202 protein-coding genes and 1 tRNA gene (2 of these 203 only partly in view) are annotated in these 226,354 nt (G+C 66.2%); 106 read left to right on the top strand and 97 right to left on the bottom strand.

All coding sequences use genetic code 11. The features are described 5' to 3' along the window. From ACYX4S_RS04810 to ACYX4S_RS04765, 10 genes are all read right to left on the bottom strand, one after another. On the bottom strand, positions 1 to 1,376 hold the 5' portion of the coding sequence (locus ACYX4S_RS04810; RefSeq protein ID WP_476362090.1) for a 3-hydroxyacyl-CoA dehydrogenase. It extends 127 nt beyond the left edge of the window; only the first 1,376 of its 1,503 coding nucleotides appear in the window; the start codon lies at positions 1,374 to 1,376; its stop codon lies beyond the left edge, outside the window. Continuing rightward, the gene (locus ACYX4S_RS04805; RefSeq protein ID WP_476362089.1) at positions 1,373 to 2,389 is read right to left on the bottom strand and encodes an NADPH:quinone oxidoreductase family protein; all 1,017 of its coding nucleotides are present in this window, start codon (positions 2,387 to 2,389) and stop codon (positions 1,373 to 1,375) included. The genes ACYX4S_RS04810 and ACYX4S_RS04805 overlap by 4 nt, the downstream gene beginning before the upstream one ends. Beyond that, on the bottom strand, positions 2,386 to 3,903 hold the full coding sequence (locus tag ACYX4S_RS04800) for a 3-hydroxyacyl-CoA dehydrogenase family protein (RefSeq protein WP_476362088.1): 1,518 nt from the start codon (positions 3,901 to 3,903) through the stop codon (positions 2,386 to 2,388). Before ACYX4S_RS04800 ends, ACYX4S_RS04805 begins: the two co-directional genes overlap by 4 nt. Beyond that, a complete protein-coding gene (locus ACYX4S_RS04795) occupies positions 3,900 to 5,066 on the bottom strand; it encodes an acyl-CoA dehydrogenase family protein (protein WP_476362087.1) in 1,167 nt (388 codons plus the stop codon). The genes ACYX4S_RS04800 and ACYX4S_RS04795 overlap by 4 nt, the downstream gene beginning before the upstream one ends. Beyond that, positions 5,066 to 5,770 carry an SDR family NAD(P)-dependent oxidoreductase gene (locus tag ACYX4S_RS04790; RefSeq protein ID WP_476362086.1) on the bottom strand — a complete coding sequence of 235 codons (705 nt, stop codon included), beginning with the start codon at positions 5,768 to 5,770 and terminating at the stop codon, positions 5,066 to 5,068. The genes ACYX4S_RS04795 and ACYX4S_RS04790 overlap by 1 nt, the downstream gene beginning before the upstream one ends. After that, the gene (locus ACYX4S_RS04785; protein WP_476362085.1) at positions 5,763 to 6,536 is read right to left on the bottom strand and encodes an enoyl-CoA hydratase/isomerase family protein; all 774 of its coding nucleotides are present in this window, start codon (positions 6,534 to 6,536) and stop codon (positions 5,763 to 5,765) included. The genes ACYX4S_RS04790 and ACYX4S_RS04785 overlap by 8 nt, the downstream gene beginning before the upstream one ends. 2 nt (positions 6,537 to 6,538) lie before the next feature. Further along, complete coding sequence (locus ACYX4S_RS04780) at positions 6,539 to 8,161, bottom strand: class I adenylate-forming enzyme family protein (protein WP_476362084.1); 1,623 nt, start codon at positions 8,159 to 8,161, stop codon at positions 6,539 to 6,541. A 9-nt stretch (positions 8,162 to 8,170) separates the two neighbouring features. After that, positions 8,171 to 8,950 (bottom strand): enoyl-CoA hydratase-related protein, encoded by a 780-nt coding sequence (locus tag ACYX4S_RS04775; RefSeq protein ID WP_293724526.1) that lies wholly within the window; start codon positions 8,948 to 8,950, stop codon positions 8,171 to 8,173. Positions 8,951 to 8,982: 32 nt separating this feature from the next. Next, positions 8,983 to 10,206, bottom strand: a complete 1,224-nt coding sequence (locus ACYX4S_RS04770) for a CaiB/BaiF CoA transferase family protein (RefSeq protein WP_476362083.1) — start codon at positions 10,204 to 10,206, stop codon at positions 8,983 to 8,985. Positions 10,207 to 10,275: 69 nt separating this feature from the next. Further along, a complete protein-coding gene (locus tag ACYX4S_RS04765; protein WP_476362082.1) occupies positions 10,276 to 11,922 on the bottom strand; it encodes a sigma-54 interaction domain-containing protein in 1,647 nt (548 codons plus the stop codon). 206 nt (positions 11,923 to 12,128) lie between these two features. On the opposite strand from ACYX4S_RS04765, the gene rpoN reads away from it, so the two are divergent. The 8 genes from rpoN (at position 12,129) to ACYX4S_RS04725 (ending at position 21,163) form a co-directional block, all read left to right on the top strand. Beyond that, entirely contained in the window at positions 12,129 to 13,466 is a 1,338-nt protein-coding gene (gene rpoN / locus ACYX4S_RS04760) for an RNA polymerase factor sigma-54 (protein ID WP_476362081.1), read from the top strand. Between the two features lie 88 nt (positions 13,467 to 13,554). Next, positions 13,555 to 14,664, top strand: coding sequence for a CaiB/BaiF CoA transferase family protein (locus ACYX4S_RS04755; protein WP_476362080.1), 1,110 nt, complete (start codon positions 13,555 to 13,557; stop codon positions 14,662 to 14,664). Positions 14,665 to 14,759: 95 nt separating this feature from the next. Further along, positions 14,760 to 15,965 (top strand): 3-oxoadipyl-CoA thiolase, encoded by a 1,206-nt coding sequence (pcaF, locus tag ACYX4S_RS04750; RefSeq protein ID WP_293719935.1) that lies wholly within the window; start codon positions 14,760 to 14,762, stop codon positions 15,963 to 15,965. A gap of 474 nt (positions 15,966 to 16,439) precedes the next feature. Next, positions 16,440 to 17,240, top strand: coding sequence for an ABC transporter ATP-binding protein (locus ACYX4S_RS04745; RefSeq protein WP_293719933.1), 801 nt, complete (start codon positions 16,440 to 16,442; stop codon positions 17,238 to 17,240). After that, a complete protein-coding gene (locus tag ACYX4S_RS04740; RefSeq protein WP_293719932.1) occupies positions 17,237 to 17,983 on the top strand; it encodes an ABC transporter ATP-binding protein in 747 nt (248 codons plus the stop codon). Before ACYX4S_RS04745 ends, ACYX4S_RS04740 begins: the two co-directional genes overlap by 4 nt. Positions 17,984 to 17,986: 3 nt before the next feature. Then, positions 17,987 to 18,874: a branched-chain amino acid ABC transporter permease gene (locus ACYX4S_RS04735; protein ID WP_476362079.1), complete on the top strand. Its 888-nt coding sequence runs from the start codon at positions 17,987 to 17,989 to the stop codon at positions 18,872 to 18,874. Beyond that, positions 18,871 to 19,848 carry a branched-chain amino acid ABC transporter permease gene (locus ACYX4S_RS04730; protein ID WP_476362078.1) on the top strand — a complete coding sequence of 326 codons (978 nt, stop codon included), beginning with the start codon at positions 18,871 to 18,873 and terminating at the stop codon, positions 19,846 to 19,848. Before ACYX4S_RS04735 ends, ACYX4S_RS04730 begins: the two co-directional genes overlap by 4 nt. Positions 19,849 to 19,960: 112 nt before the next feature. After that, positions 19,961 to 21,163: an ABC transporter substrate-binding protein gene (locus ACYX4S_RS04725; RefSeq protein ID WP_476362819.1), complete on the top strand. Its 1,203-nt coding sequence runs from the start codon at positions 19,961 to 19,963 to the stop codon at positions 21,161 to 21,163. A gap of 138 nt (positions 21,164 to 21,301) precedes the next feature. Here the strand turns inward: ACYX4S_RS04725 and ACYX4S_RS04720 are convergent, their stop codons facing one another. Both ACYX4S_RS04720 and ACYX4S_RS04715 read right to left on the bottom strand, forming a co-directional pair. Next, entirely contained in the window at positions 21,302 to 22,054 is a 753-nt protein-coding gene (locus tag ACYX4S_RS04720) for an SDR family oxidoreductase (RefSeq protein ID WP_293719928.1), read from the bottom strand. Positions 22,055 to 22,104: 50 nt separating this feature from the next. Next, complete coding sequence (locus tag ACYX4S_RS04715; protein ID WP_476362077.1) at positions 22,105 to 22,470, bottom strand: cyclophilin-like fold protein; 366 nt, start codon at positions 22,468 to 22,470, stop codon at positions 22,105 to 22,107. A 352-nt stretch (positions 22,471 to 22,822) separates the two neighbouring features. On the opposite strand from ACYX4S_RS04715, the gene ACYX4S_RS04710 reads away from it, so the two are divergent. Together ACYX4S_RS04710 and ACYX4S_RS04705 are read left to right on the top strand one after the other, a co-directional pair. Further along, positions 22,823 to 23,290 carry a (R)-mandelonitrile lyase gene (locus ACYX4S_RS04710; RefSeq protein WP_476362076.1) on the top strand — a complete coding sequence of 156 codons (468 nt, stop codon included), beginning with the start codon at positions 22,823 to 22,825 and terminating at the stop codon, positions 23,288 to 23,290. 71 nt (positions 23,291 to 23,361) lie between these two features. Further along, the gene (locus tag ACYX4S_RS04705; protein WP_476362818.1) at positions 23,362 to 24,366 is read left to right on the top strand and encodes a PQQ-dependent sugar dehydrogenase; all 1,005 of its coding nucleotides are present in this window, start codon (positions 23,362 to 23,364) and stop codon (positions 24,364 to 24,366) included. A 71-nt stretch (positions 24,367 to 24,437) separates the two neighbouring features. On the opposite strand, the gene ACYX4S_RS04700 is transcribed toward ACYX4S_RS04705, so the two are convergent. Beyond that, positions 24,438 to 24,523 (bottom strand) — tRNA-Leu (locus ACYX4S_RS04700). A 315-nt stretch (positions 24,524 to 24,838) separates the two neighbouring features. Between ACYX4S_RS04700 and map the strand changes: the two genes are divergently transcribed. The 3 genes from map to ACYX4S_RS04685 all read left to right on the top strand — a co-directional run bounded on the left by map (position 24,839) and on the right by ACYX4S_RS04685 (position 28,845). After that, positions 24,839 to 25,672: a type I methionyl aminopeptidase gene (gene map, locus ACYX4S_RS04695; protein ID WP_293719925.1), complete on the top strand. Its 834-nt coding sequence runs from the start codon at positions 24,839 to 24,841 to the stop codon at positions 25,670 to 25,672. Positions 25,673 to 25,709: 37 nt separating this feature from the next. Then, a complete protein-coding gene (gene radC, locus ACYX4S_RS04690; protein WP_422069311.1) occupies positions 25,710 to 26,423 on the top strand; it encodes a RadC family protein in 714 nt (237 codons plus the stop codon). A gap of 229 nt (positions 26,424 to 26,652) precedes the next feature. Continuing rightward, a complete protein-coding gene (locus tag ACYX4S_RS04685) occupies positions 26,653 to 28,845 on the top strand; it encodes a bifunctional diguanylate cyclase/phosphodiesterase (RefSeq protein WP_476362075.1) in 2,193 nt (730 codons plus the stop codon). Here the strand turns inward: ACYX4S_RS04685 and ACYX4S_RS04680 are convergent. Together ACYX4S_RS04680 and ppdK are read right to left on the bottom strand one after the other, a co-directional pair. Further along, positions 28,842 to 29,801: an ArgK/MeaB family GTPase gene (locus tag ACYX4S_RS04680; RefSeq protein ID WP_476362074.1), complete on the bottom strand. Its 960-nt coding sequence runs from the start codon at positions 29,799 to 29,801 to the stop codon at positions 28,842 to 28,844. The two genes, ACYX4S_RS04685 and ACYX4S_RS04680, sit on opposite strands and share 4 nt — an antisense overlap. Positions 29,802 to 29,820: 19 nt before the next feature. After that, positions 29,821 to 32,490 carry a pyruvate, phosphate dikinase gene (ppdK, locus tag ACYX4S_RS04675; RefSeq protein WP_476362073.1) on the bottom strand — a complete coding sequence of 890 codons (2,670 nt, stop codon included), beginning with the start codon at positions 32,488 to 32,490 and terminating at the stop codon, positions 29,821 to 29,823. Between the two features lie 422 nt (positions 32,491 to 32,912). On the opposite strand from ppdK, the gene ACYX4S_RS04670 reads away from it, so the two are divergent. From ACYX4S_RS04670 to purU, 3 genes are all read left to right on the top strand, one after another. Then, positions 32,913 to 34,691 (top strand): tetratricopeptide repeat protein, encoded by a 1,779-nt coding sequence (locus ACYX4S_RS04670; RefSeq protein WP_476362072.1) that lies wholly within the window; start codon positions 32,913 to 32,915, stop codon positions 34,689 to 34,691. Positions 34,692 to 34,705: 14 nt separating this feature from the next. Next, on the top strand, positions 34,706 to 35,653 hold the full coding sequence (locus ACYX4S_RS04665) for a 4-(cytidine 5'-diphospho)-2-C-methyl-D-erythritol kinase (protein ID WP_476362071.1): 948 nt from the start codon (positions 34,706 to 34,708) through the stop codon (positions 35,651 to 35,653). A 218-nt stretch (positions 35,654 to 35,871) separates the two neighbouring features. Next, on the top strand, positions 35,872 to 36,756 hold the full coding sequence (gene purU, locus ACYX4S_RS04660; RefSeq protein ID WP_293719914.1) for a formyltetrahydrofolate deformylase: 885 nt from the start codon (positions 35,872 to 35,874) through the stop codon (positions 36,754 to 36,756). A 108-nt stretch (positions 36,757 to 36,864) separates the two neighbouring features. Here purU and ACYX4S_RS04655 read toward each other — a convergent pair whose 3' ends face one another. After that, positions 36,865 to 37,881, bottom strand: coding sequence for a polyprenyl synthetase family protein (locus ACYX4S_RS04655; protein WP_476362817.1), 1,017 nt, complete (start codon positions 37,879 to 37,881; stop codon positions 36,865 to 36,867). A gap of 192 nt (positions 37,882 to 38,073) precedes the next feature. Here ACYX4S_RS04655 and ACYX4S_RS04650 point away from each other — a divergent pair, with 192 nt between their 5' ends. Both ACYX4S_RS04650 and ACYX4S_RS04645 read left to right on the top strand, forming a co-directional pair. Then, entirely contained in the window at positions 38,074 to 38,340 is a 267-nt protein-coding gene (locus tag ACYX4S_RS04650; protein ID WP_293719912.1) for a putative signal transducing protein, read from the top strand. After that, entirely contained in the window at positions 38,337 to 39,140 is an 804-nt protein-coding gene (locus tag ACYX4S_RS04645; protein ID WP_476362070.1) for a tRNA1(Val) (adenine(37)-N6)-methyltransferase, read from the top strand. The genes ACYX4S_RS04650 and ACYX4S_RS04645 overlap by 4 nt, the downstream gene beginning before the upstream one ends. An 18-nt stretch (positions 39,141 to 39,158) precedes the next feature. Here the strand turns inward: ACYX4S_RS04645 and ACYX4S_RS04640 are convergent, their stop codons facing one another. After that, positions 39,159 to 39,428: an usg protein gene (locus ACYX4S_RS04640; RefSeq protein ID WP_476362069.1), complete on the bottom strand. Its 270-nt coding sequence runs from the start codon at positions 39,426 to 39,428 to the stop codon at positions 39,159 to 39,161. 346 nt (positions 39,429 to 39,774) lie between these two features. On the opposite strand from ACYX4S_RS04640, the gene ACYX4S_RS04635 reads away from it, so the two are divergent. The 3 genes from ACYX4S_RS04635 (at position 39,775) to ACYX4S_RS04625 (ending at position 42,499) form a co-directional block, all read left to right on the top strand. After that, positions 39,775 to 40,158: a hypothetical protein gene (locus ACYX4S_RS04635; RefSeq protein WP_476362068.1), complete on the top strand. Its 384-nt coding sequence runs from the start codon at positions 39,775 to 39,777 to the stop codon at positions 40,156 to 40,158. 152 nt (positions 40,159 to 40,310) lie between these two features. Then, a complete protein-coding gene (locus ACYX4S_RS04630; RefSeq protein ID WP_476362067.1) occupies positions 40,311 to 41,261 on the top strand; it encodes an AAA family ATPase in 951 nt (316 codons plus the stop codon). Further along, positions 41,255 to 42,499: a vWA domain-containing protein gene (locus ACYX4S_RS04625; RefSeq protein WP_476362066.1), complete on the top strand. Its 1,245-nt coding sequence runs from the start codon at positions 41,255 to 41,257 to the stop codon at positions 42,497 to 42,499. The genes ACYX4S_RS04630 and ACYX4S_RS04625 overlap by 7 nt, the downstream gene beginning before the upstream one ends. Before the next feature lie 13 nt (positions 42,500 to 42,512). Here ACYX4S_RS04625 and ACYX4S_RS04620 read toward each other — a convergent pair whose 3' ends face one another. Further along, the gene (locus ACYX4S_RS04620) at positions 42,513 to 43,031 is read right to left on the bottom strand and encodes a L,D-transpeptidase (protein WP_476362065.1); all 519 of its coding nucleotides are present in this window, start codon (positions 43,029 to 43,031) and stop codon (positions 42,513 to 42,515) included. A 256-nt stretch (positions 43,032 to 43,287) separates the two neighbouring features. On the opposite strand from ACYX4S_RS04620, the gene ACYX4S_RS04615 reads away from it, so the two are divergent. From ACYX4S_RS04615 to ACYX4S_RS04605, 3 genes are all read left to right on the top strand, one after another. Continuing rightward, positions 43,288 to 43,806 carry a flavin reductase family protein gene (locus tag ACYX4S_RS04615; protein WP_293719902.1) on the top strand — a complete coding sequence of 173 codons (519 nt, stop codon included), beginning with the start codon at positions 43,288 to 43,290 and terminating at the stop codon, positions 43,804 to 43,806. 35 nt (positions 43,807 to 43,841) lie between these two features. Further along, positions 43,842 to 44,843, top strand: coding sequence for a P1 family peptidase (locus ACYX4S_RS04610; protein WP_476362064.1), 1,002 nt, complete (start codon positions 43,842 to 43,844; stop codon positions 44,841 to 44,843). A 96-nt stretch (positions 44,844 to 44,939) separates the two neighbouring features. Continuing rightward, positions 44,940 to 45,419 carry an Lrp/AsnC family transcriptional regulator gene (locus ACYX4S_RS04605; RefSeq protein WP_293719899.1) on the top strand — a complete coding sequence of 160 codons (480 nt, stop codon included), beginning with the start codon at positions 44,940 to 44,942 and terminating at the stop codon, positions 45,417 to 45,419. 17 nt (positions 45,420 to 45,436) lie between these two features. Here the strand turns inward: ACYX4S_RS04605 and ACYX4S_RS04600 are convergent, their stop codons facing one another. Next, positions 45,437 to 46,057 (bottom strand): LysE family translocator, encoded by a 621-nt coding sequence (locus tag ACYX4S_RS04600; RefSeq protein ID WP_476362063.1) that lies wholly within the window; start codon positions 46,055 to 46,057, stop codon positions 45,437 to 45,439. A gap of 185 nt (positions 46,058 to 46,242) precedes the next feature. On the opposite strand from ACYX4S_RS04600, the gene ACYX4S_RS04595 reads away from it, so the two are divergent. After that, entirely contained in the window at positions 46,243 to 46,707 is a 465-nt protein-coding gene (locus ACYX4S_RS04595; RefSeq protein WP_476362062.1) for a GFA family protein, read from the top strand. On the opposite strand, the gene ACYX4S_RS04590 is transcribed toward ACYX4S_RS04595, so the two are convergent. Further along, the gene (locus ACYX4S_RS04590) at positions 46,704 to 47,966 is read right to left on the bottom strand and encodes an NAD(P)/FAD-dependent oxidoreductase (protein WP_476362061.1); all 1,263 of its coding nucleotides are present in this window, start codon (positions 47,964 to 47,966) and stop codon (positions 46,704 to 46,706) included. The genes ACYX4S_RS04595 and ACYX4S_RS04590 overlap by 4 nt on opposite strands. A 151-nt stretch (positions 47,967 to 48,117) precedes the next feature. On the opposite strand from ACYX4S_RS04590, the gene ACYX4S_RS04585 reads away from it, so the two are divergent. From ACYX4S_RS04585 to ACYX4S_RS04550, 8 genes are all read left to right on the top strand, one after another. Continuing rightward, entirely contained in the window at positions 48,118 to 49,116 is a 999-nt protein-coding gene (locus ACYX4S_RS04585) for a sodium:proton symporter (RefSeq protein ID WP_476362060.1), read from the top strand. 54 nt (positions 49,117 to 49,170) lie between these two features. Continuing rightward, positions 49,171 to 49,941 carry a DUF2259 domain-containing protein gene (locus ACYX4S_RS04580; protein ID WP_476362059.1) on the top strand — a complete coding sequence of 257 codons (771 nt, stop codon included), beginning with the start codon at positions 49,171 to 49,173 and terminating at the stop codon, positions 49,939 to 49,941. A 147-nt stretch (positions 49,942 to 50,088) separates the two neighbouring features. After that, positions 50,089 to 50,775, top strand: coding sequence for a ribulose-phosphate 3-epimerase (rpe, locus tag ACYX4S_RS04575; protein WP_476362058.1), 687 nt, complete (start codon positions 50,089 to 50,091; stop codon positions 50,773 to 50,775). Positions 50,776 to 50,782: 7 nt separating this feature from the next. After that, positions 50,783 to 51,259 (top strand): hypothetical protein, encoded by a 477-nt coding sequence (locus ACYX4S_RS04570; protein ID WP_476362057.1) that lies wholly within the window; start codon positions 50,783 to 50,785, stop codon positions 51,257 to 51,259. 44 nt (positions 51,260 to 51,303) lie between these two features. Continuing rightward, positions 51,304 to 52,632, top strand: coding sequence for an adenylosuccinate lyase (gene purB, locus ACYX4S_RS04565; RefSeq protein WP_476362056.1), 1,329 nt, complete (start codon positions 51,304 to 51,306; stop codon positions 52,630 to 52,632). 17 nt (positions 52,633 to 52,649) lie between these two features. Continuing rightward, positions 52,650 to 53,417, top strand: coding sequence for a metallophosphoesterase family protein (locus tag ACYX4S_RS04560; RefSeq protein WP_476362055.1), 768 nt, complete (start codon positions 52,650 to 52,652; stop codon positions 53,415 to 53,417). A 76-nt stretch (positions 53,418 to 53,493) separates the two neighbouring features. Continuing rightward, the gene (locus ACYX4S_RS04555) at positions 53,494 to 54,048 is read left to right on the top strand and encodes an RBBP9/YdeN family alpha/beta hydrolase (RefSeq protein ID WP_422069333.1); all 555 of its coding nucleotides are present in this window, start codon (positions 53,494 to 53,496) and stop codon (positions 54,046 to 54,048) included. Between the two features lie 209 nt (positions 54,049 to 54,257). After that, entirely contained in the window at positions 54,258 to 54,944 is a 687-nt protein-coding gene (locus ACYX4S_RS04550; RefSeq protein ID WP_476362054.1) for a hypothetical protein, read from the top strand. A gap of 24 nt (positions 54,945 to 54,968) precedes the next feature. Here ACYX4S_RS04550 and ACYX4S_RS04545 read toward each other — a convergent pair whose 3' ends face one another. The 3 genes from ACYX4S_RS04545 to ACYX4S_RS04535 all read right to left on the bottom strand — a co-directional run bounded on the left by ACYX4S_RS04545 (position 54,969) and on the right by ACYX4S_RS04535 (position 56,628). After that, on the bottom strand, positions 54,969 to 55,187 hold the full coding sequence (locus ACYX4S_RS04545) for a hypothetical protein (RefSeq protein ID WP_476362053.1): 219 nt from the start codon (positions 55,185 to 55,187) through the stop codon (positions 54,969 to 54,971). 162 nt (positions 55,188 to 55,349) lie between these two features. Further along, entirely contained in the window at positions 55,350 to 56,120 is a 771-nt protein-coding gene (locus tag ACYX4S_RS04540) for an HpcH/HpaI aldolase family protein (protein ID WP_293719876.1), read from the bottom strand. A 184-nt stretch (positions 56,121 to 56,304) separates the two neighbouring features. Further along, positions 56,305 to 56,628 (bottom strand): DUF1476 domain-containing protein, encoded by a 324-nt coding sequence (locus ACYX4S_RS04535; RefSeq protein WP_293719874.1) that lies wholly within the window; start codon positions 56,626 to 56,628, stop codon positions 56,305 to 56,307. A gap of 472 nt (positions 56,629 to 57,100) precedes the next feature. Between ACYX4S_RS04535 and purC the strand changes: the two genes are divergently transcribed. From purC to ACYX4S_RS04505, 6 genes are all read left to right on the top strand, one after another. Beyond that, positions 57,101 to 57,898 carry a phosphoribosylaminoimidazolesuccinocarboxamide synthase gene (gene purC, locus ACYX4S_RS04530; protein WP_293719872.1) on the top strand — a complete coding sequence of 266 codons (798 nt, stop codon included), beginning with the start codon at positions 57,101 to 57,103 and terminating at the stop codon, positions 57,896 to 57,898. Positions 57,899 to 58,058: 160 nt separating this feature from the next. Continuing rightward, on the top strand, positions 58,059 to 58,607 hold the full coding sequence (locus ACYX4S_RS04525; RefSeq protein WP_476362052.1) for a hypothetical protein: 549 nt from the start codon (positions 58,059 to 58,061) through the stop codon (positions 58,605 to 58,607). Between the two features lie 218 nt (positions 58,608 to 58,825). After that, entirely contained in the window at positions 58,826 to 59,065 is a 240-nt protein-coding gene (gene purS / locus ACYX4S_RS04520; RefSeq protein WP_476362051.1) for a phosphoribosylformylglycinamidine synthase subunit PurS, read from the top strand. Positions 59,066 to 59,127: 62 nt separating this feature from the next. Continuing rightward, positions 59,128 to 59,235: a phosphoribosylformylglycinamidine synthase-associated small membrane protein gene (locus ACYX4S_RS04515; RefSeq protein ID WP_293719866.1), complete on the top strand. Its 108-nt coding sequence runs from the start codon at positions 59,128 to 59,130 to the stop codon at positions 59,233 to 59,235. 55 nt (positions 59,236 to 59,290) lie between these two features. Then, positions 59,291 to 59,965: a phosphoribosylformylglycinamidine synthase subunit PurQ gene (gene purQ / locus ACYX4S_RS04510; protein WP_476362050.1), complete on the top strand. Its 675-nt coding sequence runs from the start codon at positions 59,291 to 59,293 to the stop codon at positions 59,963 to 59,965. Positions 59,966 to 60,022: 57 nt separating this feature from the next. Then, entirely contained in the window at positions 60,023 to 60,280 is a 258-nt protein-coding gene (locus ACYX4S_RS04505) for a DUF2164 domain-containing protein (protein WP_476362049.1), read from the top strand. A 17-nt stretch (positions 60,281 to 60,297) separates the two neighbouring features. On the opposite strand, the gene yegS is transcribed toward ACYX4S_RS04505, so the two are convergent. After that, positions 60,298 to 61,221 (bottom strand): lipid kinase YegS, encoded by a 924-nt coding sequence (yegS, locus tag ACYX4S_RS04500; RefSeq protein WP_476362048.1) that lies wholly within the window; start codon positions 61,219 to 61,221, stop codon positions 60,298 to 60,300. Between the two features lie 150 nt (positions 61,222 to 61,371). Between yegS and purL the strand changes: the two genes are divergently transcribed. From purL to ACYX4S_RS04480, 4 genes are all read left to right on the top strand, one after another. Beyond that, positions 61,372 to 63,573 (top strand): phosphoribosylformylglycinamidine synthase subunit PurL, encoded by a 2,202-nt coding sequence (gene purL / locus ACYX4S_RS04495; RefSeq protein ID WP_476362047.1) that lies wholly within the window; start codon positions 61,372 to 61,374, stop codon positions 63,571 to 63,573. 58 nt (positions 63,574 to 63,631) lie between these two features. Further along, entirely contained in the window at positions 63,632 to 63,865 is a 234-nt protein-coding gene (locus ACYX4S_RS04490; RefSeq protein WP_293719856.1) for a BolA family protein, read from the top strand. A 63-nt stretch (positions 63,866 to 63,928) separates the two neighbouring features. Then, a complete protein-coding gene (grxD, locus tag ACYX4S_RS04485; RefSeq protein ID WP_293719854.1) occupies positions 63,929 to 64,261 on the top strand; it encodes a Grx4 family monothiol glutaredoxin in 333 nt (110 codons plus the stop codon). A gap of 306 nt (positions 64,262 to 64,567) precedes the next feature. Beyond that, entirely contained in the window at positions 64,568 to 64,849 is a 282-nt protein-coding gene (locus ACYX4S_RS04480; protein ID WP_476362046.1) for an antitermination protein, read from the top strand. A gap of 53 nt (positions 64,850 to 64,902) precedes the next feature. On the opposite strand, the gene ACYX4S_RS04475 is transcribed toward ACYX4S_RS04480, so the two are convergent. The 7 genes from ACYX4S_RS04475 to ACYX4S_RS04445 all read right to left on the bottom strand — a co-directional run bounded on the left by ACYX4S_RS04475 (position 64,903) and on the right by ACYX4S_RS04445 (position 72,925). Further along, positions 64,903 to 66,171 (bottom strand): Hsp70 family protein, encoded by a 1,269-nt coding sequence (locus ACYX4S_RS04475; RefSeq protein ID WP_476362045.1) that lies wholly within the window; start codon positions 66,169 to 66,171, stop codon positions 64,903 to 64,905. Positions 66,172 to 66,282: 111 nt separating this feature from the next. Then, on the bottom strand, positions 66,283 to 67,215 hold the full coding sequence (gene ttcA / locus ACYX4S_RS04470; protein WP_476362044.1) for a tRNA 2-thiocytidine(32) synthetase TtcA: 933 nt from the start codon (positions 67,213 to 67,215) through the stop codon (positions 66,283 to 66,285). A gap of 113 nt (positions 67,216 to 67,328) precedes the next feature. After that, on the bottom strand, positions 67,329 to 69,119 hold the full coding sequence (locus ACYX4S_RS04465) for a diguanylate cyclase (protein WP_476362043.1): 1,791 nt from the start codon (positions 69,117 to 69,119) through the stop codon (positions 67,329 to 67,331). A gap of 103 nt (positions 69,120 to 69,222) precedes the next feature. Then, complete coding sequence (locus ACYX4S_RS04460) at positions 69,223 to 70,242, bottom strand: MBL fold metallo-hydrolase (RefSeq protein ID WP_476362042.1); 1,020 nt, start codon at positions 70,240 to 70,242, stop codon at positions 69,223 to 69,225. A gap of 152 nt (positions 70,243 to 70,394) precedes the next feature. Continuing rightward, positions 70,395 to 71,012, bottom strand: coding sequence for a 30S ribosomal protein S4 (rpsD, locus tag ACYX4S_RS04455; RefSeq protein WP_293719843.1), 618 nt, complete (start codon positions 71,010 to 71,012; stop codon positions 70,395 to 70,397). Positions 71,013 to 71,202: 190 nt separating this feature from the next. Then, complete coding sequence (gene murI, locus ACYX4S_RS04450; protein WP_476362041.1) at positions 71,203 to 72,069, bottom strand: glutamate racemase; 867 nt, start codon at positions 72,067 to 72,069, stop codon at positions 71,203 to 71,205. A 46-nt stretch (positions 72,070 to 72,115) separates the two neighbouring features. Continuing rightward, complete coding sequence (locus ACYX4S_RS04445) at positions 72,116 to 72,925, bottom strand: RNA methyltransferase (protein ID WP_422069344.1); 810 nt, start codon at positions 72,923 to 72,925, stop codon at positions 72,116 to 72,118. Between the two features lie 177 nt (positions 72,926 to 73,102). Between ACYX4S_RS04445 and ACYX4S_RS04440 the strand changes: the two genes are divergently transcribed. Further along, entirely contained in the window at positions 73,103 to 73,678 is a 576-nt protein-coding gene (locus ACYX4S_RS04440) for an HdeD family acid-resistance protein (protein WP_293719838.1), read from the top strand. A gap of 18 nt (positions 73,679 to 73,696) precedes the next feature. Here the strand turns inward: ACYX4S_RS04440 and ACYX4S_RS04435 are convergent, their stop codons facing one another. After that, on the bottom strand, positions 73,697 to 75,124 hold the full coding sequence (locus tag ACYX4S_RS04435) for a sensor histidine kinase (protein WP_476362040.1): 1,428 nt from the start codon (positions 75,122 to 75,124) through the stop codon (positions 73,697 to 73,699). Between the two features lie 130 nt (positions 75,125 to 75,254). Then, positions 75,255 to 75,809: a putative pterin-binding protein gene (locus ACYX4S_RS04430; protein WP_476362039.1), complete on the bottom strand. Its 555-nt coding sequence runs from the start codon at positions 75,807 to 75,809 to the stop codon at positions 75,255 to 75,257. A gap of 244 nt (positions 75,810 to 76,053) precedes the next feature. On the opposite strand from ACYX4S_RS04430, the gene ACYX4S_RS04425 reads away from it, so the two are divergent. Together ACYX4S_RS04425 and ACYX4S_RS04420 are read left to right on the top strand one after the other, a co-directional pair. Further along, a complete protein-coding gene (locus ACYX4S_RS04425; RefSeq protein ID WP_476362038.1) occupies positions 76,054 to 77,268 on the top strand; it encodes an NADP-dependent isocitrate dehydrogenase in 1,215 nt (404 codons plus the stop codon). 111 nt (positions 77,269 to 77,379) lie between these two features. Next, the gene (locus tag ACYX4S_RS04420) at positions 77,380 to 77,862 is read left to right on the top strand and encodes a hypothetical protein (RefSeq protein WP_476362037.1); all 483 of its coding nucleotides are present in this window, start codon (positions 77,380 to 77,382) and stop codon (positions 77,860 to 77,862) included. Positions 77,863 to 78,002: 140 nt separating this feature from the next. Here ACYX4S_RS04420 and ACYX4S_RS04415 read toward each other — a convergent pair whose 3' ends face one another. Next, entirely contained in the window at positions 78,003 to 78,905 is a 903-nt protein-coding gene (locus ACYX4S_RS04415; RefSeq protein WP_476362036.1) for a LysR substrate-binding domain-containing protein, read from the bottom strand. Between the two features lie 115 nt (positions 78,906 to 79,020). Here ACYX4S_RS04415 and ACYX4S_RS04410 point away from each other — a divergent pair, with 115 nt between their 5' ends. After that, positions 79,021 to 79,656: a LysE family translocator gene (locus ACYX4S_RS04410; protein WP_476362035.1), complete on the top strand. Its 636-nt coding sequence runs from the start codon at positions 79,021 to 79,023 to the stop codon at positions 79,654 to 79,656. A gap of 69 nt (positions 79,657 to 79,725) precedes the next feature. Here the strand turns inward: ACYX4S_RS04410 and ACYX4S_RS04405 are convergent, their stop codons facing one another. The 3 genes from ACYX4S_RS04405 to recA all read right to left on the bottom strand — a co-directional run bounded on the left by ACYX4S_RS04405 (position 79,726) and on the right by recA (position 85,205). Continuing rightward, the gene (locus ACYX4S_RS04405; protein ID WP_476362034.1) at positions 79,726 to 81,192 is read right to left on the bottom strand and encodes a cyclic nucleotide-gated ion channel; all 1,467 of its coding nucleotides are present in this window, start codon (positions 81,190 to 81,192) and stop codon (positions 79,726 to 79,728) included. Between the two features lie 4 nt (positions 81,193 to 81,196). Beyond that, entirely contained in the window at positions 81,197 to 83,872 is a 2,676-nt protein-coding gene (alaS, locus tag ACYX4S_RS04400) for an alanine--tRNA ligase (RefSeq protein WP_476362033.1), read from the bottom strand. A 253-nt stretch (positions 83,873 to 84,125) separates the two neighbouring features. Further along, positions 84,126 to 85,205 carry a recombinase RecA gene (recA, locus tag ACYX4S_RS04395; protein WP_476362032.1) on the bottom strand — a complete coding sequence of 360 codons (1,080 nt, stop codon included), beginning with the start codon at positions 85,203 to 85,205 and terminating at the stop codon, positions 84,126 to 84,128. A gap of 284 nt (positions 85,206 to 85,489) precedes the next feature. Here recA and ACYX4S_RS04390 point away from each other — a divergent pair, with 284 nt between their 5' ends. From ACYX4S_RS04390 to ACYX4S_RS04365, 6 genes are all read left to right on the top strand, one after another. Next, positions 85,490 to 86,485 (top strand): PfkB family carbohydrate kinase, encoded by a 996-nt coding sequence (locus ACYX4S_RS04390; RefSeq protein ID WP_476362031.1) that lies wholly within the window; start codon positions 85,490 to 85,492, stop codon positions 86,483 to 86,485. Beyond that, positions 86,482 to 87,441 (top strand): pseudouridine-5'-phosphate glycosidase, encoded by a 960-nt coding sequence (locus ACYX4S_RS04385; RefSeq protein ID WP_422069352.1) that lies wholly within the window; start codon positions 86,482 to 86,484, stop codon positions 87,439 to 87,441. The genes ACYX4S_RS04390 and ACYX4S_RS04385 overlap by 4 nt, the downstream gene beginning before the upstream one ends. A 277-nt stretch (positions 87,442 to 87,718) precedes the next feature. Next, positions 87,719 to 88,915, top strand: a complete 1,197-nt coding sequence (locus tag ACYX4S_RS04380; protein WP_293719819.1) for a coiled-coil domain-containing protein — start codon at positions 87,719 to 87,721, stop codon at positions 88,913 to 88,915. Positions 88,916 to 89,052: 137 nt separating this feature from the next. Next, entirely contained in the window at positions 89,053 to 89,991 is a 939-nt protein-coding gene (locus ACYX4S_RS04375) for a DUF6384 family protein (RefSeq protein WP_476362030.1), read from the top strand. A gap of 37 nt (positions 89,992 to 90,028) precedes the next feature. Then, on the top strand, positions 90,029 to 91,453 hold the full coding sequence (locus ACYX4S_RS04370) for a coiled-coil domain-containing protein (RefSeq protein WP_476362029.1): 1,425 nt from the start codon (positions 90,029 to 90,031) through the stop codon (positions 91,451 to 91,453). Between the two features lie 142 nt (positions 91,454 to 91,595). After that, positions 91,596 to 92,087, top strand: a complete 492-nt coding sequence (locus ACYX4S_RS04365; protein WP_476362028.1) for a hypothetical protein — start codon at positions 91,596 to 91,598, stop codon at positions 92,085 to 92,087. 135 nt (positions 92,088 to 92,222) lie between these two features. Here ACYX4S_RS04365 and cckA read toward each other — a convergent pair whose 3' ends face one another. The 7 genes from cckA to flgB form a co-directional block, all read right to left on the bottom strand. Next, positions 92,223 to 94,766 (bottom strand): cell cycle histidine kinase CckA, encoded by a 2,544-nt coding sequence (gene cckA / locus ACYX4S_RS04360; RefSeq protein ID WP_476362027.1) that lies wholly within the window; start codon positions 94,764 to 94,766, stop codon positions 92,223 to 92,225. A 157-nt stretch (positions 94,767 to 94,923) separates the two neighbouring features. Next, positions 94,924 to 95,997 carry a flagellar biosynthesis protein FlhB gene (gene flhB / locus ACYX4S_RS04355; protein ID WP_476362026.1) on the bottom strand — a complete coding sequence of 358 codons (1,074 nt, stop codon included), beginning with the start codon at positions 95,995 to 95,997 and terminating at the stop codon, positions 94,924 to 94,926. A 4-nt stretch (positions 95,998 to 96,001) separates the two neighbouring features. Next, on the bottom strand, positions 96,002 to 96,775 hold the full coding sequence (fliR, locus tag ACYX4S_RS04350; RefSeq protein ID WP_476362025.1) for a flagellar biosynthetic protein FliR: 774 nt from the start codon (positions 96,773 to 96,775) through the stop codon (positions 96,002 to 96,004). A 116-nt stretch (positions 96,776 to 96,891) separates the two neighbouring features. After that, positions 96,892 to 97,158, bottom strand: coding sequence for a flagellar biosynthesis protein FliQ (fliQ, locus tag ACYX4S_RS04345; protein WP_293719805.1), 267 nt, complete (start codon positions 97,156 to 97,158; stop codon positions 96,892 to 96,894). 96 nt (positions 97,159 to 97,254) lie between these two features. Beyond that, positions 97,255 to 97,566 (bottom strand): flagellar hook-basal body complex protein FliE, encoded by a 312-nt coding sequence (gene fliE / locus ACYX4S_RS04340; protein WP_293719803.1) that lies wholly within the window; start codon positions 97,564 to 97,566, stop codon positions 97,255 to 97,257. Positions 97,567 to 97,609: 43 nt separating this feature from the next. Next, the gene (gene flgC, locus ACYX4S_RS04335; RefSeq protein WP_476362024.1) at positions 97,610 to 98,020 is read right to left on the bottom strand and encodes a flagellar basal body rod protein FlgC; all 411 of its coding nucleotides are present in this window, start codon (positions 98,018 to 98,020) and stop codon (positions 97,610 to 97,612) included. 48 nt (positions 98,021 to 98,068) lie between these two features. Further along, on the bottom strand, positions 98,069 to 98,476 hold the full coding sequence (gene flgB, locus ACYX4S_RS04330) for a flagellar basal body rod protein FlgB (protein WP_293719800.1): 408 nt from the start codon (positions 98,474 to 98,476) through the stop codon (positions 98,069 to 98,071). A 401-nt stretch (positions 98,477 to 98,877) separates the two neighbouring features. Between flgB and ACYX4S_RS04325 the strand changes: the two genes are divergently transcribed. After that, positions 98,878 to 100,416, top strand: a complete 1,539-nt coding sequence (locus ACYX4S_RS04325) for a FliO/MopB family protein (protein ID WP_476362023.1) — start codon at positions 98,878 to 98,880, stop codon at positions 100,414 to 100,416. A gap of 56 nt (positions 100,417 to 100,472) precedes the next feature. Next, positions 100,473 to 101,210 carry a flagellar type III secretion system pore protein FliP gene (fliP, locus tag ACYX4S_RS04320; RefSeq protein WP_476362816.1) on the top strand — a complete coding sequence of 246 codons (738 nt, stop codon included), beginning with the start codon at positions 100,473 to 100,475 and terminating at the stop codon, positions 101,208 to 101,210. A 91-nt stretch (positions 101,211 to 101,301) separates the two neighbouring features. Here the strand turns inward: fliP and ACYX4S_RS04315 are convergent, their stop codons facing one another. The 5 genes from ACYX4S_RS04315 to ACYX4S_RS04295 form a co-directional block, all read right to left on the bottom strand. Then, positions 101,302 to 105,285, bottom strand: a complete 3,984-nt coding sequence (locus ACYX4S_RS04315; RefSeq protein WP_476362022.1) for a tetratricopeptide repeat protein — start codon at positions 105,283 to 105,285, stop codon at positions 101,302 to 101,304. 147 nt (positions 105,286 to 105,432) lie between these two features. Next, on the bottom strand, positions 105,433 to 106,167 hold the full coding sequence (locus tag ACYX4S_RS04310) for a MotE family protein (protein ID WP_476362021.1): 735 nt from the start codon (positions 106,165 to 106,167) through the stop codon (positions 105,433 to 105,435). Further along, positions 106,164 to 106,649: a DUF6468 domain-containing protein gene (locus ACYX4S_RS04305; protein ID WP_476362020.1), complete on the bottom strand. Its 486-nt coding sequence runs from the start codon at positions 106,647 to 106,649 to the stop codon at positions 106,164 to 106,166. The genes ACYX4S_RS04310 and ACYX4S_RS04305 overlap by 4 nt, the downstream gene beginning before the upstream one ends. After that, the gene (gene fliM / locus ACYX4S_RS04300; protein WP_293719788.1) at positions 106,646 to 107,872 is read right to left on the bottom strand and encodes a flagellar motor switch protein FliM; all 1,227 of its coding nucleotides are present in this window, start codon (positions 107,870 to 107,872) and stop codon (positions 106,646 to 106,648) included. The genes ACYX4S_RS04305 and fliM overlap by 4 nt, the downstream gene beginning before the upstream one ends. A 12-nt stretch (positions 107,873 to 107,884) precedes the next feature. After that, positions 107,885 to 108,388 (bottom strand): flagellar basal body-associated FliL family protein, encoded by a 504-nt coding sequence (locus tag ACYX4S_RS04295; protein WP_293719786.1) that lies wholly within the window; start codon positions 108,386 to 108,388, stop codon positions 107,885 to 107,887. A gap of 281 nt (positions 108,389 to 108,669) precedes the next feature. Here ACYX4S_RS04295 and flgF point away from each other — a divergent pair, with 281 nt between their 5' ends. The 4 genes from flgF to flgH are packed head-to-tail and all read left to right on the top strand — an operon-like array spanning position 108,670 to position 111,984. After that, entirely contained in the window at positions 108,670 to 109,407 is a 738-nt protein-coding gene (flgF, locus tag ACYX4S_RS04290; protein WP_476362019.1) for a flagellar basal-body rod protein FlgF, read from the top strand. Positions 109,408 to 109,433: 26 nt separating this feature from the next. Next, positions 109,434 to 110,216: a flagellar basal-body rod protein FlgG gene (gene flgG, locus ACYX4S_RS04285; RefSeq protein WP_293719783.1), complete on the top strand. Its 783-nt coding sequence runs from the start codon at positions 109,434 to 109,436 to the stop codon at positions 110,214 to 110,216. Positions 110,217 to 110,227: 11 nt separating this feature from the next. Further along, the gene (gene flgA / locus ACYX4S_RS04280) at positions 110,228 to 111,217 is read left to right on the top strand and encodes a flagellar basal body P-ring formation chaperone FlgA (protein ID WP_476362018.1); all 990 of its coding nucleotides are present in this window, start codon (positions 110,228 to 110,230) and stop codon (positions 111,215 to 111,217) included. Next, positions 111,214 to 111,984: a flagellar basal body L-ring protein FlgH gene (gene flgH / locus ACYX4S_RS04275; RefSeq protein WP_293719779.1), complete on the top strand. Its 771-nt coding sequence runs from the start codon at positions 111,214 to 111,216 to the stop codon at positions 111,982 to 111,984. Before flgA ends, flgH begins: the two co-directional genes overlap by 4 nt. 192 nt (positions 111,985 to 112,176) lie before the next feature. Here flgH and ACYX4S_RS04270 read toward each other — a convergent pair whose 3' ends face one another. The 3 genes from ACYX4S_RS04270 to ACYX4S_RS04260 form a co-directional block, all read right to left on the bottom strand. Continuing rightward, positions 112,177 to 113,370, bottom strand: coding sequence for an HD-GYP domain-containing protein (locus ACYX4S_RS04270; RefSeq protein WP_476362017.1), 1,194 nt, complete (start codon positions 113,368 to 113,370; stop codon positions 112,177 to 112,179). A gap of 240 nt (positions 113,371 to 113,610) precedes the next feature. Next, positions 113,611 to 114,027, bottom strand: a complete 417-nt coding sequence (gene dksA, locus ACYX4S_RS04265) for an RNA polymerase-binding protein DksA (protein ID WP_293719775.1) — start codon at positions 114,025 to 114,027, stop codon at positions 113,611 to 113,613. A gap of 174 nt (positions 114,028 to 114,201) precedes the next feature. Beyond that, complete coding sequence (locus ACYX4S_RS04260) at positions 114,202 to 114,621, bottom strand: flagellar assembly protein FliX (protein ID WP_476362016.1); 420 nt, start codon at positions 114,619 to 114,621, stop codon at positions 114,202 to 114,204. 279 nt (positions 114,622 to 114,900) lie between these two features. On the opposite strand from ACYX4S_RS04260, the gene ACYX4S_RS04255 reads away from it, so the two are divergent. From ACYX4S_RS04255 to ACYX4S_RS04235, 5 genes are all read left to right on the top strand, one after another. Next, entirely contained in the window at positions 114,901 to 115,980 is a 1,080-nt protein-coding gene (locus ACYX4S_RS04255) for a flagellar basal body P-ring protein FlgI (protein WP_476362815.1), read from the top strand. After that, positions 115,980 to 116,333, top strand: a complete 354-nt coding sequence (locus ACYX4S_RS04250) for a rod-binding protein (RefSeq protein ID WP_293719771.1) — start codon at positions 115,980 to 115,982, stop codon at positions 116,331 to 116,333. The genes ACYX4S_RS04255 and ACYX4S_RS04250 overlap by 1 nt, the downstream gene beginning before the upstream one ends. Then, positions 116,333 to 116,830, top strand: coding sequence for a flagellar protein FlgN (locus tag ACYX4S_RS04245; protein ID WP_293719770.1), 498 nt, complete (start codon positions 116,333 to 116,335; stop codon positions 116,828 to 116,830). Before ACYX4S_RS04250 ends, ACYX4S_RS04245 begins: the two co-directional genes overlap by 1 nt. Before the next feature lie 375 nt (positions 116,831 to 117,205). Further along, the gene (locus tag ACYX4S_RS04240) at positions 117,206 to 117,583 is read left to right on the top strand and encodes a flagellar protein FlaG (protein ID WP_476362015.1); all 378 of its coding nucleotides are present in this window, start codon (positions 117,206 to 117,208) and stop codon (positions 117,581 to 117,583) included. 91 nt (positions 117,584 to 117,674) lie between these two features. After that, positions 117,675 to 119,498 carry a tetratricopeptide repeat protein gene (locus ACYX4S_RS04235; protein ID WP_476362014.1) on the top strand — a complete coding sequence of 608 codons (1,824 nt, stop codon included), beginning with the start codon at positions 117,675 to 117,677 and terminating at the stop codon, positions 119,496 to 119,498. A 21-nt stretch (positions 119,499 to 119,519) separates the two neighbouring features. Here the strand turns inward: ACYX4S_RS04235 and ACYX4S_RS04230 are convergent, their stop codons facing one another. Genes ACYX4S_RS04230 through ACYX4S_RS04215 form a run of 4 tightly spaced genes read right to left on the bottom strand, consistent with a single transcriptional unit; the run spans position 119,520 to position 123,029 of the window. Beyond that, positions 119,520 to 120,227, bottom strand: a complete 708-nt coding sequence (locus ACYX4S_RS04230; RefSeq protein WP_476362013.1) for an acylneuraminate cytidylyltransferase family protein — start codon at positions 120,225 to 120,227, stop codon at positions 119,520 to 119,522. Further along, positions 120,224 to 120,976: a class I SAM-dependent methyltransferase gene (locus tag ACYX4S_RS04225; RefSeq protein WP_476362012.1), complete on the bottom strand. Its 753-nt coding sequence runs from the start codon at positions 120,974 to 120,976 to the stop codon at positions 120,224 to 120,226. The genes ACYX4S_RS04230 and ACYX4S_RS04225 overlap by 4 nt, the downstream gene beginning before the upstream one ends. Continuing rightward, positions 120,973 to 122,157 carry a polysaccharide pyruvyl transferase family protein gene (locus tag ACYX4S_RS04220; protein WP_476362814.1) on the bottom strand — a complete coding sequence of 395 codons (1,185 nt, stop codon included), beginning with the start codon at positions 122,155 to 122,157 and terminating at the stop codon, positions 120,973 to 120,975. Before ACYX4S_RS04220 ends, ACYX4S_RS04225 begins: the two co-directional genes overlap by 4 nt. Positions 122,158 to 122,159: 2 nt before the next feature. Next, positions 122,160 to 123,029, bottom strand: a complete 870-nt coding sequence (locus ACYX4S_RS04215) for an N-acetylneuraminate synthase family protein (RefSeq protein ID WP_476362011.1) — start codon at positions 123,027 to 123,029, stop codon at positions 122,160 to 122,162. A gap of 434 nt (positions 123,030 to 123,463) precedes the next feature. On the opposite strand from ACYX4S_RS04215, the gene ACYX4S_RS04210 reads away from it, so the two are divergent. From ACYX4S_RS04210 to flaF, 5 genes are all read left to right on the top strand, one after another. Continuing rightward, positions 123,464 to 124,849: a flagellin N-terminal helical domain-containing protein gene (locus tag ACYX4S_RS04210; RefSeq protein ID WP_476362010.1), complete on the top strand. Its 1,386-nt coding sequence runs from the start codon at positions 123,464 to 123,466 to the stop codon at positions 124,847 to 124,849. A gap of 219 nt (positions 124,850 to 125,068) precedes the next feature. Then, the gene (locus ACYX4S_RS04205) at positions 125,069 to 126,457 is read left to right on the top strand and encodes a flagellin N-terminal helical domain-containing protein (RefSeq protein WP_476362009.1); all 1,389 of its coding nucleotides are present in this window, start codon (positions 125,069 to 125,071) and stop codon (positions 126,455 to 126,457) included. 316 nt (positions 126,458 to 126,773) lie between these two features. After that, positions 126,774 to 128,162 carry a flagellin N-terminal helical domain-containing protein gene (locus ACYX4S_RS04200; protein WP_476362008.1) on the top strand — a complete coding sequence of 463 codons (1,389 nt, stop codon included), beginning with the start codon at positions 126,774 to 126,776 and terminating at the stop codon, positions 128,160 to 128,162. Positions 128,163 to 128,274: 112 nt separating this feature from the next. After that, positions 128,275 to 128,712, top strand: a complete 438-nt coding sequence (gene flbT, locus ACYX4S_RS04195; RefSeq protein WP_476362007.1) for a flagellar biosynthesis repressor FlbT — start codon at positions 128,275 to 128,277, stop codon at positions 128,710 to 128,712. Next, positions 128,651 to 129,019: a flagellar biosynthesis regulator FlaF gene (gene flaF / locus ACYX4S_RS04190; protein ID WP_293723942.1), complete on the top strand. Its 369-nt coding sequence runs from the start codon at positions 128,651 to 128,653 to the stop codon at positions 129,017 to 129,019. Before flbT ends, flaF begins: the two co-directional genes overlap by 62 nt. Positions 129,020 to 129,352: 333 nt before the next feature. Here flaF and ACYX4S_RS04185 read toward each other — a convergent pair whose 3' ends face one another. The 3 genes from ACYX4S_RS04185 to ACYX4S_RS04175 all read right to left on the bottom strand — a co-directional run bounded on the left by ACYX4S_RS04185 (position 129,353) and on the right by ACYX4S_RS04175 (position 134,267). After that, complete coding sequence (locus tag ACYX4S_RS04185; RefSeq protein WP_476362006.1) at positions 129,353 to 130,888, bottom strand: flagellin; 1,536 nt, start codon at positions 130,886 to 130,888, stop codon at positions 129,353 to 129,355. 4 nt (positions 130,889 to 130,892) lie between these two features. Then, entirely contained in the window at positions 130,893 to 132,776 is a 1,884-nt protein-coding gene (gene flgK, locus ACYX4S_RS04180) for a flagellar hook-associated protein FlgK (RefSeq protein WP_476362005.1), read from the bottom strand. A 75-nt stretch (positions 132,777 to 132,851) separates the two neighbouring features. Continuing rightward, positions 132,852 to 134,267 carry a flagellar hook protein FlgE gene (locus tag ACYX4S_RS04175; RefSeq protein ID WP_476362004.1) on the bottom strand — a complete coding sequence of 472 codons (1,416 nt, stop codon included), beginning with the start codon at positions 134,265 to 134,267 and terminating at the stop codon, positions 132,852 to 132,854. Between the two features lie 280 nt (positions 134,268 to 134,547). On the opposite strand from ACYX4S_RS04175, the gene ACYX4S_RS04170 reads away from it, so the two are divergent. Continuing rightward, entirely contained in the window at positions 134,548 to 135,393 is an 846-nt protein-coding gene (locus ACYX4S_RS04170) for an AAA family ATPase (RefSeq protein ID WP_476362003.1), read from the top strand. Between the two features lie 46 nt (positions 135,394 to 135,439). Beyond that, positions 135,440 to 136,021 (top strand): hypothetical protein, encoded by a 582-nt coding sequence (locus ACYX4S_RS04165; RefSeq protein ID WP_476362002.1) that lies wholly within the window; start codon positions 135,440 to 135,442, stop codon positions 136,019 to 136,021. 42 nt (positions 136,022 to 136,063) lie between these two features. Here the strand turns inward: ACYX4S_RS04165 and ACYX4S_RS04160 are convergent, their stop codons facing one another. Then, positions 136,064 to 136,345, bottom strand: coding sequence for a hypothetical protein (locus ACYX4S_RS04160; RefSeq protein WP_476362001.1), 282 nt, complete (start codon positions 136,343 to 136,345; stop codon positions 136,064 to 136,066). Positions 136,346 to 136,440: 95 nt separating this feature from the next. Between ACYX4S_RS04160 and ACYX4S_RS04155 the strand changes: the two genes are divergently transcribed. The 8 genes from ACYX4S_RS04155 to ACYX4S_RS04120 all read left to right on the top strand — a co-directional run bounded on the left by ACYX4S_RS04155 (position 136,441) and on the right by ACYX4S_RS04120 (position 144,750). After that, positions 136,441 to 137,004 (top strand): hypothetical protein, encoded by a 564-nt coding sequence (locus ACYX4S_RS04155; protein WP_476362000.1) that lies wholly within the window; start codon positions 136,441 to 136,443, stop codon positions 137,002 to 137,004. 9 nt (positions 137,005 to 137,013) lie between these two features. Next, positions 137,014 to 137,253, top strand: a complete 240-nt coding sequence (locus ACYX4S_RS04150) for a helix-turn-helix domain-containing protein (protein WP_476361999.1) — start codon at positions 137,014 to 137,016, stop codon at positions 137,251 to 137,253. Positions 137,254 to 137,592: 339 nt separating this feature from the next. Further along, positions 137,593 to 138,144, top strand: coding sequence for a SixA phosphatase family protein (locus tag ACYX4S_RS04145; protein ID WP_476361998.1), 552 nt, complete (start codon positions 137,593 to 137,595; stop codon positions 138,142 to 138,144). Positions 138,145 to 138,201: 57 nt separating this feature from the next. Next, entirely contained in the window at positions 138,202 to 139,674 is a 1,473-nt protein-coding gene (locus ACYX4S_RS04140; RefSeq protein ID WP_476361997.1) for a YcjX family GTP-binding protein, read from the top strand. Further along, positions 139,671 to 140,747 (top strand): YcjF family protein, encoded by a 1,077-nt coding sequence (locus ACYX4S_RS04135; protein WP_476361996.1) that lies wholly within the window; start codon positions 139,671 to 139,673, stop codon positions 140,745 to 140,747. The genes ACYX4S_RS04140 and ACYX4S_RS04135 overlap by 4 nt, the downstream gene beginning before the upstream one ends. A gap of 136 nt (positions 140,748 to 140,883) precedes the next feature. Continuing rightward, positions 140,884 to 141,192 carry a hypothetical protein gene (locus ACYX4S_RS04130; protein WP_476361995.1) on the top strand — a complete coding sequence of 103 codons (309 nt, stop codon included), beginning with the start codon at positions 140,884 to 140,886 and terminating at the stop codon, positions 141,190 to 141,192. A gap of 72 nt (positions 141,193 to 141,264) precedes the next feature. Beyond that, complete coding sequence (locus ACYX4S_RS04125) at positions 141,265 to 142,440, top strand: vWA domain-containing protein (RefSeq protein ID WP_293723906.1); 1,176 nt, start codon at positions 141,265 to 141,267, stop codon at positions 142,438 to 142,440. A gap of 150 nt (positions 142,441 to 142,590) precedes the next feature. Further along, a complete protein-coding gene (locus ACYX4S_RS04120) occupies positions 142,591 to 144,750 on the top strand; it encodes a methyl-accepting chemotaxis protein (RefSeq protein ID WP_476361994.1) in 2,160 nt (719 codons plus the stop codon). A gap of 13 nt (positions 144,751 to 144,763) precedes the next feature. Here ACYX4S_RS04120 and ACYX4S_RS04115 read toward each other — a convergent pair whose 3' ends face one another. Further along, positions 144,764 to 146,206: an aminotransferase class V-fold PLP-dependent enzyme gene (locus ACYX4S_RS04115; RefSeq protein ID WP_476361993.1), complete on the bottom strand. Its 1,443-nt coding sequence runs from the start codon at positions 146,204 to 146,206 to the stop codon at positions 144,764 to 144,766. A gap of 168 nt (positions 146,207 to 146,374) precedes the next feature. Between ACYX4S_RS04115 and ACYX4S_RS04110 the strand changes: the two genes are divergently transcribed. After that, a complete protein-coding gene (locus ACYX4S_RS04110) occupies positions 146,375 to 146,839 on the top strand; it encodes an Lrp/AsnC family transcriptional regulator (RefSeq protein ID WP_293723897.1) in 465 nt (154 codons plus the stop codon). Positions 146,840 to 146,851: 12 nt separating this feature from the next. Here the strand turns inward: ACYX4S_RS04110 and ACYX4S_RS04105 are convergent, their stop codons facing one another. Together ACYX4S_RS04105 and ACYX4S_RS04100 are read right to left on the bottom strand one after the other, a co-directional pair. Then, the gene (locus ACYX4S_RS04105; RefSeq protein WP_476361992.1) at positions 146,852 to 147,628 is read right to left on the bottom strand and encodes an AraC family transcriptional regulator; all 777 of its coding nucleotides are present in this window, start codon (positions 147,626 to 147,628) and stop codon (positions 146,852 to 146,854) included. Positions 147,629 to 147,729: 101 nt separating this feature from the next. After that, positions 147,730 to 148,677: a cupin domain-containing protein gene (locus ACYX4S_RS04100; RefSeq protein WP_476361991.1), complete on the bottom strand. Its 948-nt coding sequence runs from the start codon at positions 148,675 to 148,677 to the stop codon at positions 147,730 to 147,732. A 110-nt stretch (positions 148,678 to 148,787) separates the two neighbouring features. On the opposite strand from ACYX4S_RS04100, the gene ACYX4S_RS04095 reads away from it, so the two are divergent. Continuing rightward, a complete protein-coding gene (locus ACYX4S_RS04095) occupies positions 148,788 to 149,999 on the top strand; it encodes an MFS transporter (protein WP_476361990.1) in 1,212 nt (403 codons plus the stop codon). Positions 150,000 to 150,191: 192 nt separating this feature from the next. Then, complete coding sequence (locus tag ACYX4S_RS04090) at positions 150,192 to 151,511, top strand: MFS transporter (protein ID WP_476361989.1); 1,320 nt, start codon at positions 150,192 to 150,194, stop codon at positions 151,509 to 151,511. Positions 151,512 to 151,617: 106 nt separating this feature from the next. Here the strand turns inward: ACYX4S_RS04090 and ACYX4S_RS04085 are convergent, their stop codons facing one another. The 3 genes from ACYX4S_RS04085 to ACYX4S_RS04075 all read right to left on the bottom strand — a co-directional run bounded on the left by ACYX4S_RS04085 (position 151,618) and on the right by ACYX4S_RS04075 (position 157,075). After that, complete coding sequence (locus tag ACYX4S_RS04085; protein ID WP_476361988.1) at positions 151,618 to 152,769, bottom strand: alpha/beta fold hydrolase; 1,152 nt, start codon at positions 152,767 to 152,769, stop codon at positions 151,618 to 151,620. A gap of 34 nt (positions 152,770 to 152,803) precedes the next feature. After that, positions 152,804 to 155,260 carry a plasma-membrane proton-efflux P-type ATPase gene (locus ACYX4S_RS04080; protein WP_476361987.1) on the bottom strand — a complete coding sequence of 819 codons (2,457 nt, stop codon included), beginning with the start codon at positions 155,258 to 155,260 and terminating at the stop codon, positions 152,804 to 152,806. A 384-nt stretch (positions 155,261 to 155,644) separates the two neighbouring features. Then, positions 155,645 to 157,075, bottom strand: coding sequence for an NCS1 family nucleobase:cation symporter-1 (locus ACYX4S_RS04075; RefSeq protein WP_476361986.1), 1,431 nt, complete (start codon positions 157,073 to 157,075; stop codon positions 155,645 to 155,647). Positions 157,076 to 157,180: 105 nt separating this feature from the next. Here ACYX4S_RS04075 and ACYX4S_RS04070 point away from each other — a divergent pair, with 105 nt between their 5' ends. Next, positions 157,181 to 157,735 (top strand): recombinase family protein, encoded by a 555-nt coding sequence (locus ACYX4S_RS04070; protein WP_476361985.1) that lies wholly within the window; start codon positions 157,181 to 157,183, stop codon positions 157,733 to 157,735. Between the two features lie 130 nt (positions 157,736 to 157,865). Here ACYX4S_RS04070 and ACYX4S_RS04065 read toward each other — a convergent pair whose 3' ends face one another. The 3 genes from ACYX4S_RS04065 to ACYX4S_RS04055 form a co-directional block, all read right to left on the bottom strand. After that, positions 157,866 to 158,186 carry a 2Fe-2S iron-sulfur cluster-binding protein gene (locus ACYX4S_RS04065; RefSeq protein WP_293723881.1) on the bottom strand — a complete coding sequence of 107 codons (321 nt, stop codon included), beginning with the start codon at positions 158,184 to 158,186 and terminating at the stop codon, positions 157,866 to 157,868. A 152-nt stretch (positions 158,187 to 158,338) separates the two neighbouring features. Further along, complete coding sequence (locus tag ACYX4S_RS04060; protein WP_476361984.1) at positions 158,339 to 158,734, bottom strand: Hpt domain-containing protein; 396 nt, start codon at positions 158,732 to 158,734, stop codon at positions 158,339 to 158,341. A gap of 265 nt (positions 158,735 to 158,999) precedes the next feature. After that, positions 159,000 to 159,320, bottom strand: coding sequence for a hypothetical protein (locus ACYX4S_RS04055; RefSeq protein ID WP_476361983.1), 321 nt, complete (start codon positions 159,318 to 159,320; stop codon positions 159,000 to 159,002). 253 nt (positions 159,321 to 159,573) lie between these two features. On the opposite strand from ACYX4S_RS04055, the gene ACYX4S_RS04050 reads away from it, so the two are divergent. The 5 genes from ACYX4S_RS04050 to ACYX4S_RS04030 all read left to right on the top strand — a co-directional run bounded on the left by ACYX4S_RS04050 (position 159,574) and on the right by ACYX4S_RS04030 (position 170,243). Then, positions 159,574 to 165,180, top strand: a complete 5,607-nt coding sequence (locus tag ACYX4S_RS04050; RefSeq protein WP_476361982.1) for an apolipoprotein A-IV repeat region-like domain-containing protein — start codon at positions 159,574 to 159,576, stop codon at positions 165,178 to 165,180. Positions 165,181 to 165,333: 153 nt separating this feature from the next. After that, positions 165,334 to 166,140 carry an AraC family transcriptional regulator gene (locus ACYX4S_RS04045; RefSeq protein WP_476361981.1) on the top strand — a complete coding sequence of 269 codons (807 nt, stop codon included), beginning with the start codon at positions 165,334 to 165,336 and terminating at the stop codon, positions 166,138 to 166,140. A gap of 86 nt (positions 166,141 to 166,226) precedes the next feature. Beyond that, the gene (locus tag ACYX4S_RS04040) at positions 166,227 to 166,622 is read left to right on the top strand and encodes a DUF2000 domain-containing protein (protein ID WP_422069396.1); all 396 of its coding nucleotides are present in this window, start codon (positions 166,227 to 166,229) and stop codon (positions 166,620 to 166,622) included. A gap of 197 nt (positions 166,623 to 166,819) precedes the next feature. Further along, positions 166,820 to 167,977, top strand: a complete 1,158-nt coding sequence (locus ACYX4S_RS04035; RefSeq protein WP_476361980.1) for a saccharopine dehydrogenase family protein — start codon at positions 166,820 to 166,822, stop codon at positions 167,975 to 167,977. Between the two features lie 172 nt (positions 167,978 to 168,149). Next, positions 168,150 to 170,243, top strand: a complete 2,094-nt coding sequence (locus ACYX4S_RS04030) for a potassium/proton antiporter (RefSeq protein ID WP_476361979.1) — start codon at positions 168,150 to 168,152, stop codon at positions 170,241 to 170,243. A gap of 29 nt (positions 170,244 to 170,272) precedes the next feature. On the opposite strand, the gene ACYX4S_RS04025 is transcribed toward ACYX4S_RS04030, so the two are convergent. Both ACYX4S_RS04025 and ACYX4S_RS04020 read right to left on the bottom strand, forming a co-directional pair. Beyond that, entirely contained in the window at positions 170,273 to 171,334 is a 1,062-nt protein-coding gene (locus tag ACYX4S_RS04025) for a ChaN family lipoprotein (RefSeq protein ID WP_476361978.1), read from the bottom strand. Positions 171,335 to 171,360: 26 nt separating this feature from the next. Next, entirely contained in the window at positions 171,361 to 172,554 is a 1,194-nt protein-coding gene (locus tag ACYX4S_RS04020) for an acetyl-CoA C-acyltransferase family protein (RefSeq protein ID WP_476361977.1), read from the bottom strand. Positions 172,555 to 172,744: 190 nt separating this feature from the next. Between ACYX4S_RS04020 and ACYX4S_RS04015 the strand changes: the two genes are divergently transcribed. Further along, positions 172,745 to 174,487, top strand: coding sequence for a biotin/lipoyl attachment domain-containing protein (locus ACYX4S_RS04015; RefSeq protein ID WP_476361976.1), 1,743 nt, complete (start codon positions 172,745 to 172,747; stop codon positions 174,485 to 174,487). A gap of 12 nt (positions 174,488 to 174,499) precedes the next feature. On the opposite strand, the gene ACYX4S_RS04010 is transcribed toward ACYX4S_RS04015, so the two are convergent. Continuing rightward, positions 174,500 to 175,078 (bottom strand): TetR/AcrR family transcriptional regulator, encoded by a 579-nt coding sequence (locus ACYX4S_RS04010; RefSeq protein WP_476361975.1) that lies wholly within the window; start codon positions 175,076 to 175,078, stop codon positions 174,500 to 174,502. A gap of 110 nt (positions 175,079 to 175,188) precedes the next feature. On the opposite strand from ACYX4S_RS04010, the gene ACYX4S_RS04005 reads away from it, so the two are divergent. Both ACYX4S_RS04005 and ACYX4S_RS04000 read left to right on the top strand, forming a co-directional pair. Then, entirely contained in the window at positions 175,189 to 176,394 is a 1,206-nt protein-coding gene (locus ACYX4S_RS04005; RefSeq protein ID WP_476361974.1) for an MFS transporter, read from the top strand. A 101-nt stretch (positions 176,395 to 176,495) separates the two neighbouring features. Then, on the top strand, positions 176,496 to 176,816 hold the full coding sequence (locus ACYX4S_RS04000) for an antibiotic biosynthesis monooxygenase (protein WP_476361973.1): 321 nt from the start codon (positions 176,496 to 176,498) through the stop codon (positions 176,814 to 176,816). 331 nt (positions 176,817 to 177,147) lie between these two features. Here ACYX4S_RS04000 and ACYX4S_RS03995 read toward each other — a convergent pair whose 3' ends face one another. Further along, complete coding sequence (locus tag ACYX4S_RS03995) at positions 177,148 to 178,647, bottom strand: CoA-acylating methylmalonate-semialdehyde dehydrogenase (RefSeq protein ID WP_476361972.1); 1,500 nt, start codon at positions 178,645 to 178,647, stop codon at positions 177,148 to 177,150. A 230-nt stretch (positions 178,648 to 178,877) separates the two neighbouring features. Here ACYX4S_RS03995 and ACYX4S_RS03990 point away from each other — a divergent pair, with 230 nt between their 5' ends. Together ACYX4S_RS03990 and ACYX4S_RS03985 are read left to right on the top strand one after the other, a co-directional pair. Continuing rightward, positions 178,878 to 179,759: a LysR family transcriptional regulator gene (locus tag ACYX4S_RS03990; RefSeq protein WP_293723851.1), complete on the top strand. Its 882-nt coding sequence runs from the start codon at positions 178,878 to 178,880 to the stop codon at positions 179,757 to 179,759. A 72-nt stretch (positions 179,760 to 179,831) separates the two neighbouring features. Then, positions 179,832 to 180,485 (top strand): class I SAM-dependent methyltransferase, encoded by a 654-nt coding sequence (locus ACYX4S_RS03985; protein WP_476361971.1) that lies wholly within the window; start codon positions 179,832 to 179,834, stop codon positions 180,483 to 180,485. A gap of 2 nt (positions 180,486 to 180,487) precedes the next feature. Here the strand turns inward: ACYX4S_RS03985 and ACYX4S_RS03980 are convergent, their stop codons facing one another. After that, positions 180,488 to 182,041: an alkaline phosphatase family protein gene (locus ACYX4S_RS03980; RefSeq protein ID WP_476361970.1), complete on the bottom strand. Its 1,554-nt coding sequence runs from the start codon at positions 182,039 to 182,041 to the stop codon at positions 180,488 to 180,490. Positions 182,042 to 182,274: 233 nt separating this feature from the next. Between ACYX4S_RS03980 and ACYX4S_RS03975 the strand changes: the two genes are divergently transcribed. After that, complete coding sequence (locus tag ACYX4S_RS03975; RefSeq protein ID WP_476361969.1) at positions 182,275 to 183,195, top strand: pirin family protein; 921 nt, start codon at positions 182,275 to 182,277, stop codon at positions 183,193 to 183,195. Here ACYX4S_RS03975 and ACYX4S_RS03970 read toward each other — a convergent pair whose 3' ends face one another. From ACYX4S_RS03970 to ACYX4S_RS03955, 4 genes are all read right to left on the bottom strand, one after another. Beyond that, the gene (locus ACYX4S_RS03970; RefSeq protein ID WP_476361968.1) at positions 183,196 to 184,038 is read right to left on the bottom strand and encodes a DUF6030 family protein; all 843 of its coding nucleotides are present in this window, start codon (positions 184,036 to 184,038) and stop codon (positions 183,196 to 183,198) included. A gap of 61 nt (positions 184,039 to 184,099) precedes the next feature. Beyond that, positions 184,100 to 185,857 carry a TRAP transporter permease gene (locus tag ACYX4S_RS03965; protein ID WP_476361967.1) on the bottom strand — a complete coding sequence of 586 codons (1,758 nt, stop codon included), beginning with the start codon at positions 185,855 to 185,857 and terminating at the stop codon, positions 184,100 to 184,102. Between the two features lie 95 nt (positions 185,858 to 185,952). Continuing rightward, on the bottom strand, positions 185,953 to 186,906 hold the full coding sequence (locus ACYX4S_RS03960; protein WP_476361966.1) for a TAXI family TRAP transporter solute-binding subunit: 954 nt from the start codon (positions 186,904 to 186,906) through the stop codon (positions 185,953 to 185,955). Positions 186,907 to 187,121: 215 nt separating this feature from the next. Then, positions 187,122 to 190,820 carry an autotransporter domain-containing protein gene (locus ACYX4S_RS03955; protein WP_476361965.1) on the bottom strand — a complete coding sequence of 1,233 codons (3,699 nt, stop codon included), beginning with the start codon at positions 190,818 to 190,820 and terminating at the stop codon, positions 187,122 to 187,124. A 203-nt stretch (positions 190,821 to 191,023) separates the two neighbouring features. On the opposite strand from ACYX4S_RS03955, the gene ACYX4S_RS03950 reads away from it, so the two are divergent. The 3 genes from ACYX4S_RS03950 to ACYX4S_RS03940 all read left to right on the top strand — a co-directional run bounded on the left by ACYX4S_RS03950 (position 191,024) and on the right by ACYX4S_RS03940 (position 193,531). Beyond that, entirely contained in the window at positions 191,024 to 191,839 is an 816-nt protein-coding gene (locus tag ACYX4S_RS03950; RefSeq protein ID WP_476361964.1) for a DeoR/GlpR family DNA-binding transcription regulator, read from the top strand. Positions 191,840 to 191,873: 34 nt separating this feature from the next. Then, entirely contained in the window at positions 191,874 to 192,797 is a 924-nt protein-coding gene (locus ACYX4S_RS03945) for an ROK family protein (protein WP_476361963.1), read from the top strand. A 122-nt stretch (positions 192,798 to 192,919) separates the two neighbouring features. Then, a complete protein-coding gene (locus ACYX4S_RS03940; protein WP_476361962.1) occupies positions 192,920 to 193,531 on the top strand; it encodes a YceI family protein in 612 nt (203 codons plus the stop codon). A 34-nt stretch (positions 193,532 to 193,565) separates the two neighbouring features. On the opposite strand, the gene serA is transcribed toward ACYX4S_RS03940, so the two are convergent. The 7 genes from serA to ACYX4S_RS03905 form a co-directional block, all read right to left on the bottom strand. Further along, positions 193,566 to 194,810: a phosphoglycerate dehydrogenase gene (gene serA / locus ACYX4S_RS03935; RefSeq protein WP_476361961.1), complete on the bottom strand. Its 1,245-nt coding sequence runs from the start codon at positions 194,808 to 194,810 to the stop codon at positions 193,566 to 193,568. Between the two features lie 117 nt (positions 194,811 to 194,927). Next, positions 194,928 to 195,788 (bottom strand): N-formylglutamate amidohydrolase, encoded by an 861-nt coding sequence (locus tag ACYX4S_RS03930; protein ID WP_476361960.1) that lies wholly within the window; start codon positions 195,786 to 195,788, stop codon positions 194,928 to 194,930. A 5-nt stretch (positions 195,789 to 195,793) separates the two neighbouring features. Beyond that, a complete protein-coding gene (locus ACYX4S_RS03925; protein ID WP_293723819.1) occupies positions 195,794 to 196,792 on the bottom strand; it encodes an ABC transporter ATP-binding protein in 999 nt (332 codons plus the stop codon). Then, positions 196,789 to 197,808 carry an ABC transporter ATP-binding protein gene (locus ACYX4S_RS03920; protein ID WP_293723817.1) on the bottom strand — a complete coding sequence of 340 codons (1,020 nt, stop codon included), beginning with the start codon at positions 197,806 to 197,808 and terminating at the stop codon, positions 196,789 to 196,791. The genes ACYX4S_RS03925 and ACYX4S_RS03920 overlap by 4 nt, the downstream gene beginning before the upstream one ends. Before the next feature lie 5 nt (positions 197,809 to 197,813). Next, a complete protein-coding gene (locus ACYX4S_RS03915; protein ID WP_476361959.1) occupies positions 197,814 to 198,758 on the bottom strand; it encodes an ABC transporter permease in 945 nt (314 codons plus the stop codon). Between the two features lie 10 nt (positions 198,759 to 198,768). Beyond that, positions 198,769 to 199,746, bottom strand: a complete 978-nt coding sequence (locus ACYX4S_RS03910) for an ABC transporter permease (RefSeq protein WP_293723813.1) — start codon at positions 199,744 to 199,746, stop codon at positions 198,769 to 198,771. A gap of 129 nt (positions 199,747 to 199,875) precedes the next feature. Next, positions 199,876 to 201,468 carry an ABC transporter substrate-binding protein gene (locus tag ACYX4S_RS03905; protein ID WP_293723811.1) on the bottom strand — a complete coding sequence of 531 codons (1,593 nt, stop codon included), beginning with the start codon at positions 201,466 to 201,468 and terminating at the stop codon, positions 199,876 to 199,878. Between the two features lie 198 nt (positions 201,469 to 201,666). Here ACYX4S_RS03905 and ACYX4S_RS03900 point away from each other — a divergent pair, with 198 nt between their 5' ends. The 4 genes from ACYX4S_RS03900 (at position 201,667) to ACYX4S_RS03885 (ending at position 207,276) form a co-directional block, all read left to right on the top strand. Beyond that, a complete protein-coding gene (locus ACYX4S_RS03900; RefSeq protein ID WP_476361958.1) occupies positions 201,667 to 202,623 on the top strand; it encodes a LysR family transcriptional regulator in 957 nt (318 codons plus the stop codon). Between the two features lie 60 nt (positions 202,624 to 202,683). Next, a complete protein-coding gene (argE, locus tag ACYX4S_RS03895) occupies positions 202,684 to 203,850 on the top strand; it encodes an acetylornithine deacetylase (protein WP_476361957.1) in 1,167 nt (388 codons plus the stop codon). Beyond that, the gene (locus ACYX4S_RS03890) at positions 203,847 to 204,818 is read left to right on the top strand and encodes a M14 family metallopeptidase (RefSeq protein WP_476361956.1); all 972 of its coding nucleotides are present in this window, start codon (positions 203,847 to 203,849) and stop codon (positions 204,816 to 204,818) included. Before argE ends, ACYX4S_RS03890 begins: the two co-directional genes overlap by 4 nt. Positions 204,819 to 205,077: 259 nt before the next feature. Next, positions 205,078 to 207,276, top strand: a complete 2,199-nt coding sequence (locus tag ACYX4S_RS03885; protein WP_476361955.1) for an anthranilate synthase component I — start codon at positions 205,078 to 205,080, stop codon at positions 207,274 to 207,276. 68 nt (positions 207,277 to 207,344) lie between these two features. On the opposite strand, the gene ACYX4S_RS03880 is transcribed toward ACYX4S_RS03885, so the two are convergent. Next, positions 207,345 to 209,090 (bottom strand): hypothetical protein, encoded by a 1,746-nt coding sequence (locus ACYX4S_RS03880; protein ID WP_476361954.1) that lies wholly within the window; start codon positions 209,088 to 209,090, stop codon positions 207,345 to 207,347. Between the two features lie 244 nt (positions 209,091 to 209,334). Here ACYX4S_RS03880 and ACYX4S_RS03875 point away from each other — a divergent pair, with 244 nt between their 5' ends. Next, positions 209,335 to 209,547, top strand: coding sequence for a hypothetical protein (locus ACYX4S_RS03875; RefSeq protein WP_476361953.1), 213 nt, complete (start codon positions 209,335 to 209,337; stop codon positions 209,545 to 209,547). A 182-nt stretch (positions 209,548 to 209,729) separates the two neighbouring features. Here the strand turns inward: ACYX4S_RS03875 and ACYX4S_RS03870 are convergent, their stop codons facing one another. The 6 genes from ACYX4S_RS03870 to ACYX4S_RS03845 form a co-directional block, all read right to left on the bottom strand. Continuing rightward, complete coding sequence (locus ACYX4S_RS03870) at positions 209,730 to 210,170, bottom strand: RidA family protein (RefSeq protein ID WP_476361952.1); 441 nt, start codon at positions 210,168 to 210,170, stop codon at positions 209,730 to 209,732. 33 nt (positions 210,171 to 210,203) lie between these two features. Beyond that, positions 210,204 to 211,853: a benzoate-CoA ligase family protein gene (locus tag ACYX4S_RS03865; RefSeq protein ID WP_476361951.1), complete on the bottom strand. Its 1,650-nt coding sequence runs from the start codon at positions 211,851 to 211,853 to the stop codon at positions 210,204 to 210,206. A 69-nt stretch (positions 211,854 to 211,922) separates the two neighbouring features. After that, complete coding sequence (locus ACYX4S_RS03860) at positions 211,923 to 213,122, bottom strand: acyl-CoA dehydrogenase family protein (RefSeq protein WP_476361950.1); 1,200 nt, start codon at positions 213,120 to 213,122, stop codon at positions 211,923 to 211,925. Positions 213,123 to 213,130: 8 nt separating this feature from the next. After that, positions 213,131 to 213,997: an enoyl-CoA hydratase family protein gene (locus tag ACYX4S_RS03855; RefSeq protein ID WP_293723791.1), complete on the bottom strand. Its 867-nt coding sequence runs from the start codon at positions 213,995 to 213,997 to the stop codon at positions 213,131 to 213,133. Beyond that, positions 213,990 to 214,571, bottom strand: a complete 582-nt coding sequence (locus ACYX4S_RS03850; RefSeq protein WP_476361949.1) for a MarR family winged helix-turn-helix transcriptional regulator — start codon at positions 214,569 to 214,571, stop codon at positions 213,990 to 213,992. Before ACYX4S_RS03850 ends, ACYX4S_RS03855 begins: the two co-directional genes overlap by 8 nt. A 7-nt stretch (positions 214,572 to 214,578) precedes the next feature. After that, entirely contained in the window at positions 214,579 to 215,361 is a 783-nt protein-coding gene (locus ACYX4S_RS03845) for an SDR family NAD(P)-dependent oxidoreductase (protein WP_476362813.1), read from the bottom strand. A 316-nt stretch (positions 215,362 to 215,677) separates the two neighbouring features. Between ACYX4S_RS03845 and ACYX4S_RS03840 the strand changes: the two genes are divergently transcribed. After that, complete coding sequence (locus tag ACYX4S_RS03840; protein ID WP_476361948.1) at positions 215,678 to 218,017, top strand: bifunctional salicylyl-CoA 5-hydroxylase/oxidoreductase; 2,340 nt, start codon at positions 215,678 to 215,680, stop codon at positions 218,015 to 218,017. A gap of 97 nt (positions 218,018 to 218,114) precedes the next feature. Then, positions 218,115 to 218,588: a DUF1203 domain-containing protein gene (locus ACYX4S_RS03835; protein ID WP_476361947.1), complete on the top strand. Its 474-nt coding sequence runs from the start codon at positions 218,115 to 218,117 to the stop codon at positions 218,586 to 218,588. A 44-nt stretch (positions 218,589 to 218,632) separates the two neighbouring features. Here ACYX4S_RS03835 and ACYX4S_RS03830 read toward each other — a convergent pair whose 3' ends face one another. Genes ACYX4S_RS03830 through ACYX4S_RS03815 form a run of 4 tightly spaced genes read right to left on the bottom strand, consistent with a single transcriptional unit; the run spans position 218,633 to position 222,939 of the window. Beyond that, positions 218,633 to 219,268 carry an ABC-type transport auxiliary lipoprotein family protein gene (locus tag ACYX4S_RS03830; RefSeq protein ID WP_476361946.1) on the bottom strand — a complete coding sequence of 212 codons (636 nt, stop codon included), beginning with the start codon at positions 219,266 to 219,268 and terminating at the stop codon, positions 218,633 to 218,635. Between the two features lie 31 nt (positions 219,269 to 219,299). Next, positions 219,300 to 220,928 (bottom strand): MlaD family protein, encoded by a 1,629-nt coding sequence (locus tag ACYX4S_RS03825; RefSeq protein WP_476361945.1) that lies wholly within the window; start codon positions 220,926 to 220,928, stop codon positions 219,300 to 219,302. A gap of 21 nt (positions 220,929 to 220,949) precedes the next feature. Continuing rightward, complete coding sequence (locus ACYX4S_RS03820) at positions 220,950 to 221,792, bottom strand: ABC transporter ATP-binding protein (RefSeq protein ID WP_476361944.1); 843 nt, start codon at positions 221,790 to 221,792, stop codon at positions 220,950 to 220,952. Between the two features lies 1 nt (position 221,793). Further along, positions 221,794 to 222,939 (bottom strand): ABC transporter permease, encoded by a 1,146-nt coding sequence (locus tag ACYX4S_RS03815; RefSeq protein WP_476361943.1) that lies wholly within the window; start codon positions 222,937 to 222,939, stop codon positions 221,794 to 221,796. Positions 222,940 to 223,331: 392 nt separating this feature from the next. Here ACYX4S_RS03815 and dgcN point away from each other — a divergent pair, with 392 nt between their 5' ends. Both dgcN and dgcA read left to right on the top strand, forming a co-directional pair. After that, positions 223,332 to 224,345, top strand: a complete 1,014-nt coding sequence (gene dgcN, locus ACYX4S_RS03810; protein WP_422069430.1) for an N-acetyltransferase DgcN — start codon at positions 223,332 to 223,334, stop codon at positions 224,343 to 224,345. After that, positions 224,342 to 225,325, top strand: a complete 984-nt coding sequence (gene dgcA / locus ACYX4S_RS03805) for an N-acetyl-D-Glu racemase DgcA (RefSeq protein WP_476361942.1) — start codon at positions 224,342 to 224,344, stop codon at positions 225,323 to 225,325. The genes dgcN and dgcA overlap by 4 nt, the downstream gene beginning before the upstream one ends. Before the next feature lie 25 nt (positions 225,326 to 225,350). On the opposite strand, the gene ACYX4S_RS03800 is transcribed toward dgcA, so the two are convergent. Next, on the bottom strand, positions 225,351 to 226,354 hold the 3' portion of the coding sequence (locus ACYX4S_RS03800) for an MFS transporter (protein ID WP_476361941.1). The gene runs 163 nt beyond the window's last position; only the last 1,004 of its 1,167 coding nucleotides appear in the window; the start codon falls outside the window, past its right edge; its stop codon occupies positions 225,351 to 225,353.

Here is a 226,354-nt window from a genome sequence, read left to right as displayed (position 1 = left end):
CCCCTGGGGTAGTTGAGCCCGAAGCGCATCGCGGTATCCACGCCCTCGACGCTGGCAACGCCCGTCAGCACGGCCTCGGCCGCCTCGCTCGCCAGCATCGCCAGGGTCCGGGCCACGACAAGGCCAGGGGTGTCATCTAGCACATGAGCCCGTATCCCCGCGGCCGCGAACAGCGCCACCGCGTCATTCAGCGCCTCCGGCGGGGCCGCGTCGTGCGCCGCGATCGCGATATCCGTCACGCTGGAGTAGTCGTCGGCAAGGTCGAAGACGACGAGCCCCCTCGCCGCCGTTTCCTCGCGCAAGGTGGCCGGACGCCCGTCCGTGACGGTCAGGCACGCGCTTCCGAAGGACAGGACGCAGTCCCCCTCCCCCTGCTCGAGACGCAGTTCCACGCCGTTGTCCCGAAGCCGGGACAACAATCCCGCCAATGGCGCGCTGTCGCCGGAAACCGTCACGACACCGTCCACGGGGCGCGGCTGGAACGGCTCGGTGGCCGGCTCCTCCCCGTCGTAGTCGTAGAACCCGCGACCGGACTTGCGGCCCAGGCGACCGGCGGCGACCATCTCCCCCTGCAACTGCGAGGGACGGTAGCGCGGATCGCCGAAATAGGCCTCGAATGTCGAGCGGGTAACTGCGGAATTGACGTCGTTGCCGATCAGGTCCATCAGCCGGAACGGCCCCATGGGGAACCCGGCTCCCGCCGTCAGCAGCGTGTCCACCAGAGCGGGCGGAGCCGCGCCTTCCTCCACCACGCGAAGCGCCTCGGCATAAAAGGGCCGGGCCACCCGGTTGACGATAAAGCCCGGGGTCGACTTCGCATGGACGGGCTTCTTGCCCCAGCGTGCCGCCGTTTCGAAGATGCAGCCGGCCACCCCGGGGTCGGTGGCAAGACCCGAGACGACCTCCACCAGCTTCATCACCGGCGCCGGATTGAAGAAGTGCATTCCCACGAGATTGCCCGGGCGTTGCAGGCCGGCCCCGATGGCGGTGACGGAGATCGAGGATGTGTTGGTCGCAAGGATCGCCGTTTCGGACAGGATCTCTTCAAGGTCGCCGAAGAGCTGGCGCTTGATGTCGAGGCGCTCGACGATGGCCTCGATCACCAGGCCTGCCGGGGCAAGGTCCTTCAGCTCACCGGCCAGACGGATGCGCCCGACAAGCGCATTCGCGTCCGCCCTGGCCATGCGTCCCCGCGCGACACGGCGTTCCAGCCCCTCGGACAGGCGCGCCAGGCCGGCGGCGGCGGCTCCCGGAACGGCATCGTAGAGCAGAACATCATGACCGCCGGCCGCCGCGACCTGCGCGATGCCGGCCCCCATCGTGCCCGCCCCCACGACCGCGACGACGACGTCGGTTCCCAGTGGCTCCCCGCTCATGCCGTGCCTCCGTCCCAAAGCCTGTCGGGGACAAGGACGATCTTTCCTCGCGCGGCTCCCTGTTCCAGCGCCTCGAAGGCATCGTGGATGCGCGAAAGCGGCAGCTTGCTGGAAATGCGTGGCTTCAGCCGCCCCTCCCGCCAAAGTCCGAAGATGCGCTCCTGCGCGTCTCGAACCCTGGCGAGGTCCCTTTTGCGGTAGTCCGTCCACTGCAGGCCGGAAACAGAAATGTTCTTGACCAGCAGATAGTTCGCCCGGAAGGAGGGAATGTCGCCGGCGGCAAAGCCGATGACCACGTAGCGCCCTTCCCAGGCCATGGCCCGCAAGGCGGCTTCGGCGACCGGACCGCCAACCGGATCGATCACGACATCCGCCCCGTGTCCGTCGGTCAACTCCAGAACATGTGCCCGCAGACTGTCGCGGAGGTCCGGGGCGGCCGTGTCGACAACGGCGTCCGCTCCCAGTTCACGAGCCACCCGCGCGCCCTCGGCTCCTCGTGTCGCCGCGATCACCTGGCGCGCGCCCAGCGCGCGCGCAAGCTGGATGGTGGCCATGCCGATACCTCCGCTCGCACCGAGAACCAGAACCCGGTCGGCCGGCCTGAAGTCGGCGCGGGCGAAAAGACCGAACCAGGACGTCTGGTACACGAGGCCCAACGCGGCCGCGATGTCGGAGGGCACATCGTCGGGCACGGCGAAGCAGTGATCGGCCTTCACCGCCACCCTTTCCGCATGCATGCCGTGAACCGGCAGCGCCAGGACGCGCTGGCCCACCGTGAAGTCCCCGACCGCGCTCCCTGCGGAAAGCACGCGACCGACGCCTCCAAGCCCCGGGGCGAACGGCAGCGGGACCTTGACCTGATAGCGACCCTCCACATGCAGGATGTCGGGAAAGTTGACCTCGGACGCCTCGACTTCCAGGAGGAGTTCATCATCGCCGGCAACCGGTTCGGCAAGGTCGCCGACCCGGAGGTCGCGCCAGGGGCCGTACTGGGTGACGAGCGCGGCCCTCACGACGCACCCGCCTTCGCCCGGTCGGCGGCGATCACGGCTGCACGGGCCGGGATGAAGCCCGGCAGCCCGGTCATGCGATGGATGGCGGTCGTCACCGCCCAGTGACGGGCAAGACCGCCACGGACGGTCCGCTCGATCGGGCCGTCGGGATAGCCGAGCCCGAGGCTGCAGGTCTTGTCCATGTCCTCGGCAGAGGCAAGGCCGTCGTCGAGGAAGCGCAGCGCAGCGTTGTACTTGGGACGGACAAGCCGATCGACGATACGCCCGGGCCTGTCGGCGCACACAACGGTTTCGAGGCCGGCCACCTCGAACACGGCACGGGCGGCCTCGACCGCCGCCGGGCTGGTGTCGGGCTGACACACGATCTCGACGAGACGCGAGGGAGCGTCCGCACCGTTCCGGTAGCGCGCGAAACCGACGACATTCGAACCTTCGCGTCCCGGGGTCTCTTCTCCGGTATGGTGGGCGAGGCACTCGGTATCGAGTTCGACCAGCACGGCGAGCCTGGCGGGATCCGGCGCATAGGCTCCCCCGAGGCAAACCGTGACGTCGCCCGTTTCGGTTGCGGCGGACAGGAAAGCGTCGCCTGCGGGAAACGAGCGGCTTTCATTCGTCCCGGCAAGCGTGAAGTCCGGGGCCTCGGTCGCCTTTTCGCGCGACAGTCCGCTGAGCAGCCCGCGCCCGGATTTTGCGCCCAGGCGTCCGGCCGCCACCATCCGGCGCAGGATCGGCGGAACCGACGCGCGCGGGTCGAGCGTGATCGGATAGAACGCCTCGCCGAGGCGAACCTGGGTGTCCAGTCCGATCAGGTCGATCAGGCGGCACGGCCCCATCTTGTATCCGAGCCCCGTGCAGATCGCGGTATCGATGTCCTCGGGCGTCGCGACACCCGCCTCGACCGCGCGCAGGACGTCGTTGTTGAACGGCACCAGGAGCGCATTGAGAATGAAGCCCGGCCGGTCCCGGGTTTCGACGGGAAGCTGGCCCGCGGCTTCCGTCCACGCCCAGGCGGCGGCGAAGGCCTCGTCGTCCGTGTTCAGCCCGCGCGACATCTCGATCAGCTTCATCAACTGGGCCGGCAGGCAGAAATGCATGCCGACGACCCGGTCCTCACGACCGCACCCGCCGGCGATCTGCGTGATCGAGAGGGTGGAGGTGTTGGACGCGAAGATCGTCCGCGGGCCGCACACCTCGTTGAGACGGGAGAAGAGCTCCCGCTTGGTTTCGAGATCCTCGAAGATCGCCTCGATCACAAGATCGCAATCGGCAAGCGCGGAAAGGTCGGTCGCATCGATCATGCGCGCGAGCGCGGCCTCGCGCTCCGCCTCGCTCATGCGCCCCTTCGCGACGGCCTTGGCGAAAAAGTCTTCCGCCGCCTTGCGAGACCGCTCGAGCCCCTGTGCGGACTGGTCGAAGCACACCGTCTCGAAGCCCGCGCGGGCGGAGACCATCGCAATGCCCGCGCCCATGGTGCCGCCGGCGCCGCAGACGCCCACTTTCCTGATACTGGTCATTTGGCAACGAAGCTCCGTCCGAGAAGTTGACGATGGATCTGGTTGGTGCCTTCCCAGATCTGCGTGATCTTGGCGTCGCGCATCAGCCGTTCGGCGCGATAGTCCTGGCAGTAACCGTAGCCGCCGTGAAACTGGACGCATTCGATCGCCATCTTCATGGCGAGGTCCGAGGCACGCAGCTTGGCGACCGACGCCTCGAGCCCCATGTCCTCGATGCCCTGGTCCACGAGACCGCCGACGTAGTCGGTCCAGTGCTCCACCATCGCGAGTTCCGCCGCCAGGTCGGCGAGCGTGAACTGGTTCGCCTGGAAGTCGAGAACCCGCTTTCCGCCCTGCACCCGGTCGTTGCCATAGGCGACCATGTCCTTGAAGGCCGCGCGGGCGATCCCGCGGGCGTGGGCGGCAATGGAAGGGCGGGACTTGTTCAGCGAGGCGAGCAGGATCGCAAGACCGTCGCCCGGCGCGCCGAGCAGGTTGGCGCGCGGCACCCGGCAGTTGTCGAAGGACAGCGCACAGGTGGACGAGCCGTTGTGGCCCATCTTGTGTTCCTTGGAGACCACCTCGAAGCCCGGCGTTCCCTTCTCCAGGATCAGCACCGAGATGGACTTCTTCGGGTCCTCGATTTCGGACCACTTTCCAAACAGCAGATAGAGGTCCGCGACATCGCCGTTGGAGATGAAGATCTTGGATCCCTTCACGAGGATGTCGTCACCGTCGGGCGTGAAGGTCGTGCGCATTCCGGTGGCATCCGACCCGGCCGTGGACTCCGTGATCGCAAGGGCGCCGAGACCACCCTCGGCGATGCGCGGCAGCAGGCGGGCGCGCTGCTCGTCGTTGCCGTACTGGATCAGCGGCTTCATGCCGTGAAAGTTCGTCGCCCAGATGATGCCCGTGGACGCGCAGGCCTCGGAGATGACCGAAACGATCTCGAGGTAGAGGCGGTAGGACATGGGCATCCCGCCGTATTCCTCGGGCACGAAGACCGCATTGAGACCCAGTTCGTTGAGCGCACGAACGTTTTCCCAGGGAAACTCGCTGGTGCGATCGACATGTTCCGCGTTGGGCGCGATCACCTCGTCGGCAACCCGCTGCACCTGATCGAGGATCAGGCGTTCTTCCTCGTTCCACCCGCGCGTACGGGCAAGCTGTTCCAGCAGTTTCATCAGTGGTTCATCCCCTGGCCGCCGTCGATGTAGATGGTCTCCCCCGTCAGGAAGGGAGTCGCTTCGCTGATGAGGGATCCGACCAGACGCGCGACGTCGTCCGGGCGGCCCGGCCCGCCGGCCGGGATGCGTGTCTTCATCCAGGCCTGGACCTTCTCCCGGGCGAGATAGTCGCGGTTCAGGTCCGTCTCGATGTATCCGGGCGCGACATTGAGAACGCTGATGCCGTACCGCGCCCATTCCACCGCCATGACCCGAGTCATCGCGGCCACCGCGGCCTTGGAGGCGCAGTAGGCGAGGTTCCCCGGCGCGCCGATCTTGTCGAACAGCGAGCCGATGTTGACGACGGTTCCGCCCCGCTCCTGCAGGTGCGGAAAGATCTCACGCGCCGCGACCATGACGGCGGTGGCGTTGAGCGCCATGGTGCGCTCGAAGTCCTCGACGGAGAACGACGCCGCAGGCGCGGTGATGTGAACCCCCGCGTTGTTCACCAGCGCCGCGACGGGCCCCTCGGCGGCAATGCCCGCCATGACCTCGCGCACGGCCGCCTCGTCGGTCATGTCGCAGGCCACATGGCGGCCGAACTCTCCGGTTCCGGAGCGCGACAGGCAGACGACGTCCCTGCCTCGCGACACGAGATCCCTGGCGATGGCGAGGCCGATGCCCTTGGATCCTCCGGTGACGACGATCTGTCCCTCAGCCATCGGTGAACTCCGGTTTGCGTTTTTCCTCGAACGCCGCCATGCCCTCTTCGGCATCGCGGGTGCGGTAGGCCAGCGTCGAGAGCTCCGCCTCGATCTGGAGCCCTTCATGCAGGTTCAGGTCGCTTCCGCGCTGGATGGCGCGGCGGGCAAATTCGAGAACCGGAAGGCTGTAGCCGCTGAAGCGGCGGGCGAACTCGAGCCCGGCCTCCCGCAGGTCCCCCTCGCCCACCAGCCGATGGACCAGGCCGATCCGCTCCGCCTCCTCGGCCTTCACCGAACGGCCGGTCAGGATCATGTCGAGGGCCCGTGCCTCGCCGATCACGCGCGGCAGGCGCTGCGTTCCGCCATAACCGGGGATGAGCCCGAGCTTGACCTCCGGCAGCCCGAAGACCGCATTGGCGCTGCAAAGGCGGAACGTCGCCGCGAGCGCAAGTTCGAGCCCGCCTCCGAAGGCGTAGCCGTTGACCAGCGCCACCGAGGGAACCGGCAGCCGGTCGAGCCTGGCGAAGACCGCCTGGCCGAACTCGGCGCCGCGCCGCTGGTCGACCAGCGACCGGTTGCGCAGTTCCTTGATGTCGGCGCCGGCGCAGAACGCCTTGTCACCGGAACCGGTGATGAAAAGCGCCCGGATTCCCTCCATTCGCGCAGCCTCGTCCAGTGCCTCGCCGATTTCCGCGAGAATGGCGAAGGACAGTGCGTTGAGCGCTTCGGGACGGTTCAGCGTGAGGAGCGCGAACTCCTCCATCCGCTCCAGTCTGACGGACATGTTCAGGCCTTCACTTTGCTTGCGGCATAGCGCACCGGACGCGGTGAGATATCGCCGCGCTTCACCATTTCGGTCAGTTCGCGCTTGAGGATCTTGCCGCTGGGTGTCAGCGGAAGCTCCTCCATCGCGATGAACCATTCCGGCATGTCGAACTTGGACAGCCCTTCTTTCGCCAGGTGGTCGAGGATCTCCTCGCCCTCCACGCTGCCGATGACCGCGAGGCACACCTTCTCGCCCAGCCGCTCGTCCGGCACGGGAAAGGCGGCCGCCTTGCTCAGGCCCGGATGGGTGAGGCTCAAGGCTTCGATCCGGGAGGGGAAGATGTTGTGGCCGCCACGGATGATCAGGTCCTTGGAACGCCCGAGGATCTTCAGGTTGCCGTGCTCGTCGAGGGCGCCCAGATCACCCGACATCATGTATCCGTGCCGGTTGAAGGACTTCGAGGTGGCTTCCTGGTTGCCGTAGTAGCCGAGCATGAGCAGGGCGCCCCGCCCGCCGATCTCGCCGGGCTCTCCGACCGGCAGTTCCCGGTCAAGGTCTTCCGGGTCCCAGATCTTCACGTCGTAGCACCGGCCGCCCCGGCCGCACGTCGCCACCGAGACATCCAGCGGATCGTCCGGATGGGTATACTGGTGCGAGGAGTTTTCCGTCATCCCGTAGATGTTCTGCGGCGTGATGCCCTGTTCGACGAAGGACCGCGCGAGCACTTCCGGGATCGGCGCGCCCGCCATGTAGAACACGCGCACCCGCCCCATCTTGGCCATGCCCCGGCCCTTCTGCTCGGCAAGGATATCCATGGCGTGGGTGGGAACGCCCAGAACATAGGTCGCCCCCGTCGCGACGACCCAGTCGAGCCGGCTCTGTCCGGGTTCCGGATCGTCGACAACCAGTTCGGCCCCGCTGACCAGCCACTGCCCCGCCGCGACCCACGCGATGTGGTGCGACAGCGGGCTCAGCGTCAGGATCACGTCGCGGCTGGAAATTTGCCAGTCGCGCACAAGGTCCCGGGCGTTGGACAGGAGCGTGTTGGACGAGTGCATCACGCATTTGGGCTTGCCCGTCGTCCCGGACGTGAACGCGAGATAGGCAACGCTGTCGGGGTTCTGGTGCACACCGCCGGCACTGCCGGTGATGTGAAGCGGAAAGTCAGCAGGCGTATAGAGCTTCCGCACGAAGGGAAGCGCCGTCACCATCGCCTCGAAGTCGTGCCGGTCGCGATCCGCGCCCCAGCCGTCCTCGGTGATCACGATGGCCGGCTTGAGTTCGTTGAGCAGGTCGACGATCTCGCCGCAGGTGTAGCTTCGGTGAAGCGAGGGGTTGCAGGCCACGCCGAGCCGCGAGCAGGCGAGAAACGCAACGATCACCTCGACCCGGTTGGACATCCAGATCGAGATCCGGTCGCCGGCGCCGATGCCGCGATCCGCGAAGCTGTCGGCGAGGGCGTCGACGCGGGCCAGCAGGCTGCGCCAGTCCAGCCGAAGTCGGCTGTCGCGAATGGCGGGCGCCGACGGCATGTGGTTGGCGTGCTTGACCAGCAGATCGTAGAACGTGTCGTTCTGCCAGGCGCCGCTTTCGTAGTAGCCACGGGCGGTCGCCGGATCGTGAAGGGTCAGGAACGGTCGCATGGCAGCCTCCTACTGTCCGAACCGCGACGGGTCCGGCTTGCGCCGTTCCTTGAAGGCCTCGCTCAGTTCATGGTGCTCGTCGGAAACGAGATACTGGCTGAGCAGCAGGTCGTGGGTGACCCGCGAAAGACCACCGACACCACCATGACGGGCGTTGAAGGCGCCCTTGATCGAGGCCAGCGCGAAGGCGCCCCGCTCAGCGATCTCCAGCGCGAACTCGCGGGTCTTCTCCCGCAGTTCGCCATCGGGAGCGATGCGGTTGATGAGGCCCATGTCCTTCGCTTCGGCGGCGCTGATCTTGGGGTTCGCGTACCAGATTTCCTTGGCGCGCTTCTTGCCGACGAGATCCTCCAGGTACCAGGTGCCGTAGCCGGCATCGAACGACCCCATCATCGGGCCGACCTGGCGAAAGACCGCGCTTTCCTTGGCGATGGTCACGTCGCAGACCATCTGGAGCACGTTGCCCCCGCCCACGGCGAAGCCGTTGACCGAGGCGATCACCGGCTTCTGCAAACGGTCGATCGCTTCGTACATCTCCAGCGTCGGCAACGTTCCCGCATAGAGGCGCGTGTCCTCCATGCCGGTTTTCTCTCCACCGATGCAGAAGAACTTTTCGCCTGCCCCCGTCAGCACGATGACGCGCGTGCGCGTCTCGCGCCGGATCGCCTCGATGCAGTCACGGATCTCGTGACACATGACCTGGGTGAACATGTTGCCATTGTCGGGACGGTTCAGCGTGATCGTGCCGATCGGGCCGTCCTCTTCATAGAGAATCTCTGTGAAAGACATTGGTGTTTCCTTCCCTTTCGAGGTCCTTCCGTTCAACGGGGACGCAGTTTCTTGAGAATGTCCTGGGTGTGTTCTCCAAGCCGCGGCGGAGCGGCGCGTGGAACCGCGATCTGCTCGTCGATGCGAATGCCGAGCCCGATCTGCGGAACACAGCGCTCCCCGTCGCGCAGGGTGAAGAAAAGGCCCCGCTCCTGAAGCGCGGGGTCATGGGCGACATCCTCGACGCTGTTGATCGGCCCGGCCGGAACCCTGACCCGGGCGAACAGGGCCAGCCATTCGGCGCGCCCCCGGGTCAGCAGGATCGACTGGATCTTCTCGACGATGACCGCCCGGTTCTCGCGCCGCCTGCTGTTGCCGGAAAATTCGGGCCGCTCGGCGAAGCCCGGATCCCCCAGCGCGTCCCAGAACCGCCGCCAGATCGCATCCGACCCGAGGCCGAGGTTGATCGGCTTGTCCGCCGTTTCGAAGCTCTGGTAGATCGCGATGACGCTGTCGGTCCCGCCGGAGCGGACCGGCACCTCGCCCGAGCCGAGATAGCTGGCGATCCGGCAACTGAGGAACCGTGTCATGCTTTCCAGCAGGCTGATGTCGATCTTGGCGCCCCGTCCGGACTTCAGACGCCCGAGGTAGGCGGCCATCGCCGCCATGGCCGCATCCTGCCCGGCAAGCATGTCCGCCGCCGGCGCCCCGATCTTCTGGGGCGGGTTCTCGGCCGCGCCGGTGATGTCCATGATGCCGGAGTAGCCTTCCGCGATCAGATCGTAGGAGGTCAGCGCCGAACGCTCCCCGTCCAGGCCGAACCCGGTGATGGACACATGGATCAGGTCGGGCTTGCGCGCGGACAGGGTCGCGTGGTCGAGCCCGAGCTTGACCTGGACGTCCGGCGGCTGATTGCTGACGACGATATCCGCCTCGTCGAGCAACTGCTCGAAGCTGCAACGCCCCTCCTCGGTGCGCATGTCGAGCACCAGGCTTTTCTTGTTGCGGTTCACAGCCGTGAACCAGAGCGCCTCTCCCTCCAGAAAGGGCGGGCCCCAATGGCGGGCATCGTCACCGGTCGGCCGTTCGACCTTGATGATCTCCGCGCCGAAATCGGCAAGAAGCATCGTGGCATACGGGCCGGCAACCGAAGTTGTCAGGTCGAGAACCTTGCAACCCTCTAGGAAATCGAACCCGCGCCCGGCTTCCAGCACCGGCAGCCTGCGCCAAGGCGCGTCGTTCTCGTGCGGACCCGGCCCGGCCGTCTCACTCAACATAGAACCTCTCCCTGTTCGGTCAGGAAAAGGTCCGCAATTACCGTGCCAGAGACAGGGGCCGGCCACACCCTACTCGAGGAACTTCTTGTAGAGGTAGCTGCGCGAGATCCCCAGATGCTCCGCCACCCGCTTCTTGTTGCCGCGAAAGCGCACCATCGCCTCGGCCACGAGTTCCCGCTCGTACCGCTCAAGCGCATCGCGCAGGGTCTGGCCGTCTTCGCCGACGCCCGCCGGCGGCGGTTCCGCGCGCACCGGCTCGCCGCCCTTTTCGGTGCGGAAATTGGAAAGCTGCAGCCGATCGTCCTCGTAGAAGACAAAGGCGCGCTCGGTCAGATGACGCAATTCCCGCACGTTTCCGGGCCATTCGCGGCTCATGAGATAGTCGAAGACATCACTGTCCACCTCGGGGACATCGCGGCCATAGCGCTCCGCGAGATCCTTCAGGAAATGGTTGACCAGCAACGGAATGTCCTCGACGCGGTCAGCCAGCGGCGGGACATGAATGACGACCGGGCTGATGCGGTAGAAGAGATCGAGCCGGAACTTGCCCTGCTCGACGAACTGCTCGAGATCCCGGTTGGTGGCCGAACACAGGCGAAAGTCGATCTGGCGCGGCTTCTCGCCGCCGACGCGCTCCACCATCCGGTCCTGCAGCACCCGCAGCAGCTTGGACTGCACCTCCAGCGGCATGTCGCCGATCTCGTCGAGGAAGATCGTCCCCTTGTCCGCCTGCTCGAACTTGCCGGCGCGTCCCTTGCGGTCGGCGCCGGTAAAGGACCCGGCCTCGTATCCGAACAGCTCGCTTTCCACCAGTTGGGCGGGAAGCGCGGCCGCGTTCACCGTGACCAGACGCTCTTCCCGGCGCGGGCTCATCATGTGCAGGGCCTGCGCCACGAGTTCCTTGCCGGTGCCGCTCTCGCCCTGGATGAGAACGGGAATGTCCAGGGGCGCGATCTTGCGGATCTGGTCGCGCAGCTTCCGCACCGCCGCCCCCTGCCCGACGATGGCTTCCAGAAAGCTCTCGGCCCTGGCCGTTTCCTTCGCCTCCGCCCGGTACGTCTCGATTTCCTGCTCGAGCGCGTTGATGCGCTTGGCCAGCGCCTCCACCTGCTGCGGCCCCTTGAACATGACCCGCCCGATCGCGCCGACGACCTTGTCGCCGCGACGGATCGGATGGCGGGACACCACGCGCTCGCGTCCGTTCATCCGCTGGATCTGCCCGACCTCGGCGACCCCCGTACGAATGACGTGAGGCAACCGCGTGTTCTCGATGATGTCGCGCACGCGCTCGCCGACGCCCTCACCGGCCTGCAGGCCGAAGAACTTCTCGTGAATGGGAGAGACAAAGGCGAGACGCGCGTTCGCGTCGATCACCGCCATCGCATCATAGGGATCGTTCAGGAGGTGCTCGATGATGTCATAGGCGAAGTCGACGCCGAGGAGGAATTGCAGCGCTGTCGGGCTAGTGTCTCCAAAAAGGACAACAAGGCGCCCCTGCTCGTAAGGAGCGACCACCGCGACGTAACTTGCATCCGTCAGGCTGATCACGACGATACGCCGCTCGGTGGCCGCCTCCAGCCATTCCGCATCGGTCAGCATCGCCCGGATTCTGGGCTCGGAGGCAGCACCATTATGCAAGATCAACTGGTTGTCGTCCCCGACCATGGCAATGCCGAGAATGCCATGCGTGTCACCGCTCTTCGGCGTCTTGTTCATCGGATCCTCCCGTATCGGACGCAACACTGTCCTCACAGCGGACACAACGTCAAGGGCCCGGACACCGAAACCGTACGTCCGGGGCCCGGACCCCGCGGCATCCGCCGGCCCGACGCCGGCATGTCGCTCTGGCACGGAACTTGAAATGGAGCGGCAAAAACAGCCCCGCGCCGGACCGCGGGGTCAGACTACCGGGAGGAAACCGCATGAACGTCGCCATGAGACTGGCGCCGGAAGCGCATCAATCGCTTCTGGTCACCCGCCAGACCATCCAGGCGGTCGAGATCCTCGAGTACGGTCTCGACGAGCTCGATGCCTTCCTGCAGGATCAGTCGGCGAGAAATCCGCTGCTGCGCGTCACGCCTCCGCGTGCACGTGCGGCCCGCTCCCTGTCCGCCCCGCGCGGCGCGCGGGCGGGGTCCTCGCGGGACGGGTCCGGCCTCATCGAGGCACTGACAGCGGAGCCGCAAAGCCTGCGCCAGGATCTTCTCCGGCAGTTGTCGCTTGCACGGATGGAGCAGCGGACGCGTTTTCTTGCCGCGTATCTCGTGGAATCTCTCGATGATGCCGGATATCTGCGGACAGGTCTCGACGTGATCGGCGACATGCTGGGCGCCGGCGAAGACGAACTGACGCTGGCCCTGCGGGAGGTCCAGAAGCTGGAGCCGACCGGCGTCGGAGCCCGGAGCCTGCGGGAGTGCCTGCACCTGCAGCTTCTCGAACAGGGGCCCGTCGAGGCACCCGTACGGGCGCTGCTGGACAATCTCGAACTGGTCGGAAGCGGCAATCCCGGCCGCCTGGCCCGGCTGTGTGGCGTGGACAGGGAGGAGATCCCCTCGCTGCTTCGGCGCCTCAGGAAGCTGGATCCGCGACCGGGCCACCGCTTCGCGCCGGAGCCGACCGAATACGCTCCGCCGGATATCCTCGTGACCGCGACGCCGGAGGGCGGGCTGAAGGTCGAGGTCAATCCCGATCTCCTGCCGCGCGTGCTGATCGACAACGAGTATTACACCGAGTTGAGCGGTCGGATGACGACCGCCGGGGATCGCGGCTATCTGCGCGGCTGCCTTCAGGAAGCCGGCCAGCTCGTGCGCAACCTGGACCAGCGCGCGCGAACCACCCTCGCGGTCGCCGCCGCCATCGTCCGCCACCAGTCGGGCTTCTTCCACGAAGGGGCGAAAGCGCTGCGGCCGCTGTCGCAAAAGGACATAGCCCGGGCGGCCGAGATACACGAATCCACCGTCAGCCGCGCGATCGCCAACCGCTATCTTCTCTGCTCGCGCGGACAGTTTCCGCTGAAGTTCTTCTTTTCCGACGGATTGAGCGCGGCCGGCAGCGAGAGCGTCGCCGCGAGCGTCATCCGCGAGAGGATCCGGGAGATGGTGAAAGGCGAAACCGCCGCCGGCGTCCTGTCGGACGATGATATCGTCTCCCGCTTGCGGCGGGAGGGAACCTCCGTCGCCCGCCGCACCGTCGCCAAGTATCGCGGCCAGTTGCGCATCCCCCCCTCGACCGAACGCCGACGCCGCCTCGCCTTTCTGTGATATCGCACTGGCACGGGAATTGCGGCCTGCCGGATATCCCGTCGACGGATTGAACGCCGACGCAACGGCACCCTCTACAGGAGATGACATGGCCCCGCTCAAGGACCTTCTGATACTCGACTTCAGCACGTTGCTGCCGGGGCCGATGGCAACTTTGATGCTCGCCGAGGCCGGCGCCGAGGTCATCAAGGTGGAGCGGCCCGGCACGGGCGACGACATGCGCGGCTACGAGCCGAGCGTGCAGGGCGAAGGCATCAATTTCGCCATGCTGAACCGTGGCAAGCAAAGCATCGAGCTCAATCTCAAGGATCCCGCCGCCAGGGACAGGCTGCGCCCCCTTCTGGAGCGCGCCGACGTGGTGATCGAACAGTTCAGGCCCGGCGTCATGACACGACTGGGCCTGGGCTACGAGGATGTGCAGGCGCTGAATCCCGACATCATCTACTGTTCCATCAGCGGCTGGGGCGCTTCCGGACCGAAGGCCTCCGAGGCGGGCCACGACCTCAACTACATGGCCGAAACCGGCATTCTGGGCCTAACCCTTGGCTCCGACGGAGCCCCCGTCCTGCCGCCCATCCTCGCAGCGGACATCGCCGGTGGCGCCTATCCCGCCATGGTCAACATCCTGCTGGCGCTGCGCCAGCGCGACAAGACCGGGGAAGGCTGCTGGATCGACGTCGCGATGGGCGAAAACCTGTTCCCGTTCCTCTACTGGGCACTCGGCAACGCGAATGCGCTCGGCCACTGGCCGCGCGCGGGCGGAGAGACCGTGACGGGTGGCACGCCGCGCTACAACATCTATCGCACCCGTGACGACCGCTTCATCGCCGCCGCCCCGCTCGAGGACAAGTTCTGGGCCAATTTCACCCGCATTATCGGCCTTCCCGCAGAGCTTTGCGACGACAGCAAGGATGTCGCGGCGACGACCGGCGCGGTCGCGCGCCTGATTGCGGAAAAGACCGCGGACGAATGGCTTGCGGCATTCGAGGGGGTGGACATCTGCTGCTCGCTGGTCCGCTCGCTCGAGGAAGCGCTGGCCGATCCGCACTGGAACGCGCGCGGCGTTTTCGGTCGCGGTCTCAGGATGGGCGGGCGAACGGTTCCCGCCCTCCCCTCGGTTATCGCCCCCTGCCTGCGCGACGACCGGGCCGGGGACCTTGCTCCCGGCCTCGGCGCGTCAAACGATACATTGTCCTGACCCCTTCCAGGGACCCGCGCCTCCGGTCGGAGACGCGGGTCCCATTCTTTCAGTTCCCCCTCACCCTGGACCGCCGCTCCGGCGAAGGAGATCCCATGCGCGAAGCCTTCATCTGTGACTATGTCCGCACGCCGATCGGCCGCTTTGGCGGCGCGCTTTCGGGCGTTCGGGCGGACGATCTCGGCGCCGTTCCGATGCGGGCGCTTGTGGCGCGCAACGGCGGCGTCGACTGGAGCCGCGTGGATGACGTGATCTACGGCTGCGCCAACCAGGCGGGCGAGGACAACCGCAACGTCGCGCGCATGGCCGCCCTGCTCGCCGGGCTTCCGCTGGAGGTTTCCGGCACGACCGTGAACCGCCTCTGCGGGTCGGGGATGGATGCGGTGATCATGGCCGCGCGCGCCATCCGCGCCGGCGAGGCAGACCTGCTGATCGCCGGCGGCGTGGAGAGCATGTCGCGCGCGCCCTTCGTCATGCCCAAGGCCGAGACCGCCTTTTCCCGCGCGGCCGAGATCCACGACACCACGATCGGCTGGCGCTTCGTCAACCCGGTGATGAAGGCGCAATACGGCATCGATTCCATGCCCGAGACGGCGGAAAACGTCGCCGAGGACTACAAGGTCTCGCGCGCCGACCAGGACGCCTTCGCCGCCCGCTCGCAGGAAAAGGCCGTCGCCGCGCAGGAAAACGGCCGGCTGGCGCGCGAGATCGTCCCGGTGACGATCCCCCAGCGCAAGGGCGAGCCCGTGATCGTCGAGCGGGACGAGCATCCGCGCGCCGGCACCACGGCCGGGAAGCTTGCAAAGCTGCCGACGCCCTTCCGCCAGGGCGGCTCGGTGACGGCCGGCAACGCCTCCGGTGTCAACGATGGCGCGGCGGCGCTGCTGATCGCCTCCGCCGAGGCGGTGAAGGCCCATGGCCTGACGCCGATCGCCCGGATCACGGGTGGCGCGGCGGCGGGTGTTCCGCCGCGCGTGATGGGCATCGGCCCGGTGCCGGCGACGCGCAGGCTGATGGCGCGGCTGGGGCTGACCATCGGCGACTTCGACGTGGTGGAGCTGAACGAGGCCTTCGCCGCGCAGGGGCTGGCGGTCCTGCGGGAGCTCGGGCTTGCGGACGATGCCGAACAGGTGAACCCGAACGGCGGGGCGATCGCGCTCGGTCATCCGCTGGGCATGTCGGGCGCGCGCATCGTGGGCACGGCGGCGCTGGAGATCGCCTCGCGCGGCGCCTCGCGCGCGCTTGCCACCATGTGCATCGGCGTCGGACAGGGCATCGCCTGCGCCATCGAGAAAGCCTGACGCCGGCGCGAAACGCGGCGGGAGACGCCCCGACACGGGCGGTACACGACAGACGGCAAAGGGGGGCGGCACGCGGGGCCGCCCCTTTTTCGTGCGGGGGTCACATCCAGCCTTTCCTCAGGGAGCATTTTTCCGAGGGGGCACTCTTCCCGGGGGCATTGTGTCTGCGGGGAGGACATGATGTCCGCAACAATGACAAGGCTGCCGAGTATGCACCCGGCCATGCATCGGGCGTCCTGTCACCATGAAGGACACCTGCCCCGACATCCTCCTCCCCTCATGCCGCATCTGCCCGGGAACAAAAAAACGCGCCATGCGCGGGCGCGGCACGATTCATGCGTTTTGCCTGCCATGGAGGACCTGCCCCCTGATCCGGAGAGAGGCAGGACAGAAACGGCATGAGGAGGAACTCATGGATGCCAACCGCCTGACGCGACACTCCGGCCCGACCGGCAGCCGTCGGGGAGTCGCCCCATGAACGCCACGCGGCCCGCTTCGGAGCCCGCCACCGGCAATGCACCCGCCGATGACTGGATCATCGAGGCACACGGGCTTTCCAAGTCTTTCGGCGGTTTCTACGCCGTTCAGGATCTGGATCTGAAGGTGCAGCGGAACACCATTCATGCGCTGATCGGCCCCAACGGTGCCGGCAAGACCACCGTGTTCAACCTGCTGACCAAGCTGCACCAGCCCACATCCGGGAAGGTGCTGTTCAACGGCAGGGACGTGACGCGCACGACGATGGCGGAACTCGCCCGCCTGGGCATGGTCCGCTCGTTCCAGATCTCTTCCGTCTTCTCCTCGCTGACGGTCTTCGAGAACGTGCGCATCGCCCTCCAGCGAAAATCCGGCCTGTCGGCGCGCTTCTGGTTGCCGCTCTCCTCCCTGTCGCCGCTGACGGAACGCGCCGACGAACTGATCGAGCGCGTCGGCCTTTCCGAGTGGCGGAACAAGGAGGCGTCAAGCCTTCCCTACGGACGCCGGCGTGCCCTCGAACTGGCCACGACGCTCGCGCTCGATCCCGAGATGCTGCTCCTCGACGAACCGCTCGCGGGCATGGGGCACGAGGATATCGACCGCGTCGCCGACCTCATCCGCCGCATCGCCCGGGATCGGACCATCCTGATGGTCGAGCACAACCTGCCTGTCGTCGCGCATCTGTCCGACCACATCACGGTGCTCGCGCGCGGGCAGGTGCTCGCCGAGGGCTCATACGCCGAGGTCTCGGACAACCCGAAGGTGCTCGAGGCCTATATCGGAGGAGTTGCCCAATGACCGTCCAGCAAGGTCGCCTCCAGTCAGCGGAACCGACATGGGAGTCGCGGCTGACCGTCGAGGGTCTCAACGCGTTCTATCGCGACAGCCACGTCCTGCATGGCATCGACATCAATGTTCGCCGCGGCGAACTGGTGACCCTTCTCGGACGCAACGGCGCCGGCAAGACCACGACGCTGCGGGCAATCATGGGGCTCGTCACCCGCAAGGGACGCATTTCCTTCGACGGGCAGGAAATCTCCACTCTCGCGCCGCACCGGATCGCCCGGCTGGGCCTTGGCTACGTGCCCGAGGAGCGCGGGATCTTCGCCGGGCTGACCGTGACCGAGAACCTGCTCCTGCCCCCCGTCACCCGGCCCGGCGGCATGTCGGTCGACGAGATCTACACCCTGTTTCCGAACCTGAAGGAACGGGCGTCGAGCTACGGAACGAAACTCTCGGGAGGTGAGCAGCAGATGCTCGCCATGGCGAGAATCCTGCGCACCGGCGCGGACTTCCTGCTTCTCGACGAGGTCACGGAAGGTCTCGCGCCGGTCATCATCGAGCAGATCGCCAGGACGCTGTCGATCCTCAAGCAGCGCGGTCTCACGATGATCCTCGTCGAGCAGAACTTCCCCTTCGCGCGCCTGGTTGCCGATCGTCACTACGTCGTCGAGGAAGGCGTGGTCGTCGACCATGCCACCGAAGCCGAGCTTCGAACCCCCGACATCCACGCCCGCATCCAATCCAGACTGGGGGTCTGAGACATGTTCACAATCTTCGGCATTCCCTCGGTGGTCCTGTTCGGCCAGGTGACGCTCGGACTGATCAACGGGGCCTTCTACGCCCTGCTGAGCCTCGGCCTCGCCGTCATCTTCGGCCTGCTGAACGTCGTCAACTTCGCCCATGGCGCGATCTTCATGACCGGGGCGTTCGTAAGCTGGATGCTCCTGCACTACCTGGGGATCGGCTACTGGGGCGCGCTGGTGCTGGCGCCCCTGATCGTGGCCTGCTTCGGCGCGTTGCTCGAGCGCTTCATGATCCGCCATGTCTACAAGCTGGATCACGCCTACGGCCTGCTTCTGACCTTCGGCCTGGCACTGCTGATCGAGGGCGCCTTCCGCCAGGGCTACGGCATCTCCGGCCAGCCCTATCCCTCGCCGGCCGAATTCCGGGGCGGGCTCAATCTCGGCTTCATGCTGCTTCCGGTCTATCGCGGCTGGGTGCTGCTCGCCTCGATCATTGTCTGCCTCACCACCTGGTTCGTCATCGAGAAGACCCGCTTCGGGTCCTACCTGCGCGCCGCGACGGAGAACCCGCAACTCGTGCAGGCCTTCGGCATCAACGTGCCGCTCATGGTCACGCTGACCTTCGCGTTCGGCGCCGGTCTGGCGGGGCTCGCCGGGGTCATGGCGGCGCCGATCTACCAGGTCAGCCCGCACATGGGCGCCAACCTGATCATCGTGGTCTTCGCCGTGGTGGTCATCGGCGGCATGGGCTCGATCATGGGCGCCGTGCTGTCCGGCTTCCTGCTCGGCCTCATCGAGGGCATGACCAAGGTCATCTACCCCGAGGCCTCCAACATCGTCATCTTTGTCGTCATGGCCATCGTGCTCCTGGTGAAGCCGAACGGCCTGTTCGGGAGGACCGCATGAGCGACCTTGCCGCCACCGCAAATTCCCAGGCCCCGACCGCATCCCGCAAGGCGGGAGGCATCGTGCTCGCGGGCCTGGGGCTGCTGCTCCTGATCACCGGCCCGTGGTTTTTCTATCCGGGCTTCCTGATGAAGGCGATGTGCTTCGCCCTCTTCGCCTCCGCCTACAACCTGATCTTCGGTTTCGGCGGGCTGCTCTCGTTCGGCCACGCGGCCTTCTTCGGCGGCGGCGCCTATGTCGCGGGCCACGCGGCCAAGGTCTGGGGGTTCCCGCCCGAGCTTATGCTGCTGACGGGCGCGGTCGTCGGCATGCTGCTCGGCGCGCTGTTCGGCGTGTTCGCGATCCGCCGGCAGGGCATCTATCTGGCCATGGTCACGCTGGCCTTCGCGCAGATGGTCTACTTTCTCGCCCTGCGCGCGCCGTTCACCGGCGGCGAGGACGGCCTGCAGGGGATCCCGCGCGGGCACCTCTTCGGCCTCATCGACCTGAACGACATGGACACGATGTACTACTTCCTCGCGACAGTCTTCGTGCTTGTCGTGATGCTGATCGTGCGGATCGTGAATTCCCCGTTCGGACAGGCCCTGAAGGCGGTTCGCGACAATGAGCTGCGCGCCGCCTCCCTGGGCTACGACGTCAACATGGTGAAGCTCCAGGCCTTCGTCCTCTCCGCGATGCTGAGCGGACTGGCGGGCGCCATGAAGGCGCTCGTGTTCCAGCTCGTCGCGCTGTCGGACGTGCACTGGATGATGTCGGGCGAGGTCGTGCTGATGACGCTGCTGGGGGGAGCCGGCACGCTGATCGGTCCGATCATCGGGGCCACCGCGATCGTCACCATGCAGAACTATCTCGCCGGCTTCGGGTCCTGGGTGATGATGATCCAGGGGGCGATCTTCGTCCTGTGCGTGCTGCTGCTGCGCGGCGGCATCGCCCGCGGCCTCGCCTCGCTCTGGGCCCTGGCCCGCGGCCGCTGATCCCCGGCAAGAAAGTCGCAAGAAAAAGGCCATCGCGGAACGCGCTGGCACGAAAGTTGCGGAAATATCCCTGCATCCATTCCTTGGGAGGAAACAAATCATGCGTAAGACAATGCTTATGACTGCCGTTGCGACAGCCGCCCTGATGGCATCGCCGGCGCTTGCCGAACGGCAGGGTGCCGAAGACGGACAGGTGACCCTTGGCGTACTCGTCGACATGTCCGGCCTGTACTCCGCCCACGGCGGCCCCGGTGTCGTCGCAGCGGTGGAGATGGCGGTCGCGGACTTCGGCGGCAAGGTGGGCGACAAGCCGATCGTCGTGAAGTCCGCCGACTACCAGCACAAGGTCGACGTCAGCCTGGCGACCGCCAACCGCTGGCTTGACGAAGAGGGCGTCGACATGATCATCGAAAGCGCCGACAGCGCGTCGGCCATCGGTCTGTTCGACCTCAGCAAGTCGAAGGATTTCGTCGCCATCGGCGCGGGGTCCGCGTCCACGATGCTCACCAACGACCACTGTTCGCCGACCGGCATCCACTATGTCTACGACACCTGGATGCTTCCCGCCGGCACCGGCTCCGCGATCGTGAACGAAGGCGGAGACACCTGGTACTTCATCACCGCGGACTACGCCTTCGGCCACTCGCTCGAGGCCAACACGACCAAGTTCGTGGAGTCCGCCGGCGGCAAGGTCCTGGGCGGTGTCCGGGCGCCGTTGAACACGACCGACTTCTCCTCCTACCTGCTGCAGGCCCAGGCATCGGGCGCGAAGGTCGTGGGCCTGGCCAACGCCGGTTCCGACTTCGTCAATTCGATGAAGCAGGCGGGCGAGTTCGGTCTCGTGGCGGGCGGCCAGCAGTTGGCGGGAATGCTCGTCTTCATCAACGACGTCAAGGCGCTCGGCCTGCAGACCGCCAAGGGCCTGACGTTCACGGTCAGCTACTACTGGGACCGCGATGACGAGAGCCGGGCCTTCGCCGACCGCTTCTACGAGAAGGTCAACCAGCGTCCGTCCATGGTCCAGGCCGGCGCCTATTCGGCGACCATGCACTACCTGAAAGCCGTCGAGGCGGTCGGGTCGGAGGACGCCAAGGCTGTCACCGACTGGATGAAGGCCAATCCGGTCAATGACTTCTTCGCCAAGAACGGCGTCATCCGCGAGGACGGGCGCATGATTCTGGACGCCTATCTGGTCCAGGCGAAGTCTCCCGAGGAATCGAACGGCGACTGGGACCTGATGAAGGTCGTGCGCACGATCCCCGGCAAGGAGGCCTTCATGCCGATCGAGGATTCGACCTGTGATCTGGTGAAGTAACGGACCGCGACAGGACAGGCCCCGCTCCTCCCCTCACAGAAGGGCCGGGCGCGGGGCCTGGAATGACCGGGACCGATACGAAAAGGGCGGCCGCGCGAATGCTGTGCATTCGCGCGGCCGCCCTTTTTCAGGGTCCTGTTACCAGGGCTGGTTGGCCGGCCCCACCGTGAACTCGTTGACGGTCGTGTCGGCGGGCAGGTCGAGCGCGAAAGCCACGACTTCGGCGACCCGCTCGGGCGCGATCCCGTAGGTGTCGTAGAGCCCCTGCATCCCCTCGGCCGTGCGCTTGTCGGTGATCGTGTCGAGCAGCTCGGTGTTGATCGCCGCCGGATAGAGCGTCGCGGTGCGGATGTTGGTGCCCTCGGTGGCCGCCTCCATGCGCAGAACCTCCATGAAGTTGCGCACGAACCACTTGGTGCCGCCGTAGACCGAGGCCCCCGGATAGTTCTTGAGGCCCGCCACCGACGAGACCGCAAGGATGTGGCCGGACTTCTGGTCGAGGAAGGTCGGCATGACGGCGGCGACGCCGTTGAGCACTCCCTTGATGTTGACGTCGACCATCCGGTTCCACTCATCGGTCTTCAGCGCGGACACCGGGGAGCTCGGCATCAGTCCGGCGTTGAGGAAGATCGCGTCGACGCCGCCGAAACGGTCCTTGGCGAGCTTGACGATCGCCTCGTTCTCGTCCGGGCTGGTCACGTCGAGTTCCTGCCAGGCCGCCTTGCCGCCGGCCGTCTCGATCTCCTCCGCGATCTGTTTGAGTTTCTCCGCGCGGCGCGCGCCGAGGACGACATTGGCGCCCTTCGCGGCGAGCAGCTTGGCGCTGGCCTCTCCGATGCCGGACGAGGCACCGGTGATGATGACGGTCTTGCCGGTGATGTTGTTGCTCATGGTGTTCTTCTCCTTGATGTGTTGCGGACCGGTTGCGACCCGCACGCCGTTCAGCGGGCGTCCTTACCCGCCAGTTCGATGCGAACCGGAAAGGCGCGATCCTGCATCAGCGCCTCGATGGACCCGTCGAACGCGCCCAGCCTGACAAGGCCTCGCGCGCTCTGAAACGGCTTGTGGAAGATCGCGAGATTGCCCCAGGGCGCGAAATGCGTGATATCGCCGGCCCGGGGGGTGTAGCTTGCCGGCGCGCCCGAGATGTCGAGCGGACGCGGCAGGTCGGCCACCTTCTCGGTCGCATGATAGTCGCTCAACGTCAGTTCGAGCGGCAGAAGGGACGCGAAGTCACGCGCGACAGCGGTATCATCCAGCGTCGCGCTCAGCGTTTCATCGCCAACGATTACCCGGATCTTCGTCATGCTGGTTTCTCTCGCCGGTTGCCGGTCGGTGATGCGGACCGGCGCCGGGCTGGACGATGCAAAACGTGCCGTCACGACCCCGCTTCGGATCCGGTTCGCTCTCTGCACAATCTAGGCATGGCAACGTAAAAGATTATCCCCCGACACACACAAGCGCTCATGAGCATCGCTCATCAATCACATCACCGGACGTGAAGCGGCCTCTCGCTTTTCATGAGACCTCCTCATGAGCGTATCCCGTCTCGCGATCATTATCGCCGAAAGGACGCTTCCTATCTTGAAGGGGCATTGGGCCGGAAATCCGGCCCCGGTCCGCGACGGCCGCCTCTCGAGCACCAGGAGACGACCTCAAATGAAGCTCATTCTCGCATCGACCCTCGCCATGACACTTGCAGCACTTGCAGCCCCGGTGGCGCTTGCACAGACAGCGGAGATCACCGGAGCCGCACAGCGGAGCGGTGTCATCGGCAGCTCCGACTTCTTCACCGGCACGGTATATGTCCAGCCCGTGTTCGACGCCCGGATGGCCAACGTCAACGCCGGCTCGGTCACCTTCATGCCCGGCGCGCGTTCACACTGGCACACGCATCCGGTCGGGCAATGGCTTGTCGTGACCTCCGGAACAGGCTGGTACCAGGTTCGCGGCGAAGAGAAGAAGGTCATGAACGCCGGCGATGTGGTCTGGTTCCCCGCCGATCTCGACCACTGGCACGGCGCGACCGACGGGCAGTCCGTGACGCACCTCGCCGTCCAGGAGGCGATTGACGGCACCGCGGTGACCTGGGGCGACCCGGTTTCGGACGAAGACTACGCACAGTGAACCGGCTGGCGGCCTGTTCCGGCGGGCCGCCTCCGCGCCATACCCGTGAACAGGAGTCTTTCGTGAGATACATGTTCGTCGCGCTTGTGGCGGCACTGGCGGTGCTGCCCCCGTCCCGATCCTTCGCGCAGCCGGTCGAGACCCTGCTTTCCGGTCTCGACTACCCCTGGGACATCGAGGCCCGCGACGGGGCCATCTACCTTACGGAAAAGGCCGGCACGCTCGGCATCTACGAGGACGGCAAGCTGACCCGGATGCCCGTCGAGACAAGCGTGCCGGTCCTCGACGATCGCGGTGGCGGGCTTCTCGGCCTTGCGCTGCGGCCCGATTTCGCCGAAAGCGGTCGCGTCGTGCTCTATCAGCACTACGGCACGCCCGACGCCCGGCTGAACCGCGTGATCGAGGCCGAACGCACCGGGCAGGGCTGGCGCGAGACACGGGTTCTCCTCGACGGCATTCCGGGTCACCCGCTCTACAATGGCGGCCGTGTCGCCTTCGGTCCCGACGGGATGCTCTATGTCACGACGGGCTGGACCGAAAGACGGGACCGGCCGCAGGACCTGGACAGTCTCGCGGGCAAGATCCTCCGGGTGACGGCCGACGGCGCGATTCCCGACGACAATCCCTTTCCCGGGTCTCCGGTCTGGTCCCTGGGACATCGCAATCCGCAGGGCCTTGCCTGGGATGACACGGGCCAGCTCTTTGCTGCCGAACACGGACAGTCGGCACTGGACGAGGTCAACCGCATCGAGCGTGGCGGCAATTACGGCTGGCCACTGATACAGGGCGACGAGACCGGGAACGGCATGCGGGCGCCGCTGGTTCATTCCGGCCGCGATACATGGGCTCCCTCGGGGCTCGCCTTCGATGGCGGCAACCTGCTGCTCGCGGGGCTTCGGGCGAAGGGCGTTCTTGTCATCGCCCCGCAGGACGGGGCGATCCTGGAAACGGTCTCCCTGGGCGAGCGCATTCGCGATGTGCTGGTGATCGACGGGGATGTCTACGCCATCACCACAAATCGCTCTCCCCGTCGCGATGGCGCCTCGAACGACCGCCTGATCCGCCTGGAACGTTGATTTTCCCTCGAACGGAACGAGGACAAGGGGTGGGACGGCCGCAACAAACGCGGATCGCCCGGCAAGCAGGCTGGTACGGACGGCGGGACTCGAACCCGCATGGCGCAAGGCCGAGGGATTTTAAGTCCCTTGTGTCTACCGATTCCACCACGTCCGCTGGCTTCATGCGCCCCCTGCCATTAGCCGGAGCGCGACGCGCGCGCAAGTCCGGCGGACCGCCCACCCGGAATTGCACCGCTTCCCCTCCACACGCGCGCGTCGGTGCGAATGCGATTGCGTGCGCGGTGCGCGCCAATTAAGGCTATATCTCGAAACGCGCGGCGCCCGCGTCCTCCTCCATTCGCGCCCGCCCGCCCGGAACCGCAGGCCGGAGCACGGATGGTCCGACGGGGGACGCCGCCCGCATCCCAAGCCCGCCCCGGTCATCAGGCCGTGGTCGCCGGGCCAGACGACGAACACCGACGGAAGAGTGATGGTCACCTATGTCGACGCCGCCACGGCGCCCCTGAAGAACACCGGACAGATCCGCCTCTACGACCGCGAGGATTTCGCGGGCATGAAGAAGGCGAGCGATGTCACGGCACGCTGCCTCGACGCGCTGGTCGATCTTGTGAAACCCGGCGTCACGACCCAGGAAATCGACGACTTCGTGTTCGAGTTCGGCCTGAAGGAGAACGCGGTTCCCGCCACGCTGAACTACCGCGGCTTCACCAAGTCGACCTGCACCTCGATCAACCATGTGGTCTGTCACGGCATCCCCAACGAGAAGCCGCTGAAGGAAGGCGACATCGTCAACGTCGACGTCACCTACATCGTCGATGGCTGGTATGGCGATTCCAGCCGCATGTATCCGGTCGGCAAGCTCAAGCGCGCCGCCGAGCGACTGGTGGACGTGACCTACGAATCGCTCCTGCGCGGCATCGAGGCGGCAAAGCCCGGCAACACCACCGGCGACATCGGCGCCGCGATCCAGACCTTCGTCGAGGCAGAGCGCTGCTCGGTGGTGCGCGACTTCTGCGGCCACGGCGTCGGGCGCCTCTTCCACGACACGCCCAACATCCTGCACTACGGCCGCCCGGGTGAGGGTGTCGAGCTGAAGCCGGGCATGATCTTCACCATCGAGCCGATGGTGAACCTCGGTCGTCCGCACGTGAAGGTGCTGGCGGACGGCTGGACGGCGGTCACCCGCGACCGCTCGCTTTCGGCCCAGTTCGAGCATTCCATCGGCATCACCGACGAGGGCTGCGAGATCTTCACGCTGTCGCCGGCGGGGCTCGACAATCCGATGGTGCGTCAGCGATCCTGAGGCGAACGCGAAGCACACGGGAACGAAGGGGGGATGCATGAGCGGGAGCGACGACGGATTTTCCGACGCCAGCGCGCCCTCACCCCATTTCCACGGTCATCGCGACCGTCTGCGCCAGCGGTTTCGCGAGGCCGGACATGAGGCCCTCCAGGACTACGAACTCCTGGAACTCCTGCTTTTCGCTCCCATCAAGCGGGCCGACACCAAGCCGATCGCCAAGGCGCTGATCGCGCGATTCGGCTCATTCGCCGAGGTTCTGGCCGCGCCGCCCGCCCGGCTGAAGGAGGTGCGCGGCGTCGGCGACCGGGTCGTGGACGAACTCAAGCTCGCCCGCGCGGTGGCCGAACGGTTCCTGCGTGCGCCGCTGCGCGAGCGCAAGGTCCTCTCCTCCTGGTCCTCGGTGATCGACTACGTGCGCGCGGCCATGGCCTATGCGGACCGCGAGGAATTCCGCATCCTGTTCCTCGACAAGAAGAACGCGCTGATCGCCGACGAGGTGCAGCAGCGCGGCACCATCGACCATACGCCGGTCTATCCGCGCGAGGTGATGAAGCGCGCGCTGGAGTTGTCGGCCTCGGCCATCATTCTCGTGCACAACCATCCGTCAGGCGATCCGACGCCCTCGCGCGCCGACATCCAGATGACCAACCAGATCGCCGAAATCGCCAAGCCGCTCGGCATCGCCCTGCACGACCACATCATCGTGGGGCGTGACGGTCATGTGAGCTTCCGGGGCCTGCAACTCCTGTAGCGAACCTTGCCTGCAAGGCGTGCCGGATTGCCGGCAGCCGGCACTTTTCGCATTGGCGACGGGCGGGACTCCGGTTTCAGTCCCGGTTAACCAATATTCGACGGATTTTGTTAAATTCGCTGTGCAACCGTTCGGCGTGTGGGGAAATGAGGCTGCGATGGGCGCGTCACGCAAGACTGCCGGAACAAAGCTAGCAAATGCCATTCTTTTTCCGGTCGTGGGTCTTGTCATGCTCGCGATCGCGTTCTCGGTTGTGCTCATCGCCTATACATCGCAGTCAGCCGACATTGCCGCGCTGAACAGCGAACGCAATCTGCTGCGCGGCGGCGCAAAACTTCAGCTCGACCTTCTGGCCAAGGAGCAGGAAGGAACGGCCGTCTGGGACCAGGCCTTCTTCTACACCCGTCCCAATTCCCTGAACCGCGCCTGGATCGACACCAACATCGGTCGCTGGATGCTGGCCAATCACGGTCACGACCAGACCGTGGTCGTCGGCGTCGATGGCGAACCCGTCTATGATTTCAATCGCGGCAACGAGCACGATCCCGCGCTCGCCAAGCCGATGCTTGAGGAAATCAAGCCGCTGATCGCGCGCGTGCGGGCCCGCTTCATCAATTCCTTCCGCCGCCTGCCGTCGGGCCTGTTCGTGGTGGAGCGCCCGCGCACCGGCTTCACCCGCTCGATCAACGAGACCGGCTTCACGCTCAAGGACGGACGGCCCGCCTTCGTCTCGGTCACCGCCATCAGCCCCGAGCTGAAGCAGTTCCTGGCCGAACGCCAGCCGCCCGCCGTACTTGTCAGCATCAAGCAGCTCGATCCCGTGCGCCTTGCCGCGCTCGCCGAGCGCTCCGGCACGCAGGACCTGCGCGTGTCGCATGACCGGCCGGCCGAGGAGATCGCGGCAAGTCTCGCGCTGTCCGATCCGCGCGGGCGCACCATCGGCTTTCTCACCTGGCAGTCGGAAAACCCGGGAGCCCAGATCCTGGCCGGCGTCAGCCCGATGCTGTTCTTCCTGGCCACCACCATCGCCGGCCTGACCGGCCTGGTGCTGTTCTATACCCGCCAGAACACCCGCCGCCTGGCCGAAAGCGAGGCGCGCGCCCAGCACGCGGCGTTGCACGACAGCCTCACCGGCCTCGCCAACCGCGACTTCTTCGCCGCCCGCTTCCGCGACGAACTGAGCGACTGGCATTCGGGCAAGGGGCTGGTGGGCGTGATCTACATCGATCTCGACCACTTCAAGGACATCAACGACACGCTGGGCCATGCCGCCGGCGACGAGGTGATCCGGGAGGCCGCCCGCCGCCTGCGGGTGCTCGCGCCCGACAACGCGACGCTCGCGCGCATCAGCGGCGACGAGTTCGCGCTGCTGCTTCCCGGCGCCGCCGACCGCTCCCGCATCGAGGCGGTGCTGAAGCGGATGCAGGACCGGTTTTCCGTGCCCATGTATGTCGCCGGCAACCACCTGCACATCAGCCTCAGCGTCGGTGCCGCGATCGCGCCCCATGACAGCCTGTCCATGGGCGAGCTGCTGCGAAAGGCCGACATCGCGCTCTATTCGGCCAAGTCGGCCGGACGTGGCCGCTGGGCCTTCTTCGACGCCTCGATGGAAGAGCACGTGCGCACGCGCGAGAACCTCGCCCACGGCCTTCGCGAGGCGATCCGCAACAACCGTCTCGACCTGGTCTACCAGCCGCAGACCACCATCGACGGCGCCAAGGTCCTGTCCGTGGAGGCGCTCCTGCGCTGGACGGATCCGGAAATGGGCCCCGTCAGCCCGGCGGTCTTCGTGCCCATCGCCGAGGAGACCGGCCTCATCTACGACCTCGGGCTCTACGTCCTGCGCCGCGCCTGCCGCGACGCGGCCGCCTGGCCGCACCTCGGGGTCGCGGTCAACGTGTCGCCGACCCAGTTCCGCCACCCGCGCTTCATCGACGACGTGCGCAACACGCTGGCCGAATCCGGGTTCGAGCCGACCCGGCTCGAGATCGAGGTCACCGAGACCGTCTTCGCCGACGACGACAGCGGCATTCTCGACACGCTGACCCGTGTCCAGGAGCTTGGCGTGCGCGTGGCGCTGGACGATTTCGGCATCGGTTACTCGAGCCTGTCCTACCTGCGCCGCTTCCCCTTCGACACGCTGAAGATCGACCGCTCCTTCATCGCCGATCTCGACGTGGCGCCGCACGCCCATGCCATCCTGTCGACCATCATCGACCTGGGCGAGGCACTCGGCATGAAGGTTGTCGCGGAAGGCATCGAGACAAGCCAGCAGGCGGCGATCCTCCAGCGGACCAACTGCGACAGGCTGCAGGGCTACTTCCTGTGCCGCCCGGTGCCGCCGTCGGAGGTTCCCGCCGCCGAGCGCCGCCTCGCCGCCGGTGACCCGGCGCCGCGCCCCTCGATCAGCCTGTCCGCCTAAGGCTGGTCCGCCTGGGCGCCAAGGCGCGCCCGAAGGTCCCGGTCGAGTGCCGAGACCGCCGAGAAGGGTCCGCCCTCGCGCGCCAACGCGGCATCCATGTCCACGAGCCCCGCGCTCACGCGCCCGAAGCGCACCCGGATCGCATCCGCCACGTGATGGCGCGCCTGGCGCGCACGCAGCGCCGCAAGACCGCCATCCCGCTCCAGACGGGCGAAGAGTGCGTCGCAGGCCGTCGTCATCTCGTCGAGCCCCTCCCCGCTCGTGGCCGAAACGGCGATCACCTCGGGGAGCGTCCGCGCATCCGGCGGACGGGCCAGCGACAGGGCGCCGGCGACATCGGCCCGCGCGCGCGCCGCAAGGCCGCCCATGTCGGCCTTGGTGACGACGACCAGGTCGGGAAGCTCCATCACCCCCGCCTTCATGAACTGCAGGCTGTCGCCGGAGCCCGGCTGGATGCACAGCGCGAGCACATCGCTCACATGGGCGACATCGCCCTCCGACTGGCCGACGCCCACCGACTCCACGATCACCCGGTCCATCACCGCGCGCATGAGCACGATGGCCGCGACCGCGTGGTCGGAAAGGCCGCCGAGCCGGTCGCGCGCGGCCATGGAGCGCACGAAGACGCGATCGTCCTCGGGATCGGTGACAAGCCGCGTACGGTCGCCAAGCAGCGCCCCGCCGGTGAGCTGTGAGGAGGGATCGACGGCGATGACGCCGACGCTCTCGCCCTGTGTGCGATAGTGGCGTATCAGGGCGTTGGTGAGCGTGGACTTGCCCACGCCCGGCGGGCCGGTCAGACCCAGGACACGGCCCCCCGGCGCCGCGCAGGCGGCGTCGAGAAGCACGTCCAGTCCCGGGTCGGCGGCATCGGTCTCGACGGCTGAAAGCGCCCGCGCAAGGGCCGCCTTGCCGCCCTTGCGCAACGCCTCCAGGCTGTCCGGCCGGCGCGCCATGCCCCGCTCCCCGCCCCGCTTACGCGGACTTCGCCTTCAGCGCCGACTGGGCGGCGGCAAGCCGGGCGATGGGTACGCGGAACGGCGAGCAGGACACATAGTCGAGCCCGACGCTCTCGCAGAAGGCGATGGACGCCGGGTCGCCGCCATGCTCGCCGCAGATGCCGAGCTTGAGGCCGGGCCGCGCCGCGCGGCCGCGCTCCGCGCCGATCCGCACCAGTTCCCCGACGCCGTCCTGGTCGATGGAGACGAAGGGATCGCGCTCGATCACCCCCAGGCGCTGGTAGGCGCCGAGGAAGGAGGCCGCATCGTCGCGCGAGATGCCGAAGGTGGTCTGGGTGAGATCGTTGGTTCCGAAGGAGAAGAACTCCGCCGCCCCGGCGATCTCGCCGGCGCGCAGGCAGGCCCGCGGCAGCTCGATCATCGTGCCGACCTGATACTCGATCGCGACGCCCGCCTCCTGCGAGACGGCCTTCGCCATGGCATCGATGCGCGCCCGCACGAGGTCGAGCTCCGCCTTGACGCCGACGAGCGGCACCATGATCTCGGGCGTCACCGGCGCGCCGGTGCTCGCGGCCGCAGCGACCGCGCCCTCGAAGATGGCGCGCGCCTGCATTTCCGCGATCTCCGGGTAGGAGACCAGCAGACGGCAGCCGCGATGACCCAGCATCGGGTTGAACTCGGACAGCTCCAGCGCCCGCTGGCGCAGCAGCTCCGCGTCCACACCCATGACGGCCGCCACCTCGGCGATTTCCTCATCCGTGTGCGGCAGGAATTCGTGCAGCGGCGGATCGAGCAGGCGGATCGTGACGGGAAGCCCCTGCATGATCTCGAACAACTCGGTGAAGTCGCCCCGCTGCATCGGCAGAAGCTTGGCGAGCGCGGCGCGCCGGCCCTCCTCGCTGTCGGAGAGGATCATCTCGCGCACCGCGACGATGCGCTCGCCATCGAAGAACATGTGCTCGGTGCGGCAGAGCCCGATGCCCTCCGCGCCGAAGCCGCGCGCGGCGCGCGCGTCCGCCGGCGTCTCGGCGTTGGTGCGCACCTTCATGCGGCGCTCGGCGTCGGCCCATTCCATCAACCGCGCGAACTCACCCGACATCTCCGGCTGGAGCATGTCGACCTCGCCCACGAGCACCTGCCCGCTGGTGCCGTCGATGGTGATCCGCTCGCCGCGCTGGAGCTTGCGGCCCGCTACCGACAGCGTTCCGGCACGCGCATCGATCCTGAGCGCGCCGGCGCCCGAGACACAGGGCTTGCCCATGCCGCGCGCCACGACGGCGGCATGGCTGGTCATGCCGCCGCGCAGCGTCAGGATGCCTTCCGCCGCGTGCATACCGTGAATGTCTTCCGGGCTCGTCTCGACGCGCACCAGGATGACCTTGCGACCGGCGTTCTTCGCCTCTTCCGCCTCGTCGGAGGAAAACACGATCTCGCCCGAGGCCGCCCCCGGCGAGGCCGGAAGGCCGGTGCCCAGGATGTCGCGGGTCGCCTTCGGGTCGATCATCGGATGCAGGAGCTGATCGAGCGCCGCCGGATCGACGCGCATCACGGCCTCGGTGGGCGTGATGAGCCCCTCGTCGGCCATGTCGACGGCGATCTTGAGCGCGGCCTTGGCCGTGCGCTTGCCCGAGCGCGTCTGCAGCATCCAAAGCCGCCCGCGCTCGATGGTGAACTCGAGGTCCTGCATGTCGCGGTAGTGCGCCTCGAGCTTGTCGCAGATCCCCACGAACTCGGCGAAGGCCTCCGGCATCGCCTTTTCCAGCGAGAGCGCGTCGGAGCCGGCGGCAATGCGGGCGGCCTCGGTGATGTCCTGCGGCGTGCGGATGCCGGCCACCACGTCCTCGCCCTGCGCGTTGATCAGGAACTCGCCGTAGAGCACCTTCTCGCCGGTGGAGGGATTGCGGGTGAAGGCGACGCCCGTGGCGGAACTCTGGCCCATGTTGCCGAACACCATGGCCTGCACGTTGACCGCCGTGCCCCAGTCGTTGGGAATGTCGTGCAGGCGACGGTAGGTCACCGCGCGCGCGCTTTCCCACGACAGGAAGACGGCACCGATCGCGCCCCAGAGCTGTTCGGCCGGGTCCTGCGGGAACGGCTTGCCGAGTTCGTCCTCCACCAGCTTCTTGTAGCCGGCGATCACCTCCTGCCACGCTTCGGCGGTGAGGTCGGTGTCGAGCGCCAGGTCATGCTCGTTCTTGTAGTCCTCGAGGATCTCCTCGAAGGCGTGATGATCGAGGCCGAGCACCACGTCGGAATACATCTGGATGAAGCGGCGGTAGCTGTCGTAGGCAAAGCGCGGATCGCCCGCCGCCTCGGCAAGCGCCGGCACGGTGGCGTCGTTGAGGCCGAGGTTCAGGACGGTGTCCATCATGCCCGGCATCGAGACCCGCGCGCCGGAGCGCACGGAAACCAGCAGCGGGTTGACCGTGTCGCCGAAACGCCGGCCGGTGATGCGCCCGACCTCGGAGAGGGCCGCCTCGACCTGCCCGGCCAGCCCGTCGGGGTAGCTCTGGCCATGCGTCTCGAACCAGGTGCAGACCTCGGTGGTGATGGTAAAGCCCGGTGGGACCGGAAGCCCGAGATTGCTCATCTCGGCAAGGTTCGCGCCCTTGCCACCCAGCAGGTTCCTCATGTCCGCGGCGCCCTCGGAGCGCCCATCGCCGAACCCGTACACCCATTTGGTCATTGCGTTCCTGTCCCTTCTCCCGCAGACGCGGCAACGCGCCGTCTTTTTCGTCGTGCGGCCTCCCCGTGCGCCCAGGCGACGGGGGCGCGCACGTGCCATTCGCGCGCCAGCCTGTCCGGGTCGCCCCGAAAACGAGTCCTGCTCTAAATGATGCAGTGCGAGAAACAAAGGGGTTTCGAGTCCTCTCCTGCGCTTCCGCGACACCGGCAACCCGATGGCGCGGCTTGCGGGGCGACCATAGAAAGGCCATCCTTGTTCGCATATCCTGCCGTTGACTCGCCGGCCCTGGGGCTGCGGGTTTCCGGACGTGTGCCGATGCGCGCGTCCGCCGCGGGCCGTCGCCGATCGCGTGCGGCACCGCAACGGCGACACGACATGATCCCCGCGACAGCGGGCAAGCAAGAGGCAGCAAGTCCACGCCCATGATGCGACGCCTTCTCTCCTCGACCGCCCCGACCCGCATGACGCTCGCGGCCCTGGCGATGGCCACGGTCCTTGCCCAGCCGGTTCAGGCCGAAACAGCGGCCCAGGCGAGCGAGCCCCTCGGACTTGGCACGCTGGACGGCCTGCCCATCACCCTGAGCGGCAGTTACCTGGCCGGCCGTCTCGCCGGACAGACCAACGATCTTGCCAATGCCGCCGCCTTCTTCGCCGAGGCGCTGGACGAGGATCCGGGCAACCCCTTCCTGCTCGACCGCACCTTCGTGCTCAAGCTGGCCAACGGCGATCTCGACGAGGCGCTCGAATACGCCCGTCGCCTCAAGCAGGAGCAGCCGGACCATTTCCTGGCCAACCTCGCGCTTGGCGCCGAAGCCCTGAAGCTCGGGGAGCCGGCCCGCGCCGCCGAGCTTCTGTCCGGCCCCGGACGCGGACCGCTTGCTGACCTGACCCGTGGCCTTGCCGCCGCTTGGGCGAAGGAAGCTGAAGGCGAGACCGACGCCGCGCTCGACATTCTCTCCCGTCTCAAGGGACCTGACTGGTACACGGTCTTCGTGACCTATCATTCCGGCCTGATCCAGGACCACGCGGGCCGCCGCGAGGCTGCGATCCAGGGCTTCGCCGACGCCTTCGCGGCCGACCAGGGCGCGTTGCGCGTGACAGACGCCTACGCCAGGGCGCTGGCCGCCGGCGGCCAGCCGGCCGAGGCGCTGAAGATCCTGGCCGAATACGACAAGATCCTGCCCGATCACCCGGTGCTGTCGGCCACGCGCAAGCTCATCGAGAGCGGAGAGCCCATCGGACCGATCACCGCCAGCCCGGTCACGGGCGCGGCGGAAGTGCTCTACGGCCTCGGCGCGGCCATCGGCCGCGACGGTGGCGAGGAGCTTGCCGCCGTCTACCTGCAGCTCGCGCTTGATCTCGACCCGCGCGCCGACGTGGCCGCCGTCGCGCTCGCCGGCCTCTTCGATCGCCTGGGCAAGTTCGAGCGCTCCATCGCCACGCTCGGGAAGATCGACCCGGCCTCTCCGCTCAAGCGCGATGCCGAGATCCAGATCGGGCTCAACTACAACGCCCTCGACAATCTGGAGCAGTCCCGCCTGCACCTGCAGGCCCTGGTGGACGAGGATCCTTCCGATCTCGAGGCGGTGATCGCGCTCGGCAACGTGCTTCGCGCGCGCAAGCTCTTCCCCGACTGCGAGGCCGCCTATTCCGCCGGCATCGACACCCTGTCGGAGCCGGAGGAGAAGGACTGGACGATCTTCTACTATCGCGGCATCTGCCGGGAACGTCAGAAGAAATGGGGACCGGCCGAGGCGGACCTTCGCAAGGCGCTGGAGCTGTCTCCCGAACAGCCGCTCACGCTCAACTATCTCGGCTATTCCCTCGTCGACCAGGGGCTCAAGCTGCCCGAGGCGCTGGACATGATCCGCAAGGCGGTCGAGCTGCGTCCGCGTGACGGTTACATCGTCGACAGCCTGGGCTGGGCCTACTACCGCCTTGGCCGCTACGAGGAAGCGACAGAACAGCTTGAGCGTGCCGTGGAGCTGCGTCCCGAGGATCCGGTCATCAACGATCACCTGGGAGACGCCTACTGGAAGGTCGGTCGCACGATCGAGGCCCGCTTCCAGTGGAATCACGCCCGCGACCTCGGCCCCGAGCCCGACGAACTGCCCAAGATCCTGAAGAAGATCGAGAACGGCTTGCGCGAAACGCCCGAGATGCCCGCCGCGCAGGCCGGCTCGGACAAGAACGGCGGCTGAGAGCCGTGCCCCGCATGACGGCCGCGCCGGCGCATGGCGCCGCGCGCACCATGCTTGCACGCGCCAAGGTGAACTACGCCCTTCATGTCACCGGGCAGCGAAATGACGGCTACCATCTTCTGGAAAGCCTCGTCGCCTTCCCGCAGGTCGGCGACCGGCTGACACTGGAAACCGGTGGCCCGGAAGCCGGAACGCCGCCGGACGGCAGCGGGGCCGGCCTTTGCGTATCCGGGCCCTTCGCCGAAGGGCTCGATGGCGCCGGCACCGCCGACAATCTGGTCCTGCGCGCGGCCCGGGCCTTTCTGTCCCGGGCGAGCGAGGACGATGCGCCCGCGCTTTCCTTTCATCTCGACAAGACCCTTCCCGTCGCCTCCGGCATCGGTGGCGGCTCGGCGGATGCGGCCGCCGCCCTCACCCTGCTGGACCAGGCGTTCCCGGGGCGCCTCACGCCTGCCGAACTGGGCGGGATCGCCGAAACGCTTGGCGCCGACGTGCCCATGTGCCTGGAGGGGCGTCCGGCGCTGGTCTCGGGCATCGGCGAGGCGGTCAGCCCCCTTGCAGCACTTCCCGGCCACGCGCTCGTTCTGGTCAATCCGGGCGTTCCGGTGGCGACCCCCGCCGTCTTTCGCGCGCTCTCGCGGCGCGACAACCCGCCCCTGCCGCCGCTTCCCGGCACGGGCCTTGCCACGCTCGACGCGCTGACCGGCTGGCTCGCCGCCACCCGCAACGACCTGGAGGCCCCGGCGATCGTCGTCTGCCCGCAGATCGAAGGCGTGCTCGCCGCCCTTCGCGACCAGGACGGCGTCCTGCTGGCACGCATGTCCGGATCCGGCGCGACCTGCTTCGCGATCCTGGAAGACCTTGCGGGCGCGCGTGCCGTCGCGAACCGCCTTGCCATCGCCCGCCCGGGCTGGTGGATCGAGGCGGCCGAAGTCGCGCCGGTCGAAGCGCCCGCGACCTAGGGAGTGGCCCCCGGGAACCGGGGAAGCCGCTGCGTTTTCGCGATTGCCGGGGAATTTTGCGCGCCCCAAGTCGGTTTTTTTCTGTTTCGCGCCGCTTTTCCCGGTGGTACGGCCAGCGACGAATGCCAACACTTGCAAGCCGTTCGGACCCGGGTCCGGACCGTACCGGCCGGGCTCCGCCCGTTCGTGCCGCCACTTGCGAAACGGGGATACCGTCGATGACCGCCTTCGCCCTCACCGTCACCTGCGCCTCCCGGCGCGGGATCGTCGCCGCGATTTCGTCCTACCTGGCCGACAACGGCTGCAACATCACCGACGCCGCCCAGTTCGACGACAAGGAGACGGGCCGCTTCTTCATGCGCGTCAGCTTCAACTCCGAGACCGGAGCCACGCTCGACGCCCTCCAGGACGGGTTCGCCGACAAGGCCAGAAGCCTCGACATGGACTACACGTTCTTCGACGAGAAGGCGCGGATGAAGGTCCTGGTCATGGTCTCGCGCTTCGGCCACTGCCTGAACGACCTGCTCTACCGCTGGCGCATCGGCGCGCTGCCCATCGACATCGTCGGCGTGATCTCGAACCACCTCGAGTACCAGAAGGTCGTCGTGAACCACGACATCCCCTTCCACTACATCAAGGTCACAAAGGCCAACAAGGTCGAGGCCGAGGCCCGGCAGATGGCCATCATCGAGGAGACCGGCGCGGAGCTGATCGTGCTGGCGCGCTATATGCAGGTCCTGTCGGAGGAGATGTGCGCCACCATGTCGGGCCGCATCATCAACATCCACCACTCGTTCCTGCCGAGCTTCAAGGGCGCCAATCCCTACAAGCAGGCGTTCGAACGCGGCGTGAAGCTGATCGGCGCCACGTCCCACTACGTCACCACGGACCTCGACGAGGGACCGATCATCGAGCAGGACACGGTCAGGGTAACCCATGCCCAGTCGCCCGAGGATTACATCTCCCTCGGCCGTGACGTGGAGAGCCAGGTGCTCGCTCGTGCGATCCATGCCCACATCCATCGCCGCGTGTTTCTGAACGGCAACAAGACGGTGGTTTTCCCCGCGAGCCCGGGCAGCTTCGCCTCCGAGCGGATGGGCTGACCGCGCAAGCCTCCCTCAAACGACAAGGGCCGCCCGAAGGCGGCCCTTTTTGCTCAATCCGACAAAAGTTTCGCGCAATTCTTCGAAGAATTGCGCCGAAAATTGCCTTCAGCTCACACGCGCGATGCAGAATTCGACGGCCTCGCCGAGCGCGTCGCGCAAGGGGCCTTCCGGGCAGGCATCGAGCGCCTGTAGCGCCTGCGCACCGAAATCGCGCGCCCGCGTCACCGTGTCGGCCAGCGCATCGGTTTCGTCCATGATGCGGATCGCGGTCGCCAGATCGCCGTCGCGCACGTCGCGCTCCTCGAGGCATCGGGTCCAGAACGCCCGGTCTTCCGGCTTGCCGCGCTTGATCGCCAGGATCACCGGCAGCGTGACCTTGCCTTCGCGCAGGTCGTCGCCCGTGTCCTTGCCGAGATCCGCGGCCGAACCGCCGTAGTCGAGCGCATCGTCGACGAGCTGGAACGCCAGGCCCAGCGCCATTCCGTAGTCGCGGGCGGCCTTTCGGCCCGCGCCCTCGACATCCGCGACCACCGGCCCGACCTCGGCGGCCGCCGCGAACAGCGCCGCCGTCTTGGCCTCGATCACCTGCATGTAGCGGCTCTCGTCGGTGGCGAGATTCTGCGCCGCGCCGAGCTGCATCACCTCGCCTTCGGCGATCACGGCGGAGGCGGACGAAAGGATGTTCAGCGCCTCGAGCGAGCCCACGTCGACCATCATCTTGAAGGCTTGGCCGAGCAGGTAGTCGCCGACCAGAACGCTCGCCTGGTTGCCCCAGAGCTTGCGCGCGGCGAGCTTGCCGCGACGCATGTCGCTCTCGTCGACCACGTCATCATGCAGCAGCGTCGCGGTGTGCATGAACTCGACGCTGGCCGCGAGGCCGACGTGGCCCGTGCCGCGATAGCCGAAGAGATCGGCCATCGCCAGCGTCAGCATCGGACGGAGCCGCTTGCCGCCGGACGAGATCAGATGATTGGCGATCTCCGGGATGAGATCGACATTCGAGCCCGCCTTGTCCAGGATCACCTGGTTGACGGCCTGCATCCCTTCCGCGGTGAGCTCCACCAGATTCTGGATGCTCGCCGGTTCGGTCCGGGTTTCGCGCAAGGGAACCACCACGCCCACTGTCGACACCTTCCTCATTGTTCACCGGCGGGACAATAGGTCCGCCCCCCTTGTCCGGCAAGTCGTCTTTCGCTCGACAGCGGGGCGCAAACACATCTAGATGGCGGAAATCCGCCCGCGTTCGCCCTGAATGAACGCTGTGTCGCACCCAACGACCGGCACCGGCCACCATTTTACGGAGACCGACCGACCATGGTTCCCCTGCTGCGCACCAACGATGCGGTGCTGATCTCCTTCATCGAGGCGCTTCTGGACGAGTCCGGCATCCGCCACATGGTTCTCGACGGCAACATGAGCGTCGTCGAGGGCACGCTCGGCATCATTCCGCGCCGGGTGATGATTCCGGAGGACGAGAGCCTGGCGGCCGTTCGGCTGCTGCGCGACGCGGACCTGGCGCACGAGATCGATCCCGCCTGCCTGAAGGCCGCCGGCCTGAACGCGGACGGCACGCCCGCATGAGCGACGCGTCCGCCGGACAGGCCGCGAACGCGACCCGCGACGCCTTCCTGGGCGGCCTCGTCCAGTTGCTCCAGCCGGCGCGCGGCACCGGCCACCGCGCCGGGCTCGACGCTGTCTATCTGGCGGCCGCGGTCGATCCGTCAACAACAGGCCATGTCCTGGACCTCGGCAGCGGGTCGGGTGCGGCCGGTTTCTGCCTCGCGGCCCGCGTTCCCGGCGTCACCGTTTCGCTCGTCGACCGCGACACCCGCGCCCTCGCGCTTGCCGCCGATGCTCTGGACCTGCCGGAAAACGGCCATTTCGCCGACAGGGTCGCGCGCCTTGAGGCCGACATCACGGGACCGGGACGCGAGCGCCACGCCGCCGGCCTGACGCCGGGTCTCGCCGACCATGTGATCTGCAACCCGCCCTACTATCCCGACGCGCGCTTTCGCGCCTCGCCCGAAACCTCCAGGGCCGGCGCCCATGTGCTCGACGCGCGCGGCCTGGAGCCCTGGGCCCGCACGATCACGGACGTGCTGAAGGAAGGCGGAACGCTGACGCTGATCTTCCGCGCCGACGGGCTCGACGAGGTGCTCGCGGTTCTCGCCCGCCGGTTCGGCGCCGTCGACATCGTGCCGCTGCGCCCGCGCCCCGATGCTCCAGCGACACGCATCATCGTGCGCGCGATACGCGCCAGCCGCGCGCCGCTGAGGCTGCTCCCCGGCTTCGTGCTGCATGAAGGCGATGGATCGGACTTCACTCCGCTTGCCCGCGCGATCATGCGCGACGGCGCCAGCCTGCCGCTGCCGCCGCGCTGAACGCCCCCGCACTCCGCCTCAGTGGATCGGATAGGCGCAGTCCAGAATGCGCCAGTCGGCGGGCCCGATGAGATCGCGGTGGGCGATCTTCACCGAATGCAGTCGCCCCTCGATGTCGCGTTGCCAGAAATCGAGAAACCGGCGTAACTCGGGAAAGGTCGGCGCCTTGTCGAGCGTCTGCCACGTAAAGCTCTGCAGAAGCGCCGGGTGGTCGGGAAGGTGGTAGAGAATGCGGGCCGTCAACAGCCCGTAGCCTTCAAGCTGGCGCGAAAAATCCGATGCCGTCATATCGGTTCCTCCGTACCCCTCCCCTACGGAAAGTTTCCGCCCGACATCCCTAATGAAGGGTTAACGCGGCAAGTTCCTCCTTTTGGGTCAAACGCTTGGCAGCATTCTGCCGCGAGCGCTGACAAAGCCGGCAAACAACGCACCCAGCAGCCTGACTGACGCGGGACACGCGGATGATTCGACGCTGGCAACATCCGCCCGGTGCCTTGCCGGATGGGCGACATCGCTGACGCGACACGCAAATCCCGCCCACAAAAAGCGCACATTGTGCGCATTACATTTTCATGACACTCTGGTGACGAAGCGATGACAATCGCGAGCTTCTTTCAGTCTGGGAGCCTTGCCGATGATGCCGAGCCTTCGCATTCCGCGCGCCGTTCTGTCTGGTCTGGCGTTTCTGGCCCTGATCCCGGTCGTCCCCGCACAGGCGGACGAGGACACGGACCGGCGCGGCTACCTTCTTGAAATGAAAGCCTATTGCTCGACAGCCTACACCACCGCCGGGCGCTTCCGCACGGACAGCTACTGTGTGCGCTTCTACCGGGAACTGACCGAGCGCGGCATCGACGGCGAGGCCTATTCCTTCTACTGCGACCTGAAGGCGGAAGAGCTCTACGGCATCTACACCGACCTCATGTGCGACAAGGCCGCCGCCCTGGTTGAAATGCACCGCATGGAACGCCGCCTCGCCCTCGGTGGCGGAGAGACGGAAACCACGGCAAGCAACTGACGCCACCTGCCAAAACGCGCTCCCGGCCTATATGATCCGGCAAGGTCGTGCGGGTGTGCGACGGGTCGCGCCTTGTCCGCCGTCCCGACGGCTCCTACCATCACGGCCGAACCACAAGGCCCGCTTCCCATCCAGGAGCCCCGAGACCCGACATGACCGCGACGCAGTTGCCCGCCTCCATCGACGACACCCTCGCCCTGCTCGACGGACAGGGGTACGTCGGCGACCGTTCGCTCGCCACCGTCCTGTTTCTCGCGCTGAAGCTCGGGCGGCCGCTGTTCCTCGAGGGCGAGGCCGGCGTCGGCAAGACCGAGATCGCCAAGGTGCTCGCCTCGGCGCTTGGACGCGACCTCATCCGCCTTCAGTGCTACGAGGGACTGGACGTCTCCTCCGCCGTCTATGAGTGGAACTACGCCGCGCAGATGGTCGAGATCCGGGTGTCGGAGGCAGCCGGAGACACCGACCACGCCGACCTGTCCAAGTCCATCTTCGCCGAACGCTTTCTCATCAAGCGCCCGGTGCTGCAGGCGCTCGAACCCTCGCTGTCCAGTCCTCCGGTCTTCCTGATCGATGAACTCGACCGCGCCGACGAGGCCTTCGAGGCCTTCCTGCTCGAGGTTCTGTCCGACTATCAGGTGACCATCCCCGAACTCGGCACGATCCGGGCACAAGAGCCTCCCATCGTCATCATCACCACCAACCGGACCCGCGAGATCCACGACGCGCTCAAGCGCCGCTGCCTCTATCACTGGGTGGACTATCCCGATGCCGCGCGCGAACTCGCCATCGTGGAACGCAAGGTTCCAGGAGCCGGCGAACGCCTCGCGCGCGAGGTCGTCGCCTTCGTGCAGGCGCTGCGGGCCGACGAGACGCTGTTCAAGCAGCCGGGCGTGGCCGAAACACTGGACTGGGCGACGGCACTGACCGAGCTCAACGAGATCGCGCTCGACCCGGACATGGTGTCCGACACGCTGGGCGTCCTGCTCAAGTACCAGGACGACATCGAGCGGGTGCGCGGCTCCGAGGCCAGGCGCATCGTCGACGACATCCGCAGGGAAAACGACCGGGAGAAGGCGGAGGCCGCCGAGGCCACGCCGTGGTGAGGACGGACGCCACGGGCGACACGCCGGACCTTCCGCGCGGACGCATTGCCGAGAACATCGCCCATTTCGCCCGCACCCTGCGACGTGCCGGTCTCCCGGTCGGTCCCGCGAGCGTGGTCGACGCGGTGCGCGCGGTCGAGGTCGCCGGCATTCGCAACCGCGACGACCTCTACTGGACGCTTCATGCCGTCTTCGTGCACAAGCGCGAACACCGGGCGGTGTTCGACGAAGCGTTCCGCATCTACTGGAAATCGCGCGGCCTGGTGGAGAAGCTGCTCTCCATCCTTTCCCCCGTCGCCCCGCCGCGTGGCGCACCGGAGCCCCCGAAGGCGGCACAGACACGCGTGGCCCAGGCTTTCCAGGCCACGCGCCAGCGCCAGCAGGAGCAGGAAAAGGAGGAACTGGAGGTCGATGCCCGCATGACCTCTTCCGGACGGGAGGTCCTGCAGCGCAAGGACTTCGCGCAGATGAACACGGAAGAGATCCAGGCCGCCAAGGCCGCGCTCAGGCGCATGGTGCTCCCGCTCGACACGGTGCGCCGGCGCCGTCTGGTCGCCGCCCCGCGCGGAAAGATCGACCTGCGCCGGAGCTTTCGGGCCTCGCTGCGCACCGGTGGCGACATGATCGACCTGAAGCGCAAGCGTGCGGACGAGACGCGCCCGCCCATCGTCGCGCTTTGCGACATTTCCGGCTCCATGAGCCAATACACCCGCATCCTGCTCCATTTCCTGCACACCCTGACGGAGGAACGGCGCGACGTTCACACGTTCCTCTTCGGCACCCGCCTGACCAATGTGACCCGCAGCCTCAGGATGAAGGATCCCGACGAGGCGCTCATGGCCTGTACGCAAGGGGTGGAGGACTGGTCCGGCGGCACCCGCATCGCGACGGCGCTCGCCGCCTTCAACAGGCAGTGGTCTCGCCGCGTGCTTTCCGGCAACCCGATCGTCCTGCTCGTCACGGACGGACTGGAGCGCGACACGGACGAGGACCTGGCGCGCGAGGTCGACAGGCTGCACCGCTCCTGCCGCCGGCTGATCTGGCTCAACCCGCTGCTTCGCTTCGAGGGATTCGAGGCGCGTGCCAAGGGCGTGCGGGCGCTGCTGCCTCATGTGGACGAGTTCCGCGCCGTTCACTCGCTCGACGCGGTGGAGGACCTGTGCAAGGCCCTGGCGAGGGCGGACGGCCCGCGCGCCCTTGAAACCGACCCGCGCCGCTGGCTCAGGGCAGCCGGCTGAGCGCGCTTGCGTCTCAGTTTACCGCGATGACGCGCGTGTTGACCCCGACACGGGCGAAGAGATCGGCAATGTCGGCGTTGCGCATGCGAATGCAGCCGTAGGAGACGGCGCGGCCGATCAGGCCCGGACGGTTGGTGCCGTGAATGGCATATTCGCCGCCTGCCAGCGTCATGGCCGCCACGCCCATGGGATTGTTCGGCGCGCCGCCCGCGATCACGACCGGCAGATGCGGCAGGTCACGCTTCACCTCGGCGGGCGGCGACCACGCGGGGCGCACATGCATTCCGGTGATGTAGGTCTGCCCGGTCCACGCCTTGCCGCGCTTGCCCACCGCCACCTGGTAGCGCAGCGCGGTACCGCCGCGATGGACGAGATAGAGGCTGCGTTCGCGGTTCTTCACCACGATCGTGCCAGGCGCGAAACGCTGGTCGGCGAAGCGTACGAGCTCGGGTGCCGCGAACGCCTTGTTGCTCCATAAAGCCAGCCCGATCGCCAGATAGATGGCGACCATTCCCCAGACCACTTTCTGCATCCCGATCCCTCTTCAAGGTTTCGTCGAGACCAACGCCGCCGAGAGTAGGGCATGGTTTGCAAAAGCTGAATGCGGGCCCGCCGGAAATCTTCTGTTAAGGTTTATGCAGGGCCCGAAAGGGAATCGCGAAAGAGGCCCCGACCGCTCTCCCCAGCCGGCGAAAGGGAATTGAAACCGCCGCGCAATAGCCTAAACCCATGACAGGACACCACCGGACCGCCCTGCCGGGCGGGAGACCGGGCGCGGAAGGATGACGATGACGAACGGCCCCACGCGACAGGCAGAACCGACCGACGGCATTGACTCGCTCGCCTTTCGCGAGGCCATGAGCCGTCTCGGCGCCGCCGTCCACATCGCCACGACCGATGGGGCGGGCGGGCGCTGCGGCACGACCGTTTCCGCCGTCACATCCGTTTCAGATACCCCACCCTCGATCCTGGTCTGCGTGAACAGGCGCGCGCGGATCAACACCGCCATCAAGGAAAACGGCGTCTTCGCCATCAACACCCTACCCGCGCATGCCGAGGCCCTGTCCGACGCCTTCGCGGGAAAGGGCGATCTCGGTTTCGACGACCGCTTCGCCCTCGCCGAGTGGAACGCGGCGCTTACCGGCGCGCCAATGCTGGCGAATGCCCGCGTGGCGCTGGACTGCCGCGTCACCGAGGTCACGGAAGTGGGGACGCATTCCGTCATCTTCGGCGAGGTCGTCGCGCTCACGCTCGGCGACCGGGGTCCGGCCCTGATCTACCTCGACCGCGCCTACCACCGCATCTGAGACGGCCGCAAGGCCGCACCGCCCGGGAGCCTTCCTTGCGCAATCTCATCACCGACGTTCCCGGCCTGAAGGTCGGCAACGCACAGGACGACCGGCTGAAGTCCGGCGTCACCGTGCTGGTGCCCGACGAAGCGGCCACCGCCTCCGTTTCCATCCTCGGCGGGGCGCCGGGCACACGCGACACCACGCTGCTGGAGCCGGAATACACCGCCGGGCAGGTTGATGCGCTGGTGCTTTCCGGCGGTTCCGCCTTTGGTCTCGACGCCGCCTCCGGTGTCCAGGCGGGCCTTGCCGCCATGGGGCGCGGCTTCGCAATCGGGCCCGCGCGCGTGCCGCTTGTGCCCGCCGCGATCCTCTTCGATCTGCTGAACGGCGGTGACAAGGACTGGGGCGAGACCAATCCATATGCGACCCTCGGCCGCGAGGCACTCGCCTCAGCCGGCGAGACGTTTGCGCTCGGCACGTCGGGAGCGGGAACGGGCGCCACCACGGCGACCTTCAAGGGCGGCCTCGGCTCCGCCTCCGCAAGGCTCGCGAACGGTGCCGTGATCGGCGCGCTGGTCGCCGTCAACGCACTCGGCTCCGCGACCATGGGGGACACGCCCCATTTCTGGGCCGCGCCCTTCGAGCGCGACGGCGAGTTCGGCGGCCTCGGTCTCCCCTCCAAAGCGCCGCCGGGGGCGGACGCGATACGCACCAAGTTCAATGCCGCAAGGCCCGGCGCGAACACGACCATCGGCATCGTCGCGACCGACCTTGCCCTCGACAAGGCAGCTCTCAAGCGGCTCGCGATCATGACCCACGACGGCTATGCGCGCGCGCTCTGGCCCTCGCACACGGCCCTCGACGGGGATCTGGTCTTCGCCCTGTCCACCGGACGCGTCCCCCTGCGCGAGGAGATGGCCGAAACGATCGAGGCCGGCGCGCTGGCCGCGGCCGTGATGAGCCGCGCGATCGCCCGCGCCGTTCACGCGGCGACACCCGCCCCCGGCGATACGCTGCCCACCTGGTCGCAGCACTTCGGCGAACGGCCCTGACCGCCCTCCTCGAAGTCCTTCCGCTGCTCTGGCGTTTTCCGTTCGGAACACGAAATTTCCGCTGCAATCGGCGAGGAAATTTCCTATGACACGCTCATGAGCGAAAAAACTCTCCTCGACCCATCCGACATCCGCGTGCTGAAGATCCTGCAGCGCGACGCCTCGCTGTCCATCGCGGAGGTTGCCCGCGAGGCGGGCATGAGCCAGACGCCGTGCTGGCGCCGGATCAAGAAGCTGAAGGAGAGCGGCGTGATCCGCCAGACGGTGGCGGTCGTCGACAGCGAGGCGGTGGGCCTCGGCTTCGTCGCCTATGCCTTCGTGAAACTCGCGGTGCCCAGCCGCGAGAACATGGAGACCTTCGACAAGCTCGTCTATCGCTGGCCCGAGGTGGTGATCTGCGAACGCATCACCGGCGCCGTCGACTATCTGATCAAGGTCGTGGCCAGCGACATAAAGGCGTATGACGACTTCCTGCGCCTGAAGCTGCTCGACAATGCCATGGTCTCGGACGTCCAGTCGCGCATCGTCGTCAACACCGTCAAGCAGACCGTCGCCCTGCCCCTTCGCGAAAGCTGAGGGAACGAACGGCGCGGTTACCGGTCGGCGACCGCGATGCGCAGCCCGAGCAGGATGAGCACGCCGCCGAGCACGCGCGAGACCATCGCCTGCGCGCCCTCCAGCACCCGGCGCACCGGCGCCGCGTCCAGCGTCATCACGAAGACCACCCAGAACGCCGCGCTGACCGAGATCGTTGTCGCCACCAGCACCGCGACGCCAGCCGCGGCGGTCTGCGGCGTGACGATCATGGTGAAGACGCCGAGGTAGAACAGCGTCCCCTTCGGATTCAGGATGTTGTTGAGGAACCCCTGCGTCCAGGCGGAGCGCCGGCTCGTGCGGGTCTTCGCCGCAAGGTCGAGCGAGAGCCGTCCGCCGGCATTGCGAATGCTCATGACGCCCAGATACAGCAGGTAGGCGGCGGCCAGATACTTCAGGATCGAGAACGCCAGGATGCTTTGCGAGATCAGGAAGCCCACGCCCACGGCGCAATAGCCGATATGCACCAGGTTTCCGGCAAGGACGCCGAGCGAGGTCAGCAGGCCGGCGCCGCGTCCGTGCAGCAGCGTGTTGCGCAGCACGATGATCATGTCCGGGCCGGGGCTGATCATGATGAGGGCGGTGAGGCCGGCAAGCACCGCAACCTGATGGGCAAGCATGTCGTGTATCCTGTGTAAGGCGGGCGTGAAACTGGTCCGCCGAAGAAGACCACTTGCCGCAAGAACAGGCAAGGCGTCAATTTAGGCAGAATAGCGAACAGCCCTCCGCCTTTCAGGGCAGCCGGATCCGGGTCACAATGCCTGCCGGAATCACACCACCCCGCCGCCCTGACCTGGAGTCTCCCATGAAACCGCTTGTTGGATCCTGCCGTTGCGGCAGCACGGAAATCGAGATATCCGCCGCACCGATCGTGACCGCCGCCTGCCATTGCGACGGCTGCCGCAAGATGAGCTCCAGCGCCTTCTCGCTCACGGCCATGGTGCCGGCGCCCGCCTTCCGCGTCACGAAGGGCGACCCAATCAAGGGCGGGGCGAAGGGGCCGCAGCTCGATCACTACTTCTGCCCCGACTGCATGACCTGGATGTTCACCCGCATCACGGGCATGGACGCCTTCGTCAACGTGCGCCCGACCATGTTCGACGACACGAACCTCTCCCGCCCCTTCATGGAAACGATGACCGCGGAGAAGCTCGACTGGGTGACCCTTCCGGTCGAACGCAGCTACACGGGCTTCCCTCCGCCCGAGGATTTCCCGGAGCTCATGCAGGCGTTCGCGGCGCACTGGGCGGAGAAAACAGCCGGCGCCTAACCGACGAGAAGCCGCGCCGGCGCGAAAGGCACCGGGTCGACGAAGACCGGATCACCGCTCATGAGTTCCGCGAGCATCCGGCCCATGGCGGGCGCTAGCGCGAAGCCGGCACTTCCCGATCCCAGTTGCAGCCAGAGACCGGCGGCACCCGGCACCTGACCGATGGCCGGAAGCCCGTCGGGCGTCAGCACCCGACGCCCGACCACGGGCACATCCTCGACCGACGCACCGAGGGGCATCAGGGCGCGGGCCCGCTCCACCGCCCTCTCGAAACCGGGCGACCCCGCCTCCTCGTCCCCCGGGCGCCCGGCGGGCGCGAGCTGCCGGTCGGCAACGAGGCGCACGCCACGCTCCATCGGCGTGAGCAGAAATCCCCCGTCCACATCGCTCACCGGCCGCGACAGGCCGACACCCGAGACCGCACGAAAGTGGCGATGCCTGTTGCACAATTCGGCGAGCGGCATCGACAGGCCGAAACGGGCGAGAAGCGGCAACGTGTCCGCGCCCAGCGCCAGAACGACGTGGTTCGCGGCGACCATGCCGCGCGCGGTCCGCACCTGCCAGCCGCTCCAGGCCGGTTCCAGACTTGACGGATCGCCGCTGGCGATCTCGCCGCCGCGCTCGCGGAAGAAACGGGCATAGGCCTTTGTCACCCCGCCCGGTGACGACACCGACTGGCTTTCCGGCCAGAACACACCGGCGGCGCCACGCACGACGAGATCCGGTTCCAGCCGGGCGATGTCATGCGCACCGCAATCCTCGTAGGGAACGCCGATGATCCGCGCGAAATGCCGCTCCACCTCGCAGGAGGCCAGCCCCCGCTCGCTGCGATAGATCTTGAGCCACCCGGTGCGACGAAAGAAGCGAAACGCGCTGGCAGCGCGCGCGATCGCCAGATGCTCGCCGATCGCCGAGGACTGGAGAGGCGCAAGGGCGCGCGCAAACCGTCCGACCGAGGGCGACGCGGTGTGCTGGCGGGCAAGTCGCAGGAACTTCAGCAACGCGGGAAGTGTGCGTGCCTCGATTCGCATGGCGGGACCGCGCCCGAGAACGCTCGACAGAACCTCTCCCGCCCCCGAGGGAACATCAAGGGGCAGAAATCCGGTACGCTCCAGAATGCCAGTGTTTCCGCGCGAGGAGACCTCGCCGGGCCCCTGGGCGTCGACGACGAGCGCGTTCCAGCCGCGCCCCTGAAGATGAAGGGCGGCGCTGATGCCGGTGATGCCGGCGCCAAGGACCAGGACGTCGACGCTTCGCATAGGGTCTTTCGACACCGAACCGTCGCGCCTTGCAAGCAGCAAGACAACCCTGAGCCGAGAAAGGCGTGTTCTCGCCCGGATTTGCCAAACCCGCTGCCCGGGTTCATGGTGCCTTCCTCACCGTTTCATCTCCCGGCCCGGAGTGTTCTTCATGCAGGCCCTCGCCCTGCCCTTCACCCTGCTCGCCTGGCTCGGACGGCATGGCACGCGGGCCGTCGCCATCAGCGCCATCCTCGGCCTGATGCTGCCTCAGCTCTCGGCCTTCTTCCGGCCGTATGTCTCCGAGGCGATCTTCATCCTGCTTGTGCTCGCGTTCCTGCGCGTGGACCCCATCGCCGTCGTCGCCCACATGCGCCGTCCCCGGCTCATAATCGCCGCCATGGTCTGGATGCAGGTGATCGTGCCGCTCGCGGCGGCGGGAATGATCCATCTGGTCGACCCGCAGGGCCTCCACCCCGACATGGCGCTCGCGGTCTTCCTCGTCACCGCCGGGCCGGCCGTCATGTCCGCGCCGGCCTTCATCGCCCTGATCGGCCTCGACAGCGCCCTGTCGCTGGCGCTCGTGTGCGTGTGCATGATGCTCACGCCCTTCACGGCGCCGCTCGTCGGCGGTCTGATGCTGGGAGACACGCTCCCCATCGACACCCTGGCGCTCGGCATCCGCCTCGCCGGACTGCTGGTGGCGACCGCAGGGGTTGCCTGGCTTCTGCGAAGGATCGCCGGCCGGAACCGCATTGCCGCCGCGCGCCATCACATCGACGGGCTGAACGTCCTGATCCTCTTCGTCTTCGCGGTCGCCGTGATGGACGGTGTCGCGGACCATTTTCTCGCCGATCCGCTGCTCACGGCGGGGGTCGCGGTTCTCACCTTCGTCGTGGCTCTGTTCCAGATGGGCATGACCATGCTTGTCTTCGCGCGCACACCGCGCGACCAGGCCTTCGTGCTTGCCCATTCCTGCGGCAATCGAAACATGGGCCTTCTCGTCGCCGCCCTTGGCGGCACGCTGCCGGAACTCGCCTGGCTCTACTTCGGCCTCGGCCAGTTGCCGATCTACCTGCTGCCCTGGATGCTGAAACCGGTTGCAACACGTCTCGCCGCTGAACGCGACGCGCGTGACCCCGGTCACATCGCTCCCACGGGAACGCCATAGGCTGTATCCTTGGAGTTGGCACGGCGGTCCGGCCGGAGCAAACGGGAGGTGAAAATGGCCATCTGCAGGCGGATCTGGCTGAAACCCTGGAATCTTGCCGGCGCGCTCGCCGTCGCCCTCGCGGCAGCGATCCCGCTCGCGGCCCATGCGGCGGAATTCGCCCGCACGGAAATCCTGGGCTTTTCGAAAGACGGATCGCGCCTCGCCTTCGAGGAATTCGGGATCCAGGATGGATCCGGTTTTCCCTACTCCTCCATCTATGTCATCGACACGGACACCGACAGCTGGCTTCCCGGGAGCCCGTTTCGGCGCATCGACGAGGTCGATGACAGCCAGCCGCTCGACTTCGACGCGGAACTGGAACGCACCCGCGCCCGCAATCGCGCCGAGGCGCAGCCGCTTCTCGACGAGGCGGGGATCGCCGGGCGCGGGGCCACGCTGGCTCACAACCCCGCCACGGAACGGCTTGTCGATCCCTTTCGCATGGAAGCGATGCCCTTGCCGGCCGCACCGAACATTGGCGAGCCCATCATTCTGGAACTCGCCGAGTACCCGCTCGAGGCTGGCACATTCTGCCCCTCCGGCATGGGGCAGACGCAAGGCTTCCGTCTCACGCTCGCCCATGAGGGAAACACGCGTGTTCTCAACGATGACACAAGTCTTCCGAAAAGCCGGGGCTGCCCGCTTCGGTACCGGATCGAGCGCCTGGTCGTGCATCGCGAGAGCGACCGCGCTCCCGCGCACTTCGCGGTCATCGTCCTGATGGAGGTGATCGGCTTCGAGGGGGCCGGCGGGCGGTATCTGGCGATCACCGGGAAGCTGTGAGCCGCATCGTCCGGCCGGGACCGTCGGCGGCGCTAAATCGCGGCATCTTCGCGGCGTGCCTTGTCGCCACGGGAGGGCTATGATAGCGGCTTGCGCGAAGACCGGGCGCGCCTGCCGCCCGCCGCACAATTCTCCGGAGCCTCCGCCATGTCCCGTCCTCTCGTCATCGCCCCCTCGATGCTCGCTTCCGATTTCTCCGCCTTCGGCCAGGAAGTGCGCGACGTCGTGGAGGCCGGCGCCGACTGGATCCATCTCGACGTGATGGACGGACACTTCGTGCCCAACATCAGCTTCGGCCCGGACGTGATCGCCGCCATGCGCAAGCACACCGACAAGGTGTTCGACACGCATCTGATGATCGCACCCTGCGATGCCTACCTGGAGGCCTTCGCCAGGGCCGGCTCGGACATCATCACGGTACATGCGGAGGCCGGCCCGCATCTCGACCGCTCGCTGCAGGCGATCCGCGCTCTCGGCAAGAAGGCCGGCGTCTCGCTGAACCCGGGAACGCCGGAGAGCGTCATCGAGTATGTGCTCGACCGCCTCGATCTCGTGCTCGTCATGAGCGTCAATCCCGGCTTCGGCGGCCAGTCCTTCATTCCCGCGATGGTCGACAAGGTGGCCCGCATCAAGGCGCTGATCGGCGACCGCCCCATCGACATCGAGGTCGATGGCGGTGTCACGGCCGAGACCGCCCCGCTCGTTGCCGCCGCCGGCGCGAACGCCCTTGTCGCCGGCTCGGCCGTGTTCAAGGGCAAGGGCATCGAGGGCTATCGCGCCAACATCGATGCGATCCGCTCGGCCGCCGAAGGCGCCGCGCGCGCCGCAGCCTGACGGCCCCGTGCTCCGCCCGCTCCTCTTCGCGCTTGTCTGGTCGCTCGTCGTGACCGGCTGCGAGATCGCCGCCCTCGCCCTTCGCGGCGAGGCGCTGAGCGGGCGCCTTCTCGGCGTGATCGCCATCTTCGCGACCGGCTCGCTTCTGGGCGGACTGACCGCGTGGCCGATTGCCCGGCTGCTGACCTTCGCGCGCAAACGCAACCGCGCGCGCGCCTGCTTCGCCGCCATGGCCCTCTCCCTGGCCGTGACCACGACCGCGATCACGGGTTTCCTGTTCTACCTCCAGTTCGCCCAGTATTATGGCCAGTGGCATACGGACCGGCCCTCCTGGCGCATGCTGTGGGAGACGATCTTCACCTCGGCGACGAGCAGCTACATCTTCGCGGTGGCGGGTATCCGCCCGCTGCTGCCGGTGCTGCTGCCGGCACTGCTTGTCGCAGCCCTCGCCTTTGCCCGCATTGAGCCCCGCCGCTCCGTCTGATATTGGACGCGGCGTCACGAGACTTCCCGCCAAGAGGACCCCGCATGATCCCGCGCTATTCCCGGCCCGAGATGGTCGACATCTGGTCGCCCGAGACCAAGTTCCGTATCTGGTTCGAGATCGAGGCACATGCCTGCGACGCCCTGGCGGACCTCGGCGTGATCCCGAAGGAAGCCGCCCGGACCATCTGGGACAAGGGCGGCAAGGCCACCTTCGACGTTGCCCGCATCGACGAGATCGAGCGCGAGACCAAGCACGACGTCATCGCCTTCCTCACCCATCTGGCGGAAATCGTCGGGCCGGACGCGCGCTTCGTGCATCAGGGCATGACGTCCTCGGACGTCCTGGACACCTGCCTCAACGTGCAGCTCACCCGCGCCGCCGACCTGCTTCTGGCCGACATCGACGCGCTGCTGGCCGCCCTCAAGCGCCGCGCCCATGAGCACAAGGACACGGTCTGCATCGGCCGCTCGCACGGCATTCATGCCGAGCCCGTCACCTTCGGCCTCAAGATGGCCGAGGCCTACGCCGAGTTCGACCGCTGCCGCACGCGTCTCGTCGCGGCGCGTGAGGAGATCGCCACCTGCGCCATTTCCGGCGCTGTCGGCACCTTCGCCAATATCGATCCGCGCATCGAGGAACATGTCGCCAGCGCCATGGGCCTCGCCGTCGAGCCTGTTTCGACCCAGGTCATTCCGCGCGACCGCCACGCGATGTTCTTCGCCACGCTGGGCGTGATCGCCTCCTCGATCGAGCGCGTCGCGACGGAAATCCGTCACCTGCAGCGCACCGAGGTCCTGGAAGCGGAAGAGTATTTCTCGCCGGGCCAGAAGGGCTCCAGCGCCATGCCGCACAAGCGCAATCCGGTGCTGACCGAAAACCTCACGGGCCTCGCACGCATGGTGCGCGCCTACGCCATGCCGGCCATGGAAAACGTGGCGCTCTGGCACGAGCGCGACATCTCCCACTCCTCGGTCGAGCGCATGATCGGCCCGGACGCGACCGTGACGCTCGACTTCGCGCTCGCACGCCTGACCGGCGTGATCGACAAGCTTCTGGTCTACCCGGAGCGGATGCTGGCCAACATGAACCGCCTCGGCGGCCTCGTGCACTCCCAGCGCATCCTGCTCGCCCTGACCCAGGCCGGAGTCAGCCGCGAGGACGCCTACCGTCTCGTTCAGCGCAACGCCATGAAGGTCTGGGCAAGCTATCAGGTCGAGGGCAGCGCCAGTGTCGACTTCCTCGAGGAACTGCTGAACGACACCGATGTGCGCGCCGCCCTCTCCGAGGAGGAAATCCGCGCCCGCTTCGACCTCGGCTATCACACCAAGGCGGTCGACACGATCTTCGCCCGCGTCTTCGGCGAAGACTGAGACGGGGAGCGGCGGGGATGCGTATCGCGGTTCTTGCCGATATCCATGCAAATGTCCGCGCGCTTCAGGCCGTCATCGACGATCTGGAGCGCGCGCGCCCCGACATGGTCGTCAACCTGGGCGACTGTGTCTCCGGACCGCTCTGGCCGGAGGAAACCGCCCGCCTGCTGATCGAGCGTGACTGGATCACCGTGCGCGGCAATCACGACCGGGTGGTTGCGGCGGGCAACATACCGCCGGAAAACCGCACCGACAGTTTCACTCTCGACCGGCTGTCCGGGAGCAGCCTGGCGTGGCTCTCGGCGCTTCCCGTGACCGCACGGCCCGTGCCCGGCGTCTTCGCCTGTCACGCCACGCCCGGACATGACGACACCTATCTCGCGGAAACCGTGGACGGACCCGACCCGCGCCTGTCCGGGGAAAGCGAGATCCTGGCAAGGCTTGGTGACGAAGCGGCTCCGCTCGTTCTGTTTGGACACAGCCACACGCCGCGCCTGCTGCATCTCGTCTCGAGCGGCCAGACACTGCTCAATCCCGGCAGCGTCGGCCTCCCGGGCTACAGAGATGCGACGCCGATACCGCACCGGATGCAGGCGGGAAGTCCCCATGCACGCTACTGCCTCGTCGAAAGCGACGGCAATGGCTGGCGGTTCGAGATGCGCGCGATCGCCTACGACTGGGCCGAGGCCGCGGAACAGGCGCGGCGGAACGGGCGCCCCGACTGGGCGCGACCGCTCGAGACCGGCTTCTACGGCCCGCTCACCGATCAGGGCGTGGAGCCGTAACGGGGCGGGTCCCGTTTGACAGCGGACCCAAAGCTTGCCATCAGGCACTTCTCGTCACGCAAGCGGACCCGGTGCCATGAAGATCTCCGAGACAGACATTCTCCTCGTGCCGGGCTACGGCGAAACGCCCGCCGCGCACTGGCTTCATCGCTGGCAGGAGAAGATCCCCACGGCACGCTTCGTCGAACTGCCGTCGACGTTTCATCCGGTGCGCAAGCAGTGGGTCGAAACGATCACCGCCGGGGTGGAGAGCGCCGAACGGCCTGTCGTGCTCGTCGCCCATTCGCTCGGCGCGATCGCCTGCGTCCATGCCGCCCATGCGCTGCCGGCGGACAAGGTGAAGGCCGCCTTCCTGGTCGCGCCGACCGATCTCGCCCGCAGCGCCCCCAAACCGGCCTTCGAGGTCGGTGACTTCCTGCCGGTTCCCAAGGGTCCGCTTCCCTTCAGGGCGCGCGTCGTCGCAAGCCGCAACGACCCGCATTGCGACTACGACACGGCGCACGGCTTCGCGCTCGACTGGGGCGCGCATTTCCAGGATGCGGGCGAGGCCGGGCACATCAATCACGAAAGCGGCCACGGCCCCTGGCCGGAGGGGCTGATGTCCTTCGCCTACCTGATGAAGGACCTGTGAGCGCGCGCAGGCGATGACGCCAGGACCGCGCCCTGCCCTTCTTTACACCCAGAAGGCGTTTTCGCCGTTGATTGCCGCAAACCCCGCACATACAATTGGGACGTGTGTTCGACGCGAAAGCACTGATTGCATTTCCCTGGTCACATCAAGAGTTAAGCAGCTTCAATCATTTCGCCAGCCACCCTCTTTTTCCGGAAAAAGACATTTCGATGAAACCAAACAAGAACGTCCTGCGCGCAGCGCTGCTCTTCGCCGGCCCGATGATCCTCGCCGGGTGCGGCCCGAGCAGGGAGGATCTGGAGCGACACAAGAAACTGGTGCAAACGCTCGTCGAGGCCCGTGACGGCAGGAGCACCTGTGGTAACACCGAAAACTCCTCTCCGACCGCCCGCGCCATCGTGGCGAAGGACAGGTTGCGCGGGTTGACGCGCTACACCGACAACGACGCCCCCGAGGCCATGTCCGACCGCACCAGCGTGTCCTACATGCCCGGGCACGGAACGCAGATCTCCTACACCTCCGCCGACGGACGCTCCTGGCTCTGGTATCCGGGCAACAGCCGCATCCTGCAAGGCCGCTGGAAGCTGGACGACAGCAAGGACTACCTGCGGGTCTGCTACGACTACGGTACGGGGACCCGCAACCCGACGATGAAGAAGGCCGGCAGCAGCACCCAGTGCGGCAATTTCCACAACCAGGAAATCTTTACTCTCGATACGAAACGCGGCGACGTCTTCGGCCTCGCCGGTGCGACGGTGGCAAGGCCGCTGCCCAAGGACGCGGCCAAACCCTATTCACCGGGTTGCGCGCCGGCCCGCAAGCCGCTGCTGAAAAACGGCAAGCCGCCGATCGAGAACCTGCAGGCAGACCTCAAGGGATACCTCCGGCACCCCTGAGGGAAGCGCCCCGCCCACCGCGGCTTATCCGGCCGTGCGCGGGCCGGCCTTGGTCAGCGCGTTGATCCGGCGCGCGACGAAAAGCGCGACCGGTACGGCCACCACGACACCGCCGCCCGCGAAGGCGGCCAGAAGCCAGGGCTCGTAATCGTTGATTCCGTAGAAGGTCATCGGAACAAGCGCGAAGACGCCGGCAAGCGTCGGCGCGATGACGATGAAGAGAATGGCGGCAAGCTTCCACATGGCTGCGTCCCCCGTGCAGGACACGGCGACCGCTCTCCCGACCCGATGCCGGACAGGCGCGCCGGTCTACGGTTTCGCAGCGTAACATTCAAAAAACAGAAAGTAATGCGACGGCCTGCCCCATGGGAGTTTCCCGTAAGGGACAGGCCCGTCGCGGCGTGATCAGCCGAGCTCCGCGCGCTTGCGCGAGGCCTCGGCGGCAAACATCGCCAGGTCGCTGCCATGCGCGACGAACCGATACCCCATGCCGATCGCCGACGTCGCATCCGCCGCGCTGTTGCAGTAGATGCCGGCGACCTTGCCCGCGGCAAGCGTGCGCGTAGCGATGTCGGCCGCATGGGCCTGGACGGGAGCGCTGGAGGGCGCCACTTCGCGCCCCTCGGACAGGGTGAGCGACAGGTCGCCCGGCCCGACGAATACGCCGTCCAGGCCATCGACCGCCAGAATGTCATCGAGCGCGGCAAGGGCTGCCGGCGTCTCGATCATGGCAAGGACCAGTGTCTCGGAGTTTGCCTCGGCAAGATACTCCGCCGGCGTGCGGCCGAGCAGCATGGCCGCGCGGTGCGGCCCCCAGCTGCGGGCTCCCTGCGGGGGATATTTGGCCGCGACCACGAGCGCCATGGCATCCTCGGGCGAATTGATCATCGGCATGATGACCGCCTCGGCGCCGAGGTCGAGCGCGCGGCTCACGTTGGCGAAATCATCCACCGGCGGGCGCACGACGGCATGGGCCCCACCCAGTCGCGCGGCCGCGATGCCCTCGCGGACCGAGGCGAGATCGTGAAAGCCGTGCTGCATGTCCAGGGTGATCGACTCGTAGCCGGCGCGTCCGCCCATCTCGGCAAGAAGCGGCACGGCAAGCGACGACCACATGGTGACGATGGTCTCGCCGGCACGAAGGCGTGCTGCGAGCGTGGGCGCGGAAACGGTCATGACGGACTCCCGGATGAGGGCCGGATGGCGCCTCCCCCGAACGCCACTGTCCCGGCCCCAAGATCGCAACCCGAAGGTCGCCAGCAGGGAAAGCGCGCGAACCCTCACGGGGCGCCAGAAAGGCGCCGGGCCGCGCGAGACACCGGGCAGGACACGATCGCCCCACCCGGTGTGAATTCAGGCTTCAGAGACCCTGCTGGATCTGTTCGGCCGCCGTGTGCAGAAGCTCGTCCATCGTGCGGCGGATCTGGTGATCCGACTGCTCGACACCAGCGTCATCGAAGTCCTTGCGGATCTTGCGGAAGACATCTTCCTCGCCCGGTTCCTCGAAATCGGAACGCACGACTTCCTTCGCGTATTCCGCGGCCTTCTCGGCGTTCAGGCCAAGCTTCTCCGCCGCCCACAGGCCGAGCAGCTTGTTACGCCGCGCAATCGCCTTGAAGCGCAATTCCTCGTCGTGAGCGAACTTGCTCTCGAAGCTATCTTCGCGGCTGTTGAACGTGTTCATGCGCTCTTTCTCCTGCCTCTCGGTCGCTCGTGTCTCTTGCGGTGCGGCGTGTCATCGCTGCAATGCGTTTGTCCGGCTGCCGCTCGTATCCTCATTCGGTCACGCAAGGGCGGCCATCCCCCATATGGGTATTGGAGCGCCCCTTGCATATCCTCGCAAGCCCCCCAAATCAACGCGATAAGACCGCCATTCCGCAACTGCCCACGACTACCGCGAACACGGTCGCGGGTCGGGCGACGGACGACCTCGCGAACCGCCGCAAGCCGCCCGCTCGCGCGCTCCCGCCCCATGCCACGGCTTCATTGTACTTTGCCGGGCGATCGTGTAGGTTCCGCGCCATCGAGCGGGGGGCCGGTACTGCTGCCGCTCCGGCCCGACATCGAAACCCGCCCGTGCGTTGGCGAAAGCGACGCGAGAGCGTTGGTTCCGACGGGACCGGATCTCGGCAGCACATTGGAGCAACTCCGCCGAAATGGATTTTCTTTCACCAACACGGTACGTGCCTATGAACCGCCGCCGGCGCATTTACGAGGGCAAGGGCAAGATCCTCTATGAGGGTCCGGAGCCCGGTACGCTCATTCAGCACTTCAAGGACGATGCCACGGCGTTCAACGCCAAGAAGCACGAGATCGTCGATGGCAAGGGCGTCCTGAACAACAGGATTTCCGAGTTCATCTTCAACCAGCTCAACGCGATCGGCATCCCGACGCACTTCCTGCGCCGGATGAACATGCGCGAGCAGCTCATCCGCGAGGTGGAGGTCATCCCGCTGGAGGTGGTCGTGCGCAACGTCGCGGCCGGGTCGCTGTCCAAGCGCCTTGGTCTCGAGGAAGGCACGCAGCTTCCGCGCTCGATCATCGAGTTCTACTACAAGAACGACGCGCTCGACGATCCGATGGTCTCCGAGGAGCATATCACCGCCTTCGGGTGGTGCACGCCGCAGGAGATGGACGACATCATGGCGCTGGCGATCCGCGTCAACGACTTCCTGACCGGTCTGTTTCTCGGTGTCGGCATTCGCCTCGTCGACTTCAAGATCGAGTGCGGACGCCTCTGGGAAGGCGACATGATGCGCATCGTCGTCGCCGACGAGATCTCGCCCGACAGCTGCCGCCTGTGGGACATCCAGTCCAACGAGAAGATGGACAAGGACCGCTTCCGCCGCGATCTGGGCGGAATGCTCGAAGCCTACCAGGAAGTGGCCCGCCGGCTCGGCATCCTGAACGACAACGACCGCCCTGCCGGAACCGGCCCGGTCCTCGTCAAGTAGGCTTGCCTGACGGACCATAGCGGCCCCACCGTCGCCACATGATCCCGAAACCCCGGCCGGCACGGCCGGGGTTTTTTTGCAAGCAAGCGTGATGCACCCTGATTGCAACTCTTGAACGAGTCCCGTAGCCTCCGCGAGGCTGGATAAAGGGGGCTTTGCCATGAGAAATATCGGTTCCGCGCACAATCGCGGAAGGATTGTGTTCGTTCTGCTCGCAGGTCTTTTTCTGGCGGCGTGCCAGACGGCGGGACTGAAGCCGGGTGCACTGACGACCACCTTCCCGCCCAAGGGCTGGAGCAGTCAGAAAGTCGGGAGCGTCACCACATATGAGTGTCCGAAAGCCACCTGCGGCCAAAGGCAGACGGTTCTCGTAAAGCCGGGCAAGGTCCACGGCGATGTGGAATCCGCGATCCGGAGAGGAAAACTGAACACGGAACTCTTGGCATCCTTCCTGAAGTTCGTTCACGTCGCCACTGACAAGAAGGTCTCCTTCTCCGCCACACGCCGTATCACCACCCCTACCTACTCCGGTTTCCAGTTCGTCGTGACGACCCGCAATAAACGTGGCAAAAGATTCTACATGGCCACACGTATCGTCGCCCAGAACAATCGCGGTGTGCAGGTGCAGTCCTTCGCACATTCTCGTGCAGTCGCCGTGCGCAATCTCGAAAGGTACTTCGCCAATACGAGGATCAGGCGGGTTAATTGAGCAGTTGTCGTCAAGAGGTCTGAAGCGCTTGGCGCGATGGTTCCCCGGTCACGTCCCCGATTGCCGTGAAAGCCCGGGCAAGGCCCGCGCAAAAGGTCTTTCATCGGCGCGGCCGGCGCGCTAGAAGCGGCGCAACGAAGAGGCGCCTGCCACCTGCCGGCGCAAGCCGGCGTGGCGGAACCGCACCGGCTGGAACCTTGTGTTCGGAGACGAGCCCCATGAAAGCACGCGTGACCGTCACCCTGAAGACCGGCGTCCTCGACCCCCAGGGCCAGGCGATCGAAGGCGGACTTGCGGCCCTCGGTTTTTCCGGCGTTGAAAGCGTGCGGCAGGGCAAGGTCTTCGACGTGGAGCTTTCCTCCACCGACAGCGAAAGCGCCCGCGCAGAGCTTGCCGCCATGTGCGACAAGCTGCTTGCCAACACGGTGATCGAGAATTACGCGATCGAGATCCTCTGAAACCCGGAGCTTGCGGACCCGCCCGGGTCCGTTGCCGGTTGCAGAGAACGCAGGGTCCTGAAATGGACGAGGACAGCGCCAGAGCGATCCGCTTCCTTCTGCTGAAGGCAGCGCTCTTCATCGCCCTTCCGGCCGCCCTGGCTCTCGTCGCCGCCCTGTTTTTCGTGTGAGCGCCCGCTTGCCGACAGACTGTCCGGGCAGCGCCCGAAACGGAGACATGCCGACATGAAGTCCGCCGTCATCACTTTCCCCGGCTCCAACCGCGAGCGCGACATGATGCACGCGCTCAGGCTCGCCACCGGCATCGACCCGGTGTCCGTCTGGCACGCGGAAACCAGCCTGCCCGACGTCGATCTGGTGGTGCTGCCAGGCGGCTTCTCCTACGGCGACTACCTGCGCTCCGGCGCCATCGCCGCCCGCGCGCCCGTCATGGACGCGGTGCGCGACTTCGCGGCACGCGGCCGGCTGGTGCTTGGCGTTTGCAACGGCTTCCAGATGCTGACCGAAGCCGGCCTTCTGCCGGGCGCGCTGATGCGCAACAAGGGCCTGACGTTCGTCTGCCGCGAGGTGCTGCTCGAGACGAGCTCAACTGCCAGCCCCTTCACCCGTCACCTCGAGAAGGGCAACGTCTGGCGCTGCCCTGTCGCCCACCACGACGGAAATTATTTCGCCGACACCGAAACGCTCGATCGCCTCGAGGCCGAGGACCGGGTCGCGTTCCGCTATGCGAACGGCACCAACCCGAACGGTTCGGCCCGCGACATTGCCGGCATCACCAATGAGAGCGGCAATGTGCTTGGCATGATGCCGCACCCGGAGAACTACGTCGACGCGCAGCAGACGGCCACCGACGGCGCCGCGTTCTTCAAGGGGATCGCAGAGGCTTTCGAAACGGCCTGAGCCGGCGGCAGGGTTCCGGGGCTACGAGGCCTCCCTCCCGGACAAGGAGCCCACGGAATGGCCAACATCGAACTGTCCGCACCCGAACGCGCCGCCCTTGCCGAATGGCTTCGCGAGCGAGTCGCGGAGGAGACCGGCGAGGAGATCGGCGGTCTCGAAGCCGAGTCGCTCGCAGGCGCACTGGTGCGCGACATCGCCGGGCACTTCTACAACCGCGGCCTTCATGACGCCCGCGCCGCGATCTCGGCGCGGCTCGAGGAGGTCAGCGAGATCGTCTACGCCATGGAAGAGCCGAACATCCTGACGCGTCGCTGACACGCCGTTCGCGGGCCTCACGCACCGGTGACGAAGCGCAACGCCTTCGGCATCACCTCCACCTCGAGACGCCTGGCCGACATGGGCTCGCCATCGAGGTTCACCGCCAGTTCGTCCTCCGCATCGACCACCAGCCGCGTGAAGCGATGGGTCCGGGCATACCCGTCCAGCGTCCCCTCCCCCTCGCTCAAGAGACCCGAGAGAAGCGACAGCATGTGATCGGCGTCGGGCCTCGGGAACAACGCGAGATCCAGTTCTCCGTCGTCGTAGCGCGCATTGGCGCAAAGCGGCACTCCGCCGCCAGCGAGACGCCCGTTGCCGACGGCGAGCGCCACGAATTCATCGTCGAAGGAAAACCCGTCGCCCTCGATCCGGGCGCGGGAGGGCACGAGATCCCCAAGCCGGCTGGCGCCGGCGATCAGGTAGGCGGCACCGCCCAGAAGCTCCTTTGCACGCGGATCCGTCTCCCGCGTGATCCGGGTCACCGATCCGGCGCTCGCCACATTCACGAAGATGCGCCCGTTGATGCGCCCCGCATCGATAGGGCGAGGCGTTCCGGTGGCGCACAGCATGAGTGCGGCGCGGACATCGTCCACCGGAAGCCCCATGCCGGTGGCGAAATCATTGGCCGTGCCCAGCGGCAGCGCGCCGAAGGCACAGTCCGTCTCGGGCCGGGTCTCGAGAGCCGAGGCGATGACCTGGTTGATGGTCCCGTCGCCACCGCCGGCGACGATCACCCCGGGACGCGCGTCCTCGCTTTCCACGGCCTCGCGCGCGAAGCGCCCCGCATCGTCTCCATCGTAGGTCACGCGCACCTCGAGCGTATGACCCGCGCCCCGCACGGCTTCCACCGCCGCCCGCACATCCTCTCGCGGTGCCGCCTTTCCGTTCAGGACCAGAAGCAGATGCCGCTTTTCGCTCGGGGTCTGGTCATGTGCCATCGCGTTTTTCCTGTTGTGGCGGGGGACCGGATGCCCCCACGCGCTGCTGCCATGCGTACGGAACAACCGTCCGCCCAATGTCTGCAATTCCCTTTGCGGCCCCGGTTTGCTACACGGGCGCATCTTTCGCTGCCAAGGTCAGAACCGCACATGATCCCCAACGACATCGCGATCACACCCGAGCTGATCGAGGCCCATGGCCTCAAGCCCGACGAGTACGAGCGCATTCTGGCGCTGATCGGGCGGACGCCGACCTTCACGGAGCTTGGCATCTTCTCGGCCATGTGGAACGAGCACTGCTCCTACAAGTCCTCCAAGAAGTGGCTCAAGACGCTGCCGACCACCGGCGAGCGCGTGCTTCAGGGGCCGGGCGAAAACGCCGGCGTCGTCGACATCGGCGACGGCGAATGCGTTGTCTTCAAGATGGAAAGCCATAACCACCCCTCCTACATCGAACCCTATCAGGGCGCGGCGACGGGTGTCGGCGGCATCCTGCGTGACGTGTTCACGATGGGCGCACGGCCGGTCGCGGCCATGAACGCCCTCCGGTTCGGCGATCCCGAGCATCCGCGCACGAAGCATCTGGTGTCCGGCGTGGTGGCCGGCGTGGGCGGCTACGGCAACTCCTTCGGTGTCCCAACGGTCGGAGGCGAGGTCGAGTTCCATTCCCGCTACAACGGCAACTGTCTCGTGAACGCCTTCGCCGCCGGAATCGCGCGCACGGACGGGATCTTCCTGTCCAAGGCGGAAGGCGTCGGCCTGCCGGTCGTCTACCTCGGTGCCAAGACCGGTCGTGACGGCGTCGGCGGCGCCACCATGGCCTCGGCCGAGTTCGACGAGACCATCGAGGAAAAGCGTCCGACCGTTCAGGTCGGCGACCCCTTCACCGAGAAGTGCCTGCTCGAGGCCTGCCTGGAACTGATGACCACCGGCGCGGTGATCGCCATCCAGGACATGGGCGCGGCCGGCCTCACCTGCTCGGCGGTGGAAATGGGCGCCAAGGGCAATCTCGGCATCGAGCTCGATCTCGACAGGGTTCCGGTGCGCGAGGAGCGCATGACGGCCTACGAAATGATGCTCTCCGAAAGCCAGGAGCGCATGCTGATGGTCCTGCGTCCCGAGAAGGAGGCCGAGGCCGAGGCGATCTTCACCAAGTGGGGCCTCGACTTCGCCATCGTGGGCGTGACAACCGACACGCTGCGCTTCATCGTCAAGCACCAGGGCGAGACCGTCGCCGACCTGCCGATCAAGGAACTCGGCGACGAGGCCCCGGAATACGACCGCCCCTGGGCAGAGACGCCGCGCAAGCCGGTTCTGCCTGCCTCGGGCATTGCCGAACCGGACGACTACGCGGCCGCACTGCTCACGCTGGTCGGAAACGCCAATGGCGCCTCCCGGCGCTGGGTCTGGGAGCAGTACGACACGCTCGTCCAGGGCAACACCATCGCGCGCCCGGGCGGCGATGCCGGCCTCATCCGCGTCGGCGACAAGGGCAAGGGCCTCGCCTTCGCCGTCGACGTGACCCCGCGCTACGTGGAGGCGGATCCCTTCGAGGGCGGCAAGCAGGCAGTCGCCGAATGCTGGCGCAACATCACCGCCACCGGTGCCGACCCACTCGCGGCGACCGACAACCTCAACTTCGGCAACCCCGAGAAGCCCGAGAGCATGGGCCAGCTCGTGGGAGCCATCAAGGGCATCGGCGAGGCCTGTCGCGCGCTCGATTTCCCGATCGTCTCGGGCAACGTCTCGCTCTACAACGAGACCAGCGGCGAGGCGATCCTGCCGACGCCCGCGATCGGCGGTGTCGGGCTGCTCGACGACGTAACCAGACGCGCGGGCGCTGCCTTCGCCAATGAGGGCGACGTCATCGTGGTCGTCGGCGGTCACGGCACCCACCTGGGCCAGAGTGCCTATCTGCGCGACATCCTGGGCCGCGAGGAAGGCGCGCCCCCACCGGTCGACCTGGATGCGGAGCGCAGGCGCGGCGATTTCGTGCGCGACCTCATCCGCGCGGGCCGCGTCACCGGCGTGCACGACGTTTCCAGCGGCGGCCTCGCGGTCGCGCTGGCGGAGATGGCGATCGCCGGCGGCACGGGTGCGCGCGTGAAGGTGTCCGGCCCCGCCCATGCCGCGCTCTTCGGCGAGGACCAGGGCCGCTATGTGCTCACCATCGATGCCGAGCGCGCCGGACGGGTCGTCGAGGATGCCATCGATGCCGGCCTCGAGATCGTCGAGATCGGCCATGTCGGCGGAAGCGATTTGACGGTTGAGGACATTCTCACCATATCCGTTGCAAAGCTTGCCGAGAGCCATGAGACTTGGTTCCCGGACTACATGAACGGGGCGCGCTGAGCGCCTGGAAGAGGAGACTGGCGGGACTGCCCGCCGGCTGGGCACGAAGGACGACCACATGGCAATGCAGGCGCGCGAGATCGAGGCGCTCATCAAGGAGGCTCTTCCCGACGCAAGGGTGGAGATCCGTGATCTTGCGGGCGACGGCGACCACTACGCCGCCGTCGTTGTCTCCGAGGCCTTTCGCGGCAAGACGCGTGTACAGCAGCACCAGCTCGTCTACCAGGCCCTCAAGGGCAACATGGGCGGCGATCTTCATGCCCTCGCACTGCAGACGAACGCGCCGGACTGAACGGCCGTCCGAGGCAGGAACGAAACGCCGGACCTTGGACCCGGCGGAACGAAAGGACAGACCATGAGCATTCAGGACTGGATCAGGAACGAAGTCGACAGCAACGAGGTCGTCGTCTTCATGAAGGGCACGCCGGCTTTCCCGCAGTGCGGGTTCTCGGGGCAGGTCGTTCAGATTCTTGACTACATCGGCGTGCCCTACAAGGGCATCAACGTGCTCGAGGACGACGATCTGCGCCAGGGAATCAAGGAATTCTCCGACTGGCCGACCATTCCCCAGCTCTATGTGAAGGGTGAGTTCGTCGGCGGCTGCGACATCGTCCGCGAGATGTTCCAGAACCAGGAACTGCAGCAGCACTTCACCGACAAGGGCATCGAGACCCGGCAGTCGGCCTGACGAATAAGTTAACAAACGGTTAACGGAGGGGCGGATCCAAGTGGATTCGCCCTTTCATTTTGCAATATTTCAGTACTGGGCAAATTTTTCCGAATCGCCCTAAGATGAACGATACCTGAACGCCTGTTTCAGGCTTCGATCATCGTTGCAGTGTTACGTCACCCGGGAGGACGGGGGCGAAACAGAGCGGCGGAAGCCGAACGGGTCCGAAGCGCGCTGGCCATAGCAGGCCACCGGGTTTGCGCCTTTGTCCCTCGCGGGCATTGATCGTTCGCGGGACACCTGGCATCGGGAGGGCTGGACGCCATGCGTATCGCAAAACTGCTCGGCATCGGTTTCGCACTGACCCTGTGCGTCGGACTGTCCGGCTTCGCCGGCGAAACGGACGCGGGCCTTCGTCGCATTTCCTGCGCCAACCTGATGGTTTTCGCACCGGTCAACGGCATCAGCGACGCGGATGTCTGCCGCTCCCACGGCGGCGTGGCCAGCGCAGATGCCAAGGACGCGAGTTCCGCGCTCGTTATCCTCGTTCGCAACCGGCCGGCCGGTAGCGACACGGGTCTGGCCAGCTTCAACAAGGGCTCCTGACCCGCCCGGCACTCGGTGCGGACCATGGCCGAAGGAGCCTTGCCTGCGTCGGGTCAGGCGGCGCCGAACTTGCGCGCAGCATCGAGCGCCAGACCCGTTCCCACACTCCCGAAAACGTCGCCCTGCACGACCCGCGCCTGCGGCATCAGCGCCGTAAGCCGATTGCGCACGAAGGGAATCGACGCGGAGCCGCCGGTGAGAAACACCGACGAGATATCCCGCGCTTCGATCCCTGCCTGAGCACGGCACTCCTCGAGCGCGCCCTCGACGCCGGAAACGGCCTGACCGATCGCTCCCTCGAATGCCTGCCGCTCCACTTCCAGATCGAGCGGCGCGCCGCGCAGGGCAAACCGTAGCCGCGCCCGTTCCGTCTCCGACAGATCGATCTTCACGCCCTCCACGGCGGCCGCCAGCGCATGGCCCAGGCGTTCGTCCACGATGTCCATGAGCCGCTCGACGAGTTCGGGCCGTGCCGCGTCCTGACGCAACTCGCGCAGCCGGGGCTCGACCTGCGGCGCATAGAGGAAGTTGATGCGATGCCAGGTCGCCAGTTCGAAAAACGCCCAGTTCGGCAGGTCGCGGCGCGGATCGCGCGAAGGTGTTCCGTAGCCGAGTTCCCGCATCACCGTTGCAAGGCTGAGCAGGCGGTCGAAATCCGTACCGCCAATGTGAACACCGGTGCTTGCGAGAATGTCGTCGCGGCGATCGGCACGGTTTCGCCCTTCGGGCGATACGCGCACGATGGCAAAGTCCGAGGTACCGCCGCCAAGATCGATGATCGCGGCAAGTTCCTCCCCCTCCACGCCACGCTCATAGTCGAGGGCCGCGGCAATCGGCTCGTACTGGAACGCGATCTCGGAAAATCCGGACGCCCGGGCGATGGCCTCGAGTTCGTCCTGGGCGCGCGCGTCGGCCTGAGGATTGTTGTCGACGAAATGCACCGGCCTGCCGAGCACCACCTGCGACAGCTCGTGTTCCGCCGCCTCTTCGGCACGATGCTTCACCTGGGTCAGGAACAGCCCGATAATCTCGGAGAACGACCAGCGCTGCGCGCGGATCATGGTCTTCTCGTTCATGGTGCTTGACCCCAGAACGCTCTTCAGCGCCCGCATGAGCCGCCCCTCGACGCCCTCCACGTAACTTCCGACCGCCTCGCGGCCATACCGCACCCTGCCTTCCTCGAAAGAGAAGAACAACGCGCTCGGCAACACCACGCTGTCGCCTTCCAGCGGAAGCAGGCGCGCCTGCCCCTCCTCCGCGGGAAGGGCCGCCGTGGAATTGGAGGTACCGAAATCGATGCCGCAGGAGCGCGTCTTGGTCATGGGAGAAAGCCTGACAGGAAAGGGCCGCCTGGACGGTCGGGGGCGGACGGAAACGGAAAGCCGGGGAAGAGCCCCTCCCCGGCCGGATCGTGTCTCGATTGTAGGGAGCCGTTATTCGGCGGCGAAAAGGCGTGCCGTCATGGCAAGACCGGCGCCGCAGGCCTCCGGTTCCTCGCGCGCGTCGGCCGGCGTGGCGGCGCCTTCGGGCGCGAGACCCGCGAAGTCGAAAACGCGCTGGTCGTGCAGATGCGATGGACGGACATTCGACAAGGCGCGCGCCATGACGGAAAGGCGGCCCGGATTGTCCCGCTCCCAACCCTGCAGCAGCTTCTTGACCTCGGCCCGCTGAAGCCCGTCCTGACTGCCGCAGAGATCGCAGGGAATGATGGGGAACTCGAGCGCCTTGGCGAAGCGGGCAATGTCATCCTCCGCGCAGCCAATGAGCGGGCGCAGGACCATCAGGTCGCCCTCGTCGTTGACGAGCTTCGGCGGCATGGAGGCAAGGCGCCCGCCATGAAAGAGGTTCATGAACATCGTCTCGAGCGCGTCTTCGCGGTGATGGCCGAGAACGATGGCCTGGCACCCCTCCTCCCGCGCGGTACGGTAGAGCAGCCCCCGGCGCAGGCGCGAACACAAGGAGCAATAGGTCTTTCCCGCCGGGATCTTCTCCGTGACGATGGAGTAGGTGTCCTCACGCACGATCCGGTGGGCAATTCCGTTGCTCTCGAAAAACTCCGGCAGGATATGCGCCGGGAAGCCCGGCTGTGCCTGGTCGAGGTTGCAGGCAAGAAGATCGACGGGCAGAAGGCCGCGCCACTTCAGGTCCATGAGGACGGCGAGTAGTGTGTAACTGTCCTTGCCGCCGGACAGGCAGACCAGCCACCTGGGCCGTTCGCCGCTCGCCTCGATCATCGCGTTGGCGGTGATCGTCTCGCGCACCTGACGCAACAACCGCTTGCGAAGCTTCTTGAAGCTGACCGAGGACGGGGCGTTGCGGAAAAGCGCCGGCAGGTCGTCCAGCGGATCGTCGGGAAAGTCGGTCATGATGGCAATGTCTCTTGGCTGCGCTGGTGCCTTGGCCCCTGACATACCGGTGTCGCCGCCTCAGGCCAAGAGAAAACCCGGCCCTCGTCTCGGGGGGAGCCGACGGAGCGGCTTCAGACCTTCTCGACGCCGATGTCCTCGTAGACGGTGACGTTGCGCCCCGTCTCCTTGGCCCGCAGAAGCGCCAGATCCGCACGCGTTCGCACCGTCGAGACCTTCCGGCCATCGCGGTTGTCGGCGATGCCGACCGACACGGTGATCGACCCGAGGATGCGCCCCGCGTGTTCCAGCCTGGCCGTGGCGGCACGGGTCCGCACGAGGTCGGCAACCTGCCGGGCCGTCTCACTGGAAGCATCCTGAAGGAGGACGGCGAACTCCTCGCCGCCGAACCTGTAGCAACGTCCGCGCGTTCCCACCGCATCCGTCAGAACGGTCGCGAAGGTTTCCAGCACGGCGTCTCCCGCATCGTGGCCGAATTCATCGTTGAAGTGCTTGAAGTGGTCGATATCGACAACGAGGCACGTAAGATCCGGCTCGGGCTCCTCGAGCGCGGCGGATGCAAGCGCCTCGTCAAGCGCGCGCCTGTTCATCAGCCCCGTCAAAGGATCGCGCACCGCCAGATGCGTCAGCCGCTCCCGCAGCCGCAGGTTCGCCGTAGCCAGAGCCACATTCTCGGCAATCATGCCCAGATAGGCCCGGTCATCCTCGGGCGTGGAGACATCCGCCGACAGCGAAACGAAAGACAGAAGACCGATCGTGTCGCCATGCGCATTGAGAGGCACGCAAAAGGTCGAAATGCCCTCTTCCACCGGCAGATGGTTGCAGCGGACGTCCGCATTCCCTCTCAGGCTTTGATGGACCCTGCCGCGCCGCAGTCCCCAGCACTGATCCTGCTCGAACCGTGTCGAGGCCCATTCGGGCCAGTCCCAGGAGGCAACGGCACGCAGGGACGTCCTGGGATCATCGCGGATGAAGAAGGCTCCGCCGAGCTCGGGAAAGATCTGCGGACAGAACCTTGCCACGACATTGGCAACCTCTTCGACGGTCTGGCAGGCCTGCATCCTGTACATCAGCTGCAGGATGAGGTTCTTCATCTTCAGGTCGCGCCTTCGCTCAGCGTCGAGCCGTTCGCGCTCCAGCCCGTTCTCGCGAAACACGCGGATCGCCGACGTGAGTTCGCCGATCTCGTCATGCCGGGGATCGTCAGGCACCTCCACTTCGAAATCCTGCCGGGCAAGGCGCTTGACCACGCCCGCCATGCGCGTCAGCGGCAGGGACACGCGCCGACGCAGCACGAAGTAAAGCACCGCGAGAAACACCGCCGCCGTCACGCCCAGCAGGATGCGGGCGGTCAGCCCGAGCCAGTCGCTCCACATCTGCGCACGCTGCAGTTCAAGCCCGGTACGGGTGTCGATCACCTTGCGAAGGCGCCCGATCTCACCCAACAGCTTCAGGTGCAAGGTGTAATGCGCGTCCCCGAACAGTGTTGCGCGGGCGGCTTCCCGCTCGCCGGAGCGATAGGCCTCGATAGCCTGGGTCTCGATCTCCTCCAGCTGGTCGGCCAGAACCGCGACCCCCTCGAGGAGCGCCTTCTCATCCTCCGTTCCGCCCAGGGTTCCAAGGCGATGCGCCAGCGCTTCCAGACGGTGCTCTTCCTCGGTGACGCGCTCGAAAACGGAAAGATGCGCCGGATCCCCGCGCATGACGAACAAGCGCGCCTCGTCGGTCCGAAGTTCCGCGTCGGTCTCGACCTGTGCGCCAAGGTCCTCGAGCGCCATGCGGATCTCGACCGCCTGCCGCTCCTCGCTTGCCATCCGGTTGGAAAGGATGAACGCGGTTCCCGCAAGGGCCGTGAGGACCACCGTGATGCCGTAGGCCGCGTTCGTGATCGTGCTGATTTTCATGCCGGTGCCGGACCAACGTGGGGGACGTTGTTGGACGGGTAGCACACCCCCGGGACAATGGACACCGGCATGCGATCAACGCGTCGGCCCGTGGGGCCAAATCCTAGACTTCGGCAACGTAGCGCCAGGCAGCCCCCTTTGTCTCCACACGTCCAACGCCTGGCCAGGGGAGATGATAACCGACCAGCAGAAGACCGTCGGTGGCCGCCCGGTCGAGCAGTTGGCGCCGGGTCGCGGCCGCGACCTCGGGAAGCTGGTCGGTGGAGGGTTGCCAATCCGGGCGCTCGAAGGAAACGGCGGGATGCGTGAGCGCATCGCCGGTGACGAGAAGCTGGCCGCCCCCGTCCTCGACCAGTACCGACATGTGCCCGGGCGTGTGCCCCGGCGTATCGATCATGGTCACCCCGGGAATCACCGTGTGGTCCGCGTTCACGCGTGTCGTCTTGTCCGCCACGGCCCCGAGATTGCGCTGCGCGCCGAGCGCGAAGGAGTGCAGGATTTCGGGCTGGGTCGACAGGAAGTCCTCCGCATTCCAGAAATCCCATTCACGCGCGCCCATGACGTACCGCGCATTGGGAAACCGCTCGCTCTCGTCGAAGTCATCGACGACTCCCCACACATGATCGGGGTGGCCATGGGTCAGAGCCACATGCGTGACGGCCTCGCGATCGATCCCCGCCGTCTCGAAACTGTCGGCAAGCCGGCCGGCGTCCTGAAAGAAGTTCATGCCCGCCCCCGTGTCCACGAGTACGAGATTGTCGTCCTTGCGGATCAGCGTCACGTTGAGGGCGCTCGCGCGCGTGGCGGTGTCATGGCCCGCAGCCGCGAGGAAGGCGGAACGCTCCTCTTCCGGAACATTGTTCGCGACCGTGGAAGCTGGAAGCGACAGGCCGCCATCCGTCAGCACCACGATTTCCGTGGTTCCGAGCAGGAAGCGGTGGGCAGCGGGATCGCCCTGTGCCCGCACCGCACCGGACAGCAACCCGGTCCCGGCGGCCCCTCCAACCAAGCCACGCAGGATGGCGGGCGAGGCAAGCCGCGCGCCCGCGCCCGCGGCAAGCCCTCCCGACAGGAAGCGCCTGCGCGAGAGCCTGTCCCTGTTTTCGTCGTGTGACGTCGACATGTTCCTTCCTCCCGATCTGTCCCCCAAATCATATTCTGCGAGCGGAATATGAAAAGGGCAACCGGTGTTCCATGGCGGGAGAGCGTATGCCGACAAAGAAAAAGGGGCGCCCCGAAGGAGCGCCCCTTTCGATTTCGGACCGGAGAGCCGGATCAGCGCGAGTAGAACTCGACGATCAGGTTCGGCTCCATCTGGACCGGGTACGGAACGTCGCCGAGCGCCGGAACGCGCTGGAACGTCGCGGTCATCTTGTTGTGGTCGGCAACGACATAGTCCGGCACGTCACGCTCGGCGAGCTGGGTTGCCTCGATGACGATCGCGAGCTGGCGCGACTTCTCGCGGACCTCGATCACGTCGCCCGGCTTGCAGCGGTAGCTGCAGATGTTGACCCGGCGGCCGTTGACCTTGACGTGGCCGTGGTTGATGAACTGGCGCGCGGCGAACACGGTCGGCACGAACTTGGCGCGGTACACGACCGCGTCGAGACGGCGCTCCAGGAGACCGATGAGGTTCTCCGAGGTGTCGCCCTTCATCCGCGAGGCTTCCACGTAGATCTTGTGGAACTGCTTCTCGGAGATGTTGCCGTAGTAGCCCTTGAGCTTCTGCTTGGCACGAAGCTGCACGCCGAAGTCGGAGAGCTTGCCCTTGCGGCGCTGGCCGTGCTGGCCCGGGCCGTACTCACGGCGGTTGGCCGGGGACTTCGGACGGCCCCAGACGTTCTCGCCCATACGGCGATCGAGTTTGTACTTTACGCTATGGCGCTTCGACATGCGCGGTTCCTTCGCGTTTTCTGGTCTTTCAAAGGAAACACGCCCTCCTTTCCTGACGGCCCGGAGGCTTACAGGCGACAGGACTTCCGGCCAAACAGCGCCGGCGCGGATGTCCACGGGTGTGCAAATGCGAAAGCGGGCCGCCATGGCCCGCCAAGCGCGCGAGAACTAGCCGAAAGGCCGGCCGCTGTCAAACATGCCGTGCAAGCCCCGCATCGCATGTTTCCGGGCTTTCGCCGATCAAAGCCAGCAGATGTGACAGGTCCGTGTCGTTGCTGCACAGGATGCGGTCGCGCTCGGGCGCCGCTGGGCCGGAAATTTCCGCCTGCGAGCCCCCCGGCACGAGGTCGAGCACATCCGCAAGGCGTCGCGCGATGGCCGGAGCCGGATCGATCCAGGTCACCGGCCAGGGCGCGACCTCGCGCAGTTCGGGCAGCAACAGAGGGTAGTGCGTGCAGGCCAGCACCACGACGTCGGTGCGCCGACCGGCCTTCTCCACGAAGCAGGGACGGATTTCGGCCAGGAGCGCCTCGCGGGAAACCACGCCTCCCCGGAGCCGCTCCTCGGCAAGGCGGGCAAGCCCCCTCGAGCCGACGAGGGTGACGGCAACCTCCGACGCGAAGCGCTCGATCAGGTCGAAGGTATATTCCCTGCGGACGGTGCCCGGCGTTGCAAGCACGGCGACGACACCGGACCGGGTCAGTTGCGCGGCCGGCTTGATCGCCGGCACCGTCCCCACCACGGGGATGTCGAGAACCGCACGAAGCGGCGGCAGGATCAGCGTCGAGGCTGTATTGCAGGCAATGACGAGGGCACGCGGGCAATGAGTCGCGACAAGCTCGCGAACGAGCCCGACACAGTGATGCGTCAGCGCGGCCGGATCCCAGTCACCATAGGGAAAGGCGGCAAGGTCGGCGTAGTAGAGAATGGGAAGACCGGGAAGCGCGGCGCGGATCGCGCGCGCGACCGACACCCCGCCAACACCGCTGTCGAACACAAGGACCGGTGCGTCGCCCGCATGGAGCGCCCTTCCGGCCAGGGTTCGTGTCTCGCTCATTCCTCACCCCCGTGCGCTGAACGCGGCGGGAGAGGTCCTTCCCGCCTCAGCCTTTTCCGCTCTCGCCAGAGCCGGAATGCGGTCGCGTCTTGCGTCCTTCAAGCGCTGCGATCACACCGCGCAAGGTCTTCACTTCCTGATCCGTCAATGCGGCTTTTTGCAGGATGTTTCGCAGGTTGCGCACCATGGAGGGGCGCTTTTCCGGCGGGCGGAAGAAGTTCACGGCATCGAGCGCGCCTTCGAAATGATCGAAGAGCCGCTGCAGGTCGTCCTTGCTCGCGGGCGGATTCGCCTCTTCGTCGAGCCGGAAGGGCAGCGCACCTCCGTTGGCCTTCACCCGCCACTCATAGGAACAGACGAGAACCGCCTGGGCAATATTGAGCGAGGCAAAATCCGGGTCTACCGGCAGCGTGACGATTTCGTCGGCCAGCGCCACCTCGTCGTTGTTGAGCCCCCAACGCTCGCGCCCGAAGAGGTAACCGACCTTCGCACCTTCGGCACCGAGCCGGGTCGTCGTCGCGGCCGCCTCGTCCGGACCGCGCACGGGCTTTGCCACCTCGCGCGAGCGCGCCGTAGTCGCAAAGACGAACGACAGATCCGCGATCGCCGCCTCGACGCTGTCGAACACCTGCACCCCGTCGATCACATGGTCGGCACGGCTCGCGGCCGCGCGCGCCTTTTCGCTCGGCCAGCCATCGCGCGGATTGACCAGACGCAGATCGCTCAGGCCGAAGTTCGCCATGGCGCGGGCGGCCGTGCCGATGTTCTCGCCAAGCTGCGGCTCGCACAGGATGACGCAGGGCGCGGTCAGGGAAAGTCCCGTTGCCGCAGGATCGATATGGGCGTTGCGTGTCATGGCGCGCAGATACCCCAAGCCGAGACGCTTTTCCAGTGCAACGAGCCCCTGTACCGCCTCTCCCCCAAGTCGGTGCGCGTGCGGTAAGGTTTCGTTACGTCTTGTGGTCGAGGGTGCAGGTCGGCGTACCACCCCGCCCGACGCAGTGTTTTCACCGGAAAAAGATCGGATCAAGACATGTCTTCCCACCCCGCCCCGGCCCAGCCGCCCGTGTCGATCACCGAGACAGTTCGCGCAAAGTGGATCTGGTTCCTTCTGCTCGGCATCGCACTCGTGATCGGCGGCACCGCCATGATCGCCCTGCCGCTGGCAAGCTCCATCGCCGTCACCCTGGTCATCGCCCTCGTCTTCACCGTGGGCGGCGTGCTGCAGATCTGGCATTCCTTCTCGGTGAAGGAGTGGAGCGGCTTTCTGTGGAACATCGCCACCGGCGTCATCGCGCTGATCGGCGGCGTGACCATTTACATCAATCCGGCCGTCGGAGCCTTCACGCTGACGCTGGTCATCGCCGGCATCCTGCTTGCCCAGGGCGTGACGCAGTTGCTGCTCGCCTTCAAGGTCCGCCCGCACGACGGCTGGGGCTGGCTGGCACTTGCCGGCGCCATCTCGCTCCTCGCCGGTCTCTGCATCTGGTTCGAGTTCCCCAGCTCGGCCCAGTGGGTGCTCGGTCTCATGGGCGGCGTTGCCGTGCTCATGAACGGCTGGAGCTACATTGCCATCGCCCTGGCAGCCCGTCGCCTCGGGTCCGCCTGAGGCGCCCGCGCGATTTCCCTATTCCGCCGCCGGACGGTCCTCGGACCGCTCCGACGGCAGGTCGGGGGCGAAATCCACCGTGAAGCGCGACCCTTCGCCGGGCACGCTGGTGGCATCCAGTTCCCAGCCGTGCCGTCGCGAGATCGCGGCGCAAATGGCAAGTCCCATGCCCGTGCCGGCATATCTTTCACGCGAATGCAGCCGGCGGAACGGCTCGAACACCAGCCCCTTGTGCCGCATGTCGAAGCCGATGCCGTTGTCGCTGACGTGAACACGCAACGGCCGGTCCGCCTCGTCGGTCTCGACTGTGATACGCACCTGCGGCGCGCGCTCGGGATGACTGAACTTGACCGCATTGCCGATCAGGTTCTGGAACAGCTGCTCGAGAAACACGGCATCGCCGTAAAACCATGTCTCGGGCGCCTCGATCGAGATCTCCGCACCACTTTCGCGAATGAGCTCGGACAGGCTGTCGGTCACGCGACCGACCAGCTCGCCAAGCTCGACGGTCTCCGACTCAAGGGGGCGCTCCGAGGCGGCCGAGTATGTGAGAAGGTTCGAGATCAGCGTGCGCGCCCGTCCGGCCGAGGCACGCATCACGCCGGCGGCATAGTCGACCATCTCGCGGTCGTCCTTCTCCATCCCCTCCGCGAGCAGGTCCGCGAAAACGCCGATCTTGCGGACAGGTTCCTTGAGATCGTGGGATGCGAGATTGTTGAACTGGCTGAGTCGCTCGTTGGCCGCCCGCAGTTCAGCATTGGCACGACCCAACTCGCCGGTTCTCTCGATTACCCGTCGCTCCAGGTGTTCGCCCAGCCGCATGAGCTGATGGCGTTCGCGCAGCAGCAGCCCCCCCATGGCGAAGCCGGTGACCAACAGGCCGATGATGAGGAAAAGGACCAGATTGACCGTCTGCCGCAACTCCTCGCGCTGTCGCGTGGCCGCCTCGAGCTGGAGCCGGTAAACGGCTGAGCGAAAGGAATCCAGCAGCGGCTGGAGCCTGGTGAAGCTGTCGCGGATGTCCCTGGCCAGGGACAGATCGCCGTCCATTGCGCTGGCGAGCCGCTTGTCCGCGCTGCGAAGCGCCGCCGTCAGCGCTTTCATGAGATTTCCCGAGTCGCCCACATCGATGAGCGCCGCGCCGGCCTCGCCCTCGTCGAGGCGGATCGCACGGCTCCAGAGAATATCGAAACGCGCGTTGACCTCGGCCGCGTATTCTTCCTTGCCCTCGTGAACCAGGAAGGTGTCGAAGGCCTGCAACAGATCCTGATACTCGACCACCAGCTGGGCCGTGTACCAGATCAGGCTCTGGCGGTACTCGGACCGGTCATCGTTGTTCTGACGGTTGAGGATGGAGAGAACGAAGAACAGCGAGCCGGTGATGATCGTGACGCCAACCAGCAAAAGCACATAGAGCGTTCTCACCCATCGCGTGCCGAAATCCATGAAGATCACATCCGCTCGCAAGGCGCATCGCAAGAGCGCCGTCGCTTCTCGCGCGTCACGGGAGTGCACGCGCTCGCGCAAGGATAGCAGGCGGGGGCGGGACCCGTCAGCCCCGTCAAGATAGTTGGCCTCAGCGGCGCAGGATCAACTCGCGAAGCTGCCAGATTGCGCGCGAATAATAGAGTTCCGTGCGCAGATCCTCGCGCACGCCCCAAGGATAGATCACCCAGAGCGGACCGCGCTCGCGAACGCCGATCGTCTTCCCGTCCACCTTCATGGCGAGGATCATGTCCGTCTCGCGCGAATCGGAAACCGGAATTTCGACCCTGTAGTCGTTGAGCGCCACGGCCTCGATATGCGCGCCGTCCACGTCCGCCTTTTCCAGGACGTCACGCAACAGCGGCCCTTCGAAGGTCGTTACCTTGTCGGTCCAGGGAGTGTCCGTTTCGATACGGTGGATACCCAGGGCCGTCAGCTGGGCGCGAGTAAAGGTAACGGGTTCCCCGTCAACGGTTTCACGAACCGTCAGAACCGGCCTGCCATCATCGCTCGCCTGCACGGACACGGGGGCCAACAGCACCAGAAGTCCGAGAAAACGGACAAGCCATGCGCGGGCGCCCGACATCCATCCGGCGCCGGAATATGTGCCCGAGTCTTGGCACGCTGCGCGAACGACCGCGGTCATGGCTGACTCCTATCCGAAAACTTGACAGGTACGGTATGCGACGAATTGCGATATGTGGCAAGCCATCTGCGCCCGGAGCTTGCATTCCCGAGACAGAACGAAAGGCCTGCTTTGCGTTTTGCCGCCCCTTTGCTATAGGGGCCGCGCGACCATTGCCGGCGGCAACGAGGCCGGCCGGCCGAATGAGCGGAAATCGGGCGCATCAGGCGCACACGCCACCCCCAAGACGCGAGGTCACCAGCACATGGCGAAGATTAAGGTTGCCAACCCGGTTGTCGAGCTCGACGGCGACGAGATGACTCGGATCATCTGGCAGTTCATCAAGGACAAGCTGATCCATCCCTATCTCGACCTCGAGCTGAAGTATTTCGACCTGGGCATCGAGAAGCGCGACGAGACCGACGACCAGATCACCGTCGATGCGGCCAACGCGATCAAGGAGTATGGTGTCGGCGTCAAGTGCGCGACCATCACCCCGGACGAGGCCCGCGTCGAGGAATTCGGCCTGAAGAAGATGTGGCGTTCGCCCAACGGCACGATCCGCAACATCCTCGGCGGCGTGATCTTCCGCGAGCCGATCATCATTTCCAACGTTCCGCGCCTCGTGCCGGGCTGGACGCAGCCGATCATCGTCGGCCGTCATGCCTTCGGCGACCAGTACCGCGCGACGGACTTCAAGTTCCCCGGCAAGGGAAAGCTGACCGTCAAGTTCGTCGGCGAGGACGGCACCGAGATCGAGCACGAGGTGTTCGACGCTCCCTCCTCCGGCGTTGCCATGGCCATGTACAACCTCGACGATTCGATCCGCGACTTCGCCCGCGCCTCGATGAACTATGCGCTCGCGCGCGGCGTGCCGTGCTACCTCTCCACCAAGAACACGATCCTCAAGGCCTATGACGGCCGCTTCAAGGACCTGTTCCAGGAGGTCTACGAGGCCGAGTTCAAGTCCGACTTCGAGGCCAAGGGCATCACCTACGAGCACCGCCTGATCGACGACATGGTCGCCTCCGCGCTCAAGTGGTCCGGTGGCTACGTCTGGGCCTGCAAGAACTACGACGGCGACGTCCAGTCCGACACCGTCGCCCAGGGCTTTGGCTCGCTCGGCCTGATGACCTCGGTTCTGATGAGCCCGGACGGCAAGACCGTCGAAGCCGAGGCCGCGCACGGCACGGTCACGCGTCACTACCGCCAGCACCAGCGCGGCGAGGATACCTCGACCAACCCGATCGCCTCGATCTTCGCCTGGACCCGTGGCCTCGCCCATCGCGCCAAGCTGGATGACAACGCCGATCTGGCGAAGTTCGCCGACACGCTCGAGCAGGTCTGCATCAAGACCGTGGAAGACGGTCACATGACCAAGGACCTCGCCCTGCTTGTCGGCCCGGACCAGAAGTGGCTGACCACCAGCGGCTTCCTCGACAAGATCGACGAGAACCTGCAGAAGGCGATGGCCGCCTGAGGCGGAAATCCCTGACGAAAACGGAAAAGGCGCCCGCGAGGCGCCTTTTTCTTGGCGGGCGACATGCGATCTTGAGCGTTACCCGTCAACGCATCAAAAGGGGGACAGTCCATGACAGAAGCGACCATTTCGACACTGCCGGCATCGCTTCGCAGTGCATTTCTCGCAATCGTCTGCGCGATTGCGCTTGCCCTGCCCGGAAGCCTTGCATCGGCTCCGGCCGCCCACGCCCAGCAGGCGCACGAGCCCGCCCGCGGCACGGCGGAACGGAGCGAGGTACTCGACAGCATCCGCCCGCTGCTCGAAGTCCGTGTCGGGCCGCCCGTGCAGTTCGTGGTCGAGTGGCTGCGCGTTTCCGGGCCTTGGGCCTTCGCGATCGTCAATCCCCAGCGTCCGGGCGGCGCGCAGATCGACACGGCCGGCACGACGCTGGAGGAAGCCGCCGAGTACATGGACGGGCTGCGCACCTACGCGCTGCTTTATCACGCCAACGGCCGCTGGAACGTGGTCGACAAGGCAATCGGTCCGACCGACGCCTTCTGGTATGGCGATCCGCTTTACACGCGCCTGCCGGCGGGACTCATGCCCGACTAAAGCGTGTATTCATAAATAATTGAATGCCGGTTCCGCTTTTGACGGAATCCATAAAAGCGCTCTTTTAACCTCGCAGGTCCACAATGCGGACAAACCTGCCAATCAAGCGTTGTATCTGGACGTTCGCTTCATGCGTTCCCTCATGACAAGTCATCCTGATGAGGATTTCTTGGGTCGTCACAACTTTGGCATGCGCCTTCCCGATCCAACCACTTACCAAATATGACGGCGGCCTCACTTTCGGCAGCCATCAGCAGATAGTAGGCAAGGTCACCGTCAGGCTCTCTCTCGATCACTTTCAATATGCCAGCCGCAACATCGCGCTCTACGAGTGCCCATGACTGCACTGACAGCCCATGACCCGCTCGCGCGGCCGATAGTACGAGAGAATTGGTCGGGTAATGGCGTCGACCCGGGCCGTCGAAACGAATGCCACGGCCTGCCGCCCAACGTTCATGTTCCGTGCGCCCTGCCTCAAATAGCCACGTTGCCGATGAGATGTCCGCGGACATGGACGCGACATAGTTCGGGGATGCAACGATCGTATAAGCCGCCGATGTCAAGCGATGGACCTTCGGCCAATTCCAACTTCCCCGTCCGTAGCGGATCGCCATGTCGTAGGCTCCGCCTGCAAGGTCGACGTTCCGCAGCGATGGGGCGAGGTCGATCTGCACATCGGGATGTTGCCTCCAGAACTCCGGCAGGCGCGGCATCAACCACGTCTCGGCGAAGGCCGGTGTGCAAGCGATGCGAACGGGCCGCGCCTCCCCTGCGCGATCCATCGCCTCTACGCTTTCGGCGATCGTTCCGAACCCGGCGGCCAGAGCCCCCGCCAGACGCTCCCCGTCCTCGGTAAGGGCCAAGCCACGCCCCGCACGACGCACGAGACTACGACCGAACCGCGCCTCCAGAGTGCGAACGTGCTGGCGCAGCGCGGCATCGGTGACATTCAACTCGGCCGCAGCCGCTGCATAGGTCGCATGCCGCGCCGTTGCCTCAAAGGCACGCAGGGCAGCGAGGGAGGGAATGGTTTTCCAGTCCATGCCAGTCAATAGCGTAGTTCAGCTACGCTTTGCAAAGGCCTTTTGACTCGTGATTGCTCGATCATACTGCTTAAAATCCCGCCATATTCCATCGTCGCAAAGTGGAGTCTCTGTCATGGACCTGGAAATCTGGCTTGCGCTCGTCGCTGCCACGTCAGCCCTTCTCGCCATCCCCGGCCCAGTCGTACTCCTCCTGCTATCCCAGATACTCGCCCATGGACGGAGTATCGCGGTCGGCGCGATCTCGGGCGTCGTTCTCGGCGATTTCGTAGCGATGACCGTGTCCCTTGCCGGCGCGGGTACAATCCTCGCCACCTCCGCGACCCTCTTCACGATCCTCAAGATCGGCGGGGCGCTCTATCTCGTCTGGCTGGGGATCGGGTTATGGCGAAACGGCTTCAGCGCCATCAAGGTGAAGCGGGACGAGACGGACCATGGGGCGGCGCACACGCCAAGTCGGTGGTGGGCATTTCGTCAAGCGTTCATCGTTACCGCACTCAACCCCAAGGACATCGTGTTTTTCGTCGCCTTTCTTCCACAGTTCATCGAGCCGGCCCAACCGGCCGGGCCGCAAATCGCCATCATCATCATGACCTTCCTCGCATTGGTGATGCTCAGCACATCTCTATGGGTTACGTTCGCCGACCGCTTGCGCTCAGGTCTAACTCATCCGTCTATGCGCAAAATCGTTGCCCGGATCGGTGCGGGAACGCTGGTGGGCGCAGGCGCGCTTACTGCTCTGACAAACTGAATACAGCCGTTGGCTGCAACTCATGAAGGGCAGAGCGGGCTGTCAGGCCACAGGGGCCACGTTGAGGCCTTAGGAGCGATCGGGGCGGTCGGAGGCATCATCATCCTCCGCCGTTTCGCTCTCGTCATCGTCGCTCTCGTCCTGGGAGCCCGTCTCGGGCAGATCGATACCGGCTCCGGTGAACAGGTTCGGAGCATTCGCGGCCGTAAGATCCGCAAAGGCGTTTTCGCGAAGCGCCACGTCCACCGCCGATTCCCCCTCGGCCGCCGCGGCCACTTCCTCTTCCGACAGATCCCCGTCGAACATCTCCTGGCGGCGTGACACCTCCTCGAGGATGTTGCGTGCGACAGCCGGCTTGCGTCTCATCAATGCGTGCAGGTCGTGCGTGTCGAGCACGAGAAGCTGCGCATCAGCGAGCGCCGTGACGGTGGCGGTACGCCGCCGGTCGCCAAGGATGGCGAGTTCTCCGAAGAAGGCTCCCTCCTCCAGCCGCAGCCTGGTATCCCCGAACGACGCCTCGACCGCACCGGATGCGATGAAATACATGCTGCTGGCCGGATCGCCCTTGCGTGTCACCACATCGCCGCTGGACACGGACTGGGCTCTCAGAAGCTTAGCGATCTCGGCGATTTCCGCCGCCTTCAGATCCTGGAACAATGGCACGCGCGCCACCATCCCCCAGGTCACGGCAAAGTCCCGGGAATGGATTTCGCGGGCAAAGGCGGTGGCGACGATGCCGACCGGCAGCGCGAAGAGCCCGTAACCGAGCAACATGACCAGACCGCCGATCAGCTTGCCCGACGGGGTGACCGGAACCACGTCGCCATACCCCACGGTCGTCACCGTGGTGAGCGCCCACCACATCGCCGCCGGGATCGTGCCCAGGGCCTCGGGCTGCACCTCTCGCTCGACGATATACATGCCCGTCGCAGCCAGCATGACCACGCCGAAGATGATGATCAGGCTGGCGCCGATGGCGTGCCGCTCGGCGAAGACCGCATTGGTGAGCGAGCGCAGCGCAGGCGAATAACGCGCCAGCTTGAAGAACCGGGCGAGGCGGAGGAAGACGAGGATCTTGAAGTCGGCGGCAGTGAACGTCAGCGCCAGCAGGAAGGGCATGACCGCCAACAGGTCTATGATCGCCGAGGGCTGCAGTGCGTAGCGCAGCCTCGCCCCCGCCTTCGAATACCGGCGCAAGGGCGGATGCAGATCGGCGACCCAGAGACGCGCCACATACTCGATAAGGAACGTGGCCCCGATCACGATCTCGCACAGATCGAAAACACCATCCCACTCGGAGAAGGACGGAACCGTCTCCAAGGCGACGAGAAGCACCGCGAGAAGAACGAGAAGAATGAGAAAACGGTCGACCCAGCGCCCTTCCGGATCACCGGCGGACCCGAGCTCGAGCCAGCGGTAAAGGCGCTTTCGCAGTCGGATGAACCGGCGATGCCCCGTGCCCGACTGTCTTTCTCCGGGGGCGCGCGGGTCCGCCGGGTCGGTCACGCTCTCACGAGGCGAACGACCCGGCGCCACGGGATCAGGCTCCCGCGGACGTCAGTGCGCTCTCAAGCCCGGCTTCGACGGCTGCTATCGCCGCTTCCGCCTGGCTTGCGTCGCTGCCGCCGGCCTGCGCCATGTCGGGACGACCGCCGCCGCCCTTGCCACCGAGCTTGTCGGCCGCGATGCGCACGAGATCGACCGCGGACACGCGGCCTGTCAGATCCGGCGTCACGCCGACGACCACGGCGGCCTTGTTGTCCTCGCCCTTGTTGATCAGCACGACGATGCCGGTCCCCAGCTGTGTCTTTGCCTCGTCCACAAGGCCCTTGAGATCCTTCGGATTCAGCCCTTCCACCACACGGGCGGACAGCTTCACGCCGGCAATCTCCTTCGGCCCGGCACTTTCGCCGCCACCGCCGCCCATGGCGAGCTTCTTGCGCATTTCGCCCAGCTCGCGCTCAAGCTTGCGCCGCTCGTCCACGAGCGCCGTAACGCGGGAGGCGACATCGGCGGGCGCGACCTTGAGCGCGTTCGCGGCCTCGCGCAGGCGCTCGTCCTGCTCGGTGAGATGATGACGCGCCGCAGCGCCGGTCAGCGCCTCCACACGTCGGACGCCGGCCGCGACGGCTCCCTCGGACACGAGGCGCACCAGGCCGATATCGCCGGTACGCCGGACATGGGTGCCGCCGCACAGCTCCAGCGAGTAGGTCTTTCCGGCCTTGTCGCCCTCAAGCGCCGTACCCATGGAGACAACACGCACCTCGTCGCCGTACTTCTCGCCGAACAGCGCCATCGCCCCTTCCTCGATGGCATCCTCGACGCCCATGAGGCGGGTTTCCACCGCGGAATTCTGCAAGACGATCTCGTTGGCCAGATCCTCGACCCTGCGCAGTTCCTCCTCCGACATCGGCTTGGGATGAGAGAAGTCGAAGCGCAGGCGAGACGGGCTCACGAGCGAGCCTTTCTGTGCCACATGGGTGCCGAGCACCTCGCGCAGAGCCTCATGCACCAGATGGGTGGCGGAATGGTTCGCGCGGATCGCGCCGCGGCGCGCGCCGTCGACGACAAGCTCCAGCGCGGCGTCGCGCGTCAACGAGCCGGACACGACCTTCACCTCGTGAACGAACAGACCGTCCGCCTTCTTCTGGGTGTCGGTGACCTGAAGCTCGACGCCCTCGCCCTTCATGACGCCCGTGTCGCCGACCTGGCCACCCGATTCCCCGTAGAAGGGAGTCTGGTTCAGGATCACGAGACCGGTGTCGCCCTCGGCGAGCGTCTCCACTTCCTTGCCGTCGGACACGATGGCCAGCACCACTCCCTCGGCCTTTTCTGTCTCGTAGCCCAGGAAATCCGTCGCCCCGCAACGGTCCTTGACGGCGAACCAGACCGCATCGGTCGCCGCCTCGCCGGAGCCGGACCAGGCCGCGCGGGCTTCCGCCTTCTGGCGTTCCATGGCGCTTGCAAAGCCGTCGGTATCAACGGCAATGCCGCGGGCCCGCAGCGCGTCCTGGGTCAGGTCGAGCGGGAAGCCGTAGGTGTCGTAGAGCTTGAAGGCGGTCTCGCCATCCAGTTCGCCACCCTCGGAAAGATCGGACGTTGCCGTCTCCAGAAGACCGAGGCCGCGCTCGAGCGTCTTGCGGAATCGCGTCTCCTCGAGCCTCAGGGTCTCGGTGATGAGCGCCTCGGCGCGGCCAAGCTCCGGATAGGCACGCCCCATCTCACGGATGAGCGCGGGAACCAGCTTCCACACCAGAGGCTCGCGCGCGCCAAGAAGATGCGCATGACGCATGGCACGGCGCATGATGCGCCGCAGGACATAGCCACGCCCTTCGTTCGACGGCAGCACGCCGTCGGCGATCAGGAAGCTCGACGACCGCAGGTGGTCGGCGATAACGCGGTGGCTGGCCTGGGCAGCGCCCTCGGCCTCGACGCCGGTCGCGTTCACCGACGCGGAGATCAGCGCCCGGAAGAGGTCGATATCGTAGTTGTCATGCACACCCTGCAGGACGGCAGCGATGCGCTCCAGTCCCATGCCGGTGTCGATCGACGGGTGCGGCAGGTCGTGACGCCCCTCGCCCGTCTGTTCGTACTGCATGAACACGAGATTCCAGATCTCGATGAACCGGTCGCCATCCTCCTCGGCGGAGCCCGGAGGTCCGCCCCAGATGTGATCGCCATGATCGTAGAAGATCTCCGAGCACGGACCGCACGGACCGGTGTCGCCCATGGTCCAGAAGTTATCGGAGGTCGGGATGCGGATGATGCGATCGTCGGAAAGGCCGGCGATCTTCTTCCACAGTGCATGCGCCTCGTCGTCCTCGGAATAGACGGTCACGATGAGCCGGTCCTTGGGAAGACCGTACTCCTTCGTGATGAGGTTCCAGGCCAGTTCGATCGCGCGATCCTTGAAGTAGTCGCCGAACGAGAAATTGCCGAGCATCTCGAAGAACGTATGGTGACGCGCGGTGTAGCCGACGTTGTCCAGGTCGTTGTGCTTGCCACCGGCACGCACAACCTTTTGCGCGGTTACGGCGCGATCGTAATCGCGCTTTTCAAGGCCGGTGAACACATTCTTGAACTGGTTCATGCCGGCGTTGGTGAACATCAGCGTCGGATCGTTACGCGGAACGAGCGGGCCGGAGGACACCACCTGATGGCCGTTCTTTGCGAAATACTCGAGAAACGCCGACCGGATTTCGTTTACACCGCTCATAAAGCCGTCCAATGCTCCCTGGCTCGACGGGTCCGTGCGCGCCCTGCCGCACACCGCTTCCGCCGCTCTCGCCATGCCCAATATCTCGGGCCGCTTTTAGCTTTGCCCCGCCGACAAGTCCAGCATTGCAGGCGTCTGCCGGTGGCAGAACGCAAGGCGCCCGGCCTTCTCCGCACACATCGTGCCGAAGAAAACCGGGCGCTCGACTTTTCAGCAGGAAAGTCAGGCCATCGACGATGGCCTTCCCTTGCGATCACTCGTCGACGACACCGTCCTCATCCGCATGGCCGGAGGGGTCGGTGATACGCTCGGCGATGAGGCCGGCGTTCTGGCGGATCGCCAGCTCGATTTCGTTCGCCGCCTCCGGGTTGTCACGCAGGAACTGCTTTGCGTTCTCACGTCCCTGCCCAAGCCGCTGGCTGTTGTAGGAGAACCAGGCACCCGATTTCTCGACGATGCCGCCCTTGACGCCAAGGTCGATCAGTTCGCCCATCTTCGAAACGCCCTCGCCGTAGATGATGTCGAACTCGACCTGCCGGAACGGAGGCGCAAGCTTGTTCTTCACCACCTTCACGCGGGTCTGGTTGCCGATCACCTCGTCGCGGTCCTTGATCGCGCCGATGCGGCGGATGTCGAGACGCACCGAGGCATAGAACTTAAGCGCGTTGCCGCCGGTGGTCGTTTCCGGCGAACCGAACATCACGCCGATCTTCATGCGGATCTGGTTGATGAAGATGACCATGCATTTCGAGCGCGAGATCGAGGCCGTGAGCTTGCGCAGCGCCTGGCTCATCAGACGCGCCTGCATGCCCGGCAGGCTGTCGCCCATCTCGCCGTCGAGTTCCGCTTTCGGCGTCAGCGCGGCGACCGAGTCGACCACGAGAACGTCGATCGCTCCGGAGCGCACCAGCGTGTCGGCAATCTCGAGAGCCTGCTCGCCAGCATCGGGCTGCGAGATCAGCAGGTCGTCGATGTTGACGCCCAGCTTCCGGGCGTAGACCGGATCAAGCGCATGCTCGGCATCGATGAAGGCGCAGATACCGCCCTTCTTCTGTGCCTCGGCAACCGTGTGAAGCGCCAGCGTCGTCTTGCCCGAGGACTCGGGCCCGTAAATCTCGATGATACGCCCGCGCGGCAGACCGCCGATGCCAAGCGCGATGTCGAGCCCGAGGGAGCCGGTGGAGACCGTCTGAACCTCGACGACCTGCCCCTGGCCCATGCGCATGATGGAGCCCTTGCCGAAGGCCCGTTCGATCTGCGAGAGCGCGGCGTCGAGCGCCTTGGTTTTGTCCATCTGAATGCCTTCGACCAAGCGGAGTGAGTTTTGCGACATGCGAGACATCCTTATTTCACGCCGGCGGCGGCGTTTCAAACCGCGCTTTTGTACCACCTTTGTTCTCATTCGGCAAATCGCATCGAGATATTGAATCAAAACGTTGATTTGTCTTTTGTTCTTTATTCGTTCAGGATCTGGGGACAAGTTTCGGGACACGCGTTTGGCAGCCCGGCGCGACAAGTCCCGTCTTCTCGAAGAATCACCTCCCCTTCTCGTGCGGCTTTCCCATCGGGCACACTCGTGTCATCAAGACCGGCCATTTCCTGTCTCCGGGCCCCGCCATGACCGTCTGCTGTTTCGGTGCCATTCATCTCGACACGCTCGTGCATGCCTCCCGTGCCATCCGGCCGGAGACCTCAACACCCGGCGCCTTCTCCACGCGGCCTGGCGGTGTTGCGACCAACGTGGCGCGCGGGCTGGTGCGCCTCGGCAGTGAGGTGTTCCTCGCCGGCGCGCTCGGCAACGACCCGGAAGCGGGTGTTCTTCGCGACTGGCTGGCACGCGAAAGGATCCGGCTTCTTGAGGTACGGCGCGAAGATGCCCCGACCGGCCGGTACATCGCCCTTCACGACCCGGATGGCTCCTTGCCGGCGGCGGTCGTGGACGCGCGCATCACCGACACGCTCGATGCCGGAGCCTTTGGCGCCGACATGGCTGCCGCAAGCTCCGCCTCCCTCTGGTTTCTGGATGCGAACCTTCCCGAAGAGGTCCTTGACCGGCTTTGCACCACGGCGGGGTCCCGGCGGATCGCCGCCGACGCGGTCTCGCGGGCAAAGGCCGGGCGTCTGCGGCCGGTGCTGCCCCGCCTCGACATGCTTTTCTGCAACAGGGCCGAGGCACAGGTGATCCTCGGCGAGGAGAACGGCGCCCGGAAGCTGCCCGGGACACGACACCTCGCGACCGCACTGGTGCGTGCGGGCGTACGCGCCTGTCTCGTCAGCGACGGAGGGGCCGACCTCGTGGTGGCAACAGCCGACGGATGCTTCGGCATTCCCGTTCCGCAACCTGAACGCATTCACGATGTAACGGGCGCAGGCGACGCGCTCGTGGCCGGCACGCTGCGCGCGGTCGAGACCGGCCTCGACCTCCCGTCCGCGGCCGCCTGCGGTCTTCGTGCGGCGGCCCTCACGCTGGCATCGCCCGGTGCCGTGTCGGACGCGCTTTGCTGGTCGGCGATCGCCCCTCCGACACCCGCCTCGACAGCCGGGGCCCGGAGGTCCTATAAGCCCGGGCCGTCCGGCGCTCGCCGGACACCCGCCAATGGAGACCGGACATGAGCGAGAAGACCTCGGGCACGCGCATCGGACCACATGTCTCCCGCGAAGCGCCTCCGGTGCTCTACAGTGAAGAGGTTGCCCGCGCCAGGGACGAGGGGCTCCCCATCGTCGCTCTGGAATCGACCATCGTCACCCATGGCATGCCGTGGCCTCGAAATGTGGACACCGCTCGCCAGGTCGAGGCCGACATCCGCGCGGAAGGGGCGGTTCCGGCCACCATTGCCCTGCTGGACGGACACCTGCACGTCGGGCTCTCGGACGGCAATCTTGAACGTCTGGCCCAGGCGCGCGGCGTGATGAAGTGCTCGCGGGCCGACCTCGCCTTCGCGCTCGCCTCCGCCCGCCCGGGTTCGACGACGGTCGCCGCGACCATGATGGCCGCCCATGCGGCCGGCATCGAGGTCTTTGCCACCGGAGGCATCGGCGGCGTTCACCGGGGAGCGGAGGAAAGCTTCGACATCTCCGCCGATCTCGAGGAGCTTGCCCGCACGCCGGTCTGCGTCGTCGCGGCCGGTGCAAAGGCGCTTCTCGATTTGCCGAAGACGCTTGAGGTGCTTGAAACCCGTGGCGTGCCCGTCGTGGCTTTCGGAACCGACGTCTTTCCCGCCTTCTGGTCGCGCGACAGCGGTCTCGCCGCGCCTTACCGGCTCGACACGGCGGAAGAAATCGCCCGGCTTCTGGCGATGCGTGCGGCCTTTCCGGGACACGGCGGCATCCTTGTCGCCAACCCGGTGCCGGAAGCTGCCGAGATCCCCTCCGACGAGATTGCCGGCGCGATCGAGACGGCCGTCTCGGAGGCGGCCCGGCGCGGTGTCGCGGGCAAGGAGGTCACCCCTTTCGTGCTCTCCATGATCCTGGAACTCACGCAAGGACGCAGCCTGGAAACCAACATCGCGCTCGTGCGCAACAACGCGCGCCTCGCGGCCCGCATCGCCCTCGCCCGGGTGCAAGGCTGACACGCCGGTCGCTTGGATGGTGCAACCTCATGCGGGAATGTGCTTAACTCGCCTCGCCGTCCCGGTGCGCCTGTCACGATGAAGTCGCGTTTGGCGGTGACAACTGGGTGACGACGCATGCGCGCGGGGCCGCCCGCGCGGGAGAGTTTCCAACCGGATACACTGGTTGCATCGCGATTTTGCCGGACAGCCTGGTCCGGTCTTCTTGTGGGACGCCCGATGGGTCCCGGATCGGCGCACGCGCAAGGCGGCGCAGCTTGATATGGCGGAGACGGACATGTCGAATACGGATATGGCAGAGACGACCCCTGCAAATCTTCCCTCGCCGATGCAGTATCTTGATCGGGCCGTCGGCGCCCTGCGGGATCTCGGCCTGATGCCCGACAGCACCGCCGAGGCGCCGATCAACGCGCTTCTGGAGAAGATCTCCGACCTCTCGCCCGACAAGGTCGCGGTCATCACCCGGACCCTCGGGCAGGCGCAGACCTTCAACGAGGTCGTGCGCAACGAGATCCAGAGCATGTCCATCGGCGAGCGCTACGAGGCGATCACCGAAGCGTTCAACTCCATCCGCGACGATGCCAAGGGCATGGTCGACCAGCTCTCCGACGGCAAGATCTCCTTCATGGAGAGCCTGTCCAACAAGTGGCGCGACATGACGCGCGGCACGATTTCGGACCGTTTCGGCAAGATTCGCGACACCTATGTAGACGTGGCGCGTGACACCAAGGACCAGATCGAGCGCGAACAGCGCATCCTGGACGCCTATCGTGACTTCCGCGGCGCCCTGAAACAGGCCGAGGTCCTGGCGCTTGAGGTGCTGAACACCGCGACCGCGAAGCTTGAGGGCGCCAAGGAGGCGCTCGAGAAGGCGAACGCCGCGGTCGAGGCTCATGACGGCGCCGACGCCGCTGCCAAGGCCCGCCTCGAGCTTGCCCGCGACGAGACCATGCGCGAGATGCAGGATGAGGAGAAGCGCTACCAGATCGCCAAGGACCTCTCCGATAACCTGACGATCGGCTACAACACGTCCGAGGTCATCATGGCCCGGCTAATGCAGACGACGAACGCCAAGGAACGAGTCTACGCACAGGCCGTCAGCTTCTTCTCCACCAACGATTCGGTGCTGACCGCGCTCAACGCGTCCTTCACCGGCCTGCAGGGACTGCATGAGTCGACAGAGACCCTGAACGCCATGAAGGAAGGCGTGTCGAAATCTCTCGAGACACTCGCCGAGATCGGTGATGCGGTACAGGAAGCGGCGCTCAAGGCGGGTTACGGCCCCACCGTCCAGGCGGCGGCGGTCAAGAAGCTTGTCGATTCCGTGATCACATTCCAGGTCAATTCGCGCGAGATCATCACCGAGATGCGCAAGATGTCGACGAAGAACTCCGAAGAGATCCGCGATGCGGTCGAGGACGGAAAGCGTCGCCTGGCAAAGCTCGCGGCCAAGGGCAACGCGCTGAACGCGTGATCCCGATCCGGTCCGGCCAGCCCCTACTCGGTACGATGGCCAAGGGACCGAACTGAACGAAAGAGCCGGCCCCGGGTTTTCCGGGTCCGTGCCGCTCGCGCCTCTCCGGGCATGACGGGCTCAACAGGAAGGACGGCATGGGTTCCGACAGCGCATCCACCAGGCCACCGCTGGATGATCTGATGCTGGCGATGGACGTCGTCGACACGCTCCGGCACGACGAGAGGATCGCCCTCAGGGAACTCGACAGCGACCATCGCGACCAGGCGATGATCGAGCGCCTGCGCCAGATCTACAAGAGCCAGGGCATCGAGGTCTCCGAACGCATTCTTTCCGACGGCGTCGAAAGCCTGAAGGAAAACCGGTTCGTCTACTCGCCGCCAGCTCTTGGCGTCTCGCGAACGCTGGCGACGATCTATGTCACCCGGGCGAAGTGGGGGAAGATCCTTCTCATCGTCCTCGCCCTTCTCCTTGCGGCCTTCCTGGCCTGGCGGTTTCTGGTCGTCGCGCCACGCGAGCGCGCGGCGGAAGCCCTGCGCGTGGAGCTGAGCCAGACGCTGCCGGAAAGCTACACCGAACTCGAACAGCGCATCGCAGCCCTCGCATCCGTTCCCGAGGCGGGCGAACGGGCACAGGCGATCGCAGCCGACGGACGGGCCGCGGCGGCGCGCGGCGACGCGACGGCGGCAAGGGCGGCCCTGGCCGGCCTTCAAGCGCTCGAGGCACGGCTCCTGGAGACCTATCAGGTGCGCGTCGTTTCGCGCCCCGGCACGCCGACCGGCGTGACCCGCATTCCGCAGGCGAACCGGGCCTCGCGGAACTACTATCTGGTGGTCGAGGCCATCGGCCCGGACGGCACGCCCCTTTCACGCGAGATTACCTCAGAGGAAGACGGCGAGGCGGAGGCCGTGACGATCTGGGCCCAGCGCGTGCCGCAATCCACCTTCGAGGCGGTCCGGCGCGACAAGGAGGACGACGGCATCGTCCAGAACGCTGTTCTCGGCGCCAAGGAGCGCGGACAACTGGAGCCGGACTGGAACATGCCGGTCGATGCCGGAGCGATCACCCGTTGGTAGACGCGGCAGGAACACCTGAAGGGGCGGGACGGCAGACATGGTAAGCGGACGCCAGACGCTGGGATCGATCGAGCGCACGCTCGGCGAACTTCGCCAGGAAGAGACTGTGATGAAACGCGCGGTCGAGACGGCCATGGCCGACATTGCCGACCTGCGCCGCGCCGAACTGGACGCCTATCGCGAGCTTGCGCGCTTCCGCTTGCGCGATGGAGGCGAGCACGCCTTCGGCCAGCGCATCGATCGCGACGAGGCGGAGGCACGCAAGCGCCTGGAGCAGCGCGACCTCGCCCTGTCGGACCTGCGCGCCCAGCATGCCGCGCTTGAAGCGGAGGTCGCCTCCCTCACCGACGAGCGACGCAAGCTGACACGGGAACGCGACGCGGCAAGTGACCGCCTGGACAATATCCTCGAGGCGGTGGACGCGCGGCTCGCCGACGATCCGGAGTACGCCGCCCAGCGCGAGCGCGCGGATGCGGCCCGGGCAACCGCCGAGGCGGCCCGCGAGAAGGCCCGCCGCGCGGCCGAGGATCGAGCCGAGAAGGGCAAGGCCTACGAAGGCGATCCGCTGTTCGTCTATCTCTGGCAACGCGGCTTCGGCACCTCATCCTACGGCTCGTCCGGCGTGGTACGGATGCTCGATCGCTGGGTCGCCGGGCTGATCCGCTACGACGACGCAAGGCCCAACTACGCGATGCTGGTCGAGATCCCCGAGCGTCTCGACGTCTACGCCAGCGAGCGTGAAACGGAGGCCAGGGCGGAACGGGAGCGTCTGGGCGCGCTTTCGCGCCAGGCAGCCGCCGAAATTGCAGGCGAGGACCTCGCGGCCACGATCGACGCGGCCGAAGCCAAGATCGAGGAAATCACGGCCCGGCTGGAGGACCTCGAAACGGAACTCGCCGAGGTGGTGCGTCGCGAACAGCCCTTCCTCGTCGGCGAAGACGCGGATTATCGGGGCGCGGAGGAAGCGCTTCTGCGCTCGCTGCGCTCCGAGCAGCTCTCAACGTTGTGGAAGGAAGCCCGCGCCACACCCTCCCGCGAGGACGAGGCCATTGTCCGGCGCCTTCAGGATCTCGATGCACGCATCGGTCAGGCGGCACTGACACTGGAAAACGATCAGAGCGCCCTGCGCGACCTGGAACGGCGGCGAGGTGAACTGGTCAAGGTCGCGCGGCAGTTCCGCACCCGCCGGTACGATACGTGGGATTCGACCTTCGACGACGACAGCCTGACAGGGGTGCTGCTCGGCGAACTCGCCAGGGGAACGCTGTCGGGCTCCGACTACTGGGCCAAGGCAGAGAAAGCCCGCCGCCGCCGGCCACGTCACGGCAACCGCGTCGGCTTTCCCGGCGGAATCGGCCTGCCCGGCTCCATGGGAGGCGACAGCGGCGGCTTCGGCGGAGGCGGTTTCTCGGGCGGCGGCTCCTTCGGCGGTGGCGGTTTCGACACGGGCGACACGTTCTGAAACCATTTTCGCGTCCGCACGTTGTGCGGATGCGCGCTCCTGCAGGGTCTGTTAATCTGGCCGGCACATGCTGGGCCGCACCGGGTGCGGATCGTTCGCCCCTCCGCCCGCATGTGAGTGTCCGCCAGGAGATGAATTCGACATGTACCTTCGCCTGACCGTCGTCCTTGCCGCCGCGCTGGCCATGGCAGCCTGCCAGTCCGGACGACGTACGAACATCGACACCGCCCCCAAGCAGGCGGTCCTGACCGTCCCGGCGGGCGCCCAGTCGATCAAGGTCGCCGCCAATACGGAAACCGTACGTCAGACCATCGTCGCCAACGCCATCGAACGTGGAACGGCAATCGCCCAGAACCAGCCGAACATGGTGGTTCTCGAGCGCACGGTCACCGGCGCGAATCCGGCCCTCGACAGCGAGTTCGGCCCCTCCGACAACGGGCCGCGCAAGTTCCGCATCCGCGTGCGGTTCCAGGGAGCCGGCTGCGATACCTTCGTGGTCCAGGACGTTGCTGTCGTGAACAACGCCGGCACCGCGCTCGAGCAGGTCTTCACCCTGACCCAGCCGCAGTACAATCCGCGTGACAGCCTCGTCGGCCTCAAGACCAAGGCCGAGGCCTCGGCCTCCTGTATCTGAGGCGCGACAGCCCGTTCAGGGCCGTCCTGACGCAACAGCCTTCAGAAAGACGAAAGGCCCCGCCATTGGCGGGGCCTTTCTGTTGTTCCGTGCAACCGGGTCCGACCTGTCGCCGGCCGGGATCGACTGAGAGCCTCAACCCGCCAGAACGTCCTTCACGACGGTGGCAAGCTGCTTCAGTGTGAAAGGCTTGGGCAGGAAGGAGAACTTCTCGTTCTCCGGAAGGTTCTTCTCGAACGCGTCCTCGGCATAGCCCGAGACGAAGATGATCTTGAGGTCCGGCTGGGTCTTGCGCAGCTCCCGCAGCAGCGAGGGGCCGTCCATTTCCGGCATGACCACGTCCGAGACGACCAGATCCACCTCGCCGCCGGTCTCTTCCATGATTTCCAGGGCCTCGGCACCGCTGGAAGCCTCATGCACGGTGTAGCCGCGGGAGGTCAGCGCGCGGGCGGCGAAGGCGCGCACCGCTTCCTCGTCCTCCACCAGGAGGATTGTCGCGGAGCCGGTAAGATCGGTAAGCGGCGTTTGCTCGACCGGACGAGCCTCCACCTGCTCCGACTCGTCGCGGACGTGCCGTGGCAGGAAGATGCGGAACGTGGTTCCCGCTCCCATTTCGCTGGAGCAGAAAATGAAGCCACCGGTCTGCTTCACGATGCCATAGACGGTGGAAAGCCCGAGCCCCGTTCCCTTGCCCACGTCCTTGGTGGAGAAGAACGGCTCGAAGATCTTTTCCATGACCTCCGGTGTCATGCCGGTGCCGGTATCGGTCACCTCGACAAGGACATACTCGGCCGCCGGCATGCCGCGCGTGTTGTCGAAATCACGCGACTGCTCCTCGCTCACGTTGAGCGTGCGGATGGTCAGCCTTCCGCCCTCGGGCATGGCATCACGCGCATTCACGGCAAGATTGACGATCACCTGCTCGAGCTGGTTCAGGTCCGCCATCACCGGCCAAAGGTCGCGCCCGTGCACGACGCTGAGTTCGACCTTCTCGCTCAGAAGCCGGTCGAGCAGGATCGACAGGTCCGCCAGAACGTCGTTGAGCGCCAGTTCCTTCGGCCGCAACGTCTGCCGGCGCGAGAACGCCAGAAGCTGGCGCACGAGCCCGGCGGCACGGTTGGCGTTCTGCTTGATGTTCATGATGTCCTGGAAGGACGGATCGCTCGGCCGATGGCTTGCAAGCAGGAGGTCCGAGAACCCGATGATCGCCGTCAGGACGTTGTTGAAGTCATGCGCCACGCCGCCGGCAAGCTGGCCGATGGCCTGCATCTTCTGTCCCTGGGCGAACTGGGCCTCGAGTGCCCGCTGGGCGGTGGTCTCGAGCACGTAGACGATGGCGACGTCGCCGTCCTCCTCGCCGTCACGCACCGCGGAGACATAGACCGTGGCGCAGCGACCGTCCTCGCGTTCGTCGAGACGCACCTCGATCGGGGGAATCTCGCTCTGCCCGTCGGCGGCGGAGGCGAGTTGCTCCGCAAGCCGCTGCCGCGAGCCCGGCGCCACGAGATCGACCAGCTTCACCGTCCCCGCAGCCCCGTCGGATGTACCGAACAGCCGCACGAAGGGCGCGTTGGTCTTGTGAATGTTTCCGTCGCGCAGGATCGAGGCGATCGCGATCGGCGTGTTGTTGAAGAAGCGTGCGAAGCGGACCTCGGACGACCGCAGCGCCTCGGCGGAATCCTCGCCGCGCGACCGGTTGAGAACGATGGTACGGCTCTCGCCGGCCCGTCCCTCCGGTCCGAAGGGAACCCTGTGCAGGATCCGGACGGGAACGCCGCGCCCGTTGCGCGCGACCAGGTCCAGATCGAAGCTCTCGTTCTTAACCTCGCCCGGACGCCCCTGAAGCGACAGCAGGAGTTCCGCGCCATCACCGCGAATGAAATCTCCCAGCGACAGCGCCCCGGCCTCGAACTGCACGAGATCGTAGCCGAGCCAGTCGGCAAGCGTGGCGTTGATGTAGACCACCCGTCCGCGCCCGTCGCAGGAGAAGAAGCCCGCCGGCGCATGGTCCAGGAAGTTGATGACGCGCTGCAATTCCTGGAAGGAGGTTTCCTGCTCGGTACGGTCGCCGGAAATGTCGGCGACCTGCCAGACGGTGGCAACGCGCCCGCCACGGCCACCCTGCTCCATCTTCAGGGGGCGTACCCCGACCCGATACCAGCGCGGCTCGCCGTCGTTCCGTCCAAGCGGATGCGGAAGACGGATCTCCTCTTCTCCCGTGGCTTCGTCGGCCACCGCCCGCGACAGCCGGAAAATCGTGTCGGTTGCGGCGGGGTCGGCGGAAAACACGCGCTCCACGCCGCGCACCTCGGCCGCGCTCTGGGCGCCGATCAGCCGGGCATAGGCCGCATTGGAATAGACGATGCGTCCGTCACGCTCGCAGATAAGGACGCCTTCGGCGAAGGAATCGAGAAATGCCGCCGGCAGCGGACTGGCCGGCGCGCGGCCGGAAAATCTCAGCAGACCGATTGCTCCGGCAAAGAGCGAAAAGATGCCGACCACCGAAAGGATACCGAGAAGGGCAAGCACATAGGGTTGCGCCTGGTCCCTGGGCATGAGCGCCAGACCAGCGACCGCCGCCACGAGCGCAAGCGCCAGGACGATCAGAAGCCAGATACTTCCCGTACGTTCCGGCCGCTCAACGGCCGCATCCCGAACCACCGGTTCGATGTCGTTCATGCCAACCCCCGAAGGCAGCAGCCACGTCCCGGCAGGACCTCCGGCCGCGCACACCTGTCAGATCTCCAGCGCTCAGCCTGCCGGTCATCCCGGTCTTCGGGCCGGATACGGCGTCTCCTCTTGGAGAATGCGTCCCGGCACGTTCCGGGACGAGTCGTCAGCCGCGCCAGGATTTGCGCTCCCGCATTCGATAAACGAAACCGATCACTTCCGCCACCGCGCGATACTGGTCTTCCGGCACTTCCTGCTCGATCTCGATGGTCGCGAAAAGGGCGCGGGCGAGCGGCGGGTTCTCGATGACCGGCACCTCGTTCTCCTTCGCCACCTCGCGAATGCGCAAAGCAACGCGGTCCGTTCCCTTCGCGACGCAGACCGGCGCCTGCATGCCGCTTTCGTATTTCAGGGCCACCGCATAGTGGGTCGGGTTGGTGACGACCACGGTGGCGTCGGGAACCGAGGCCATCATGCGCTTGCGCGAGCGCTCCATGCGCAACTGCCGGATCTTGCCCTTCACCAGCGGGTCGCCCTCGGACTGTTTGTACTCGTCCTTGATCTCGCGCTGGCTCATCTTCTGCTTGTCGAACCATTTCTTGCGCTGCCACACGTAGTCGAGTGCCGCCACCACGGTCATGACGCCAAGAACGGCCATGACAAGCTGCAGCACGAGATCGCGCACCTCGATCAGAAGCAGTCCGGTCTCACGCAGGATCATCGTGTCGATCTCGGCGCGATGGGGCCATATGACAGCAACCATCAGCCCGCCCACGACGAAGATCTTCACCAGCCCCTTGGCAAAGTTCACCAGACTTTCGGAGGAGAACAGACGCTTGAACCCGGCGACCGGAGAGATCTTCTCCAGCTTCGGCTTCATGCGTTCGGTGGTCCATATGAGGTTGTGCTGGATCATGTTGCCGGCCACCGCCAGCAAGAGCAGGAGCAACAAGGGGAAAGCCAGGATCGCGGCCACCTTGAGGCCGGTCGTGCGCCAAAGATCGGTCAGCGCGGCACCGTCGACCGGAATGTCGTGGGCATGGACCAGATAGCCGCGCAGCGTCGCGTAGAGACTTTCCGCCGTGGAGGGGGCGAGCATGGCGATCACCAGCCCGGTGCCCAGCATCGCGAACCAGGTCGAGACCTCCTGGCTCTTGGCGACGTCGCCCTTTTCGAGCGCATCGTCGAGCTTTTTTTGCGTGGGGTCTTCTGTCTTTTCGGCGTCGTCCTGCTCGGCCATCGCCCTACCCCGCGATGAACCGGCCGAGAGCCATTTCGAAGTGCGACAGATACCACATCATCATGGTCGTCAGCAGCGCGAACAGCATCAGGGCGCCGACGCCGATGGTGACCGGCATCGCAATGAAGAAGATCTGCATCTGCGGCATCAGCTTGTTGAGCAGGCCGAGGCCGAAATAGAAGACGAGACCCACGACAAGGAAGGGCGCGGACAGCCGCATGGCCACCGTGAAGAGATCCGCGACCATGGTCGTCGCCATCTCCGCCATGTCGCCGACGGGCAGCGGCGCACCGGGCGGGAACATCGTGAAACTGTCGTTCATGGCCGCAATCACGAGGTAGTGGAGGTTCGTGGCGAACACCATCGTTACCGCGAGAAGGCTCAGGAAGGAGCCGATCACGGCGCCCTGCTGGCCATCCATGGTCGGGTCGGTCGCCATGGCGAAGGCGAGGCCGGTCTGGTTGGCGATGATCATCCCGGCAACCGACAGCGCGTAGGTTATCATGCGCGCGCCCAGCCCGATGAAGAAGCCGACCACGAACTCCAGCGCAAGCATCTGCGCAACCTGCGGCAACCCCGTCGCCGTATCGATCCCGTAGAGCGGCTCCGCCAGCGGATAGAAGATGAGCGTCAGCAGGACAGCCAGGGAAAGACGCACGCGCGTCGAGATCGACCCCTCACCGAGCGCCGGCATCAGCATCAGCATTGTGCCGATACGCGCGAAGACCAGCATGAACACGAGAGCGATATCCGGCAGGAAGGAGACGTCGAACTGCATTCCGGTTCAGCCCCGGCGCGCGGCAACGGGCCGCCCTGCGGAGCGCCCCTGCCATTGTCTCTTGCCCGCAACGACTAGCATTGCGCCGGTCTCCTCTGCCGCGACGATCGGGAACGCTAGCTTCCGTTGATGATGATATCCGCGACGCGCGCGGTAAAGCTCTGCAGCACCTGCCCCATGAACGGCAGCGTAATGATGAGCGTGATGAAGATCGCGAGAATCTTCGGCACGAAGACAAGCGTCATTTCCTGAATTTGCGTCAGCGCCTGGAACAGGGCGATCACCACGCCGACAAGAAGCCCCACCACCATCGGCGGCGCCGAAATGATGATGAGGGTCCAGATGCCCTGGCGGGCGATATCGAGAACTTCAGGTCCGGTCATGATCCATTCGCTGCGCTTGGCGTCGCGTTCCGCTCCCGAGGGCGCCCGCCCGGCAAACAGTCGCTGCCATGGCGCGACGGCAATGGCGAGCCCGGCTCAGATCGGCATCCGCATGATCTCCTGATAGGCGGAGATCACCCGATCACGCACGGAAACAAGCGTCTCGAGCGCCACTTCGGTCTCGGCAACGGCCGTCACCACGTCGACCACATTGGCCTTGCCCTCGGTGAGCGCCATGGCCTGATTGTCCGACTTCTTGCCCTGTTCGACAACCGTCTCGACGGCGGATTTCACCATTCCGGCGAAATCCGGCGAACCGGTCGTGTTCTGGGCCTTTCCGTCCTGGGCCGCGCCGGACAGGGCCGACGTCATGCGATAGGCATTTGCGGCGATCGACGGGATAGACATGGGAAAAGCTCCGTAGGCTCTTGAATGCAGTCAGGCGGGCCGGTCAGGCGCGCAGGATATCGATGGTCTTCTGAACCATGCGACGGGTTGCCGAGATGAGATTGAGGTTCGCCTCGTAGGACCGCTGCGCTTCCCGCATGTCCACCATCTCGACCAGCGTGTCGACGTTCGGCATCCTGACGTTGCCGTCCTGGTCAGCCGCCGGATGCCCCGGCTCGTAGCGGCTCTTGAAGTCGGACTTGTCGAATTCGACCGGTCCGAGTTCGACGACCTCAGCCTTGAGGTCGCGGTCGAGTTCCGCCTGAAACGTCGGGATCTTGCGCCGGTAGGGATCCTCGCCCGGCGTACGACCGGTGGAATCCGCGTTGGCAATATTCTCCGCGATGATCCGCATGCGCCCGCTCTGGGCCTTGAGGCCCGACGCGGCCACGAAGATCGACTTGACGAAGTCCATGGATCACTCCTTCACCGCGCGAGCCCGCTGATCCGGGCCGGCGATGCGTTAGCCGTTGCGCGACAGCGCGGTACGCAGAAGACCGAGGCTCTTCGTGTAGAGCGAAGCGACCGCCTGATAGTCGAGCTGGTTCTCGGTCACCTTCATCATCTGCTCCTCGAGACTGACCGTGTTGCCGTCCGGCGTGGTCTCGAAGCCCTCGCGTCCATCGACCTTGGCGGCGTCCGTCTCACGCATCATCGAGCCCGTCAGATGACTTTGACTCGTGCGCGTCGTCTGCAGACCCATGGGCTGCTGGTCCATCGCGTCCTTGAACGAGAAGCTCTTCAGGTCGCGCCCCTGGTATCCGGGCGTGTCGGTGTTGGCGACATTCTCCGCCAGCACACCCTGCCGGGTCTGATGCCACTGCATCTTCGTCTTCAGCATCTGGAACAGGGGCAGGCTGGTGACCGACATGGCCAGGCTCCGACAGTTTCGTTACTAGGCAGATCCTGCCGCCTTGATGGTTAACAAGCGGTTAACGATTAACCATCCGGTAAGACGCGAGGCGCCAAACCGGTGATTTTCCGGGCCGAAGCGTTCCAATCGACACTTGCAGAACGCAGCACCGAGCGCGTGATCGGCATTTTTTGCCCCACCGAGTCGGCGCCTTTGCGTTCCCTCTTTGAGGGAATCGCGCAAAACGGATAAACAGAAACGTTAATGACAGGATTCGCGCCCGTCGCGAAGGTCGCCACGCGGCCTTGCAAGGTGCGCGGCGAAGGGGTGGAATGGCGCAGCGGTGCGTCATTCCCGGGCAAGGAGCCGGATGCGGCTGGCAAGCGCACCCGAAAGCTCAAGAGAAAAGGCCGTTGGGCATGACAAGTTGGCTGGTCGACACCTTCCAGATGGAACCGGGCTGGGCCCGCGGAATCGGTTTCTTCATCGCCGTCATAATTGTGCTGGCGCTGATCTCGATCTTCGTCTGGGTCCTCCGGCGCATCGCCACCACCCGTGCGCTCGGAGGCCGCTCGCGCCAGCCGCGCATCGCCGTGATGGATGCGGCGGCACTGGATACGCGCCGCCGTCTCGTACTGATCCGCCGTGACAACGTCGAGCATCTGATCCTGGTCGGCGGTCCGAGCGACGTCGTGGTGGAGCAGAACATCGTGCGCGGCGTTCCCGTCTCCCAGTCCTATCCGCGTCAGCCGGCACCGGGTTTCGCCCCGCCGCCGATGGAAACGCCTGCCGTCCCCGCGGATCCCACGCTTGAGCCCGCGCCGTCCTCTCCGGCGATGCAGCAGCCGGTCGCGACCACGCAAGCGCCTGCACAAGGCCCGGCCCCGACGTCACAGCGCGCGCCCGAGCCTCCGCGCGGCGAGGCGCCTCGCGCCCCCTCCCCGACCCGGCCCGTGCCGAGTCAGCCCCGCGCGCCGGCGCCCGCACCGCAACGCCCCGCCGCACCGCGTCCGCAGCAGCAAACCACACCGGCCTCAGACGCCTCCTCTCCCCTGCGCCGCGCCGGAACCTCGGCGGCGGCCGCCGGTTCGGCAGTCGCGGCGGCCGGCGCAGCCGTTGCGGGGCTTGCCAAGCGCACCGCATCGCGTGCAGGCGACGTGGCAACACCAGGAACGCGCTCCGAGACACCGGCTCGCTCCGAGCCGGCAGCACGCACGGAGCCTCCGGTCCGCCGCACCCTCACACCGCCGTCTTCCGGCCCGGCGGCGAGTGCCCGCACCGCCTATCCGCAACAGGGACAGACGGCATCCCCCGAGACCGCCCGCCGCCCCGGTCTCACACCGGCCGCAGCGCCCGCAACCTCTCGGGAACCGCAAAGCGGCCTGACGGCAACAACGGTCAGCGCACCTTCAACAGGCAGCCTGGCATCGGCTCCGCGGCCCCCGCGCCCAGCTCCGGCGGTGGCCCCGGAGCCTGCTGTAACGCCGGAGGCCAAGGCCCCGGCCGCCGCCGCGCCTGCCGAGGTGAAGGCTCCCGTTCAGGAAGACAAGCCGAAGGCCGACAAGGACGCTGCGCCCAGCGTCACCGCTCCGACATCCGGCACCTCGCGCGAAATGGACACGGCGCTCGAGGACGCCCTCCTTGCGGAACTCGGAGGGGCTCCCGCACCCGCGTCACCCGCTCCGCCACGCAGCGAACCCGCCATGTCTGCAGCCCCCTCCCAGCCCGACACAAAGACGGAGTCCGCCACGGATACAACCGTGACCGGACAGGAGGACACCTCACCCTCTTCCGCCACAGAAACGCCCGAGGAGCCGGTCAAGGAATCCGCCGCTCCGTCGGCTGAACCGGAAAAGAAGACCGAAGGCCCGGCGGATGCAAAGGACGGCTCGATGGATGCTATCGAGGAGGAAATGGCGCGCCTTCTCAACGAGATCAACGGGTCGCGCAAATCATGAAACGGGGCCGCGGCGTCCGGCCGGACCAAGCCATCGCCGCTCCCCTGATCCGCGGTATGCGTGTCGCGGGGCTGATCCTTGCGGTGGTTGCCGGCGTGCTCGCGCTCGCCGCGCCCGCAATGGCGCAGGACATTTCGATCGGGTTCGGTGAAGGCACGAGCCTCACCGAACGCGCCGTTCAGCTCGTTGCGCTTCTGACGGTTCTCAGTCTCGCACCATCGATCCTGGTGATGGTGACGAGCTTCACGCGCATCGTCGTGGTGCTCTCGCTTCTGCGGTCGGCGATCGGCCTTCAGACCGCGCCGCCCAACGCGGTGATGACCTCTCTGGCCCTTTTCCTTACCGCCTTCATCATGGCCCCGGTGTTCGAGACAGCCTACAGCGAAGGCGTGCAGCCGCTCGTGGACGGCAACATCGAACTCACCGAGGCCTATGAGCGGGCCTCGATCCCCTTTCACACGTTCATGCGCGCCAATGTGCGTGAAAACGACCTGGCCCTCTTCGTGGAACTCTCCGGCCAGGAGGCCCCGGAAAACCCGGAAGACATCAGCATGCGCATCCTGGTGCCGGCCTTCATGATCAGCGAGTTGCGCCGGGCCTTCGAGATCGGCTTCCTGATCTACCTGCCCTTCCTGATCATCGACCTGGTGATTGCATCGGTTCTCATGTCCATGGGCATGATGATGCTGCCACCGGTGGTGATCTCGCTGCCGTTCAAGCTGATCTTCTTCGTGCTCGTGGACGGCTGGAACCTGCTTGCGGGCAGCCTTGTCCAGTCCTTCGCCACCGGATAGCCGCGCGTCTCGCGTCCGGTTCACGCTGAAAGACGGTCTCGTTCGTCTTGACTATCAGAAGGAGAAAGCCCGGGCTCCCGGCTTTTGCGGTTCAGCCTGCGGTCTCGTCAGGCGCGCTTGCGGGCCGCCGGTCGACGGTCTGGTCCTGGGGGCGGACCTCCGGCGGACGCGGATCCTCGGCGAGCGGATTACTCGGCTGAAGATACTTGCGCTGGTATTCGGACAAGAAGACGTCGAGGGAATCCACGGCCTGCAGACTGTCGAGCACCGAGAGGAACTCCACTCCACGTTCCTCGACCGGGCGGGTCACGACCTGGAACGCCTTGGCGTCCGGGCTGTCGCTCATCTTGCTCGCGAACTTTGTCGCCAGACGGCTCAGGCTGAAACCGTCCTCGGCCAGCGAATAGGCAATCGCCGCCCGGAGAAGGTCGCTGCGCTCCTGATCGGCGAGCGGAACGTCGTCGGCCCAGCGGCCGCCGAGGAGACCCTCGATCTGCTCGCCCGCTTCCCGCCAGCTCCTTGCCGCCCACAACGTGTCGGCGCGCAGCCGGTCGACGTCCTCGCCGCGCATATTTCGCACGATCTCAAGCGCGAGGTCGGGACGACCGCTTTCGGTAAGCGCGCGGGCCTCGACCACGTTGCGTTGCCGCTCCAGCTCGCGCGGCAGCTTCGCCTGGCGGGTCTGGTTGAGAACACGCAACGCCCGCTCCGGCTTGCGATCCATCAGGTAAACCACCCCGAGATCCGCCGCCACCTGGGCACGGGCCGCGCCCTTCAGGCGATGATCGATCTGGTGCCGCAGGAGATCGGCAGCCTGGTCAAGCAGGTCCATTGCGATCAGCCGGTTGGCAAGGCGACGCACCATCTCGTCACCGCGCCGCCCGACCGGTGTCATCTCGCGAAAGTCATAGAAGAGAGCCAGAGCCTTGACCGGCTCCATCTTGTCCACTCCGCCACGCAGGAACAGGTTGCTGAAGACAGCCCCCATCTCGTCCTGCAGCAGGCGCGCGGTCTCGGCGGCGGGATTCGCCTGCAGCGCCGCCTGCATGGCCTCGAACGCCTCACGGTAGTTCCCCGCCTGCGCCTGCAGCTGGGCCAGGAAGCGCAAGGTCTTGAGCTCCGTTTCGTCACCGCGCCACGAGGTCGCGAGGCCCGAAAGCTGGTCGATCGCCTCCTGCGTGGAAATTTCGCCGTCCCGGTGCCGGATCCGCAACGCACGATAGGTCGCTTCCGCCGAAAGCGGACGCTCATCCGACCGGCGGACAACGTCAAACGCCGTAAGCGCCTCCCGCGACCGCCCCGAAGCGTCGGCGATCTGGCCGCGCAGGAGGTCATAGCGTCCAGCCTGGCGCGAGGTGGCGAGGCTCGGGTCGATTTCCGACAGGATGCCGCCCGCCCTTCCGAAGTCGTTGATCTCGACCATCGTCTCGGCCGCAGCCAGATTGAACTCGGTCTGCACGAAAACCGGGTAGTTGCCGACCACCGCGCGCGCGCGGGCAAGCCCTTCGCGCGCCATGTTCCAGTCACGCATTTCCGCCGCCGCGATCGTGCGCCACACCGCCGCATCGGGGCTTTGAAGCAGATCCGGCTGATTGAGATACTCCAGCGCATCCTTGGGTCTTGCGGCAAGCACCTGTGCCGCGCCCATGAGCAGGCTGAACGTCGCGTCCCTTTCCAGCGTGGGATCGTCTTCCGCAGCCAGCCGCATCAGTCCAAGCGCTTCCTGGGCAAAGCCGTGTGCCAGGTAGAAGCGCGAGAGGTCCATGCGCGGAACCCGCCGCGCGCCCTCTGGCGCGCTGGCGATGCGATATTCCATCGCCTTGACCTTCTGCAGAAAGTCCTTGGTGTCGCTCGCCGTGAGCTTGCCCAGTTCGACATGGGCAGGCGCGTGCCTGTCGGTCACCGGCTGCAGGATCCGGGTTCCCTCCGAGAGGTCCCCGTTTGAAATCGAAAGCCCCTGCGGACGCTGCAGCACGATCTTGTCGCCCGCCGTCTCGACAACGAGATCGTCGGCGCGCGGAACCACCGCGACGCCGTGGGCCGACATCAGCGCATCGAACTCGACGAAACGATGCGGCTTGAGAACGCCACGGGCGGGACCGAAGCCGGTCACCGTCTTGATCACGTCGCCCACGAAGGGGTCGCGGACCTCATGGATCCTGCCCGGCTCCTGGAAAGGAACCGTGATGATCGTTCCGCCATCCCCTCGCACCGTCCGCTCGAGCGTCAAGGGGCGGGAAGGCTCGAGGATCGTGTCACCGATCGTGAGGATCCACGAACTGCCATCGACGCCGACCGTGGCAAGGGCATCGTCGGCAAGATCGACGCGAATGGTCTGCCAGTCAGCGGCCCCGGTGACCTCGACGGTCTCAACCATGTCGGCGAGAACGGAACGCATTCCGCGAACGTCGATCGGATCCGAGGTATCGAAGACAAGGAACACGCTCTCGTGCCGACGAAAGACCGAAGAGGCAACCTCCTCGGAAAAGGGAAACACGATCCGGACCATGTCGCCGATACGGCGGGCTTCCACGGCCACGAAGCGCCGGCTCTCGTCGTCATAGCCCGCGGGCGGTTGTTCCGGAGATACGCGGGCCTCGGGCTGCTCCTGAGCTTGGGGAGCCCTGACCGAGGTGAGATCGATGGCGTCTGGAATGTCGTCCGCCACTTTCCCGGCATCGGCGGCGGCGGCAGCAACCGGCGGCGTGCCAGGCGCTTCCTGCGGCCCGGGCTGCTGCTCGGCAGGCGCATCGGCAACCGCCTCCACGTTTTCGCTCGTCGCCTGGGTGGGCTCGCCGGAGGCTCCGGGAAGGGCATCCTGCGTCGCCTCGGCCATCGCCGGCGGCGAGGAGACGGGCGGGGCCGCCTCCTGTGTCGCGACATTGGCAACCTCACCGGCCTTGTCCGGCTTGGTGCGCGGCGTCGGCGTGACAGTGCTCCGGGTGGGCTCACCTTCGGGTCCAACGGGAGCCGGATCCTCGGGAAGCGCCGCCACCTCACCGGGCTGCGCCTGCTCATCGGCTGCAGCCGTCTGGCGATCGTCTGCGTTTGCCGTCTGACCGGACGGCGTCATGGCCGCATCCGGGTTCGTCTCACCCTGCGTTCCGGACTCGGGCGGAATAGCAGGAACTGCGCCACCCGAAACCTGGCGCCCGGGGGCATTCACGACGCCGGTCTTTCCCTCGCCTTCGTTGCTCAATGCCTTGTCGAACGCCGCGTTGATCGCGTCCGCGGGCATCGCCGGCGGCGTCACGTCCACCACATAGGTCTGATCCTCGCGGAAGGCGCGAATATCCACATCCGGCGAGATGCGCAGCAGGAACTTCAGCTTGCCCTGGTCCGGAAAGGCGGTCGCGTCCACCACGCCGGGGGGCAGGTGTGCCTTGAGCTGACCAAGGTCGAGATCCGCGTCATGGTTGAAGGTGACCTTGACCATGTCGTTCTCGCGAACGAAGGCGGAATCGAAGTTCACATTCCACTCGAAGGCGAGCCGCGTGAAAGTCGGATGACTTCCGATCGCCAGATTCACCGCCGGCTCTTCCTGCCCCTTGAGGCGCGCCTGCTCAAGCGCCCGGGCCTTGCGGATCGCCTCTTCCGCGCGCTTCGCCAGTTCCCGCACCACGTCATCGGGCAGGCCCGGCGGCATGCCCTGCCAGTTCGGCGGCAGAAGGTCGATGAACAGCTTCTCGCCCGCTTCCATCGTGTTGACCCGGAAGTCCTGCATGAGGGCGAAACGGAGCGCCGAACCGTCCGGATCCCGACGGGCGATCGAGATGTAACCGGGCAGCTTCACCGGCACGTCGTCGACGCTGGTCAGCACCTCGTCGCGGAACCGGATGCGCAGCACGCCATTGGACGACAGCGCGTCATACTGCGGCAGAAGGGAGAGGTCATGAAAGGTCAGGACCATGCGGGCGAAGCCCTGCTCCATGGTCGCCTTGAGGTCCGCCTCAAGCGTTTCGGCACGTGCGCCCGTGCCGACGGAAACCAGAAGAGGCACCACGGCAAGTGCCGGGAGCACAACACGACAAACCGCCGGCGCGATCTTCGCGACGACGGCTCCAGCGCGCTGCATTGTCCGGCCAAACCTGCTCACCGGGCACCCCATGAAGGACTTTACGGACGGTCAGCTTAGACGATCCGGCTTAACGTCCTGTTTAACCGATGACTGAAATCGCGATGCTTCCGCCCCGGAAATGCAACGCCCGTCATCCCGGACCGCTCAGTTGCCCATGATCTTCGGGAGAGCTTCGACGGCCGGTTTCGGCTGCTCGTCGCGCGGCTTGCGCCCCGTGACAAGCGCCACGGTCAGCCGTTCACTCACTTCCGGAGACATTTTCGCCATCACGTCGGCCATCTTGCGCGGCTTCATCGCGCGCGAAACCTTGAGCAGAATATCGAGATCGAGACGGTCGAAGATTCGCGCGGCATCCTTCGGCTTCATGGACTCATACATGGTCACGAGGCCGCGCAGCTCCTCCTGCTCCTTCTTTTCCTGCTCCTCCCGCATGGCCTTGATGCTCGCCTCGAGAGCGGACATCTCGTCCACCTTCTTCTGCAGCCGGTCTTCGGTCTGCTGAAGGAGTTGCTGGCGCAGCTCGAACTGCTTTTCCCGCTTGTCGAGTTCCCGCCGACGCCCGGAAAGGGATTCAAGAACCTTTCGCTCCGCAATCGAGCTGCCGAGTTCCAGCCCCTCGGGCAGGCTTCCCGGCGCGGTGTCGTCTCCACCATCGGAAGACGCCGCATCTCCCGCAGGCATCGCCTGGGGATTCTGGTCCCCGTCGGAGCCGGTGGCATCGCCCTGCACCTGTGCGGGCGCACCCGCGTCCTGCGCCATGGCCACACCGATGCTCGACGGCGCGGAAAGCCCGCCGTCGAACACGATCGCAAGCACCTTCACCCCGAGAAGGGCGCTGGCGGCAAGCAACAGCGTGGGGAACAGGCGCAGGCTGGTCATGCGGCCTGCTCCGCGGTGCGCTTGCGGAAGTGCTCGAGGCGCGCGGTGGCCTCGATCGCGGCCGAGCGGATGTCGCTGGCACGCATGGCCGGAGCCGGGCGGGCAGGCTCTGTCGGCTGGGCAAGGGTCGTCTCAGCCGGCTGGGCGGGGGACGCGGCCGCCGCGGTGATCTGGGTGATGCGGTCGAGGACGTTGGAGCCCTTCTCGATCTGCGCATTCAGGTCATGGGAGAGCTGCTCGGCCTCGACCAGACGCTGTCCAAGGGTGCGATCCGCCTCGCCGGCGGTCGCCTTCAGGCCCAGGATCGCACGCTCCGCGATTTCCGACGCGGTGATCAGCTCGGAGATCGTGGCACGCAGGGACTCCTCGTCGGCGCGGAGACGCTTCAGCCGCGAATTGAGGATGACGCAGTAGCCGATCGTGACCATCAGCAGCACGGCGACGAGGGTTTCGATCATCAGTCCGAGAGGCAGCGTGCTCATGACGGGTCCATTTCCTTTTGCATCGCGCGCTCGAAGGCGGCCAAGGTCATCTTGGGTTTCTGCAGGCCCCGATCGACGCGAACGGCAATCGAATCCTCATCCTTGCCCATCGTACCCTGAGTCAGGGGAATGCCGCCGCACTTGATCGACACCGGATCGTTCGGCGACACATCGAAAAGAAGGGTTTCCCCCACCTTCAGGTCGAGGACACGTCCAAGCGGGACCTGGGTCTCGTGCAGGACGGCATCGACCTTCATCTCGGCCGCGAAGATCTCGGTGGCCAGATGGCCCTCCCAGATCGGATCGCGACCGAATTTCTCGCCCATGAACATCTGCAGGAGCAGATCGCGGATCGGCTCGAGCGTCGCATAGGGCATCATGATCTCGATCTTGCCGCCGCGGTCTTCCATGTCGATGCGCAGCTCGACGAGGATGGCCGCGTTGGCCGGGCGCGAGATCGCCGCGAAACGAGGGTTTGTCTCGAGTCGCTCCAAATTGAAATGGACAGGTGAGAGCGGCGAGAACGCCTGCTCCATGTCGTGCATGATGATCTCGATCATGCGCCGCACGAGATTGGTCTCGATGGTCGTGTAGGGACGCCCCTCGACACGGACGGCGGACATGCCGCGACCGCCACCCAGCAGCACGTCGATGATCGAGTAGATCAGGCTCGACTCGACAGTGCACAGGCCGAACCCGTCCCATTCCTCCGCCTTGAACACACCGAGGATCGCCGGCAGCGGAATGGAGTTGAGGTAGTCGCCGAAACGCACGGATGAAATATTGTCGAGCGACACCTCGACGTTGTCGGAGGTGAAGTTGCGCAGGCTGGTCGTCGTCAGCCGGACGAGCCGGTCGAAGACGATCTCGAGCATCGGCAGACGCTCGTAGGAGACCATCGCCGAGTTGATGAGGGCACGGATACCGCTCTGGTCGGCGGCGATCGTGTCCTCGATATTGAAGCCCAGAAGGTTGTCGATCTCCTCCTGGTTCAGGATTCGATCGGCACCCCTGGTGGCGTTCTCGAGTTCGGGCTCGCTGTCATCGATCATCGCCGCCCATTGCGCGGCCATGTCGTCGCCGCCGGAGACGCCCTGCTCTTCCAGAGCGGCGCCCCACGCGGCCGCGAGATCCTCGTCGTCCTCGCCATCGTCGCTGCGCTGCTCGGCAAGTGCCTCGCCCCACGCCTCGTCGATATCGCCCAGATCGTCTTCCTCAGCCATTGGCTCCAAGCCTTACTGAACCAGGATTTCCTTGAACAGCACGCCTTCGACGCGTGCCGGATAGACGGCCGTGTTGATCCGCCTCAACAGCTCTTCCTTGAGCCGGAACAGTCCCGAGGATCCCTCGAGATCGGTCGGCCGGAGCTCGCGCAGATAAACCTGGAACGCATCCAGGATGCGCGGCAGCAAAGGCTCGATCTTCGCGATCGCATCGCGGTCGGCGACCTCAAGCGCAATACGAACCTTCAGGTACGTCGCGCGACCGGACGACGAGAGATTCACCGTCATCTCCGGCAGGTCGTAGAACACCGCCGGCCGCTGCTCCGGAACCGCCTCGCCCTCGGGCAACTCCGCTACAGGTTCCGCCGAGTCGAAGAAACCCATGAAATAAGCACCGCCGGCACCGCCACCCAGAAGGAGAACGAGAGCGCCCGCGGCGATGATGATGAGCTTCTTCTTCGACTTGCCGCCACCTTCGGTGACTTCGGCCTCGGCCGCATCCGCATCTGCCGTCATGACTGGTCTCGTTCGCTGCGCTTCCCTCCCGCGCGTATGATTAATTTCTAAAGCCGTAATGGTTAACGAGAAGTTACCGAGCCGTTAACGACTCGCATGACCGGGCATTTTTTGCCGACCGGCAAGCCCGCACGGGCGTTCCTGCCGGGTTCTCAACACCACCCTCGACGCAAAACCGCGGATTTCCGCGCAATCCGAAACTGGCACGCCCCGTGCTTTAGGGTTAACGGCGCCTGTTCTGGGGAGTTCGGGTGCCGGCTGGGGAGCATAGGAACGACGTCATGGAGAATTCACTCCTGATCGGGCTGTCGCGACAGACGGCTCTCAGAAACGAGTTGAACGTGGTGGCCAACAATCTGGCCAACATCAACACCAGCGGCTTCAAGGCGCAGCGCCTCCTGTTCGAGGAGTATCTGATGCCGGTTGCCGAAGCCTCGACCTTTCAGCCGAGCGACAAGGATTATTCCTACGTTCTGGACTACGGCGTGAGCTCGAACTTCACCGCCGGCTCGATCTCGCTGACCGGCGGCGCGCTGGATGTGGCCATCGAGGGCGACGGCTTCTTCGCTGTCGATACGCCAGGCGGCGAACGCTACACGCGTGCCGGTGCCCTGCATCTGGACAACACCGGCCAGCTTGTCACCGACGCCGGCTTTCCGGTGCTTGGCGACGGTGGCCCGATCACCTTCGGCGCGGATGAAACCGACATCACGATCGCCCAGGATGGCACCGTGTCGTCCTCCGTCGGCGTGAAGGGACGCCTCAGGGTCGTCTCGTTCGAGAACCTCGGCGAACTGCAGCGCGTCGGCAGCAATCTCTACACCGGCGAAAACCCGCTGCCGGCGGAAAACGTGCGCGTGCTTCAGGGCGCGGTGGAGAAGTCCAACGTCTCCGGCGTGACCGAAGTCTCCCGCATGATCGAGATCACCCGCAACTACACCTCGGTTTCCAAGATGATCGAGCAGGGTGACGAACTGCTGCGCAAGGCCATCGACCGGCTCGGCTCGGTCCAGGCCTGACGCGGGCGAGAAGGAAGGATTTCATCATGAAGGCACTTCACATCGCCGCTACCGGCATGCGGGCGCAGGAACTGAACGTCGAGGTCATCTCGAACAACATCGCCAACATGCGCACGACCGGCTACAAGCGTCAGCGTGCCGACTTTCAGGACCTGCTGTACCAGAACCTGCGCCGCATGGGCACGAACACCTCCGCGACCGGCACCATCGTCCCGACGGGCGTGCAGATCGGCTCGGGCGTGAAGACGGCCTCGACCGCCCGCATCATGACCCAGGGCAATCTGGCCGAATCCGGCAAGGACCTGGACGTCGCGGTGCGCGGCGAAGGCTTCTTCCAGATCCAGATGCCGGACGGCACCACCGCCTATACCCGTGACGGTTCCTTCGAGCGCGACGCCAACGGCCAGCTCGTCACCATCGACGGCTATGCGGTCCAGCCGGGCATCGTGCTGCCGCAGGACGCCCGTGACGTCACCATTTCGGCCGACGGTCAGGTCCAGATCGTCGATGCCGGCGGCGCGATCCAGCAGCTCGGACAGCTCCAGCTCGCACGCTTCATCAACAAGTCGGGCCTTGAGGCTATCGGCGACAACCTGTTCCTCGAGACCGAGTCGAGCGGCGCGGCCGTCGTCGGCACGCCGGGCGAGGACGGGTTCGGCGACCTGATGCAGAAGCATCTCGAAATGGCGAACGTCGAGGCGGTGTCGGAAATCTCCGACCTCATCGCCGCACAGCGTGCCTACGAGATGAACTCGCGCATCATCAAGGCCGCGGACGAGATGTCCGCCACCACCTCGAACATCCGCTAGGAGGCCTGAAGATGACCCGCAGCCTCCTGACCCGTTTCGTCCGCCTGGCAGGCCTCGCCGCCACGCTCGCGGCCGCGGTCTCGGTGTCCGCCTCCGCAGCCACGCTGCGCTCGGAAGTGCGCGTCGCCGGGCCGGTCGTCACGATCGGCGACTTCTTTTCCGACGCCGGCACTCATGCCGCGACCCCGCTGTTTCGTGCTCCCGACCTGGGGACCCGGGGCAACGTTCCCGCGAGCCTCGTCGTCGAGCGCGCCCGCGCGGCCGGGTTCGGCGATGCCACGACCGATGGGCTGCGGTCCGTTTCCGTGGAGCGCCTCGCGATCACCATCGGCATCACCGACATTGAGGAAGCTGTTCGTGCCGCATTGCTCGAGCGCAATCCGGATCTCGACGAGAAGGCTCTGTCCCTGTCGCTGAACGGCCTGCGCCAGCCGGTCATGGCCGATGCGGGCTCCAGCTCGCCGCTGAGCGTCGTCGACCTGGACTGGAACCCGGTCTCCGGCCAGATCCGGACGTCCGTGCGTATCCGCACCGACGAGACGCTGCGACTGGTGACCCTGCACGGCATCGCGCAGGAGACGGTCGAGATCTTCACCGCTGCCCGCCCTCTTGAGCGTGGCGCCGTTGTGTCCGAAGGCGACCTCCAGGTGAGCCGCATCCCGCGCCATCGCGCGACGGCCCGCCAGATCACCGAGCGCGGCGATATCGTCGGACTGGCGGCCCGCCGCGCTGTCCAGGCCGGTCGCCCCCTCTTCAAGAGCGACTTCGAGGAACCCGTTCTGGTGCGCCGTGGCGACCGCGTCACCATGATCTACCGCGTTGCCGGCATGACCCTGACCACGCTCGGCCAGGCCATGGAAAACGGCTCCGACGGCGCCATGATCGATGTTCTCAACCTTCAGTCCCGCCGCACCATCACCGCCATCGTTCGTGGCCGTGACCAGGTCGAGGTCGGGTTTGCCCACCGCCGCCTCGCCCAGCTTGAGGAGACGATCCGATGAGCCTCCGCAATCCTTCTTCCACCGTGGCCCGCCGCACGGCTCCGCTTCTTGCCATCGCGCTTGCCACGACGCTTGGCGCTTGCGGCTCGGCTGATCGCCTGGCGAACGTCGGCAAGACGCCGTCGCTGTCCGCGATCCAGGATCCGACGACCACCGCCGGCTACCGCCCCGTCCAGATGCCGATGCCGACCGCGCAGCCCGAGCACTACAACTCGAACTCGCTCTGGCGGTCCGGCGCGCGCGCCTTCTTCAAGGACCAGCGTGCCGCACGCGTCGGCGACATCCTCACCGTCCTGGTGACGATCTCCGACAAGGCGCAATTCGACAACGAGACCTCTCGCAAGCGCGAGAGCAGCGACAGCAGCGGAACCGGCGGCGCCGTGGGCGCGGCGATCAACACCTTCCTGCTGCCGTCCGGCACCAGCTCCGACAATCTCGTGTCGGCCTCGGGAGCATCCGACTTCAAGGGAACCGGCAAGGTTGACCGCGAGGAGAAGCTCCAGACCAAGGTCGCGGCGGTGGTCACGCAGGTGCTGCCCAACGGCAACATGGTGATCGAGGGACGCCAGGAGGTTCGCGTGAACTTCGAGGTGCGCGAACTCATCGTCGCCGGCGTAGTGCGTCCCGAGGACATCTCGGCAAGCAACACCATCGAGAGCGAGAAGATCGCCGAGGCCCGTATCGGCTACGGCGGACGCGGACAGATCACCGAGGTCCAGCAGCCGCGCTACGGCTCGCAGGTGCTCGACATCGTCCTTCCGTTCTGACCTTTCAGGGGCGCGTTCAAACGTTCCGCGCGCCCCTGACCGGCCGGGCTCCGTTCCCCAGCGGCTTCCGGCCCTTCCCTGTCCGTTCGAACTCCCCAGTTGCGAACGGCAAGACGGCGAAAAGGCACGGCCTCATGCTCCCCGGCAGGCCGTGCCTTTTTCGACTCCGTCAGACTGTTTCTGGAGGTGCGGCTACGCAGCCGAGTTCGAGGTGTGCCGGCGCACATCTTCGAGCATTGAGCCATCAAGCGGGTGCAGGCCGGCCCGCAGGCTCGCGTGAGGCGCCCGTGTCGCCGGCTCCTGCCCCTTGCGCGTCGCGGCGAAGGCGGGCTCCAGAGTCATCTTCCGAAACTCGGCAAAGAGACGTTGATCTAGCTTCGTCTTCATACGGGCCAGTTCGGCAATCGCGAGACGGGGCGTGAGGGGCTCCCGATAAACCCGCTCCTCGGTCAGGGCGGAATAGATGTCGATGATCGTGATCAGGCGGACGAGCGGTGTGATTGCGTCCCCGACCAGGCCGTCCGGATAGCCGGAGCCGTCGAGATACTCGTGGTGCGAACGCGCGGCGGCGATCAGCATCGCGTCCTCCACACCGCTGTGAACGAGCGCTTCCGCTCCCCTCCCCGGATGCAGGTTGATCATCGACCGCTCGGCATCCGTCAGCCGTCCCGGCTTTTCCAGAATGGCGATCGGGATGAAAAGCTTGCCCACGTCATGAAGGATGCTTGCCTCGATGAGAAGGCTCGTATCGGCCGCGTCCAGTTCCAGGTGAGTGGCAAATGCGACGGCGAGCCCCGCGACGTTCAACACATGCCGGCAGGTCTGGCTGTGATGCATCTTCACCGCGTTCAGCCACGTTGACAGCCCTTCGGAACGAACGGCCGAGCCGATGGCATCGCTTGTCGAGCGCAGGTTTCCCAGCGGAAGCGGCTTGGACTGTCGCATGGCGCTTGCGACGTTGTTGTGAAAGGAGTCCGTGACTTCCATGGCCTTGTTGACGGTCCGGGAGAACCTGGCGAGCCGTCGGGACAGTTCACGGTTCAGGATCTCGCGCACCCCCCGACGCACGTCATCGACCGTCTTGTGGGGGGCATAAATGCGTCCCAGGCCGATGGATTCCGCCTGCACGATGCCTGCCCGTTCGATGCTCGGGGCAACGTAGATCATGTTTGTAATACGAAAGGACGGAGGGAAAATCGCGCTGAGACGGTCCACATCCGTCGAGCGCCGCAGTTCGCTGTAGACGACAACGACCGTTACGTCGGCAGCGTCTTCTTTCGTCACCTCCGAGAGCGTGCGAACCTTGCATGTATAGGCCGAGGCGATGGGACCCGCGAGAGCCTCGCCTCCCATGCCCTCATCCCTCAAGATCATCACGTCGTACATGCGTCCATCCCGCCTAGTCCGGACCTTGAGGCCCTTCTTACCTTGGGGGATGCTATCGGACGCATCTTGTGGATTCCTTAAATCGATCAAGTACAGAAATTTAACAAAAGCTTCAGCGCGACCCGAACGCACAAACAAGCCATTGTGAAAGAACGATATTTACAAAAAAAGCCCGGATCGGTCGGATCCGGGCATCTATATCGACATAGACAAATTTACTAGGAACGGGGCAACACGCGTTCAGTCGTCCCGATAAACCTTTTCGCGGCGCTCGTGCGCCTCCTGGGCCTCGAGAGACAGCGTCGCGATCGGACGCGCCTCAAGGCGCTTGAGCGAGATCGGCTCACCCGTTTCGATGCAGTAGCCATACGATCCGTCCGCGATGCGCTCCAGCGCCGCGTCGATCTTGGCAATCAGCTTGCGCTGCCGGTCCCGTGCCCTGAGTTCGATCGATCGATCGGTCTCGGACGATGCGCGATCGGCGATGTCCGGATGATTCTGACTTTCTTCCTGCAGATTGGTAAGGGTCTCTCGGCTTTCCTTGAGGAGATCCTCTTTCCAGCGCAGAAGCTTGTTCCGGAAATACTCACGCTGACGCTCGTTCATGAAGGGTTCGCCCTCGCTGGGACGATACTCGGCATCCAACTCAACCGTCATGTTCCACTCCGGCTCCATCTAGGCCGGGCGGAATATAGCGGCCAAGACGTGCTCGCACAACGTTGCGGACGCCGAAAATAGGTTCAAATTTCTGGCATAAAATTCAAGTATTTATACAATTTTGCCGCAGAATTGAACTTCACGCGCCATAGCATTGGCGAGGCTTGCGCCCGACTAGAGGTCGAATTGTCCGAGCTTGGCGAGCTCCACCCTGGCGCGCAGTTCGATCTCGTCGATCACCTTCTCGAGCTCCGGGTTGCCACTCGACTCGCGCCGGGACAGAAGCATGGCGATACGCCCGAGCCGCTCCGGCGAGACCCGCCCGGCAAGAACGTCCGCCTTGAGGTTCTCGAGCGTGTCGAGAAGATCGTGTCCCCGCGCCATGGCCTTGCGCCGGCCGGTCAGCGGATCGTCGACCTCCTGCAGCGAAAGCAACGCATCCAGCCCGCCGGTGCGCGCGGCCGGCACACTCTGGCCCGACGACCTTGTTTCCTCGTGGGACTGGACGTCGAAGATACTGCCGGAGTCGCCCGCGCGCTTCCTGCTCGCGCGTCCCTGGACGCTGCCGAGATGGGAGTAGCCTGTGATCCTCATGGGGACGGCACCACGCCTCGAATGTCTCTGGTCATGGGCTACAGAATTTTCCGAGTTGGTAAACGAAGCGTTAACGACCCGGCAATTCCTGCCCACGAGGCGCATCACCCATGGCCAGAAAACGCCTCCTAAAGATGATTATCTCATATATTTCAATGAATTGCAAAATTGCATCATGACCATGAAAAACTGGCACGGCAATCGCATTGCGCGTCTCGAAACAGTCTTGCCGATGGAAAGACCCGCATGATGCCGTTCCGACTAGCCATTGTCCTGAGCATGCTTGTGACGCTGTTCGCGGCGCCCGCCGCCCTTGCCTCCTCGCGGATCAAGGACATTGCCGACTTCGAGGGCATCCGTGACAACCAGTTGATCGGATACGGCCTGGTGGTCGGCCTTCAGGGCACGGGAGACAGCCTGCGCAACGCCCCCTTCACCCGCCAGAGCCTCGAAGCCATGCTCGAGCGTCTCGGCGTGAACACGCGCGGCTTCGATCTCAACACCAAGAATGTCGCGGCCGTCATGGTGACGGCGAACCTGCCGGCCTTTTCCACCCAGGGCACCCGCATCGACGTCTCGATCTCGGCTCTTGGCGATGCCGACAGCCTTCAGGGCGGCACGCTTCTGGTCACCCCGCTTCTCGGCGCGGATGGCGAGGTCTACGCCATCGCCCAGGGCCCGCTCGCGATCGGCGGCTTCCTGGCGCAGGGCGACGCCGCCTCCGTGGTGCGTGGCGTTCCGACCTCCGCCCGTATCGCGAACGGCGCCCTGGTCGAGCGCGAAATCGAGTTCAAGCTCGCATCCATGACAAGCCTGCGCCTGGCCCTGCGCAACCCGGATCTCACGACGGCACGCCGCGTCGCGCTGGCGGTGAACGAGCTGATCGGCCTTCCGACGGCGGAGCCGCTTGACCCCGCGACCGTGCGCATCGACCTGCCGCGTCAGTTCCAGGGCAACATCGTCGATCTTCTGACGGACATCGAGCAGCTCATCGTCGAGCCCGACCTGCCGGCGCGCATCGTGATCGACGAAAATTCCGGGATCATCGTCATGGGCCAGAACGTGCGGGTCTCCACCGTGGCGATCGCTCAGGGCAACCTGACGGTCACCGTGGCCGAGTCGCCCGAGGTGGTTCAGCCGCTTCCCTTCGCGAACGGCCAGACCGCCATCGAGCCGCGCACCGACATCCTTGTCGATGACGCCTCGGACAACAAGCTGGCCGTGGTGCCGGAGTCGGTGACGCTGCAGCAGCTTGTCGACGGACTCAACGCACTCGGCATCGGCCCGCGCGACATGATCTCCATCCTGCAGGCAATCAAGGCCTCCGGTGCCCTTCAGGCAGAAATCGAGGTGATGTGATGAACGGACTGGGCATCGACACGATCCTGTCCTCCGCGCAGGCTTCCAGCTCCAGCCCGGCAACACTTGCCGCCCGCTCAGGCGGGCGGACGGGCGAACCCCTTTCGAGCGCGGAAGCCCGCGCCGATGCGCAGGGGCAGGAGTTCGAAGCGGTTTTTCTCAACACCATGTTCAAGTCGATGTTCGCCGGTCTCGGCGAAGAGGCCGGCACCTGGGGCGGCGGCAGCGGCTCCGATGCCTGGCGCGACATGCTCGTGGAACAATATGCCGACACCATTGCCCGCTCGGGCGGCATCGGGATCGGCGACAGCATCAAGCGGGAATTGCTTGCCTTGCAGGAAGGGGTGGCGTGATGAGTCTCGACAGCAAACAGATCGCGGAAATGGCTCCGGAGTTCTTTTCCGGCGCCATTGTCGACGCGGAGGCCGCGGAAGCCACGTGCCGACGTCTCGAGGGCGCCATGGCGCGCCTTCTCGCGGTCGTCGAGAAGGAGACCGAACTGGTCAGGCTCGGAAAACTCGACGAGGCCGGCAGCCTTCAACCGGAGAAGGCGAAGCTCGTAAGCGTATACATGCGCGGCATGACCTATGTGCGTGACCAGACCATTTCGCTCGGCAACCTTGCGCCGGTCGCGGTCGAGCGCCTGAAGCGTCAGCACCAGGAGTTCCAGCCCGTCCTGCGGATCAACCTCGCGGTGCTCGCCACCGCTCGCGAGGTCGCCGACGGACTGCTGCGAAAGGTCGCCGAGGGCGCGGGATCGGCCAGGAAGCCGCTCACCTATGGCCCCGGTGGTCAGGGGCCGCGAACCTCCGAACTCGCCGATGGTATCGCCGTCAACCGGGCGCTCTGACCCATCGGTTCCCGAGCGCTGACCGCCCGTGAAAAGACCACATGAAGCAACCGGCCGGAGGCAACTCCGGCCGGTTTTTTCGTTTCGCACCGGTTGCGTTCCCGCGCGCCGGCCACGCACGGCAAACAGGCCTGACGGAGAACGAATCAGGATCGTGAAAAACCGCGATAAATCCTAACAAATCCCTTAACATCCGATTCACAACTATACGATAAATTACGCGATGGAAGATGCGCGTGATTACTTGAAAATCGCATGTCCCTGACGTGATTCGAAAAGACGAAAGCGCGAGGACTTTCGAAACGACGCATCTCCCTCAAACAGCACGAGACCGTCTTTCTCCTTCCTGGTCGAGAGACGGTACGGGAGTGTGTCATGGAAACTGGAGCGATCAAACCGAACCTTTATCCGCCGCCGGTAACCGTGCGGTCGACGGAGCCTGCCGACCGGCCGGCCGATACGACCGAAGTGGCGCCGGAAAAGGCGGTGCAGGCCACCAATGATGCCAGGGAGACACGCGCCGAGGCCGAGAACGGCTCGTCGGGCGAGCCCGTTGCAGCCCCCTCATCCAGGATCAAGCGCGAGGAATACAGGGATACGATCACGGATTCCCTCGTTTATCGCGCCATCGACACGCAGACTGGCGAAGTCGTACGGCAGATCCCGGAAGAGTCCCTTTTGCGTCTGCGGCGGGCTTTCGCGCTTACCACGCATCAGGACATGACAGGGCTGGACGTCAATCGGAGCCTGTAGGCACGCCCTGACGCCCGATTGAGGGATCGCGTCGAGCGCAGCCGCGAATCGGATAGGGTTGAGCCAACTTCTCCTCCGAGCGGACAACCCGATGTCGATGACCCCGCAGGCCCTTCTTGAGCAGATGCGCAAGGCTCTCGTGCTCCAGCGCGACGGCAAGCCCGCGCGTGCGCGTTCGATCTACGAGCGGATTCTGAAGCAGGATCCGGCAAACTCCGAGGCGACCAATCTGCTCGCCCTCTGTTTTCTCGAGTTGAATTACCCCAAGCGCGCCCTCTCCCTCCTGCAGCGCGCCATCTCCTTGTCGCCGGACGAAGCCCGTTATCATCTCAACCTGGCGGATTGCCACGAGCGGCTTGGTGACCTGTCGGCCTCCCTCGCCGCCGTCGAGGCGGGCCTGTCGCAAACACCGGGCGATCCCGACCTGCTGCGCACCCGCGCCCAGACCCTTCGGCGGGCCAATCGCCTCGACGAGGCCATGGGTGCTTTCGACGCAGCCGTTCGCGCCGCTCCCCAGGATACTGATCTTCTGGCCGACTACGGTCACGTTCTGCTTCTGGCCGGACAACACGAACAGGCGGAAAAGGTGTTCCGCTTCGTGCTGCAGACGGTTTCATCCCACCGCCTCGCCCTGCTCGGCCTGGCAGACACGCTGAACCAGCTCGATCGTCCCGACGAGGCGCTCGAACTGCTTGCCAGCGCCGAGGGCATCGTCCCCGACAGGGATGCGGAATATCAGCTTCATCTCGCCAATGCGCTGTGGGGCGCCGGCAGCTTCGAGGACGCCCTTACGGCCCTCGATATCGTTCTGGCGCTTGGACATCGCACGCCGGACACCTGTCTCCTGCGCGGCAAGACCCTCTATCATCTCGGTCGCTTCGCCGAGGCGCGCACGGATCTGGAGGCAGCCCTTGCAGCCGACCCCGGTCGGGACGACGTAGCCATGACACTCGGCTTCTGCTGCCTGTCCCAGGGCGATCTCGAGACCGGTTGGGCCCTGGCCGAGCGGCGTTTCGACATGCAGGCGAAAGGCGTGATCCGCCGCCGCTTTCAGGCACCGACCTGGCAGGGCGAGCCGCTTTCCGGCAAGACCCTGATGATCTGGGACGACCAGGGTATCGGTGACGTGCTGCGCTCTTCCTCCATGTTCAAGGAAATGCGCGCACGCTGCCAGAACCTGATCGTGGAATGCCACCCCAAGCTCGTGCCGCTTTTGTCGCGCAATTTCCCCGAGATCGAGGTCCGCGTACGTCGCCACGACGGCGCCAAAGCACTGCTTGGCGGTGGTGAGGACTTCGATGTCCAGTGCTCCATGGGAACCCTGCCGCTGTACCTGCGCCGCAGCATCGATGCCTTCCCCGCCACACCCGGCTTCCTGGTCGCGGAAGGCAACCGGACCGAGGAGCTGCGGCAGCGTCCGCCACTGAACGGTGACAAGCCGCTCATCGGCCTTTCATGGACGAGTGGCAATCGCAGCGGGCTTCGTGCCCGCTCCTATCTGACGCTGGAGGACCTGCTGCCGTTGCTGGCGGTGCCCGGAGCGGAATTCGTCCTGCTCGATTACACCGACCGGACAGCGGAAATCGCCGCCCTGCGCGCCGGGCATGACTTCACGCTGCACCATTGGAGCGACCTTGACCTCTTCGACGACCTGGAGACGGTCGGCGCGCTCACATCCTGCATGGATCTCGTCATCTCGGCCAATACCTCGGTCGCCGACTTGTCGGGCGCGCTCGGTGTTCCGACCTGGCGCTTCGGGCCGGTAAACGGAGTCACATTACTAGGACAGGAAAATCCGCCCTGGAACCCGGCCACGCGCTATCTGCGGCTTCATCTGGAGAAACCAGCCAATACGATCATTCCCCGCCTGACTTCGGATCTGAGAGAGTGGCTTGAGACCTTCTCGCGCGGCTGATCCGCCTCAGAGGGACGCCTTTTACATCTGGATTGGGTGAACGCTGAGGTTCTGTTCGAGACGCTCGAGCATGAGTTCCGCAACCTTGATATCCTGCGGTTCGTCGATCTCGACCACTTCCTCGTCGCTCGTTTCGAAAAAGCTGATACGCCCGGTCAAGCGGCATCCGGTGGAAAGAAACGACCTTGTCCGGAAGAGGTAGAAGTTCCCGGTCTCGCGATAGTACCGATTCTCGGGCGGTATCTGCTGGCGCATCAACCGGTTGTGCGGATCGTAGAGCGGTTCGGGCTCCGGCAGGTTGCGCCAGATGTAGTTGCGAATGAGGCGCGCCGAGAACAGCGAGTCGAATCCGCCTTCCTCGAAATGACGGAATGCATCGGCAAGAGTGTCGAGACGGCGCACGGGAGAGGTCACCTGCGGGAAAAGAACGCTGTCCGGCATCTCGTCACGACAAAGATGGTGCAGGGCGTGATGCAAGGCGTCCTCGGCTGGCGAGGTATCGGTGGCGAACTCGGCCGGACGCAGGGCCGGCACCCTCGCCCCAAGCGCCCTTGCCGTCTCCGCGATTTCCTCGCTATCGGTGGACACCACGACATCTCGAACAAAGCCCGCGTTTCGGGCAGCCTCGATCGTCCAGGCAATCAATGGTTTTCCGAACACCGGCACGAGGTTCTTTTTCGGAATCCCCTTGGACCCTCCTCGCGCCAGCACGATCGCATCACAGCTCATTCGATCTTTCCCGCGAAAACGGTCACGAAGGACCCCCAGAATGCGGGCGAAATGCCACTCTGCGGAGCACACATCCGCTCCCAGGCCTCATCCGTGGCGAAACGCGTCCCGAAAAAGGGATACTCCACCCGCTCGACCCTGAAGCCGGTGTCTCGCAACAGACGCACCAGGGAATCGTCACTGAAAAGGCTGACATGGGTCGGGTCTTGCAGCAAGCGGAAGCGGTCTCCGAACAAACGGGCAGCAGGACTGGCGAAATTCGGCGTTCCGACAATGAATGTGCCGCCCGGAGCCAGCGCGTCATGCGCCAGTTCTACAAAGCCCACCGGATCCTCAAGGTGTTCAATGACATGATGCGCAATCATCACATCGACTGAGGCGGGCGCGAAACGGCCTGGCTCAAGAACACCTCGGATGGTGTCGGCCCCGCTGCGCTCTTTGGTGATGGCGACAGAGCGTTCAGACGGGTCTAGACCAATGCGCTCGTGGCGTTTGTCGATTTGCTCCAGAAGTTCGCCCAGTCCGCAGCCGACATCGACGACGCGTCCCGTCGGCCGCGCGTTTACCGCCTCCGCGATATAGGCGACATCCCTCTTGCGCTGCTCCCTCTCTGTGGCCAGGTCCCTGACATTGCCGTCCGGGTCGGGCTTTTCCGCCCAGTATTCATCTTCACGGATACGCGCCGGATAGGGCACGAAGTAGTCGCAGGTCCCGTAAAGTGCCAGACAACGGTCGATAATCGAGGTCATGGGTCTACTCCGGTCGCGCCGATGAAAGGTGCGATGCGGTCATGATAGGCGCGCAGACTTGCACGCTCCCTGTTCCGGATTTCCAAAAGCCGAGCCTTGACCGACGCCGAATCGCGCAAGTCCGCAGCGAGCCGGTCGAAAAGAGGCCCCATATCCGTTCCGTGGGACCACGAAAAGCACCGGTCGGAGAGCCCGTAGGCTTCATACTGGCCTTCAATCTTGTGGTGGGTCGAGATCCCAAGCACCGGCGTGCCAAACCCCATGCTTGCAAGGTTGGCATGATAGCGCATGGCAACCACCACCTCGGCTTTGCGGTAGAGGTCAAAGGCAGCGGACCAGCCCGCTTCGCCCTGCGCGAAGGCCGCAACCCCAACCCGCTGGCGGCGCAGCGGATCTTCCATGGCATCGAGCACGGCACCGATCGGCCCATAGTCACTATGGATGTGCGGCACGAAGATACAGCAAAGGTCCGGATCGTCTTTCAGGATGTCACCGATCCCCTGCGCAAGCGAGCGTGCGAACGCCGTGACTGCATCCTCCCCACCAGCGCCTGCATACCGCATGTCGGGCATGTCGCCCGCCAGATTGACCGCAATGAAGCGTTGCCCGTCCGTAGGAACCGCGTGGGAGGTGGTAGACGGTTCGGCAAACAGTCCGCCATCCGCGACAATATCCATCTGTGCGGCGTAGCCAGGCCCCAGGTGTGTGTCGAGAAGGTCACGAGCTCCATCGTTGCGCAGAGAAAAGCGGCAATTCTCACGCATCAGCATATCGTCCAGAAACGCCCTGGTGCGCGCGACAGCCGTCGCATTCACGCCCCGGGTCGCATCACAACCGAGACCGTGAAAAAGAACCGGAACACGGATTTTGGAGAACAGCGCCGGCGTCACATCCAGATAGGTGCCGGATACGGTGTTTTCACGCCAAAGCTGAAACAGGCTGAAACCGCCGATAACGAGAAGGTCGGCAGAATTGGCTTCCTCAACGAAACTGTCGTCGAAAGAACGCTCCCGCCAGTGAATGAACTTGCGAACCTCCACCGGCAAATGCCGGAGATCGCGCGGCAGATCCTCCGCCCGAGTGCGATACTCGCCGTCATGCATGGCGTTGTCGCCGATGTTGCCGACAAAGGAGGCGAGATGCAGCACGGAAAGCGGCCGATGACCGGCCGCCCCCTTCATGCTCACGACGTCACCAGCGTATCCTTGCGACGCAGCTTCTCCATTACCGGCCGCTCGCGCGGATAGATCTGAAGCACGCCATCTCCCCGGCAGGTCTCGGCCAGGCGGATGCCGGCCACCATCGCGGCCATCTGCTCCGGATCGATCGAGGCCGCCTGGTCGGACCCCCACATGGACCGGTCGAGCGTGAAGTGCCGCTCCACCGACACCGCCCCGTGCGCAACCGCGAGAATGCTCGGCAGAATTCCGTCTTCATGGCCGGAATAGCCGATCCGCAGATGCGGGAACGCCGACTTGAGCGTTGCAATACCGGACAGGTTGATCTCCTCGGGAAGCGAGGGATACGTCGAGGTGCAATGATAGAGACACGCGATCTTGCCGCCGGCCGCCTCGATCACGCCCACGGCCGCGCGGACCATCGACAGGTCGCACATGCCCGTGGACACGAGAAGCGGCACGCCGGAGCGCGCGCAGTGCTCGATCAATCCCACATCGGTAATCGAGGCGGAAGCGATCTTGAGATAGGGAACGTCGAGCGCGGTGAGGAAGTCGACGGAGGCCTCGTCCCAGGGGGAGGCAAACCACGCGATACCGAGGTCGGCGCAGAACGCCCTGATCTTCTCGTATCCGGCCTGTCCGAACTCCAGACCGCGCTTCAGGTCGCCGTTGGTCTCGCCAAGCGGTGACTTTCTCGGCCGCTCAAGTTCGTCGGCCGTATAGACCACGTCGACGGTGCGCTTCTGGAACTTGACCGCGTCACATCCGGCCGCCTTGGCCTTGCGGATCATCTCGAGCGCCAGATCGAGGTCGCCGTTGTGGTTGATCCCGATCTCGGCAACCACTGCGCACCTGTCGGAAGTAAACAAGGTCATCGCGTTCTTGTCTCGGATTGCGCGCCCGGCACGGCCGGCCGCATGTACATCGCTCGTCCGGTTTCCCAAGGCACCCCTGCCCCGCCTCCGCAGTTCCTCCCGTCCGTGGCCGGGGCCCGGGTGTGCCTGCAAGAGCGCGCCGGCTGTTGCCGGACCCATGACATGCGCTTGAGAGGAAAGAGCTTTTGTATCGGCAGGCTGTCCGGTCGGGCCCTGTCGAGGTTCGCGTCCGAGTATCGCTCTTTCCGCCCGATTCGGCGAGACCTTTTTCCCCAGGCGGAACAGCCTGCCGATGCCCGGTCGAACCACTAACGTTCCGTTTACCTTACTCCGGGTTAACCATATGATTTTACTGCTTATTTATTTGAGAAAACGCAGAGTGACCAGGCAACGAGGATGCGTTGCGTCTGTAAGTTACCAGAAAGGTACACACAATGAGCGTCACTCTTTCCGCCGGTGTGCGGCAGAACCTTCTGACCCTTCAGAAGACCGCCGACATGATGTCGTCGACCCAGAACCGTCTTGCCACCGGCAAGAAGGTCAACTCGGCCCTCGACAATCCGACGAACTTCTTTACCTCGCAGTCTCTTGGCTCGCGCGCCAACGAGCTGTCGAGCCTGCTTGACGGCATCTCCAACGCCACCAAGACGCTGGAAGCGGCTGACAACGGTATCAAGTCGATCACGAAGCTCGTCGAGAGCGCCCAGTCGACTGCCCGTCAGGCCCTTCAGGACGGCGGCGCCGGTGCCGGCACGGTCGTCGAGAGCTCCTCGTCGATCTCAACGAATGGTCTCACGCCGCAGGCGGGCGAGTCCATCCAGGACCAGGCAAAGCGCCAGACCCTGTCGAACCTCGGCTTCTCGGCCGGTGACACGATCACCATCGAGGCCACCGACACGGCAACGGGCACCGTTTCCAATATCGAGATCACCGTCGGCACCACCCAGAAGGTGGATGGCACGGGTCCGGTCGCGTCCGTTCAGGACGTCGTCGATGTCGTCAACAACAGTGGCGTTGCCGCTGCCGAGGTGACCGACGCCGGTAAGCTGAAGATCACCGGTTCGGACACGGACACGCTGAACCTGTCGATCGTCGACACGGGCGGTGACGCCTCCACGGCGACCACCCAGGCGACCTCGCTGGCGGCTTCGCTCGGCTTCGGTACCAACTCCAACGTCGACCTCTCCGACCCTGCGGACGGTGACTATGTCGACGCTGGCGAGACCGCGGTGACCTTCACCGACGGTGCCACCGCCGGTGCCGCCGACACCCTGTCGATCACCACCCAGGCCAACCCGGCTGCGAACTCCTCTTCCCGTCAGAAGCTGGTGTCGCAGTTCAACGAGATCCTGGGCCAGATCGACAAGCTGGCCGCCGACTCCAGCTACAACGGCGTCAACCTCATCGACTCCTCCTCGTCGAAGCTCACCGTGGCCTTCAACGAGAAGCGCGATGCGACCAACAAGTCGGAGCTCACCATCTCCGGCAGGGATTTGACGTCGTCCGGCCTCGGCCTGACCAATGCCTCGAGCCTGAGCAACGACGAGGCGAATGCCGCGCTCGACTCGCTCTCGAACGCACTGTCCACGCTGCGCGAGTCGTCCTCGACCTTCGGTTCGAACCTGAACACGGTCTCGATCCGCGAGGACTTCACCAAGGACCTGATCAACACCCTGCAGACGGGTGCCGACAACCTGGTGCTCGCCGACACCAACGAGGAAGGCGCCAACCTTCTCGCCCTGCAGACCCGTCAGTCGCTGTCCACGACGGCCCTGTCGCTGTCTTCGCAGGCCGACCAGGCGGTCCTGCGTCTCCTCTAAGGTCTTCGGACGCAACGGCTACAAAGGGCGGCGGGCATCGACTCGCCGCCCTTTTTTGCATCCCTTGCCATATGGTTAACAAGTCCTTTGTTTAACAACACTATTTCGCAACCAACGTAGCCTCCGATTAACCTTAATTTAGCCTTTCGGGACCAATCTGGCGTCGAGCCTCAGGACGAAGCTCCCCATTCGATTTGGACAGCCTGAAAGGATTTCCGTATGTCCGACATCACCCTCTCCGCAGGTGTGCGCACGAATCTTCTGACTCTGCAGAACACCGCCGACATGATGGCCACCACGCAGAACCGTCTTGCCACCGGCAAGAAGGTCAACTCGGCCCTCGACAATCCGACGAACTTCTTCACGTCGCAGAACCTGAGCGCCCGCGCCAACGACCTGAACAACCTGCTCGACGGCATCGGCAACGCCATCAAGACGATCGAGGCCGCCGACAACGGCATCACCGCGATCACCAAGCTCGTTGAGAGCGCCCAGTCGACCGCCCGTCAGGCCCTTCAGGACGGCGGCGCCGGTGCCGGCACGATCGTCGAGAGTTCCTCGTCGATCTCCACCAACGGCCTGACCCCGGTCTCCGGCGAGTCCATCCAGGACCAGGCAAAGCGCCAGACCCTGTCGAACCTCGGCTTCGCGGCCGGTGACACGATCTCCATCCAGTCGACCGACACCTCGACGGGCGCGGTGTCCAATATCGAGATCACCGTCGGCACCACCCAGAAGGTGGATGGCACGGGTCCGGTCGCATCCGTTCAGGACGTGCTCGACGTCGTCAACGCCTCGGGTGTCGTGACGGCCGAAGTGACCGACGCCGGCAAGCTCAAGCTCACCGGTTCGGACACGGACACGCTGAACCTCTCGATCGTCGACACGGGCGGTGACGCCTCCACGGCAACCACCCAGGCGACCTCGCTGGCAGCCTCGCTCGGCTTCGGTACCAACTCCAACGTCGACCTCTCCGACCCCGCGGACGGTGACTATGTCGACGCTGGCGAGACCGCGGTGACCTTCACCGACGGTGCATCCGCCGGTGCCGCCGACACCCTGTCGATCACGACCCAGGCCAATCCGGCTGCGAACTCCTCTTCCCGCCAGAAGCTGGTGTCGCAGTTCAACAACATCCTGGAGCAGATCGACAAGCTGGCCGAGGACGCGTCCTTCAACGGCGTGAACCTCATCAACTCGTCGTCGTCCAAGCTGACCGTTGCCTTCAACGAGAAGCGCGATGCCGCGACCAAGTCCGAGCTGAGCCTGACGGGTGAGGACCTCACCTCTTCCGGCCTCAACATCACCACGGTCTCGAGCCTGTCCGACTCCGAGGCGAACGCCTCGCTCGACCAGCTCTCCGAGGCCCTGATCACCCTGCGCGAGGCCGGCTCCAAGTTCGGTTCCAACCTCTCCACGGTCCAGATCCGCAAGGACTACACCAAGGCATCGATCAACACCCTGCAGACGGGTGCCGACAACCTGGTGCTCGCCGACACCAACGAGGAAGGCGCCAACCTGCTCGCCCTGCAGACGCGCCAGCAGCTCTCGACCACCGCCCTGTCCATGGCCTCCCAGGCCGACCAGGCGGTCCTGCGTCTCTTCTAAGGCGCTGGAGCCGGCCGGCGACGCGACTCGCGCCGCCGGTCGGGACGACTCACTTTACCGACATCAAGGCCCGCGAGTCGCGACTCGCGGGCTTTTTGCGTCTTGCACGCCCCCGAACCACCTCGCCAGCTCGCATCAGCTTTCGCCGGCAACCCACTGGAATCCTGTAATTCCCGGTAACCTTCCTTGCCGCTTCCTAAATTTCCGCAAGATGCGAAATGCCCGTTAACCACTTGTTAAAGATAAATGCAGAGCATGGTTAACGAACCTTAATATGGGGCAGCCCGCGATAGGGGCGTCGCAAGAGGAATTGCACATGTCCGACATCACGCTTTCATCCGGCGTGCGTCAGAACCTGCTGACGCTCCAGCAGACGGCAGACCTGATGAACCTCACGCAGAACCGTCTTGCCACCGGCAAGAAGGTCAACTCTGCTCTCGACAATCCGACGAACTTCTTCACGTCGCAGTCGCTCAGCGCCCGGGCCAACGACCTGAACAACCTGCTCGACGGCATCGGCAACGCGATCAAGACGATCGAGGCCGCCGACAACGGCATCACCGCGATCACCAAGCTCGTCGAGAGCGCCCAGTCGACCGCCCGTCAGGCCCTGCAGGACGGCGGCGCCGGTGCCGGCACGGTCGTCGAGAGCTCCTCCTCGATCTCCACCAACGGCCTGACCCCGGTCGCCGGCGAGTCCATCCAGGACCAGGCCAAGCGCCAGACGCTTGCGAACCTCGGCTTTGCCGCCGGTGACACGATCGACATCCAGACGACCAATTCCGATACCGGAACGGTCTCCAACATCAACATCACCGTCGGCACCACCCAGAAGGTGGACGGCACGGGTCCGGTCTCGACCGTTCAGGACGTGCTCGACGTCATCAACGCCTCGGGTGTCGTGACAGCCGAAGTGACCGACGCCGGCAAGTTCAAGATCACCGGCTCCGATGCCGAGACGGTCAACATGTCGATCGTCGACACGGGCGGCGACGCCTCCACGGCAACGACCCAGGCGACCTCGCTGGCCGCTTCGCTCGGCTTCGGCACCAACTCCAGCGTCGATCTCTCCGATCCCGCGGATGGTGACTATGTCGACGCTGGCGAGACCGCGGTGACCTTCACCGACGGCGCATCCGCCGGTGCCGCCGACACCCTGTCGATCACGGCACAGGCCAATCCGGCTTCGAACTCGTCGTCCCGCCAGAAGCTGGTGTCGCAGTTCAACAACATCCTGGAGCAGATCGACAAGCTGGCCGAGGATGCCTCCTTCAACGGCATCAACCTCATCAACTCGTCGTCGTCCAAGCTGACCGTTGCCTTCAACGAGAAGCGCGATGCCGCGACCAAGTCCGAGCTGAAGCTGCAGGGCGAGGACCTCACCTCCTCCGGCCTCAACATCACCCGGACCTCGAGCCTGTCCGACTCCGAGGCGAACAACGCCCTCGACGAGCTCTCCGAGGCTCTGATCACCCTGCGCGAGGCCGGTTCCAAGTTCGGCTCCAGCCTCTCCACGGTCCAGATCCGCCAGGATTTCACCAAGGCCGCCATCAACACCCTGCAGACGGGTGCCGACAACCTGGTGCTGGCAGACTCCAACGAGGAAGGCGCCAACCTTCTGGCCCTGCAGACCCGCCAGCAGCTCTCGACCACGGCCCTGTCGCTGTCGTCGCAGGCCGATCAGGCGGTGCTCAGCCTCTTCTAAGGCGCAAGTACGCCGGAAGTATTTCAAGGGCGGCGGCCTTAGTCGTCGCCCTTTTTATTTCCGAAAAAGAGTTCATACTTGCACGAGTCATTGAAGCATGAGACGCTAAATCATGGCACTGAAGATCGAATTGCGCCCGAGAGAGAGGTTCATCGTCGGCTCCACGGTCATCACCAACGGAGACCACAGGACCCATATATTCATCGAGGGTACCGAGCCGATCCTTCGGGAAAAGGACATTTACACCGCCGAGACTGCGAACACGCCAGCCAAACGGATCTATCTGGCGGTCCAGCTCATGTACCTGAACCAGGACATAAAGCGGCACAGACAGATTTACTTTGAGCTGATCAACGACCTGATACAGGCCGCGCCCTCCACGATCGCACTGGTGGACGCCATCAACAATGAGATCTTAACCGGGTCTCTCTACGCTGCTCTTCGTCGGGCAAGGGATCTGGTCGAGTACGAACGGGAACTGATCGCACATGCACAATCTGGCATCCGCAGCATACCAGCAGACAACCCAGAAGACGGCAACGCCGCGTGAGCTCGAGGCCACGCTGCTGCTGAAGGCGGCTGCGCGCCTTCAGGCCGTCAAGGACGACTGGGGTGACACGAAGCCTGTCACGCTGGACGAGGCTCTCTCCTACAACCGCCGTCTGTGGACGATCCTCGCGACCTCGGTCACGAGCAACGACAATCCGCTGCCGGTCGAGATCAAGCAGAATCTCGGCTCTCTCGGCGCCTTCATCCTCAAGCACACGCTTGACGTGATGACGAACCCGAGCCCGGACCGTCTTACGACGCTGATCCAGATCAACCGCAACATCGCCCTGGGGCTGCGCGGAAACTGACTACACGCGGGGGCAGAATGCCTCCCGGAATGATCGCCAGATTGACCGAATTGAACTGGTGCAGGTTCGACAGAATGTCCCGACGAACGAAACGCCGGCCCCGCAAGGAGGCCGGCGTTTTCGTTTCCGCGCCGGTCTCTCCTGCCTGTCCCCTGCCCTAACGATCGCGGCAACCCCCTGCCTCGAATGCCGGGACGTCCAGGGAGTGGCCCCAAGCGGTTCCAGTTCCCCCTCCCCTGTATGCCGCCCCTGAAACGCAAAACGGCCCCGGGAAAGCCCGGAGCCGCGGAGCGCGTCGTCGCTGTTTGGAGCCCTCAGGGCTCCTGGAGGCATCTACAGGTAGTTGGACAGTGTCAGCCCCAGCGAGATGCTGGTGGCCTGGTAGCTGATTTCCAGGGAGGTCCGGAGCGACAGGAACTTCATCGCCACCTCCTCCTTGTTGATGCCCTCGATCTCCTCGACCGTGCCTTTCAGCATGCTCTCTTCCACCTGGAAGCGGCTTTCCGCGTCCACGACGGCGCGCTGCGCGGCCGCGAACTCCATGTGATTGGACCGGATGCCCGAGGCATCGGCACCTTCGGGCGTCAGCTCGTTGTAGGAACGCTCCGCCATCGCCTTGTAGAAGGCCTGGTTGTCCGGGTTCGCCTCGCTGAAGTCGGAGGCAACGAACGCCGCCAGTGACTGCACGACAGAGCGGTAGCCGTCCTCGTTGGCCCGCGCCCCATAGTTCACGGTCAGGTTCTCGTCGACCTTGGAGCGGGTGTCCTGACGCGGGTTGCCGGGACCATTGTCACCCGCATACCAGGCAACCGTGTCCGCCGTTCCGTCACGCAAGCCGGTCGCGGTGGTGAAGTCGACCGGAGGACCGGCGCTCGGCACCACCCGCGCAAGCGGCTGATAGCCCGGAGGCGCGGGAGACTTGGGCGCCGTGTCGAACACCGCCTCGGTCGCGCGCATGGTCGAGGCCGCCTTCAGATCGGTGTTCGCGGCCTCGGTCATCGCCTGATCGAGGGCCGTCTGGAAATTGGCGGCCGTGTCCGCGACGGTGGCCCCGCGCGGGAAGGTGAACTCCGCATCGGTCTCGGTGCCCGCAACCGCGATCTTTACTTCGGTCTGGGTGCCGTCCGGAAGGTTCATGAACACGCGGATCGCCTCGCCGGGCTCCGGCTGGCCGGTGAAGTCCACGGCCAGTGACGCGGGAGGACCGGCCGTCTGCGTCACATTCGCATTGGTGATGCCCGAAGCGAAGCTGTCGATCTTGAAGCCGAACGGATGTGCGCCGTCTTCAGCCAGGGTGACCTGCGTGCCGGCCAGCGCCGTCGTCGTGCGTCCGTTGCCGAGCGCGCCGAGGTCCGCCTGATTGTATTCGTTGATCACGGTCTTCAGGCCGGCGAAGTTGCCGTCGCCTTCCATGATGTAGTCGAGGCTTTCCACCGGCAGCGTATCGGCGGTCTTGCCGGAGAAGATGTAGCGCCCGCCCACATCCGTGTTCAGATGCGCCATGAACTCGCGCAGCGACACTTCGGCTGACGTCTGCGACGATGTCCGCCCGTTGCTGAACAGCTCGAAATTGTTCTGGTCGGTGGATGCCTTCGCCTCGATGCGGATCGCCTCGAGGCGCTCGCTGGTCTTGTCGAGGGTGTCGAGCCGCAAGCTCGCGATGTCGATGGTCTGCTTGAACACACCGATCTGCGAGAGCTGCTGCTTGAGGGAGAGATCGAGCACCCGCTCGGAGCCAAGGCCGCCATAGGTGGTGGAAACCTTGCCCGTCCCCAATTGCTGCTGCAGCGTGCTCATCTGCGAGCGCAGGTTGGTCAGGTAGCTGACCTGCTTGGGCGGGAGAAGGCCGCCGTAGGCGTTGATGGCCATGGTCTTAGCTCCGCATCAGAATATCGTAGAGCTCGCGGACGACCTGCATCACGCGGGCATTGGCCGCATAGGCGTTCTGCAGGGTCACGAGCTGGGCCAGTTCCTGGTCGACGTTCACCTTGGAGGAGTCGTCCAGACGTGACTTGAGGTTGGAGGTCACCACGTCCTGTCCGGTCGCGGCCGCCTTGGCTTGAGCGGCCTTGCCCGACTGGTGCGAGACGCTCGCCGTGACGAGTTCGGAGATCGTGCCCTTGAAGATCGAGTTGTTGCCGCCGATCCGCGTTGCCGGCGAGACGGCCACCTCCGCCTTCTGCAGCCGGTCGAGGATCGCCTGCGGGCGCGCCGGATCGCCATTGGCGACATCGGGCGTATACTCGACGAGCAGCGAGGGATTGTCGAGCAGCTCCTGCGAGACACGGATGCGCGAGGCAAAGCCGGTCACGTTCGGCCGACCGTCGTTCATGCCGGTGTAGGTGGAGCCGTCATCGTCGGTAAAGAGGGCGAAAGCATCCGAATGGGACGACGAATCCGTCACCGTCTCGTGTGCGCTGGCCGAAACCATCCGCGTTGCGGCCGGGTTCGTGCTCTCCATGCGCAGCGTCGAACCGGCCGGATTGGAAAAATTCAGGAGGCCCGGCCCCAAACGGCTATCGCCATCGACCGCTGCCTGGATGTTCGCCGCGATGGTGGCGCTGTTGCCCGAGGAGAAGTCCACCGCAAGGAAGATGTCGTCCGGGTCACGGGTCGCCGTCAGCGCCGGGTCTTCCGTCCCGTCACTGCGGTAGACGGTGACCGACTTGGTGCGCCCCGTGGCGACGTCCTTGACGTCGAAGGTCAGGCTGTCGCCCGGCTGCATGTTGGCGAGATCCAGCTCGAAACCGGTCTGGGTGCCGGTGGCCGGATAAGGCGTGCCTTCCTGCTCATGGGTGGAGAACGCCCGCGCCATGGAGGCGGCGAGCTCATCGAGCTGTGCCTGGGCATCGGGCAGGATCTGGTCGCGCATGTTGACCAGCCCGAGCAACGAGCCGCTCTTGAGCGAACGTGTCGAAAGCAGGTCGATCTGGCTGCCTTCTGCGTTTTCCAGCACGAGTGTGCCGACCCCCCGGTCGGCACTGTTGATGTCGTAGGTCGTATTGGCGTTGATATTGCCACGGCCGTCGAACTTCAGCTTCATCACATCGACGTCGTAGAGCATCGTGCCACCACTCGTGTGGATGCGCACGCCGCCCTGCTCGGTCGGCTTGACCTCGATGTCCATGTAGGTGGACAGCTCTTCCAGCATCACGTCGCGCTGGTCCATCAGGCCGACGGGCTGATCGCCGTCCTGGCTGGCGGCCACGATCTGGCGGTCGATTTCCTTGATGCTGGAAAGCAGATCATTGACCCTGTTCACCTGCTCGCCAATCGTCGACTCCACCGTCTGCCGCATGTTCTGGATGTCGGAGGACATGGAGTTGAGCGTGTTGGCGAGTGTCTGCGCCGTGCGCAGGACCTCCAGGCGATAGCTCTCATCCTCGGGTCCGGAGGCGAGATTGGACATGGAGGCGATGAAATTGTTCACGCCGCTCGCGATCGAGCCCGAATCCTCGATCGTGCCGAAAATGCTGTCGAGCCGCGCGGTATACTCCTGCGCGACGCTCGCATAGCTCTGCTGGGCAAGGGACGTTCGATACTGCCCCTGGACGGCGAGGTCCAGGAAACGGCTCATGCTGTTCGTGTCGACGCCCGTGATACGGCCGTTGCCATCGTAGGTGGCCGAAGCCGAAATCGACTTGCGCGTGTAGCCAACCGTATCGGAATTGGCGAGATTGGCCGCCGTTACGTCGAGCTGGCGCTGGTTGAATCCCAGCCCGAGCAATGCCGTATTGAGTGCGCTACCCAGTCCCATCGCCGCATCCGACCCTGTTGTCTTGTGCCAGGCCGCCCGGCCTCGCGCGGCCGGGCGGCATCAGTTCACGTTCGATCAGCGGATCATGCTGATTGCTTCCTGCAGCATCTGATCGCTCGAAGTGACGATCTTCGTGTTTGCGGAATACGCCTGCTGGGTGACGATCAGCTGCGAGAACTGGTCGGCGATGTCGGCGTTCGACGCCTCCAGCCGCTTGCCCACGATCTTGCCCGTCGCGCCCGCGATCGGCTCACCGGATTCCGGCGTCACCTCGAAGGCACCGCCGTCCTTGCGCTCCAGCCAGGACTCGCCCGAGAAGGAGACCATGGCGATCTCGTAAAGCTCGCGTGTCCGGCCGTTGGAGTAGGTGGCCACGAGACGACCGGCCTCGGACACGGTCACGCCGGCGAGATCACCCGAGGGATAACCGTTCTGGGTGAGCTTGGAGATCTTGGCCGCGCCGTTGCTGTCCGAGTACTGGGTCAGCGCGGAGGTGCCGAAGTCCAGCGTCGTGTCGCCAACCGCTTCACCGTCCACGGAAAGACCCGTGATGGTCATCTGGTCGTTGTTCGGCACGAGCAACTGACCGCCGGTGGTGCCGGACGAGGAGAACTGGGCGTCGGAGATCTTGGTCCACTTCGGGTTCGCGCCCGTCGCGTCGGAATCCGTCAGATAGTAGAGCGACCAGGTGTCGTTCTGCGAGCCATCGGACTCGAACGTCTTGGCCCAGCGCATCTGAACGTTCACGGGCGTGCCGCTCGAGTTGTAGACGGTGATCGCCTCGCCGGCGATGGACGAGTTGAGGAACAGCGCCTCGTCATCCGCACTGATCGCATCAACGCCAACGATCTCGCCGGCCGCTGCGGCATCGGGAGCCGCACCGGTGGAGGCCTTGGTCAGCGTCGCATCCAGAAGGTCGGAACCGCCGGCAAGCTTGGCGCTGGTCTGCGGCACCGTGGGCAGGTTGCCCTCATAGCTGATCCGGTCGGTCTGAACAGCCGGGATCACGGACGTGTCGATCGTCATGATCTCGGGCACCGAGCCCGACACGTTCTTCGTCACCGGATCGATCGGCTGCCCCATGAGGTAGTAGCCGGCCTTGTTGACCAGACGACCTTCCTTGTCGATCTCGAAATCGCCACGGCGCGTGTAGAGGTCGTTGCCGGTGAAGATGGAACGTCCGTCGACTTCGCCGGCGCGCGCCTGAACGACGAAATACCCCGAGCCCTGGATGGCCATGTAGGTGTTGACGTCGACCTGCTGGAGATCACCCTGAAGGCCGTTGGTCGCCCGCGAACTGGCCGAGACCGTACCCGCGATCTGACCGGTCTGGGCGCCGGAGCCGCCACCGACCAGATCGGAGAAGGACGTGTCGAGCCGCTTGTAACCCGTCGTCGACGCGTTCGCGATGTTGCCGGAGATGTTCTCCAGCGCGTAAGCCTGCGCGGTCAGGCCCGAAACCGCCGCATTCAATGCACCAAAAACACCCATGTGAACCTCCAGACGGATGTAGCCCTTCGCCGGCGACTTCGCGGGGCCGGCCTCGCCAGGTGGTTCGCAAGGCTCGTGCCAAACGTTAGAGATCAATCAAACCATTGAAATATCTACGTCAGGCTCTGGAGCACACCCTTCAGGAGCGTGCCGGGCGGCAGGATTGACCTGCCCCGGCCCGGCAACAACTGCCGCCCGGAAGGCGTGGACGGAGCACTCTTGCGCGCCTGGGGGTTGCCACATACTGTTCGCGGCGACTTGAACAGACACGGGGTCATAGATGCGTTTCGAGGGCACGTCGGACTATGTCGCGACCGAGGATCTGCGCATTGCAGTCAATGCGGCAATCGCGCTGGAGCGCCCGCTCCTGGTCAAGGGCGAACCGGGCACGGGCAAGACGGTGCTCGCCCAGGAAATCGCCGAGGCTCTCGGCTCCCGGCTGATCGAATGGCACATCAAGTCGACGACCAAGGCGCAGCAGGGCCTCTATGAATATGACGCGGTGTCCCGACTGCGCGACAGCCAGCTCGGCGACGACCGGGTGCACGACATCGCCAACTACATCCGCAAGGGCAAGCTGTGGGAGGCCTTCGTCGCTCCCGAGCGCCCGGTGCTGCTGATCGACGAGATCGACAAGGCGGACATCGAGTTCCCCAACGACCTCCTTCAGGAGCTCGACCGGATGGAGTTCCATGTCTACGAAACCGGCGAGATGGTGAGCGCCCGCCAGCGCCCCGTGGTGATCATCACCTCCAATAACGAGAAGGAGCTGCCCGACGCCTTCCTGCGTCGCTGCTTCTTTCACTACATCTCCTTTCCCGACGCGGACACCATGCGCCAGATCGTCGAGGTTCACTTCCCCGGCCTGAAGGACAGGCTTCTGTCGGAAGCGTTGAAAACCTTCTATGATGTAAGGGACACGCCGGGCCTGAAGAAGAAGCCCTCGACCTCGGAACTTCTGGATTGGGTGAAGCTTCTTCTCAACGAGGACATCGACCCGGCCACGTTGCGCGAGCGCGATGCCAACAAGCTGATTCCACCGCTTCATGGCGCGCTGCTCAAGAACGAGCAGGACGTGCATCTTTTCGAGCGACTGGCCTTCCTCAATCGCCGTGACGGGCGCTGAGCACAGGCTGGAACCAGTCAGGACCGGGACCATGGCCCGCAGGAGGATGTCACTAGCCGCTATCGCGCCCAGCGCCGCTTGCACGCGGCGCCTCGCGCGGGTGGCTGTGCTGTGCCTTGCCACGATGGCCGGCGGTCAGGCCGTTCTGGCCCAGTCCGCTTCAGGTGCCCCAGGCATGTCCAACGCCGGATGGAAGAACGTCACAGCGGGAATGCACCATTTCACCGGCCTCACCTGCCCTGACCGCATGGGTGCGCTCAACCGCCTGCAGGTGCTGGCCAGCTCTCCCGACCGGATAGCGGGCTGCGTCTATCAGAGTGACACCGGCATCTCCGCCGTCCTGCGCAGCCATCCGGTCGGCACGAGTGCAAAGGCGGCCCGCGCCTTCGAGGAACGCTTCGCCGCGTCCGGCTTCAAGCGCCTGTCCACGAGCGGAATCGCCGCGAACGGCATCTCGTTCCGCACAGGCGAGGATCGCGCGGGGACCCGCTGCGAGACGCTCTGGCGCTTTCGGGCCAGGAATGCCGATTACACCTTGTGGATGTCCTATACGCTGCCCCTGCAGGAAATGGCCGTGGGCCCGATCGTCGAGGCGTTCGCGGGCCAACTCGCCGACAAGAGCCCCTGATCCGGGCCAGCGTGTGCGGCTTCCCTCCCCCCGGTACCGTTCTCATTCCGGTCGTGGGCAACTCTCCAGCCGCTCGCCGTCCGTCTTCTCCGTTTCCGGCCGCTGGTCGAAATCGCGCAAAAGAGGCACGAAACGGCCGAACTCCGCCGCCTCCAGATAGGTCGAGACCAGAACGGGACCGGGCGTACCGACAACGCACCCCGTGACAAGGACGCTCAGCGTTCCCAGCCGGCCCGCGCGCTCGTCAGCGGCACATGGCCACACGCTGCCTACAGTCTTCACAAGGTGATGACGTCGCTTCAATTGAAGCGCGAACACGCGCATGGGCGTCCTCCCGACCGTCGAGTAACATCATTATTGACGATCATTTTTTATTGTGAAACGATAATTTTATAAACGAAAACCTGAAAGGCCATCGTATGCTCGTTCCCCCTTCCGACGCCTCGGCAGCGCGGCTTGCCCGTATCGTCCGCCTCAGCCGGATCATGGCCGGCGTTCTCCTTGTGATGATTGCCGGCCTGCCCGTGCTTCTGGTGCTGGTCGCGGTCTTCGGCTCCGGAGGCGTCGACGGCCTGTTGCTCGAGGCCCTGAACGCTCCGGCCACCGGATCTCTTGACGCCACGAGCCGCACCGCGCTGCTGCTTCTGGCTGCGGTGCCGCTGGGACTGACCCTTTGCGGCCTCGAAATCCTGCGCCGGCTGTTTCTGGCCTTTGCGCAAGGCGACATCCTGGTCCCTGCAAGCGGTCTTCGGCTGAAGCGCATCGGCATCGTCGTCGCCTGTCTCGCTCCCGTGACGATCCTCACGCGCGCCGCGGCCAGTGTTGCCGCCACCTGGTCGAACCCGCCGGGCATGCGCGAGCTTGCCGTGGGCTTCGGATCCAGCGACCTGCTTGCCATCATTGCGGGAATGCTGCTCGTGATCCTCGGCTGGGCGCTGGAGGAGGCCGCCCGTGTTGCTGACGAGAACCGCCAGTTCGTGTAAGGAAGCCCCATGCCGATCATCATCAATCTCGATGTCATGCTGGCGCGGCGGAAGATGCGCTCACGCGAACTGGCCGAACGCATCGGCATCACCGAGCAGAACGTCTCGCTTCTCAAGTCGGGCAAGGTGAAGGGCGTCCGCTTCGACACGCTCGAACGCATCTGCGAGGTTCTTGAGTGCCAGCCCGGCGACCTGCTCGAATATCGACCAAACGATCCCGCCGCCACGCCCTTGGGTGTGGGCCCATAAGCGAGATGGGTCCGGTTTGTTCGCCAGGGTCGGATACGAGGCGCAAGCCTGCAGGAAACCGTCCGGTTTTCAAAGGCTGGCAACGCTGTTGCCCGGCCCTGGCCGGGCAAATCCCGAAGGGACGTGAAAACGGCTTCGATCTGCGGCGTCGAAGCCCTTGGCCGGGCGGAAGCCCCGCCCGGCGCGCTTCTCCTTGCACCTCCTTACCGTTTTCACGCCGGACATGCCTCGTTTGTGGGTCCACGCCCTAAGGTGCAAGACGCGACCCGCCGGCTGTGGTTAGATCCCGCAGGATCATGCGCCGCGGGTCGCGACGCCCACCGCTCTTGGAGAAGCCAGATGTTGCGATTGCTCGTGCTCCGCCATGCAAAGTCCGACTGGACCAGCGGGGCATCGCGCGACTTCGACCGGCCGCTGAACGCGCGCGGACGCAAGGCCGCGCCCCTCGTCGGCGCCCATATGGCAACCCATGGGCTCACGCCCGACAAGATCCTGTGTTCGCCCGCCCTGCGCACCCGCCAGACGCTCGAGCTGGTGTTGCCGCACCTTCCCCCACCGGCGGAAACGGACACGCCCCAGGCGCTGTATGACGACGGCGACCTCGGTTATCTCGACATCCTGCAGACCCAGGGCGGCGACGCCCGTTGCCTCATGGTTGTCGGCCACAATCCCGCCTGCCAGGACACCGTCCTGGAACTTGCCGGCCAGAGCGAACGCGGCCTTCTCGATGCCGTCATGCGCAAGTATCCGACCGCCACGCTCGCCGTGCTGGATCTCGCCGTCGGGGACTGGCGCGACGTTCGCCCCGGCTGCGCCCGCCTGGCCGCCCTTGCCCAGCCCCGCCACCTGCCGGCGCCCGATCGCCTTTCCGCCCTTCCCGACAGTGTCTGACGGGCCGAACTTGCACGCCCGACGGCCCCTCCCCACATGGCGGTGCGGAGAAAGACATTGACGCAAGACACCTTCCTGACGCGTTTCGGCGACGATCTTCGCCACTCGTTCGAGAACCTGACCGATGCCGTCGGCGACCTTGGCACGCCCTCCGTCCGCCTTGGCGTGACGGGCCTGTCGCGTGCCGGCAAGACCGTCTTCATCACGGCACTGGTCCACAATCTCGTTCACGGCGGGCGCCTGCCCCTGTTCGAGGCGGCGTCCCAGGGACGCGTCGCCGGTGCGCGGCTCGAACCCCAGCCCGACGACGAGGTGCCCCGTTTCGACGTCGAGGCCCATGTCTCCACCCTGCTCGACGAACGGCTCTGGCCCCAGTCGACGCGGCAGATCTCCGAGCTGCGCCTGACCATCGACTATGAGTCCGCGAGCTTCTTCAACCGCGCGCTCGGACGCGGGCGCCTGCACCTCGACATCGTCGACTATCCCGGCGAATGGCTCCTCGACCTGCCACTTCTGGGCAAGGACTACCGCACCTTCGCCGGGGAGGCGGTCGGGCGGGCCCGCGCCGACGGGCGCCATGCCATCGCCGCCGACTATCTGCGCGAGCTGCAATCCGTCGACCCGCTTGCCCCTGCGCAGGAGGCCGACGCACGCCGCCTTGCCGAACTCTACACGCGTTTCCTTGCCGCCTGCCGGGCGGACGAACACGCGCTGTCCATGCTGCCGCCGGGCCGCTTTCTCATGCCCGGCGACCTGGAAGGCTCCCCGGCGCTGACCTTCGCGCCGCTGGACCTGTCGGCCCACGAGGGAGCCCTGCCCGCCGGCTCGCTCGCGGCAATGATGGAGCGCCGCTACGAGAGCTACCGCAAGCATGTGGTGCGCCCCTTCTTTCGCGATCACTTCGCCCGCCTCGACCGGCAGATCGTGCTCGTCGACGCCCTGAACGCGCTGAACGCCGGTCCAGAGGCGCTTGCGGACCTGGAAACCGCGCTCGCCGAGATCCTGGCCGCCTTCCGCCCCGGCCGCGTGTCGCGGCTGTTTTCGGTTTTCGTGCGCCGGATCGATCGGATCCTCTTCGCCGCGACCAAGGCGGACCACCTCAACCGCGCCGACCACGACCGCCTCGAGGCGGTGCTTCGCCGCCTCGTCGCACGCGCGATCGAACGGGCCGAGTACAGCGGCGCGGAGGTCGACGTGCTGGCTCTTGCCGCGATCCGCGCCACACGCGAGGCGACGCTTACCCATGACGGCGAAGCCATGCCGGCGATCCTCGGCACACCGCTTGCCGGCGAGCGGGTCGATGGCGAGACCTATGACGGAAAGACCGAGATCGCCCTCTTTCCGGGAGACCTTCCCGACGATCCCGAAAGGCTGTTCGCCAGCGGCGCGGCTCCAGCCGGGGCCGGCGTGCGCTACGTGCGCTTCCGTCCGCCAGAGCTCCAGCGGACCGCCGAGGGCATGACGCTCTCCCTCCCCCACATCCGCCTTGATCGTGCCCTTCAGTTCCTGATCGGAGACCGGCTCGCATGAGCGAACGCCCCCGCGACGACACCGTCAGAAAGCCCCGCGCGCCTCGTGCCGTGCGCCTCGACACCGTGCGGCCCGGCGGTGGCGGGCCGCGTGTCGAGGAGAGCGTCGAACCACAGACCGACGCACACGCCTTCGATGCCGGACAAGAGGCTAGGGCGCTGCCGCAACGGCGTGGCATCCACTGGGGACGCTGGCTCATGGCCGGGCTCGGTGGCCTCGCCTCACTCGCCGTGGGCATCTCGGTCGACGCGCTCATTCGCGACCTTTTCTCGCGCACGGACTGGCTGGGCTGGCTCGGCGTGGCGCTTGCGGCACTGGCCGTTCTGGCGGCTTTCGGACTGGTCCTGCGCGAGGTCTTCGGCCTCATGCGCTTGCGCAGGATCGACGACACCCGCGTAACGCTTGCAAGCGCCGCCGAAGCGGACGACGAACGCACGGCCCGCAAGGGTCTGGGAGACCTCGTCGCGCTCTATGGCGACCGCCCGGACACCGCCGGCGGCCGTGCGGCCCTGAAGGCCCATCTCGCGGAGGTCATCGACGGGCGCGATCTCGTCCGCCTTGCCGAACGCGAGCTGCTCGCGCCGCTCGACGCACGCGCGGTGCGCATCGTGCGCGACAGCGTCAAGCGCGTGTCCGTGGTCACGGCCGTCTCTCCGCGCGCGGCGCTCGATCTCGCCGTGGTGCTTCTTGAAAACCTGCGCATCATGCGCCGGCTGGCCACCCTCTACGGCGGACGCCCGGGCTTTTTCGGCTTCCTCCGCCTTGCCCGCCACGTCGCGGCCCATCTGGCGATGACGGGCGGCATGGCGGCCGGCGACAGCCTCGTCTCCCAGTTGCTGGGCCACGGAATCGCGGCACGGCTTTCGGCCCGTCTGGGCGAAGGCGTCATCAACGGCCTTTTGACCGCCCGTGTCGGCATTGCCGCCATCGCCGTGTGCCGCCCCGCGCCCTTTGTCGATGGCGGCGGCCCCGCCGTTTCCGATGTCATGGGAGAACTCTTCCGCTCCGATCCCGAGGCACGCGCCCTGATCGAGACGGCCGAAGGGCGCCGCGAGGCGCCAAGGACACCTTGAGGCCGGAAGAAATTCAGGGCGAGCAATTTTGACTCCTGCAATTCAGAGGCGTAAATTCAAAAAGCTGACGCAAGGTAATTTCATCCTGTTTTCGCGCTCGGCATGTTTACCGCAATTGCAAGAAAGGAATTTCGTCATGGCAACCTGCAACGCCGGGCATGGGTGCTCGATCACCTGCCCGAACGGATGTGCCGCGATCTACAATCACGACACCGGAAAATGCACCAAATGGTGCGAAAGCTCCGCGACGGCGATCGATCCGAAGGAATTGGGCGGCACTTTCAATATCGAGATCAACGACATGTCTCCATCGGTTCTGGCCGACGTGATCGGCGAGAACCTGATGGGTGCCCGTTTCAAGACGCTTGCCGGCTCCGGCGAGCGTGTCACGCTGAAGATGGAAGACGCAGACCTCTCCGCGCTTCTCGGCAAGCTCGCCGGCTAGGCCGAGGTCTAAACGCGAGCGCGCGACGGCAAGCGGCTGGCAAGACGCCGCGCGCTCTCCTATAAACGTGGCATGTTCATTACGTTCCTGACCAACCTGCGCGGTGCGGGCGTTCCGGTTTCCCTGCGCGAGTACCTGACGCTGATGGAAGCGCTGGAGGCCGACCTCGCCGAAAAGCAGGTCGAAGATTTCTATTATCTCGCCCGCGCGCTTCTGGTGAAGAACGAGGCCAATCTCGACAAGTTCGACCGGGTGTTCGGCGAGACCTTCAAGGGTCTCGAACTGGGCGAGGCAATCGAGGCGGAATCCATCCCCGAGGAGTGGCTGCGCAAGCTCGCCGAGAAACACCTTTCGGAGGAGGAAAAAGCCCAGATCGAGGCCCTGGGCGGCTTCGAGAAACTCATGGAAACCTTGCGCGAACGCCTCAGGGAACAGAAGGACCGCCACCAGGGCGGCTCGAAATGGATCGGCACCGCCGGCACATCACCCTTCGGCGCCTACGGCTACAATCCGGAAGGCGTGCGTATCGGCCAGGACCGAAGCAGGCACCGGCGCGCGGTCAAGGTCTGGGACCAGCGCAGCTTCCGCGATCTCGACGACACCGTCGAACTGGGCACCCGCAACATCAAGGTCGCCCTGAAGCGCCTGCGTCGTTTCGCCCGACAGGGCGCGGCAGAGGAACTCGACCTCGACGACACGATCCGCTCCACCGCCCACAAGGGCCTGCTGGACATCCGAATGCGCCCCGAACGGCGCAACGCGGTGAAGGTTCTGCTGTTCTTCGACATCGGCGGCTCGATGGACGATCACATCCGCGTCTGCGAGGAACTGTTCTCCGCCGCCCGCACCGAGTTCAAGGTCCTGGAATACTTCTATTTCCACAATTGCCCTTACGAGTTCGTGTGGAAGAACAACGCCCGCCGCCACTCGGAACGCATCCCGACCTGGGACGTGCTGCACAAATACGGCCCCGACTACAAGCTGATCTTCGTCGGTGACGCCTCCATGAGCCCCTACGAGATCGCCTATGCCGGCGGATCGGTGGAGCACTGGAACGAGGAGGCCGGTTCGGTGTGGATGGAACGGCTGACGAGCCATTACCCGAAGTCGGTGTGGCTGAACCCCGTCGCCGAGCGGCACTGGTCCTACACCCATTCCATCCAGATGATCCGCACGCTCATGGAAGGGCGCCACTATCCCATGACGCTTGAGGGCCTCGACGAGGCCATGAAGGACCTGAGCCGCTAGAATCTCGAAATCAGCCTAGCCAAAAGGATTAGATACAACCATAGGAATACACATAAATACCAATACATTTATTATTATCGTTTAACAATTACGCAAGGGAACAGTGTCATTAGTGCCGATGAATAACTTGCTGGAAAAGGCGGCACTGGCATGAAATCACTTCGCATCTCGCACAAGATCCCGCTCCTGGTGGGGCTCGCGGTGGCGGCAGCGACGGCGATCACCGCGATTGTGGGCTACCAAGCCTCGCGCGAGGGCATGTTCAATGCCTCGCTTGAGTCCATGCGCGCGACCGCCGCGTCCAGAAAGTCCGAAATCTCGAGCTATCTGGCCAGCATCGATGACGACCTCAAGCTGCTTGCGGCGAACGACACGGTGCGTACCGCCCTCGAACGGATGCGGGACACCTACGGCGAAACGCAGGCCGGTAGCGGCGCCAATGACGCCCTGCGAAAGGCCTACATCGGCGAAAATCCGCATCCCACCGGCCAGAAGCACAAACTCGACGCGGCCGGTGACGGATCCGCGTATTCGCAGGCCCACGCCTCCTTCCATCCCTGGCTGCGCCAGGTGCAGCAGACGCGCGGCTATTACGACGTCTTCCTGCTCGATGCGGCCGGAAACGTCGTCTACTCGGTGTTCAAGGAGCCGGACTACGGCACCAACCTGAAGACCGGCGAGTGGCGCAACAGCGGTCTTGCGGAGGTTTTCGCCAAGGTTGTCGCCAATCCCGCGGCCGGAACCGCGACCTTCGTCGACTTCGCGCCCTACGCCCCGTCCGCGGATGCGCCTGCGAGCTTTATCGCATCGCCGGTCCTTGACGCCTCCGGCGCCTTCGAGGGCGCGCTCGTGTTCCAGATGCCCATCGACCGCATCAACGCGATCATGAACAATGCCATCGGCCTGGGCAAAACCGGCGAAAGCTACATCGTGGGCACCGACTTCCTGATGCGCTCCGAGAGCCGTTTCCGCAAAAAGGGAGCCCCCTCCTCGATCCTGAACCGCAAGTCGGACACGCCATCGGTGCGCAACGCGCTCGCCGGCAAGAGCGACGTCGCGATCTCGACCGACTATCGCGGCCAGCCGGTGCTCGCCTCCTACACCCCCCTCACCTTCGAGGGAACGAACTGGGCGCTTCTGTCCGAGATCGACATGGCCGAGATCCAGGCTCCGATCAACGCGATGGCACTCCGCTTCGCGCTTATCGGCGGCATCGTGGTGCTCGTCATGGGCGTCGGCGGTTTCCTCTTCGCCCGCACGATCTCGAAGCCCATCGGTCGCATGAGCGGCGTCATGCGCGAGATCGCCGGCGGCGACCTCTCCATCGAGATCCCGGACACGACCCGCAAGGACGAGATTGGCGAGATGGCTGCGGCCGTCCAGGTGTTCAAGGACAATGCCGTCGAGGTGAAGCGGCTCGAGGCGGAGCAGGCGGAAGCCAAGGCACGCCTCGATGCAGAGGCCCGCGTGGCCCGGGAAAAGCTCGCCAACGAGTTCGAGCACGCCATCGGCGGCATCGTGGAGACGGTCGCCTCGGCCGCGACCGAGATGCTTGCCGCCGCGCACAGCCTGTCGGAGGGCGCGGACGCGACCTCGCAGCGCTCCCAGGTCGTCGCCTCGGCCGCCGAGGAGGCAAGCTGCAACGTGCAGGCGGTTTCGGGCGCCGCCGAGGAGCTGACCAGCTCGATTTCGGAAATCGGCCGTCAGGTGGACGAATCCCAGTCGATCTCTCAGACGGCGGTCGAGAACATCGACGCGACCAACGTCAAGGTGGGCGAGCTTTCCACCGCCGCCGACCGGATCGGCGAGGTCATCGCGCTCATCACCGACATCGCCGAGCAAACCAACCTTCTGGCGCTCAACGCGACGATCGAGGCGGCCCGTGCCGGCGAGGCCGGAAAGGGCTTCGCGGTGGTCGCCGCCGAGGTCAAGTCGCTGGCCAACCAGACGGCGCGCGCCACGGAAGAGATCGGCGGTCAGATCAAGGGCATCCAGGCCTCGACCCGTGGCACCGTCTCCGCGATCACCGAGATCGGCCGCACGGTCCGCGAGATGAGCAACGTCTCGACCGCCATCTCCGGCGCGGTGACGCAGCAGAGCGCGGCAACGCAGGAGATCGCGGGCAACATCGAGCAGGTCGCCAGCGGCATGTCCGAGGTCAGCTCGAACATCGTGATGGTGAACTCGGCCGCGCAGGAAACCGGCGCGTCGAGCACCCAGCTCCTGGCCTCGGCCAACGAGCTTTCGACCCAGGCGGAGCGCCTGCGCAGCGAGGTCGACACCTTCCTCGCAACGGTTCGCGCCGCCTGAGACAGCGCTCACCTCAGCCGGCGACCGCGAACCGCGCGGTCGCCGGATCACATGTGTAAAGCGGCTTGAGGCTTCCGGCCCGCCCGGCAAGTTCCGCAACACTGTCAATGATATAGCTCGCCGTCGCATCATCGCAGAGCCAGGAGAGGTTGAGCCGGCACCAGCCCGGCTTCTCGATCTCGTTGCCGGCGGCGATGGCGGCGCGAAGCGCCGTCGAGGCGGCCTCGTCGATGCCGAGCAGGCGATGCGCGTAGGGCCCGGCGCAGGCACATCCGCCACGCGCCTGAATGCCGTAGTGATCCGACAGCATCCGCGTCACGAGTTGCTGGTGGATATACCCGCCCGCGGGATCCTTCACCCGGAACGAGAAGATCGGCAGCCGGTTTCGCCTGTCCCCCGCCAGGACCTCGATTTCCGGAACCTTGTCCCAGACCGCGAACGCCTTTTCGGCCAGATTCTTGTCACGCGCGACGATGGTCTCGACGCCCACCGCGCGCTTCACCAGGAAGGCAAGGGCCGCGCGAATGTCCCCGAGCATGTCCGGCGTTCCGGCCTCCTCGCGCGCGACGAGCGAGCCGGAATAATCCTCCCCCCAGGGAGAGACGAAGGAAACGGTGCCACCACCCGGCCAGGACGGTTGCTTGCGCAGGACTGCGCTCTCGCGCAGGGCCAGCACGCCGGAGGCCGCGGGTCCGCCCGGAAACTTGTGCGGCGACACGACAATCGCGTCGATGAGAGCGTCCGGCGCCGGTGCCATGTCGATCGGCAGATAGGGCCCGCCGCCTGCGTAATCCCAGATAGCCAATGCGCCAAAGGACTTCAGAAGCCTTGTGACTTCAACGACATCCGTGACAATCCCGGTGACGTTCGAGGCTGCGGAGAAGGCACCGACGATCCGGCGGCCCTTGCCGGCCCCGGCAAGGGCCGCCCTCAGCGCTTCCATGTCCGGACCGCCGTCCGGCCCCTCGCCGATCTCGATGACCTCGGCCCCGCTTTCGCGCCAGGGGAGAATGTTGGAATGGTGCTCATAGGGACCGTGGACCACCAGGGGCCGCTCACCTGTCGCCGCCATTTCGTCGCGGGCGGGGAGAAGCAGGGTCACCAGCCGGTTTATCCCCGCCGTTGCGCCGGCCCCCGCGAAAATCACGGAAATCCCCGGCCCCGCGTTCAACTCCCGCGCAATCACCGAGCGCGCCTCGGCACGCGCGCGGGTCATGAACGAGCCGCAGAAGGAGGCTTCCGTGTGGCTGTTGGCATAAAACGGCAGGATTTCCCCGACCACGAAGCTCTCGATCTGGGCAAGCGCCCGCCCGGAAGCCGTGTAGTCGGCATAGACGAGGCGGCGCTCGCCGAAGGGACCCTGAAACGCCTGTCCCTCACCGATGACGCCAGCCCTGAGAGCGGGAAGCAGCGCCGTGCCGGCAGGCAGGCTCTCGGCGAAGCGGGCGAGGATCATGAACGGTCTCCGGAATATGCCCGAGCATGGACCAAGGGCCCATTGCACGGAAGCGACAGGAATTTTGCAAATTCTGTCTTGCGATAGGCCGGATTTTGTCTCTTTTTGTGCCAGAATTTTGCGAAACTCGATGAATCCGGTCGATCAGGGCCGGTCAGGACGGGGATAATGATCGACCGCTTCAACGCCGCCATTCTGCGCCTGCTTCAGCGCGACGGAACGCTCACCCAGCGTGCCCTTGCGGAACTGGTGAACCTGTCGCCGAACGCCTGCTGGAACCGCGTCCAGGCGCTCAAGAAGGCCGGCGTGATCACCGGACAGACGACGCGCCTCGACCGCGAGAAGCTCGGCCTCGACCTGGTCGTCTTCGTCATGGTTCGCACGCGCCACCACTCGCTCGACTGGCTGAAGCGGTTCCGGGCCCATGTCTCGACGATCCCGGAGGTGATCGACTTCTTCCGCATCGGGGGCGACTACGACTACCTGCTCAAGGTGGTGACCCGCGACATGGCGAACTACGACGCAGTCTACCAGAAGCTGATCGCCGGGGTAGAACTGGATTCCGTCACCTCCTATTTCGCCATGGAAGCGATCGAGGAACAGCGGCCGCTGCCGATCCGCGAGACCGGCTGAGCGGGACCCGCTTCAGGTGCCCTCGAAGTAGCGCCCTGGCGTGACGCCGAAGGCTTTCTTGAAGGTGGCGACGAAAGCGCTCGGCCCCTCGTAGCCGAGGCGGTCGGCGACCTCCCCGACCGCAACTCCCTGGGCAAGCAGTTCGACCGCCTTCATCAGCCGCGCCTGCCGGCGCCAGGCACGGAAGGTCAGCCCGGTCTGGGCCGAGAAGTGACGTTCGAAGGACCGCAGCGACAGGTTCGCGCGTGCCGCGAGCGTTTCGGCCGAAAGGTTCGCCGCCGGGCCCTCGACAAGCGGGGCAAGGGCTGCGCGCAATCTTTCGCCGTCGGGCATGGGAAGATGCAGCGGCGCGACATGCGAGGCCGCGATCTGGTCGACCAGAACGGCGGCAAGCCGCGCGGTCGGCCCGTCGTCGGGATAGTCGGGCGCGGCACGCATGAAGCCCAGGATCAGCTCGCGCAGAAGCGGCGTCACCTGCACCACGAAAGGCCTGTCGGGCATGGCCGGAAGCCGCTCCGGACGCATGTAGAGAAACCGCACCTCGGTTTCGGTGTGGTAGATCGAATTGTGGGTGATCCCGGGGGGAATGAAGATCGCGCGCTCCGGCGGCACGACGAAACTTCCGGCCTGCGTCATCACCGTCACCGATCCCCTGGTGATGTGAAAGAGCTGCGCGCGGCCGTGCGAATGGGGCTGCGTCATGCCGCCCGCCGCCTCAAGCCCGACGAAGGAGATGATCGGGTCGGGATGCTCCTCGGGAAACCGCTCCTGGCGCAGGGGATGGATCATGGGACCTTGGAAGCAGGAAAACACGCGCCGGCAAGCCTACAGCCAATGCGCCGGCGACGCCATCGCGCGCGCCCCGCAGTCCCGACGCGAAGGCAATGTCGCTACCTCGCATTCCGGGACTGACCGGGCGAGCGTCCGGTCACCCGCTTGTAGGCCCGGCTGAAGGCTGCCTGCGACTGGTAGCCGAGTTCCCGGGCAACCACGTCGATCGGTCGCCGGTCGCGCGACAGCCACTGTTCGGCAAGCCGCATTCGCAGCGCCGCCACATATCGCAGCGGCGTGGTGCCGGTCGCCGCCGTGAACCGCTCGGCGAAAACCGAGCGCGAGCTTCCCATCGCCGTCGCCATCTCGGCAAGCGTCCAGTCACGCCCCGGATCGCGGTGGAGGGCCGCGAGAACCCGGCCAAGCCTCTCGTCCCGCAAGGCCGCGACCCAGCCGGTCGCGTCGCCACAGCCGCATTCGACCCAGTTTCGAACCACGGACGCGGCGATGACCTCGGCAAGCCGCGCAAGGATGCCGGCCGTGCCGGCGCGGTTGGCGAACATTTCCCGCTCCATCGCATCGAGCAGCGGGCGAACCTCCGGCTCCTCGCCCGGAGCGGGACCGACATGCAGAACGCGAGGCATCAGCGCGGTAAGCGGATGCAGCGTGTCGAACTCGAACTCCATCTCGGCGGAAAACACGAGAACACCGCCATCCGAAGAACCGTCTCCGACCTCCGGTCCGGTCCCGAGCGCGCACATGCCCGGACACAGGGGCATCGTCTCGAAACTCCCGAAAGGTCGGACCACGGCGCCCGCTCGCGACATCAACGCATGTTCGCCACCATGCGGCAGCAGCACCGCGTCGCCGCAGGAGACCGGCATCGTCTCCCCCGTCCCGGTCTCCAGAAGCCCCGTCCCGCAGGCGATGAAGTGGAACCTCGCACGCAAAGAAGCGGGAAACGCGACGCCCGAGGTTGGCGCGAGATGCAGCTTGCTGTAACTCGCACCCCGCATCCTCATGCCCATGAGCAACTCGCCGATGGGATCGGAGGGATTTGGTGTCATGAGGCCAGTTCCGGACTTTCGGTCAAACTTTTGAAGATATGTGGCATGGTTCGTCCGGAATCGCCACCCATCTAAACGCCCAACAACAGTCCTCACGATGGGAACCTCACATGAATGGCGAACACGCCGCCGGCGCACCGGCGGCATCCATGACGGCTGCCTGGGCGGCGGTCTTTTCCATGAGCCTCGGCGTCTTCGGTCTCGTTGGCGCCGAGTTCCTCCCCGCAAGCCTTTTGACGCCGATGGCAAGCGATCTCGCGATCAGCAAGGGCGTTGCCGGCCAGGCCGTCACCGCGACGGCGACGATGGGCGTGGTCGCGAGCCTGACCATCGCGGCCTTCACCAGCACGATCGACAGGCGCAAGGTGCTGCTCGGCCTTTCGCTGCTGCTGGTGCTTTCCAACCTGGTCGTGGCCTTTTCGACCAGTGTCGAGGTGCTGCTTGCCGGGCGCCTCGTGCTGGGCGCCGCCCTTGGCGGCTTCTGGTCCCTTTCCACCGCCGTCGTCATGCGGCTCGTGCCGGAAACCAGCGTGCCTAAGGCCCTGTCGGTCATGGTGTCCGGCATTTCCGCGGCGACCATCCTTGCGGCCCCCGTCGGCAGCTACGTCGGTGACCTGTTCGGCTGGCGGGTCGTCTTCGCCGGCGCGGCCGGGCTGGGCCTCGCGGTCTTCGCGTTCCAGTTCGCCACCCTGCCTCCCCTGCCGCCGCGCGGGCGGGCGCGTTTCGGCATGCTGGTTGAGATGATTTCTCGCCGACGGACCGCTCTTGCCATGCTGGCCGTTCTCATGGTGTTCGGCGGCCACATGTCGCTGTTCACCTACATCCGTCCGTTCCTCGAGACAGTCACGGGCATCGGCATCACCGCCATTTCCGCGACACTGCTCGCCTTCGGGGTCGCCAATTTCATCGGCAACTACCTGGGCAGCATGCTGGTGGCACGCTCGCTCCTGCTGACGCTCGCCATCATGCCCCTGACAATCGCGGCCCTTGCGGTCCTGCTCGCCACGGCAGGCGGCACCTTCGTCGTCGACCTGGCCCTGATCTCGCTTTGGGGTCTCGCCTTCGGCACGGTGCCGGTGGCCTGGTCGGCGTGGGTTTCACGCCATGCCCCGGAGGAAGCCGAAAGCGCGGGCGGCCTGCTGGTCGCGGCAATCAACATGGCCATCGCCCTCGGCGCGGCCTTCGGCGGACTGATCCTCGACCTGAACGGCGTCCAGAGCCTGTTCCTTGCCAGCGGGTCCGTGCTGGTCCTGGGGGCGATCACCGTCGTCGCGGGCGTCGACACCGCCCCTGCCGCCGCTGCCCGGCCGGCTTGCGGCTGATCGCCCGTAGCCAACCTGACACCGACGGGCCTGCTCCGGCAGGCCCGTCACCTGTCGTCTCAAAGATACAATCTGACAAAATGGCGATAACACGCAAACGGGTCCATCGGGTATCACAGTGAAAACACTGATGGCCGGTCGGCATTTCAGTCCGCAAGCCGACCGCCTCATTCGATACCGAGGAAACGCGCGATGACGCATCCCCCCGTCGGGACCCCGGCCGCCGGCACGCCGCCGTCGGGTGCCCCCGCTCCCTCGACCGCCTATCAGGAGGCCGGCGCCACCGTTCCCGGCTCCCGTCCGCCGAACGGGATCCCGTCCGGCACCGGCTGGCGTTCGCCCTTGATGCTGCTGATGATCATGGCCGCCGCCATGCAGCTTTCCTTTGCTGCCTGGTGGAACCTGATGAACAATTTCGCCGTGCACGAGCTCGGCTTCACGGGCCGCGAGATCGGCATTCAGCAGTCGATCCGCGAAATTCCCGGTTTCCTCGCCTTTACGGCGATCTACGTGCTGCTGGTCATGCGCGAGCAGACGCTTGCCTATGTCTCGCTCGCGTTCCTGGGCATCGGCGTCGCCGCGACCGGTTACTTCCCCACCACCTGGGGCTTCTACCTGACCACATTCGTCATGTCCGTGGGCTTCCACTACTACGAGACGATGAACCAGTCGCTCTCGCTGCAGTGGCTTCCCAAGGAGAAGGCCGCCGCCGGCATGGGCAAGATCCTGGCCGTCGGCGCCTTCGCGCAACTCGTGGCCTACGGCATCATCTTCATTGCCTGGAAGACGTTCGAGCTGCATTTCTCGACCGTGTTCCTGATCGCGGGCGTGCTGACGCTGGTGGTGCTCGGTTTCCTGCTGGTCGCCTTCCCGCAGTTTCGCGAGGGCGTGCCCCAGCGCAAGAAGCTGGTGCTGCGCCGCCGCTACTGGCTCTACTACGCCCTGACCTTCATGGGCGGCGCGCGGCGGCAGATCTTCACCGTCTTCGCGGGCTTCCTGATGGTGGAGCGCTTCGGCTACGACGTGCACGAGGTCGCCGGCCTTTTCCTGATCAACGGCACCTTCAACATGCTGCTGGCGCCCAAGATCGGATCCTGGATCGGCAAGGTCGGCGAGAAGACCGCGCTGACGGTGGAATACGTCGGCCTGATCGGTGTCTTCCTGACCTACGCCTTCGTCACCAACGCCCACCTGGCGGCGGCGCTCTATGTGGTCGACCACGCCTTCTTCGCCGTGGCGATCGCCATGAAGACCTACTTCCAGAAGATCGCCGATCCGGCCGACATCGCACCGACCGCCGGTGTGGCCTTCACCATCAACCACATCGCGGCGGTGGTCATTCCGGCGGCTTTCGGCCTGATCTGGCTCGTGTCGCCCGCCGCCGTCTTCCTGATCGGTGCCGGCATGGCCTGCGTGAGCCTGATCCTCGCGCGCATCGTGCCCGACGATCCGAGCGAGGGGAACGAGGTCGCGCTGCCGTTCCGCAAGGTGCTGGCAAGCCCGGCCGAATAATCCGGCACGCGGACCGGCCCGTTCCGCGCCACCAGGGAATTGCCCGACTGCCCGGACCGCCCTGCCAGCGGCCCGGGCTTTTTTGTCTCCCGGGCCGAAGTGTCTGTCAGGCCGAGCGTTGCGCGATCCAGCGCGCGATGCCGGGCCAGTGCTCCGTCAGCGTGTGCGAGCCCATGAACAGGCCGATATGGCCGCCGGGAACGACCTTGCTTTCGATCTCGCCGTCGGGCGTGCCGACGAGACCGGCCGCGTTCAGCACCTGCTCCGGCGTGGTGATGTCATCCGCCGCGCCTCCAAGAAGATACACCGGGCACGTGATCGCCTTGAGGTCTAGCTTGCGGCCCAGCGCCACGAACTCGCCCTTCGCCAGCCTGTTTTGCTGGAAAAGCTGCTCGATAACCTGCAGGTACCAGCGCCCCGGCAGGTCGATGGGGTTCTCGTACCAGCTCTCGAAGGTCTCCTTCTTGGCGAGATAGGCGGGATCGTCGATGTGCTCGTAGAGGTCGACGAACTCCTCGAAATAGTGCTGCTCGGGATGCATGTTCTTCCAGCCCTGCAGCATGAAGGAGCCGAGCATCAGGCCGTCGCCGAGCGCGACCAGTTCCTCGTAGAACGAAAGCGGCGAGGATTGCACCATCTTGCGGATGGGCCCGTCGCCCGCATCCGTGTCGATGGGCGCGCCGGCGAGCACCAGCGTGTTCACCTTCTCGGGGAAGCGCGCGGCGATCATCGCCGAGACCCATCCGCCCTGGCACAGGCCGACCAGATTGACCCGCCCGCCCAGATCCTCGATGGCCGCGAGAACCTCCTCGAGATAGTTGTCGATCTCGAGATCCTTCATGTCGGGCGTCGCGGTGCGCCAGTCGGTCAGCGCCACATGGGAATGGCCGTTCTCCAGCAGCGTCGAGATCAGGCTCTGGCCCGGCGCATAGTCGGCGATCATGGCGGTGTGACCGGCGTGCGGGGCATCCACGAGCGTCGGGATGCCGCCGGCATCGGGATCGCCGTAGTCGCGAAGCTGCATGGTGCGCAGCTCCAGCCGCACCCGGTTTTGCGTGGCGAGCTTCGGCGCGATGCCGCCCTGAAGCTTCACCGCCTCATGGGCGAAGGCGGCGTTGCGCGCGGCGATGTCCAGCCCCTCCTCCACCATCTTCGCCGCGAGCTGCATGGGCCAGAAGGCGGGAATGAACGTCGGCGTGGCGGACGTGTCGGCGGCGCCCTTCTTTCCGTGCGTCGCATGATGTCGGGTCGATGTCATGGCAGTCTCCTCAGGAACCGGATCGCCGCGCGTCTCAGCGGCCGAGATGCGCGCTCACCCGCGCGAGATGCCGGCGGTGGCGCAGGCTTCCGCGTCGCAGAAGCCGCAGGACACCGACCTTCACCGCGCTGGCGAGCAGGAAGGACACGAGAGCGTAGCCCCACACCAGAAGCGCCGGCCCCCAGCCGGTCGGCGCCATGAACAGCCCGTAGACCACGATCAGCGTTCCGGCGAGCTGGGTGGCCTCGGACGGCACGACCAGCTTCCAGCTCGGCCAGGGCTTCTCCCAAACGAAGCCGCTGTTGCGGGTCAGGTAGATGGTCATGTGGCCGGAAACGAGCAGCTTCAGGAAGATCAGCGCCTGAACCATGTCCGGCGCGAGGTTCATGTAGTCCCGCAGGGCCCAGAAGAGGACGAAGCTCTCGATGACGCCGTAAACGCCCAGAACGCTGGCGATCGTGAGGACGCGCCCCATGTCCCAGCGCACCGGCGCGCGCGCCACCGGCGCGTTGTCATAGGCGATGGCCATGATCGGCAGGTCGTTCAGCAGCGCCAGCAGCACAACCATGACCGCCGTCACCGGATAGAAGTCGAAGACGAGGATCGACAGCGTCATGAACAGCAGGAGGCGCAGCGTCTCGGCGATGCGGTAGATGGCGTAGCTCGTCATGCGCTCGAAGATCTGGCGCGCCTGCTCGACCGCCGTCGTGATGACGGAAAGCCCCTCGCCGGTGAGCACCAGGTCGGCGGCGGCGCGGGCCGCGTCCGTCGCCCCGCTGACGGCGATGCCGACGCTTGCCTGCTTCAGCGCGGGCGCGTCGTTCACCCCGTCGCCGGTCATGCCGACGATGTGACCCTCGTCCTGCAAGGCCCTGACGATTCGGTACTTGTGCTCGGGAAACACGCGCGCGATGCCGTTGACCTCGTCGAGCGTCCGCCCGCCCGTTCCCGCCACCTCGCCGTCGGGGCCGAAGAGGTCCTCCGCCACGGCGATGCGGGTGCCCAGCCCCACCTGCCCCGCGACCTCGCGCGCGATGGCCTCGTGGTCGCCGGTGATCATCTTGATGTCGATGCCGAGCTCCCGCGCCTCCGCGATTGTCCGCGCGCTGTCCTCGCGCGGCGGATCAAAGAGCGTCAGAAGCCCGAGAAACCGCCAGCCGGTCTCCGCGTCCTTGCGCGCGACACCCAGTGCGCGAAAGCCGCGCGCCGCGGCGGCATCCACCGCCTCGGCCCAGCGCCTCGCGTCCTCCGCCGGCAGGCCGCACAGCGTGACCATCACCTGCGGCGCGCCCTTGCTGGCGGCATAGGCGCCCGAGGGGCCCGAAACCTCCGCCTCCGCCCGCTTGCCGACAGGATCGAAAGGGTGAAAGGCCGTCACCCTGTCGTCCGTGCCCGCCTGCGGGACACGCGCCAGGATCGCCGTATCGATCGCGTCGGGCGCATCGCTCTCGCAGGCAAGGGCTGCGACACGCAGGAGATCATCCTCGCTCACCCCCTCCGCCGGCTGCGAGGCGCCGAGCGTCAGCCGGTTCTTCGTCAGCGTGCCCGTCTTGTCGGAACACAGGATGTCCATGCCCGCCATTTCCTCGATGGAGACGAGCCGCGAAACGATGGCCTTGAACCGGGCGAGCCGCTCGGCCCCCACCGCCATGGTGACCGAGAGAACGGCGGGAAGCGCGACCGGGATCGAGGCGACGGTGAGGATCAGCGCGAACTGCAGCGTTTCCAGGAACGGATCCGCGCGAAACAGGCCGGCGATGGCGATGACCACGACCAGCGCGACGGTCACAAGGATCAGGAAGTTGCCGATCCTGAGCACGGCCTTCTGGAAGTGGGAGACGCTGTCCGCCTGTTCCACGAGCCCGGCGGTCTTGCCGAAATAGGTGTTCATGCCGGTGGCCGTGACGACGCCGGTCATCTCGCCCTGGCGCGCCACCGACCCGGACCAGGCCTCGTCGCCGGGCCCTTTTTCCACGGGCAGCGACTCGCCGGTCAGGGCCGACTGGTCGACACTCAGATAGGCGCCGGAGACGAGCTTGAGGTCCGCCGGAAGCACATCGCCCAGTCGCACGAAGACCAGGTCGCCGGGCACGAGCAGCCGGGCCTCGATGTCCTGCCACGTCCCGTCACGCCTGACGCGCGCGGTCAGCGCGAGACGCTGCCTCAAAAGCGCGATCTCGTTGTCGGCCTTGAATTCCTGCCAGAACCCCACGCCGGCGTTGATCACCAGCATGGTGAGGATGATGGCGAGATCTTCCCAGTGCCCGAGGATGGCCGACAGCAGCGCCGCCGCCTCGATCATCCAGGGGATCGGCCCCCACAGGAACCCGACGAGCCGGCCGGCCAGCGTGCGCCGGTGCTCCACGAGGGCGTTCTCGCCCACCTCGGAGAGCCGTGCCCCGGCCTCGCGGCTGCTCAGGCCCTCGGGCGGGTCGATGTCGGGCGCATGGGTGTCAGGCTGGTGCGTGGGAACGGCATCGGACTGGATCATGATCTCACTTCCACCTTGGAGCCAGATCTCCCGAGCGGCTGAAGCATGACATGCAGGGACTGGCAAGGTTTCGCGTCACCGCCACCGCGAGTGGACGCGCTGCACTGCAAAATATCAAGCCCCAGAAATGTCGCATCGCACAAAAAGACGATAACCGTGCCGCTCACGCCTTCATCGCAACGAAGAACGCGCGGGGCCGATCAGGGGCAACAGAGGAAGGAGATGGGAGCGTATCCGTGCCGGGCGGGCGCGAGGTCCGCCGCGTCGAATGCGCGGCAAACGGCCCCTTTGGCCGGGACTGCCCGGGCCTTTAGCCCCCAGGTGCGTGAACCGCGGCGGGGGCCCCGCCGCGGTTCGTTTCGGTTTCAGCGGTGACGCGAGGGGTCAGCGTCTGGCCAGCACGAAGTAGAGACCGCCGCCAAGCACGGCGCCGATGACCCAGGCAAAGCCGGAGAGATCCGCAAGCGCCGGAACCCAGACCGTTGCCACGGAAAAGATGCCGGCCAGGCCGAAGGCGATCAGCGCGGTGCGGTTCCAGCCGTTGTCGTAGTAGTAGAGGCCCGACTCATCGGCGGAGAAGAGCTGTTCCACGTCCAGCTTCCCGCCTTTGATCATGTAGTAGTCGGTAATCATGATGCCGTAGACCGGCGCCAGGATCGCGCCCAGCGTGTTGACGAAGTTGAAGATGCCGATCTGGCTGATCGTCGACACCCAGAGCCCGCCGATGACCAGCGCGAAGGCCGAGGTGATCAGGCCGCCGACACGAAAATTGATCTTCGACGGCATCAGGTTGGCGAGATCGTAGGCAGGCGGGATGAAATTCGCGACAAGATTGATGCCAACGGTCGCGGCGAAGAACATCAGCGCGGCGACAATGGTCAGCGGCACCGAGTTGACGCGCTCGATGATGTCCGTCGGCTCGGTCAGGCTTTCACCGAAGACCGCCACCGTTCCGGCCGTCACGACCAGAGCGATGAGGGAGAAGAAGGCGATGTTGACCGGCAGGCCGAGCAGGTTGCCCTTCTTCATCTCCGACTGGCTGCGCACGAAACGGGAGAAATCGCCGTAGTTGATCACCACCGCCGCGAAATAGGCGATCATGGTGCCGACGATCGCCATGAAGGCGCCGAAGCTCGATCCCTCGTAGCTGCTCGTGCCCTGGAAGATATTGCCCATCTCGGACATGAGGCCGCTGCCGGCCTTGTACCAGATCACGCCGGCCAGAACGATCATCACCAGGTAGACGAAGGGTCCCGCCCAGTTGAGGAAGCGGGTGATCCACTCGATGCCGTTCCAGAACAGCCAGATCTGAAACACCCAGACCAGCAGGAAGGCGACCCAGTCAACGCCCGTCAGGCCGAGGAATTTCGCGGCGTCCGCCTCCGCCGGGCCCGTCAGGGCATGAATCAGCAGCGCGACCGCCGTCGAGGCGAAATAGGTCTGCGCGCCGTACCAGAAGATGGCTACAATCGCGCGCACGATGGCGGGAAAATTCGCGCCTCGCACGCCCATGCTGGCCCGCGCCATCACCGGAAAGGGAATGCCGTATTTCACGCTGGGCTCGCCCATCATGTTGACGAGCCACATCACGAAAAAGCCGGCGATCAGGATGGCCGCGAACACGCTCCAGCCGTTCAGCCCGTAGGTCAGGAAAAGCGAGGCGGCCAGCGTGTAGCCGAACAGCGACTGGACGTCGTTGGCCCACACGTTGAAGATCTCGAACCATCCCCAGGTCCGCTTCGAAACCGGGATCGGGGCCAGGTCTTCATTGTAGAGAGAGGGATCGCGCCCCTTGATTTCAAGATTGTCTGCCATTGATATTCCCCATCTGGACTGGCGGTTTTCCGCCTTTTGTGTCTTGATGCCCAAGCCGTGCAAAATTGCGTGCAAAAGTCAATCAGAAAACTGGAGGACAACGCCATGAAGCTCGGTTACGCACGCGTATCCTCGCGCTGGTATCAGGCAGAGCTGCAGATCGCCGCTCTCAAGAGCGAAGGCTGCGAAAAGGTCTGGACCGACCGGACCGACGAGGGCCTGCTCAACACGTCGAACATGGAAGACTTCCTGGCGGAGATCGGTCCGGGCGTGACCGTCATCGCCACGCGCCTTGCAGCCGTAGCAAGGTCCGTGCCGGACCTTCTGCATTTTCTGGAAAAGGTAACGGAAAAGGGCGCGAGCTTCCGCTCGCTGGCCGAACCATGGTGCGACACGCGCACCAATTCGGTCTCGCAAATGCTGCAGACACTGCGCGGACTGGTCGAATTCGAGGTCGAGCTGGGCGCGCTCGCAACCGGAGCCACGACACGGACCGATGTGGTGGGCATTTCCATCGGCCGTCCGAGCAAGCTCTCGGAGCCGGAGCGGCTGAAGGCGATCTCGCTGCTCAGGATCGGCAAGTCTGCCGCGGAAGTAGGCAGACTGCTCGGAGTCAGCCGCTCGACAATCTCACGGCTGAAGGCGGCGGCGCTGAAGTGATCCTCCGCGCCCCGCCGTTCAACGCAAGGGGCTGCGCCTGGCACGAGGCCGGACAGCAATCGGACGTCGCAAGGGATGCAGGACAGGCACAGCGGGGGCGGAGCGCGGATCGTCCACGCGCCGCCCGGCGTCAGGCCTGTCGCTCGGGGATGCGCACCACGAGCCCGTCGAGCTCGTCGCTCACCTTGATCTGGCACGACAGCCGCGAGGTCGGCTGGACGTCATAGGCGAAGTCCAGCATGTCCTCTTCCATCGGGTCCGGCGAACCGGTCTTCGCCGCCCAGGCCTCGTCCACATAGACGTGGCAGGTCGCGCAGGCGCAGGCGCCGCCGCATTCCGCCTCGATCCCCGGCACCATGTTCTTGATGGCGTTTTCCATCACGGTCGATCCGTTGGGGGCGTCGACCTCTGTCCGGGAACCGTCGGCGGTGATGTAGGTGATCTTCGGCATGGGCTGGCTGTCTCGGCTTGGCTGCGGGCTGCCCCGGCCGCGATGGTGAAACGGGCCCGGGTCGCGGGTCCCGGACCGTGCCACGGCAAGGGTGTTTGTCCTCGACATACAATCTCGCGACAAAACGTCAAGGCACGAGCGTCGAAACCCGTCTACACCGCATCCAGCGTCATGGCGATGAAATCGCGCGCCTCGTCGAGAGCGGCACGCAGGGAGGCGAGATCCGCGGCCTGCTCCGTCCGCAGAACCGCCTCGACCCGCTCCGCCTCGTCAACGACGCGCCACGCGCCGACGCCACGCGCGGACCCCTTCAGCGTGTGCACGACCCGCACGAGCCCATCGGGCGTCTCCGCATTGCCGAGACGCGCGCCAAGTTGTTCGGCCTGACGGGCAAAAAGGCCCAGAACCTCCCTGGCCAGGTCCGGGTTGCCGAAGGTATGGCGGTCGAGATGCTCATGATCGATCGGCCCGCCGGACGACACCACGTCCGCCGTCTCGCCGGACACCGACGCATCCGTCGCGGACTGGCTTGCCGTTCCCTGAGACATTTAGATCCCCTTGTTGAAACCCGCTTTCGCCCGCCGCGTTGTGGACCGCGACCGCACCACAGCGGAAGTCCGATCATCGTCACAATCGACAAAAACCGGGTTAAGCGACCGGGATTTCCCCGCGCGCCCTCCAACAAAGTGAATCTTTGGTTAACGCATCTTCACACATTTTATCGAATACCCCGGCAGCAGCGCACGCAGGACCGCACGCCCACACTCCCCGGAGAGTGAGACTCGCACCCTTGCAGCGATCCGGAAGGAACCGTCAGCCGGCGCGTCCGTCCACCGCCTCACGCCCCTTGTCCGTGAGACGGCATACGAGCCAGTCGGGCTTGATCGGGTTGGAAAACCAAGGCTCTGCCCATCCCGCGGCCATGCAGGAGCGCACCGTGCGCTCGTCCACGCGCCGCCCGTCGGGAAGGAAGAGAGGCAGCTTCCCGCCGGCCTGATCGAGCCCGCAGACAAGCCACGCGCGTTGCGCCGCGCTCGGCCCGCGCGCGGAGGTACGAGCCCCCGAATGCTCCTTTCGGGAAGCACCCGAACCGCGTGCGGACGCCTTTCCGCGCCCCCTCGCCTCACCCGCCATGGCCTCGCATCCCCTTGTCCCGACTCTGCAAATTCTTGTTCACCACACCGGATTGTGTCATTAGCTTGTGGTGTGCGGCAAGTTAGGGAGAAGTCCGTCCGGAGCCAGAGGCCGGTTGCAGGACAGGACGGTCCCGACAAACACGTTCCCGGCGCGTTGGCCGGGACAGCCGAGCCGTGCATGGCATGACGGCGCGCGTATCGCGTCCGGTCATTCCGATGTGTAACGAGTACGGATGCGAGGCGATAACACCATGGCACACCCCCCGAAGGCGAAGGATCCGGCCGAGGCCGCCCTCAGTGCTGTCGAGGAAGCGCTGAAGATCGATTTCGGCGACACGACGGACAACGGCGGCGAGACCGCTTCCGGCGGCGGCGCCCAGCGCAGTTCCCAGTCCTCCACGGCGACGCCCCAGTCGCCCGTCGGCGAGAGCGGCGAGACCGAGGACCGCCGGTCCTCGCGGCGCGGACGCGGCGGCAACCGTCCCGCCTCGGCCGCGAACGACGACCGGCGCACGATCGGCAACCTGATCTACGCCCTGCAGCGCCGGCCCACCTCCGCCCCCTTCTGGTTCGCCTTCGCGCTGTCCATCCTGTGGATCGCCGGAGGCTGGTGGCTCGCCTCGGCCGCCTTCTCCACCGAGATCGCGGGTCTGAGCAGCGCCACCGACCTCTTCGCCTCCCCGTCGCTGACCATGTCGGCGGTCGCGGTCATCGTGCCGGTCCTGTTCTTCTGGGCCATGGCGCTGATGATCTACCGCGCGCAGGAGATGCGCATCGTCGCGCGCGGCATGACCGAGGTCGCCCTGCGCCTGGCCGAGCCCGAGGATGTGGCCAAGGAGTCGATCCTCAGCGTCGGACAGGCCATCCGCCGCGAGGTCGCGGCCATGGGCGACGGCATCGAGCGCGCCATCGCGCGCGCCAGCGAGCTCGAGGTTCTCGTGCACAACGAGGTCTCCTCGCTCGAGCGCTCCTACAATGACAACGAGCTCAAGATCCGTGCCCTGATCGACGAACTCGTCACCCAGCGCGAGGCGGTCGTTTCCAACGCCGACCGTGTCCGCGATTCCATCTCGGGCGCGCACGAAAGCCTCGCCGCGCAGCTTGCCGAGACCTCCGACAAGATCAGCACCATCGCCGACAGCGCCACCGACCGCCTGACGGGCGCCATCGATGGCCGTATGGGCGACCTGACCAGTGCCATCGACACCCGCGTCCATGACCTGACGGGCGCCATCGACGGACGCGTGCACGAACTTACCGGTGCCATCGACGGGCGTGTGCACGAGCTTACCGGTGCCATCGACGGCCGCGTTTCCGAACTGACGACCGCCATCGACGGCCGCGTCTCGGAGCTGAACCTGTCCATCGACGGGCGCGTGGCGGAGCTCAACAGCTCCATCGACGGCCGGGTCGCGGAACTCAATGCCACGGTCGACGGCCGCGTGCGCGAGATCGCCGAGACCTTCGACACTGCCGGCGGCCAGCTCATCGAGACCCTCACCAGCCACGGCGAGAGCTACGTCGAGCGCCTGACGGGCACCGGCGAGACGCTGGTGGAATCGATGAACCGCACCGGCACCGAGTTCACCGAGACGCTGGAGACGCGCGGCAACGCGATCAACGATCGCTTCGCCGAGACCGCCGGCACCTTCATGGACACGCTCAACAGCCGTGGCGACGAGATCACCGCGAGCCTGTCGCTGACCGGCGGCAAGCTCGTGGACACAATCACCTCGCGCACCGACGAGCTTCTGTCGACCCTCGACACCCGCGTCAGCGGCCTCGATGCCTCGCTCGCCGAAACCGGCGACCGCGTGGTGGAGAGCATCTCGCTGCGTGGCCAGGAGGTCACGGACACCATCTCCGTCAAGGGGGCCGAGATCGTCGACACGCTGGCCTCGCGCACCAACGAGGTCGCCGAGATCCTGCGCGGCACGGGCGAGTCCATCGTGGTCGACCTGTCGCTGCGCGGCGGCGAGATCGCGTCCAAGCTCGACGAGACCGCCGGCAGCCTCAGCCAGACCATCACCGTGCGCGGCACGGAACTGGCAGACCGCCTCGGTTCCGTCGGCGACAAGATCCACGAGGCCATCTCCGTCAACGGCGAGGCTCTGGACGAGCGTCTGGAAAACCGCAGCAAGGAAATGGCCGCCCTCATCGACAATCAGGCGCAGACGTTCCGCTCCGCGCTCGAGGAGGCCTCCCTCTCGCTCACCGAGTCCCTGTCGAACCAGACCAGCGGCTTCGCCCGCACCCTGGCCGAAACCGGCACCGAGCTTGCCCATCTCATCGGCTCGCGCGGCGAGCGCGTCGCCGGCGAACTGACCGCCATCGGCGACCGCCTCGACGCGACGCTCGAGGAGCGCGGCGGCACGCTGCAGGTCGGCATTTCCGGCTATCTGGACCGTATGGAGACCCTGCTCGGCGAGCGCGGCGACCAGCTTCTTTCGTCCTTCGAGCTGCGCGCGTCGGAGCTCGGCGAGACGCTGGACGGCCGCATCGAGTCGCTCAACTCGACGCTGGACCTGCGTGCCTCGACCCTGTCGGAAGCGCTCGACAGCCGCATCGACGGCTTCGACAGCGCGCTCTCGCGCGGTGTCGACACGCTGACGACGTCCCTCGACACGCGCTCCGGCGCGCTGGCCGAGACCCTCGACAGCCGCATCCAGGGCTTCGACACGACGCTTGCCGGCGGCATCGACCGCCTGTCCTCCACCCTGGAGCAGCGCACGAGCCAGTTCGAGACCACGCTCAACGAGCGCACCGTGGCCCTGTCCGACCTTCTGGAGGACCGCTCGCAGGCGATCACCGTCAAGCTCTCGGCCAAGGTCGACGAGGTCGGCGAGACCCTTGGCGGCCGCGCTGAGGAGATCGGCAACAGCCTCACCGAGCGTTCGCGCGAGATCGGTTCGACCATCGAGAAGCATCTCGTCACCTTCGAGAGCTCCATCGGCGAGAAGGTCGAGGCGGCGGCCGCGTCCATGTCGGACAAGGCCGAGCATCTGGCAACGACCATGTCGGTCGGCACCGAGCGCATCGACCAGGCGCTTGACGCCCGCGCCCGCCAGATCAGCGAGACCCTGATCGCCCGCACCCGCGAGATCGCCTCCGCCTTCGTCGAGGGCCAGGGCGAGATGTCGCGCGCGCTGGACGAGCGTCTCACCGATGCCGGTCAGGTGCTGTCGCGCCAGAGCCAGGAGCTCACCGACACGCTGTCCGACCGCATCGCGGAGATCAACGTGTCGCTCGGCTCCAAGGTGTTCGAGGTCGCCGAGACGCTGGATTCCCGTTCGGCCGAGCTGGAAAAGGTCCTGGCCGAGCGCCTGTCGGCCATCTCCGGCACGCTGACCGGCGAGAGCGAGCGCGCCCGCGACCTGCTCTCCGAGGTCATGACCGAGGCGGTCACCACCATCGAGAGCCTGTCGGGCACCCTGTCGGGCGAGACCGGCAAGCTGCGTGACATCGTCGAGACCACCCTGGGCTCGGCGACCGAGAAGCTCGAGGGCGAGGGCACCCGCCTGCGCCAGATCGTGCTCGGCTCCGTGGGCGAGGCCCGCGGCGCCCTGCAGAGCGAAAGCGAGAAGGCCGCAGACACCATCGTCGCCTCCCTCACCACCGCCACCGACACCATGTCGGGCGAGGGCGAGAAGATGCGCGCGCTTCTGGTCGAGGCCGTCACCGAGGCGGCCCGGTCGCTGGCCGCCGAGAGCGAGCGCGCCCGCGCCGTCTTCGTCTCCAGCCTCACCGAGATGACCGGTGCGCTGGGTGGCGAGAGCGAGAAGGTCCGCGCCGAGCTCTCCGGCACCATGGCCGAGGTCACCGGCACGCTCACCAACGAGAGCGAGCAGGCCCGCGCCATCCTCGCCCGTACGGTCGAGGAGATCCGCAACATCGTCGCCGGCGAGGCCGACGGCGTGCGTTCGCGGGTTTCGGGTGCCGTGCGCGAGGCGGCCGACCTCCTGTCCGAGCGCGGCAACGCGGTCGCGGAGGATCTGCTTGCCCGTGCCGACCAGCTCAACGCCGCCCTGGAGGCCCGTTCCGGCAAGCTTGCCGAGATCATCGGCTCCGACGGCAACGAGCTCGTGGCCACCATCGAGGAGCGTGCAGGCGCCCTCACCGCGCGTGTCTCCGAGGTTCACGACGCGATCCTCGAGGCGATCACGGTCAAGGGTCGCGACGTCACGGACGGCTTCGCCCGCACCGGTCTCGACGCGACGCGCAAGCTCATGGAGGCCGGTGACCAGCTCGTCGCGACCCTCGACGAGCGCAGCGCCTCGGCCTCCGAAATCCTCACCCGCACGCGCAACGAGTTGGAGATGGAGATCAGCGGCCTGCTGAACCGTCTCAACGAGTCGAACGGGCTGCTGAGCGACGTCGTGTCCAACGCCGGCGAGAACCTCAGCAAGATCGAGACCTCGCTGTCGCGCAGCGCCGGCGAGTTCCGCACCGCGATCGACCGCGCCGTCACGGAGACCACCTCCTCCACCGACGTGCTCAAGGACCAGACCGCGACGCTGCGCGGGGTCTCCGACACCGTCCTCTCCGACATCTCGGCCCTTTCGAGCCGTCTGGAGGAGCATGGCCGGATGCTGTCGGATGCCGCCCGCAACCTCGAGGAGACCAACCGCGACGTGGAAAGCCGCGTCGGCGAGCGCAAGACCGCCATCGAGGACGTGGCCGACACGCTCCTGGCCAAGACCGAGGCGGTCGACAGCCTGATGCGCGGGTTCGCCAGCCAGCTCGAGCAGATGCTCGAGGCGGCCGACGACAAGAGCCGCGACGTGACGTCCCAGCTCACGGCGGCCGCCGAGGCCGCCACCAGGGCCGTCACCGAGCAGTTCGAGTCCATGCGGCTCTCCGCCGGCCTCGAGGGCCAGAAGGCCCGCGACGAGGTTCGCGCCGCCCAGGACGAGGTCGTCTCGGAGATGTCCAAGACGCTGTCCGAGGCCTCCGAGCGCTTCACCGAGGCGACGACGCGCATGCGCGACGTGGCCCGGGACGTTCATCGCGAGCTCGAGAAGACGCGCAGCGAACTGAAGCGCGGCATTCTCGACCTTCCGGAGGAGGCGGAGCAGTCCACCGCCGCCCTGCGCAAGGTGGTCAGCGAGCAGGTGCGCGCGCTTTCGGAACTCTCCGAGATCGTCTCGCGCCAGTCCTCCGCCCTCGACACCTCGCGTGCCGGTGAGCGGATGCTGGCCGGCGCCGGGTCCACGGCCCGCGCCGAGCAGGCCCCGCGCCCTCCCCTGCGCGAGGCGGCCGCCCCCGCACCGGCCCGCAGCGAGCCGCGCGCGGAGCAGCCGCGTCAGGAACGGGCCCCGCAGGAACCGCGCCAGGAGATCCGTGGAGAGCTTCGCCGCAAGACCCTGTCCGACTTCGAGCCGGCACAGCGTCCCCAGGCCGAGCAGCGCCCCGCACCGGCCGCCGCTGGCGGCCAGTCCAAGGGGTGGGTCTCCGACCTTCTGCGCCGCGCGTCCCAGGACGAGGGAGACGACGAGCAGGACCGCTCGCCGCTGCAGATGGTCGAAAGCCTGAACTCGCTGTCGATCGACATCGCCCGCGCGATCGACCACGAGACGTTCATCGACCTGTGGGACCGCTACAAGCGCGGTGAGCGGCATGTCTTCACGCGCCGTCTCTACACGCTGCAGGGTCAGCAGACCTTCGACGAGATCCGCCAGAAGTACGCCCGCGACGGCGAATTCCGGGCGGCCGTCGACCGGTACCTGACCGACTTCGAGCAGCTTCTCTCGCAAGTATCGAAGAACGACCGGGACAACATCATGAGCCAGACGTACCTCACGTCGGACACGGGCAAGGTCTACACCATGCTCGCCCACGCGAGCGGCCGGCTGGACTGAGGCCGCAAGCCCCCCCCGGGGGCCGGGTTCGCCCGATGAACACCTTGAAAGGGCGCGACCGGAAACGGCCGCGCCCTTTCTTTTGACCCTGCCGTATCCGCGTGCGTTCGCGCACTGGCACGCCCGCGCGAAACGGGATAGGCATCGCGGATCATGACGGCGAACCGCTATCACCACCTGAGCTGGCTGAACGGGGTCGACCTCTTCGAGGCGGCCTTCAGCTCCCAGACCTTTGCCCGCCATGCCCACGAGGGCTTTTCCATCGGCGCCATCGCCGAGGGCGCGGGCGGCTACGTCTGCCGTGGCGAGCGGATGGTTCTGCCGGCGGGAACCCTGTCGCTGATGAACCCGGAAGAGCCCCATACGGGCCACGCGGCGGCCGGCCACGTGCGCTACAACATGCTCTACGTCACGGAGGACGCGGTGCGCGACCTCCTCGCGCCGGTGCGGCTGCGGGGCTTCGCCGAGGTCGCACCGCCCGATCGCGGGCTGCTGCTGCGCCGGGCGCTTACTTCTCTCGCCCGGCGGCTCAACGCCGCTCCCCACCCCGACAGGAGGCTCGCGGCGGAAGAAGCCGTCCACGAGGTCCTGGCGCTGGCCTTCACCCACTACGGGCGCGCGGACCTGCGGCCCGCAGGCCACGAGCCGGTCACTGTCGCGCGCCTGCGCGAGGAGATCGCCGCCGGTGTCGAGGCGGGCCGCGACCTGACGCTCGGCGGGCTTGCCGCCTCGGCGGGGCTGTCACCGTCCTATTTCATCCGCAGCATCGTGCGCGAGACCGGCATGACGCCCCACGCCCATGTCCTGCGGTGCCGGGTCGCGCGGGCCAGGAGCCTGCTTCTGCAAGGCGTGCCGGCAGCCGAGGCGGCTCTTGCGGCCGGTTTCTGCGACCAGGCCCACATGATCCGCCAGTTCAGTCGCCAGCTCGGCGTTACCCCCGGCAGCCTGGTCCGTCACTGACGGGTCAGCCATCGCCGGCAGGTCAATTTCGTCCAATCCGCAATGCCGCGTCCGTGGCATCTCCGCGAAAAAGGAGATGCCCGTCCATGAAGCCCGTCATCATCGTCGCCGACAGTCTTCCCACCGGTCTCAAGGCCAATTTCGCCGCCGTCCTGGGCATGAGCCTCGGCCGCCTTCACCCCGATCTCGTCGGAGCCGACACGCCGGCCGGCGACGGCACCCCGGTCGCCGGCATCACCACCGTTCCGGTGCCTGTGCTCGGGGCCGCCGAAACCGACCTGCCCGGCCTTTTCGCGGCCGCCGGGGAGTTGCCGGTACGCCTTGCCTATATGCGCGCGGCCTTCGAGGCGCGCGACTACGCCGACTACACCCGGCGCATGGCGGAGGCTCCCCTGCCCGACCACGCTCCGCTGGCGATCCTGCTGGCCGGCCCCCGCAAGGCGGTCGACCGGATCTGCGGCCGGTTGCCGCTGCTGCGCTGAGCCCCCCTCCAGGCGTCAAAAGACGGTTTGTCGAAAACTCCGTCATTACGTCGGAAATGGCCGACAGACCGGCAGGGTGGCCGCTCTTTTCCGAACCGGGATACGGCTACGATTCTCCCATCGAGACCGCGCGACACACGACGCGGTCCGCGACAGCTCCGGACAATCCGGACGCCGCCGTCCAGAGGAGAACATCCATGCCGTCCCCCACCCTGCCCCGCCGCTCCGACAGCATTTGGCCCGTCGCCATCATCGGCGCCGGCAAGATCGGCCGGTCGCTTGCCGCCATGCTCACGGCGACCGGAGACTATCGCGTCACCCTCGCCGACCGGGACGAGGCCGCCCTTGCCGCGGCGTGTCGCCCCGGAGTCGAAACGCGTGTGATCGATGTGAGCGACGAGAAGGCGCTTGCCGCCTTCCTTGCCGGCAAGACAGCCGTTCTGTCCGCCGCTCCCTTCTTCCTTACCGGCCCCATCGCCCGCGCGGCGAAAGCCGCCGGCACGCATTATTTCGACCTGACGGAGGACGTGGCCTCCACGAAGCTCGTGAAGGAGCTCGCCGACGGTGCGGAAACGCTTTTCGCGCCCCAGTGTGGCCTCGCGCCGGGCTTCGTCTCCGTCGCCGCCCATGACCTTGCCACCCGCTTCGACGCACTGGACACGCTGACGCTGAGGGTTGGCGCGCTTCCGCGCTATCCCACGAATGCCCTGAAGTACAATCTCACCTGGTCGACCGACGGACTCATCAACGAGTATTGCAACCCCTGCGAGGCGGTTGTCGACGGCGTGCCGACGCTGGTCCAGCCGCTGGAGGGCTATGAGACCTTCTCCCTCGACGGCGTCGACTACGAGGCCTTCAACACCTCGGGCGGGCTCGGATCGCTGGCGGAAACGCTGGAGGGCAAGGTGCGCAACCTTCGCTACCTCACCGCCCGCTACCCCGGCCACCGCGACATCATGCGGATGCTGCTCACCGATCTCGGGCTCAGGGATCGCCGCGACCTGATGCGCGACGTGATGGAGACCGCCGTGGCGGCCACCCGCCAGGACACCGTTCTGATCTTCATCACCGCCTCCGGCACACGGGGCGATGCACGGGAGGAGATGTCGTCGATCTTCAAGGTGGCGGCACAGGAGGTGGACGGCGAAACCTGGTCGGCGATCCAGCTCACCACATCATCGGGCATCTGCGCTGCGCTGGACCTCGTTCGCAACGGTCGCCTGCCCCGGTCCGGCTTCCTCCGGCAGGAAACGATCCCGCTCGACGCGATGCTGGAAAACCGATTCGGCAAGGTCTACGCGCAAGGCCGCGTCGCCGCCCTTCCCTCCCGTGCCCGGCCGCGCGCCGCCGCCTGAGGTTGCATTTGAGGCCGACGGCCGGGCCTTGCGTGCCACAAGCGGCTGAAACAAGGACCGAAAGACCGCTCCGACGGCCTTTCGGCCACCCTTCCGGCAAACTTCCCCTATAGTCGGGGAGGGAACGAATCCGCGCGCTCCTCCCGGGCGCCCGCCTGCCGGACCTGACCGAATGCTCGAAACGCTCAACCTGGTGATCCTGATCGCGGCCGGACTGGTTGCCGTGTCGGTGTTCACCTCGCTCGTGAGCTTCCGCGTCGGCGCCCCGCTGCTTCTCGTCTTCCTGCTCGTGGGCCTCGCGGCCGGCGAGGATGGTCCGGGCGGCATCGCGTTCTCCGATGCGCGTGCCGCCTATTTCATCGGGTCCATCGCTCTGGCGATCATCCTCTTCGATTCAGGCTTCCGCACGCGGTTCAACACCTTCCGCCTGGCGGCGGCGCCGGCACTCGTGCTTGCGACGCTCGGAGTTGGCCTGACCGCGGGCGTCGTCGGCCTTGCCGCGCATTTCTTCTTCGACTGGCGCATTGCAGACGGCCTCCTGCTCGGCGCCATCGTCGGATCGACGGACGCTGCGGCCGTGTTCTTCCTGCTCCGGGTCGGCGGCATCCATCTGCGCGAGATGATTTCCGCGACGCTCGAGGTGGAATCGGGCTCGAACGATCCGATGGCGATCTTCCTCACCATGACGCTCGTGAGCCTTGCCACGGCCGGCGGCATCATGGGACCGGATGCCAACCTGGAGCCTGGACTTGCCGGCGATCTCGCGCTGGAACTCGTCCGCCAGATGGGCCTCGGCCTCGTCGCGGGTCTCGCCGGCGGCTACGCCATCGTCCAGATCGTCAACCGTGTGCCACTGGAGCCGGCGCTCTATCCCATCGTCGTTCTGGCGCTGGCGCTGACACTCTTCGGCGCGACCTCGCTTGCCGGCGGCAGCGGCTTTCTCGCAGCCTATGTGGCCGGGCTTCTGTGCGGCAACGTGCGCATCCGCCAGCAGCCCGCGCTGAAGAACTTCCAGGGCGGCATGACCTGGCTCGGCCAGATCGGCATGTTCGTGACCCTCGGCCTTCTCGCCACGCCGTCCCAGTTCGCGGAGACCGCCCTTCCCGGCTTCACGCTGGCCTTCGTTCTGATCTTCGTGGCCCGCCCCTTCGCCGTCTGGCTCTGCCTCGTGCCCTTCGGCTTCACCCGTGCCGAGATCGCCTTCGTCTCCTGGGTGGGCCTGCGCGGGGCGGTGTCGATCCTGCTTGCCATCCTGCCGCTGATCGCCGGGCTGGAAAACGCGCAGACGATCTTCAACGTCACCTTCCTGATCGTGCTGACCTCGCTGGTGCTGCAGGGGTGGACGATCCGGCCGATGGCGGAGAAGCTCAAGCTCACCGTTCCGCCGCGCATGGGACCGGTGGAGCGTATCGAGCTGGAACTCCCCGGCGGCGAGGATCACGAACTCGTCGGCTATACGGTGCATCCGCAAAGCGCGGTGGCGCGCGGCGAACGCGTGCCCCGCTGGGCGCGGCCGGTGCTCATCCTGCGCGACGGCCATGCGGTGCGCCTGCAAAAGGCGGGAAAGCCGCAGGCCGGCGACCGCATGTACATCCTCGCCACCGCCCGCCAGGTGCCGGTCCTCGACACGCTCTTCGCCGGGGCTGCGCAGGAAGAGCACGACCCGGCGCTCTTCGGTGACTTTCCGCTCGATCCCGAAGCGCGTCTGGCGGACATCGCAGGCCTCTACGGAATCCGCATCAACAAGGCCGATGCCGATCTCAGCGTGCGCGCGCTGCTGGCCCGGGAACTGGGGGACGACATTGAGCCGGCCGACCGCGTCGCCTATGGCGACATCGACCTCGTGGTGCGCGACATCGACGACGACCACGGCATCACCGCCGTCGGCCTTGCGGTGGAGCATGTGGAACCGAAAGAGCCGGTCCTGCCCTTCTTCTTCTCCCGCGAGGATTTCACGAAGATCGGCCGCAAGGTGGCGACCCGGGTGCGCCGTCGCCGCGCCCGCGCCAAGGTCATGGCCCGCCGGCTGGGCGAGCGCGCCGGCACCCTGCTGGAAGCCCCGGGCGAAACGGCCAGGATCGAGACGCAAACCAAGGCGGGAGACAGGCCCGCCCCGACCGACGAGGAAGCGGGGAAGGACACCGGTTCGCCGACCGGAAAGACGCCGGACACGGCACCGGAGAAGGCCTCCACCTCCGGCATGGAGCCCGACAGGGACACCGACGGACGCGCGGAGCCCGACATCTATCGCGGCCCGCTATCCTGAGAAGATGCGCCGATGCCGAAGGCGGCGGCTCAGTCCTTGCCTGCCCCCTGCTTTTCGAAGCGTTCCTTCAGTCCCTCGCAAGGGTCGCCGCGTTCGGCGCGCGGGGTGAACCAGACGAAGTCGAAGCGCGCCGGCGCGCCCGCTCCAAGTCCCGCATAGGCCTGCGGTTCGTTCTCGCCGTCGCGCACCTCGATAAAGGCGACGGAGATCGTCTGCCCGCCGGAGGAAAGGTCCGGTGCACGGCTGGCGAGATACCAGGGCGCACCGAGATCGCGACGCACGTGGCCGGATCCGGCGATGAGGATCGCGCCCTGTCCCGCCCGCCGGTCCGCCTCGATCATCGCGTGGGCGAGGGTCGCGTCACGCAGGCGCTGCACGAGAACCAGCGGCGTCAGGCTCTCGCGCGGCATCAGGCCGCAATGGCCCTGCTCGAGCGTGTCCAGCATCTCGCCTTCCGCAGTTGCCCCCAGCGACTGGTCGAGCCCGAGCGCCATCGCCCGCTCGGTGCCGAGCGCCGATATGCCCTTGCGCGCCACCTCGCGCCGCTCCACGCGCGGCGTGTCGCCGGCCACGATCGGAAGTCCCGCCTTGAGAGCCGCCGCGATGATCGGGCGATACATGGCGAAGTCTGGCCATCCGAGCTTCGCCCAGCCGACGGCGGGGCCAAAGCCCGGCGCCGTGCCCCCCTCGGCCATGAAGGCGGATACCTTGGGCTGGAGATCGCGGGTCAGCATTTCCAGCACCACCGAAGGCGTGCGGGCGTCCCCCTCCTCGCGCTTCGTGGCCTCGCTGACGAGATGCGCCTGAAGCGCATGATGATCGGGATTGTCGTGGGTCTCGCCCAACAGCACGAAACGGGCTTTCGCCACCGCCCGCGACACGTCCGCCGGCTCGACGAAACTCGCGCTCACCGGCGACCAGATCTTGCCGACGAGCGGATGACCGCGCCCCTCCTCAAGGGTGAAGGGAGGCGGCGAGGCGGGCGCGGCAACCTCGTCGGCGAGGGAGACCGCCCCGCCCGCAAGCGGAACAAGGGAAAGGCCGAGGGCGAAACGGGTTGCGGCGCGCTGCAAGGCGGCAAGACAAGTCATGGGGGATCTCCTGCGGGGAGGCAGGACTATGCAGCGCCGAGGTTCTCGATGGCAAGGGCGATGCCCTGTCCGCCACCGATACACATGGTGACAAGGCCGTAGCGCCCGCCGGTGCGCTCAAGCTCGTAAAGCGCCTTCACCGTGACGATGCAGCCCGTGGCGCCCACCGGATGGCCGAGCGCGATGGCGCCGCCGTTCGGGTTGACCCGGTTGGAGGGGAAACCGAGTTCGCGCATCACCGCGCAGGCCTGGGCGGCAAAGGCCTCGTTCGATTCGACCACGTCGAAGTCCGCCGCCGTCAGTCCGGTCCGCGCGAACAGCTTCTGCACCGCCGGGATCGGGCCGATGCCCATCTCGTCCGGCGCGACGCCCGCGTGCGCATATCCGATGAGACGCGCCATGGGCCTGAGCCCGCGTGCCGCGGCAAGGCCAGCGTCGGCCAGCACCACCGCCGCCGCGCCATCGTTGATGCCGGAGGAATTGCCAGCCGTGACGCTGCCGTCCTTCCGGAACACCGGACGCAACGCGCTCAGCGACGACGGCGAAGTGTCCGGGCGCGGGTGCTCGTCCGTGTCGAAGGTGACGGTCGAGCGCCCGCTCCTTACCTCCAGCGGCAGGATCTGCTCCTGGAAGCGACCGTCGCGAATGGCGACGCCCGCCCGGTGCTGGCTTTCCACCGCCAGTGAATCCTGCGCCTCGCGGCTGATGGAATAGCGCTCGGCGACATTCTCCGCCGTGACGCCCATGTGGCCCGCGCCGAAAGGATCGTTGAGCGCGCCGAGCATCATGTCGTGCAGCGGCGCGTCGCCCATCTTCACGCCGAACCGGGAGCCCGGGCTGGCGTAGGGCGCGCGGCTCATGGATTCCGCACCGCCGGCAAGCGCGTAGTCTGCATCGCCGAGCAGGATCGACTGGGCGGCGGACACGATCGCCTGCGCGCCCGACCCGCACAGCCGGTTGACGGTCAACGCCGGAACCTCGACAGGAATGCCCGCATCCACGGCAGCGACACGCGCGAGATACATGTCCCGGGGTTCGGTGTTGATGACGTGGCCGAAGACCACATGGCCGATATCGTCCGCGGCAATGCCGGAGCGGCGCAACGCCTCGCTTGCGACCTTCGCTCCCAGTTCGGTGGGAGGCACCCCTTTCAACGTTCCGCCGAAACTGCCGATTGCCGTTCGTACACCCGACAGGAAAACGACTTCACGCTGCGACATTGATCCACTCCGAAATCCCACCCCAACCAGTCCAGCCTATCCGTGCATTTCCCTAGGCGCAAAGGGAAACCTCCCGAAGATGCTTGCGGATTCGCGCTGACAGCGACGGCAGCTTTTGGCTAATGTTGTTCCCGCACGGCTTTCCCGCATGGCGGCGCGGAAGAGCCTGGAACATTGACGGGGGACAGGTTTGGCAGCGGACAAGCTCAGGCAGGTATTCAGCCCGCGAGACGAAAAGCTCTTCCCGCTTCAGGTCGGTGACCTGCGCGTGAAACAGGGGGATCATGTCGAGGCCGGCGCGCTTCTGATGACCCTCAAGACCGCGACCGGCAAAACCCTGGCGATGCGCTCGCCGCTCGCCGGCAGTGTCACCATGATCGCGGCCGGTGCCGGTGACAGCCTGGCAAGCCCGCGCGTTCTGGTCACCATCGCCGAAGCGGGCGAGGACATTGTCGACGGAGAATGGGAGGACGCGCCGGAGCCCTCCTCCCAGGGAGGCAGCGCCGATACCGCCCGCGAAAACGCGACGGCATCCCGAGCCGATCCCGCTCGGGGCCCCTCGCCGGACGACACCGCGCAGGCCGGCTCCGGCCAGGGCCGTGGCAAGCGGATTGCGGCCGCCATTGCCGTGCTTGCGGTGCTGATCGGTGGATACGCGTTCTTCGGCAAGGATCTCGATCCGGGCATGGGGGCCGCGTCCGTGACCCGGCCCGCTCCGCAGAAGAAGGTGGCCTCGTCCAACGGCAATGCCTCCTCCGGACGCGACAGCGGCAAGAAGCAGACAGTGGCGAGGACCAGGCCCAAGGTTTACGACGGGCCGCTGGCAAAGGAGGTCATGCTCCGGCGTGACGTGGGCGCGAGCCCGCTCGGGTGGAGTGAAGACGACCGCTTCGTCGCGCACGGCCAATTGGGCATCAAGTTTCCCGGCGGTCGGATCGGCTCCTGCGAGGCCGTGCTGATGGCGGATCGCTACGCCATCTTCTCGCGCCTTTGCTACAATCCGGACAACCGCACGAACACGAGCCGTGACGGAATGACCGTCACGTTCCGTGCCTTTCGTGCCGCCTCCCAGTCGGACGGACGTGGCGGTCATCAGGACATTCGCGGTTTCTGGCGCGTCTGGGAGGTCGACGTCGCGGCGATCCACAACTGGCCGGGAGCAATCGAAGGTTCCAGAACCTCGATCGCAGTTGCCGAGCTCGTGAAGCCGGCGCCGCGCGGGATCGGCAGGGCAGGACACTGGCGCTTTACCGAAAAGTCGGCGCCGCCCGTTCTCACCTTGCGCAACATGTCCTTCCAGAATCCCGAAAAATTCTATCGCCGTGGCGTGACCTGTCGCTACTGGCTGCTAGAGAGCGCCACGCGACCAACCGGCGAAAAGCCCATGCCGCTCATAGTGGATCCGAACTGCGAGGGATCGCAGGAGATGGTGAGCGGTGCGTTCCGCGTGCCATACAGCAATGGCAACAGCTATTTCGCCGGGTTCTTCCAGGCAAGCGAACAGGTCGGCAACCAGCCCTTCATTCTCGCCGCCGGATTCTCGAAAGCCGACGACAGGATCATCCGTGGCGCCAAGGAGGGAGACCTGCCCTCCGGCGCGGTCACGCTCAGGCCGACGGGCCGCAACAAGAGCCACCGATACGCGCGCATTCTGCTCTCAAACCCCTGCAAGCGCGATCGCCACTTTTTCACGATCGGCGTCGACAAGAGCAGCCGCGACAAGCGACGGATCGAGTACAACGCTCCCGCGGGAAAAGCGAACTGGGTCAAGAACCCGCTTGGCGGCAAATACGACTATTTCGGACTGAACGAGGCCGGCAGCAGGCGCGGACCCGGAACGCGAAAGTTCAAGTTCAAGAACCGCACCTACCATCTGGTGCCGTTCGAAAACGACAGCGACATCAAGGTCATGGCGACGGCGTCCTGCAACTGACGGACCGGGCGGTCAGCGGTCGAGCAGGCCGCTGACAAGGTCACGGCAGAAACCGGGGCCCGGCGGTTCGTCGAAGAGGATCCGGTAGATGACCGGCGCGACCAGCCGGTCGACCACAGTCTCCACGTCGGGAAAGGCCTCGCCCCGCGCGGCCGCCCGACCCGCCATCACGGCAATGCGCTCGCACACCATGTCGCAGCAGCGCGCCGCCGTGGTGTCGGTGCGGCTCGCCAGGATGTCACGCAGGAGACGCTGGCCGAGGTCCGACGACATCTCGTCGGCATAGTCTTCAAGCCAGGTCACGAGGTCCGACCGCACCGCCCCGGTGTCTTCCGGTCCGGAATCGGGGCGAATGAGTTCAACGGCGACATCTGCAAGCAGTTCCTGCAGGTCCCCCCAGCGACGATAGATGGTCGAGGGCGTGACGCCCGCCGCCTGGGCGATGGCCGGCACGGTGACCTTCTCGCGCGGCACGGTATCCAGAAGCTCCCGCGTCGCGGCGTGAACGGCGGCCTGAACCCGCGCGCTGCGCCCGCCCGGCCGTGCTCCGGCAAAGGTCGGCGCATGCCCGCGCGCCTGCTCCCTGGTCACTGTGATCGCCTCCTGGCCGATTGCCCCACACTAACGCAAAATATTTGCTTTTAGGTAGCAGACACTCTACACCTAACGCAATATCTTCGCTTTAGTCTGGAGTCCCTCCCATGTCCAGCAGTCCGTCCCCGGCGCGTGAAGGCGCCGGGCCTCTCGCCTTCACTCTGACCCTTGGCACCATCTACGCGGCAGCGGCGGCGCCGACCCCGCTCTACCGGGTCTATCAGCAGCTTTGGGCGGTCAGCCCGGTGCTCATCAGCCTGATCTTCGCCGTCTATGCCTTCGCGCTGCTCGCGGCCCTGCTTGTCGCGGGCTCGCTTTCCGACCATGTCGGCCGGCGTCCCGTGATCGTCACGGCGCTCCTGATCCAGATCTGCGCCATGGCGACCTTCCTGGGCGCGGACGGGCCGACCTGGCTTCTCGCCGCCCGGATCCTCCAGGGGATCGCGACCGGGCTTGCGGCAAGTTCCCTCGCGGCCGCGATCGTCGATCTGGATCAGGCGGGCGGGCCGACAATCAACAGCCTGGCACCGCTTGCGGGAATGGGGCTTGGCGCGCTCGTCTCCGGTGCGCTTGTCGCGCTCGCGCCCGCCCCGACCCATCTGATCTATGTGCTGCTGCTGGCGCTGAACGTCCTGCAGGTTCTGGTCGTGCTGCGCGCCCCCGAGACCGGGACACGACGGCCCGGCGCCGTCGCCTCGCTCGCCCCGCGCATCGCCATACCGCCGACATCGCGCGCAGCCCTGCTGAGGGTGACCCCGTTCAATGCCTCGCTGTGGACACTCTGCGGTTTCTTCATGTCGCTCGTCCCGAGTGTTGCCGCCGGAGCGACCGGCATCGAAAGCCCGCTCCTCGGCGGCGCGCTCGCCGCCCTTCTCATGCTCTCCGGAGCCACCGCCGTGTTCTCGCAACGCCTCCGCCCGCCCGCCCGTCTGCGGGACATCGGAGTTGTCGGCGTCGCCGTCGGCGTTGCCCTCCTGCTCGCGGGCATCATGACGGGAGGCCTGGCGCTCCTGATCGCGGGGACGCTGTTCGCGGGCTTCGGCGTCGGCGCGAGCTTCGCCGCCGTCACGCGTTCGCTTCTGCCGCTCGCGGAGCCGGACAAGCGCGCCGAGCTTCTCGCCGCCTTCTACGTGGAATGCTACCTGGCGTTCAGCCTGCCGGCCATCGGCGCCGGCTTTCTGGTTCGTGCCTTCGGGGTCGTCACCACCGCGGAGATCTTTTCAACCGCTGTGCTGGCAATGGTGCTCGGCGGCTACCTCCTCCTGCGTGGAGGCGCCCTGGAAGCACGGACCGCCCGCTGCCCGGCCACCTGACGGGGAGCCGCCGTTCCTGCTGACAGGATGCTGTCAGCAGGAACGGGCTACATCCGTGCCCGACGCCCCGCCACCCGACGGGGCCAGCACGGAGACCCGACATGCCCCGGACCTGTCTCGAACTCGTTGTCTACACCGTCCGCAACGCGGAAGACGCCGCCCGCGCCCGTCGTGCGGCCATGCCCCACATTCGCGCCATGCCGGGCTTCCTGTCCTGGCGTGCCGTGCGCGACAGCAGTGGATCGGCGACCTTCGCCGACCTCGCCGAATGGGAAAGCCTCGACCACGCCCGCGCGGCGGCCAAGGCTTTCGCGCGCGACGAGGCCTTCGCCGATTTCCGCGCCGCAATCGACGGTCTCGTGCACATGGGCCATTTCGAGACCGATGCGCTCGTCACGACCGCGCAGGACGTCACGGCCTGACACAAAAGGACCCGCCCCGGTTTCCCGGAGCGGGTCTCGACGCGGACTTGCGTCCGCTTACCTTCGATCCGCGTTCGCCCCTGCCATCGCCCCACCGGGCGATGGCTCGGACTGCGCCCGACCGGAGTTGCGGTCTCGACGCGGACTTGCGTCCGCTTACCCTCGATCCGCGTTCACCCCTGCCATCGCCCCACCGGGCGATGGCTCGGACTGCGCCCGACCGGAGTTGCGGTCTCGACGCGGGCCGAAGCCCGCTTACCCTCGACCGCGTTCGCCCCTTCGATCGTGCCACCGGCACGATCCGTCCGGCCCACAAGGGCCGGACCGGGGCTCACTTCATCGTGGGGATGGAGAACTCGGCGCCATCCTTGAGACCCGACGGCCAGCGCGAGGTCACCGTCTTGGTACGCGTGTAGAACTTGAACGCGTCGGTGCCGTGCTGGTTCAGGTCGCCGAAGCCCGAACGCTTCCAGCCACCGAACGTGTGGTAGGCAAGCGGCACCGGGATCGGCACGTTGATGCCCACCATGCCAATGTTGATGCGGCTGGCGAAGTCGCGGGCCGTATCGCCGTCACGGGTGAAGATCGCCGTGCCGTTGCCGTACTCGTGGCTCATCGGCAGGTCGAGGGCTTCCTCGTAGGTCTTGGCGCGGACGACCGACAGAACCGGGCCGAAGATCTCGTCCTTGTAGATCGACATGTCCTTGGTGACATTGTCGAACAGGCAGCCGCCCATGAAGTAGCCGTTCTCGTAGCCCTGAAGCGAGAAGTTGCGGCCGTCGACGGCAAGCGTCGCGCCTTCCTTCACGCCCTGGTCGACCAGGCCCTTGATGCGCTCGAGCGCCTGGGCGGTGACGACGGGGCCGAAGTCCACATCGTTGCCGGCCGTGTAGGGACCGATCTTGAGAGCCTCGACGCGCGGAATGAGACGCTCCATCAGCGCATTGGCGGCTTCCTCACCCACCGGAACGGCAACCGAGATCGCCATGCAGCGCTCGCCGGCGGCACCATAGCCCGCGCCGATGAGCGCGTCGGCGGCCTGGTCCATGTCGGCATCCGGCATGATGATCATGTGGTTCTTGGCGCCGCCGAAGCACTGGACGCGCTTTCCGGCCGCGCAGCCGCGCGTGTAGACGTACTCGGCGATCGCCGTGGAACCGACGAAGCCGACCGCCTGGATGGTCGGATGGTCGAGGATGCCGTCCACGGCCTCCTTGTCGCCGTTGACCACATTGAGAACGCCGGCCGGAAGGCCCGCCTCGAGCATCAGCTCGGCGAGCATGATCGGCACGGACGGGTCACGCTCCGACGGCTTCAGGATGAAGGCGTTGCCGGCGGCGATGGCCGGGCAGAACTTCCACATCGGGATCATGGCCGGGAAGTTGAACGGCGTGATGCCGGCGGCCACGCCAAGCGGCTGGCGCATCGAATACATGTCGATGCCCGGGCCGGCTCCCTCGGTGAACTCGCCCTTGAGCAGGTGCGGCGCGCCGATGCAGAACTCGGCGACCTCGAGGCCGCGGATCACGTCGCCCTTGGCGTCGGGGATCGTCTTGCCGTGCTCGCGCGACAGCGCCTCGGCAAGCTTGTCCATGTCGCGGTGAAGCAGGTCCACGAACTTCATGAGAACGCGGGCGCGGCGCTGCGGGTTGGTCGCCGCCCAGGCCGGCTGCGCGGCGGCGGCGTTGGCGATCGCCGCGTCCAGCTCGCTCTTGGAGGCGAGCGCCACCTTGGCCTGAACCTCACCCGTCGCCGGATTGTAGACGTCCGCGAAACGGCCCGAGGTGCCCTCGACCCGCTTGCCGTCGATGAAATGTCCGATTGTCTTCATGAGCGTCTCTCCCTGGTTGCGGACGCTTGAAGTCCGCTGTCTCCCGCGGCGAGCGAGCATAGCCGGGCGCCACGTGGCAAATCCAGTCCGCCCCCGCGACACGGGCCGCAGGCAGCGTGAACGAGGATGTCTTGCCTTTAATTTCTGCAATCATCAATAGGCGGTTTGCCGCAACCGTTGTGCGCATACTATAGTCGCAACAGTGTTCAGAGGCGCCGGACCCTTGTGAAATGAACTGGGACGATACCCGCATCTTCCTCGCCGTCGCGCGCACCGGCCAGCTCCTCGGCGCCGCGCGCGCGCTCGGCCTCAACCATGCCACCGTCGCGCGGCGCCTGAGTGCGCTGGAAACAGACCTCGGCGTCAAGCTGGTGGACCGGCGCACCACCGGCTCGCTTCTCACCTCGGCCGGTGAGAGCTTTCTGGAGATCGCCGAGCGGGTCGAGGCGGAGATGCAGGCGGCCCGCGCGCGCATCGGCGGTGCGGACGTGGCGCTTTCGGGCACCGTGCGCATCGGTGCGCCGGACGGCTTCGGCGTCGACTTCCTCGCCCCCCGTCTCGGCGCCCTGACCGAACGCCACCCGGATCTCACCCTGCAGCTCGTGCCGGTCTCGCGGGCGGTTTCCCTGTCGCGCCGCGAGGCGGACATCGCCATCACGGTGGAACGACCCGAACACGGCCGGCTCGTCGCCCGCAAGCTGGTCGACTACACGCTGGGCCTCTACGCCTCCCGCGCCTATCTGGCGCGCTCCGGCGCTCCGGCGGACGCACAGGACCTCAGACGTCACGCCCTCGTCGGATACGTGGAGGACCTGGTCTATTCCACGGCCCTTGCCTATGCGGGCGAGATCGACCGCGGCTTCACCCCCCGCTTCGAGATCGCCTCCGCCCTCGGACAGGTCGAGGCGGTGCGCGCGGGCGCCGGCATCGGCATTCTTCATGCCTTCATCGCGCGGCGCGATCCCGACCTCGTGCCGGTTCTTCCGGACAAGGTGATCCGCCGCAGCTACTGGCTGGTGCTGCACGAGAGCGTGCGCGACATCGCCCGGGTAAGGGTCGCGGCCGATTTCATCGCGGAGGAAGTCGAACGCGCCCGCTCGATGTTCGTCTGATTGCTTCCAGCGGACTTGCGCCCCCCGTATGGCCCTGTCAAACCGGACGGGCAAGGGACGACAGAGCGAACCATGACGGACATCGCAGTGAGAACCGACGAGAAAACCGCCCGCCAGGCCCGCTTCTGGGACAGGCTCGCCAAACGCTACGCGGCCATGCCCGTGCGGGACGCTCCCGCGTGGGAGGAGACGCTCCTTGCCGTGCGAGAGAGGTTGCGGCCGCAAGATCGCGTTCTGGAAATCGGCTGCGGCACCGGCGGCACCGCCCTTCGTCTGGCCCCGCATGTGGCCGACTACACCGGCACGGACATCTCCGCCGCCATGATCGCCATCGCGGCGGAAAAGCCGGCGCCAGCCAACGTCACCTTCCGCCGGGAGGAGGCGCCAACCGCTGTGGACCGGCCGCTCGCCCCTCCCGTGGATGCGGTGCTGGCCTTCAACCTGCTTCACCTTGTCAGCGATCTGGATGCAACGCTGTCGGGCGTGCGCGCGCGCCTGAAGCCCGGCGGGCTCTTCATTTCCAAGACGCCCTGCCTTGGCGAGATGTCGGTCTTTCTGCGTCTGCTGGTCCCGGTGCTGCAGCTCGTCGGCAAGGCTCCGCCGGTCACGGCCCTCACCGAGGCGGACCTGCGCGCCCGGATCGGGGCGGCGGGCTTCGAGATCACCGACCGGCGGACCTTCGGCAAGAACCGCTCGGTCCCCTATTTCGTCGCCCGGCGGAGCTGACGCTACCGCTCGCGCCCGTCGACCGGCCCGTCCTCGGTCAGCTCGATGCCGGTAAGCCGCCGGTCGAGGTGGCGGGTGCGCCAGGCCAGCATCTTTTCCGCGTAGTGCAGCCGCACCGACAGATAGGCCGGATCGTCGGCGACATTGCGCGTCTCGCCGGGGTCGGTCTCCAGGTCGAAAAGCAGGGGCGGCAGCCCAGCGAAATGGACGTACTTCACGTCCGCGTCGCGGATGACGCTCATGCCGGACAGGTCGATGGGCAGTCCGAGTTTCGCCTCCGCCTCGCCGGTCGCCACCTCGCGGAAGTCGTATTCCCAGTGCACGGCCTCGCGCCAGTCGGTCGGCGCCTCGCCATCGAGGAACGGCGTCAGCGCCCGGCCGTCGAGCCAGGTCGGACACTTGGCCCCGATTGCCTCGAGAACCGTCGGCATGATGTCCACGGACTCGCTGAAGGCCTCCACGGTGCGCCCGTGGTGGGCCGGCTTGCGCGGATCGCGGACGATCAGCGGAATGTGATACGCCTGATCGTAGAAGCCGAGCTTGGAGAAGAGCTGATGGTCGCCCATCATCTCGCCGTGGTCGGCGGTGAGCACGATCAGCGTGTTGTCATAGAGCCCCCGCGCCTTCAGCTCGGCAACGACGCGCCCGATCTGCGCGTCCACCTCGGAAACCATGCCCCAGTAGGTGGCCCGGATGCGCCTGCGCGTCGCCTCGTCCCAGTCGCGCGCCTTCCCGTCCGCTCCCCACACCAGATCCGCCTTGTCGAGTTTGTCGAGCGAATAGGCCAGGAAGGGATGGACCGCGCCCGCCTCTTCCGGCGTCGCGGCGCCGAGAAACTCAGGCCCCGCCTCGGGGTCGTACATGGAGGCATAGGGCTCCGGCACGATGAAGGGCGGATGCGGGCGAATGAAGCTCAGATGCGCGAACCAGGGTCGCCCACCCGCCTTCGCCCGCGCGGGCGGCGCGCTCTCCACCTCGCCGAGCCAGCGCAGGAACTCCCCGACCAGGAATGCCGTCTCCGTGTCGTCCTCGCCGTAGCGCGCGGGGCGTCCCCCAGGCGGATCGGCCGGACCGTCGGCGGGAAGCCAGATATCCTGCGGCGGATCGGGCAGCTTGTGTCCCCGAGCCTCGAGCCATGACAGCCACGGCCCGTGATCCTCGGGCACCCGCACCCGCACGCTCATGCCGGGCAGGATGCCCTCGTAGGTGCGCAGCCAGGGATCGTCTCCGGTGACCGTGCGCGGATCGACCGACTGGTCCGTGTAGCCGAACAGGGTCGGGTCGTATCCGGCCCGCCGTGCCGCCAGCGCGATGGTGTCATGACGCGCATCGAGCGGCGTGCCGTTGCGCACCACCCGGTTCGTCATCTGGTAGAGTCCGGTGTAGAGGCAGGCCCGTGCCGGCGAGCAAGGCGCCGCCTGGCAGTAGTGACGCGAGAAATGGACCCCGTCACGCGCCAGCGCGTCGATGTGCGGCGTCCGGACGACCGGATGGCCGGCGACACCGAGACAGTCGCCACGCCACTGGTCGGCGGTGATCAGGAGAACATTGAGCATGAGACGGGCCCCGGAGAGGATTTGACAATCCCGCCTCTTTCGGGCGCGATTGTCCTTCAGGCGGAAACGCACCGTCCCGACGATGCGCTCTGGCGGCCGGGGGTGCGGGCCTTATCTTGAAGGTCAGTCTCTTGCCGTTCAATGACAAGAACGGCTTGCGGGAACGGGACCGTCGCGAGCGCCCCGGTTGTCCGCAGGAATTGCCGAGCCACCACCAGCCAGCGAGGCCGCTCATGACCTGGATGCCCGATCTCGATCCCACGCCCGGCGACGCCGGGGCCTGCGACCTCATCGACATGGTGATCGTGCCGCGCGCCCGTGACCTGGGCGGCTTCGAGGTGCGCCGTGCCCTGCCCTCGCCGAAACGGCAGATGGTCGGCCCCTTCATCTTCTTCGACCAGATGGGACCGGCCGAGTTCCTGACGGGCGGCGGCATCGACGTGCGTCCCCACCCGCATATCGGGCTCGCCACGCTCACCTACCTCTTCGACGGCGAGATCCACCACCGCGACAGCCTGGGCTCCGATCTCGCCATCCGGCCCGGCGAGCTCAACTGGATGACCGCCGGATCCGGCATCGTCCATTCCGAGCGCGAGGATCCGGCCCGCAAGGTCGCGCCGCGCAAGCTGTTCGGCATCCAGAGCTGGGTCGCCCTGCCGAAGGACAAGGAAGAGACCGCGCCGGCCTTCGAGCACGTGGGCAGCGACGCCCTGCCGATCCTGCGCGACGACGGCGTGGAAGTGCGCGTCATCGCCGGCTCGCTCTACGGGGCAAGCTCTCCCATCGCCACCGCATCGGAAACGATCTACGCGGACGTGACGCTGGCTCCGGGAAAAAGCCTGCCCATCGACGCCGGGCACGAGGAACGGGCGATCTACACCGTGGAGGGAACGCTCGACATTTCCGGCGACCGTTTCGAGCCCGGCAACCTTCTCGTTTTCCGCCCGGGAGATCGCATCACGGCCACCGCGTCGGGCACCCAACCAGTCAGGTTCCTGCTGCTCGGCGGCGAGCCCATGGACGGACCGCGCCACATCTGGTGGAACTTCGTCTCCTCCTCGAAGGAGCGCATCCAGCAGGCCAAGGAAGACTGGAAGCGCAAGCGCTTCGACACGGTGCCCGGCGACGAGGAAGACTTCATTCCGCTGCCCTGATCAGTTGCCTCCCCCGACACGCTCACCGGAGCGGCGACGCGTGCGCCGCTTCGGCTCCTCCCAGGAAAACGGGGCGAAGATTTCCGCCGGCGCGGCAAGATCCACGGCGGGAAAATCCAGGATCACGTTGAGCCGCACCGTGCCTGGCGCATCGCCCTGAAGGGAGGCGTCCTCGGGCAGCACCTTCAGCGCCAGTCCGAACGCTTCCACCTCCACCGCACGCGCCTCGGCGATCGCCGTGCGCAGGGCAACGGGCCACGGCCAGCCGTAGCGCTCCCCGACCGCGTCGAGAATGCGCCCCAGCGCCGCGCGCGCCGCGGCGACCGTCTGCGGATTGTCCCCATTGAGCTTGATACGCACGGTGTTAAGCGTTTCCGCCGACTGGCCGCGCAGGTTGACGAAGAGCGTCGAGCGGCGCCCGGCCTCGTCCTCGCGCCCGATCGCCACAAGATCGCTGGCGCAATACCAGGCACCGGCGACGAAGGGGTCCGGCTTCCAGTCGGACATGGGCACGCCGAGCCCGTCGATGGCCTCGCACAGGGCCGCCGGCTTGCCGCCATAGACCCGCTTGAAGCTTGCCGGCAGATCGATCCCCGGGCTCGTGATGCGCGCGACGAGCGGTTGCGGAACACCCGCCAGCGGATCGGCCGGAAGCGCGGGCGGTGCCGGAGCAACAGGGCGCCGGGGACCATCTCCCTCGATCAGCGCAAAGAGCACGGCGGCCCCGGCAAGGGCGAGAACGCCGAGGCCGGCGCGCAACGCGAGACCACGCCGGCGCTGACGGCGCGCGATCCCCGAAAGGGCCTGCGCCCCCGGCCCGGCCTGTGGGTGCCTGCCCGTCATGTCGCGTCCCGGTTTCCCGCCTCGATGGCCGTTGGTAGCACGCTGCGGCGCGAAGGTCGCCTTACACGAACAGCAGCACCGCGCCCCCGGCGACAAGCCCGGCCCGCACCAGCGGGTTCAGCGGCCCGATGATGCCGAAGGAAATCGCCGACAGCGCCGCGCCCACCTTCACGCCGGCGAGAAGTGCGGCGACCGGCGCGGCCGCAAGGCCGATCAGCGCGGGATTCGCGACCATTCCGAGCGGAACCAGATAGAGCCCGAGGCCCAGCGCCATGGCCGACATCGCCACCTTCAGCCAGTTCTCGCCGACCATGCCGGCGGCGATGAACACCGCGCCGCATACCGGCGGCGTGATCGTCGAAAGCAGCGCGTACCAGAACACGAACAGATGCGCGAGCAGGGGTGGCAGGCCGAGCTGGGTGAGAGCGGGCCCGGCGACGGACACGCAGATGACATAGGCCGCCGTCGTCGGCACCTCCATGCCGAGGATCAGGCAGGCGAGCGCGGTGAGCACCAGCGCGGGCCACAGATAGCCGCCCGAGCCCGACAGGATCAGCGACGTGATCTTGACCCCGAGCCCGGTCAGGCCGAGCACGCCGATGATGATGGAGGCGCACAGGATGATCGACGCGATGGTCGCGATCTGGCGGCCTGCGTTGATGCTGGCGTCCTCGAAGCGTGAAAGCGTGCGCCGGAGATCGAACGTCAGGCGCCCGTCGAGGAACAGCAGTGCGGCGCCGGCAAGGATCGCCAGCGAGGCGGCATATTGCGGCGTCACGTTGAGCCCGAACATGCCCCACAGGAGGATCGTGAACGGCACGAGAAAGAACGCCGAGGTGACCAGGACCGCCTTCAGTCCGGGCCGGTCCTCCGCCGCAAGTCCCTTCAGCGCGTACCGCAGCGAATAGGCGTCGATCCCGACCCACACGGCCAGGAAATACAGAAGCGCCGGCAGGATCGCCGCCATCATGATGTCGGCATAGGGCGTGCCGGTGAGTTCCACCATCACGAAGGCCCCCGCGCCCATCAGCGGCGGCATGATCTGCCCGCCCGACGAGGCGACCGCCTCCACGGCGCCCGCCAGCGCACGCGGATAGCCGAGCCTGGTCATGGCCGGAAGCGTGATCGCGCCGGTGGAGGCGACATTCGCCGACGCCGATCCCGAGATCGAGCCGAAGAGCGCGGAGGAGATCACCGAGACCTTGGCCGCGCCGCCGCGCAGGCGTCCGGCGGCGGCCGCGGCCACATTCATGAACCCCTGCCCCGCCTCGCCCGCGTTCAGGATCGCGCCGAAGATGACGAAGATCGCGACGACCGAGACCGAGACGCCCGTGAGCTTGCCCCACAGCCCGCCCTCGGCAATCGTCAGCGTGCCGAAGAGGCTCGCCATGGGAAGGCCCGGATGGCCGAACTCGCCCGGGATCGCCGGGCCCCACACGGCATAGGCCAGCGCAAGGGCCGCGACCAGCGGCAGCGGCCAGCCGATGGACCGCCGCGCCATCTCCAGCGTCACCGCGATCAGGACAAGGGCCACCGCCATCTGGAAGTCGCCGGAGAGGTAGCCGTACTGGTCGCCGAGCGCCTCCGCGTTCCACGCGACCCACAAGGTCGCCGCAAGGCCGGCGGCCGCGATCACCGGGCCGCTCCACCGCTCGAAGGCGGACTTCGGCGCCAGCAGCAGCACGAAGGGAATGGCCAGCGCCATGTGCAAGGGCCGGCTGACCAGATTGGGCACCAGGCCGGAAAAGACGAGCCACAGGTGAAACGCGATCGACAGGGCGCCGAGCGCGCTCCAGATCAGCCGGGCTTTGGCGGACATTCTTGGCCTCGGGACAGGACAAACGGGAACGGGGAAAGCGGGACGAAAGCCCGCTTTCCCCGCGTCAGGAACGCTCGGGCGGAGTTGTGTCCGCCTTACTTCGCGGCCTCGCCCACGGCGACGCCCTTTTCCTCGTAGTAGCGCAGCGCGCCGGGATGGATCTTGCCGGGAATCGTGGCGACCATCTCCGGGCTCACGCCCTTCCACCAAGGCGCATCGCCGGCCATCCTGGCCTTCTCTTCCCAGAAGGTCTTCGTCAGCGCATAGGCGGTGTCGTCATCCATCGCGGTGGTGGTGAAGGCGATCACGTCGAGCGAGGTGGTCGCCACATCCGCGTCCTGGCCCGGATAGGTCCCGGCGGGAATGACCAGCTTCGTGCGCTTGGTCTCGGCGATCTGCTCGTCGGACAGCGGGATGATCGTCACGCCGGTGCCGGCCGCCGCCTCGATGACGTTGGGCGCCGGATAGGATCCGGCGGTCACGAACCCGTCGATCTGGCCGTTCTTGAGCGCCGCGCCCGCATTGGACAGCTCCACATTGGCGAGGTCGACCTTGTCCTTCAGGCCGAACATGTCGAGGTATTTCTCGCCCTCGCGCGCACCGAAGCTGCCCTTGCCGAGCAGGATCGTCTTGCCTTCCATTCCGGCGAAATCGGTCACGCCCGTGTCGGCACGCATCACGAAATGCATGGTCAGAGAGGGAATGGGAAACAGCGCACGGATCTCGTCGAACTTCGGATTGGCCTTGTCCTTGAACATGGCCTTGCCGCCCTGCGCGAGCGAGACGAGCGCCGGCGGCGAGGTGAAGACGAAATTGCCCGGACGGACGGCCGATTCAATCACGTTCTGGACCGAGCCCTGGCTCTCCTCCAGCGTCAGGATGATGTTGCCGTCCGTGCCCGCCTTGATCGCCTCGGCGACCTGCACGCCCATCTGGTAGTAGGACGACCCGGCCGAGGCCGACTTGTAGGTGACCCGGGTCTCGGCCGAGGCCGAAAGCGGGATCAGCGCGGCGAGCCCCGCCACCGCGAGTTTGCTCCAGAACGTCATGTGTCCTCCCCGAAACGTCTGTCGGTCTTGATCATTGCCGGATCTGCATGTCCGGCGGGACCGGAAGGATAATCCGCCTCGTCCCGCCATGCACCCATGAAGATCGCGAAAAATCGGGAGGGAACCGCCACTTTCCCCAAAACGCCGGCGGGCCGGGGTCTCCCCCGGCCCGCCATTCGTGTCCTGTCCCCGCCCAAGGGCGCGGGTGCCGGGGATCAGAAGCGCAGCGACAGGCGCGCCTTGACCGTGTTGCGGGACACGCCGTCGCCGAACTCGCCCGCGTAGGAAAGGCCCGCCGTGGTGCGGCTGCCCAGCGCGGCCCGCAGCCCCGCCTCGACGAGGCCTGTGTTTTCCGCGATCGGCGCGCCGTCGACCGAGAAGGCCGCCCCGCCGGCGAAATTCATCCGCGCCGTGGGCGTGATGTCACCGAAGGCATGCTGCCAGCCGGCCATGCCGTGGGCATTGAGCCGCACCGTGCCGATCGTGAACGGCGTCTCGGCGCGCAGGCCGAGCGTGGTGTAGGCCGTGCCCTGGCTCTCGCTGCCGCCGGAAAGCGCCGCCGCGCCGCCGGTTTCGGCAAAACCGTCCGTGTCCGTGCGCACATAGGCCAGGTTGGCGAAGGGCTCGAGGGTCGCCGCCTGCCAGCGGGCCATGTAGCTGACCTCGCCGAACGCCTGCAGCGTGCGGGCGTCATAGTCGGCCGAGAGCGTTTCCGTCAGACCCGGCGCGACCACCTGCCGGGAGGTTTTCAGCGCGTGCCAGGAGTGCGTGGCCCCCGCCTTCAGCGCAACGTTGCCGAAGCGCGTGCCGCCGTAGACGCCCACATGCGCCGTTTCCGCATTGCCCGACGAGGCCTTGCCGGCCGTGTCGAACGTGGTGCGGGTGAAGCCCGCCAGCACGCCCACCTGCCAGGTGTCGCCGATGGTGCCGTCGACACCCACGACCAGCCCGCCGGTCGACTGCTTCAGCCGGGCCGCGTTGCCGGTGCCGTCGGTTTCCGCCCAGCCGCCCAGAGCCTCGCCCCAGACCGCCCGGGACACGCTCTCCCGAGGCGCCGGCCCGTTGGTCGAGACAAGCGCACCATCGCTGCCGCCGTCGCCGAAGAGCGCCCGCACCCGGTCGTTGGCGGCGTTGCGCAGCAGGCCCGCGTCATTGGCGAGCACGGTGTTGACCGAGGCATGAACCTCGCCCGACAGCGCATCGAACGTCGCCCGCGCCGAGGTGTCGCTCGCCTGGCGCGCCACCGCGTCATAGACCGCGTTGCCCACGCCAAGCGCCTCGACCGCATTGGCCGTGCTGCGCTGGTTGCCGGTCTGCGCGATGCTGTCGAAGGACGCCGTGTTGCGGAGCACGTCCAGATGCACCGCATCCGGATCATAGGCGAGCGTGAGATCGAGGAACGGCAGGTTCTGCGTCAGGTTGCCGAAGGTTCCAGACACACCGCCCGCCGCCGTCAGGATCGTGTAGCGCTGCCCCACGCCATAGCTGCCGACGGCCTTGGCGATGTCGACGGTGGCCCCGCCAAGGGTCGCGGTGCCGCCGACCTCGACCCGGTCGCCCGCCCCGCTCGCGTCGATCTCGACCTGGAAGACCGACCCGGAGGAGAAGGAAAGGTCGCCCGCGACCTTGAGCGTGCCGATGGAGTTGCCCGGTGCCAGGACGGCGCCGTTGTCGAGCGCCAGCGTGCCCAGCGTTCCCGCGCCGCCGATGTGACCGCCGGAGCCAAGCGATACGGTGCCGGCAAGGCTCGCGTCCGCATGATCCGCATCGCCGACGACCAGCCAGCCGCCGTCAACGCGGGTGGTTCCCGTGTAGGTGTTCTGCCCGTTGAGGACCAGCGCGCCGGTGCCGGACTTGGCAAGCCCGCCGGTGCCCGAAATCACGCCGTCGAAGCGCGTGTTCACCGACTGATCGACCTCGAGCGAGGCCCCGCCCAGCGCGATCGTGCCACCGGCGCCCGAAAGCCGTGAGGCCGTGAGGTCGAAACCGCCGAGATCCAGCGTGCCGCCATTGACCTCATAGCCGGTGTTCTGCACGAACCCGCCGGCAAGCGTGCGCGTGAGGCGGCCCGCCTCCACGACGGTGCCACCGGCATAGCTGTTGGCGGCATCAAGCGAGAGCGTGCCCGCCCCTTCCTTGACGAGAACGCCGGCACCCGACACGCCCTGCGCGAGCGAGACGGTGTTCGCCGCCTCCTCGACCTCGATGCGGCCGACGGCATCGAGCGCCACCTGGCGGTCGAGCGCGCTCATGTCGGTTCCCGCGATCCGCAGCCGGCCGTTGACCAGTCGCAGGTCGGCGGTTGCCTGGCCCAGGGCCGCATCCTCGTCCACAATCACCGTGCCGTTGTCGGTGACCACGGTCTCGCCGATGAAGGTGTGATCGTCGATGCAATATTCCTGGATCGCCGCCTGCAGGCCCGCGTCCTGGCTGGAACAGTCGAGCAGGGTCTTCTTTTCCGCCTCGGTCAGGCCCGTGAGGATCGGGTTGCCGTCCGCATCCGAGATCTGGCCGAGATAGACGTCCGTGCGCTTGTTGTTGCGGGTCAGGTGGAACACGCCACCCGCCTCGTCGAACGTGTTGGCGGCAGCCCCCCAGATGATGCGCTTGCTGGCGCCGTCCGGCGTGAGGTCCTGCAGCACCGGCCCCACCCAGCGCACAGTGTGGGCGACGAGTTCGTGATCGGAAAGCTGACGCGATCCATCGTTGCTGTATGCCGTGTCGGTGAGGACGCCGGTGTAGGGATCGTTCGGATCGTCATCGAGTACCATCCACTTGCCGAAGGGACGCGCGGCGATGAAGTGGTCGATCTTGACGTGGTCCCAGCTCGTCCATGTGTTGGTGTGATCCTCGCCTTTCGAGGTCCACGTGGTACGCCCGTCGCCTGCGTCGATGGGCTCGAACAGCTCCCGCTCGCTCTCGTTCTGAAGCAGGATGTAGTCCTTCTTCAGGACGTTCATGGTCACGGGCAGATTGGCATCCACCGGATAGGTTTCATCCTCGAAGGTCAGGCCCTTGTCGGCCATGTCCCTGGCGATGATCTCCTCCCACTGGCGCCAGCTCAACTGGCCAGCGTCGCTGGCACCGGGATAGTCCGCGCGATGCGCGTCGAAATAGTCGGAAATCACCTGCCGATACTTCTCGGAGCCGCTTCCCCCGCTCCGCATGTCGGCGACATAGGCCTGGAACTCGGCCTCGCGGCCCGCGGGCGTGTATTGTTCGGCGAGATCCTTCCAGAGCTGCGAACTGCCGCCATCCATCATCACGCGGGCAAACAGGTAGGACGCCTGCTCAGCCGAGTGCAGCCCGCGTTCCGAGACGTCGCCGGCATTGAAGTCACCGACGATCAGCAGCGGGTTCGTCACCCCTTGCGCGATCGCGTTCAGCCCCTTGGCCTCGGCAATGCGCACCCCGGGCTCGTCGTGATAGTCGAAATGGACGGAGCCGACGCCCATCTTCGGCATGCCCTTTTGCGCATCCAGCGCCGCATAACCGATGAAGCGGTCGTACCCGCTGCCGGGCACGAGATCCTTCAGGGAGCCGACGCTGCCCTGAAGCCTTGAAAGAACGGAGGAATCATCGCGCTGGCTGGCCTCGTAGGTGCCAAGGCCAAGGCTCGGCAGCATGGACAGGAACGCGTTGCGATAAACACCCGACGTGCTCTCCTGCAGCGCGATCACATCATAGTCGCCGTTGAGGAAGAAGTCCGACATCCGGGTCGGGTCGGCACGCAGGCCGCTGTTGGAACCATCCCCCCAGGTGTTGAAGGTCAGAACGCGAATGCCGTCCTTTTGCGCCGCCTGAGCCGCGGCTTCGCCGCTCAGAACGCCCAGTACGGCGACTCCGCACAGGAGATGCGCCATGGCGGCGCGCAGCACGCGCCTGCCCTTGCCGGCGCGGCGGGCGATATCCATGCCGCGGTCATTTTCAAACGACGTCGCCGCATCGCGCGAACGCCCTGTCTCACCCAGGTTACTCATAACTGCGCCTTCCCACTATGTCTGATTAACAACAAAAAATGTTGCTTTACGGACATTATTGGAAGCGCTTGTCAGTTTGATTACAATTTCAAGGAGACATCCGACAAAAAAAATGCAACAGTAGCGAATGTCCAAGAATGAAGATGAAGACCGGATTATTCGAAATGGATACGCAGCGGAAATACAAAACAGAAGGAAACAAAAAAGAGTCCAGAAAATCGTTCATTGAAAAATACATTGAAGAAAACGGCTTCATATCAGTGGACGAGATCACGAAATTGTTCTCGGTCACGACCCAGACGGCCCGCCGCGACATCATGGCGCTGGAAGCTCTGGGGAAGGTGCGCAGGCTGCACGGCGGCGCCGCGCTCGTGGCACCGGTCACTCCCCTCACCCTTCGGGAAAGACGCCTGCAGCAGGCGCCTCAGAAACTCAGGATCGCGGCAAGCATAGCGAACCTTGTGCCCGACGGCGCGGCCATCTTCATCGACACTGGCACGACCTGCGAGGCGGTTGCGCAGGCGCTTCTTGCCCGCCGCGACCTGCGCGTGGTCACCTACAGCCTGCGCGTCGCCTCGATCCTGAGCGAGAATTCGGACTTCGCGCTCGCGATACCCGGCGGCTTCGTGCGCCCCGTGGACGGCGGACTGTTCCAGGAGAACACGGACGAGTTCATTCGCCAGTTCCGCTTCGATCACGCGGTCGTCTCCGTGAGCGGGATCGATGCGGAAGGCAACCTCTACGATGACGACCAGGCCGAGGTCGCCGCCGTCGCCGCCGCCCTTGGCCAGGCGGACCGCCGCATTCTCGCCGTGGACAGCAGCAAGTTCGGCAAGCGCGCGCTCGTGCGCCTCGGCAGCCTGGAGATGGTCACGACGCTCGTCACCGACGAACGGCCCGACGAGGCATTGTGCCAACGCGCGAAAGCCGCGAGCGTGGACATTCTCGTCTGACACGAATCTCCCCAACAGGTTCCGGATACAACGCATGAGCGACCCGCAAAGCCTCTCCCTTCGCCTCGGCATCGACTGGGGCGGCACGAAGATGGAAGTGATCGCGCTCGACGCCGCTTCGGGCGCGGAGCGCTTTCGCAAGCGCGTTCCCACCCCGCGCGACGACTATGCCGGCTGCATCGCGGCCGTGCGCGATCTCGTAAGGGCGGCGGAAGCGGAGACCGGCCTTGCCGGCAGCGTCGGGCTCGGCATCCCGGGCTCCCTGTCCCCGGCGACGGGCCTGGTGAAGAACGCCAACTCGACCTGGATGAACGGCAAGCCGCTGGACAGGGACCTCGAAGAGGCCCTCGCCCGTCCCGTGCGCATCCAGAACGACGCCAACTGTCTCGCCGTCTCGGAGGCGACCGACGGAGCCGGCGCCGGCGCGCATGTCGTGCACGCCATCATCATCGGCACGGGATGCGGCTCGGGCATCGCCATCGACGGGCGTGCCCATCGCGGCGCCAATGGAATCGGCGGCGAATGGGGCAACATTCCCGTGCCCTGGATGCGCGAGGACGAATATCCCGGACCGGAGTGCTGGACCGGCCATCGCGGCACCATAGACCGGCTGTGCTCGGGCACGGGGTTTCAATGGGACTTCGAACAGGCAAGCGGCGAGGCGCTGACGGGTCGCGAGATCGTGGAACGCGCCCGCGAGGGCTGCCCGGTCGCCGGGGGCAGCCTCGAGCGCTACATCTCGCGCCTCGGGCGTGCCATGGCCATGGCCGCCAACCTGATCGATCCGGATGTGTTCGTGCTCGGCGGCGGCATGTCGAACGTCGACGAGCTCTACACCGGCCTGGCCGACGCCATGGCGCCCTTCATCTTCTCCGATCACTATGAGGTGCCGATCCGCAGGGCCGCGCATGGCGACAGCTCCGGCGTGCGCGGCGCCGCCTGGCTGTGGAACGCCTGAGCGGCCTCCCCGTCCCGGCACACCTCGCCACGGGGCGCACACGGCCTATATCCGTGATGGTGACCGCCAGACCTTGAGGTGAACACAGCCCTCGAACCGACGTGATCGACCGGGAGGACACCGTGACCCGCTCAATCCGCTTTCGCCGTTTCGCGACCGCCCTTGCCGCGCCCGCTCTTGCGATCGGCCTCGCGACGAGCGGCCCGGCACGGGCCGAGCCGCGCGACTACCGCATCGACCCGGCGCATTTTTCCATCGTCTTCAACGCCGTGCACATCGGCTACGCGCCGACATGGGGCATGTTCCTGAAGGGGTCGGGCGCTTTCACCTTCGACGAGGACGCACGCACGCTGTCGGACCTGAAGGTGGAAATCGACACCCGCAGCGTCTTTTCCAACAACAAGGCGCGCGACGAGCATCTGCGCTCGGACGACTTTCTCGATGCCGGGGCCCATCCCCTGGCGACCTTCGTCATGACGGATTCCGAGCCCACGGGCGAGCGCACCGGCAAGGTGACGGGAGACCTCACCCTGCGCGGCGTGACCAGGCCGGTCACGCTGGACGTCACCTGGAACAAGTCCGGCGACTACCCCTTCGGAGGGACCTATGTCACCGGCATCAGCGCCCGCACGACGCTGCGCCGGTCCGACTTCGGCTCCACCTACGCGCTGGAGGGAGGCCTCGTCGGCGACGAGGTCGAGATCCTCATCGACCTGGAGGCCATCCGCCAGTAGGCGCGGGCGGACGGACGACCGCCCGCCGGACGCGTCAGACCCGGTTGAGCAGCCTTGCGCGGATGGTGCCGGGCAGCGCGCGGATCGCCTCGAGAATCTCGACACCGTTCGCCACCGGCCCTTCGGCGTCCAGCACCACGTAACCGATCTCGCCGTCGGTCTGGTAGTGCTGGGCGGCGATGTTGATCTCGTAGCGGGCGAAGAGGTCGTTGAGCTTGCCGAGTTCGCCCGGCAGGTTGCGCTGCACCTGGATGAAGCGGGTGTTGTTGGTGCCCTTGGGAAGCTGCACCTGCGGAACGTTCACCGCGCCGATGGTCGATCCCACGTCCGAATACTCGATGAGCCGCCGCGCGACCTCCTCGCCGATGCGCTCCTGCGCCTCCTCGGTCGAGCCGCCGATATGCGGCGTCAGGATCACGTTGTCGAGGCCACGCAGGGGCGAGACGAACTCCTCGTCGTTCGACTTGGGCTCGCTGGGGAACACGTCGACGGCGGCACCCGCCAGATGGCCGGACTTGAGCGCCTCGGCCAGCGCATCCACGTCGAGCACCGTGCCCCGCGCGTTGTTGATGAGATAGGCACCCTTCTTCATCATCGCGATTTCGGCCGCGCCGATCATGCCGCGCGTTTCCGGCGTCTGCGGCAGATGCAGCGAGACGACATCGGCCGCCGCCAGAAGCTCCGCGAGCGAAGCGGTCGGCTCGGCGTTGCCGTGGCGCAGCTTGTCGGTGTGATCGTAGTAGATCACCTTCAGGCCCATCGCCTCGGCGAGGACGGCAAGCTGCGAGCCGATGTTGCCATAGCCGACGATGCCGAGCGTCTTGCCGCGCACTTCGTTGCTTCCGGCCGCGGACTTCAGCCAGCCGCCACCGTGGGCCGCCATGGACTTGGTGAAGGCGCCGCGCATCAGCATGACGATCTCGGCCATCGTGAGTTCGGCGACCGAGCGGGTGTTGGAAAACGGCGCGTTGAAGACCGGGATGCCGCGCCGGTTGGCGTTCACGAGGTCGACCTGGTTGGTGCCGACCGAGAAGCACCCCACGGCGACGAGCGTGCCCGCCTCCTTCAGGATCGTCTCGTCGATCTGGGTCCGCGAGCGGATGCCGACGATATGCACGCCCTGCAGGGCCTCGATCAGCGCATCGCGGTCGAGCGCGGTCTTCAGCTTCGTGACGTTGGTGTAGCCCGCCTGCTCGAGCAGGACGGAGGCGGTCGGGCTGATGCCTTCAAGCAGGAGCCAGCGGATTTGATCCTTGGGGCGCGACAGGCCGGTGGTCATGAGGGCGGTTCCGTGGTCGGGGGGAGCGCACGCGGGAGGAGGCCGCGCCGTCTCCTGTCGACGCTCTGGTGCACCGTCCTCGGGGAAATTTCAACTGCCCTGGCGCGAATTCCCGCCTCAGACGGACGCGACCCAGTCGCGCAGCCCCTTCAGGAACTGTGTCAGGCGGGCCTGCGTCTCGGCAAAGCGGTCCGTCCGGGCGAAGCCTTCCACGTCCATGTAAAGCGCCCGGTTCACCTCGATCTGCAGCGAGTGCACGCCGGCGGCCGGATTGCCGTGCAGGCGCAGGATCTCCGCCCCCTTGAAGGGATCGTTGACGGCAACCGAGAATCCGAGCCCGGCGAGAAGCGAGCGCGCCGTTTCAAGAAAGGCCGGCGAGGCGGTCGTTCCCTCCCGGTCGGAGAGCACCATGTCGGGACGGCGGGAGCCCGTCGCATCCTCGTGCATGGCGTTCGCCACCGGCTGCATGGAATGCAGGTCGAGATGGAAGACCCGCCCCGACGCGTCGCGGCTTTCCGCCAGAAGGCCGGCCAGCGCCGCGTGATACGGCTCCCAGCAACGCGCGAGCCGCGCCTCGTAGTCGGCGCGCCGCACGGGGCCGTCGAGAAGCGGCGCCCCGTCCGGCGGCGTCGCGCTCCAGATCACGCCCTTTCCAAGCATCGCCTTGGCGGAGGGGGCAAGCCGCAGCCCGTCGGCCCTGTCCAGAACGGACGGATCGAGATCGTCGCGCGCGCGGTTCACATCGCAATAGGCGCGGGCGAAGCGCGCCGCGAGCAAAGGCATCCCGAGCGAGGGACCGGCCGCGAACAACTCGTCCACATACATGTCCTCGCTGCGGCGATAGCGCCCCGGCGGTTCGATTGCACGAAAGTCGTCCGGATAGACCGTGCCCGAATGCGGACTGTCGAGCACGAGCGCGACCGGCGGACCTTCGGGCCGCCGGATCTCGGTCATCGCCTCGCCGGCCTGCGCTGTCATGCCACTCAGCCCTCGTTGAGATGGCAGGCGGAAACACGCCCGGGCGCGATTTCCTTGAGCTTCGGCATCTCGACCTTGCATCGCGCCATGGCATGCGGACAGCGCGGGTGGAAATGACAGCCCGGGGGCGGCGCGAGCGGCGAGGGAATCTCGCCCTTCACCGGCTGGAACACACGCTTGCGCGCATCGATGCGGGGCACCTCCGCGAGGAGGGCCTTCGCATAGGGGTGGTTGGGGTCGGCGAAGAGTTCGGCCACCGGCGCGCTTTCCACCACGCGGCCGAGGTACATGATCACCACCCGGTCGGCGAGATGCTCCACCACGCCCAGGTCATGGCTGATGAAGAGATAGGTCAGGCCGAGGTCGCGCCTGAGATCCATGAACAGGTTGATGACCTGCGCCTGGATCGACACGTCGAGCGCGGCGATGCTTTCGTCGCAGACGAGGAACTCCGGGTTCACCGCAAGCGCGCGGGCAATGCCGACGCGCTGGCGCTGACCGCCGGAGAACTGGTGCGGATAGCGGGTCTTGAAGCTCGGATCGAGCCCGACGCGCAGCAGCATCTCGTCCACATAGCCATCGAGATCGCCCTTGCCGACGAGCCCGTGCACCTTCGGCGCCTCGCCGACGATGTCCTTCACCCGGAAACGGGGATTGAGCGAGGACATGGGGTCCTGGAAGATCATCTGGATCTTGAGGATCGCGTCGCGGCGCTCGGCCCCCGACAGGCGGGAGACGTCCTTGTCCCGCCAGAAGACCTTGCCGGCACTGGCCGAGTGAACGCCCGCCACGACACGTCCGAGGGTGGACTTGCCGCAGCCCGATTCGCCCACCAGGCCGACGACCTCGCCCTCGCCGATGGCCAGCGACACGTCGTCGACCGCATGCACCACCTCTTCCTGACGCGCCGCGCCGAAGAGGTTGGCGATGCGTTCGGCCGCATCGAGCTTGCGGGTGAAGCGCTTGGAGACATTCTCCAGACGCAGGATCGGCGCGGTGCTCATCGAACGTCTCCGGCAGGTCCGGCGGCGGCGGCCGCAAGGTCGACATGGGGATGGTGGCAACGCACCGCGCGCGCGTCCGCTCCGCCCCCCGAGAAGGCAAGCTCGGGCATCCCCGCGCAGACGCTGGTGGCGCGCGGGCAGCGCTGGGCGAAGGTGCAGCCGGCGGGAAGCGAGAGCAGCGACGGCGTCATGCCGGGGATCTGCGCCAGCCGCTCGCCGCGCCGGTTGTGGCTCGGCACCGAGCCGACGAGACCGAGCGTGTAGGGATGGGCCGGAGCGTCGAGCACCTCGCCGACCGGCCCCTCCTCCACGATGCGGCCCGCGTACATGACCGCGATCCGGTCCGCGAGCCCGCCGACGACGGCGAGATCGTGGGTGATCCAGATCATGGCGAGACCGCTCTCGGCGCAAAGCTTCTGCACCTCGTAGAGGATCTGCGCCTGGATGGTCACGTCGAGCGCCGTGGTCGGCTCGTCGGCGACGATCACGTCCGGCTCGTTGAGCAGCGCGATGGCGATGGCCACACGCTGGCGCATTCCGCCGGAAAACTGGTGCGGATAGGCTTCGAGCCGTTCGTCGGGTGCGGGAATGCCGACGCGCGCCAGTGCCTCTCGCGCCCGCTCCCGCGCCGCTTCGCGCGACACGCCGGCATGGGCGCGGATGGCCTCGATCATCTGCGTGTCGATGCGCAGAACGGGGTTCAGCGTCATCATCGGATCCTGGAAGATCATGGCGATGCGGCTGCCGCGCAGCTTTCGCCATTCCTCCTCGCGCCGCCCGACGAGATCCTGCCCGGCAAGACGGATGGAGCCCTCGACAATGCGCCCGGGCGCATCCACGAGCCCCATCAGCGAGAAGCCGGTGACGGTCTTGCCGGAGCCGCTTTCGCCCACGAGGCCGAGCACCTCGCCCTTGCGCAGCGAGAAGGACACGCCGTCGACCGCCTTGGCGACGCCCGCCTTGGTGAAGAAATGCGTCTTGAGGTTCTCGACCTCAAGCACCGTTTCGCCCGTCATCGCGCTCACCTTTGAAGCCTGGGATTGAGCACGTCGCGCAACTGGTCGCCCACCATGTTGATCGAGACGATCGTGATGAGCAGCGCGACGCCGGGGAAGACGGCGATCCAGTACTTGCCCGAAAGCATGTACTCGAAGCCGTTGGAGATCAGCAGCCCGAGCGAGGGCTCGGTCTGCGGAAGGCCGAGGCCCAGGAACGACAGCGTCGCCTCCAGCGCGATGGCGTGGGCGGTCTGCACTGTGCCCACCACGATCAGCGGCGCGATGCAGTTGGGCAGGATGTGGCGGAAGACGATGCGTGCGTGGGACAGGCCGAGGCAGGCGGCGGCCTCCACGTATTCGCGCCGCCGCTCGCTGAGCGCCGAGGCACGCACCGTTCGCGCGTAGTAGGCCCACTGGGCCACCACCAGCGCGATGATGATCTTGTCGACGCCCTTGCCGAGGATCGCCAGCAGCATCAGCGCGATCAGCACCGCCGGGAGCGAAAGCTGGATGTCGACGAGGCGCATGATCAGCGTTTCGGTGCGCCCGCCCGCATAGGCGGCGATCAGACCGATGGTCATGCCGACGAGCACCGCGATCACCGCGGAGGAAACGCCGACCGACAGCGAGATGCGCAGCCCGTAGAGAATGGCCGACAAGAGGTCGCGCCCCGCCCCGTCCGTGCCGAGCCAGAAGGTATAGCCGTCCATGCTTTCCGCGCCGGGCGGCATGCGGGCGTCGAAGATGGAGACGGTGGCGAGATCGTAGGGGTCCTGCGGCGCGATCCAGGGGGCGAACACGGCGAGGAAGACGATGGTCGCGAAAATCAGCGCGGCGCCCACCGCGATACGGCTTTCGCAGAAGTCGGACAGGAAGCGGCGGAACCCGCTTTCCGGTGGCGGCGCGGGCAGGACGGATGCGCCCGGTCCGGCCGCTCCCGCCGCCTCTTTGGTATCGGTGGAGGTCATGAAGCTCCCCTTACTGGCCGCGATCGGCGAGCCGCACGCGCGGATCGAGGATCGAATAGAGGATGTCGACGATCAGGTTGATGACGACGAAGAGGAACACGATCATCACCAGGTAGGCCACGATCACGGGCCGGTCGAGCTGCTGGATGGAGGAGATCAGCAGCTTGCCCATCCCCGGCCAGGCGAAGATCGTCTCCGTCACCACCGAGAAGGCGATGAGGGAGCCGAACTCGAGCCCGAGCACGGTGACGACCGGGATCAGGATGTTCTTGAGAATGTGCACGCCGACGATGCGTCCGCGCGGCAGGCCCTTGGCGCGGGCGAACTTCACGTAGTCCTGCAACATCGCCTCGCGGGTGCCGGCCCGCGTCAGGCGGATGACCAGCGAGATCTTCAGCAGGGCGAGGTTGAGCGCCGGCAGCGCCAGATGTCGCAACCCGTCGATCGTCAGGAACGACAGGGGCACGCCGAGCACGTCGACCGTGTCGCCGCGCCCCGTGGATGGCAACCAGCCCAGCATCACCGCGAACACCATGATCATCATGATGCCAACCCAGAAGGTGGGCAGCGAAAAGCCGAGGATCGATCCGGCCATGATGGTCTTGGACGCCGCGCTGTCGGGATAGAGCCCGGCGTAGAGGCCGAGCGGAATGCCGATCACCACCGCCATCAGCAGGGCCGCGAAGGCCAGCTCCAGCGTCGCCGGCATCCGTTCGATGATGAGGCCCAGCGCCGGTTCGCCGAACACGAAGGACTTGCCCAGGTTTCCGGTGACGGCATTGGTGAGGAAGATCCAGAACTGTTCCCAGATCGGCCGGTCGAGGCCGAGCGCCCGGGTCACCTGCTCGATGTCGGCCTGGTCCATGTCCGGGGTGATGAACATGTAGACGGGATCGCCGACGAGATGGACGCCGAAGAACACCAGAACGGCCATCGCCACCATGACGAGAACGCTCTGGAGCAGGCGCCGGAGAATGAAGACGCTCATGCGGTGGGGTTTCCGAACCTGGCGTGTCGCGCTCAAGGCGCCGTGACGGGCCGCCGCCCGGATCCGGGCGGCGGCTGACGTGTTGGGGACGGAATGCCGTGCGGGCGCGCGGGCGCGCCCGCCCCGGGCTTACTCCTTCACGACGCCATAGGCGACCGTGTACTCATCCGTGCGCGGGATGTACTTGAGACCCTTGCGGCTCGCCCAGGTGTTGACCTGGTAGTGGATCGGAATGATCGCCAGGTCCTCGATGGCAAGCTCGGTCGCCTTGGCGAGCAGGTCGGCGCGCTTCTCGTCGTCGACTTCCGCGAGCGCCTCCTCGATCACCTTGTCCACCTCCGGGTTGGAGTAGCGGCCACGGTTCGCGGTGCCCATGCCCTTCTCCTTGTCGAAGGTGGCGATGAGCGCGCGCAGCGGCGAGGACGCCTCGCCCGAACCGGCGCCCCAGCCGACCAGGATCAGCGAGAACTCCGGCAGGCCGTCCGCTCCGGTGGAGGCACGGGTGAAATAGACCGAACGCGGCATGGTCTCGACCTGCGTCTTGATGCCGACGCGCGTCAGCATCTGCGCGATGGCCTCGGCGATCTTGGCGTCGTTGACATAGCGGTCGTTCGGGCCGTGGATCGTCAGCTCGAAACCGTCGGGCAGACCGGCCTCGGCGAGCAGCGCCTTGGCGCCTTCCGCGTCATAGGGCTCGGGCTTCAGGTTCTCCGACACGCCGAAGAAGCCTTCGGGCAGGAGCTGGCCGGCCGGAATCGAGAGCCCTTCCATCACGCGGTCGCGGATGAGCTCGCGCGAGATCGCCTTGGAGATGGCCTTGCGGACCTTCTGGTCCAGCAGCGGGTTCTTGATGTCGCCGCCGCCATTGGCCTTCACGAAGGGCGAGTTCTCGCGGAACTGGTCGATGTGAAGGTAGATCACGCGGTTGGACACGCCCTGCGACAGCGTGACGTCGTCACGTGCCTTGAGGGTGGCGATGTCGGTGGTCGGCACACCGTTGATGATGTCCACGTCACCGGCAAGCAGCGCCGCGACGCGCGACGGCCCTGCCTTGATCGGCTTCAGCGTCACCTTGTCCCAGATCGGCTTGTCGCCCCAGTAGTCCGGGTTGGCCTCGAGCACGATGCGGTCGCCCGGAACGTATTCGGAATACTTGTAGGGACCGGTGCCGGCGGCGGCCTTGCCCGAGTTGTAGTCCTCGGTGGTGCCCTCGCAACCGCCCTCGTTGGAAACGATCGCGATGTTGCCGAGGTCGTTGACCATGGTCGGATACGGGGCATCCGTCTTCACGTGGACGGTGTAGTCGTCGATCTTCTCGAACGTCTTGCCCTTGGTGTAGGTGCCGAAGCCCGCCGGCGAGTTGGGCACATTGGGCGCACGCTCGAAGGTGCAGATCACATCGTCGGCGTTGAAGTCGCTGCCGTCGTGGAACTTCACGCCCTCACGCAGCTTGAACTCCCAGGTGGTCTTGTCCACCGGCTTCCAGCTCACCGCCAGGCCCGGCTTGAAGTTCTGCTTCTCGTCCGGATTGGCCAGCCGGTCGAACATCATGAAGCCGAGCTGGTTGTTCGGCCCCAGATTGTGGAAATGCGGATCCATGGAGGTCGCTTCGGAATCGACGCCGATCACAAGCTCCTCGGCAAGAGCCGGACCGGCCAGCGCGATCGACGAACATGCCGCGGCGAGAAGGGCGCGCGTGAGCGGCCGTTTCACGGTCTTCATCAAATGTCTCCCCTCCGGACCCCTGGAAGGAATGTGTTCTCGGACGGAGCGGGATCCGGGATCCCCGACCGGTGCCGTTCACGGAAGGCGGGCGCCTGCCACGGCTTGTAGGAAAGGCTATTATGCGATTTAATAATCGACAAATGAAAAACGATAACTCTGACGCATAGACCTATTCTCGTGGCAAATACCCGCAAGATGATCAGCTCCGAAGGCCCGACCGTCGGCGCGCCGGCCGAACCCGGCAGCGCGTTCGGTGGCATCACCTTTCGTGAACTCGAGGTGCTGCGCGCCGTGATCACCGAGGGGAAAACCACCGCGGCCGCGCATCGGCTCGGCATCTCCCAGCCCGCCGTCAGCCGCGCCATCGCCCAGCTCGAGGCCAGACTCAACCGCCAGCTCTTCCTGCGCCACGGCAATCGCATCGAGCCGACCTCCGAGGGCCTCGCCTTCAACGAGCAGATCGAGCCGATCTTCACCACGCTCGCCAGCCTGCAGGCCACGGCGGCCGAATCGCCCAATTCCAGGCGCCTGCGCATCACCGCGCCGCCGACGCTTGCCCACCGCCTCGTGACGCGGCTGATCGCCGGCTTCCTGAAGGAAAACCCCGACACCTCCGTTCATCTCGAGATCGGCATGTCGCTGACGGTGACCGCCGCCGTCGCGGACGAGAATGCGGACCTCGGCATCGGCGACATCCGCGTGCAGCACGACGGATTGCGCCTTTATCCCTTCCGCCGGGCCTTCGCCCATGCGGCGATTCCCGTGGACCATCCGCTGGCGAACCGGCAGGAGATCGTCCCCCGGGACCTTGAGGGCGAATCCTTCATCGCCCTCACCCGCCGCTTTCACCAGCGCAACGTCTACGACCGGATCTTTCTGGAGAACGGCGTGGAACGGAAGATGCGTGCCGAGGTCGCCACCAGCATTTCCGTCTGCGAACTGGTGCGCGAGGGCATGGGCATCGGCCTGGTCAACCCGTTCCCCGTCACCCTTCGCACGTTCGAGGGGGTCGTCTTCCGCCCCTTCCGGCCCAGCGTCGAGTATCTGACCTACTTCTTCACCCCCGCGCGGACGGTTTCGCCGATCGCGCAGAGTTTCATCGAATACGCCCGCCGGGCCGTGCCGGCCGACGCCTATTCGCAACCCGCCTGAGCGCCAACCCCGTCCGTCCCCTCCCCACGGTCAGCGACGGGGACGGTCAAAGGATCCGACATGTTGCAGCAAGCAGCGCCCAAATCCGTTGCCATCCTCAAGGATCTCGTGGGCTTCGACACCACGAGCCGCAATTCCAACCTCGATCTCATCGCCCATGTGGAAGCGTTTCTCGCCGAACGCGGTGTGAAAAGCGTCCGCATTCCCGACGAGACCGGCGAAAAGGCCAACCTGCTGGCAACGATCGGCCCCGCGGACCAGCCCGGCTACGTCCTGTCCGGCCACACCGACGTCGTTCCGGTGGACGGCCAGTCCTGGGCGACCCCGGCCTTCGACCTTTCGGAGCGCGACGGGCGGGTCTACGGACGCGGGTCCTGCGACATGAAGGGCTTCCTCGCCTGCTGTCTCGCCAAGGTGGACGACATGATCGCCGCCCCGCTCAAGGCGCCGATCCATCTCGCCTTCTCCTATGACGAGGAAGTGGGTTGCAAGGGCGTGCCGAGCCTGGTCGAGCATCTGGTTGCCACGCATCCGCTGCCGCGTGCCTGTTTCGTCGGCGAGCCGACCGAGATGCAGGTGGTTCTCGGCCACAAGTCGAAGCGCTCCTACAAGGCGATCTTCACGGGCAAGACCTGCCATTCCTCGCTGGCTCCCTTCGGCGTCAACGCGGTCGAGCATGCCGCCCAGCTCATCGTCAAGCTTCGCGAGATCGGCGAGCGTCTCGCCGGCGGACCGAGCGACGATCTCTATGACGTGGGCTTTTCCACGGCCCACGTCGGCACCTGCCACGGCGGCACGGCTCTCAACATCGTGCCCGACACCTGCGAGGTCCTCTTCGAGTTCCGCGTTCTGCCGTCGCAGGACGCCGATGCGCTCGTGGAGGAGATCATCGCCTACGCCCGCGAGGTGATCGAGCCGCAGATGACCGCGCGCGATCCCGAGACCGGCATCGTCTTCGAGGAAATCTCCAGTTTCCCGGGTATCGACACCGCGCCGGACGCGGAGGTCACCGTGCTGGCGAAGAAGCTCGCGGGTCGCAACGATCACGCCAAGGTCGCCTATGGCACCGAGGCCGGACGTTTCGTGGAAATCGGCGCCGTGCCCACGGTCGTCATCGGCCCCGGCAACATCGAGCAGGCCCACAAGGCGGACGAATTCATCGAGATCAGCGAACTGGCGAAATGCGAGGCCTTTATCGACCGCCTGATCGAGGAGGCAATCAGATGAGCGCAGGATCCGGAAGCATGGAGAACGAGTTTCCGCTCGAGCTGAAGAAGACGGACATCACCCCCTATCTCGCCGGCAACACCGGCATTCGCGGCGTGACCACCTTCGACAGCGGACGCGCGGGGCCGCATGTGGCCATCACGGCGGTGGTCCACGGCAACGAGCTGTGCGGCCCCATCGCCCTCGACTGGCTGTTTCGCAACGAGGTTCGCCCGCTGGCGGGCAAGCTGTCCCTCGCCTTCGTCAATCTCGACGCCTACGACCTCTACGACGAGGCCGATCCCTTCGCCTCGCGATGGGCCGACGAGGACATGAACCGCCTCTGGCAGAACGAGACGCTCACCGATGACAGCACCCGCGAGCGCCGCCGCGCCCGGGAGCTGCGTCCCTTCGTCGACACCGTGGACCTGCTGCTGGATCTTCATTCCATGCAGAACGCGACCGAAGCGCTGACACTCTCCGGTGCGCTGGAAAAGGGTCGTGACCTTGCCCGCGCCGTCGGGGTTCCCGCCCTGGTGGTCGCCGACAAGGGCCATGCCGCGGGCAAGCGCCTGCGCGACTATGGCGGTTTCGGCGATCCGTCCAGCACGAAGAACGCGCTGCTGATCGAGTGCGGCCAGCACTGGGAGCAATCGAGCGCCGACGTGGCGCTGGCCTCCTCCCTGCGCTTCCTGCAGGCGACCGGCGCCGTTTCCCCTGATTTCGGCGCGGACACGCTCGCGGGCTTCGGCACGCCGTCGGCCCAGCGTTTCGTCGAGATCCTCCAGCCGGTCACCATAGAAACGGATGCCTTCCGCTTCGAGCAGGACTTCAAGGGCATGGAGGTGATCGACAAGGCCGGAACCGTGATCGCCCACGACGGCGACACGCCGGTGACCGCCCCCGTCGACGGGACCGTGCTCATCATGCCGAGCCGCCGGCTCGACAAGGGCATGACGGCGGTGCGCCTCGGGCGCTACCTCGTCTGAACCGCCACAGGGGCACGGACGGGTGCGCATACGTCGTTGCGTCCGTGCCCCGCTTGCGCTACTGACAGGATCATGAGCACGAAGATTGTCACGAACGGCTGCTGGTGGTGGCGCTCCTGAAAAGGGCGGCAACCGGCTGCGCGTGACCGACTGTCACACGGGCATCAGGATCGGAAAGCCGCCGCGGGACCCCGCCGGCGGCTTTGTCATATGCGCATTCCGCCCGGGGGAGAACCGCGGCCCACGGAGGACGACGGACATGCAGATCAACCGCGAGGAACGCTTCGCGACCGAAGGTGGCATCGGGATCAGGGTCACGACCCGCCCGGCCGACTATGAGAAGGGCACCTCGCCCTGGATCGACCGGCTCGATGCGGAGCGCGGTGCGGTCTTCTCCTCCTCCTATGAGTATCCCGGCCGCTACACCCGCTGGGACATGGCCCTGGTCAATCCGCCCCTGGTGCTGGAATCGCGCGCCCGCGAGGTGTCGCTCACCGCGCTGAACGACCGTGGCCGGCTGCTGCTTCCCGCCATCCGCAAGACGTTGGACGGGCTTTCCGAGCTTGCCCGCCTCGAGGGCGACGATACCCGCCTTGAGATGACGGTGGCCGCCCCCACGCGTGCCTTTTCCGAGGAGGAGCGCTCGCGCCAGCCCTCGGTCTTCTCCGTGATCCGTGCCATCAACGCCCTGTTTGCCTGCGATGACGGCCATCTCGGCCTCTATGGCGCCTTCGGCTACGATCTCGCCTTCCAGTTCGAACCCATCGAGCTGGCGCTGGAGCGGCCCGACGACCAGCGCGACGTGGTGCTCTACCTTCCCGACGAGATCCTGCTGGTCGATCACTACGGCCGAAAGGCGCAGGTTCTGTCCTACGAGTTCGAGGTCGACGGGCGCTCCACCGACGATTTGCCGCGCGATGGCGCGCGCGAGGCCTACCGTCCCGCCAATGGATTGCCCGGTCGCGGCGACCACGAACCCGGCGAATACGCAAGGCTCGTGGAGGAGGCGAAGGCCTATTTCCGGCGTGGCGACCTTTTCGAGACCGTTCCAGGGCAGGTCTTCTACGAGGCATGTCCCGCGGCCCCTTCTGCCGTGTCCCGGCGCCTGCAGGAGATCAACCCCTCCCCCTACGGCTTCCTCATCAACCTCGGCAACGCGGAATATCTCGTCGGCGCCAGCCCGGAGATGTATGTGCGCGTTTCCGGCGGACGGCGGGTCGAGACCTGTCCGATCTCCGGCACCATCCGGCGCGGCCGCAATGCCATCGAGGACGAGGCGCAGATCCGCAAGCTCCTGAACTCCGCCAAGGACGAGGCGGAGCTGACCATGTGCTCCGACGTCGACCGCAACGACAAGAGCCGCATCTGCGAGCCGGGTTCGGTGCGCGTCATCGGCCGCCGGCAGATCGAGATGTATTCGCGCCTCATTCACACGGTGGACCACATCGAGGGAACGCTGCGTTCCGACCTCGATGCGCTCGACGCCTTCCTGTCCCACACATGGGCGGTGACGGTGACCGGCGCGCCGAAGCGCTGGGCCATGGAGTTCATCGAACGCCACGAGAAGAGCCCACGCGCCTGGTATGGCGGCGCCATCGGCGCCATCCTCTTCAACGGCGACATGAACACCGGCCTGACGCTGCGCACCGTGCGCATCAAGGACGGGGTCGCCCAGATCCGCGCCGGCGCGACGTTGCTCTTCGACAGCGTGCCGGAGGAGGAGGAGGCCGAGACCGAGCTGAAGGCGGAGGCCATGCGCGCGGCGGTGCGCGAAGCCGGCCAGGGGGTCGCGCAGCAGCCCCACGCGCAGGCCGACCTTCCGGGCAAGGGCCTGAAGATCCTGCTCGTGGATCACGAGGACAGCTTCGTCCACACGCTCGCCAACTATTTCCGCCAGACCGGCGCGGAAGTGGCGACCTACCGCTCGCCGGTGGCCGACAGCGTCTTCCATGACGTCGCGCCGGATCTCGTGGTGCTCTCGCCCGGCCCCGGCAATCCGAAGGACTTCGACTGCGCGGCGACCATCGGCCGGGCACGGGCGCGCGGCCTGCCGATCTTCGGCGTGTGCCTTGGCCTGCAGGCACTGGCCGAAGGCCTCGGCGGACGGCTCGGACAGCTCGAGGTGCCCATGCACGGCAAGCCCTCGCCGGTGACCTTCACCCCCGACAGCCTGCTGTTTTCGGGCCTTGCCTCGCCGGTCACGGTCGGGCGGTATCACTCGCTCTTCGCCGAGCGCGACGCGCTTCCGGACGGCTTCCGCGTCACGGCGGAAACCGCCGACGGGGTCGTCATGGCCATCGAGCACGCATCCGAGCCCATCGCCGCCGTGCAGTTTCATCCCGAGTCGATCATGTCGCTCGACCAGGAGGCCGGACACCGCATCATCCGCAACGTGGTCGGACGCCTCGTGAAACACTCGGGCCGCACCGCCGCAGCCGCCGCAGCCGCCGCGGGTTGAAAGTCGCCTCAACACCTGCACGAGGCATCGGAAGACACCTTCCGGTGCCTCGTTGCCGCTGGAAGCAGTCAGTCGAGAACGACCGGATAGTGGCTCGAATACCGCCATGCGCGCGCATTCGACCGCTTTCCCGCGATCGTCATGTCCACGACATGATCCGACCAGAGGGACAGAAGGACACCCCTCAGCCCCTCTCCGTCCGGCATCGGGATCTCAACGAAACGCCCGGAATCGTCCTTCCACATGGCAATCGAGTGGTTGGAATCGAAATGCCCTTGCCGGTTCGAACGCTTGATCAGCCCGTATGAGGTGAAGGTCAAAACGGAGCTTCCCGGGTCGTCCGCGAGGTTCGATGCGTATTGCGCGGGCCAACGGTTGCGGATTTGCGGCCCGTCGAGAAGCAACGCGATGATCAGGTTGGGAGCCACGGCGCGCAGGATCTCATGACACGGCTCGGACCGTGCCAGTTCCTCGCAAATCAGCACCGACATGACCGAGCTCTTGCGAAACCGGTGAAAATGGATCTCGCGCTCCCGGAGCTGAAAATTCTCCCACCAGTAGCGGATCTTCGGATTCAACGCCGAGGACAGCGCGTATGTTTCGACCTGACTGCGGTCCATGCGCCAGCGATGATGCTTGCTGCGGCTCGTGGAGGTGTGCTTCTTCGCGCCGTCATTGCGCTCCCATACCCGCGTCAGGACATGATTGCCGGCGGCCCCGTCGCAGTTGTCGCTGCTGCCCGAGATCACGAACTCCAGCCTTGGCTCCGCTTCCTTGAGGCGACCACAGAGCTCATTGAAAACCCTCCAGTTCAGAGCGTATTCCGGCAGGATCACACCGTTCACACAACCGGACTCAAGCTTTGCCTTTCTGACCAGTTGCTCGCAATCGCGAATAAAGCGCTTGGCCTTTTCCTTCGATCCGATCCAGCTTTGGGCCAGATCGAAGTTCTCCCAGTTCTTCTTGTACTGATGCAGCTCACGCGCTGTCCGGCCAGGTTCGACATGCGGCTTGAAGTCCTTGCCTTCCAGCTTCACCGGCGCGGGAATGAGAAGGATGTCCAGGGTTTCGAGATCTTCGCTCGGCGTGTCGTTCGTGGTGAGGTCCCACAGGCAACGGACCTCGCCCCGTCCGGGAAGCAGCGCCAGATTGCGCGTCAGATTGCGCAATGTGGTTCCCACCCCGGACACGCGTACCTTCGGCATCACGCAAGCCACGCTGCTGTCGGCCATGTAGGTCACTGAGGGAGGAGGCCTGCGCGGTTTATCTCCTTCATGATCCCGATGATAAAGCGTCTTGATGATGTCTTCCCAAAGGCCTCCGCCATATGCGCGACTGGGCACATGGTCCCGCAGCAACCGGTTGAGCGCCATGTCGGCAATCATCACGAGCTTGAACGCAACCTCGCACCAACTCGGAAGCGGTGCGCCATTTCGAACGGACGAACCGAACACCACCGGCTCGTCCCAGGCATCGATCAGGCCCCGCCAACGTGTGACCACCTCATGCGGGACGGCTCCATCCTTGCGCCAGGCCGCCGAAATGTCGTTCAGCGCGTGCCGATCTTCTGTCGTCAGGACGATTCGCTGCCCGCCATCGTTTGAGGCATACGGCGAGGGATCAAAATGAACAATCAACCCCGATATCTTGACCAGGTATCCGGCGGCGGCAAACAGGTCGGTCGGCATGACCGGCGGGAACCCGTATTTCACCTCATGTGCAGAGCTCTCTGGGCCCACAAGACTCTGGAACATCTCTGTATAAACGTCATCGTTGGTTCCATTCGGCAGGACGGCTGCAATCACCTGCCCCACGGTCTGGCTCGTTGAGATCATTGAAAAATGGCCCCTCTTCTACAAATATGTTTTTGAAACCGTTATGCCTGCAGTCTGCACCGCCCCAAGTAACCTGTGAAGCTTGCTTAGGATGAATTTAACGCTCCCCAGTGGAAGCTGGGTGTGATATGAACACGAACAGAATATGCCGCAGGGTCAATAATACTGACGTATCAGTCTCTTGCCGCACTGCACGCATGGGCGTGCGCACTGGAGCACTTTGATGCCGTACCAGAAATCAGACGCTTTGCTTGAGCAGGAGCTGAAGACAGCTCCAGAACGCCGCGACATTGGTATCGACCGCCTTCTAAAGGTCTACGAAGACTCGCTCGCCGCAGCGAGGCCGGAGGGCCCGACGCCCATTCCGCGTCTCAGCGACGAACAGCGGCGCGAGTTGCGCAAGCAGATTGAAACACGCTTCGAGGAATTGCCTTAGGGCACGACCAGAAGCGGGGCTTTCCTGCATCGACCCCGTCCGGTAATCCGCTGCGGGTTGACCCCTACGCTTCGCCCATCGACGATAGCCGCATGAACGAGAAAGGCCCGGCGATCACGCCGGGCCTTTCGTCTTTTCAGGGTATTGCGCGGGCCGCCGGATCAACGGCTTCGCCGAGGCTGTCAGGCCGGGACGATCGCCGTGCCCTCGATCTCCACCATCGCCTCCCGTTCCACCAGCGCGGTGACGCCGACGACGGCCATGGCCGGGAAGTTCTTCCCCATCACCTCGCGATAGGCCGGCCCCAGTTCCTTGAGGCAATTGCGGTAGGCCTCGATATCGGTGACATACCAGGTGAGCCTTGCGATGTGTTCCGGCCCGCCACCGCCGGCACGCACCACCGCGACCACGTTTTCCAGCGTCTGACGGATCTGGCCGACGAAACTGTCGGGAAACGTCCCGTCCGGCCGCCAGCCGATCTGGCCTCCGGTGAGCAGGTAGCGCCCCTCCCCCGCCATGCCGTTGGCATAGCCCCTCGGCTGCGGCCAGCCCTCGGGCTGAAGCGCGGTCAGCGGCGAAGGCACCGCGGCGGCTGTCGGCATGTGTTCTGCTGTCTTGCTCATTCGCTCATCCGGATCGTTGTGCGGCAGGCGGTATCATGATGCCGCGCGCGCGTGAAGGGCATCGGCACCGCCGGTCGCGATCTCGCGCAGGGCGAACCGCTGCAGCTTTCCGGTCTCGGTGCGCGGCAGGATGTCCACGAACTCGATGGCCCGCGGGTACTTGTAGGGGGCAAGCTCGGCCTTGACGTAGTCCTGCAGCGTCTTGACCAGGGCGGCATCGCCGGTCACGCCGGGCTTCAGCACCACATAGGCCTTGACGATGCGCCCCCGGTCCGGGTCCGGCGCGCCGACCACGCCGCATTCGGCAACGGCCGGATGGGCGAGAAGCGTGCCTTCCACCTCCGGTCCGGCGATGTTGTAGCCGGACGACACGATCATGTCGTCTGAGCGCGCCTGGTACCAGAAGTAGCCGTCCGCATCGCGGATATAGGTGTCACCGGTGACGTTCCAGCCGTCGATGACGTATTTCGCCTGGCGATCGTCGGCCAGATACCGGCAGCCGGTGGGGCCGCGCACGGCAAGCCGCCCGGGCGTTCCGTCGGCGACCTCCTGGCCGTCGGGACCGATGACCTTCGCCTCATAGCCAGGCACCGGCTTTCCGGTCGCCCCCGGGCGCACCTCGTCCTCGCGCGCGGCGATGAAGATATGCAGCATCTCCGTCGCGCCGATGCCGTCGAGAATGCGGATGCCCGTTGCCGCCAGCCAGTCGTCCCAGGTCGCCTTGGGCAGCGCCTCGCCGGCCGACACGCATTTGCGCAAGCTTGAAAGGTCGGTCTCGCCCTTCTTCGCCAGGATCGCCCGATAGGCGGTCGGCGCGGTGAAGAGCACCGTCGGCTTCAGCTCGGGGATCGCCTTCAGCAGGTCGTCCGGCCCGGCGCGCTCCAGAAGCACGGCCGTCGCGCCGACGCGGAAGGGAAACAGCACCAGACCGCCAAGACCGAAGGTGAAGGCAAGCGGCGGCGAGCCCATGAAGACGTCGCTCTCCTGCGGGCGCAGAACCTCGCGCGCGTAGCAGTCGCAGATCGCCAGCATATCCCGGTGAAAATGCATGGTCGCCTTGGGCACGCCCGTGGTGCCGGAGGTGAAGCCGAGCAGGCACACGTCGTCCGTGGAGGTGTCGCAGGCGGTGAACTCGGGTGAGGCCGCCTCCATCAAGGCTTCCAGGCTTCCCGCCTCGTCGCCGCCCGAATAGAGAATGGTCGACAGGCGGTCCGTCTTCGCCTTCGTGAGCTCCATCTCCTCCTTGAGGCGGTTGTCGCAGATCGCCAGGGACAGTTCGGACTTGTCGACGATGACGGCCAGTTCCTTGGCCCGCAGCAGCGGCATGGTGGCGACCACGACACCGCCCGCCTTCAGCACGGCGAAATAGGCGGCGACCATGGTCGGCGTGTTGGGAAACCGCAGCAGAACCCTGTTGCCGGGCTTCAGGCCGCAGGTATCAACCAGCACGTTGGCGATGCGGTTGATCTTTTCGGCGAGTTCCGAATAGGTCCACCGGGTCGCGGCCCCCACGACGGCGAGCTTGTCGCCCCGGCCTTCCGACACGTTGCGGTCGACGAGCTCGACGGCGCAGTTCATCCGCTCCGGATAGCCGAGCCTCTCGAGATTGATGAATTCGGGCCATTGGTCCTTCGGCGGCAGATTATCCGCCGCGAAGGTATCGACATGAGCTGAGCGGGCCATTTGGCTCTTCTCCTTCTGGAAGGACTGGAGGATGACGTCGGCCGGTCTTCGCCGGCTTTGACGGATGTCTCACTCGGCGGCCGCGGCCGCCGAACGTCTTGCTGCATGGTCGGCGACCGCCTGGCGGGCGATGACGACCTTCTGGATTTCGGTGGCGCCCTCGTAGATCCGAAGCGCCCGCACGTCGCGATAAAGCTCCTCCACCTTCGTGCCCGTGCGCACGCCGTGACCGCCGTGCAACTGCACGGCCCGGTCCACCACCTTCTGCGCGTTTTCGGTCGCCACCATCTTGGCGAGAGCCGCCTCGCGCGTGACGCGCGCCGCTCCCATGTCCTTGGTCCAGGCCGCCCGGTACACGAGCAGCGCCGCCGCATCCACGTCCGCGACCATCTCGGCGAGCGAGGCCTGCGTCATCTGCAGGTCGGAAAGCGGGGCCCCGAAGAGCTGTCGCGTGGTCGTGTGCTCCAGCGTCTCGTCTAGCGCGCGGCGGGCGAACCCGAGCGCCGCAGCGCCGACGGTCGAGCGGAAGATGTCGAGGGTCGCCATGGCGACCTTGAACCCGTCGCCGCCCTTGCCGAGCCGGGCGGCCACGGGCACGCGCACGCCATCGAGGGCAAGGGTTGCCAGCGGGTGCGGCGCGGTCGTCTCGATGCGCTCCTTCACGGAAAAACCGGCCGCGTCCGCATCGACCACGAAGGCGGAGAGCCCCCGCGCGCCGGGCGCCTCGCCGGTCCGCGCGAAGACCACATAGTGGTCCGCGATACCGCCGTTGGAGATCCAGGTCTTCTCGCCGGTTATGCGAACATGATCGGGCCCGTCAGGCTCCGCGACAGTCGCAAGCGCCGCCACGTCGGATCCCGCCTCCGGTTCGGAGAGCGCGAAGGCGGCGATCTTCTCGCCACGCCCGACCGGCGGCAGGTAGCGCGCCTTGATCTCCCCGGACCCGGCAAGCGAGATGGATCCCGTGCCCAGCCCCTGCATGGCGAAGGCGAAGTCGGCAAGCCCGTGGTGGCGCGCCAGCGTCTCGCGCGCGATGCACAGGGAGCGCACGTCGAGGCGCTCGTGCAGACCGCCGAAGGCCGCCGGCACCGCGGCTTTCAAAAGCCCGGCCTCGCCAAGGGCCGCAACGAGCGCACGGCAGGAGCCGTCGACATCGTGATGGTCCGCCAGTCCCGCGACCCGCTCGCGCGCAAAGGCCTCCACCTCCCCGGCGAAGCGCCGGTGGTGATCCTCGAAGAAGGGCCAGTCCAGAAAGCTCTTGTCCGTCATGACGTGCCTCAGTTGCCCTGAAAGACCGGCTTCTGCTTGGCCGCGAAGGCCTCGAAGGCGCGGCGGTAGTCCTCGGTCTTCATGCACACGGCCTGTGCCATGGCTTCCGCCTCGATGGCCTGGTCCACCGACATGTCCCACTCCATGTGGAGCATCCGCTTGGTGACGGAGTTGGCGAAGGTCGGTCCCGCCGACAGCGAACCGGCCAGCTTGCACGCCTCCGCCAGCACATCCTCGGACGCCACGAGCCGGTTGAAGAAGCCCCAGCGCTCGGCCTCCTCGCCGCCCATCACACGGCCCGTGTAGAGAAGCTCCGACGCCCGCCCCTGGCCGATGATCCTCGGCAGGATGGCGCAGGCGCCCATGTCGCAACCGGCAAGCCCCACCTTGTTGAACAGGAAGGCGACCTTGGCCGCGGCCGTGCCGACGCGAATGTCGGAGGCCATGGCGATGATCGCGCCCGCTCCCACGCACACGCCGTCAATGGCCGCGACGACAGGCTGCGGGCAGGCGCGCATGGCCTTGACCAGATCGCCCGTCATGCGGGTGAACTGCATGATGCCGGGCATGTCGCGCGACAGAAGCGGCTCGATGATCTCGAACACGTCGCCGCCGGAGCAGAAGTTGCCGCCGGCACCGGTCACCACGACGGTCTTCACCTCTTCCTCGAACTGCAGCGCGTGGAAGAAGTCGCGCAGCTCCGCGTAGGAATGGAAGGTGAGCGGGTTCTTGCGCTCGGGCCGGTTCAGCGTCACGACCGCCGTCTTGCCCTCGACCTCGAGCTTGAAATGAACCGGGGAATACTCCTTCACCGGCAGCGTGATGTGGTAGTTTTCCTGCGGTGCGCCCGCTGCCCCCGCCGATGCGTCAGCCATTCGTCCTGTCCCTTCCCCCTTTGCCCTCACTGCCCGCGTCCGGCTTCATCGCCGCCGCCATGGCCGAGGCCTTTGTCTTTGCCAGGAGGCGCATGAGCGCCTCGATGTCGTCCGGCTCCAGCCCGGCGAAGATGTCGCCGATCCAGTCGCCATGCGCGTTCGCCATCTCCTCGAAGGAGCGTCGTCCCTTCGCGGTCATCAGCACCACGGCCGACCGCCGGTCCCCGGGCACGGGGCGGCGTTCCACCTGCCCGTCCTGAACCAGCCGTTCGACCAGGCCGGTCACATTGCCGGCCGAGACCATCATGCGCCGCGACAACTCACCGAGCGTCAGCCCCTCCGGGGTCTTCTCGAGCTGGGCCAGAAGATCGAAACGCGGCAGCGTCACGTCGTAGGCGGCGCGAAGCTGCGAACGGATCTCGCCCTCGATCAGGTTGGTGCAGGTGAGAAGACGCAGCCACAGCCGGAGCTCCGAGCGGTGATCGCCCGACCCCGAAAGCCGCGTCTCGGCATCGAGCACATGCTCCCCCGCCACGACCGTCTCCTCCGTCAGTCCTGCCCTGTTCTCGTCCATGGCATCCTCACATCACTTCGCCGCCGGCCACCGCGACCGCCTGGCCGGTGACGGAACGCGCGCCCGTGCCGCAAAGCCAGGACACCGTGTCGGCCACCTCGTCCGGTTCGATCAGTCTCTTTTGCGGATTGTCGCGCACCATGTCCGCGATGATGTCCGCCTCCTCGCGCCCCGTCTTTTCACGGATCCGCGCCACGCTGTCGCGAATGAGGTCCGTGTCGGCGAAGCCCGGGCAGACGGCGTTGACCGTCACGCCCTGCTCGGCCGTCTCCAGCGCCAAGGAGCGCGTCAGGCCGACGACCGCGTGTTTCGCCGCCACATAGGCGGAGACATAGCGATAGCCCTTGAGGCCAGCCGTCGAGGCCACGTTGACGATGCGCCCCGAGCCGGCCGCGATCATGCCCGGCAGCACCGCGTGGCACGCGGTGACGATGCTCTCCAGATTGACCGAGAGCATTCGGGAAAACTGCTCCGGCGGCGTCTTGAGAAAGGGCGCGCTCTCCGCCTGACCGGCGTTGTTGACGAGGATCGAAACGCCTCCATGCAGGCTTTCGGCGCCCGCGATGGCCTCTGTGAATTCCGCCCGGTCGGTCACGTCGCAGGCGGCAAAGCCCGCCGCGCCGATTTCCCGCGCCATCTGCTCGGCACGCACCGCGTTGCGGCCGAGGATGGTCACCGACGCGCCGTCCGAAATCAGCCGGCGCGCGATCGCCAGGCCGATGCCGCGCGTGCCGCCGGTCACCAGCGCATGACGTCCGGAAAGAGGACCGCTTCTCGCGTGACGTTCCATCTCCTCGCTCACCGTTCCACACTCCTCCCTGGCGGCACGCCGTGCCGCCGCCCGGCGCGACATCTGGCTTTTGCCGGATGCGAAACGCCATTGCGCCGCGAATTATTTTAAGCTTAAAATATCTCTGACGGGGACGCAAGCATGTCCGTCCGCGCCACGGCCCCGAGGGGCGGCCCGGTCGCGGAGGAGGCCTGCAAGGGGAACCGGCGCGCGGTCCGCGCCAACGCGGCACGGGCCCGGCAAGGCGCCAGAGAGGGAGCTTGCGCGCGGAAACGGAAACACCGGACGCGCCACGGCCATGGAAGGACACACAACAATGCGCATCGAGATCATCGGCGGCGGCCCCGCCGGCCTTTATTTCGCGATCCTGATGAAGAAGGCACGCCCGGCGGCCAGGATCACCGTCTACGAGCGCAACCGCTGCGACGACACCTTCGGCTTCGGCGTGGTCTTCTCGGACCAGACGCTGGAGACCTTCGAGACCTACGATCGCGAGAGCTACAAGGCGATCACCGAGAACTTCGCCTATTGGGACGACATCTCGATCAACTACAAGGGCTCGTCCTTCCGCGTCGGCGGCAACGGGTTCTGCGGCTGCTCGCGCCGCACCCTGCTGCTCCTGCTGCAGGAACGCGCCGCCGCCCTCGGGGTGGAGATGAAATTCGAGACGGAGATCCCGAGCCTCGAGGCGCTCGAGGGGGCCGACCTTATCGTGGCCGCCGACGGCATCAACTCCGCCATCCGCGAGGCCAACCGCGACCACTTCCAGCCCTCGGTGGACCTGCGCCCCAACAAGTTCACTTGGATGGGCTCGACGAAGCCGCTCGACGCCTTCACCTTCCATTTCAAGGAAACCAGCCACGGCATCTTCATTGCCCACGCCTACCAGTACGAGCCGGGTCTCTCGACCTGGGTCCTGGAGACCGATCCCGAGACCTTCGAGAAGGCCGGGCTGGGCGCCATGAGCGAGCAGGAATCCGCCGACTTCCTGGAAGGAGTCTTCGCCGAGGAACTCGACGGCCACAAGCTGCTCATCAACCGCTCCATGTGGCGCAACTTCCCCATGATCCGCAACGCGCGCACGACGATGGACAATGTCGTGCTGCTGGGCGACGCCAAGTCGACGGCGCATTTTTCCATCGGCTCGGGCACCAAGCTCGCCATGGAGGATGCCATCGCGCTCTACGAGAGCGTCATGCGCACGCAGGGCGTCGGCGAGGCGTTGGCCGACTTCGAGGAGACCCGCCGCGAGGAGGTGGAGAAGACCCAGCACGCCGCCGACGTGTCGCTGGTGTGGTTCGAGCACGTGAAACGCTACTGGCACATGGATCCGGTGACCTTCGCCTTCGGCGTCATGACGCGCTCCAAGGCGATCACCTACGACAACCTGGAGCTCCGCGCGCCGGAGTTCGTGACCGAGGCCACCCGCACCTTCGCCGAGCAGGTCGCGGCCTCCGGTCTCGAGGTGGACACGAAGGATCCGGTCGCCCCCGCCTTCCAGCCGCTGAAGCTGCGCGACATGCGTCTCGAGAACCGCTTCGTCGTCTCGCCCATGTGCATGTATTCCGCCGTCGAGGGCGTGCCGCAGGACTTCCACCTGGTGCACTACGGATCGCGCGCCATGGGCGGCGCGGGCCTCATTTTCACCGAGATGACCTGCGTTTCGCCGACCGCGCGGATCACCCCGGGCTGCGCGGGCATCTGGAACGACGAGCAGCAGGCCGCCTGGACGCGGATCGTGGACTTCGTGCACACGCAGTCCGCCTCGAGGATCTGCCTGCAGATCGGTCACGCGGGCCGCAAGGGCGCCTCGAAGCTGATGTGGGAGGGCATGGACCGCCCGCTGCCGGAAGACGAGGCCTGGCCGATCCTGTCCGCCTCCGCCCTGCCCTACTATCCCGACAGCCAGACGCCCAGGGCCATGGACCGGGCCGACATGGACGCGGTCAAGGCGGACTTCGTCGCCGCCGCGAAACGCGCGATCGCCTGCGGCTTCGACATGATCGAACTGCATTGCGCCCACGGCTACCTGCTCGCGAGCTTCCTCTCGCCGGTCACCAACACCCGTGACGACGAATACGGCGGCTCCCTGGAAAACCGCCTGCGCTTCCCGCTCGAGGTCTTCACCGCCATGCGCGAGGTGTGGCCGGCGGAGAAGCCGATGTCGGTGCGCGTCTCCGCGACCGACTGGATCGAGGGCGGCCTGACGGGCGAGGACAGCGTCGAGATCGCCCGCGCCTTCGCGCAGGCCGGGGCCGACCTGATCGACGTCTCCACCGGCCAGACGAGCCCGGCCTCGAAACCGGTCTTCGGCCGCATGTTCCAGACGTCCTTCTCGGACCAGATCCGCAACGAGGCCGATCTCGCCACGATGGCCGTCGGCGCGATCACCACCGCCGATCAGGCCAACACCATCCTGACGGCGGGCCGTGCCGACCTTGTCGCGCTCGGGCGTCCGCATCTGGCCGATCCGGCCTTCACGCTGCGGGCCGCCGGCGACTACGGCTTCGGCGACATCTTCGCGCCGAAACAGTACCAGCCGGGCAAGTTCCAGCTCCTGCGCAACGCCGAACGCGCCCGCGAGGAGCTGAAGGAACTCAAGCTGAAGGCCAAGCCGAAGACGCACAATCCGGCGTTCCGCGAGGCGGCCGAATAGAAACCGGTCTCCGGCGCGGGCGGCTCGCGAAACGGGTCGTCCGCGCCGGAGCGCGCATCTAGGTCTTCCGGGTCCACGAACCACGGGAGACTTCTCAGTGACCGACATCCGTTTCGTCGCCCTCGACAGCGACCTTGCCGCCCGCTACCGCGCCGGCGCCCCCGATGCCAACGGCCAGGTGCCCGAACGGCGCATCTGCGGGGAGCCCGGCTTTCCCTGCCGTCATTGCCTGCGCCACATTCCGCAGGGCGCGCCCTACCTGATCCTGGCCTTGCGGCCTTTCACAACGCTGCAGCCCTACGCGGAGCTCGGTCCGGTCTTCCTGTGTGCCGACCCTTGCGAGCGTCACCCGGACACGCCGGAGCTGCCGGAGATGTTCGCGCGCGGAGACCGCTACATGCTGCGCGGCTATTCCGCCGACGAGCGGATCATCTACGGTACGGGGGATGTGGTGGAAGTGCCTGAAATCACGGCCCGCGCGCGCGACCTGCTTGCTCGCGGGGACGTCGCCTTCGTGCACATGCGCTCGGCCCGCAACAACTGCTATCAGGCGCGCATAGACCGCGCCTGAGCGCCTCTTCGGGCCGGCGAGGCACAGGCAATCCGGCTCGCAGGTCAGACGTTGGACAGCACCCAGGCGGACATTTCCTCCAGAACGCTGTCGGTGGCCCGGTTGATCGCCGTCACCGCGTCCCCGACCGAGGTGCCGGACGCCGGGACTTCTGCCGAAAACACCCGGCTCGCCTTGGTACGCCCGTTGCGGTCGTTGACCAGGCGGGCCATCACCTCGACCACGGCGCGGTTGCGCCCGTCCACGTGGAACTCGAAGGCGCGCAGGTCCGTCTGGAGCTGGTAGTCGATCAGAAGTCCCTCGCCGGGCAGGCCCACGCCGCGCAGCCCGCGCGTGTTTTCCAGCGTGCGCACGATCTTGGCCTGAACCACCTTGGGCAGCGTGTCCGTCCATGCGGCCTTGGGGAAGTAGGTGTAGACCGGCCCCTTGTCGACAACGGCGATTGAGGAGGTGTCCAGCGCCTGCAGCGCGCGCGGCGCGGGCACGAGAACCTGCACGCTGCGGCCCCGCCGCGCCGTGTCGGAGGCGATCCGGTCGGGAGACGTCAGCCCGTAATAGGCGTCGGGCGCCGAGGAGGAGGCGCATCCGGCAAGCACCAGCGCGACCGCCATGCAGCCCGCGCGCCAGAGCGTGCGCACCCTGCCGCCTCCGCCGCCTGGAAAGATCGTGCCGCCCGTCATGCCCCACATGTCCCTTGTCTGCGTGTGCGTGTCATCGCCGCTGCGCCCCGTTGAAGGTCGGCTTGTCCGACCCGCCGAAGATCACCCGTTGCGGGTCGCGGTTGATGCTGGAAACAGTCCTCTGGATCTCGATCAGCGTCCTGTTGAGCTGGCTCATCGCGTCGGAGAAATCCGCCGATCCGCGCGAGGTGAACCGCTGCAGCCCGGCGGTGATCGGCCCGACCCTTTCGGCCAGGATGTCCGCCACCCGGCGGATCGAGGCCGCCGCCTCCGTCGCTTCCTTCACGAAGCCCTCGCCGTCGCCGTCGACCATGGCGTCCACCTTGTCGACAACCGACTGGATGCGGGTCCCCGTCGCGTTGAGCTTGGTCGAGAGCTCGCGCGCGTCGGACACGATCTGGTCGATCTCCGGACCTCGTCCCTTGAGCGACTGGGAGAACTCGTTGACGTTGGCCACCGCCTCGCCGGCCTGGTCGATGGCGCGCGTAACCGTCTGCGTGCGTCCGGCGAGCCCGCTGCTCACCTCTTCCACCGAGGCGACGATGGTCCTGACCTGCTCCGGATCGATGGCCGCCACGACGGCGTTGAGTTCGGCGGAGAGTTGCTGCACCTCACTGATGATCTTGCCGATCTCCTCGCGGCGGTCCGCCACCGTCTGGGTGATCGTCTCCACGTTGGCCATCGTGGTCGAACTGGAGGTCACAAGACGGTTGATGTCCGGCGAGCGGTCCTTGAGCATCCTGGCGAAGCTCGCCGCGCCATCCACGACGTCGTTGATCGACTGCGGATCGACTGCGGAAATCACCTTGTCCACCTTGGCAAGGCTTTCACCAAGACCGCTGGCGAAGGCCTGCAGGTCCTCCGCCGCCTTCTCCGCGTCGTCGATCAGCCCGGTCAGCCCGTCGGCGGCGCTCGCGACCTTCGACGTCACCGTGGAGGCGTCGTCGACGATCTGGCGCACCTTGTCCGCGGGAACCGCGTCCACGATGCGCGTGGCGCTTTCCACCAGCCCTTCGAGCTTGCCGGAAAGCTTGGTCAGCGCATCGCCGGTCGCCGCCACGCTCGACATGAAGGTGTCGACGCCGTCCGCGTTCTTGGCCAGCGCGTCCGAGAAGACGCGGGCATTGTGGACGATCTGGTTGATCTCCTCGCGGTTGTCGCTGACCACCTGCTCGACGGAGGCAAGCGTCTTGTCGGCGCGCGTCAGGATGTCCCGCGCGCCCTCGACGATATCCTCGAAGGCCGACTTCTCGGCATAGATGACCGGAGGTTCGTCGTCGTCCGGATCCAGCAGCAGCGGCGCGTTGGAGCTGCCGCCCTTCAGGTCCACATAGGCGATGCCGGAGAGCGTCTGGAAGCCGAGGGTCGCCTTGACGTCCTCGCGAAGCGGCGTCGTCGGATTGACCCGGATGGTGGCGATCACGACGGACGGATCCGTCGGATCGAAGCCGAGCTCACCGACGTCACCGACCTTGATGCCGTTGAAATTCACGGCTCCACCGACCGAAAGCCCGGTGACGGCGGAGGTGAACACGACCTTGACCGGAAGCGCACGCGGCCCGTCGGCCCGGCTGCCCAGCCAGTAGATGAAGACGAAACCGACGATCAGCGTAATGAAGACAAACGCGCCGATGACGACGTAATTCGCGCGGGTTTCCATCGTGAACTCGAATTCCCCGGTCTAGACCCGACGCAACGCCCGTTCGCCGTTGAAATAGGATTGGACCCACGCATTGTCGAAATGCATGAGTTCCTCGACTGTTCCGGCCCTCAGCACCTTCTTCTCCCCTAATACCGCGACACGGTCGCAAATGGAATGCAGGCTGTCGAGATCATGGGTGACCATGTAGACGGTCAGCCCCAGCGTGTCGCGGAGCTTGCGCACCAGATCGTCGAAGGCCGCGGCACCGATCGGGTCGAGACCGGATGTGGGCTCGTCCAGGAAGACGAGATCCGGATCGAGCGCCAACGCCCGGGCAAGGCTCGCGCGCTTGATCATGCCACCCGAAAGCTCGGACGGGAACTTGTCGGCTGCGCTCACCGGAAGGCCGACCATCTCGATCTTGAGCAGGGCCAGTTCGTCCATCAGGCGCTGCGACATGTTCATGTGCTCGCGCATGGGCACCTGGACATTCTGGCGCACCGTGAGCGAGGAAAACAGGGCGCCCTGCTGGAACAGCACGCCCCAGCGCCGTTCGATGGACTGGCGCTCCTCGGAATCGATCGCGTCCAGATCCTTGCCGAACACCTCGATCCGCCCCGCGCGCCGCGGGGTCAGCCCCAGGATCGTGCGCATCAGCACCGACTTGCCGGTTCCCGAGCCGCCCACGAAGCCCAGGATCTCGCGGGCGTACACGTCGAGATCGAGGTCCTTGAGCACGATGGTCTGGCCGAAACCGACCGTGACGTCGCGCGCGGAGAGGATCACCTCCTGGTCCTGCCGGGAGGCATCCGCTGCATCGCCCGGGCCCGCGCTCTCGCGGGGCGCGCCGGTCGGCGTCGGGGAAACGGCGGTCGGCTGCATGTCAGATCCCGATCGAGGAGAAGAAGATGGCGAACAGTCCGTCGACCACGATCACCATGAAGATGGCCTTCACCACCGACAGCGTGGTGTGCGTGCCGAGCGATTCCGACGACCCCGACACTTTCATGCCTTCCACGCAGGCGACAAGCCCCACGATCAACGCCATGAACGGCGCCTTGACGATGCCCACCATCAGCGTTTCCGGGGTCACGGCGGCCTTCATGAGCTGGATGAAGACGCGTGGGGCGATGTCGAGGTAGATCCAGCTTATCAGTCCGGCGCCGAAGAGCGCGGCGAGGTTGGACAGGAACGTCAGGATCGGCATGGCGATGATGAGCGCCAGCAGGCGCGGCAGCACCAGCACTTCCGTCACGCGCAGGCCGATAACATGCAGCGCGTCGATCTCCTCGCGCATCTTCATGGAGCCGATCTCGGCGGTGAACGCCGAGCCGGACCGGCCCGCGACCATGATCGCCGTCAGGATCACGCCGATCTCGCGCAGCACCAGCACGCCGGACAGGTCGACCACATAGACCTCCGCGCCGAACTGGCGCAGATAGAAGCCGCCCTGCTGGGCGATGATCGCGCCGATCAGGAAGCTCATCAGCATGACGATCGGCACGGCGCCGATGCACACCCGGTCGAACTGGGTCGCGACCGAGGGCAGTCGCAGACAGCGCGGGCGGCTGATGACGTTGGTCAGCACCGAAACCAGCGAGCCGACGATGTGCAGGACCGACCTGACGTCGCCGCCGACCTCGACCACCTGCCGTCCGGTGCGCTCGAACATCCCGAACAGGGACCACGGGTGGTGCTCGGGCTTCCAGGGCGGCGGGTGCAGCCGCTCCACCTCTTCCAGCAGCGTGGCATAGGTGGGCCGCAGGCCGTCGAAATCGACACGCACGCCATGAAACTCGAGGTCGCCACGGTACCGGTGCAGCAGCCACGCGCCGGCGGTGTCGAGCCCCGTAAGCTGGCTGAGGTCCACATGCAGCCGCCCACCCGGAAGCCGCTCCATGCCGGCCAGCAGGCTTTCCATGGTCTCGCTGTTGTGGATCGTCCAGCGGCCGGCGACGCTCAGCCGGGCTCTGTCCCCGTCCTGCTCCAGGCTTGCCCGGGCGACATCCTGGGCCGCGTGGATCGTCATGTCGCGTCATCCCTGCTGCGCGGTCCGCCCGCCTGCCTCTGGCGGCCTGTCTCTGGCGGCCTGTCTCTGCCGCCTGTCTCTGCCGCCTGTCTCCGGCCAGCGCGCGAGGCGTTTCGCCCTGCCCCAGGCGTCCGGTTTTCAGGCTCTTGCCGAGTGTCCTTCCGGACACGTATACCTTGTCGGAGTTGCCAGCGTCCAGCCGACCGGCCCCTCCCGGCACGGTCCCGGACCGGCATCGCGCAGAATTTCGAAACCCTCGCCGGGTCATACGCGAAAAACACGCGAAGGGCGCGGCGGCATCCCCGCCACATACCCCCGGCGACACACCCAGACCGGCGCTCCGCCCCATCTCCCGGCGGATCTGATTCGCGCCCTTTCACGAGGAGTTTCCGATGGAAATCGCCCACCCCTACCTGATCTTTCTCGGTGACGTGCCCGACGCGCTTGCGGCCAAGACCGGCCTCGGCATCGTCGACTGGCGCCGCGACTGGTGCCTGGGCCAGCTTCGCCTGGACGGGTGCAAGGCGGATGCGAAGCTTCCCGAGATGACGCCGGCCGAGGCCGCCGCGGCGGGCGTGAAGACCATGGTCGTTGGCTGCGTGAACGCCGGCGGCGTCCTGCCCGACCACTGGGTCGCCTCCATCGTCGCGGCGCTCGACGCGGGCCTGGACGTGGCCAGCGGCCTGCACATGCGTCTCGGCGACGTGCCGGAGATCGCCGCCGCCGCCGAGCGCAACGGCCGCCACCTGCGCGACGTGCGCCACTCCGACATCCGCTTCGACACCGGCAAGGGCCACAAGCGCACCGGCAAGCGCCTGCTGGCGGTCGGCACCGACTGCTCCGTTGGCAAGAAGTACACCGCGCTTGCGCTCGAGAAGGTCATGCGCGATCGCGGCTTCGATGCCGACTTCCGCGCGACCGGCCAGACCGGCGTCTTCATTTCCGGTCGTGGCGTCGCCCTCGACGCGGTGATCGCCGACTTCATCTCCGGCGCCGCCGAGTGGATCTCGCCCTCCGCGGAGCCGGACCACTGGGACGTCATCGAGGGGCAGGGTTCACTGTTCCACCCCTCCTTCGCGGGCGTCACCCTCGGCCTGCTGCACGGCTCCCAGCCCGACGCCTTCGTCGTCTGCCACGAGCCCACCCGCCAGAACATGCGCGGCGTGAAGACGCCGCTTCCCACCATCCAGCAGGTCATCGACCTGACCGTCGTCTGCGGTCGCCTGACCAATCCGGAGATCCGCTGCGTCGGCATCTGCGTCAACACCGCCGCACTGGACGAGGCGGACGCGCGGGTGCTTCTCGCCGACATTGCCGCCGAGCACGGCCTGCCGGCGACCGACCCGGTGCGGTTCGGGTGCGAGGGCATCGTCGATCGCCTCGAGGAGGAGTTCGGTCGCCCATGACGGTAACGCTCGAGGTCGCAACCGACAGCTGGCCGATCGAGGGCGGCTTCACCATCGCCAGAGGCAGCCGCACCCACGCCAATGTGGTCGTGGCGACCCTCGCCGAGGGGCCGCACAGGGGGCGCGGTGAATGCGTCCCCTACGCCCGCTATGGCGAGACCGTCGAGGGTGTCATGGCCGACATCGAACGGCTGAAGGCGGACATCGAACGCGGCCTCGACCGCGCCGGCCTGCAGGCCGCGATGCCCGCCGGCGCCGCGCGCAACGCGCTCGACTGCGCCTTCTGGGACCTGGAGGCCAAGCGCGGCAACACCACGGCGGCGGCACTCGCGGGCCTCGGCCCGCTCGCCGCGTCCGTCACCGCCTTCACCATCAGCCTCGGCACGCCGGAGAAGATGGCCGCCGACACGGCGAAGGCCGCCAGCCGCCCCCTGCTCAAGGTGAAGCTCGGCGGCGAGGGCGATCCCGAGCGCATCGCGGCGGTTCGTGCCGCCGCGCCCGCCTCCCGCCTCATCGTCGATGCCAACGAGGCATGGAGCCAGGAGAGCTTCGCGCGCAACATGGCCGCCTGCGTCGCGGCCGGCGTGGAGCTCATCGAGCAGCCGCTGCCCTCCGACGCGGACGCCTGTCTTGCCGGGCTGGAACGGCCGGTCCCGGTGTGTGCCGACGAAAGCCTGCACACCTCCGCCGACCTGGAGCGGCTCGCGCCGCTCTACGACGCGGTCAACATCAAGCTCGACAAGACCGGCGGACTGACGGAGGCGCTGAAGCTCCTGGCCGAGGCAAGGGCGCGCGATTTCCGCGTCATGGTCGGCTGCATGCTGGGCACCTCGCTGGCGATGGCGCCGGCGGTTCTCGTCGCGCAGGGCGCGGACTACGTCGACCTCGACGCCCCGCTCCTGCTGGCGAAGGACCGTGAGCCGGGCCTGGTCTTCGAGGGCTCAACGCTGATGCCGCCCGCCCCGGAGCTCTGGGGCTGAACACCCGGCTCCTGCTCAGGCATTGTCACGCCGCCGGCGCGCGCCGTCTTTCTCCGGGAAACAGCGCGCCGGCGGCGAGAAGCAGCGTGCCCAGCCCGGCCATTGCCGCCATCGCCTGGAAGGCGAGCGACGGCCCGCTCTGGTAGAGAAGCCCCGCCAGCGCCGAGGCGAGCGCGGTGAAGAAGCCGAACACCATGGACAGGAGCCCCTGCGAGAACCCCGCCCAGCGCCGGGGCGCGCGGGCCGCCACATAGGCGACGGCGCCCAGATGCGTCGCGCCGAAGCTCAGCCCGTGCAGAAGCTGGAGGGAGCCGGTCGCAAGCGGACCGGACACCTGCGCGAAGAGCACCCAGCGCAGGATCGCGGCCCCCGCGCCGACCCCGAGAATGCCGAGCGACCCGATGCGCGCGCCGACGCTGCCCGCGAAGGCGAACAGCACAATCTCCGTCGTCACGCCGAGCCCCCACAGGATGCCGATGGCCAGCCCGCCGAAACCTTCCGCCTCCCAGAACAGCGCGCTGAACCCGTAATACGCCCCATGGCTTCCCTGCAGGATGCCGGCCCCCACGACCACCAGAAGGAACCCCATGCCGGGTTTCGCGCGCGCCTCCACGCGCTGTTCATCGTCCGGTCCGCGCTCCGCCTCCCGCGCGCTCGGCACGGTGAGCGTCAGCCCGACGAGCGCGGAAACGACCAGCCCGGCGGCGATGCCGCCGATCACCGCCGGAGCAGCATGGGCGCTGGCGGCCGCCGTTCCCCCGACGAGATTGGCGGCGATGAAGCTGATCGACCCCCACAGGCGCATCCTCCCGTACTGGCCCTTTCCTTCCCGGTCGAGGCGGGCGGCGACCGCGTCCTCGATGGGGATCAGCGGCGACCAGACAAGCGCCACCGCGACCAGCAGAACCGCATAGGCCCAGAACCCCGACGCGAGGAAGAAGGCGAGAAACAGTGCCGCCGACAGGGCCGAAAGCACGCTCACCGCGACGCGCGGCGTGGCGAAGCGGTCGGCAAGCGCGCCCACGAGGG

The organism is Stappia sp. ABD4_338 (assembly GCF_056312175.1).
Note: the sequence above shows the minus strand (reverse complement) of the source record. Positions and strands in the feature narration are given on the sequence as shown.

Coding starts and splice junctions, on each gene's coding strand:
- ACYX4S_RS04800 (WP_476362088.1), bottom strand. CDS start 3,903: ATGACCAGTATCAGGAAAGTGGGCGTCTGCGGCGCCGGCGGCACCATG.
- ACYX4S_RS04795 (WP_476362087.1), bottom strand. CDS start 5,066: ATGAAACTGCTGGAACAGCTTGCCCGTACGCGCGGGTGGAACGAGGAA.
- ACYX4S_RS04790 (WP_476362086.1), bottom strand. CDS start 5,770: ATGGCTGAGGGACAGATCGTCGTCACCGGAGGATCCAAGGGCATCGGC.
- ACYX4S_RS04785 (WP_476362085.1), bottom strand. CDS start 6,536: ATGTCCGTCAGACTGGAGCGGATGGAGGAGTTCGCGCTCCTCACGCTG.
- ACYX4S_RS04780 (WP_476362084.1), bottom strand. CDS start 8,161: ATGCGACCGTTCCTGACCCTTCACGATCCGGCGACCGCCCGTGGCTAC.
- ACYX4S_RS04775 (WP_293724526.1), bottom strand. CDS start 8,950: ATGTCTTTCACAGAGATTCTCTATGAAGAGGACGGCCCGATCGGCACG.
- ACYX4S_RS04770 (WP_476362083.1), bottom strand. CDS start 10,206: ATGTTGAGTGAGACGGCCGGGCCGGGTCCGCACGAGAACGACGCGCCT.
- ACYX4S_RS04765 (WP_476362082.1), bottom strand. CDS start 11,922: ATGAACAAGACGCCGAAGAGCGGTGACACGCATGGCATTCTCGGCATT.
- rpoN (WP_476362081.1), top strand. CDS start 12,129: ATGAACGTCGCCATGAGACTGGCGCCGGAAGCGCATCAATCGCTTCTG.
- ACYX4S_RS04755 (WP_476362080.1), top strand. CDS start 13,555: ATGGCCCCGCTCAAGGACCTTCTGATACTCGACTTCAGCACGTTGCTG.
- pcaF (WP_293719935.1), top strand. CDS start 14,760: ATGCGCGAAGCCTTCATCTGTGACTATGTCCGCACGCCGATCGGCCGC.
- ACYX4S_RS04745 (WP_293719933.1), top strand. CDS start 16,440: ATGAACGCCACGCGGCCCGCTTCGGAGCCCGCCACCGGCAATGCACCC.
- ACYX4S_RS04740 (WP_293719932.1), top strand. CDS start 17,237: ATGACCGTCCAGCAAGGTCGCCTCCAGTCAGCGGAACCGACATGGGAG.
- ACYX4S_RS04735 (WP_476362079.1), top strand. CDS start 17,987: ATGTTCACAATCTTCGGCATTCCCTCGGTGGTCCTGTTCGGCCAGGTG.
- ACYX4S_RS04730 (WP_476362078.1), top strand. CDS start 18,871: ATGAGCGACCTTGCCGCCACCGCAAATTCCCAGGCCCCGACCGCATCC.
- ACYX4S_RS04725 (WP_476362819.1), top strand. CDS start 19,961: ATGCTTATGACTGCCGTTGCGACAGCCGCCCTGATGGCATCGCCGGCG.
- ACYX4S_RS04720 (WP_293719928.1), bottom strand. CDS start 22,054: ATGAGCAACAACATCACCGGCAAGACCGTCATCATCACCGGTGCCTCG.
- ACYX4S_RS04715 (WP_476362077.1), bottom strand. CDS start 22,470: ATGACGAAGATCCGGGTAATCGTTGGCGATGAAACGCTGAGCGCGACG.
- ACYX4S_RS04710 (WP_476362076.1), top strand. CDS start 22,823: ATGAAGCTCATTCTCGCATCGACCCTCGCCATGACACTTGCAGCACTT.
- ACYX4S_RS04705 (WP_476362818.1), top strand. CDS start 23,362: ATGTTCGTCGCGCTTGTGGCGGCACTGGCGGTGCTGCCCCCGTCCCGA.
- map (WP_293719925.1), top strand. CDS start 24,839: ATGGTCACCTATGTCGACGCCGCCACGGCGCCCCTGAAGAACACCGGA.
- radC (WP_422069311.1), top strand. CDS start 25,710: ATGAGCGGGAGCGACGACGGATTTTCCGACGCCAGCGCGCCCTCACCC.
- ACYX4S_RS04685 (WP_476362075.1), top strand. CDS start 26,653: ATGCTCGCGATCGCGTTCTCGGTTGTGCTCATCGCCTATACATCGCAG.
- ACYX4S_RS04680 (WP_476362074.1), bottom strand. CDS start 29,801: ATGGCGCGCCGGCCGGACAGCCTGGAGGCGTTGCGCAAGGGCGGCAAG.
- ppdK (WP_476362073.1), bottom strand. CDS start 32,490: ATGACCAAATGGGTGTACGGGTTCGGCGATGGGCGCTCCGAGGGCGCC.
- ACYX4S_RS04670 (WP_476362072.1), top strand. CDS start 32,913: ATGATGCGACGCCTTCTCTCCTCGACCGCCCCGACCCGCATGACGCTC.
- ACYX4S_RS04665 (WP_476362071.1), top strand. CDS start 34,706: ATGACGGCCGCGCCGGCGCATGGCGCCGCGCGCACCATGCTTGCACGC.
- purU (WP_293719914.1), top strand. CDS start 35,872: ATGACCGCCTTCGCCCTCACCGTCACCTGCGCCTCCCGGCGCGGGATC.
- ACYX4S_RS04650 (WP_293719912.1), top strand. CDS start 38,074: ATGGTTCCCCTGCTGCGCACCAACGATGCGGTGCTGATCTCCTTCATC.
- ACYX4S_RS04645 (WP_476362070.1), top strand. CDS start 38,337: ATGAGCGACGCGTCCGCCGGACAGGCCGCGAACGCGACCCGCGACGCC.
- ACYX4S_RS04640 (WP_476362069.1), bottom strand. CDS start 39,428: ATGACGGCATCGGATTTTTCGCGCCAGCTTGAAGGCTACGGGCTGTTG.
- ACYX4S_RS04635 (WP_476362068.1), top strand. CDS start 39,775: ATGATGCCGAGCCTTCGCATTCCGCGCGCCGTTCTGTCTGGTCTGGCG.
- ACYX4S_RS04630 (WP_476362067.1), top strand. CDS start 40,311: ATGACCGCGACGCAGTTGCCCGCCTCCATCGACGACACCCTCGCCCTG.
- ACYX4S_RS04620 (WP_476362065.1), bottom strand. CDS start 43,031: ATGCAGAAAGTGGTCTGGGGAATGGTCGCCATCTATCTGGCGATCGGG.
- ACYX4S_RS04615 (WP_293719902.1), top strand. CDS start 43,288: ATGACGAACGGCCCCACGCGACAGGCAGAACCGACCGACGGCATTGAC.
- ACYX4S_RS04605 (WP_293719899.1), top strand. CDS start 44,940: ATGAGCGAAAAAACTCTCCTCGACCCATCCGACATCCGCGTGCTGAAG.
- ACYX4S_RS04600 (WP_476362063.1), bottom strand. CDS start 46,057: ATGCTTGCCCATCAGGTTGCGGTGCTTGCCGGCCTCACCGCCCTCATC.
- ACYX4S_RS04595 (WP_476362062.1), top strand. CDS start 46,243: ATGAAACCGCTTGTTGGATCCTGCCGTTGCGGCAGCACGGAAATCGAG.
- ACYX4S_RS04590 (WP_476362061.1), bottom strand. CDS start 47,966: ATGCGAAGCGTCGACGTCCTGGTCCTTGGCGCCGGCATCACCGGCATC.
- ACYX4S_RS04585 (WP_476362060.1), top strand. CDS start 48,118: ATGCAGGCCCTCGCCCTGCCCTTCACCCTGCTCGCCTGGCTCGGACGG.
- ACYX4S_RS04580 (WP_476362059.1), top strand. CDS start 49,171: ATGGCCATCTGCAGGCGGATCTGGCTGAAACCCTGGAATCTTGCCGGC.
- rpe (WP_476362058.1), top strand. CDS start 50,089: ATGTCCCGTCCTCTCGTCATCGCCCCCTCGATGCTCGCTTCCGATTTC.
- purB (WP_476362056.1), top strand. CDS start 51,304: ATGATCCCGCGCTATTCCCGGCCCGAGATGGTCGACATCTGGTCGCCC.
- ACYX4S_RS04560 (WP_476362055.1), top strand. CDS start 52,650: ATGCGTATCGCGGTTCTTGCCGATATCCATGCAAATGTCCGCGCGCTT.
- ACYX4S_RS04555 (WP_422069333.1), top strand. CDS start 53,494: ATGAAGATCTCCGAGACAGACATTCTCCTCGTGCCGGGCTACGGCGAA.
- ACYX4S_RS04550 (WP_476362054.1), top strand. CDS start 54,258: ATGAAACCAAACAAGAACGTCCTGCGCGCAGCGCTGCTCTTCGCCGGC.
- ACYX4S_RS04545 (WP_476362053.1), bottom strand. CDS start 55,187: ATGTGGAAGCTTGCCGCCATTCTCTTCATCGTCATCGCGCCGACGCTT.
- ACYX4S_RS04540 (WP_293719876.1), bottom strand. CDS start 56,120: ATGACCGTTTCCGCGCCCACGCTCGCAGCACGCCTTCGTGCCGGCGAG.
- ACYX4S_RS04535 (WP_293719874.1), bottom strand. CDS start 56,628: ATGAACACGTTCAACAGCCGCGAAGATAGCTTCGAGAGCAAGTTCGCT.
- purC (WP_293719872.1), top strand. CDS start 57,101: ATGGATTTTCTTTCACCAACACGGTACGTGCCTATGAACCGCCGCCGG.
- ACYX4S_RS04525 (WP_476362052.1), top strand. CDS start 58,059: ATGAGAAATATCGGTTCCGCGCACAATCGCGGAAGGATTGTGTTCGTT.
- purS (WP_476362051.1), top strand. CDS start 58,826: ATGAAAGCACGCGTGACCGTCACCCTGAAGACCGGCGTCCTCGACCCC.
- ACYX4S_RS04515 (WP_293719866.1), top strand. CDS start 59,128: ATGGACGAGGACAGCGCCAGAGCGATCCGCTTCCTTCTGCTGAAGGCA.
- purQ (WP_476362050.1), top strand. CDS start 59,291: ATGAAGTCCGCCGTCATCACTTTCCCCGGCTCCAACCGCGAGCGCGAC.
- ACYX4S_RS04505 (WP_476362049.1), top strand. CDS start 60,023: ATGGCCAACATCGAACTGTCCGCACCCGAACGCGCCGCCCTTGCCGAA.
- yegS (WP_476362048.1), bottom strand. CDS start 61,221: ATGGCACATGACCAGACCCCGAGCGAAAAGCGGCATCTGCTTCTGGTC.
- purL (WP_476362047.1), top strand. CDS start 61,372: ATGATCCCCAACGACATCGCGATCACACCCGAGCTGATCGAGGCCCAT.
- ACYX4S_RS04490 (WP_293719856.1), top strand. CDS start 63,632: ATGGCAATGCAGGCGCGCGAGATCGAGGCGCTCATCAAGGAGGCTCTT.
- grxD (WP_293719854.1), top strand. CDS start 63,929: ATGAGCATTCAGGACTGGATCAGGAACGAAGTCGACAGCAACGAGGTC.
- ACYX4S_RS04480 (WP_476362046.1), top strand. CDS start 64,568: ATGCGTATCGCAAAACTGCTCGGCATCGGTTTCGCACTGACCCTGTGC.
- ACYX4S_RS04475 (WP_476362045.1), bottom strand. CDS start 66,171: ATGACCAAGACGCGCTCCTGCGGCATCGATTTCGGTACCTCCAATTCC.
- ttcA (WP_476362044.1), bottom strand. CDS start 67,215: ATGACCGACTTTCCCGACGATCCGCTGGACGACCTGCCGGCGCTTTTC.
- ACYX4S_RS04465 (WP_476362043.1), bottom strand. CDS start 69,119: ATGAAAATCAGCACGATCACGAACGCGGCCTACGGCATCACGGTGGTC.
- ACYX4S_RS04460 (WP_476362042.1), bottom strand. CDS start 70,242: ATGTCGACGTCACACGACGAAAACAGGGACAGGCTCTCGCGCAGGCGC.
- rpsD (WP_293719843.1), bottom strand. CDS start 71,012: ATGTCGAAGCGCCATAGCGTAAAGTACAAACTCGATCGCCGTATGGGC.
- murI (WP_476362041.1), bottom strand. CDS start 72,069: ATGAGCGAGACACGAACCCTGGCCGGAAGGGCGCTCCATGCGGGCGAC.
- ACYX4S_RS04445 (WP_422069344.1), bottom strand. CDS start 72,925: ATGACACGCAACGCCCATATCGATCCTGCGGCAACGGGACTTTCCCTG.
- ACYX4S_RS04440 (WP_293719838.1), top strand. CDS start 73,103: ATGTCTTCCCACCCCGCCCCGGCCCAGCCGCCCGTGTCGATCACCGAG.
- ACYX4S_RS04435 (WP_476362040.1), bottom strand. CDS start 75,124: ATGGATTTCGGCACGCGATGGGTGAGAACGCTCTATGTGCTTTTGCTG.
- ACYX4S_RS04430 (WP_476362039.1), bottom strand. CDS start 75,809: ATGACCGCGGTCGTTCGCGCAGCGTGCCAAGACTCGGGCACATATTCC.
- ACYX4S_RS04425 (WP_476362038.1), top strand. CDS start 76,054: ATGGCGAAGATTAAGGTTGCCAACCCGGTTGTCGAGCTCGACGGCGAC.
- ACYX4S_RS04420 (WP_476362037.1), top strand. CDS start 77,380: ATGACAGAAGCGACCATTTCGACACTGCCGGCATCGCTTCGCAGTGCA.
- ACYX4S_RS04415 (WP_476362036.1), bottom strand. CDS start 78,905: ATGGACTGGAAAACCATTCCCTCCCTCGCTGCCCTGCGTGCCTTTGAG.
- ACYX4S_RS04410 (WP_476362035.1), top strand. CDS start 79,021: ATGGACCTGGAAATCTGGCTTGCGCTCGTCGCTGCCACGTCAGCCCTT.
- alaS (WP_476362033.1), bottom strand. CDS start 83,872: ATGAGCGGTGTAAACGAAATCCGGTCGGCGTTTCTCGAGTATTTCGCA.
- recA (WP_476362032.1), bottom strand. CDS start 85,205: ATGTCGCAAAACTCACTCCGCTTGGTCGAAGGCATTCAGATGGACAAA.
- ACYX4S_RS04390 (WP_476362031.1), top strand. CDS start 85,490: ATGACCGTCTGCTGTTTCGGTGCCATTCATCTCGACACGCTCGTGCAT.
- ACYX4S_RS04385 (WP_422069352.1), top strand. CDS start 86,482: ATGAGCGAGAAGACCTCGGGCACGCGCATCGGACCACATGTCTCCCGC.
- ACYX4S_RS04380 (WP_293719819.1), top strand. CDS start 87,719: ATGTCGAATACGGATATGGCAGAGACGACCCCTGCAAATCTTCCCTCG.
- ACYX4S_RS04375 (WP_476362030.1), top strand. CDS start 89,053: ATGGGTTCCGACAGCGCATCCACCAGGCCACCGCTGGATGATCTGATG.
- ACYX4S_RS04370 (WP_476362029.1), top strand. CDS start 90,029: ATGGTAAGCGGACGCCAGACGCTGGGATCGATCGAGCGCACGCTCGGC.
- ACYX4S_RS04365 (WP_476362028.1), top strand. CDS start 91,596: ATGTACCTTCGCCTGACCGTCGTCCTTGCCGCCGCGCTGGCCATGGCA.
- cckA (WP_476362027.1), bottom strand. CDS start 94,766: ATGAACGACATCGAACCGGTGGTTCGGGATGCGGCCGTTGAGCGGCCG.
- flhB (WP_476362026.1), bottom strand. CDS start 95,997: ATGGCCGAGCAGGACGACGCCGAAAAGACAGAAGACCCCACGCAAAAA.
- fliR (WP_476362025.1), bottom strand. CDS start 96,775: ATGCAGTTCGACGTCTCCTTCCTGCCGGATATCGCTCTCGTGTTCATG.
- fliQ (WP_293719805.1), bottom strand. CDS start 97,158: ATGACCGGACCTGAAGTTCTCGATATCGCCCGCCAGGGCATCTGGACC.
- fliE (WP_293719803.1), bottom strand. CDS start 97,566: ATGTCTATCCCGTCGATCGCCGCAAATGCCTATCGCATGACGTCGGCC.
- flgC (WP_476362024.1), bottom strand. CDS start 98,020: ATGGACTTCGTCAAGTCGATCTTCGTGGCCGCGTCGGGCCTCAAGGCC.
- flgB (WP_293719800.1), bottom strand. CDS start 98,476: ATGTCGGTCACCAGCCTGCCCCTGTTCCAGATGCTGAAGACGAAGATG.
- ACYX4S_RS04325 (WP_476362023.1), top strand. CDS start 98,878: ATGACAAGTTGGCTGGTCGACACCTTCCAGATGGAACCGGGCTGGGCC.
- fliP (WP_476362816.1), top strand. CDS start 100,473: ATGCGTGTCGCGGGGCTGATCCTTGCGGTGGTTGCCGGCGTGCTCGCG.
- ACYX4S_RS04315 (WP_476362022.1), bottom strand. CDS start 105,285: ATGCAGCGCGCTGGAGCCGTCGTCGCGAAGATCGCGCCGGCGGTTTGT.
- ACYX4S_RS04310 (WP_476362021.1), bottom strand. CDS start 106,167: ATGACCAGCCTGCGCCTGTTCCCCACGCTGTTGCTTGCCGCCAGCGCC.
- ACYX4S_RS04305 (WP_476362020.1), bottom strand. CDS start 106,649: ATGAGCACGCTGCCTCTCGGACTGATGATCGAAACCCTCGTCGCCGTG.
- fliM (WP_293719788.1), bottom strand. CDS start 107,872: ATGGCTGAGGAAGACGATCTGGGCGATATCGACGAGGCGTGGGGCGAG.
- ACYX4S_RS04295 (WP_293719786.1), bottom strand. CDS start 108,388: ATGACGGCAGATGCGGATGCGGCCGAGGCCGAAGTCACCGAAGGTGGC.
- flgF (WP_476362019.1), top strand. CDS start 108,670: ATGGAGAATTCACTCCTGATCGGGCTGTCGCGACAGACGGCTCTCAGA.
- flgG (WP_293719783.1), top strand. CDS start 109,434: ATGAAGGCACTTCACATCGCCGCTACCGGCATGCGGGCGCAGGAACTG.
- flgA (WP_476362018.1), top strand. CDS start 110,228: ATGACCCGCAGCCTCCTGACCCGTTTCGTCCGCCTGGCAGGCCTCGCC.
- flgH (WP_293719779.1), top strand. CDS start 111,214: ATGAGCCTCCGCAATCCTTCTTCCACCGTGGCCCGCCGCACGGCTCCG.
- ACYX4S_RS04270 (WP_476362017.1), bottom strand. CDS start 113,370: ATGTACGACGTGATGATCTTGAGGGATGAGGGCATGGGAGGCGAGGCT.
- dksA (WP_293719775.1), bottom strand. CDS start 114,027: ATGACGGTTGAGTTGGATGCCGAGTATCGTCCCAGCGAGGGCGAACCC.
- ACYX4S_RS04260 (WP_476362016.1), bottom strand. CDS start 114,621: ATGAGGATCACAGGCTACTCCCATCTCGGCAGCGTCCAGGGACGCGCG.
- ACYX4S_RS04255 (WP_476362815.1), top strand. CDS start 114,901: ATGCTTGTGACGCTGTTCGCGGCGCCCGCCGCCCTTGCCTCCTCGCGG.
- ACYX4S_RS04250 (WP_293719771.1), top strand. CDS start 115,980: ATGAACGGACTGGGCATCGACACGATCCTGTCCTCCGCGCAGGCTTCC.
- ACYX4S_RS04245 (WP_293719770.1), top strand. CDS start 116,333: ATGAGTCTCGACAGCAAACAGATCGCGGAAATGGCTCCGGAGTTCTTT.
- ACYX4S_RS04240 (WP_476362015.1), top strand. CDS start 117,206: ATGGAAACTGGAGCGATCAAACCGAACCTTTATCCGCCGCCGGTAACC.
- ACYX4S_RS04235 (WP_476362014.1), top strand. CDS start 117,675: ATGTCGATGACCCCGCAGGCCCTTCTTGAGCAGATGCGCAAGGCTCTC.
- ACYX4S_RS04230 (WP_476362013.1), bottom strand. CDS start 120,227: ATGAGCTGTGATGCGATCGTGCTGGCGCGAGGAGGGTCCAAGGGGATT.
- ACYX4S_RS04225 (WP_476362012.1), bottom strand. CDS start 120,976: ATGACCTCGATTATCGACCGTTGTCTGGCACTTTACGGGACCTGCGAC.
- ACYX4S_RS04220 (WP_476362814.1), bottom strand. CDS start 122,157: ATGAAGGGGGCGGCCGGTCATCGGCCGCTTTCCGTGCTGCATCTCGCC.
- ACYX4S_RS04215 (WP_476362011.1), bottom strand. CDS start 123,029: ATGACCTTGTTTACTTCCGACAGGTGCGCAGTGGTTGCCGAGATCGGG.
- ACYX4S_RS04210 (WP_476362010.1), top strand. CDS start 123,464: ATGAGCGTCACTCTTTCCGCCGGTGTGCGGCAGAACCTTCTGACCCTT.
- ACYX4S_RS04205 (WP_476362009.1), top strand. CDS start 125,069: ATGTCCGACATCACCCTCTCCGCAGGTGTGCGCACGAATCTTCTGACT.
- ACYX4S_RS04200 (WP_476362008.1), top strand. CDS start 126,774: ATGTCCGACATCACGCTTTCATCCGGCGTGCGTCAGAACCTGCTGACG.
- flbT (WP_476362007.1), top strand. CDS start 128,275: ATGGCACTGAAGATCGAATTGCGCCCGAGAGAGAGGTTCATCGTCGGC.
- flaF (WP_293723942.1), top strand. CDS start 128,651: ATGCACAATCTGGCATCCGCAGCATACCAGCAGACAACCCAGAAGACG.
- ACYX4S_RS04185 (WP_476362006.1), bottom strand. CDS start 130,888: ATGGCCATCAACGCCTACGGCGGCCTTCTCCCGCCCAAGCAGGTCAGC.
- flgK (WP_476362005.1), bottom strand. CDS start 132,776: ATGGGACTGGGTAGCGCACTCAATACGGCATTGCTCGGGCTGGGATTC.
- ACYX4S_RS04175 (WP_476362004.1), bottom strand. CDS start 134,267: ATGGGTGTTTTTGGTGCATTGAATGCGGCGGTTTCGGGCCTGACCGCG.
- ACYX4S_RS04170 (WP_476362003.1), top strand. CDS start 134,548: ATGCGTTTCGAGGGCACGTCGGACTATGTCGCGACCGAGGATCTGCGC.
- ACYX4S_RS04165 (WP_476362002.1), top strand. CDS start 135,440: ATGTCACTAGCCGCTATCGCGCCCAGCGCCGCTTGCACGCGGCGCCTC.
- ACYX4S_RS04160 (WP_476362001.1), bottom strand. CDS start 136,345: ATGCGCGTGTTCGCGCTTCAATTGAAGCGACGTCATCACCTTGTGAAG.
- ACYX4S_RS04155 (WP_476362000.1), top strand. CDS start 136,441: ATGCTCGTTCCCCCTTCCGACGCCTCGGCAGCGCGGCTTGCCCGTATC.
- ACYX4S_RS04150 (WP_476361999.1), top strand. CDS start 137,014: ATGCCGATCATCATCAATCTCGATGTCATGCTGGCGCGGCGGAAGATG.
- ACYX4S_RS04145 (WP_476361998.1), top strand. CDS start 137,593: ATGTTGCGATTGCTCGTGCTCCGCCATGCAAAGTCCGACTGGACCAGC.
- ACYX4S_RS04135 (WP_476361996.1), top strand. CDS start 139,671: ATGAGCGAACGCCCCCGCGACGACACCGTCAGAAAGCCCCGCGCGCCT.
- ACYX4S_RS04130 (WP_476361995.1), top strand. CDS start 140,884: ATGGCAACCTGCAACGCCGGGCATGGGTGCTCGATCACCTGCCCGAAC.
- ACYX4S_RS04125 (WP_293723906.1), top strand. CDS start 141,265: ATGTTCATTACGTTCCTGACCAACCTGCGCGGTGCGGGCGTTCCGGTT.
- ACYX4S_RS04120 (WP_476361994.1), top strand. CDS start 142,591: ATGAAATCACTTCGCATCTCGCACAAGATCCCGCTCCTGGTGGGGCTC.
- ACYX4S_RS04115 (WP_476361993.1), bottom strand. CDS start 146,206: ATGATCCTCGCCCGCTTCGCCGAGAGCCTGCCTGCCGGCACGGCGCTG.
- ACYX4S_RS04110 (WP_293723897.1), top strand. CDS start 146,375: ATGATCGACCGCTTCAACGCCGCCATTCTGCGCCTGCTTCAGCGCGAC.
- ACYX4S_RS04105 (WP_476361992.1), bottom strand. CDS start 147,628: ATGATCCATCCCCTGCGCCAGGAGCGGTTTCCCGAGGAGCATCCCGAC.
- ACYX4S_RS04100 (WP_476361991.1), bottom strand. CDS start 148,677: ATGACACCAAATCCCTCCGATCCCATCGGCGAGTTGCTCATGGGCATG.
- ACYX4S_RS04095 (WP_476361990.1), top strand. CDS start 148,788: ATGAATGGCGAACACGCCGCCGGCGCACCGGCGGCATCCATGACGGCT.
- ACYX4S_RS04090 (WP_476361989.1), top strand. CDS start 150,192: ATGACGCATCCCCCCGTCGGGACCCCGGCCGCCGGCACGCCGCCGTCG.
- ACYX4S_RS04085 (WP_476361988.1), bottom strand. CDS start 152,769: ATGACATCGACCCGACATCATGCGACGCACGGAAAGAAGGGCGCCGCC.
- ACYX4S_RS04080 (WP_476361987.1), bottom strand. CDS start 155,260: ATGATCCAGTCCGATGCCGTTCCCACGCACCAGCCTGACACCCATGCG.
- ACYX4S_RS04075 (WP_476361986.1), bottom strand. CDS start 157,075: ATGGCAGACAATCTTGAAATCAAGGGGCGCGATCCCTCTCTCTACAAT.
- ACYX4S_RS04070 (WP_476361985.1), top strand. CDS start 157,181: ATGAAGCTCGGTTACGCACGCGTATCCTCGCGCTGGTATCAGGCAGAG.
- ACYX4S_RS04065 (WP_293723881.1), bottom strand. CDS start 158,186: ATGCCGAAGATCACCTACATCACCGCCGACGGTTCCCGGACAGAGGTC.
- ACYX4S_RS04060 (WP_476361984.1), bottom strand. CDS start 158,734: ATGTCTCAGGGAACGGCAAGCCAGTCCGCGACGGATGCGTCGGTGTCC.
- ACYX4S_RS04055 (WP_476361983.1), bottom strand. CDS start 159,320: ATGGCGGGTGAGGCGAGGGGGCGCGGAAAGGCGTCCGCACGCGGTTCG.
- ACYX4S_RS04050 (WP_476361982.1), top strand. CDS start 159,574: ATGGCACACCCCCCGAAGGCGAAGGATCCGGCCGAGGCCGCCCTCAGT.
- ACYX4S_RS04045 (WP_476361981.1), top strand. CDS start 165,334: ATGACGGCGAACCGCTATCACCACCTGAGCTGGCTGAACGGGGTCGAC.
- ACYX4S_RS04040 (WP_422069396.1), top strand. CDS start 166,227: ATGAAGCCCGTCATCATCGTCGCCGACAGTCTTCCCACCGGTCTCAAG.
- ACYX4S_RS04035 (WP_476361980.1), top strand. CDS start 166,820: ATGCCGTCCCCCACCCTGCCCCGCCGCTCCGACAGCATTTGGCCCGTC.
- ACYX4S_RS04030 (WP_476361979.1), top strand. CDS start 168,150: ATGCTCGAAACGCTCAACCTGGTGATCCTGATCGCGGCCGGACTGGTT.
- ACYX4S_RS04025 (WP_476361978.1), bottom strand. CDS start 171,334: ATGACTTGTCTTGCCGCCTTGCAGCGCGCCGCAACCCGTTTCGCCCTC.
- ACYX4S_RS04020 (WP_476361977.1), bottom strand. CDS start 172,554: ATGTCGCAGCGTGAAGTCGTTTTCCTGTCGGGTGTACGAACGGCAATC.
- ACYX4S_RS04005 (WP_476361974.1), top strand. CDS start 175,189: ATGTCCAGCAGTCCGTCCCCGGCGCGTGAAGGCGCCGGGCCTCTCGCC.
- ACYX4S_RS04000 (WP_476361973.1), top strand. CDS start 176,496: ATGCCCCGGACCTGTCTCGAACTCGTTGTCTACACCGTCCGCAACGCG.
- ACYX4S_RS03995 (WP_476361972.1), bottom strand. CDS start 178,647: ATGAAGACAATCGGACATTTCATCGACGGCAAGCGGGTCGAGGGCACC.
- ACYX4S_RS03990 (WP_293723851.1), top strand. CDS start 178,878: ATGAACTGGGACGATACCCGCATCTTCCTCGCCGTCGCGCGCACCGGC.
- ACYX4S_RS03985 (WP_476361971.1), top strand. CDS start 179,832: ATGACGGACATCGCAGTGAGAACCGACGAGAAAACCGCCCGCCAGGCC.
- ACYX4S_RS03980 (WP_476361970.1), bottom strand. CDS start 182,041: ATGCTCAATGTTCTCCTGATCACCGCCGACCAGTGGCGTGGCGACTGT.
- ACYX4S_RS03975 (WP_476361969.1), top strand. CDS start 182,275: ATGACCTGGATGCCCGATCTCGATCCCACGCCCGGCGACGCCGGGGCC.
- ACYX4S_RS03970 (WP_476361968.1), bottom strand. CDS start 184,038: ATGACGGGCAGGCACCCACAGGCCGGGCCGGGGGCGCAGGCCCTTTCG.
- ACYX4S_RS03965 (WP_476361967.1), bottom strand. CDS start 185,857: ATGTCCGCCAAAGCCCGGCTGATCTGGAGCGCGCTCGGCGCCCTGTCG.
- ACYX4S_RS03960 (WP_476361966.1), bottom strand. CDS start 186,906: ATGACGTTCTGGAGCAAACTCGCGGTGGCGGGGCTCGCCGCGCTGATC.
- ACYX4S_RS03955 (WP_476361965.1), bottom strand. CDS start 190,820: ATGGATATCGCCCGCCGCGCCGGCAAGGGCAGGCGCGTGCTGCGCGCC.
- ACYX4S_RS03950 (WP_476361964.1), top strand. CDS start 191,024: ATGAAGATGAAGACCGGATTATTCGAAATGGATACGCAGCGGAAATAC.
- ACYX4S_RS03945 (WP_476361963.1), top strand. CDS start 191,874: ATGAGCGACCCGCAAAGCCTCTCCCTTCGCCTCGGCATCGACTGGGGC.
- serA (WP_476361961.1), bottom strand. CDS start 194,810: ATGACCACCGGCCTGTCGCGCCCCAAGGATCAAATCCGCTGGCTCCTG.
- ACYX4S_RS03930 (WP_476361960.1), bottom strand. CDS start 195,788: ATGACAGCGCAGGCCGGCGAGGCGATGACCGAGATCCGGCGGCCCGAA.
- ACYX4S_RS03925 (WP_293723819.1), bottom strand. CDS start 196,792: ATGAGCACCGCGCCGATCCTGCGTCTGGAGAATGTCTCCAAGCGCTTC.
- ACYX4S_RS03920 (WP_293723817.1), bottom strand. CDS start 197,808: ATGACGGGCGAAACGGTGCTTGAGGTCGAGAACCTCAAGACGCATTTC.
- ACYX4S_RS03915 (WP_476361959.1), bottom strand. CDS start 198,758: ATGACCTCCACCGATACCAAAGAGGCGGCGGGAGCGGCCGGACCGGGC.
- ACYX4S_RS03910 (WP_293723813.1), bottom strand. CDS start 199,746: ATGAGCGTCTTCATTCTCCGGCGCCTGCTCCAGAGCGTTCTCGTCATG.
- ACYX4S_RS03905 (WP_293723811.1), bottom strand. CDS start 201,468: ATGAAGACCGTGAAACGGCCGCTCACGCGCGCCCTTCTCGCCGCGGCA.
- ACYX4S_RS03900 (WP_476361958.1), top strand. CDS start 201,667: ATGATCAGCTCCGAAGGCCCGACCGTCGGCGCGCCGGCCGAACCCGGC.
- argE (WP_476361957.1), top strand. CDS start 202,684: ATGTTGCAGCAAGCAGCGCCCAAATCCGTTGCCATCCTCAAGGATCTC.
- ACYX4S_RS03890 (WP_476361956.1), top strand. CDS start 203,847: ATGAGCGCAGGATCCGGAAGCATGGAGAACGAGTTTCCGCTCGAGCTG.
- ACYX4S_RS03885 (WP_476361955.1), top strand. CDS start 205,078: ATGCAGATCAACCGCGAGGAACGCTTCGCGACCGAAGGTGGCATCGGG.
- ACYX4S_RS03875 (WP_476361953.1), top strand. CDS start 209,335: ATGCCGTACCAGAAATCAGACGCTTTGCTTGAGCAGGAGCTGAAGACA.
- ACYX4S_RS03870 (WP_476361952.1), bottom strand. CDS start 210,170: ATGAGCAAGACAGCAGAACACATGCCGACAGCCGCCGCGGTGCCTTCG.
- ACYX4S_RS03865 (WP_476361951.1), bottom strand. CDS start 211,853: ATGGCCCGCTCAGCTCATGTCGATACCTTCGCGGCGGATAATCTGCCG.
- ACYX4S_RS03860 (WP_476361950.1), bottom strand. CDS start 213,122: ATGACGGACAAGAGCTTTCTGGACTGGCCCTTCTTCGAGGATCACCAC.
- ACYX4S_RS03855 (WP_293723791.1), bottom strand. CDS start 213,997: ATGGCTGACGCATCGGCGGGGGCAGCGGGCGCACCGCAGGAAAACTAC.
- ACYX4S_RS03850 (WP_476361949.1), bottom strand. CDS start 214,571: ATGGACGAGAACAGGGCAGGACTGACGGAGGAGACGGTCGTGGCGGGG.
- ACYX4S_RS03845 (WP_476362813.1), bottom strand. CDS start 215,361: ATGGAACGTCACGCGAGAAGCGGTCCTCTTTCCGGACGTCATGCGCTG.
- ACYX4S_RS03840 (WP_476361948.1), top strand. CDS start 215,678: ATGCGCATCGAGATCATCGGCGGCGGCCCCGCCGGCCTTTATTTCGCG.
- ACYX4S_RS03830 (WP_476361946.1), bottom strand. CDS start 219,268: ATGACGGGCGGCACGATCTTTCCAGGCGGCGGAGGCGGCAGGGTGCGC.
- ACYX4S_RS03825 (WP_476361945.1), bottom strand. CDS start 220,928: ATGGAAACCCGCGCGAATTACGTCGTCATCGGCGCGTTTGTCTTCATT.
- ACYX4S_RS03820 (WP_476361944.1), bottom strand. CDS start 221,792: ATGCAGCCGACCGCCGTTTCCCCGACGCCGACCGGCGCGCCCCGCGAG.
- ACYX4S_RS03815 (WP_476361943.1), bottom strand. CDS start 222,939: ATGACGATCCACGCGGCCCAGGATGTCGCCCGGGCAAGCCTGGAGCAG.
- dgcN (WP_422069430.1), top strand. CDS start 223,332: ATGGAAATCGCCCACCCCTACCTGATCTTTCTCGGTGACGTGCCCGAC.
- dgcA (WP_476361942.1), top strand. CDS start 224,342: ATGACGGTAACGCTCGAGGTCGCAACCGACAGCTGGCCGATCGAGGGC.